Genomic DNA, 230686 nt, shown 5'->3' on the forward strand with positions numbered 1-230686 from the left:
TCATGGATGCGGGCGTCTGAACGGCGTAGACGGGGTTAACTGCGTGCCAGTGAGCGTCGCGCCCGCGCGATCAGCGCGGCAGTCGATGCATCGTGGGCTTCCGTGGCATTGCCACTTAGTTCGGCCTCGATCGGGCGCGCCAGGATCTTGCCGAGCTCCACGCCCCACTGATCGAACGAATTGATGTTCCAGACGATGCCTTGCACGAAGGTGCGGTGCTCATAGAGCGCGATCAGCGCGCCCAGCACGTGCGGCGTCAGGTTTTCCATCAGCAGCATGTTGCTCGGCCGATTGCCCTCGAACACCATATGCGGAATGCGCGCTACGTCGACGCCGGCCGCTTGCAGCTCTTCCGCACTGCGTCCGCGCATCAATGCCTCGGCCTGCGCAAAGCAGTTGGCTAGCAGCTTGACGTGATGGCCTGGCAGTTCGCGCGGCGGCACCAGCGGCGCGACGAAATCGACCGGTACGATCTGCGAGCCCTGATGGATCATCTGGAAGTAGGCATGCTGGCCGTTGGTGCCAGCCGTGCCCCAGACCACTGGCGCGGTATCGGTGTCCACCGGACGACCATCGAGCTGGACCGACTTGCCGTTGCTCTCCATTTCGAGTTGCTGGAGGAACGCCGGAAACAGTTCGAGCGAGGTCGAATAGGGCGCCATGCAGCTCGTCGGCATGTTGTGGAAATTGCGATACCAGATTCCCAGCATCGCCATCACCACGGGCATGTTTTGGGCGAGCGGCGCAGTGCGGAAATGATCGTCCATCGCCCGGGCGCCGAGCAGCAGGTCCTCGAAGGCGTCGAAGCCGACGGCCAGCGCAATCGACAGGCCGACCGACGACCACAGCGAGAACCGGCCACCGATCCAGTCCCAGAATTCGAACATGTTGTTCGGGTCGATGCCGAACTCGACCACGGCATCGCGATTGGTCGATACGGCGACGAAGTGCCGCGCGAGCTGGTTCTCGGGCACGCCGTGGCGGAGGAACCAGTCCCGCATGCTGCAGGCGTTGGCCATGGTTTCGAGCGTTGTGAACGTCTTCGAACAGACGATCACCAGCGTGCGTGCCGGATCCAGGCGCTGGAGCGTTTCGGCAAGCTCGGTGCCATCCACATTCGAAACGAAGTGCACACGCGGTCCGCGCGGGTCGGCCAGGTGCGCCAGGGCGCGGCATACCATGCGTGGGCCCAGGTCAGAGCCGCCGATGCCGACGTTGACGATGTCGGTGATCCCCTGGCCCGTGGAGCCGGTCCAAACGCCACTGCGCACTCGGCCGGCAAACTCGCGCATCCGGCGGAGTACATCGTGGATGGCGGGCATGACAGACGCCCCGTCGACCTTGAACGGCGCGTCGGGCAGGGCGCGTAGCGCGACGTGCAACGCGGCACGATCTTCGGTGGCGTTGATATGTTCGCCAGCGAACATAGCGTCGCGGCGTGCCGGCACGCCGGCTTCCTCGGCAAGCTTCATCAGCAGCGCAAGGGTCTCGCCGGTGATGCGGTTCTTCGAGTAATCCAGATACAGGCCGGAGGCTTCCAGCGAGAAAGCATCGACCCGTTGAGCAGCCCCGGCTTCGGCGAACCACTGCTGCATCGGCGTCTCGCGGACGACGTCATGGTGTTGGCGAAGGGTGTTCCAGGCTTGGAGGTCAGTCGGCATTCGTTCTTGGGGGAAATCGGGCACGAACGCCTGCACGAGGCAGGCGCCAGCAAGTATATCGCCAGAATGTGATCGCAAATTCCGGAAGTGGCAGCAAAAAGTAACGAGGCTTGCCGGATTGACGGTTTCCGACGTCGGGATGTCGTTACCTTAGCAGAGGGGGACAACGCCCCCTATCGGCAATTGTCCGACGCGTGCCGCGCCGCGCGCATCACCTGAGATCACCTGGACGGCGTCTGGCGTGATCCGCGCGGCATTGTTGGTGGCAGTGCCGGGACGTTACGCACCGCCGCCGCGTAGCAACGCGTTGAAGATATCCCGGGCGGGCAGATAGAGCTCGCTGGCAGTCATGCCAGCCGGGCCCGTGCCCGACGCTACCAGCCTGTCGGCGGCACGGCCGTGAATCCAGACCGCCGCGCGCGCGGCCGCGACGATCGGCATTCCCTGGGCGATCAGGGCGCCGATCATTCCGGCCAGGACATCACCAGTGCCGGCGGTGGAGAGCGCGGCATTGCCGGTCGGATTGATCGCAGGCGGCGCGCCGTCCGGGGACGCTATCACGGTTCCGGAGCCCTTGAGCACGATTGTGGCCTGCCACCGCGTGGCCAGTGCGGCTGCGGCTGCCAGCCGGTTGCGCTGGATATCGGCCACGGTGCTGCCCAGCAGTCGCGCGGCCTCTAGCGGGTGGGGGGTCATCACGTGTGCCACACCGCTTTCGATAAGCTGCTGGGCCAGCGTGCCATCGGTTGCCAGCAGGTTGAGCGCATCCGCATCGAGCACCAGCGGCGCGGCTGTCGCCGCGTTGGCGCAGATATCGATCAATTGCGCCAGTTGCTTGCGCGCGGAGGCGCCCGTACCCATCCCAGGGCCGACCACGTAGGCCGACATCGCGCCGGGCGAAAGCTCCGTCACGGTGTGTAGCATCAACTCCGGATGAACCGGATCGATGGCGGGCGCCGGTTGCGCGAGGAATCCCACATGGACACGCCCGGCGCCCAGATACAGGGCGGCGCGCGCGCCAAGCAAAGGGGCCCCGGTCATCCCATGGCTGCCACCGATCACAGCCAGGCTGCCGAAGCTGCCTTTGTTATCCGCGTGCTCGCGTCGCGGCAGCGAATGGGAAAAACCCGGCGGCTGATTGACCACCGCCACGGGATGTTCGGCTGGCGGATAGTCGAGCCCGAGTGGTGCGATATCGACCTCGCCGGCGCAATCGCGGCCATCCAGTGTCAGCAGGCCCGGCTTGGCAGCCAGGAACGTCAGCGTGCGTTGTGCCCGGACCGCCGGGTTGCCGGCGCCGGTGTCGGCGAACAATCCGCTCGGGATATCGAGCGAGAATACCGGCAAGCGCGAGGTATTGAGATGGTCGATCCAACGCGCCATATTGCCGTCGGCCGCACGGTTGAGTCCGATCCCCAGCAATCCATCGACGATTGCCGCGCATCCATTCGGCCACGGAGGAATCCCGGTATCGGCATCGTTGGGCAGCGCCAGTAGCGGCACGCCGGCGGCGCGGGCCTCGAGCCAGGCGCGGGCCGCATCGGCGGGCAGCAGGTCGGCTTCGCCGATCAGCCATGCTTCCACGAGCCGTCCGCGCTGATGCAGGCGCATGGCGGCAACCAGCGCGTCGCCGCCGTTGTTGCCAGGGCCAGCCAGGCAGAGGATGCGGCCATTCGGCACCCATGCGTGCAGCCAGTCCGCTGCCGCAGCGCCCGCGCGGGACATCAACGTGAAAGGCGGGGTCGCGGCCAGCCCGGCGTGCTCCACGCGGCGGATCGTCGTCAGGTCGTAAAGCGGCGTAACGTCCGTGCCGGCGGGATCCAGCGCGATGCGGTCCGGCGTCGCGTCGGGGTCCGGGGATGTCGAAGGCGAGACAGTCGTGCTCATATTGGTATCAGGCGGGGCCCAGCCGGTAACGTTCGGGTGTCAGCCCATCCATGTCGATGGCTGGCCCGTCGCCTTGGCCGGCGCTGGCGGCAATCTGGTCCGCGGCAATTTTGCCCGATCCGCAGCTCATCGCCCAGCCCGTCGAGCCATGGCCGAGGTTCAGAAACAGGCCCGGCACGCGGGTGGCGCCGATCAGGGGCGGGCCGTCAGGCAGCATCGGTCGCGCCCCAGCCCAAAGCGTGGCGGCGTTGTAGTGGCCGGCTACCGGAAACCAGTCGCGCGCGACCTTGATCAGGGTTTGCAGCGCGGCAGGCCGCAGATCGAGCTTGCGCGATCCAAGCTCCGCGGTGCCCGCCACGCGCAGTCGATTGCCCATGCGCGTGATGGCCACCTTGTACGATTCATCCATCAGGGCGCCTAGCGGTGCCTGTAGTTCGTCCGTCACCATGACCGTGGCCGAGTAGCCCTTGACCGGGTAGAGCGGCAGGCGCAGCCCCAGCGGGCGCAGCAGCGTCTCGCTGCCGACGCCGGCTGCAAGCAGCACGCGGTCCGCATCGAGCACTTCCCGGGCACGGCCACCGAGCGCGGCGAGTTCGACTGTCAGGCGGCCGTCCGTCCTGCGCAACCGGGCGACTTCGGTCTGGAAACGAAACTGCACCCCCGCGGCTTCCGCGTGCTGGTGCAGTCTGCGCACAAAGATCGGGCAATTGCCGGATTCATCCTCTGGAAGATGCAGGCCGCCCGCCAGTGGCGTGTCGTCGGTCAGGCCGGGTTCGATGCGCCGGCAACCGGCGGCGTCGATGAGCTGATGCGGGACGTTGTTCTCGCGCAGCAAGGCCAATGCGGGCGATGCGAGATCAAGGTCGCGCTGTGTGCGAAACAGTTGCAGGTAGCCACGTGATTGCTCGTACTCGATCTCGAGTGCCGAGCGAAGCTCGTGCAGACAGGTGCGGCTGTAGAAGGCCACACGCTGCATCCGCAGCTTGTTGGTGCGATAGCTTTCGGGGTTGCATTCGCGCAGCCAGCGCACGATCCAGCGCCACATCGCGGGATCGGCGCTTGGGCGGAACACGACCGGCGAGGCGTGCTGGAACAGTGAGCGCACGATCTTGCCGGGCATCCCGGGCGCCGCCCAGGGCGCGACGTAGCCGGGGGCGATCACGCCCGCGTTGCCAAAGCTGGCTTCCTGCGCGGGGGCGCCGCGTCGCTCCAGTACAGTGACTTCGAAGCCGGCCTGGCGCAGGTACCAGGCCGAGCAGACGCCGATTGCGCCGGCGCCGATGATGATCACGTGCATCCGCTAGCTTTGCCCCCTTCAGGATGAAGTGCCGCTATTTGAGCTCCTTCGCCATGACCACGTCTGGCAGCCATGTCACCACGCTAGGCCACACGGTGATGATGCCGATCGCCAGCACCATCATCATGAAGAACGGCAACGACACCCTGGCGATGTAGTTGCTGTCCTTGCCAGTCATGCTCTGGAGCACGAACAGGTTGAATCCGACGGGTGGTGTGACCTCGGCGATTTCCACCAGCAACACGATGAAGATGCCAAACCATACCAGATCAAAGCCGGCGGCCTGCACCATCGGCAGGACGGTGGCCGTGGTCAGCGCGATCATCGAGATGCCGTCGAGCGCCGTGCCAAGCAGGATATAGATGATGGTCAGGACCGCGATCAGCGCCCACGGCGACAGTTGCAGCGCCGCCACCCATTCGGCCAGCGCGCGCGGAATGCCGGTGAAACTCATCGTGACCGACAGGAATGACGTCGCCCCCAGCACGAACATGATCATCGCGGTCAGCCGTGTGGCCGACATCAGGCTTTCCCAGAATGCCTTGCGCGTCAGCGAGCCGCCCGCCCACGCCAGCGCGAGCGACGCCACCACGCCATACGCGGCAGCCTCGGTAGCCGTGGAGTACCCGGCCATCATGATCCACGTGATGAACGCGATCAGGATGATGCAGGGCATGAGCTGCCGGATCGACGCTAGCCGGGCCGACCAGCCAAACGTCTCGGCCGCAGGGGTCTTCTCGGGATTCATCAGCGCCCAGACCACGATGTATCCCGAAAACAGGATCATCAGCAACAGGCCCGGCAGGAACCCGGCGAGGAATACGCGGATGATGGAGACGTCGGCGGACACCGCATACACGACCATCGTGATCGACGGCGGGATCAGAATGCCCAGCGTGCCCGCCGTCGACAGCGAGCCGAGTGTGATGCGCTCGTCGTAGCCGCGTCGGGTCAGTTCGGGCAGTGCCGACTTGGCGATCGTGGCGCAGGTAGCGGCCGACGACCCCGACACCGAACCGAAGATGCCGCAGCCGAGAATGTTGACGTGCATGAGACGGCCCGGCAGCCAGTTGAGCCACGGGGAGAGGCCATTGAACATCTGCTCGGAGAGCTTGGTGCGGAACAGGATTTCTCCCATCCACACGAACAGGGGCAGCGATGCCAGCGTGTAGGAGGCACTGGACGACCACCAGGAGTTGGCAAGGTTCACCAGCGCGTCGTGGTCGGAGAAGATCACCAGGCCAACCCACGAGGTCACGGCGATCGCCACGGGAATCCACGCGCCGATCGCCAGGAAGACGATCATCACCAGCAGCAGGATCAGGGCAACGAGAACGGTGCTCATCAGACGGTCTCCCCGAAGTCGCCAGCGGCCAGCTTGGCTTCCTGCGCGAGCTGGTAGCGCGGCTTCTGCCGGCGTACCACGCGCAGCCATTCGTCACCGACGGCCAGCAGAAAGCCGAGCGCGCCGATGACTGCAAAACTCTGCGGAATCCAGAGTGGAATCACGATCTGCCCCTGGGACACATCGCCGATATCCCAGCTTTGCCAGGCAAACGAGCCGAGCGCCCACGCCGCATAGCCGGCGAAGATCAGGCAGATGGTGAGCGAGATGACTTCCAGTAGCCAGCGGCGTTTGGTGCCGACGGCTTCCAGCAGCATCTCCACGCGCACGATGCCGCCGTGCTGAAATGTCTGACCGAGGATGAGGAAGGCGGAAGCGGCGCACAGCCACGCGACGATGTCGTCGCCGCCCTTGAGCGTGATCGAGGTCTCGCGCGAGATCGACATCGCGATCATCACGATGCAGACAGCGAGGATGCACAGCGCGCCGAGCGCGGCGCAGACGTCAAGCAGATGGTCGAGCCAACGCTTGCGGAGGATGGGGGCTTCCATGGTGATGACGGGCTACCTGTGACGCGGGAACGGCGATGGGAGGGCGCGCGCGATCAGCGGCGCGGGCCTGCTGCAATGCATGCACGAAAGCAGGCGGGCGCCACGATGGATTGTCGCGGGCCTGCTTTCGCGGATGGCGCGGATCTACTTCTTGTAGGCGTCGAGAATGGCCTTGCCATCGTCGCCGGCGCTCTTCGCCCAGTCGGCAACCATGGCTTCGCCTACCTTCTGCATGTCGGATTTGAGCTGCGGCGAAGGCGGCGCCACAGTCATGCCGTTCTTGGAGAGCGTGGCCAGATACTCGCGCGTCTTCTGTTCGGAGACCTGCCAGCCGCGCTTCTCGGCATCGGCCACGGCCTTGAGCAGAGCGTCCTGGGTGGGCTTGTCGAGCCCGTTGAAGGCCTTTTTGCTGACGACGAGCATGTTCTTGGGCAGCCACGCATCGACGGTATAGAAGTACTTCACCGACTCCCATACCTTGGTATCGACGCCCGTTGCGCCAGACGACATGAACGAGTTGACCGTGCCCGTGGCAAGCGCCTGCGCCAGGTCAGCGGCCTGGATCGTCACCGGCTGGGCGCTGACCAGCTCGGCGATCTTCGACGTTGCCGGGTTGTAGGCGCGCCATTTCAGGCCCTTCATGTCCGCCGCACTGTTCAGGGGCTTGTTCGCGTAGATGCCCTGCGGCGGCCAGGCCACCGCGTAGAGCAGTTTCATGCCCTGGCGGTCGAGTATCTTGTCAGTTACGGTTCGCGAGGCTTGCCAGAGCTTGTAGGAATCGCCATAGCTCGTGGCCAGGAAAGGCACCGCGTCGACGCCGAAGACCGGGTTTTCGTTGGCCAGCGTCGACATCAGGATTTCACCCATCTGCACCTGGCCGGTCTGCACGCCACGCTTGATCTCATTGGCCTTGAGCAGCGAGCCATTGGGATGCAGCACGATCTTGAGCTTGCCGCCGGTGGCCTTGTCGACGTCGTTGGCCATCTGCTGCAGGTTTTCCGTGTGCAGGTTGGTGGCCGGATAGCCCGTGGGCAGGTCCCACTTCGTATCCGCCCGTGCCGCCGTGGCGGTCAGCAGAATGCCTGTCACCGCCGTCGTCACCGCAACTGCCAATACCTTGACTCGCATTTCCATCTCTCCCTGATGTTGCGCGCGGGCGCCTGCCCGACTACGCGGGTTTGACTATCCTCCTGGAACTACCTGCGCCGATTCCCAGGTTGTTGGTGATCTCGGCGGTAATGCGGTAATGCGTGTCGCGGTGCGGCGGCGGCTCAGCCTCCGCGCCGTGAAGGGTGCACGAGCGATTCCAATGCAAGCGCCGTGCCCAGCAGCTGCGCATCGCGCATCGGTCCATGGGACAGCATCAGGCCGACGGGCAGTTCATCGGGCGCATGGCAGGGCAGCGACACCGAACAGCCGTCGAGAAAATTGAACGCGGACGTATTGCGCAAGAGCAGCCCATTGGTGCGGAAGAACAGGGTGTCATCTTCCACAAGCGGGGCGATCGGCGGCGCCACCATTGGCACCGTGGGGCAGACCACCGCATCGAACGGCGACATGCGAGCTTCCATGCGGGCAATCCAGTCGAGGCGGGCGCGGTGCAGCGCGATGTAGTCCGCCGCGCTCATCGCCGCGCCCCGCTCGATACGGGTTACCACGCGCCGGTCGTACAGATCGCGGTGGGTGGCGAGCAGCGCGCGATGGTGCGCGTAGGACTCGGGCGCTGAAAACCCGCCAGCGGCATTCAGGCTGGCCAGTTCGGTCAGCTCGGGCATGTCCACGTGTTCGATGCGCACGCCTGCGGCGGAAAGCCGGCCGATGGCACGGTCGAAGGCTTTCGAGACCGGTTCGTCCAGATCGTCGAGAACCAGCTGGCGCGGAATCGCCAGGCGGATCGCGGTGGCGGCCTTCATTTGCGGAATGACCGGGGCGTCGGCGATGACACTATCCACGGCGATGCAATCGGTCAGCGTGCGCGCCATCGCACATGCGGTATCGAGCGTGTAGGACAGCGGGAACGCGCCCGTCAGCGGCACGCGGCGCGACGTGGGTTTGAAGCCGACGATGCCGCATAGCGCGGCGGGAATGCGGATCGAGCCGCCCGTGTCGCTGCCGAGGCCCGCCACCGCCGTGCCAATCGCGACCGAGACCGCCGCCCCGGATGACGATCCGCCCGGAATCCGTGCAACCGAGCTGTCGCATGGGTTGACCGGCGTGCCGAAATGGGGATTGATGCCGACGCCAGAGAAGGCGAACTCGGTCATGTTGGTGCGGCCGACCAGCGCGGCGCCGGCCGCGCGGAGCCGGGCCACCACGGTGGCATCGGCCGTCGCGGGTACGGCGTCCTGGCGGGCGGCAGACGCGGCGCGCGTGACCTCGCCCGCGATGTCGTAGAGATCCTTGACGGATACCGGCAGGCCAGCCAGTGGGTGGAGCGGCTTGCCAGCGCGGTCAGCGGCATCGGCCGCGCGGGCCACCTCGCTGGCGGCATCGAACGTGGTGTGGAGATAGACGGCGTGGCCGGCGGCGCTGGCGGCCCTGGTGGCGGCTTCGGCAAGCAGGTCGGCGCGGCTGGTGGTGCCGGCGCGGACGGCGGCGTTCAGGGAGGCGATGTCAGGCAGCATGACGGTTTGCGTGGGCGAGACGAAGGTGACAGGCGCCGCGGAGCAAAATCACATTCACGCATTGCCTGTGTGAATCAAGAGGCTCAAGAATCCGACAAGGGTAGCAAGAAGCGCATCGGCGGGACATAGGGAAGGACGCTATATCCCGAGGCGCGGCAAGAAATACCGTTCGATGCCAGGATCGCATCGCCCGGGCGATCAGGCAGACGAGATCAGGCCCCCTTGACGGGCTTCTCGTTCTCCATCTCCTCCGGCTGCGGATCATCCCAGACGACCTTGTTTCGGCCGCTGGCCTTCGCGGCATAGAGGCGTTGGTCCGCCGCCATCAGCAGCGAGTCGAGGTTGCCCGGTTCGCCTGGCGCGATCTGCGCCACGCCGAAGGACGCGGTGAAACGGATGGATGCCGTGTCAGCGCTGTCGACCGGTTCGCAGACCAATGCTTGCAGGGCCAGGCGAAGCTTTTCGGCCAGGTTGGCTGCATCCGCGATACCCGTGCGTGGCAACAGGACGGCAAACTCCTCGCCGCCCAGTCGCGCCGGCAGATCGACATTCCGGACATTCGCGCGCAGCGCGTCCGCCAGGGTGCGCAGCACCACGTCTCCGCTGGCATGTCCCCAGCGGTCGTTGATCTTCTTGAATCGATCGATGTCGAGCATGATCAGCGAGACCGGAACGGCGTCCCGCTTGCACCATGCGTAGGCGTCTGCGAATCGGGATGCGAACACGCGACGGTTCGCCAACCCGGTCAGGGCATCGGTCTCGGCGAGGGTCCGGAGGGCTTCGCCCCGGTCAATGTAGTGCCCGAACAATGTATGGACAACTGCCAGCGTGAAGCAAAGCAGAAGGCCCAGGGCGACAGCGCCGGCGCCAATGGTGCCGCTCAGGCGGGCGACGCTCGCCTGTAGCAGTTCCCGCGTGGAGACCTCGTCGACCATTATCAGGCCGCTGTTTCCGAGCTTGCGATAGATGAGGCGGCTGCCATGCTCGTTGTTCAGAATGCCGGCATCGCCCCTGAACGCCACCGCGAGCTTGTCCGCCGGCCATTTGTCGATGAGCACGGACGCGAGCGTTTCGCCCCGATGCACGTTTCGCATACCGGCGCCCACGAGTATGCCGTTGTGGTCCACCAGGTAGTTGTTGACGTCGTGATGGGGGGCAAGGTTGAGGGACTCGTCAAGACTGGGCCGCGGAATCTCCAGAATCAGAACGGCCTTGAATGCGTTGCCGGCGTAGACAGGAGCACTCAGGAATAGCGACGATTCGCCAGCGTCGTCCATGGACCGCGCGATGCTCCATTGCTGCTTTCGCGTCGGATTGGCCAAGGGGAGGCTATTACGAAAGTACCCGGCGGAGGCGAAGGTCCGCAGGGTCGGATCAACGTCCTGCTCGCTAATGGCCGGGTAAGCCACGATGATGCCGCTGGCGGACACATAGGCAATGCGTTCCCGGAGCCCGGGTTCGTTGTGTCCCGCACTGAACATATGGCTGAGCGCGATTGCAACCGCCATGCCCGGGATCAGCTTGGCATCGTCGCGCGAGAAGCCATCCAGCCCAGTGAGCCGCGCCGCGCTGACGCCATAGACGGGCGCCGCCTCACGTGTCCGCAGCGCCCAGACATCGTCATTGCGGTGCTCAAAGGCAGTCTGGATGTCGTGGGCGAAGAGGGCTGGCAGTTCATCCTGGATCTGCATCAGGTGCTCGGCGTAGTTCCGGATGTTCGCCAGGCGCTCCGCCTCCAGTTGAAGCAGCGCGTTGATGCTCACGGCACGAACCGCCTGCATCTGTCTGACCGACTCGATCTCCGTGTCGCGCGACAGCATCATGCCCCGGAGGATGAGCAGCAATATCAGGAGAATGGCGGCGCTGAACGCAATCAGAATGAAGCGGCGAGGGCGCTTGATGAGCGCGAGCCATAACCGGCTCAGGAACCTGTCGGACGGGAGCAGTCGTCCGGTATCGGAGGCGGAGTGCATGTGATTGTTCTTCAATACGTGACCATGGCCAGTACCCGATCTGGAACGTGATGGCTCTTGCGCGACGGGAAGTCGTATCGTGCCGGATTCAGATCCGTCAGAGACTGTCCGTCGAAAAATTTTAGATCGCTTCTGCAAATCTTCGCGTCGAGGGGGTGACAGCCCGGCAGCACACGATGGCGGCGGATTTCTCATCGATTTGCCGATAAACTGTCGCGTAAATCGCCTAAATCCGGGCGCCCAATGATTCAAAATCGCATCCCAGGAGACTGCTTTTCATGGCACGCAAGCCCGTTTCGGACAGCCCCGCCACCGCTGCGCCAGTGGCGAGCCCCTCACCGGCCGCGCCACTGGCGCGCGCTGCCGGCGTCAACATTGTGTCGTCGTCGCATCTGGTTTCGGTGCGTAGCCCGGAATTGTCGGAGTTCGAGTTCGGGCTGAATACCGCTTACAACGCCTATAGCCGATGGGTGGTGCGCTGCATGGGTGCCGCTGGCGTGCGCGACCTGACGTTCCTGGACGTGCTGGTACTGCACCACGTCAATCATCGCGGACGCGCCAAGCGGCTGGCGGACATCTGCTTTGTGCTGAACGTCGAAGATACCCATCTGGTCACATACGCGCTCAAGAAGCTCGTGGGGCTGGGACTGGTGGCCGGGGAGCGGGTTGGCAAGGAGGCCACTTACGCCACCACGCAGGCTGGTACCGACGCCTGCGCCCGGTACCGCGAGATCCGCGAGCAGTGCCTGACGAGCAATTTCACGGAGGGTAGCGAGGAAAACCTGGAGATCGGCGAACTGGCACGCCTGCTGCGTGTGTTGACCGGTCTCTACGAGCAGGCGGCGCGCTCCGCCACTTCCCTTTGATAATGTGACGTATTATGCTCTATAGCACAGCTTGGCCTGCCGATAATGACGTCGGTCAGGCTGTCCTTGCCAGCTTTCTCGCGGAATGTCTGTCGGCCCCCGATTGCGCAATGCAAAAAGCGGTCGCCGACAAGGTACAATAGCGGTTTCCCGCCAGCCGGCATTCCATTCAGCAGTGTCGGCGGCCGCCTGCCCCGACCCTCCTACGCCTCCCGACCGCAACGATCATGGCGCATTTCTCGTGCTTCCCCGGCGCTTTGGCGCTTTCCGCCTTCCGTCAGCAACGCCTGCTTGCCGCTCTCCAACAGATCGACGCCGATATTGAATCGGTGCACGGCCAGTTCGTGCACTTCGTCGATTCGGACACGCCGCTGTCCGCCGAGGATCAGACCCGCATCGGCGCGATGCTGACCTACGGCGCGCCGTTCACCGCTCAGACCGAGGGCGACCGCTTCGTGGTGATCCCGCGCTTCGGCACGATCTCGCCGTGGGCCAGCAAGGCCACCGATATCGCCCACAACTGCGGCCTGACCCACGTTCACCGTATCGAGCGCGGCATCGAAATCACGGTCATCTGCAAGAAGGGGCTGCTGCGCGGCCGCAAGACGCTGGATGCCGGCACGCGCGCCGCTGTCGCCGCACATCTGTTCGACCGCATGACCGAAACGGTGATCGGCAGCCGTGAAGAGGCCGCCGCGCTGTTCCAGGAACTGCCGGCCAAGCCGCTGCAGTTCATCGACATCTCGGCGGGTCGCAGCGCGCTGGTGGACGCCAACACGGCAATGGGCCTGGCGCTGTCCGAGGACGAGATCGATTACCTGCTGGACGCCTACGGCAAGCTCGAACGCAACCCGACCGACGTCGAGTTGATGATGTTCGCGCAGGCCAACAGCGAGCACTGCCGCCACAAGATCTTCAACGCCACGTGGACCATCGACGGCGTGTCCCAGGACAAGTCGCTGTTCGCGATGATCCGCAATACGCACCAGTTGAACCCGCAGGGGTCGATCGTGGCGTACTCGGACAACTCGGCGGTCATGGAAGGCGACGTGGCCGAGCGCTGGTTCCCGCGTGGCGCGAACCAGAAGTACGGGCGCCACGAGGCGCTGACCCACACGCTGATGAAGGTGGAAACGCACAACCACCCGACCGCGATCTCGCCGTTCCCTGGCGCGTCGACCGGTGCGGGCGGTGAAATCCGCGACGAAGGTGCAACTGGCCGTGGCGCCAAGCCCAAGGCAGGCCTGACCGGCTTTACGGTGTCGAACCTGATGCTGCCCGATGCCGTCGAGTCATGGGAAAACGCGCGTGACGCGGCCCAGCCGATGTCGCACCGTAATCCGGACGACAAGCCGGTTGTGACCGGCAAGCCGGACCGCATCGCATCCCCGCTGCAGATCATGATCGACGGGCCGCTCGGCGGCGCGGCGTTCAACAACGAATTTGGCCGCGCCAACCTGGGTGGCTACTTCCGCGTCTACGAGCAGAACGTTGGCGGCACCGTGCGCGGCTATCACAAGCCGATCATGATCGCCGGCGGCATTGGCAACATCGACGGCTCGCACACGCACAAGGACCCGCTGCCGGCCGGCACGTTGCTGATCCAGCTGGGCGGCCCGGGTATGCGTATCGGCATGGGTGGCGGCGCGGCCAGTTCGATGGCGACCGGCACGAACACCGCCGATCTCGATTTCGATTCGGTGCAGCGTGGCAACCCGGAAATGGAACGCCGCGCGCAGGAAGTCATCAACGCCTGCTGGCAGCTTGGCGATGAGAACCCGATCCTGTCGATCCACGACGTTGGCGCGGGTGGCATTTCGAACGCGTTCCCCGAGCTCGTCGACGGCGCTGACCGTGGCGCGCGTTTCGACCTGCGTCAGGTGCATCTGGAAGAGTCGGGTCTGTCGCCTGCCGAGATCTGGTGCAATGAGTCCCAAGAGCGCTATGTGCTGGCGATCGCGCCGAACAGCCTGCCGCTGTTCCAGGCGATGTGCGAGCGTGAGCGTTCGCCGTTTGCCGTGGTGGGGGTCGCGACTGAGGAGAAACAGCTCCAGCTTGTCGACTCGCATGTGGACGCCGCGCTGAAGGAACACTTCCCGGTCAATATGCCGATGGACGTGCTGCTGGGCAAGCCGCCGCGCATGCATCGCGACGTCACGCGCGTGGAGCGAGAGTTCCCGCCCGTCGACGTGACCGGCATCTCGCTGGAACAAGCCGTGCGTGACGTGCTGCGCCACCCGACCGTGGCGAACAAGTCGTTCCTGATCTCGATCGGAGACCGTACCGTGGGCGGGATGAACGCCCGCGACCAGATGGTGGGTCCGTGGCAGGTGCCGGTGGCCGACGTGGCCGTGACCACGCTCGACTACAAGGGCACGGCTGGCGAGGCGATGACGATGGGCGAGCGCACGCCGCTGGCCGTGATCGACGCGCCGGCCTCGGGCCGCATGGCGATCGGCGAAGCGCTGACCAACCTGGCAGCGGCACCGGTCAAGGACCTGGGCAAGGTAAAGCTCTCGGCCAACTGGATGGCTGCCTGTGGCGTGGCTGGCGAAGACGCCAAGCTTTACGACACGGTGCACGCCGTCGGCATGGAACTGTGCCCGGCACTGGGCATCAGCATCCCGGTCGGCAAGGATTCGCTGTCGATGCGCACCAAATGGTCCGATGCCGATGGCGACAAGGAAGTCGTAGCGCCGGTATCGCTGATCATCTCCGCATTCGCGGCGGTGGACGACGTGAACCGCACGCTGACGCCGCAGCTTCGCACGGACCTGGGCGAGAGCGTGCTGATCGCGATCGATCTCGGGCGCGCCAGGAACCGCATGGGCGGCAGCATTCTGGCCCAGGTGACGCAGCAGGTGGGCGATAGCGCCCCTGATGTCGACAACGCGGAAGACCTCAAGAACTTCTTCAACGTGATCCAGCGCCTGAACCGTGAAGGCAAGCTGCTGGCCTATCACGATCGTTCGGACGGCGGTTTCATGGCTGCCGTGGCGGAGATGGCGTTCGCGGGCCACTGCGGTGTGTCGCTGAACGTCGACATGCTGACGCTCGATCCGAATGGCGAGCAGGATTACGGCGACGCCAAGAACTGGGCGCAGCAGGTCGCGGAACGTCGCAATGACCAGACGCTGCGCGCACTGTTCTCCGAGGAACTCGGTGCCGTGGTCCAGGTGCGCCTGGAAGAGCGCGACGCCGTGTTCGCGGTGCTGCGCGAGGCAGGCCTGTCGGCATGCAGCCATGTGATCGGCAAGCCGAACACGAACGACCAGGTCGAGATCTATCGCGATGCCAAGAAGGTGTTCGGCGCCGCGCGTGCCGATCTGCAGCGTACGTGGACCGAGGTGAGCTGGCGTATCGCGCGTCTGCGCGACAACCCCGCCTGTGCCGATAGCGAGTACGAGCGCGTGCTCGATGCCGGCGACCCCGGCATCAGCCCCGTGCTGACGTTCGACCCGGCCGAGAATATCGCCGCGCCGTTCATCGCTTCGGGCGCGCGTCCGCGCGTGGCCATCCTGCGCGAGCAGGGTGTGAATTCGCAGATCGAGATGGCGTACAGCATGGATCTGGCGGGCTTCGACACGCACGATGTCCATATGAGCGACCTGATTGCCGGCCGCGCCAGCCTGGCTGATTTCAAGGGCTTCGTGGCCTGCGGTGGCTTCAGCTACGGTGACGTGCTGGGTGCGGGCGAAGGCTGGGCCAAGACTATCCTGTTCAACGGTCAGATGGCCGAACAGTTCGCGGCGTTCTTCAATCGCCAGGACACGTTCGCGCTGGGCGTGTGCAACGGCTGCCAGATGATGAGCAACCTGGCCCCGATCATTCCGGGTGCGGGCGCCTGGCCGAAGTTCACGCGTAACCAGTCGGAACAGTACGAAGCACGCTTTGTGACCGTCGAAGTGCAGCAGTCGCCGTCGATCTTCTTCGCTGGCATGGAAGGCAGCCGCATTCCGATCGTCGTGGCGCACGGTGAAGGTTTTGCCGACTTCTCGCAGCAAGGCGACATCGCCAAGGCAAACGTGGCCCTGCGTTTCGTCGATAACCGTGGCGCAGCGACGCAGACGTATCCGCTGAACCCGAATGGTTCGCCGGAGGGCATCACGTCGGTTACGACGGTCGATGGCCGCTTTACCGTGCTGATGCCGCACCCGGAGCGGGTGTTCCGTACCGCGACGATGAGCTGGGCGCCGGACGCTTGGAAGCAGATCGCCGATGGTGGCAGCCCGTGGATGCGCATGTTCCGTAACGCACGGAAGTGGGTGGGCTAAGGCTTTATCCCACTCATGCCAAAGGCGCCCGATTGTCGGGCGCCTTTTTCTTTTGGTGCCGCCGTCTGCATTACGGGCAGACGCTCAGACGCTCAGGTGGTGAAATTCGAGTTCAAGCTACAGCCGTATTGGGCTGGTCCGCAGGCGATGGCGGTGAGGCGGATGGCGTAGGCGCGGACTCCCGCGTCTGCAGGCGGGCGCTCCAGGGCAGATACCGGGAATAGAGGAGGCGCAAGCGATCGGACCCGGGGGGGATTTTGACTTCTCCACGGATTTCCATGAAGGCGACCGTGGCCTGAAGCAGTTTCGCTTGCGCATAGCGATCACGCACGGGGAGGTGAGCAAGCAGGCTGCGCCATCGACCGCCGGTGCATTCGATATTGGGCATTCCCAGCGCGCAATAGACCATGCCACTGGAGAAGATGTGCCACATTTGCCAATAGCCGCTGGTCACGCCCATTGCTTGATATCCATGGAAGTCATGAAGCCTGCGCCGAAACGCGTGGCTCTGATCTTACCGGGGCCGGTGCCAAGTGGAAACCCGCCACCTGTATCAAGATCAAACACGTGCCGTGCAAGGCTGCCCAGAATGCTCCAAATGAAAAAACCGGCGCATTAGCGCCGGTTTTTTCGCGGATTGGCAACAGATTACTGAATCTTCGCCTTGTCCTTGAGGGACTTCATCATCGCCTGGAACTGCTCGCGCTGCCAGCCCTGATCGCCCATCATCATCTGCTGAAGCTGCGGCTTCACTTCTTCGAACGACGGGATCTTGGCGTCGCGCGTGTCCACCAGTTCGATGATGTGCCAGCCAAACTGGGTCTTGACCGGCGTATCGGTCATCTGGCCCTTCTTAAGGTTGGTCATCGCGGCCGAGAACTCGGGCACGTAGCTGCTGCTGTTGGCCCAATCCAGGTCGCCACCGTTCGCGGCGGAACCGGTGTCCTTCGACTGGGCCTTGGCTACATCTTCGAACTTGGCGCCGGCCTTGATCTTGGCGATCAGTGCTTTGGCGTCGGCTTCCTTCTCCACGAGGATGTGACGGACGTGGTATTCCTTGCCGTTGCCGAACTGGGCCTTGATCTTCTCGTATTGCTTGCGCAGCTCTTCATCGCTGGCGCCGTGGGTGCGCACGTAGTCCTCGAACACCGCGCCGGCCAGCACGTTCAGGCGGGCTTGTTCCAGTTGCTCCTGCACGTCGTCACGCTGGGTGATGCCGCGCTTGTTGGCTTCCTGGAGCAGCAGTTCGCGGTCGATCAGCATGTTGCGCGCACGGTCGCGCAGCTCGGGAGTTTCCGGCTGGCCAGTGCTGGCGATCAGCTTGTCCACCTTGGCCGACGAAATCGGCTTGCCATTCACAACGGCAGCGTTCTGGGCGAATGCGGGCAGGCTGCCAGCAGCAAGCACAGCCGCCAGGCTGAACGAGAGGACGGAGGTCTTCATGGGGTCAGGTCTGAGAGTTGCGAGTAGCGTCGCGGGTTGCTTCGCGTGATTGATATTCTTGGTCGGTGTACGCGTTGACAGCCAACGCGTGGATTTGCGAGGGGAACAGTTCGCGCAGCGCATCATACACCATACGGTGCCGGGCTACGCGAGAGTGACCCCCGAACCGCTCGCTGACGATGAGCACGTCATAGTGCCCGCCGCCAGAGGCAGCGCCTGCATGGCCGGCATGGGCGGCGCTGTCGTCGCGCACGGTCAGGCGGGTGGGATCAAGCGCTGCCTGGAGCAGTGCTTCGATGGTGGCGGGATCAGCTGCCATCCGGATTTCCTTCTGTTCTGTTCTGTATCGATGAGTCCGCGGCGCGGTGGCTTATTCGGACGGGGTTTCCTGGATATGGCGCGACAGCCAGATGCTCTGCGCCACGATGAACACCAGCATCAGGCCCATGCTGCCGAACAGCTTGAAGTTGACCCAGGTGTCGGTCGAAAACTGGTACGCCACATACAGGTTGAGCACGCCCATTACCGCGAAAAAGCCCGCCCAGGCGACGTTGAGGCGGCCCCACATCGGTTCGGGCAGCGTCACCTGCTTTTCCATCATGGCGCGGATCAGGTTCTTGCGCCATCCGATGACCGAGCCGATCAGGGTGACCGCGAACAGCCAATAGAGCACCGTCGGCTTCCACTTGATGAAGGTTTCGTTGTGCAGCAGGATCGTGGCGCCACCGAATACGGCGATGATCGCCAGGCTGACCCATTGCATGGGCTCGGCCTTGCCGTGACGGAAGTGAACCCAGGCAATCTGGACCACCGTCGCGCCGATCGCCACGGCCGTCGCGGGATAGATGCCGAACAGCTTGAAGGCGACGAAGAAAAGGATGACCGGGAACAGGTCGAAAAGAAATTTCATGCGGATGCGATAAGGTTGGCGGGTCGGCGATCAGGCTGGCCCGCGGGCGATCCGCCGCCGGGCAGATCGGTCATGCGACCGGAGTGCGGGTGTCGTCACCCACGATCTTCCGGATCGCGATCATCGAATTTTAGCGCAGCCGAGTTGATGCAATACCGAAGTCCGGTGGGAGCGGGGCCGTCTTCGAAGACGTGGCCCAGATGGCTGCCGCATTCCTTGCAGCGGACTTCCACCCGCGTCATGCCGTGGCTGTGGTCGGTGTGCTCGGCGATCACTTCGCCGTTGATCGGACGAAAATAGCTCGGCCAGCCGCAGCCGGCGTCGAATTTGGTGGCCGACTCGAACAGCGGCGTGCCGCAGCCCACACAATGGTAGATGCCCTGGTTCCAGTGGTCCCAGTACTGGCCGGTGAACGGGCGCTCGGTGGCGGCCTCGCGCGTGACGCGGTACTCGATGTCCGACAGCTGGGAGCGCCATTCGGCGTCGGTCTTGGTCGTGGTCATGATCGTGCTTCCTGGTAGTGCGGCATTCTTGGGGGCGTTTGGTCTGGGTTACGACGAGCAACTGACTTCAAGGCCGGAGGCCCAGTCGGGCGGCAGCTTTGCATAGGGCTCGGCTTCGGGCTGTTCGTCAAATGGCTTCGACAAGACGGCCAGCAGGCGATCCACTTCGGAGAAATCCTTGTCGCGCGCGGCGCGGATTGCCGTCTCGGCCATATGGTTGCGCAGGACGTACTTCGGATTCGTGGCCAGCATGCCGGTCGTGCGTGCCGCATCGTCCGACTGCTCGCTCTGGAGCCTCGCGCGGTACTCAGCTGCCCACGCATCCCAGGCCGCGCGATCGAGGAACAGGTCGCGTACCGGTGCGTCGTGCGAGTTATCCAGCGAAGAAACGCGCGAAAGATTGCGCCAGAACAATGTGTAGTCCACGCGATTTTCGTGAAGTACACGGAACAGATTGGTCATCAGCGTCTCGTCTTGCTCCTGTTCGCTGCGCAGGCCAAGCTTGGCGCGATAGTGACGGAAGAATGCCTCCGCGTAGCGGTCACGGAACGGGTCGAGCGCCTCACGCGCGGCTTCCACCGCGGCTGCCTTCTCGACCTCGGGGTCTGCCGCGTTGGTGTCGCGCCAGAGCGGCAGCAGCGCCTGTGCCAGGCAGTGCAGGTTCCAGAAGGCGATCTGTGGTTGCTGGCTGTAGGCGTAGCGGCCCTGCTGGTCTGAGTGGTTGCAGATGTGATTGGCGTCGAATGCGTCGAGGAATCCAAATGGGCCGTAGTCGATCGTCAGGCCCAGGATCGACATGTTGTCGGTGTTCATCACCCCGTGGCAGAAGCCCACTGCTTGCCAGTGGGCGACCATGTCGGCCGTTAGCAGGGACACTTCGCGCAGCAGGGCCTGGTACGGATTCGCGGCGTCCCGGCAGGCTGGGTAGAAGTTGTCGATGACGAAATCGGCCAGTTGACGGAGCGACGCATGGTCTTCACGCGCGGCAAAGTGCTCGAAATGCCCGAAACGGATAAAGCTTGGCGCCAGCCGCGTCACCACAGCAGAGGTCTCGATGGTTTCGCGACGTACCGGCGCGTCGGAGCCGATGATCGACAACGCCCGAGTGGTCGGCACGCCCAGCGCATACATGGCCTCGGAGCACAGGTATTCGCGAATCGAGGAACGCAGGACCGCGCGGCCGTCTGCCATACGAGAGTAGGGGGTGAGTCCACCCCCCTTCAGTTGGATCTCCCACGGGCCGCCCGGCGTTTGCGCTTCGGCCAGCCGGATCGCGCGGCCATCGCCGAGCTGCCCGGCCCAGACGCCGAACTGGTGGCCGGAGTAAACGGTGGCCAGCGGGTCCGCCCAGTCTGGTACCGCGTTGCCGACAAAGCTGTCGATGAAGGCCGGGTCCTTGACCGCATCCTGCAGGTCCGTCTCGTTCCAGCCCAGCAGCGCCGCAGCGGCTGGCGCGACACTGACAAGGTAGGGCGAAGGCAGTGGCGTCGGGGTGAGTCGCGTGAAGAAGCGCTCGCCGAGCGCGGCAATGCCGGGGCGCGTGCCAAAGGGTACGTTGAAGGAGGTCGGGGGCAAGACGTCAGTGGGTTCGTTGGGCATCAGGGGCAGCCAAAAATGGCATGGCTCCGCATCGGTCAGACCGCTCAATGATGGCGCTGCCGAATGCCCAGTATGAGTGCACATGCATCGAATGCATGGTGCTAGGGGAAAACGACATATTGAGACACATCTGGCCTCGCAGTATTGTACTTGCACCGGTTTCCCCCTGTAGCCCAAGGGTCTCCGCTGTATCGCAGACCACGCAAATAGCGATGCAAATAGCGGACATCAATCCTATGCATGACAGGGGCCGGAGCGCTGCCATCGAGCGCGGCGCTCGCGCGATCCTTCACACATAAGTGTCACCGGTTTCTGTTTTCGCGGAGTATGGGAGCAATCGGCCAAAAATTAGCACGATTGTTCGTTTTTCAGACGGATCATTCAAGACTGGAGACAGTTTCATGGCTTTGATGGGACAAATGATGAGCGCACCGTTGCTCATTTCCTCCATCATCCGGCACGCTGCGCGCTACTACGGCAGCACCGAAATCGTCTCGCGACGAACCGAAGGCGACCTGCATCGCTACACCTACCGCGATTGCGAACTGCGCGCGCGCAAGCTGGCACAGGCGCTCGGCGCGCTGGGCGTGCAGCAGGGCGAACGCGTTGGCACGCTGGCCTGGAACGGCTATCGCCACCTCGAGATTTACTACGGCGTGTCCGGCATGGGCGCTGTCTGTCATACGATCAACCCGCGCCTGTTCCCGGAACAGATCGCCTACATCGTCAATCATGCCGACGACCAGTACGTGTTCTTCGACAGCACGTTCCTGCCGCTGGTAGAGGGCGTGGCGCCGCATTGCCCGAACGTGAAGGGCTGGGTGATGATGTCCGACCGCGCCCACATGCCGGCCGAGTCGAAGGTCGACCTGATCTGCTACGAAGACCTGATCGACGCCCAGGACGGCAACTACGAGTGGCCGCAGTTCGACGAGAACCAGGCGTCCAGCCTTTGCTACACGTCCGGTACCACGGGCAACCCGAAGGGCGCGCTGTACTCGCATCGCTCGACGGTGTTGCACTCGTACGCCTCGGCACTGCCCGATGCGCTCGGATGCTCGGCGCGCGACGTGATTTTGCCGGTCGTGCCGATGTTCCACGTCAACGCCTGGGGCCTGCCGTACTCGGTGCCGCTGGTCGGCGCGAAGCTGGTGTTGCCCGGGCCGAAGCTTGACGGTGCTTCGCTGTTCGAACTGTTCGAGCAGGAGGGCGTGACCTTCTCCGCCGGCGTGCCGACGGTCTGGCTGGGCCTGCTGCAATACGTCCAGGCGAACAAGCTGCAGTTCTCGACGTTCCGCCGCACCGTGATTGGCGGATCGGCTGCGCCGCCCGCAATGATCCGCGCGCTCGAGGCGCTGGACGTGGAAGTCATCCACGCATGGGGCATGACCGAGATGTCGCCGCTGGGCACGTCTTGCAAGCTGCTGGCGCGCCATTTGGACCTGCCTGAGGAGGCGCGTCACAAGATCGTGGAGAAGCAGGGCCGCGTGATCTATGGCGTCGACATGAAGATCGTCGACGGTGACGGCAAGGAACTGCCGTGGGACGGCAAGGCCTTCGGCGACCTCTACGTGCGCGGCCCGTGGGTCATCGACCATTACTTCCGCAACGACAACAGCCCGCTCGTGGATGGCTGGTTCCCCACCGGGGACGTGGCCACGATCGACGAAGAGGGCTACATGCAGATCACGGACCGCAGCAAGGACGTGATCAAGTCTGGCGGCGAATGGATCTCGTCGATCGATGTCGAGAACGTCGCTGCCGCGCACCCGGCCGTGCACATGGCCGCCTGCATCTCCGCGTATCACCCGAAATGGGACGAGCGACCGCTGCTGGTGGTGGTCAAGCGCCCGAACATGGAGATCACGCGCGAGGAACTGCTCGGGTTCTTCGAGGGCAAGGTCGCCAAATGGTGGATTCCCGACGATGTGCTGTTCGTCAGCGAGATTCCGCTCACGGCTACCGGCAAGATGCAGAAGCTCAAGCTGCGGGAGCAACTCAAAGACTACAGGCTGCCCACCGCCTGAGGCCGATCGAGGTCGACCGCAGCGGGATATTCATCTGATCAGGTAGCAGCAGGCATTTGCGCGGGCTCAGGGAAAGGGGTCCGCGCGCCGGTGACCGGCCACGCGAGGAGGGTGTGGCCGGCCACTCATCGCCAATGACAACAAGTGAAGGAGACAGGTATGACCAAGTTGCGTCCGCTGGTAACCGGGGTGGCGGCAGTTGTGGCACTGGGTTCCGCGCTGGTATCGGGAGTGGCTGCAGCCGATACGGTGAAGATCGCGTTTATCGATCCGCTTTCGGGTTTGATGGCCCCCGTGGGCCAGAACCAGCTCAAGAGCTGGCAGTACGTGGCCGACGTGGCCAACCAGAAGAACTGGGCGGGCGCGCACAAGTTCGAGGTGGTGGGGTTTGACAACAAGCTGTCGCCGCAGGAAAGCCTGACCATCCTCAAGCAGGCCGTGGACCAGAACATCCGCTATATCGTCCAGGGCAACGGCTCGGCCGTGGGTCTGGCGCTGGAAGATGCGGTGGCCAAGCACAACGAGCGCAATCCGGGCAAGGAAATCGTCTACCTGAACTACGCCGCGGTGGACCCGGACATGACCAACAGCAAGTGCAATTACTGGCATTTCCGGCTCGACGCGAACTCCGACATGAAGATGGAGGCGCTGACGACGTACCTGGCCAAGGACCCGAACGTCAAGAAGGTCTACCTGATCAACCAGAACTACTCGTTCGGCCACCAGGTGGCGCGCGCGGCAAAGGAATACCTGAAGCGCAAGCGTCCTGACATCCAGATCGTCGGCGAGGATCTGCACCCGCTGGCGCAGGTCAAGGACTTCGCGCCGTATGCGGCCAAGATCAAGGCGTCTGGTGCCGATACAGTGATCACCGGCAACTGGGGTAGCGACCTCGCGCTGCTGATCAAGGCGGGCAAGGATGCCGGCCTGCCGGTCAATTACTACACGTACTACGCGGCCACCACCGGGGTGCCGACGGCGATGGGTGCCTCCGGCGCCGAGCACGTCAAGTACGTCGGCTACTACAACCCGAACAATCCCACCTTCAAGGGTGGCGACATCGTCGAAGGCTTCAAGAAGAAGTACAACGACGACTTCTATGTGATGGCGGCTTACTCGGGCATTGCCTTCCTTGCCAAGGCCATGAAGGACACTGGTTCCACGGACCCGGTCAAGGTGGCCAAGGCGATGGAGGGCGCGAAGGTCGAGAGCATGAACGGGACGGTGGAAATGCGTAACACCGACCATCAGGCCCAGCAGCCGCTGGTGGTGGCCACCTGGACCAAGGTCAACGGCAAGGACATCAAGTTTGACCAGGAAAACACCGGCTATGGCTGGAAGACCAACGCGCAGCTTGACCAGTTCGTGGCCGCGCAGCCGACTTCCTGCCAGATGAAGCGGCCGAACTAAGTCGGGAAGACAAAGAGAAGGAAGGGCAGATCAGGGTTCCCGTTCGCGCGGGAACCCTGGACAATGCGGATTTTGTCGGGCCATGCTCCGGTGCCGAGGAGTTGCCGTGGAATTTTTTGTCATCTCGCTGTTGAACGGTGTCAGCTATGGGCTGTTGCTGTTCATGCTGTCATCGGGGCTGACGCTGATCTTCAGCATGATGGGTGTGCTGAACTTCGCGCATGCAAGTTTCTACATGCTGGGCGCGTACTTTGCCTACACCATTGCCACCAAGGTTGGCTTCTGGCCCGCGCTGATCTTTGCGCCGTTGCTGGTGGCTGGTGCCGGGGCACTGGTGGAGCGCTTCGGCCTGCGTACCGTTCATAAGTTCGGCCATGTCGCCGAACTGCTGTTCACCTTCGGGCTGGCCTATCTGATCGAAGAAGGGGTCAAGCTTGTCTGGGGCCTGGCCGCCGTGCCGTACCGGATTCCCGAGGTACTGGATGGCCCGCTCTTCACCGTCTTCACTTCGTCGTTCCCGAAGTACCGTGCGTTCATGATGCTCGTGTCACTGGGGATGCTGGTAGCGATCTACCTGGTGCTCACACGTACCCGCATCGGTCTGGTGATCCAGGCGGCGCTGACCCATCCCGAGATGGTCGAGGCCCTTGGTCACAACGTGCCGCGTGTCTTCATGATGGTCTTCGGCGGCGGTGCCGCGCTGGCCGGCCTGGCTGGGGTCATCGGCGGCAATGCGTTCGTGACCGAGCCGTCGATGGCGGCGGCGGTCGGGTCGATCGTATTTGTCGTGGCTGTGGTCGGTGGCATGGGGTCGCTCGTGGGGGCGTTCATCGCTTCGATCCTGATCGGGGTGCTGCAGACCTTCGCCGTGACGATCGACGCCTCGATGGCGGGGCTGCTCGGCAGCCTTGGCATGACGGTCACCGATGCCACACCGCTCAGCTCGCTCTGGAAACTCACGGTTGCCCAGGTGGCGCCGGTGCTGCCTTACGTGCTGATGGTGGTAATGCTGATCTTCCGCCCACGCGGGCTAATGGGTACCCGGGAGAGCTGAGCGATGGAGTCGACGACGATGCAACAATCTTCCGATCCGGTGGTCACGGGCCGGACCATGCGCTACCGCCCGATGAACCTGTTGCGCTGGCTGATCTGGGGCGTGACCGTGGTGCTGATGCTGGTGATGCCATTGATCTTCAGCGGCGGCTTCGCGGTGACGCTGCTGTCGCAGATGGGCATCATGATCATCTTCGCGCTCTCGTACAACATGCTGCTTGGGCAGACGGGCATGTTGTCGTTCGGGCACGCCGTATATTCCGGGCTTGGCGCGTTTATCGCGGTGCACGTGCTGAACATGATCGGCGCGGGCAAGGTCTGGCTGCCGGTGTCGATGCTGCCACTGGTGGGTGGGCTGGCCGGGGCGTTCTTCGGCGTGATCTTCGGCTACGTGACGACGAAGAAGTCGGGTACCACGTTCGCCATGATCACGATGGGGATTGGCGAGATGGTCTTTGCCAGTTCGCTGATGTTCCCGGACTTCTTCGGTGGCGAGGGCGGTATCTCGACCAACCGGGTGGTCGGCGAGCCGTTCCTCGGTATCACATATGGCCATGGCCGTCAGGTCTATTACCTGATCGCCGCATGGTGCCTGCTGTCGATGGTGGCGATGTATGCGTGGACCCATACGCCGCTGGGACGTATCGCCAACGCCGTGCGCGATAACCCCGAGCGTGTGGAGTTCATCGGCTACAACACGCAACGGGTGCGCTATCTGGTGCTGATCCTGTCCGCGTTCTTCGCCGGCATCGCAGGCGCGCTGTCAGCGATCAACTTCGAGATTGTCTCGGCGGAGAACGTCAGCGCCGTGCGCTCGGGCGGCGTGCTGCTTGCGGCGTTCATCGGCGGGGCGGGGGTGTTCTTCGGCCCGGTGATTGGTGCCATCGTGTTCACGCTGTTCGCCGTGGCGCTGTCCGATCTGACCAAGGCATGGTTGCTCTACCTGGGCCTGTTCTTCGTGATGATGGTGATGTTCGTGCCGGGCGGCATCGCCAGCCTGCTAATGATGCAGATGCCGCTGGTCGCAAAGAAGCAGTTCGGCCGGATGCTTCCGTACTACGGGCGGGCTGCAGTGGCCGGTGCGGTGCTGCTGGCCGCGCTTATCCTGACGGTGGAGATGGTGTACAAGGTGCAGGTCGATAGCGCCAATGGCACGGAAATGTCGCTGGTGGGCATCAACTTCGATGCCGGCACGTTCGCGCCGTGGATTGTTGCTGCGGCGCTGTGGGCGCTGGGGTATGCGGCGTGGCGCTGGGCGGCGGGGCAGGTTCGCGCGCAGCTCGATGCGATCCAGACGCAAACCGGAGGACACGCATGATGACGCCCGCACTTGAACTTTCCGACGTCCGCAAGCGATTCGGTCAGACCGAGATTATCCGGGGCGTCACCCTTTCCATTGGCAAAGGTGAGCGCCACGCGCTGATCGGGCCGAACGGGGCGGGCAAGTCCACCACGTTCAACCTGATCTCCGGTCGATTCGCGCCGACGTCGGGCAGCGTGAAGCTGAACGGGCAAAGCATCGCCGGACTGCGGCCGTTCGAGATCAACCGGATGGGGCTCTCGCGCAGCTTCCAGATCACGAACATCTTTCATCGGCTGTCCGTGTTCGAGAACCTGCGTTGCGCGGTGCTCTGGTCGCTCGGCTATAAGTATTCGTTCTGGCACCGGCTGTCCGAATTGCGCGACGCGCGCGAGCGGGCCGAGGAAGTGCTCGAACTGATCGGCATGGAGCATCGGCGCAATACGCAGGCCGGCTTGTTGACCTATGCGGAGCAGCGCGCGCTGGAAATCGGCATCACGATCGCCGGCGGGGCCGAGGTCATCCTGCTCGATGAGCCGACGGCTGGCATGAGCCGCTCCGAGTCTGACCATGCCGTGGAACTGATCCGGAAGGTTACCGTCGGCAAGACGCTGGTGATGGTGGAGCACGACATGAGCGTCGTGTTTGGCCTGGCGGACAGGATTTCCGTGCTGGTCTACGGCGAGGTCATCGCCACCGATACACCCGAGGCGATTCGGAACAATCGCAAGGTCAAGGAGGCTTATCTGGGTACCACGCTGGATGAACCGGCCACCGAGGGAGCGCACGGATGAGCACGCGGATGCTGGAAGTCACCGGGTTGCACGCCTACTACGGCAAGAGCCATATCCTCCACGGCGTGGATGCGCATGTGGACCAGGGCGAAATCGTCGCACTGCTCGGCCGCAACGGTGTGGGGCGATCGACCATGGCCAAGGCGATACTCGGCATGGTGAAGGCGGAGGGCTCGGTCAAGTTCCGGGGTGAGGAAATGCTCGGGCGCCGCACGTTCGAGATCGCGCATGCGGGGATCGGCTACGTGCCGGAGAATCGCGACATCTTCCCGACGCTGACCGTGCGGCAGAACCTGACCCTCGGCGAGAAGCGTAATCCCCGCCAGGCCAAGCCACGCTGGTCCGTCGCGGACATGTATCAGATGTTCCCAAGGCTCAAGGAGCGGGAGAATACGCCGGCCGGCGTGCTGTCGGGCGGCGAACAGCAGATGCTGACGCTATGCCGCACGCTGATGGGCGACCCGGACCTGGTCCTGATCGACGAGCCCACCGAGGGTCTGGCGCCAATGATCGTCACGCTGGTGGGAGATTTCCTGAAGACGCTCAAGGAGCGCGGTATCTCGGTGCTGCTGATCGAGCAGAAGCTGGCGATCGCGCTCGACATTTCACAGCGCGTCTATGTGATGGGCCACGGCCATATCGTCTTCGAGGGGACCCCCGTTGAACTGAAGGCGAATGCGCAGATACGGAAGGAGTGGCTGGAGGTGTAGGTGCTGGGCCGGGATTCAGATCCCAGGCCAGAGACATATCGGCGCCGCATCTCGATGGCCGGCCCCCGGCTGTTGTTCAATCCACTGCTGTAGATTCAAAGCGCCTTTCTCACACGGGTGAGCAAGGCGCTTTGCCATGCGCGTCAGACTGCGCTGGCGTTCTCGTCCCCCCGAGCTGATCTGACGCCGCGCGATTGACCCTGCGCAACCGCAATCCACCCCGCCATCATTTTGAGACTCTGGCACTTGGCCCTCGTTGCCACGATGCCTAGGATTGCCCGTGTCGTCGACGCGCGTCGGCGTACGGGTTGCGTGCCTGGCACGCCAATCTCACACTTCAAGGTTCATATGGACGGCGTCATCGAGCTATTCGGCTGGTTTGTGTTCAACGTAGCGCTGCCGTTGGGCGCACCGTTAGCACTGCTGCCTTTGGCTCGCGTCCCGAGTTTCTTTCGCGCGCACCGCCGGGGCATCGTCTGGCACGCCATCAAAGGGGGTCAATTGCTTTGGGCCGTGATTCCGATGAGCGCCAGCGCCTGTCACCTGCTGGCCACCGCGCTCGAGGTACCCGGTGTATCGGATGCTCTTCGGCCGTACATCTGGTTCGTTATGGTGATCCACGTGGTGGTGATCGTCGCGGCATCCGTGCTTGTGCTGTTTGCCACCATGGATGCGCATCAGCGTGACGTTCTCGCGCATTCGCAAGCACAAAGGATCCCACGTTCCTGGATCTGGCTCACATGCATGAGCGGGGGTGTCCATTTTGTGGGCTACGTGGCCCTAGTCAGGCCGCACTTGCCCTTGTAGTTTCCAACTCGACAGGAGTAACTATGATTAGATTTCTCAGCAGGATGCATGAAGACAAGGTGTTCTTCACGAAGGTCATGGATCGCTTTCTCACCGTCCTGACACTGGTATCCGTAGGAACCATGGGTGGAGCGATGTATGAGCTGCTGAAGCGAAGCCAGTGAGTGATCTCGTTCCCCAGGCAAAAGCGCCCGCAATGCGGGCGCTAGCGCTTTCGGTGCCGTGACGCCAGCAAGCGTCGGCGATCAGTCCTTCTTTACCAGTTCAAACGGCATGTCTTCGTAGTCGATCATGCGCGTGCCGCGTACGATTCGGTAGCCGAGCCAGAGCGCCAGGAAGACTGGCACACCAATGTAGGTCGAGACGATCTCTTGCCAACGGCCGGGGATGTCAGTGAATGCCTGATAGTTCTGGCCGCCCACGATGACGAGACACAGGACGCCAGCGAAGATCGGGCCGAACGGATAGAGCGGAGAGCGGTAGGCGAGATCGCTGACCTTGTAGCCCTGATACAGCAGACCCTTGCGGAAACGATAGTGGCTGACGGCGATACCGAGCCACGCGAAGAAGCCGGTCATTGCCGAGGTGTTGAGCAGCCACAGGTACACGGCCTTGTCGCCGAACAGCGAACTGAAGAAGCACAGCGCGCCGATGCCCGTGGTCACCAGTAGCGCGTTGAATGGCACGCCGTTCCGGGTGAGCTTGGCCAGTGCCCTCGGGGCGCGCTGGCTGACCGCCAGGCCATAGAGAATCCGAGTCGAAACATACATGCTCGATGTCCCCGCCGAGAGCAGTGCGGTCAGCACCACGGCGTTCATCAGCGCCGCGGCGAAAGCCAGGCCGGCGTGCTGGAAGACAAGTGCAAACGGGCTGACGCCAACGTCGGTCACGTCATTGCGGAGCAAGTTCGGGTCGGTGTACGGAATCAGCACGCCAATGATCAGGATGGCGACGACGTAGAACAGCAGGATGCGCCAGAACGTCTGTCGGATCGCGCGCGGAATCGTGCGTCCGGGGTCAGCGGCTTCGCCGGCCGCCACGCCGACCGTCTCGGTTCCCTGAAATGAGAAGCCGGCGATCATCGCCACCGCGAAGAGCCCGGGGAGGCCACCGACGAATGGCGCTTCGCCGGTCGTGAAGTTGTGCCAGCCCGATTGTGGTCCACCCTTGAGGATGCCGAGGATCATCAGCACGCCCACGCATAGGAAAACCACGACGGTTACAACCTTGATCATGGCGAACCAGTACTCGGCCTCACCGAAGCCCTTCACCGAGAACGCATTGAGGGCGAACATCAGCGCCAGAAAGCCCGCGCTCCAGTAGATGCCCGGTACCTCCGGGAACCAATACTGCATGACCAACTGGGCGGCGGTCAGTTCGACGGCAATTGTCACGGCCAGGCTGAACCAGTAGTTCCAGCCAAGAGCGAAGCCAAAGCCCTCGTCGACGTAGAGGGCGCTGTAGGTCACGAATGATCCTGCCACGGGCATGTGCACCGCGAGCTCGCCAAGGCTGGTCATCAGGCAGTACACCATCAGGCCGATCAGGCAGTACGCCAGCAGTGCGCCGCCGGGGCCGGACTGTGCGATGGACGCGCCCGAGGCGACAAACAATCCGGTGCCGATGGCGCCACCCAGGGCGATCATCGTCAGGTGGCGCGCCTTGAGCTTGCGGTGCAGGTCGTCGTGCTCGACGACCGGGTGTTGATGAGGGTGTGGATGGGACATCAGGGTCGCTGGATCGTCGGAGGGGCCTGGTTGGACTAGGTCTTGTGGACCGGCCGCATCACCCCGGAAAAACGAAAGGCGCGAGTCTACCGTGCCTTTTTCGATGGATTCGAGGCGTGTATCAAATAAAGTAGTGCAGGGTGTCGAAATCGTCTCGGAAGTGGCGTGGCAGGCATAGGAATGGGGCGTCTCTACGGGTTCCCCCTGAGGGATTTGGGCCGCGCGCAGGATCACCATGAACGCCGGATAAAGCCGGCATGAAGGCCGCGCATAACGCGGTTTGCGCGGTCGAAAAATGAAATTGAACGACCGTGCTATTTTGTGTATGCTTGATCCGCTTTCGAGCCAGATGGCTTGTGTGGCAAGGGATTGCGGGGCATAACACGATCAACCCGCGGTCCTGGCAGTACCCCTTCATTCGAGAATTCGAATCCCGAGACAATATCCAGACACCAAAGGAACGCGTATGACAGCGCAGTATCAGGTTCAGGACGGCGTAGCCGTCATCACACTCGACAATCCCCCCGTCAACGGCCTCGGTCATAGCACCCGCCTTGGCATCGTCGAAGGCTTGACCCGTGCGCTGGATGACGCGGCCGTCAAGGCAGTGGTCATTACCGGCGCCGGCAAGGCTTTCTCGGGCGGCGCCGACATCCGCGAGTTCAACACGCCCAAGGCCACGCAGGAGCCGACGCTGCACTCGGTGATCCGCGCGCTGGAAGCCTCGACCAAGCCGATCGTGGCGGCAATTCACTCGGTCGCCATGGGTGGCGGCCTGGAACTGGCGCTGGGCTGCAACTATCGCGTGGCCGCCAAGGGCGCCCAGATCGCGCTGCCGGAAGTCAAGCTCGGCCTGCTGCCGGGCGCTGGTGGCACGCAACGCCTGCCGCGCCTGATCGGCCTGGAGCACGCGCTGAACATGATCGTGTCCGGCACCGCGATTCCGTCGGAGAAGTTCGCCGGTTCGAAGCTGTTCGACGAGATCGTCGATGGCGACGTGCTGCCTGCCGCGGTCAAGTTCGCCCAGAGCGTGGCTGCCGCGCCGGGACCGTACCCGAAGGTGCGCGACCTGAAGGTGCGCCACGAGAACGCCGAAGGCTTCCTGGCCTTCGCCCGCAATACCGTGGCTGCCGTGGCCAAGAATTTCCCGGCCCCGCTGAAGTGCGTGGATGCCGTGGCGGCTTCGCTGAAGCCGTTCGAGGCTGGCCTGAAGGACGAGCGTGATGGCTTCATGTACCTCGTCGGCACGCCGGAATCGCGCGCGCTGCGTCACGCGTTCTTTGGCGAGCGCGCCGCCAGCAAGATCCCCGATGTGCCCGAAGGTACCCCGGTACGCAAGATCGAGCGCGTTGCCGTGATCGGCGCCGGCACGATGGGTGGCGGCATCACGATGAACTTCCTGAACGCCGGCATCCCCGTGACGATGCTGGAAATGAAGCAGGAAGCGCTGGAGCGCGGCGTGGCCACGATCCGCCGCAACTACGAGAACAGCGCCAAGAAGGGCAAGCTGACGCAGGAGAAGGTTGAGCAGCGCATGGGCCTGCTGACCACCACGATGTCCTATGACGACATCAAGAACGCCGACCTCGTGATCGAGGCCGTGTTCGAAGAAATGGGCGTCAAGGAAACCGTCTTCAAGAAGCTGGACGAAGTGATGAAGGACGGCGCGATCCTGGCCTCCAATACCTCCACGCTGGACGTCAACAAGATTGCCTCGTTCACGCGTCGTCCGCAAGACGTGGTCGGCATGCACTTCTTCAGCCCGGCCAACGTGATGAAGCTGCTGGAAGTGGTGCGCGGCGAGAAGACCGGCAAGGACGTGCTGGCCACCGTCATGCAGATCGGCAAGAAGATCAAGAAGACGGCCGTGGTGTCGGGCGTCTGCGACGGCTTCATCGGCAATCGCATGATCGAGCAGTACAGCCGCCAGGCCGGCTACCTGCTGGACGAAGGCGCGCTGCCCGAGCAAGTGGACAAGGCCATCGAGAAGTTCGGTTTCGCGATGGGTCCGTTCCGCATGGGCGATCTGGCTGGCAACGACATCGGCTGGGCGATCCGCAAGCGCCGCGCCGTGGACAAGCCGGACATCCAGTACTCGAAGACCGCCGACAAGCTCTGCGAGATGGGCCGCTTCGGTCAGAAGACCGGCGCAGGCTGGTACGACTACAAGGCTGGTGATCGCAAGCCGTACCCGAACAAGCAGGTCAACGACATGATCGTCGAGCACTCGAAGGAGCTCGGCATCACGCGCCGCAAGATCTCGGACGAGGAAATCGTTGAACGTCTGGTGTTTGCACTGGTGAACGAAGGCGCCAAGATCCTGGAGGAAGGCATTGCCTCGAAGGCGTCGGACATCGACATGGTCTACCTGACCGGCTACGGCTTCCCGCTGTTCCGTGGTGGCCCGATGCTGTACGCGGACCAGGTCGGCCTGTACAACGTGGCCCAGTCCATGAAGCGCTATGCCAAGGGTTACCACGGCGAAGCGTGGGTGGTGGCACCGCTGCTGCAGAAGCTGGCAGACGAGGGCAAGGGCTTCAACGGCTGATCGCGACCGCGTGAACGCAAAGGGATAACGCGAATCATGGCCTACGGCGCGCAGGATTGCCTGCTGGTGATCGATGTGCAGAACGACTTCATGCCGGGGGGCGCGCTGGCCGTGCCGCGCGGCGATGAAGTCGTGCCGGTCATCACCGGGTTGGCGCCGGCATTCGAGCACGTGGTGCTGACGCAGGACTGGCATCCCGCCGGTCATGTGTCCTTCGCCACGAGCCATGTCGGTACCGCGCCGTTCCAGACCATGATGTTGCCGTATGGCGAGCAAGTGCTGTGGCCCGATCACTGCGTGCAGGGCACGCCTGGCGCCGCGCTACATGCGGACCTGCGCATCCCGCACGCGCGGATGGTGATCCGCAAGGGTCACCACGCCAACGTGGACAGCTACAGCGCGCTCATGGAGGCGGACCGCACGACGAAGACCGGACTGGCTGGCTATCTGCGCGAGCAGGGCGTTCGCCGGGTGGTCTGCGTCGGGTTGGCAACGGATTACTGCGTGGCCTGGACCGCGCTCGACGCGCGTGCAGCGGGCTTCGAGGCGGTGGTCGTGGAAGATGCCTGCCGCGCGATCGATCTGAACGGATCGCTCGACCAGGCATGGCGAGAACTGGCTGCGGCCGGTGTTCGTCGCACGACTACCGACGCACTGCGGTCTGGTGCCGGTATGCACAATCCCTGGCTCCCTGAGTCCTGAAGCGTCACGCAACGAAAGCCGAATACACCGAATATTTCTCGCAAGTTTGCAAGAGACACCAAGATACCGAGGAGCAACACATGAACGAGGCAGTCATCGTATCCACCGCCCGCACCGGGCTGGCCAAGAGCTGGAAGGGCGCTTTCAACATGACCCACGGCGCGACCCTGGGCGGTCATGCCGTTCAGCACGCCATCGCCCGCGCGAAGATCGAAGCCGGTGAAGTGGAAGACGTGCTGATGGGTTGTGCCAACCCCGAAGGCGCCACCGGCGCCAACATCGCGCGCCAGATCGCCCTGCGCGCTGGTTGCCCGGTGACCGTGCCGGGTGCCACCGTGAACCGTTTCTGCTCGTCCGGCCTGCAGACCATCGCCATGGCCGCGCAGCGTGTGATCGCCGATGAGGGCGACATCTTCGTCGCTGGCGGCGTGGAGTCGATCTCGTGCGTTCAGCAGGACATGAACCGCCACATGATTCAGGAAAGCTGGCTGAACAAGAACAAGCCGGAAATCTACTGGAGCATGCTGCAGACCGCCGAGAACGTGGCCAAGCGCTACAACATCGGCAAGGATCGCCAGGACGAGTACGGCGTGCAGAGCCAACTGCGTGCCGCCGCTGCCCTGGAAGCCGGCAAGTTCAAGGACGAAATCGTGCCGATGACGGTGCTGGCAGGCGTGGCCGACAAGGCCACCGGCCAGCTGATGACGAAGGAAGTCACGATCGACGCCGACGAAGGTATCCGTGCCGACACCACGCTGGAAGCCGTGTCGAAGATCCGCACGGCCATGCCGGGTGGCGTGATCACCGCCGGCAATGCCTCGCAGTTCTCGGATGGCGCCTCGGCAGCCGTCGTGATGAACGCACGCGTGGCCGCCGCCAAGGGTCTGCAGCCGCTGGGCGTCTTCCGCGGTTTTGCCGTGGCGGGTTGCGAGCCTGACGAGATGGGTATCGGCCCGGTGTTCGCGGTGCCGAAGCTGCTGAAGAAGGCTGGCCTGAAGGTTGACGACATCGGTCTGTGGGAACTGAACGAAGCGTTCGCCGTGCAGGTGCTGTACTGCGCCGACAAGCTGGGCATCCCGATGGATCGCCTGAACGTCAACGGCGGCGCGATCGCCGTGGGTCACCCGTACGGTGTGTCGGGCGCGCGTCTGGTCGGCCATGCGCTGATCGAAGGCAAGCGCCGTGGCGTCAAGTACGTCGTGGTGACGATGTGCATCGGCGGCGGTCAGGGTGCCGCCGGCCTGTTCGAAGTGCTGTAAGGCATCTCGGGCACACACTGTGTTCCCCCTCTCTCATGCAATGGGAGAGGGGCGGGGGGGCGAGCTTTCCGGTTCCGGCGGCAATCTGTCGCAAGCCGCGCCGCAGCGCCTGCTCCCCCAACCCCTCTGCCGCTTGGCGGGAGAGGGGAGCTTTTCCCTCACCGCATACTGAAGGCCAAGCCGCCTTTCGTTTCAGCCCGGAGCTTCCTATTCCATGTCGCTGATTCTTTCCCGTCGTGACCTCAACTTCGTTCTGTACGAATGGCTCAAGGCCGAGGAACTGACACAGATTCCCCGATTTTCCGATCACTCGCGCGAGACGTTCGACGCCGCGCTGGATACGTGCGAGAAAATCGCCACCGATCTGTTCGCCCCGCACAACAAGAAAAGCGATGCCCAGGAGCCGCATTTCGATGGCGAGACGGTCACGATCATCCCCGAAGTCAAGACCGCGCTGAAGGCCTTCTGCGAAGCGGGCTTGATGGCCGCCGGCCAGGACTTTGAGTACGGCGGTATGCAGTTGCCCGTCACGCTGGAGAAGGCCGCGTTCGCCTACTTCAAGGCCGCCAACGTTGGCACGAGTTCGTACCCGTTCCTGACGATCGGTAACTCGAACCTGCTGCTCACGCACGGCACCCCGGCACAGATCGATACGTTCGTACGCCCCGAACTGGAAGGTCGCTTCTTTGGCACGATGTGCCTGTCGGAACCGCAGGCGGGTTCGTCGCTCTCGGACATCACCACCCGCGCCGACTACGAAGGCGAGTCGCCGTTGGGCCAGCAGTATCGGCTGCGCGGCAACAAGATGTGGATCTCGGCGGGCGAGCATGAGCTCTCGGACAATATCGTCCACCTCGTGCTGGCCAAGATCCCCGGCCCGGATGGCAAGCTGATCCCGGGTGTGAAGGGCATCTCGCTGTTCATCGTGCCGAAGTACCTCGTCAACGAGGATGGCTCGCTGGGCGAGCACAACGACGTCGTGCTGGCGGGCCTGAACCACAAGATGGGCTACCGTGGCACCACCAACTGCCTGCTGAACTTCGGCGAAGGCATGAAGTACCGCCCGAATGGCAAGGCCGGCGCGATCGGCTATCTGGTCGGCGAACCGCACAAGGGCCTGGCCTGCATGTTCCACATGATGAACGAGGCGCGCATTGGCGTCGGCCTCGGCGCCGTGGCACTTGGCTATACCGGTTACCTCCACGCGCTGGACTACGCGCGCAATCGTCCGCAGGGCCGCCCGGTGGGCCCGCAGGGCAAGGATCCGGCGAGCCCGCAGGTCAAGCTGATCGAACATGCCGACGTCCGTCGGATGTTGCTGGCGCAAAAGAGCTACGTCGAAGGCGGTCTGGCGCTGAACCTGTACTGCGCGCGGCTGGTCGACGACGAGCACGCAGCCAAGGCGGCCGGCGAGGCCGAGCGGCAACGCGAACTGTCGCTGCTGCTGGATATCCTCACGCCGATCGCCAAGAGCTGGCCGTCGCAGTGGTGCCTGGAAGCCAACAGCCTGGCCATTCAGGTGCATGGCGGCTACGGCTACACGCGTGAGTACAACGTCGAGCAGTTCTATCGCGACAATCGCCTCAATCCGATCCACGAAGGCACGCACGGTATCCAGGGTCTGGACCTGCTGGGCCGCAAGGTGGTGATGCAGGACGGCGCCGCATTCCAGTTGCTCGGCAAGCGCGTGCAGGACACTTGCCAGCGCGCGCAGGCCACGGGTGACAAGACGCTGGGCGAGCAGGCCCGCGCGCTTGGCGCTGCCACCGCGCGCCTGGCCGAGGTCACGCGCACGCTGTGGGCAGCCGGAGATTCGAATGTCACGCTGGCCAACGCGTCGGTATATCTGGAGGCATTCGGCCATGTCGTCATGGCGTGGATCTGGCTTGAGCAGGTGCTGGTAGCGCAGGCCGCGCTGTCGAACGTCAAGGGCGAGGATGCCGATTTCTATCGTGGCAAGCTGGCAGCGGCGGCGTTCTTCTTCAACTTCGAGTTGCCGAAGGTGTACCCGCAACTCGACCTGCTTGCATCGCTCGATCGTACGACGCTCGACATGCAGGACGCCTGGTTCTGAACGCAAGCCACTAAAAGACGATTCTGGCGTCTAGCCAGTGCCGCTTCGCTTCATTTGTGTAGCGGCGAAGAAGGATAAACGGGAGACAACATGAGGACCATCCAGCAATTGTTCGACCTCAAGGGCCGTACAGCGCTGATTACTGGCGGATCGCGCGGCCTGGGGCTGCAGATTGCCGAAGCACTTGGTGAACAGGGCGCCCGCGTGGTGCTGTCGGCCCGCAAGGCCGATGAACTGCAGGCCGCGCAGGAACACCTGAAGTCGCGTGGTATTGCGGCGGAATGGATCGCCGCAGATGGCTCGCGCGATGCCGAAATTGCCCGGCTGGCCGACGAGGCGCTGGCGAAGCTCGGACACGTCGATATCCTCGTCAACAACGCGGGGGCCACCTGGGGCGCGCCGGCTGAGGATCATCCGGTCGAGGCCTGGGACAAGGTGATGAACCTGAACATCCGTGGCCTGTTCCTGCTGACGCAGCGGATTGGCAAGCTGTCAATGATTCCGCGTCGCAGTGGCCGGATCATCAACGTCGCGTCGATCGCGGGCCTGGCCGGGAACCCGCCGGGTTCGATGGAGACCATTGCCTACAACACGTCGAAGGGCGCCGTGGTCAACTTCACGCGCACGCTGGCGGGCGAGTGGGGCGAGCACAACATCACCGTCAACGCGCTGGCTCCGGGCTTCTTCCCGTCGAAGATGACGCAGGGGTCGCTGGACCGCATGGGCGTGGACAAAATGTGCGAAGGCGTTCCGCTGCATCGTCTGGGCGATGACGACGATCTGAAGGGCGCGGCACTGCTGTTTGCCTCGGATGCCGGCAAGCACATCACCGGCCAGATCCTGGCGGTAGATGGGGGCGTCAGCGCAGTCTGATCACGCGCGGCAGCTTCCCTTTCTAGCACGCGGGAAAGGGAAGCAGACAAAGAGCATAATTGCGCAATCTGTTTTTCACTGCCCCCAAGGATATGACGCAACGCCAACTCACCATCCCATTCCTCGCTGATCTCGGCGTGCTCTGCAATTTCATGGAGAACGGCCGCAGCGAGATCGAACTCGACCTGCAGAAGCGCCACCAGAACAGCTGGGACATGGCCCACGGTGGTGTGACCATGACCCTGCTCGACGTGGCCATGGCCATCGCCGGACGTTCGTTGGATGCCGAAGGCCGTGGCGTGGTCACGATCGAAATGAAGACGAGCTTCATGGCCCCCGGGCGCGGCAAGGTGTTCGCGCGCGGCCTGGCCGTGCATCGCACCTCGACCATGGTGTTCTGCGAGGGCGAGATTGTCGACGCGGAAGGCAAGATCGTCGCCAAGGCATCCGGGACGTTCAAGTACATCAAGCGCGTGCCACCCAAGCGGGAATCCGGCGCGGCCGATTCGGGCGCGGACGGCTGATCCCGTCGCGCCAGCGCAATACCTCTCTAACCTCAAACGAGCGAAGGAACCGATCATGTCGAAGCAAACGTACAAGCGCATCGTCCTGGCTTCGCGCCCGGAAGCAGCGGTCACCCCCGACAATTTCCGCATCGAGGAATTGCCGGTCCCCGAACTGGCCGACGGCCAGGTGCTGGTGCGCAATCATTTCCTGTCGCTCGATCCGTACATGCGCGGGCGCATGAGCGATAGCAAGTCGTATGCCGATCCGCAGCCGCTCAATGAAGTGATGATTGGCGGTACCGTCGGCGAAGTCATCGCCAGCAAGAATCCCAAGTGGAACGTCGGTGACAAGGTCATCGGCATGTTCGGCTGGCAGGAGCTTGGCGTGAGCGACGGCAGCATGATGCAGAAGGTCGACACCACGCACATTCCGCTGTCCGCCTATCTGGGTTCGGTGGGGATGCCGGGCGTGACGGCCTGGTATGGCCTGAACAAGATCATCGCGCCGAAGGCCGGCGAGACGGTTGTCGTCAGCGCGGCGTCCGGCGCGGTGGGTAGCGTGGTGGGGCAGCTTGCCAAGCTGGCCGGCTGCTACGTGGTAGGCGTGGCCGGCGGCAAGGAAAAGTGCGACTACGTGGTCAATGAGCTTGGCTTCGATGCCTGCGTGGACTACAAGGCTGCCAAGGACGCGAAGGAACTGTACGCGATGGTCAAGGCGGTCACGCCGAAGGGTATCGACGGCTACTTCGAGAACGTCGGTGGAGACATCCTCGACGTCGTGCTGGCCCGCCTGAACCCGTTCGCGCGCATCGCGGTTTGCGGTCTGATCGCTGGCTACGACGGCCAGGACATGCCGATTCGCAATCCGCGCGCGATTCTGGTGGCGCGCGCGAAGATCGAGGGCTTTATCGTGTCCGAGCATATGGAACTCTGGCCGCAGGCACTGCGGGAACTGGGTACCCACGTCGCGCAGGGCAAGATCAAGTTCCGCGAGAGCATTGCGGAAGGTCTGGCCAGCGCTCCCGAGGCATTCATCGGGCTGCTCAAGGGCAAGAATTTCGGCAAGCAGCTCGTGAAGCTGGCATAAGGCCGCCTTCGACGCAGCACACCCCGCAAATAGACAAATAGACAAAGAAAGTACAGGAGACAACCATGAATGCCCCGCAAGCCAAGGATGAGATCGGCGCCGGTCTCTCGGAAGAGGTCAAGGCCCGCTATCGCAACCTGCCGCGCCCGCCCCAGTTCGCCACGCCGGCCGAGGAGCGGCTGCATCGCAAGCAGCGGCTGGCGGCGGCATTCCGGTTGTTCTCCAAGTTCGGCTTCGACGAAGGTGTGGCCGGACATATCACCGCGCGCGACCCCGAGTTCGGCGATACCTTCTGGGTCAATCCGTTCGGCGTGCATTTCAGCCAGGTCAAGGTGTCGAACCTGATCCGCTGCGACCACCACGGTAACGTGGTGGAGGGCGACTATCCGGTCAACGCCGCCGCATTCGCGATCCACTCGCGCGTGCACCAGACCCGCTCGGATGCCGTGGCCGCCGCGCACTCGCACAGTACCTTTGGCCGTGCGTGGTCGACGCTCGGGCGCAAGCTCGATCCGCTGACTCAGGACGTCTGCGCCTTCTACAACGACCATGCGCTGTATGACGATTTCGGTGGTGTGGTGGTGGAACTCGACGAAGGTCAGCGTATTGCCAACGCGCTGGGCGACAACAAGGCAGCGATCCTCCAGAACCACGGCCTTTTGACCGTTGGCAAGACCGTCGACGAAGCCGCGTGGTGGTTCATCACGATGGAGCGGTCGTGCCAGGTGCAGTTGCTGGCGGAGGCCGCGGCTGCGCGTACCGGTGACGTGCCGAAGGCGATCAGCGACGCCGCCGCCCGTCAGGCGTACTCGATCGTGGGTACGTCGCAGGCTGGGTGGTTCCAGTTCCAGCCGCTCTACGCGCGCATCGTGAAGGAGCAGCCGGACCTGCTCGACTGATTCCAACGGGAGGCGCGGATGCCCGACATCATTCTTCATCAGTACGCCACGTCGCCTTTCTCGGAAAAGATCCGCCTGCTGCTCGGCGCGAAGGATCTGTCCTGGTGCGCAGTGGAGATTCCGCCGATCCTGCCAAAGCCAGATCTGGTCGCGCTGACCGGCGGGTACCGGCGCACGCCGGTCATGCAGATCGGCGCCGACATCTATTGCGATACGGCGCTGATCTGTGAGGTACTGGACCGGATGGCGCCGATGCCGCCGCTGTATCCGTCCGACCAGGCGGCGGCGTCCCGCGTCATGGCTGCCTGGTTCGACAGCGCGTTGTTCACGGCATCGGTCACCTACACCATGCAGCCTGCTGGCGTGCAGGCCATGCTCGCGCATCTGACGCAGGACCAGATCCAGGCGTTCGTTGCTGATCGCAAGGCCATGCGTGGCGATACCAATGCGCTACGGATGCCCCTGCCTGAAGCCGGCGCGATGCTGCACGAGACCTTCGGACGCCTGCAGGAACAGTTCGCGGCCGGCGTGCTCCATGTGGCTGGCCCGACGCTGTCAGTGGCAGATTTCTCGCTGTACCACAACATCTGGTTCATCCGCCGCGCCACGGCGCTGGCCGCGATCCTCGATGCCTATCCGCTGGTCAAGGAGTGGTATGCGCGCATGCAGGCCCACGGACACGGCAAGGTGCGCGTGATACCGGCCGAGGATGCGCTGGCCGATGCACTTCACCATGATCCGTTGGCGCATGACACGACGATCCAGCCAGACAGCGGATTCGCCGCCGGTGATGCGGTGACCGTCACGCCAACCGACTACGCGAAGGACCCGGTGGCCGGGGTGCTCATGACGCTTACCGCCGATGTGGTCACGCTCCGTAGGCAAGACCCGCGCGCGGGCGCTGTCAACGTGCACTTCCCGCGGCAGCATTACCAGGTACAAGCGGCATAGCCCATCCAGACTAGAACTACGAACACTACGAACGACAAGTAGAGGGAGACGTTTCATGAAGCAGTTCGAGAGCAAGGTGGCAGTGATTACCGGCGGTGCTTCAGGATTCGGCAAGGAATTCGCGCGAATCGGTGCGTCGCTGGGCATGAAGCTGGTACTGGCGGACGTCCAGGAGGACTCGCTGGACAGCACAGTGGCCGAATTCAAGTCACAGGGCGCCCAGGTGATCGGGTTGCGCACGGACGTGTCGAAGGCCGAGGAAGTCCAGGCGCTGGCCGATGCCGCGATGACGGCGTTCGGCGAGGTCAACCTGCTGTTCAACAACGCCGGTGTGGGCGCGGGCGGCCTGATCTGGGAAAACACGCAGAAAGACTGGGACTGGGTGCTCGGCGTGAACCTCTACGGTGTGGTCAATGGCGTGCGGATCTTCACGCCGCTGATGCTGGAGGCGGCCCGCAAGGACCCGGGGTATCAGGGGCATATCGTCAATACCGCGTCGATGGCGGGTCTGCTGAATCCGCCGGCCATGGGCGTGTACAACGTCTCCAAGCATGCGGTGGTCGCGTTGTCCGAAACGCTCTACCAGGATCTGAGCCTGGTCACTGACCAGGTGCATTGCTCGGTGCTGTGCCCGTTCTACGTGCCCACCGGCATCAGCCAGTCGCAGCGTAACCGGCCAGCCAATATGGCCAACGATCAGCCACCCACGCGCTCGCAGCTGGTGTCGCAGGCGCTGTCCGACAAGGCGGTCAGCTCGGGCAAGGTCAGCGCGGCCGACGTGGCGCAGATGACGTTCGATGCGATCCGCGAGGACGGCTTCTATATCTACTCCCACCCGCAATCGCTGGATTCCGTCCAGCGGCGCATGGAGGAGATCGTCAACCAGCGCAATCCGGGCGATCCGTTCGGTGACAAGAGCGAAGTGCGGGCGGGCCTGATCGCCGCGCTGCGCGGCTGAGCTGGCCAGGAACTTGCGAACGCGAACACGAACAGGACGAACCGGACAAACGATATGGCCGAGACCGCCAGGGAGACCATGATGACTGCACCCGCCGTGATCCACCACCGGCAGTTTGCGAACCTGCCCAACGGCACGCGCTTGCATTACGCGAGTGCGGGCGAGCAGGGCAGGCCGCTGATCCTGTTCGTGCACGGTTTTCCGGAGTTCTGGTACGAGTGGGAAAACCAGCTCGCAGAGTTCGGCCAGACGCATTTTGCGGTGGCGCCGGACCTGCGCGGGTTCAATCTGTCCAGCAAGCCGGCCGATGTGGCAGCGTACAAGCCCAAGCATCTGGTCGAGGATCTGGTGCAGTTCATCCGCGTGCTGGGCTATGAGCGATGCGTCATCGTCGCGCATGACTGGGGCGGCGCGCTCTGCTGGAACCTGGCGGCGCAGTTCCCGGAAGTGGTCGAGCGGCTCGTGATCATCAACTCGCCGCATCCCTACGTGTTCGCGCGGGCGTTGGCGAGTGACCCGGCACAGCAGCAGGCCTCGGCCTATATGAACTGGCTGCGCAAGCCAGGATCGGAACAGGCCATGGCCGCCAATGACTTCGCATTGCTGGAAAAGATGCTGACTGGCGATGCTTCCACTGTGCCGGCCTGGTTCGTGGGCGAGACTCGCGCGAAATATCACGCGGCATGGTCGCAACCGGGCGATGGCGGCTCGCATTCGCTGACGGGCGGTGTCAATTACTACCGGGCATCGCCGATGCACCCGCCCTTGCCGGGAGAACCGGCGCCCGACATCTCGCGCCTCGATCCATCCGCGTACATCGTGCGGGTGCCCACGCTGGTTATCTGGGGCGAGAGCGACCGGGCGCTGCCGAAATCGCTGGTCGACGGGCTGGAGGAATTCGTGCCGGATATGCGGCTCGAGCGCATTCCGGAGGGCACGCACTGGATCATCCACGAACAGCCGGAGCGCGTGAATCTGCTGATTCGCAGTGCGTTGCCCTAGTCCCGTAGCCTCCCGGTCTTGTCGCCGGGCTTAGCTCAAGCGCTCCCGATAGAGCCGATAGTTCTCGTCATCGAAGCAGACGAAGGTGACCTGCTCGATGGACGGGGACTTCGGCAGTGCCTCGCGCACTGCGGCAATGGCGATGTCCACGGCCCGCTCACGCGGGAAGCCATAAATGCCGGTGCTGATGTTCGGAAATGCCACCGTGCGCAGATTGTGCTCGCCCGCCAGACGGATGCTGTTGCGGTAGGCGCTCGCCAGCTGCGTCTCCTCTTCCTTGCTGCCACCATGCCAGACCGGCCCCACGGCGTGGATGACATAGGGTGCAGGCAGCAGGCCTCCGGTAGTGATCACGGCTTCCCCGGTCGGGCAGCCGCCTTGCGCATCCCGGATCGCGCGGCACGCGTCCATGATGGCCGGGCCGCCCGCGCCATGAATCGCGCCATCGACGCCACCACCGCCCAGCAGGCCGCTATTGGCCGCGTTGACGATGGCATCCACTTCCATCCGGGTAATATCGCCGTGCACGACCTGCAAGTGTTCCCCTGTCATGGTGTCTCCTGGTCTCCGGGTTGGGGCGGCCATGACATGGCGCCCATTCTCAAGCATACGCCGCGAAATGGCGTTTCGCTGTGTGGCCGATCATCGCGCAAAAGGTGTGTCTGTGCGAGGATAAACGCATGGAATCGTAATGCTGCTCTACGGAATCACTGGCATGATATGGAAATCGAACGACCGTTCAGAAATAGAACACCAGTACATGCCCGCGCAGCCGTTGGATCCTCAGGTCGCCCAGTTGCTCGACCTGATCGCGCGAGCAAAGCGGCCGGCCATCCATACGATGGACCCGGTTGACGCCAAGATCGCGTACGAGAAGAGCGCGCCGATTCTGGACCTGTCGCCCGCGCCAGTGCACGGCGTGGAGGATCTTCAGGTGACCGCGCGCGACGGCCATGCCATTCCGGTGCGGCTTTACGCACCGCGCGAGGCAAGCTGGGCCGATCCGCTGCCGCTTCTGGTGTATTTCCATGGCGGTGGCTTCACGGTGGGCAGCGTCAACTCCCATGATTCGCTGTGCCGGATGTTCTGCAATGGTGCGGAGTGCCTGGTGCTGTCGGTCGATTACCGGCTGGGCCCGGAGTGGAAATTTCCGGTGGCGGCCAACGATGCCTTCGATGTTCTGCACTGGGTGTTCGAGGAAGCCGCGCGCATTGGCGCTGACGCCACGCGCATCGCGCTGGGTGGCGACAGTGCTGGCGGAACGCTGGCGGCGGCTTGCGCAGTGGAAGCCAGGGACCACGGATTGGCGCCGGTGCTGCAGATGCTGATCTACCCGGGCACCTGCGCGCGGCAGGATACGCCATCGCACCGAGCGCTGGCCGAAGGTTATCTGCTGACCGCAGAGATGATCCAGTGGTTCTTTTCGCAGTATCTGGACGTCGACGCCAGCCGTGACGACTGGCGGTTTGCTCCGCTGGACGGGGGCGGCGAAGGTGCCGACGTGAGGGACTGCTGCCCGGCCTGGATTGCGGTGGCGGGCTACGATCCGCTCCATGACGAGGGCGTGGCCTATGCAGCGAAGCTGGAAGCAGCGGGGGTGGTGGCCAGCCTGACCGACTACCCCACCATGATTCACGATTTTTTCAAGCTCGGACGTTTTATCGGCGCGGTGGCAGGCGCCCATGCGGATGCCACGGCCGCCCTGCGAAGGACGTTCGGGATATAGGGCCCCGGCCTCGCGCCATCGGGCTCTTTCGAGTATCTGACCCGTTCATAGAAAAACGGGCGGGAAGCCCCGATTCACGATTCAAACCAAGTCGCAATCGCGCATTCTTGTAGCAGAAGGAGACTCAACACATGCAACGCCGCCAATTTATCGCTCGCGCCAGCCTGCTCGCCGCCACGGTCGCGGCCAGTTTTGCCGCCATGCCGGCACACGCCCAGGCGGACAAGTTCCCGCAACGTCCGATCCGCCTGGTCGTTGGCTATACCGCTGGCGGCTCGACGGACATCCCGTTCCGTGTGCTGGCCGAGAATGCATCGAAGATCCTGGGCCAGCCCGTGATCGTCGAGAACAAGCCCGGTGCCGGTGGCGTGCTGCCCGCGCAGATGATGCAGTCGACCCAGCCTGATGGCTACACGCTGGCCCAGGTGTCCATGCCGGTGTTCCGTCTGCCGTACACCACCAAGATCAACTGGGATCCGGTCAAGGACCTGACCTATGTGATCAACCTGGCGGGCTACTCGTTCGGCCTGGTCGTGCCAGCCGATTCGCCGATCAAGACGATGCAGGACTACATCGCCTATGCCAAGGCCAATCCGGGCAAGCTGACCTATGGCTCGCCGGGCACGATGACCACGCTCCACCTGACCATGGAAGACCTGGCGATGCGCCAGGGCGTGCAGTTCTCGCATATTCCGTACAAGGGCAACTCGGAATCGATGCAGGCGCTGCTGGGTGGCCACGTGATGTCGGTGGCGGATACCCCGGCCTGGGCCCAGTACGTGGAATCCGGCAAGCTGCGCCTGCTGTCCACCTGGGGCGAGAAGCGCTCGCCGCGCTTCCCGAACGTTCCGACGCTGAAGGAACTGGGCATGGGCATCGTCCAGGCTTCGCCGTTCGGTCTGGTCGTCCCCAAGGGCACGGACCCGGCGATCGTGAAGAAGCTGCATGACGCGTTCAAGAAGGCCATGGAGATGCCGAACTACCGCGAATCGCTGGCCAAGTTCGACATGGAGCCGAACTACATGAGCAGCAGCCAGTATCAGGCGTTTGCCGCCGATACGGTCAAGCGCGAACGCGCGATCATCGAGAAACTGGGCCTGGGCAAGGGTCAGTAAGGTACGTAGAACACGGGCGTCCCACGGGGCGCCCGTTTTTTCATCTGGAGCTTCGCCCCCCATGGCCAAAGAGGATTTTCATCTCAGCATGCCACTGCGCGTGCGCTGGGCCGAGGTCGATCCGCAATCGATCGTCTTCAATGCCCACTATCTGACTTACTGCGATATCTGTTCGACCGAGTACTGGCGCGCGATTGGCGTGCGCTATCCGGAGGACTTGCTGCGCGCCCACGGCGTGGACATCTTTGTGGTCAAGTCCACGCTGGAGTACCACGCATCGGCACGGTTTGACGAGATGCTCGATATTCGCGGCCGCATGGCGCGGCTGGGCCGGTCGAGCATGGTGTTCCGCGTGGAAATGTATCGCGGCGACGAGCACCTGATCACCGGGGAGGTGGTCTACGTCTGCGCCGATCCGCAGACGCAGAAATCGGCGCCGATCCCGGCATCGGTGCGGGAGCGGATCGAAGCGTGGGAGATTGTGAAGCCTGCTGCGTGAGGTGGGATGATGTTTGATGTGCTTGCGCTCTCCCGCGCGCGGCAGAGCGCAAGCCTGTCAATCCTGTCGACCGCGACCTCACCGGATCAGAGCTTGACCGCCGCATCCTCCGCATAAGCCCGAATCACGTCGTCAAAGCTCGCGTCGCTCTCGAATCCCAGTTCGCGCGCGCGCGACACATCCCACGCCGCCGGCCACGTGCCGACGATCTTCTCGATGCGCTCTTCGCGTTCCCACGTCACGCGATCGGCCACCGCGTCACCGGCCACGCGCCGCAGCGCTTCCACCATCTGCGCCGCCGTGACCGACAGCCCCGGCAGATTCACCACCCGGCGATTGCCGAAGCGCGCGCCATCGAGTTCGATGCCGTTGACCAGCGCCTGGATCGCGCCGCGTGGCGAGAGCAGCCACAGCGGCGTTTCCGGTGCCACAGGGCAATTTGCCGTCACGCCCGACAACGGTTCGCGGATGATGCCGCTGGCGAACGACGACGCCGCGGCATTCGGCTTGCCGGGCCGCACGCTGATCGTCGGCAGCCGCAGCACGCGGCCATCGACAAAACCGCGCCGGCTGTAGTCGGACAGCAGCAATTCGCCGATGGCCTTCTGCACGCCGTATGACGATTGCGGATTCAGCGCGGTATCGTCCTGCACCACCGGGGGCAACTTGCCGCCATAGACGGCGACCGAGCTGGTGAACACCACGCGCGGCGCATGCGCCAACTGGCGGCACGTCTCCAGCAGCGCGCGCGAGGCGTCAAGGTTCACGCGCATTCCCAGGTCGAAATCGGCCTCGGCCTGACCGCTGACTACCGCGGCCAGATGGAAGATTGCGTCGGTATCGCGGTCGATGGCCTGCGCCAGCACGGCGGGATCGGACAGGTCGCCCGTCACCACGCGCACGCGGGCATCGTCGATCTGCGGCGCCACCACGTCGAGCAGCGTGAGCCGGTCGATCGTGACGGCCTTGCCATCCAGGTTCAGCGTGCCGCGTTTGAGCAGCAGACGGGCCAGTTGCAGGCCCAGGAAGCCGGCGCCGCCGGTAATCAGTACGTTCATGGTTGCGGAGTGTTCGTCATTGGCGTGGTCGGTACGGAGCGGAAACGGCCGTGACAGGCCCGAATCAGCGCTTCAGCCAGGGCTTGATCCAGCCCAGACCTTCCGAAGTGCCGCCACGCGGGCGGTATTCGCAGCCGATCCAGCCCGTGTATCCGAGCCGGTCGATGACGTCGAAGAGGTACGGGTAGTTCAGTTCGCCGATATCGGGTTCGTGGCGTTCGGGCACGCCGGCGATCTGGATATGGCCAATCCCCGCGAAGTCGCGTTCGAGCTTCTTCGCGATATCACCCTCGACGATCTGGCAGTGATAGCAGTCGAACTGGACCTTGAGATTGGCCGCGCCCACCTGGCGGCAAATGGTCTGGCCTTCGTCCTGGCGGTTCAGGAAATAGCCCGGCATGTCGCGGGTGTTGATCGGCTCGATCAGCACCGTGATGCCGTGCGACGCGGCCGAGGCAGAGGCATAGGCCAGGTTCTCGATATAGACGGCGCGGCAGCGGGCGTGGTCGGCGTCGGCCGGCACGATGCCTGCCATCACGTGCACGCGGTCGTTGCCGAGCACGGCAGCGTATTCGAGGGCCTTCGCGAATGCCGTGCGGAACTCGGTCTCGCGGCCGGGCAGCGCGGCGATGCCACGCTCGCCGGCGCCCCAGTCACCGGGCGGCGCGTTGAACAGGGCCTGGGTCAGGCCGTGGTCGTCGAGCCGCTTGCGGATCTCGGCGGCCGGATGGTCGTACGGGAACAGGTATTCCACGGCCTGGAACCCGTCCTTTGCCGCAGCGGCAAAGCGGTCCAGAAAGTCGTGCTCCGTGTACATCATCGAAAGGTTCGCGGCGAAGCGCGGCATGTCAGGTCTCCTTGAACTTCAGATTCGATATCAGCGGTTGACGAGCTTCGCCGGGGTCAGCCAGACCAGCAGGGCGCCCACGACCAGGATCGCCGACAGCACGTACATCGGCAATTGCGTGCTTTGCGTCATGTCCTTGAGCGCGCCGACCATATACGGCGATACGAAGCCTGCCAGATTGCCCACAGAGTTCACCACGGCGATACCCGAGGCGGCGGCGATGCCGCTCAGGAACGCGGTCGGCAGCGACCAGAACAGCGGGGCGCATGTCAGCACGCCGGCGGCGGCCAGCGACAGCGCTGCAATGGCCACGGTCGTATTGTGGGTGAACGACGCCGCAATCGCAAAGCCCGTGGCGCCCATCAGTGCCGGCACGATCAGGTGCCAGCGGCGCTCACGGCGCGCGTCGGCGCTGTGGCCCAGGATGTTCATGACGACGATGGCGCAGAGGAACGGGATGGCCGACAGCAGGCCGATGTTGAAGTTGCCTGTCACGCCGCTGGCCTTGACCAGCGTCGGCATCCAGAACGTCAGCGCGTACTGGCCGGTCACGAAGCAGAAGTAGATCAGGCACATCCACCACACACGGCTGTCGCTGAACACGGCGCCCAGCGAATGCAAGTTGCGCTGGCCGCCTGTGGCGGCCGCGGCCGACGCGGCGCGCTCGTCGTCCTCGATATTGCGCTTGAGCACGTGCTTTTCATCGGGGCTGAGCCACGGGGCGCGGTCGATGCCATCGCGCAGCACGAAAATCGTCGCGATGCCGATCGCGAAGGCCGGCAGGGCCTCGATGAAGAACATCCATTGCCAGCCGGTCCAGCCATGGGTGTTGTGGAACGCGTCCATGATCCAGCCTGACAGCGGGTTGCCGAACATGCCGGCCACTGGAATGCCCGACATGAACAGCGCGATCATCTTGGCGCGGCGGTGCGACGGATACCAGTACGTCAGGTACAGAATCACGCCCGGATAGAAGCCCGCTTCGGCCAGGCCCAGCAGGAAGCGCATGACGTAGAACTGCGTTGGCGTCTGCACGAACACGAACGCGGCAGAGATGATGCCCCAGGTGATCATGATCCGCGCGATCCAGATGCGCGCGCCGATGCGGTGCATCAGCAGGTTGCTGGGCACCTCGAACAGGAAGTACCCGATGAAGAACAGGCCGGCGCCAAGGCCGAACACGGTTTCCGAGAACTGCAGGTCCTGCGCCATCTGCAACTTGGCAAAGCCGACGTTGACGCGGTCGAGATACGCGATCACGTAGCAGAGCATCAGGAACGGCATGATGCGCCAGAACACCTTGTTGTAGGCGCGTTTTTCGATGGTGCCGTCGGCGTCCAGCCGGGCGTCGGCAACAGGGGTCCCCACCGCGGGGTTGGAAGCGGTCATTGGAAGTCTCCACGTGTATGGAAAGTGCAGCCGGTTTGCTCCCACTCCCGTATGGCGGGAGAGGGGTTGGGAGAGGGCAGGGGCTTTGTTTTGCGGAGTTGCCCTGGGGATGCGCTGTCCCTCTCCCCGGCCCCTCTCCCACTGTGCGGGAGAGGGGGGAACAGGTTAGTAGTCGTGTGTCACCACCTCACCTTGAACGCATCGCGCAGTTCCGTCAGCGCGGCCTCGTCCAGCGGGGCAGGTTTTTCGCCGCGCATCATCCAGAGCTTCGCCGTTTCTTCGAGTTCTTCGAGCGCATAGGCCGCGCGTGACACACTGTCTTCCCACACCACTGGCCCCAGCCGTGCCAGCAGGACACCGCGCACCTCATTGGCCAGTCGGGCCACGCGCGCGGCGACGGCAGGGTCGCCAGGGCGGTGATACGGAATCAGGGGGATATGGCCAACCTTCATCACGTAGTACGGCGTGATCGGGGGCAGCACGTCGTCCGGATGCCAGACACCGGCCAGCGTCAGCGCCACCAGATGCGTGGAATGCGTATGCACCACGCCGTGCGCGTTCGGGTTGTTGTCGTAGACGCAACGATGCAGCGTCAACGTCTTCGACGGCTTGTCGCCCGACACCCAGCCGCCATCGGGCGACACCTTGGCGACCCTGGCCGGATCGAGCGTGCCCAGGCAGGCGTCAGTGGGCGTGATCAGCCAGCCATCGTCGAGCCGGGCGCTGATATTGCCTGCCGTGCCCACCGTGTAGCCACGCTGATACAGGCTGGCGCCGACGCGGCAGATCTCTTCGCGCAGTGCGCTTTCGTTGCTCATTGCGGTGCCCCCAGTGCTTGCAACGCTTCGTCGAAGAAGTTCTCGCCGCCGAAGTTGCCGGATTTCAGTGCCAGTCCCAGCGGCGCATCGTCCAGCGTGACCGTAGCCGGCACGCCTGGCGCGATCTGCGAACCGATGCGCAGCGACTGCACGCCCAGCGCCTGCACCACCGCACCGGAGGTTTCGCCGCCGGCCACCACGAAGCGCCGCGTGCCGCGTGCCTTGAGGCTGGCGGCGATGCTCGCCAGCGCGTGCTCGACCAACTCGCCCGCGCGTGCGACGCCGAGTTCGGCCTGCACGGCCTTGACTTCATCGGGTTGGGCGGTGGCATAGATCAGCACCGGTTCGCCGTGATTGCCCGCGAAGGCCAGTGCGTCATCCACGACCGTGTCTCCACGCGCCAGACGCAGCGGATCGATCCGCAGGGCGGGGCGCTTCTGCGCGATCCAGTGCGCCACCTGACCGTTCGTGGCACGCGACGCGCTGCCCGCCAGCACCACACCATGACCATGCACGGGCGGGACTTCCGCGGCGTCGGTGCGCGCAGGCAGCAGTCCGGCGCGACGGAAGTTCTCGGGCAGGCCCAGCGCGATGCCGGAGCCGCCCGTGATCAGCGGCAGCGCGGCGCAGCCTTCGCCCAGCGCGAACAGGTCGGCATCGGAAATGGCATCGGCGATCACCAGCTTCACGCCCTCGCCACGCAGCGCGTCAATGCGCGCGCGCACGGCGTTCGCGCCCTGGGCGACGGTGTCGTAGCGCAACAGACCGACCTTGGCCTGGCTCTGACCCTGCAACACCCGCACGAGGTTGGCGTCGGTCATCGGCGTAAGCGGATGGTGCTCCATGCCCGATTCGTTGAGCAGGGCGTCCGCCACGAACAGATGGCCGCGGAAAATCGTGCGGCCGTTTTCCGGAAAGGCCGGGCAGGCAATCGTGAAGTCGCTGCCCAGCGCGTCGAGCAGGGCTTCGGCCACGGGGCCGATATTGCCGGCGTCGGTGGAGTCGAACGTCGAGCAGTACTTGAACACGAACTGCCGGCAGCCTTGTTCGCGCAGCCAGCGCAGTGCGTCGAGCGATTGCGCCACCGCGTTGCTGGCCGGGATCGTGCGCGATTTCAGTGCCACGACGATGGCATCGGCTTCCACGGCGGATGCCGGCACGCCGATCGTCTGCACGGTCCGCATGCCATTGCGGACGAGCGTGTTGGCCAGATCCGTGGCGCCGGTGAAATCGTCGGCAATACAGCCGAGCAGAGGACGATTCATCGTCTGACTCCTTTGCCTTGGGTTACCTGGCCTTCGGGCCGGGCAGGTCGATGCCCGGGAAGATCTTGATCACGGCCGAATCGTCTTCACCGCCATGCCCGGCGGTGGACGCCATCATGAACATCTGGTGCGCGGCGGCCGAGAGCGGCAGCGGGAATTTGCTGGTGCGCGCGGTATCGAGCACCATGCCCAGGTCCTTGACGAAGATGTCGACAGCGGACAGCGGGGTGTAGTCGCCCGTCAGGATGTGTGGCACGCGGTTCTCAAACATCCACGAGTTGCCGGCGCTATGCGTGATCACGTCGTAGAGCGCGTCGGGGTTCACGCCTTCGCGCAGGCCCAGGGCCATGGCTTCGGCTGCTGCGGCGATATGCACGCCCGCCAGCAACTGGTTGATGATCTTGACCTTCGATCCCGCGCCATGCGCGTCGCCCAGGCGATAGACCTTGCCGGCCATCGCGACCAGCACGTCCTCGGCCATGGCGTAGGCCGCGGCGGGACCGGAGGTCATCATCGTCATCTCGCCGCTGGCCGCGCGCGCCGCGCCACCCGACACGGGGGCATCGAGCATCAGCAGGCCACGCTCGCCCAGGCGCTTGCCGAGCGCTTCGGCAAATCCGGGCGGCACGGTGGCACTGGCAATGACGAGCTTGCCTGCGGTCATTTTCGACACGGCGCCTTGTTCGCCGAACAGCACGGTTTCCGTCTGCGCGGCGTTGACGACGAGCGTGATCACCACGTCGCAACGCTCGCCGAGTTCGGCAGGGCTGCCGCAGGGCGTGCCACCGGCTTCCGCGAAGCGGCGCAGCACCTCGTCACGCAAATCAAATGCATGAACGTTGAAGCCGGCGCGCAGCAGCGACTGCGCCACGCCGTAGCCCATCGCGCCCAAGCCGATGACGCCAATATTCCTGGACATGGATAACTCCTGAATGCGTGTTTGGTGCGTTTTGGTGCGTATTGCTGCGTTAGTGCGACGGGCCAGCCGGCTGGTCGCCAGCGGCGGAGTCATCCTCGCCCAACTGGGAGAGCCGGCGCGCCGCGTTGTACATGTGGTTCTGGGCCGCGTTGCGCGCGGCATCGGGGTCGCCGGCGCGGATGGCGGCGACGATGGCCTGGTGCTCCTCCCGTACCTGGCGCGAAAAATCCTCGCGCCGCGCTTCGTTGGTTCGCGTGACGCGGGTGGCGGTTTCCAGGTACTGGCTCAGGAATGCCAGTGTCTTGAGGAAATACGGATTGCCGGTGGCTTCGGCGATGGCGCGATGAAAGCCGACGTCGGCATCGACGCCATCGCCGCCAGCGGCCACTTCGGCGTCGATACGTGCCAGCGCGGCGTCGATATTGGCCATGGTCGCGTCGGTACGGCGCCGGGCGGCCTGCGCGGCCACTTCGGCTTCGATCGAGCGTCGCAGTTCGACGATCTGCAGCACCGATTCGAGCGTGCCCACGTCGGTGTAGTCGATGCGCAGCGGGTGGATGCCGGCCTGCTCGGTCACGAACACGCCGCTGCCCTGGCGCGATTCCACGAGGCCTTCGTACTTGAGTCGCGCGATGGCCTCGCGGATCACGGTACGGCTCACGCCGAACTCCTCGGACAGCACGGCCTCGGTGGGCAGCTTGGCGCCGCGCGGAAACATGCCGTCCTCGATCTTCTCGAGCAGTTGTTCGGCAACGCTGTCGGTCAGCGCGCGGGCAGGAATCTTTCGGAACATCGTCATCATGTCATCGGGTAGTCATGTCATCATACAAATTTCATGGAAGGATGGCAGGAGGGTATTCCCTATGGTGGTGCGCCGCATGGCCGGTAATCGCACGGCGTAGCTCGGCGCCTTGATGCCACCGGGCGTATCATTGCGCCTCATTTCAGGCTCTTCGAACCGCTCCTCACCATGTCCGCATCCACGCCAACCGCCGCCCCCGTACTGGTCTGCCTCTGGGAAGAAGCCCGCGAGCGCGCCCGGGCAATCCGCTACGCCGTTTTCGTCGAGGAGCAGGGGGTGCCGGTAGAACTGGAGTGGGATGAGATGGATGCGCCAAGCTGGCATGCGCTGGCATTCGCCGTGGATGGCGTGCCGGTAGCCACTGGCCGCCTGCTGCCGGATGGCCATATTGGCCGCATGGCGGTACTCAAGTCCGCGCGTGGCACCGGCGTGGGCGCGAAGGTGCTCGACGCGCTGATGGCCAAGGCCACCGAACTGGGCTATCCCGAACTGATCCTCAACGCCCAGACCCATGCAGCGCCGTTCTACGCGAGGGTAGGTTTCGAGCAGGTGGGTGACGAGTTCGAGGAAGCCGGCATCCCGCACATCGAGATGCGCAAGCGGATCCGCTGATCCGCCTGAAGACAGTCAGCGCGGCGCGGGTACTGTGCCCGTGTCGCGTGCCAGATTGAGTCGTCCGCGATAGGAGACCTCACCGGTCTGGCCATCGGCATCGAAGCTGCGCTCGACGAAGTCGAAGCGGCCGTCATGCATCACGCGCAGCACGGTGCTGGCACGCGTGCCGTAGTTCGGCGAACGGATGAATGCCGACGACAGCAGCTTTTCCCATTCGGGTGTGACGCCCGTGCTCGGCAGTTCCCAGTCGGGCGCCTGCCGATCCTCCGCAAGCAACTGCAGGTACGACTCCACGTTTGATCCGATCTGGCCGCGATCGGCTGCCAGGACTTCGCACATCGCGCCCACGCGGCTGCGCACCTTGGGCCAGGGCGTGTCGAGCAATGCATTTGACAAGCCATACAGGCCCGGCTTGAGCCGCTGCGGCACGCGGGACTTCGAACGGTTGCTGTACCACCAGAGGTCATGCAGATCGCTGGCCAGCAGGTTGAAGCCGTTGTAGGCGCCGTGGGCTCCGGCCAGGTCGTGCAGATAGTCGGCCGGCGGTTGATCGCCGCGCAGGAAATGCGCCACCAGCTCGCCGCGTGAGCGGGCATCGGTACGTTTTTCCGAGGGCGCGCGATAGTTTGTCAGGGCGGCGAACCTTGCGCCGACCGGGGTGTCCTGCCCGTGCTGGGCACCGGCAATACCCATCCATGTGCCGGCGTCACCGATGACCTCAGCGAGGTCACGGCCGCCCAGCACTCCGGGGGCATCCCGCCACCAGTCCGCGGGCGCGGCGGGGCGGGCATAGAATTCGTCGCGGTTGGCGGCAACCACCAGGGGGTAGTCCGGGTGAGATTGCCAGGCAACCAGAATGAGACACATATTCCTTCCTTTACAGCTCGTTCGGCATCGCGCGAATCTCGTAAGGCGTGTGATTCGTGCGGTGGCGCGGGCGCGAAATCAGAGCACGTCGAGATCGACGAACCGCTCGCTCATCCGCTCGCCGCTGATCCACTGCGTCAGCCCGCTTTGCCGCCAGAGCCCATCGAGCGCGGCGTCGAATGCGGGAGGGACGTCGGCGTAACTCTCCATCCATGTCTGCAGACCGGCGCGAGTTTCCGGCCTGCGCATCAGCGTACCACCAACCCCGGTCGCCTCGGCGACCGTTTCCATCCAGCGATGCCAGTGCGGCAGAGCCTCTGCGGCCCGGTCGTCCGGCACCTTGAAGTAGACGTAGAGATGATCGCTCATGACGATGCTCCCGTGGCGGTCATCCGGCCGCTTCCGCCTCGTTTGGCAGTGGCACTTCGTACGGCAGCGCACCCGTGGACACGGCCGGTCCGCTTGCGGCGCCCAGATGCAGCGCGCCACTGGCGGCGTCGATCTTCAACTCGGCCAGTCCTTCCCAACCACCTTGGGGCGCCGGCGCGGCGTTGACCAGCATACCGCATGGCTGCTCCGGATCCTCGGGGCGGAAAATCTCCGCCGCCGCAGCCGGGACATCGCCCGTGCCACGCACGCGCCACATGCGGCGCTTGAGCGTGCCGCGATACTGGCTACGCGCGACGACCTCCTGGCCCGGATAGCAGCCCTTGCGGAAATTCACGCCGCCAATCAGTTCGAAGTTGATCATCTGCGGCACGAACTGCTCCTGCGTGGCCGCGGCGATGCGGGGGATGCCCGAGGCGACATCGAGCCAGTCCCAGAACGCGGGCGAGGCGACGGCCAGCGTAGCGCCGAGCGATTGCTGAAGGGCTTCGATGCGCGCGGCCGGAGCGACGATCTGCCAGCGCGGCTCGCCGTCAGCATCGGCCAGGCGAATGACGGTCACGTCGCCGTCGGATACCGTGGCCAGCGGTGCTTGGGGAGCAGGCAGGCCAGCCTGTTGTAGCGCGGCTTCCGCGCCAGCCCCGGCGATGCCAAGGATGCCGTGCGTGGCGGACAGGTCCGACAGCTTCGCCTTGGCCCGCAGCACGAACATGGTCAGGCGCTTCTGGATTGGCGGCTGGATGTCGGCGGAGAGTTGCAGCACGATGCCATCGGCATCGCGCCACATCAGGAAGCTGGCTATCAGCCGGCCCTTGGGCGAGCAGTAGCCGGCCAGGCGGGCCGTGCTCGCGGTCAGGTCTTCAACGGCGTTGGTGAGCTGGCTGTGCAGGAAAGTGGCGGCATCATCGCCAGCCACGCGGATCAGGCCAAGTCCGCCCGGCGCGGTGACGATACCAGCGGCGCGCAGGGATTTCAGGCTTTGGTCGAGGGACGGAAAATCGGTGGAGGACATGCAGACGGTCCTGAATGGCGTATGAATTAGGGGCGGCGCCGTGCACGGCGCGTTCTCGTAACTTGCGGTGACACATCGGCCACAAGGCTCCCGGTATTATATGGGCCTGTCGCCATTCCGGCCGGCTGCCACCATGATCCCGACCCGCCGGCGGGGACATCGCGGCCGGTCTTTGCTTGCTACTACATGAAACGTCTGTTCCTGCGCCTGGTCGGGGTTCTGGTGGTCTTCGCCATGGCCGCCGCCGGTGGCTTTGCCTGGTGGGCTCACCAGCCGCTAGGCCTGACCACATCTCCGATCGAAGTCGTCATCAAGCCGAATTCCGGCGTCCTCAGCGTGGGTCGGCAGATCCAGCGCGGTGGCGTGGGCATGGACCCGCGCCTGTTCCAGATACTGGTCCGCATCACCGGCCACGGCCCGGACCTCAAGGCCGGGGGCTACCAGTTCGAGACCGGCGCCACGCCGCTGGACGTGATCGGCAAACTGGCCCGGGGCGAGGTCACGCACTACGTTGTGACCGTTATCGAGGGTTGGGAATTCCGCAAGATGCGCGCGGTCGTGGATGCCAACCCCGCGCTGAAGCACGACACGCTGGGCATGTCCGACACCGATTTGATGCACGCGATCGGCGCGACCGAATCCGCGCCGGAAGGGCTGTTCTTTCCCGATACCTATCTGTTCGCGCGCGGCAGCAGCGATATCGAACTCTACAAGCACGCCTATCGCGCCATGCAGCGGCGCCTGAACGAGGCCTGGAACGCACGCGCGCCCGACCTGCCGTACAAGACGCCGTACGAGGCGCTGGTGATGGCATCCATCATCGAAAAGGAGACGGGGCAGGCGGCGGAGCGCCCGATGATCGCGGCTGTGTTCGTCAACCGTCTGCGCAAGAACATGATGCTGCAGACCGATCCGACTGTGATCTACGGCCTGGGTGAGCAATTCGACGGCAACCTGCGCAAGAGGGATCTGCTGACGGACACCCCGTACAATACGTACACCCGTACCGGTCTGCCGCCGACGCCGATTGCCTTGCCGAGTCTGGCGTCGCTGGCCGCGGCCACGACGCCGGCGCCATCGGACGCCTTGTATTTCGTGGCACGCGGCGACGGCAGCAGCCATTTCTCCAATTCACTACCCGAACACAATCGCGCGGTCGACAAGTACCAGCGCGGCAAACCATAAGGTCATGCGCGGAAAATTCATCACCTTCGAGGGCATCGATGGCGCGGGCAAGAGCACCCATATCGAGTGGGTGGCCGAGCGCCTGCGCGTGCGCGCAAATGTCGTCACTACCCGGGAGCCGGGCGGCACGCCGCTGGGCGAAGACCTGCGCCAGTTGCTGCTGCACCGGAAGATGCATCTCGAAACCGAGGCGCTGCTGATGTTCGCGGCGCGCCGCGAGCACATCGCCGAAGTCATCGAGCCCGCGCTGGCGCGCGGCGACTGGGTCATCTCGGATCGTTTTACCGATGCCACGTTTGCCTATCAGGGCGGTGGGCGTGGGCTGGCGCTCGATCGACTTGCCGCGCTCGAGCAATGGGTGCAGGGCGGTCTTCAGCCCGACCTGACGCTGCTGTTCGACGTTCCGCTGGAAACCGCGAGCGCGCGTCTGGCCGGGGCCCGTGAGCCCGACAAGTTCGAGGCCGAGTCCCGCGCCTTCTTCGAACGGACCCGCACTGAATATCTGCGCCGCGCGGCGGAAGCGCCACAACGCTTTCGGGTCATCGACGCAACGCGCTCGATCGACGAGATTCGTGTGACGCTCGAGGAAATCCTCGCAACGCTTTGATTTCTAGTAGCTATATTCGTATTGTGATGTCGATACCGATGACTCCGACAATACATGAGATGGCTGCGCTAACCGATTGAACCTGAATGCTTTATCCCTGGCAACGAGATGACTGGCATCGGCTGACCGCGCTACGCGACCGGCTGCCGCACGCGCTGCTGCTTCACGGCCAGCAAGGCATCGGCAAGCGCGATCTGGCGTTGCACTTCGCGCAGGGCCTGCTTTGCGAAAGCGCGCTGCCCGATGGCCAGCCCTGCAATACCTGCAGCGCCTGCCACTGGTTTGGTCAGGGCAACCATCCCGATTTCACGGTGGTTCGGCCCGAGGCACTGGAAGCTGGCGCCGGAGAGGCCGAAGGCGATGGCGAGAGCAGCAGCAAGAAGAAGGCGCCGAGCAAGATCATCCGCATGGAGCAGGTGCGGGCGCTGATCGAGGCGGTGGGCGTTGGCACGCACCGCGCGGGTTTGCGCGTGGTGGTGGTCTATCCGCTCGACGCGTTGCAGACCGAAGGCGCCAACGCGCTGCTCAAGACGCTCGAGGAGCCGCCGCCATCCACGGTGTTCCTGCTGGTCACGGACCGTATCGACCGTGTGTTGCCAACGATCCTGTCCCGTTGCCGCCAGTTCTCGATGACGCGGCCGACCAGTGCGGATGCGCTCGACTGGCTGCGCGGGCAGGGGGTGGCCGATGTGGAGGCGCAGCTGGCACTGGCCGGAGGTGCGCCGCTGACCGCGCTGCACGCGGCCGAGGCCGAGGAACAGCCCTTGCAGCGCTGGCTGGTCGGCCAACTCGGTAGCGCGGCTGCGCTCGATGCCCTGGCCGCTGCGGAGCAGTTGCAGAAGTTGCCGATTCCCGCCGTGCTCGGCATCCTGCAACGCTGGACGTACGATCTGCTGGCGCTCTGCCTGGGCACGGGTGCCGTGCGTTACTTTCCGAAGGAGCAGACGGCACTGACCCGCTGCGCCAGCGCAACCGACGCGCATCGGCTGCAGGCGTTCGCCGCTCGGCTGGTCGGACATCGCCGCAACGAGAACCATCCGTTGGCCGCGCGCCTCGTGATGGAGTCGGTGTTGCTCGATTACCGACAATTGTTCCGTTAGCGTGCGTCTCGCGGTAGGAATCGTGCCGCACACGTGGTACAAGTCGAACAAAGCAAATTTCAAATAGCCCGCACAAAGCGGGCAATGCTGCAATAAGGGGTCAAGATGAACACACCAGCCATAGCGGCGCCGACACGACCAGCGGTCGGTCCCGCCACGATTCCCAATCCTGCGACGACCGGCCGCCCGAACGTGTTGTCACTGTCGATCAAGGACCAGGCAGGGCTGTATGCGGCCTATATGCCGTTCCTGGCGCGAGGCGGGATCTTCGTGCCGTCGAACCGGCCGTTCAGGCTTGGGGAGCAGGTATTTCTGGTGCTGTCGCTGCTGGATCGCCCGCAGAAGTACCAGGTGCAAGGTACTGTCGCGTGGATCACGCCGGTCGGCACGCCGATGAAGACGCCAGGCGTGGGGGTACATCTCCCGGACGACGATATTGGCCGTTCGCTGAAGCGCGCGGTGGAAGAGATTCTTGGCAAGACGATTGAATCCGGGCGACCGACCCAGACCCTGTAGTGCATCTGAAGTTGCTGTGTTGCGCGAAATATTAGTTGCAACTTGTTGTTATTTATGAATGTTTTTGGTTTTGCCGCGGGTATCGTCATTCGATGCCGGGCCGGTGACCATGGCGTCGAGCGAGACCTGATGTTCGCCCGACGTCGGCTCGATTGAGATATCCCATGTTTGTAGATTCCCACTGCCATATCGATTTTCCCGAGCTGGCCGAAAGGCTGCCGCAGTTGCTCGAGAACATGCGGACCAATCAGGTGTCGCACGCCCTCTGCATCTCCGTGACGCTCGAGGACTTTCCGCGCGTGCTGGCGCTGGCCGAACAGCATCCGAACCTGTATGCCTCGGTCGGTGTGCATCCCGACTACGAAGAAGGTGCCGAAGAGCCGACACTCGAGCGGCTGGTCACGCTGTCGGCGCATCCGCGCGTGGTTGGTACTGGTGAGACCGGGCTGGACTACTACCGTCTCAACGGCCGCAGCATCGCGGACATGGAGTGGCAGCGCGAGCGGTTCCGCACCCATATCCGCGCGGCCCGCCAGACTGGCAAGCCGCTGATCATCCATACGCGATCCTCGGCGGACGACACGCTGCGGCTGATGCGCGAGGAAAACGCGGGTGAGGTTGGTGGCGTCATGCACTGCTTCACGGAGACGTGGGACATCGCCCGGCAGGCGCTGGACGAAGGCTTCCATATCTCGTTCTCGGGTATCGTCACGTTCAAGAGCGCGGCCGACCTGCAAGAAACCGCGAAGAAGGTCCCGCTCGACCGCATGCTGATCGAAACCGATTCGCCTTATCTTGCCCCCGTGCCATACCGCGGCAAGACGAACGAGCCGGCCTGGGTGCGTCACGTGGGCGAGTTCATCGCCAAGCTGCGCGATGTTCCCGTGGAGACGATCGCAGAACAAACTACGGATAATTTTTTCCGCTTATTCAAGCACATAGACAGGAATGCTCATGCTTGACTTTAAGATCAGACGTGGGGTCGCCGCAATGGCCCTGATCTGCGCGGCTTGCGCCAGCGTGGCCGCTCCGGCCGACGATATGCGCAAGGCCGTCGAGTTCGATGACGCCAACACCGTGCAGAAGCTGCTGGCGCGTGGCGTGGATCCAAATCTGGTCGACAACCGGGGTGACCCGATGCTGGTGGTGGCGCTGCGCGAGAAATCGACCAAGGCGGCAACGGCGCTGATCAAGGCCAAGAACATCGACTTCGACAAGACCAATCCGGCGGGTGAGACTCCGCTGATGATGGCCAGCCTGCAGGGCGAACTGGACATGGTCAAGCTGATGGTCGACGGCATGGAGGCCGAGGTCAACAAGAAGGGCTGGGCGCCGCTGCACTACGCGGCCACGAATGGGCACAACGATGTCGTCAAGTATCTGGTCGACCATGCGGCCTACATCGATGCGGAAAGCCCGAATGGCACCACGCCGCTGATGATGGCCGCGCGCGGCGGGCATATCGATACCGTCAAGCTGCTGCTCGACGAAGGCGCGGACATGCGCCTGAAGAACCAGCAGAACATGACCGTGATCGACTTTGCCGAGCAGTACAACCAGAAAGAGATTGCCGACGGCCTCAAGTCGCGCTGGCAGAAGCTGTATGGCGCGGTGCCGCCGCCGGCACCGAAGCCGAAGCCCTGGACGCCGCCTGCCAGTCAGGCGAAGTAGTCAGGCTGTCAGGTACGCAGTCGTTTCCAAACGCCGCCCATCCGGGCGGCGTTTGTATTATGGGAATTCGCGCTCGGTGATCGTGACCGACCGCGATTTCCCGGCTGCCGCATACAGCGTCAACACGTTGCGCCCGGCGCTGGTGCTGCCCGCCTCCCGCGTTTCCTCGAACACGAAGCGCTCCGACCGGTAGATCTCCCCGGTGTCCAGGCTCTGGTAGCGCACGTCATAGCTGCCCTGCGTGATCGCGTCCATCGTGAACGAAGACCCGACAGGAATGAATGTCGTCCGTACCGGCACCGGGGAGCCGCCGTTGACGGCCACGAGCTTGAGCAGCACGTCGGACGGACCGCGTGAGTTGTCGACGGTCAGCGTCGACAGGCCGCTTGTATTCAGCACCGGATATCCGGGCAGGTAGCCCGAATTGGTTGGCCAGGGCAGGCCACGCGGAGTCAGGCTCGGACGCAAATATTGGGCCTCGCGCGGCAGATCGGCCGGGACGGGGGTGACGATCGACGCCGCCGCGGCCGGCTGGACGAGCGCCGCGCCTGGCTTGTCGACGGCCGGCTGAGTTGGCGTGGCCCAGTCTCCCAGCAGCACGACAATCGCGGCCCCGATGCCCGCATAGAGCAGGAGCGACCATTTCCTGGCCAGCGGCTCGCCCGGGCGCTGGCCATCCTGTCGGGGTTTGCGTCTTTTTCTCTTGAAGGCGGAGTCGGCGGCGGACTGTCCGGGTGCGGCAGCTCCGGTGGCCCGTGCCGATGCCTGCGCAGACTGCGCCGGACGCGCGGAGCGCCCCTGTGGCCGTGGGGCCTGCGCGGCGGCGCGGGCTGCTGCCGCCTGTTGGGCCTGGCGCTGCCTGCGTTCGGCCTCCAGCTTTTCCTGCGATGCGATCCACTGGTCGTGCTCGGCGCGCTTGGCCGGGTCGCTCAGCACGTCGTACGCGGCGTTCAGCAGCCGCATGATGCGATTGGCCTGTTCGCTATCGGCGTGCCTGTCCGGGTGGTACTTTTGGCTAAGCGATTTATATGCGGCCCGAATGACTTCGGCGGGCGCATCGCGGGAGACCTTGAGGTTGTCGTAATGGGTATGCATCAGGCGAAGAAGGACGCAATATCGGTGTTCGACGACAAATAACGGCAGGGCGCCGCGATTCTCAAGTATTCACGCAAATTAGCGGGCGGGTATGCGGGCTAGCCAACAAATACAGACATGTCCGCGATGATCTGCTCAGCATTGTCGCTGTTCTTTGACGTGCCCACCAGATGGAGGCCTCCGATCGTCGGGCTAAAGTTCCGCCGCAATCCGCCGATATAGGCGGCAAATGACGAGGGCCTGACAAGAGCCCAAAGTTCCGGGATGGCGGGGCATCTGCTCCGCCGCAGTTCATGGGGGGCAAGGACATGCTGAGAAGAATCAAGGCGGAACAGCTTCAAGTGGGCATGTTTGTGTCCAGGCTGGGCGGGCCATGGATCAACCATCCATTCTGGCGCTCGCGCTTTCTGGTCAGTAGCGACGAACAGATCGAGCAGATACTGGCGGCCAATGTGCAGGACGTCTGGATCGACATCCTGAAGGGGCGAAACCTGCCGATGCAGGGCGCGCCGGAAGTTGCCGATTCGGAGGCGGATGCACAGCCTGAATCGGATTTCGAGGACGAGCTCGAACACGCCCGCGAGCTGATCAAGTCGGGTCGGGCGGTGATCGGGTCGATTTTCAACGACGTGCGGATGGGGCACGCGCTCGAGACCAACGGCGCGCTGCTGCTGGTGGATTCGGCCTCGACATCGCTTTCGCGCCATTCGCAGGCGCTGCTGGCCATGGCGCGACTCAAGGCCAAGGACGACTACACGTACCTGCATTCGTACTCGGTCTGTGCGCTGATGATCGCCGTGGGCCGCACGCTGAAACTGCCAGACGGCGAGGTGCGCGAGCTTGGCCTGGCCGGGCTGGTCCACGATATTGGCAAATTGACGCTGCCCGAGTCACTGCTGATGAAGGCGGGGGATCTGTCGCCGGCCGAGTACGAGCAGATGCGGCGGCACCCGTCGGCCGGGTACCGCATCCTGAACGAAGCGCGGCTGTATACGAACATCCCGCTCGACGTGTGCGTGCATCACCATGAGCGGGTGGATGGCAAGGGCTATCCCTTCGGTCTGTTCGAGAATGAGATCAGCGTGCACGCCAAGATCGCCGCAATCTGCGATACCTACGACTCGCTGACGTCGCCGAGACCCAACCACCTGGCCTGGTCGCCGGCGCGCGCGATGGAATACATCGCGGTGCGCGTCGACACGCTGTTCGATCGCCGCGTGTTCAAGGCGTTTACACGGACGGTCGGCATCTACCCGCTGGGCACCGTGCTGCGGCTGCGCTCGGGACGGCTGGCGGTGGTCTGCGGGCAGAACGCGAACGAACCGCTTCGGCCGCGCGTGATGACGTTCTACTCGGTGTCACAGTCGGCGCCGTTGCCGCAGGAGGTTCTCGACCTGACGCATTGCGAGGATTCCGTCATTGCCTTCGAGGATGCCCGGCAGTGGGGCTTCACGGACGAGCAACTGATGGCGATGTACGCGCCACACGTGAAATAGACAGAAAACGCGTGCGCTGAACGCGGCGGACGCGGCGGACGTCGAACGCCAAATGTCGGCGGGGTGGGCAGAAATAGTAGACTTGGCGCTTGTCCGCCCGTATTTATCAGCCCGTACCGCTTCACCACACATGACTTTCGACGCCCTGCTTGAACTGTTCGAGCAACGCATCCCGGCCCACCCGTGGGCTCAGATCACCTTGTACGTCCTGGCGCTGGTCCTGCTGGCCGGCATCGCGCAATGGCTCGTGGCGCGCGTGGTCGGCCGGGTGGTCTATCGCGTATTGAGTCTTTCCGGCCACGGCAACTGGGCCGGGGCGCTGCTGCGCCACCGGACCTATCGCCGGCTGGGCTACGCGGTGTTCCTGGCCGTGGTCACGGTTGGCATCAGTCAGGTGCCGAACCTGGGCAAGTTCTCGGCGGCCATCGAGCGGCTGGCTCATGCGGGCACCTGGATCAGCGTGTTCCTGATGCTGTCTGGCGTGCTCGATGCGTGGCAGACCGTGTTTTCCGGCAGCCGCAGCGCGCAGACGCATTCGATCAAGGGCTACATCCAGGTGGCCCAGCTCGCGCTGTGGCTGGTCTGCGGTGTGCTGGTGCTGTCGATCCTGATCGACCGCTCGCCGCTCTGGATGCTGTCCGGCATCGGCGCGCTGTCTGCGGTGCTGCTGCTCGTGTTCAAGGACACGCTGCTGTCGCTGGTGGCCAGCACGCAGCTCACCTCGAACGATATGCTGCGCATCGGCGACTGGATCGAAATGCCCCAGTCCAATGCCGATGGCTTTGTCATGGACGTGGCGCTGCATACGGTCAAGGTCAAGAATTGGGACAACACCGTGACCACGGTGCCGACCTACAAGCTGTTCTCAGAGAGCTACCGCAACTACCGGCACATGTTCGAGTCTGGCGCGCGCCGCATCAAGCGGACGCTCCGGATCGATGCCACCAGCGTGCGGTTCCTGGACGAGGAGGAGGTCAGGGCGCTGATGCGGTTCAAGCTGCTGCATGACTATCTGGAGGTCAAGCAGGAGGAGGTCGATCGGGCCAACCGCGAAATCCTGCGCGCCGACACAGACCCGGTCAATCGCCGTCGGCTGACCAACCTGGGCACGTTCCGCGCCTATGGCATCGCCTTCCTGCGCGCGCATCCGGAAATTCATCACGATCTGCTGCTGAACCTGCGGATGATGGAAGCCGACTCGCAGGGCATTCCGATCGAGGTTTACTGCTTCACCACGCTTACGAACTGGACGGACTACGAACGTATCCAGGGCGATATCTTCGACCACCTGTTCGCGATTCTGCCGGAGCTGGGTTTGCGGGTGTATCAGGCGCCGTCAGGCGCGGACCTGAGCGGGCTGCGCAGCGGTGTGACGATGGCCGACCAGCACGCCGCACTGGCCGTGGCCGCCGCGGACTCGGGGATGCGCCAGCCGCCATCGGCCCCGACGGATCGGGCCGACAGGGTGGCGTAGGGGGGATTTCCCCCTGTCCCTTCTCCCTTTTCCCTTCCCCCGCCGCCGGGAGAGAGGAGTCAACCAGGCGCAGTGCTTACGCCTTCCGCGGCTTGACCTTGCCCGCCGCTTCCTTGGCGCGCTCGCGTGCCGTATCCACGTCTTCGGCGTAGGCCAGCGCCACGCCCATGCGGCGCTTCGTGAACGACTCCGGCTTGCCGAACAGGCGCAGTTCCGTCTGCGGCACGCGCAGCGCCTCGTCCACGCCATCGAAAACAATGCCTTCGGCTTCAACGCCGCCGTAGATCACGGCGCTCGCGCCGGGCGCGCGCAGCGCGGTGCTGACGGGCAGGCCGAGGATGGCGCGGGCGTGGAGTTCGAACTCGTTCTGCCACTGTGTGATCATCGTCACCATGCCGGTGTCGTGTGGACGCGGGCTGACTTCGCTGAACCAGACCTGCTCGCCCTTGACGAACAGTTCCACGCCGAACAGGCCCTGGCCGCCCAGGTCGGCGGTCACGGCACGCGCGATATGCTGCGAAGTTTCCAGTGCCTTCGGGTGCATCGGGTGCGGTTGCCAGCTTTCCACGTAGTCACCGGCGACCTGCACGTGGCCGATCGGCTCGCAGAAATGCGTTTCCACTTCGCCGCTGGCACCCACGGCGCGCACGGTCAGCAGCGTGATCTCGTAGTCGAAGTCGATAAAGCCTTCCACGATCACGCGGCCATGGCTGACACGGCCGCCGGCCATGGCGTAGTCCCACGCGGCCTTGACGTCCGCGGGACCGTCGATCTTGCTCTGGCCCTTGCCGGAGCTGCTCATCACGGGCTTGACCACGCACGGGTAGCCGATGCCGCCGTCAATCGCGGCTTGCAGTTCCTCGAGCGAATCGCAGAACTTGTACGGGCTGGTGGGCAGGCCCAGGGTCTCGGCGGCCAGGCGGCGGATGCCTTCACGGTCCATCGTCAGGCGGGCGGCGCGAGCCGTAGGGATCACGCGAACCACGCCGGCCGCTTCCAGGGCTTCGAGCATTGGCGTGGCGATGGCTTCGATCTCAGGCACCACCAGATCCGGCCGCTCGGCTTCGATCAGTGCCTTAAGCTGTTCGCCGTCGCTCATCGTGATCGTGCGCGCATGGTGGGCCACCTGCTGGCCCGGCGCGTTCTCGTAGCGGTCGACGGCGATCGTCTCCACGCCCAGGCGCTGCAGCGCGATCAGCACTTCCTTGCCCAGCTCGCCTGAGCCTAGCAGCATGACTTTGGTGGCGGACGGGGAGAGGGGCGTTCCAAGGGTGGTCATGGGGCGGCTCGATCAGGTCAGAAAAACCGGGATTGTATACGCGGGCGATGCCCGGCGCGACATCCCGGTTCCCTGACGTCGCGTATGCCCCTCAGTACGAGATCTTCGCGCTGAGGCTGATCGCGCGCGGATCACCCGGCTGGATGTACTCCGCGTACTGGAAGCCCCAGTAGCGCTTGTTGGTCAGGTTGGTCAGCGCTGCCCGCAGCGTCAGTTCCTTGCCCGCCACGCGCGTGCTGTAGGTCGCGCCAAGGTTGAAGATCGTGTAACCACCCAGCGTGAGGTCGCCTGCTGGGCGCAGCTTGGTCGTGCCCGTGTACTTGCCGTCGATGCCAACTTTCAGGCCCGGCACGTACGGAATGCGATACGCCAGCCGGCCGGTCAGGATGAAGCTGGGCGCGCCCGCCACGCGGTTGCCGTTGTAGGTCTGGCCCTTGTCGTAGTAGCTGTCCAGATACATGGCGCTGCCGCCCACTTCCCATTGGGAGCCGATGCGCGCGGCGCCAGCCAGCTCCGCGCCCTGGTAGATCGACAGGCCATCCTGCACCAGCACGTTCTGCGAGTTGGTGTACTCGGCACCGCGCTCGATGCGGAACAGCGCCGCCGTGCCGGTCCAGATGCCCTGATCCGTCTTCGCGCCGATTTCGTATTGCTTGCTCTTGACCGGATTCAGTTGCGCGCCCGCGTTCGCGAACGTCGTGCCGACCGTGGTGCCGCCGTCGAACGCTTCCACGTAGCTGGCGTACAGCGTGGTGCTCGGCATCGGCTTGAACATCAGCGCGACGGTCGGCGTCAGCAGGCCGGACTTGTCATAGTGGGTGGTGCGCGTGCCGTCGGTCCCGTAGCTGTTCTGCTCGTAGTTGGTGAAGCGCAGCCCGCCCAGCACCGACCAGCGCTCGGTCAACTGGATCGTATCGCTCATGAACAGCGCCTTTTGCGTGATGTCGCTGGCACGGTACTTGTTGAACGCAACCTGGCTGTAGTAAACGCCGGTGTACGGCTGCGACAGGTTGCCTGGGTCCAGACTCAGTGACACCGGGTTGCTGCTGTAGCGGTTGATCTGGTTTTGCCACGTCACGCCGCCGACGAACTGGTGCGAGAACGGGCCGGTACGAAACCGGCCTTCGACCATGGTCGTCCACTGGTTGAACTGGTGTCCCTCGGCGCCGTCGTAGCGCAGGTCGGTGTAGTTGCCGCTGCCGTCGATCAGGCTCAGGCTCGACTCGTTGCGGCTGCGCGACTGCTTGCTGAAGCTGTAGATCGTGCTGACTGTCCAGTCGGCGTTGAGGTTGTAACGCAGGCCCGTGGAGTAGAACTGCAGGTTGGAGTAGAAGTGCTGGTCCGGGCCTGCGAACAGGCCACCCCGGCCGCTGACCACGCCTGGCAACTGGCTTCCGGGGGCAAGGCTGTACGTGGTGAAGGTGGGCGTCTGGCCGAAGGTGCTGCGGTCCTGGTAGATGCCGTCGAAGGTCCAGGTCAGGTCGCGCGTGATGCGGGCGTCCAGGCCCAGCGATACGGCGTTGCGGTTCAGCCCGACGGCGTTCGACGGCTTGCCTTCCTCGTGCGTCAGGTTCAGTCGGTAGCCGAACATGTTGTCCGGGCCGGCCCGGCCACCGACATCGACATGCTCGCTCCACAGGTGGGACGAGCGATAGCCCAGTTCCGCGCTGGCCGTGAAGACGTCAGTCGGCTTTTTCGTGATGTAGTTGACCGTGCCGCCCGGGTTGCCGAAGCCGTACATGAAGCCCGACGCGCCCTTGAGCAGTTCCACCTGTTCGAGTTGTTCGTAGGGCAGCGTGATGCCGTAGCTCACGAACGGCATGCCGTTGATCTTGAAGCCGTTCTGCCAGTCGAGCTGCAGCCCGCGCACGGTCAGGTAGGACGACCATGCATTGTTCGCGTTACTGTTGTCGGAGACCGATGCATCGGTGAAGAACACGTCGCCGAGCTTGGTGACCTGGCGTTCGGCCAGGTCGTCGCCGGTGATGACCGTGGTAGAAAACGGTGTGTCGAGTTGTTTCCGGGAACCGAGCGCACCACTGGTCATGGGCTTGTCCAGGTGCGGTCCGACGTCGATTTCCTGCGCTGCGCTCACCGTCACGGTTGGCAGCGCCTGTTCCGGGGCGGTGAGTGTGGTCTGGGCGGTCTGGCCGGTCTGGGCAAACGCGCCCAGCGGCAGGCCCGCGAGGACGGCCACGCGGGCGGTGAAGACTGTGGCGCGCAGGCGCGACGGGACAGGCTGCCGGTGGGCGGGGCGGGCGGCCGGGAACTGGCGGGATGACATTGGAGCTGGCTCGTTCGGTTCTTGTTGATAGTGTAAATACGAACAATTCGTATTTACACTATGGGAGGCCGAATCATGCCCAGTGATCCATTGCGTCGTCAAGCAAGCCCTTGTTACCGAAGCGGCAATTGTCGCTTTGGCCGCTCTAGCTGCCTTGTCTGCCTTGTCTGTCGCGTTTTCGCATTCCGGCAAGGTACCGGAATGGGGTTCAGCGTAGCCCCAACTGCACTTCGAGGTTGTGAGCCAGCGTCACCAGCCGGGGGCCGACGAACTGCTCGACCGCATGGAATCTGCCCGGCTGCGCCCGGATGCCGCTGTTGATCACGAACCACTGCGAGTCAACGGGCTTGCACAGAGGAACGGCGAAGCCGAACACGTCATGGCGCCACTCGGCGCGGTTCGTGCAGTAGCCCAGCCGCTCCAGGTCCTTGCGTGCCTGGGACAGTCCCGGCGCTCCCCGTGCGAAGGCCTCGGGGTCCTGTAGACGCAGGCGGTTCAGCACCGGGTCGCGCAGTTCTGCCGGCGCGCGGCAAAGCCAGGCCTTGCCGATGGCCGTCGTCAGCATCGGCAGCGCGGCACCGATATCGGGCGGCACTACGAGGTTGTCCGTCGAGCGCGCGGTCTCGACGTAGATCATCTGCGTCCGGTCGCGGATGCCGAGCGAGACCGCGCCGCCCACCTCGTCGGCCAGCGCCTTCATCAACGGCCGTGCAATCTGGCGAATCGGCATGCTGGCCAGCAGTGGGTAGCCCGGCGCCAGCACGGGTGCGCCCAGCCGGTATTTGCCGAGCGCGGTGTCATGGCGCAGATAGCCGAGCGCGCTGAGCGTGTGCGTGAGCCGGGCCACGGTCGATTTCGACAGCCCGGTGCGCTGCACGAAGTCCTTGTTGCCCAGCAGCGATTCGCCTGCCCGATAGGCCAGCAGGATGTCCAGCCCGTTGGCCAGCGTGGTGGCGAACTGGCGGTCGCGGGCGTCGTCCGGAGGGGTGTCGGTGGCGCCCATCGTCACTCCCAGGCCACCAGTGTTTCCACCTGCGCCACCAGCTTCAGCAGGCGCGGCCCCATCTCGCGTTCGAGCTTCCGGGGCGTCATGCGCACCGCGGGCACGCCGCAGTTGAAGACCAGAATCTCGCCGTCGATGGGAGTACGCATCGGCACGGCCACGGCGTGAACGTCGCGCTGCCAGTCGCCACGCGACCGGGTAAAGCCGAGCGTCGCCAGTTCCTCGATGGCCGTATCCACGGCACCCACCAGCCGCTGGTAGTCGTCCGGCTCGGCCTCTCGCAGCGCGTTGAGCAGGCGGTGGCGCACGTCTTCCGGCGCTCGTGCCAGCCATGCCCGGCCCATCGCCGTGGCCAGCATCGGCAGGGATGCGCCGATGTCCGGACGAAACGCGATCGCGTCGTGACCCCGGCTGGTTTCGACGTAGACCATGCGCAGCCGGTCGCGCAGCCCCAGCGATACGGAGCCGCCAACCTGATCGGCCAGCGCTTTCATGAGTGGCCGGGCCAACTGCCGCACGCGCAGGCTGGCCAGCAGCGGGTAGCCAAGCGAGAGCGCGGTCGAGCCCAGCCGGTAGCGGCGCAGATGGGTGTCGTAGAGCAGCAGTCCGCGCGCCGCCAGCGTGTAGGTCAGCCGGCTGATGGTCGCTTTCGACAGACCGGTGCGATCGGCCAGTTCCTTATTGCCGAGCACGGTCTCGCCCACGCGAAAACACTGCAGCAACGCCAGGCCGTGGGCCAGCGTGGTGGCAAAGGCGGGATCGGGGTGATGGGGGCGCGTTGGCATCTGGCGTTTGGTTTGGCGTTCATCTTACCGAAGCGATGTGCCGATTGCGCAATGGTTGTTCAAGATAGCGAAACAACGGTGCCGGCGTTCGGGAGGCGCGCGTACGCTCCACGACATCAAAATCATGGTGGAGCGAGACGATGATCCGGGACCCCGAAGCTTTCGATGCCTTTCTGCAGACCCTGCGGCGCTTTGTGCGCGAGAAGCTGGTGCCACGCGAGGCCGAGGTGGCCGAACGTGACGAGGTGGCGCAGGATCTGGTCGACGCCATGGCTGCGCAGGGCATGTTCGGCTACTCGATTCCCGAGCAGTACGGCGGCGCCGGCATGACCACCGAGGAACTGGTGCTGGCGGCGATGGAGTTGTCGCAGTGCTCGGTGGCGTTTCGGGCGCGGGTCGGCACCAATACCGGCATTGGCTCCGAAGCGCTGGTGGCTGATGGCACGCCCGCGCAGAAGCAGCACTATCTGCCGCTGCTGGCCAGCGGGCAGCTCACCGGATCGTTTGCGCTGACCGAGCCCGAGGCCGGCTCCGACGCCACCGCGCTGCAGACCACGGCCGTGCGCGATGGCGACGCCTACATCCTCAACGGCACCAAGTGCTTCATTACCAACGCGCCGATCGCTGGCCTGTTCACGGTCATGGCGCGTACCGACCCCGCCAACCTGGGCGCAGGCGGTATCTCGGCGTTTATCGTGCCGCGCGAGACACCGGGGCTGAGCACGGGCCGGCCGTACCAGAAGATGGGCCAGGCCGGATCGCCGGTGTCCGAGGTGCATTTCGACAGCTGCCGCGTGCCGGCGGCCAACCTGATCGGCGGCGAGGAAGGCAAGGGCTTCCGCACCGCGATGAAGGTGCTCAACAAGCAGCGTATCCATCTGGCCGCGCTGTGCACCGGGCCCGCGATCCGGATGCTCGACGACGCGGTGCGCTTCGTTACCGAACGCAAGCAGTTCGGGCAGGTGCTGGCCGATTTCCAGCTGGTGCAGGCCATGATCGCCGACTGCCAGACCGATATCCACGCGGCGCGTGCGCTGATTCTGGAAACGGCACGCAAGCGCGATCTGGGCGAGGACGTGACGATGCAGGCGTCAATCTGCAAGTACTTCGCGTCCGAGATGTGCGGCCGCGTGGCCGACCGCTGTGTGCAGTTGTTTGGTGGCTACGGCTACATCGCCGATTACGGCATCGAGCGCTTCTATCGCGATGTGCGCCTGTTCCGCCTGTACGAAGGCACCAGCCAGATTCACCAGCTCAACATCGCCAAGCGGACCTTTGCCCAGGCCGGCGGCCAGCGCTGAGCGGGCTATCCAGAACCCAGACCCCAGACCCAGATCCACGGAGAGAATCATGATCAAGCCCCTGATCGCGGCGGCCGGCATGTCGTTCGGCATGTCTTTCGGCCTGCTTGTCGGCATGGCCCCTGCGCACGCCGAGGCCCCTTATCCGAACAAGGTCATCAGGCTGGTGGTGCCGTTCGCGCCGGGCGGGTCCACTGATATCGTCGCCCGGCTGATTTCCGAACCGCTGCGCGACGAACTGGGCCAGACGGTAATCGTCGACAACCGGCCGGGCGCGGGTGGCAATATCGGCGGCGACATCGTTGCCAAGGCGGCGCCGGACGGCTACACGCTGCTGCTGGCCGCCGCCGGGCCGACCGTCATCAATCCGAGCCTCTACCCGAAGATGTCCTACGATCCGGTGCGCGATCTGGCCCCGGTAACGATGATCGAGCGCGAGCACAACGTGATGGCGGTCAATGCGTCGCTGCCAGTCAAGAATGTGCAGGAGTTCATTGCCTACGCCAAATCGCACCCGAACCAGCTTTCGTTCGGATCGCCGGGCAACGGCAGCCCCGCGCAACTGGCCGGGGAACTGTTGAACCAGACCGCGGGCATCAAGCTCCAGCACGTGCCATACAAGGGTAGCGGCCCGGCCGTGGCAGACCTGATCGCCGGCCATATCACACTGCTGATCGACAACATGCCGGCGCTCTGGCCGCACGTTCAGTCGGGCAAGCTGCGCGCGCTGGCCGTGACCAGCGAGAAGCGCGCTACGGCGGCGCCGGGCTTGCCGACGGCACAGGAAGCCGGGCTCAAGGGCTATGTGGTGACGGCGTGGAAGGGCCTGATGGTGCCTGCGCATACCCCGCGTCCGGTCGTCGACAAGCTCAACCAGGCGATGGTGAAGATCCTGGCGCGGCCCGAACTGCGCAAGAAGCTGGTGGAACTGGGCGCGGAGCCGGTGGGCGATACGCCCGAGCAGTTCGGTCAACAGATTCGTGCCGATGCGGCGTGGTGGGCCGCGCTGGTCAAGTCCACTGGTACCACCCTGGAATGATGGCCATGGGAACCAATATTGCAGAACTGCGCGGCAAGGTGCGGCAATTCGTCGAACGGCACGCGATCCCGAGCGAAGACCCTGCACTGGCGCACGACGTGCAGCGCCTTGACGTCGTGGTCCGGCGGCTGCAGGGTCTGGCACGGGAGGCAGGCATCTACGCCCCTCATCTGCCGCCCGGGCACGGCGGGCTCGGGCTCGACTGGCAGGCGCGTGCCGAGATCCTGGAGGAAGCCGGCCGCAGCTTCCTTGGCGCTCCGGCGCTGAACTGCGCGCCGCCCGACCAGCCGAACATGATCAACCTGATGCGCCACGGCAACGCCGCGCAGCAGGCGCGCTATCTGCAGCCGCTGGTGCAGGGGCAGATCCGCTCGTGTTTCGCCATGACCGAACCGGCGCCCGGCGCGGGCTCCGATCCGTCGATGCTACGCACCACCGCCACGCGTCAGGATGGCAAATGGGTCATCAACGGCCACAAGTGGTTCATCAGCGGGGCCGTGGATGCGGCATTCGCAATCGTGCTGGCGCGCACCGATGAGGCGGCCGGTACTGGCGCCACGATGTTCATCGTCGATACCGACAACCCCGGCTACCGCCTCGTGCGGAACATCGCGGGGATGGACGGCTATCAGGTAGGTGGCCACGGCGAGATCGTATTCGAGCAGTGCGTGGTCGATGACGACGCGGTGCTTGGCCAGGTCGGGCAGGGCTTTGCCTATGCCCAGGCGCGGCTGGAGCCCGCCCGGCTGTCGCACTGCATGCGTTTCATCGGCCGCGCGTCGCGTGCGATGGAGATCGCCCAGCAGTACGCCGCGCAGCGCGAGTCGTTCGGGCAACGGCTGGCCGATCTGCAGCAGGTACAGGCGATGGTGGCCGATTCGCATATCGACCTGCACGCCAGCCGGCTGATGGTGCGCGATTGCGCGCGCAAGATGGACGCCGGGGAATCGGTCAAGCACGACTCCGCGATGACCAAGATCTTCGTGTCCGAAGCGGTCTGGCGCGTGGCTGACCGCGCGGTGCAGATCATGGGCGCGCTCGGTATTTCCGATGACACCCCGGTCTCGATGATCCAGCGCGAACTACGCCCGTTCCGGATCTACGACGGCGCGTCCGAACTGCATCGTGCCACGCTGGCACGTCGCATCTTCCAGCACGGGCTGCGCCCGTGAATCCGCAGTCAACCGCAAGCAATCGCATGAATCCCGAAGCAGATCAACCCGGTGGCCCGCTGGCCGGGGTACGCATCCTCGACATGGCCACGGTCATCGCCGCGCCGTTCTCCAGCACGCTGTGCGCGGATATGGGCGCCGACGTCGTCAAGCTCGAACTGCCCGACGGCAGCGACCCGCTGCGCGGGCTGGCTCCGGTCAAGGGTGATCTGGCGCTGTACTGGAAGGTGACCAATCGCGGCAAGCGCGGCATCACGCTGGACGTACGCAAGCCGGCCGGGCGCGCATTGTTCCTGCGGATGCTGCCGGACTTCGACGTGCTTGTGGAGAACTTCCGGACCGGTACGCTTGATCGCTGGGGGCTCGATATCGACACGCTGCGGCGGGCCAATCCGCGTTTAGTGGTGCTGCGCCTGACCGGCTTCGGACAGACCGGCCCGTACGCGCAGCGCGCCGGGTTTGCGCGCATTTTCGAGGCGATGAGCGGTTTCACGAACCTGACCGGCGAGACGGGCGGGGCGCCGTTGCATATGAACTACCCGATGGGCGACATGGTGGCGGGCCTGTTCGGCGCGTTCGCGATTGCCAGCGCCATCGCCGAACGTCGCCGGCCTGGCAACGAGGCCATGCCGGGCCAGGAAATCGACCTGGCCGCCACCGAGGCGCTGTTCCGGTTGCTGGAGCCGCTGGCGGTCGAGTACGAGCAGCTTGGGCAGGTCCGCCAGCGCGCGGGTAATCGCGCCACGTATACCGCGCCGTCGAACATGTATGCCACAGCCGATGGCCAGTGGGTATCGCTGGTGGCATCGTCGGGCCCGATCTTCCGGCGCTTGTGTCAGGCGATCGGGCAGCCGGGTATGGCCGACGACCCGCGCTTTGCCACCAACCCGTCGCGGGTGCGCCATCTGGACGCGCTCGATGAAGTCGTCGCCGGGTGGTTCGGCAGCCATGCCTATGCGGATGTGGCAAGCACCCTCGAGGCGCACGAAATTCCGTTCAGCAAGATTTTCTCGATCGCCGATATCGTCGACGATCCGCACTTTCAAGAACGGCAGGCCATCGTCAGGCTGCCGGATCCGGACCTGGGGTCGATCCCGGCACCCTGCGTGGTGCCGAGGTTCGCCGGACATACCCCACCGCCGGCCAGGAGCGGGCCGGGGGTCGGCGAGCACAATGCGGAAGTCTACGGCGCGCTGGGACTGACGGCCGCCGACCTGACCGGGCTGCGCGAGGGCGGGGTGATCTAGGCGGGCGGCGGCATGGTTGTTGCGTTGCGGCACCTGGGCGGCTGGTCAGAGAAATGCCGACAGACTGGTGGTGTCGCAATCAGGTAGACTCGGCGAGTCCGATACCCGAATCCCGGTGGCTCGGGTTCCAGGACGCAAGGAGATGCCACGCATGTACGCAGCAGAGTCCGCGCTTGACCACCGTACCGCTGATCCCGCGCCTTCAGGCGCGCCGGCCGCCGCGCCAGCGGAAACCCGGACGGAGGCCGCCACACGGGACCTTCGCCGCGTGCCGATTCACCCCGATCACTGGTATCCACTGGCCTGGTCCCGCGAGGTCAAGGCCGGCCAGGCGCATGGCGTCCAGTTCGCTGGCGACCCGATCGTGCTCGTGCGCACCGCAACCGGAAAGATTTTCGCGCTGGAGGATCGCTGCGCCCATCGACAGGTGCCGCTCCACGCGGGCGTGGTGGATGGCGAGTCGATTCGTTGCTGCTATCACGGCTGGACATACGATTGTTCGGGACGCTGCATCGACGTGCCTTACCTGGGCAAGGAGCGCCTGCCGAACGGCGTGCGTGCCTATCCGTGCGAAGAGCGCGCGGGCCTGATTTTTGTCTTCCCGGGCAATCCGGCGCTGGCCGGACAGCAGCCGCTGCCCGAATTCGCCTCGGTGGCGGACAAGCACTACAAGACACGACGCTTCGGCCGGGAGGTCAAGTGTCACTATTCCTTCATGCACGAGAACCTGATGGACATGAACCATCAGTTCCTGCATCGGCGGCAGATGGGCATGATGCGCGCGCGGTCGCTAGGCCGCCGCCGTGGCGCCGACTTCGTGGAGGTGGACTACACCTTCTCGCGCGAAGGCGGCAAGCAGCCAATGGGCGAGGCGCTCGTCTTCAGCAAGGAAGGCGGCGAAGGCAACAAGGACGTGATGACCGTCCGCACCGGCTACCCGTACCAGACGCTGAAAATCCGCTCAGGCAGCGGGACGCTCGTGATGGATCTCTGGATCGCCTATGTGCCGCTGGACGCGGCGCAACGCACCAACCGCACGTTCGGGATGCTGTCGATCCGCCGCCCCGGCATTCCTTTCGCGCTGGACCTGGCCTGGCCGCTACTGGTCTGGTTCACCGAGCGGATCTTCAAGGAAGACCGCTGGATCGTCGAGCGCGAGCAGGAAGCCCATGACCGCCAGGGTGAGGACTGGAATCACGAGGTATTCCCGGTCATCCGCGATCTGCGCGACCTGCTGCGCGAGTGCGGCGGCCGCACGGTCATTCCGATCCAGCGGCTGGAGACCCAGGCTTGAGGCGGTCGACAGGCAAGGTACGCGTAACGCGGCGCGACATATTCACAACTTTTACGGGTGAGAGGGGCGAATGGGAGACACGCGTCGATTGGCGGGTCTGTTTGGTCGTTTCCTGGTCGTCATGATCGCGGCGTTCCTGACCGCCTGCGCGGGCTTGCCGCAGCGGCCGGAGCTGCAGCCCGAAGTGGCGCTGCGCGATACCAGCGATACGGTGATAGCCAGAGAACTGGCGCCACAACTGGCCGCCCATCCGGGCGAGTCCGTGTTCTATCCGCTGGCCGCAGGCACGGATGCGTTCGCCATGCGTATCGCACTGGCTCGCGTGGCGCAGCGCTCGCTCGATATCCAGTACTACATCTACGAAACGGACGATACCGGCCTGACGCTGCTGGCCGCCATCATGGCCGCGGCAGACCGTGGCGTGCGGGTGCGGCTGCTGCTCGATGACATCCATCTGGCCGGGCAGGACAAGATGCTGCAGGTGATCGACGCGCATCCGAACATCGAGGTGCGGGTGTTCAATCCGTTCGCCAGCCGGAATGTGCGCCTGCTCGAGTACGTCACCGCTTTCAGCCGGATCAACCGGCGGATGCACAACAAGTCGATGACTGCCGATAACCAGCTCACCATCGTCGGCGGGCGCAACGTCGGCGACGAGTACTACGGCGCGGCCCAGACCGATTTCAGCGACCTGGATCTTCTGGCGGCCGGGCCGGTGGTGCCAGAGGTGTCGGCCGTGTTCGACGATTACTGGAACAACGAAGCCGCTTACCCGATCTCGACCCTGGAAAAACCGCTCACGGGCAAGGAAGCCGCCGAGCAGCAGGAGAAGCTGCGCAACGCCGTCGACGATCGCGCCATCGCCGTGAGTGCGACGCCATATGGCAAATCCGTGCTGGAATCCGGGGTCGTGCACGCGATTCACCAGGGCACGCTACCGTCGTTCTGGGGCCGAGCGACGGTTATCGCCGACAAGGCGGCCAAGATCCAGTTGCCGCCCGACGACGATTCCACGCACGCCATCCCGCAGCTAGGCAAGATTCTCGACAGCGCCAAGCATGACCTGACGCTGATATCCCCATACTTCGTGCCGCCCGACGATGCCATGGACTGGCTGACCGGGATGCAGAAGCGGGGTGTCCAGGTGCGTATCCTGACCAATTCGTATGGTGCGACGGACGTGACGGCGGTGCACGCGGGCTATGCGCCGAAGCGCGAGGCCTTGCTGAGGGCAGGGGTGATTCTGTACGAACTGAAGCCATCGGCCTACGCCGAACTGGCCAAGGAAAGAAAGTCCCACCGCAGCGGCCCGGGCGGTAGCAGCCGCGCCAGCCTGCACGCCAAGACCTACATGGTGGATCGACACCAGCTGTTTATCGGATCCCTGAACCTGGATCCGCGTTCGGCACGGCTCAATACCGAGATGGGTATCGTGGTCGACAGCGCACCGCTATGCGAGATGTTTGGCAAAGTGATCGACGCCGCGTTGCTCGACGTCGCCTACCAGGTCGTGCTCGAGACCGATCCCGCGACCGGCAAGGAGCAGATGGTGTGGGTGACCCAGGAGGACGGCGTCCTGCGCACGTATCGCAGCGAGCCCGACATGAACGCCTGGGACCATTTCAAGCAGGGCGTGTTGCGGATGCTGCCGGTGGAATCGCAGCTGTAGCGAATGACTCTGCGTGTTGTTCTCCCCCCTCCCGCATGGCGTGAGAAGGGGGAGAAGAACCGCCTCGGGCTCAGCGCTGCACCAGCGCCTTGAAACCCTCGATCAGCCTGTCGATATCGGCTGCCGTGATCGCGCCCATCGTCGAGATGCGGAACAGTTGCGAAGACAGGCCGCCCTGGCCGGCGTAGATCACGAATCCACGGGCCTTCAGGCCGTCGTGAAGCTGCTCGTACGTGACGCCGTTGGGCAAGCGGTAGGCGCGCAGCACCACCGACGACTGCTCGGCGGGCCAGAGTGCCTCGATGCCCAGCGCGGCCAGACCGGCGCGCGCCTGTTCGGCCAGCGCCGCATAGCGCTGGTGACGACCTTTCCAGCCGCCTTCTTCCTGATGCTCGCGCAGCGCTTCCACCAGCGCGTAGTACGCATGGACGGACGGCGTGAACGGCGTGTTGCGCTGGTCCTGCAGCTTTGCCAGGCGAACGAGATCCAGGTAGTACGTACGGGTTGCCGCATGGGTCAGCGCGGCGCGGCGCGCAATCACAAAGGCCGCGCCCGGCACGCCGTGCAGGCACTTGTTCGCCGTGGAGCATACCGCGTCGATATTGCCGCTGAAGTCGATCGCTTCCGCGCCGAAGCTGCTCACCGTGTCCACCAGCAGACGCACGCCACGTGCCTGGCACAGGCGGTCGATCGCCGACAGGTCATTCAGGCGACCCGTAGTGGTTTCGTGATGGATCACGGCCACGTGGGTGATGGCGGGGTCTTCGGCCAGCGCCGCGTCGATGCGGCCCAGGTCGGGCGCATCCATCCATTCGTGCTTCACCAGCGCATGCGCGATCTGGTACTGCGCGGCGATCTGCGCGATGCGCTCGCCGTACACGCCGTTCTGCACGATCAGCAGCTTACCGTTGGCAGGCACCATCGCCGCGATCATGCTTTCCAGCGCAGCCGTGCCGGAGCCGGTCATCAGTACCGCCGTCCATGCCGCTGGGTCGAGCCCGTAGATGTCGAGCAGCCGATCGCGCGCTTCGTCCTGCAGGTCGAAAAACTCGCTTTCGCGATGGCACAGGTCGGTTTGCAGCAGGCTCCGGCGCACGCGTTCCGAAAGCGTGACGGGGCCCGGGTTAAGCAGCAGCATGCTTCTCTCCGGCATGGCCCTGGTCGGCGCCGATCTGGCGGCCAAGGCGCGTCTTGACTTCCACCGGCGTCACCGACGGACGCGGCAGCCCGTCAGGCGTGCCGGCGCGGGTCTGCAGGCAGACGAAATTCGGGCCCGATGTCGCCGTGGCGGCGCTGGCCAGCACGCGGTCGAGCAAGTCGAGATTGTCGCCCTCGATCGCCGAGGCATAGCCGCACGCTGCGGCAACGCCTGCGAACGAGACGTTGTGCGACACCGTGGCCTGGCCGCCGGTCGAATCGTGTGCGTTGTTATCCAGCAGCACGTGCGTCAGATTGGCCGGGCCATACGCGCCAAGCGTGGCGAATACGCCCATGCGCATCAGCGCCGCGCCGTCGCCGTCGACGGCCACGACCTTCAGGTCCGGACGCGCCATGGCCAGCCCCAGCGCGAACGGCGTCAGGCAGCCCATCGAGCCAACCATGTAAAGCTGGTTGGGACGATCGTCTAGCGCGTACAGTTCACGACCGCAGAAGCCGGTGGAGGCGAGCACAACGGTGGAATCCACCGGCGTGTGGGCGATCACGCGTTGCAGCGCCTCCTGGCGGCTTGGCAGCGGCGTCGCGCCGGAACGCGACACTTGCGGCGTTGCCTTCGCGCGCGCCACGGGTGGCGTCTGCGCCTTGAGCGGGTAGGGCGCCACGCTGCCCTTCTGCATGATCAGCGCGTACGGACGGCCGGTGGCATCCATATGGGCGATGGCGCGGTCCAGCGCCGGGCCGACGGCATCGGGCTCGGTCGGGAACAGCTCCCACGGGATCTCCATCGTGTCGAGCATGGCAGGCGTGACCGGGCCCATCAGCGCGTGCTGGGGCTCGTCCGACGCGCCGCCGGGTTGCCCGCGCCACGTGACGATCAGCAACTGCGGCAGGCGGAACGTCCACGTCAGCGATGTGAGCGGGCTCACGGCGTTGCCGAGGCCCGAGTTCTGCATCATCGTGATGCCGCGCACGCCATTGCGCGCGCCCTGCGTCACGCCAGCGATAAAGGCCACGGCATCGCCTTCATTGGCGGCCGACACGTAATGCAGGGAAGGGTCCTGCACCACATAATTGATGAACGGCGTCAGGTACGAGCACGGTACGCCCGCGTACCACTCGAAACCGCGCTCGCGCGCGGCTTCCACGAACTGGACGGCCTCGATCATCGGGCAGTCTCTCCGTCGTTGTTGCCCAGCGCGTACGGCGTCTGCGTGTGCGCGAAGTCTCCGGCCCGGCGGAAGTCCTCCAGGTCGTTCACGCCGCGCCAGTGGCCGTGTACGTAACGCACCTCGACCTTCTCGCCGGCTTCGACCAGCGCGTTGATCAGATCGGGCATGTCGAGCGAGTCGAAGTCGGGCCGTTGGCGCAGCTCGGCCAGCAGCTTCTGCAGGCGCGCGCGGCCTTCGCCCCGCACGTTGAGCAGACCGATCCAGCGGCCATGCGGCTGTCCGTCGGTAGCGGCCGGCGTGTCGGAGATCTTGCGCAGCAGTACCTTCTGGCCGAACAGGTCGCGGTCGTCGGCGGTTGAGCACCATGCGAAATCGCGCACGCTCTGGTTCGACGGGGCGGACTCCGACGAGTCGACCACCACGCTGAATGGCGCATCGGTTTCCAGCAGGTCGCGCAGGATGTAGCTGCGGAACATCAGGTCGCCATAGGCGACAACGGTGTCGGTCTCGAGCGAATCGGCGGCGCACGCCAGCGAAGCGAGCTCGCCGGTGGCGGCATGGCGCTCGTTGCGCACCAGCTTGATGCCGGCCGCGTCGATCGCCTCGGCCTTGTAGCCGCCCACCACGGTGATGTCGTTGATGCCCTGGTTCTTGAAGCCGTCGACCAGCCAGCGCAGCAGCGGCTTGCCGGCTACCGGCAGCATGATCTTGGGCTTGTCTTCGGTCAGGGCCTCCAGGCCCTTGCCGCGTCCGGCCGCAAGCACCACGGCGGAGCTGGGCGCCTGGCCACCGGTCAGGTAGATCTTCTCGGCGGCCGAGTATTCGTCGGCATCCTGCAGGCGGAAGATCTCGTTGACGGTGGCGATGCGGTCTTCCACATTGACCAGCGTCTGGTTGTCGTGGATTTCGCGGGCCACGGCCTGCATCGACGATGCTGCCACGCGGATCAGGTGGTTGGCCCAGATCACGAGGCTGATGCCGGCCTTGCGGAATACGTCGGTCGGCGTGCTGTAGTACTTGGTGGGAACGATCACCAGCGGCGCGCGCCCGGCCCACTCGCGCGCGAAGGTCACGATCTCGTCGGCCTTCGACAGTTTGCTGTGGATCAGGATGGCGTCGGCGCCGGCCTGACGGTACGCCTCGGCGCGGCGCAGGGCTTCTTCCATGCCCCAGCCGGCGATCAGCGCTTCGACACGCGCGACGATCGAGAAGTCGTCGTCGGCCTGCGAATCCTTGCCGGCCTTGATCTTGCCGCAGAACTCGTCGATATCGGCCAGCGGCTGCTGCTCGCCGCCGATGAAGCTGTTGGTCTTCGGGAAGATCTTGTCTTCGATGCAGACCCCGGCGATGCCGCGCTGCTCGAGCTTGCGCACCAGTCGGCGCACGTTGTTGAAGTTGCCGTAGCCGGTGTCGCCATCCAGCAGGATCGGCAGGTCGCTGGCATCGGCCATGAATTCGAGGTTGTCGACCACCTGGGTCCAGCTTGCCTCGTTGTTGTCGCGCACGCCGAACTGGGCGGAGATGGCCAGGCCCGAGGCCCAGATGCCCTTGAAGCCGGCCTCGCGCACGATGCGCGCGGACAGGCCGTTATGGGCTTCCATGATGAATTCGAGTTCGTTCGAGCGCAGCATCTGGCGCAGGCGGGCGCTGCGCGAAGTGGCGAGGAGGTTCGGGTCGTGGGCGTTCATTGGGCGATTCCTACGGGCTGCAGTTGGGGCAGGACTTCTTCGGCGGCACGGGCCACATCGCCCGGGAAATCGATCTCGATCCAGGGCGCGCCGGTGACGTCGGCGGTATCGAATGTGTGGGAGCGTTCCAGCAGCAGGTCGCGCACCGCTTCTTCGTGCGGCATGTTGGCGCGGCCGCCATCGACGTAGCCCTTGACGATCTCGGCCAGACGTTGGGCGCAGTCCTGCTTGAAACGGAAAAAGCCGACCGATTCGCCGATCGTGTCATACGAGAGATCGGCCATGAGCTGCTTGCGCAGTTCCACGGGCACGCCATCCTTCAGACACAGCTTGACGGGCTCGTCGCCGGCCTCGAAATCGCGGTCGATCAGCAGACGGTTGACGGTCTCGCCGGCCACGAGCTTGCTCATGATGCGCTCGTCATAGAGCACGTCGGCGTCCATCAGCAGCACGTCGCCACCGCGCGTCATGGCATCCGCCACGGTGTGCACGGTCAGCACGCTGCCCAGGTCGTAGCGGGGATTGATCACGACTTCGGCCGAGCGGTTCAGGCGGGCCAGTTCGGCCTGCACCTGTTCCGGCTCGAAGCCGAGCGCGAGCACGACTTCGGTCACGCCGGCGGCGTCGAGCATACGCAGATGACGCTCGAGCAGCGTGACGCCGTCAAAACGCAACAGGCACTTCGGGAATTGCTTGCCCGGCTGTTGCTGAAGTCGCAGGCCAAGGCCCGCGGCAAGAATGATTGCTCGCATTGACTTGTTCTCACATGCAAAGAAACTGCTGGGGGCTTAAAAGCCGTTTCAAAAAAATTCTGGCGTCGTTGCGGGGCCCTGCCGTACGACTTGTACTGTCTGCTGCCCCCCGCCTAGCCAGAACCGCTTCGCTTCATTTTGAAACAGCTTCTTAGTCGGTGCCTTGGAGCGCCGCCCTGGCGCGGCGGCGCTGGAACTTGCGTTCGCTGAAATGCAGATAAACCAACCCCGGGATGCCAAGCACCAGCTCGCGCACGCGCTTGGCCAGGGACAGCGCCAGCGCGGCATCGGGCGGCAGGCCCACCAGCGGCGCCAGCAGCAGATAGCCACCTTCCTGTGCGCCGAGCGAGCCGGGGATGGCAAATGCCGCGCCCCGGATTGCCTGGCCCACGCTTTCCAGCAGCAGGGCTTCATGCCAGCCCACTGGGTGTCCCAGGAAGTACAGGATCAGCCAGACCTCGCCGGTACCGACGATCCAGCCCGCCAGGTTCAGCAGGAAACTGACTGCTACCTTGCGGCGGTCGCGATACATCTCGCGGATCGCATGGTCCACGGCATCGGCGCGAAGGGCCAGGCCATCCCAGTTCTGCTTGCCGAAGACCTTGGCCGCCATGCGCAGCACGCGGCCGAACATGCCGCGCCGCTGCAGCACGCAGAACACCAGCACGCAGGCGGCCAGGATGACGGTGACGACGATGATCGGGGTGCGCTGGTCCGACAGGTTGCCCTGCGCGCCGAACAGCAGAATGCCGAGCAACGCGAAGACCATCTGGGAAAGCGCCTGGGTGGTGGTGCTGACGGTGATGGCGGCGGCCGCGTCGCGCATCCGCGCACCGCGCTGGGACAGGTAGCGCACCATCAGTACCGGCCCGCCAATCTGGCCCGCCGGCAGCAGGCTGTTGACCGACTCGCCGGTCCAGCGGGCGCGCAGCGCGCTGCAGAACGTGCCGTGACGGGTCTTGCGGTCCAGCAGCACGGCGATGGCGCCGGCATCGAGCAACAGCGGGAGCAGATGGAACGCGGCGACCACGGCCAGGCCCCACCCGGCGGACATCAACGTGGTCGTGACCGCGTCAAAGCCTTGCCAGGCAAGCAGACCGACGAACAGTGCCGCGCCGATCGAGAACAGGAGGAATGCTGCACGACTCACGCGAATTACTTTCCACTGGTGTTCGCGCCGCCAAGCAGACGCCGGAAGACCTGCCGGAAGCCGAAGTACGCCACGGCGTCCTTCATGTTCGAGATGAAGCGCAGCCACGGGCGCATGCCGGGATCGGTCACGTATTCAAACGTCAGCGAGACGCGGGTTTCATTCGGGCCGGCCGGCGTGACGCGGTGGCGCAGCTTGTCGCCGTCGAACAGCACGATGCCGCCCGGCGGAATCTGCACCGCGCCGGGCTCGTCGGGAATCTCCGGCGTGCGCGTGTGCAGTTCGTACTCGAGCAGGCACGACGAATCGTCCAGCACGCCGATCAGCAGCGTGTAGCGGCGACCGTCGTAATAGGAGGTGTCGTAGTGCCAGCCGATATGGTCGCCCTGGCGCGTGTAGTAATAGAGCGCGTAGGCGTGCGGATCGGTGTCGGGGCAGACCTGGAGCTTGTCGCCGGTAACCTTTTCGAGCCAGCCGATCAGGGCCTTCGAACGATACAGGTCGGCGATGAACGGCGCCTGCTCGTCGATGGTGTGGCGGCTGACGCTGCCGCCCTGCTTGTGGCCGGGCAGGTAGTTGCGATTCAGGCCGGGCTGCATGGCGCGGGTCAGCGCCACGAGCTGGGCGCATTCGTCCGGCGCGAGAAACTTGTCCAGGTACAGGAACGCGCCCTGGCGTTCGAAGTCGGCGCGCAGGGCAGGGGTGTCGAGTTGCTCGATCGCACGCGCGACGGCGGCGTCGGGCTGGCTGGTGGCCGGTCTGGCTGGCGGCGGGGCGAGGGCGATGTCGCTTGAGGCGTGCTCACTCATGGGCGTGCTCGTTATTCCGTGGTTGTCGCGACTGGCTGGGGGCGCCGCATGACTCGCCAGTAATCGATGATGACAAGGACGGCAAACAGTGGAGCGCCAATCGAGGCCGCGGTCAGGAACGGTTCAATGCCGTCCGCGAGTGTGACCAGAGGCAGCAGGTACAGCACATCCTCGGTCTCGAAACCGCCGGCCGATGCCTGCTTCGTTCCACTTTTGCCAACCCGCGATTCTATACGCATCCGCAGGAAGAAGATCAGCGCCACCGCAAGGCCTGCCACGGTACCGCGCCAGACCGAACCGAGCCCATCGCCCGCGCCCTGCGCGGCCACTGCCATGCCGAAGCTGACGAACAGCAGCACGGTGATCAGTGCATCGCTCGCCAGATCGTAAAAGTGTCCGATCTTGCTCGATTTGCCACTAATTCTGGCTAATTCGCCATCGGTATGGTCAACAAAATTCGAGATCACGACCAGCAGCGCGCCGAAGTTGGTCCAGCCGTAGCTGCCCTGGGCGATGCAGGCGATACCAGCCAGGCCGATGATCAGCCGCAGCGTGGTCAGGTGATTCGGGGTAACGCGGGTGTCTTTAAGCGGCCGCACCAGATGGCGGGCAAGGCGCGCGTCCCAGGTGGACGGCAGCGGTGGTTCATCCGGGAATTTATGGGTCTTCTGGTTCATCCGTCAACAATCAGATGGGGCGGGGGCGCCACAATTTGGCGCGCGAGGATGCGCAACACTACGCCTGCCACGCGCGAATGACAAGTTTGCCAGAATACGCCGATTTACAAGCCGATGCACGGCGCGGGGTCATTTCCTGACCTGCGCCGTGTGGCCGATTCACCATACGCCGAAGAACACGCCAGCCTGTTTGTAGACGCTGGTCTTGGCCGCCACTTCCTCGTTGGTGACGGTCACGCGGGGCTTCAGCGTGCAAAACCAGTCGAGCAGGTTGCCGCGCATCTGCGCCCGGACCGATTCGTGCCCGGGGTCCTCGCCGAGGTCGTGAATTTCGTTCGGATCGTTCAGCAGATCGAACAATTGGGGGCGGAATCCCTGCCAGTGGACGTACTTCCAGCGCGTATCGCGCACCATCCAGCCGCGGCACTCGCCGGGATGCCGGCCCAGCGCCACGCGCGCGCCGCGATAGCCGTAGTCGAGTTCGGAAACCACGAAGCCACGCCAGACATCGGTGCGGGCGCGCGTGAGGTCCAGCAGCGATCGGCCTTCCACGCGGTGATCGAAGGCCGGCATGCCAAGGCTGTCGAGCACGGTCGGCACCACGTCCACGGCGGACACCATGCGGGCGCCGGCCGTGCCCCGGGTGGCATCGGCCTGGGCTGACGGGTCGTAGACGATCAGCGGGACGTTCTGCACGGTGTCGTAGAACTGCTCCTTCTCTCCCAACCAGTGATCGCCGAGGAAATCCCCGTGATCGGCGGTGAAGACGATCAGCGTGTCCTGCCAGCGGCCGGTGCGTTCGAGCAGTTCCCAGAGCTGCCCAAGGCGGTCGTCAATCTGCTGGATCAGACCCTGGTAGGCCGGCCGAACCGTATCCGACACCTCCTTGCGCATGAAGTTGGCGCATTCCTCCTGGGTCCGGTATGCGTCGAGCACCGGATGAGGATGCTCGAGTTCGACATCGTCCCGGTTGAGCGGGAGGCAGTCGTCGAGCGAGTAGGCGGCGTGGTAAGGGGCCGGGGCGATGTATGGCCAATGCGGCTTGACCAGCGACAGGTGCAGCACCCACGGGTCATCGCCCCGCGCGCCGATGTAGTCCATCGCGCGATCGACGGTATAGGCCGTTTCTGAATGGGGCTCGGCCACGCGGGCGGGCAACCCGGCGTTGCGCATGTGCCAGCCCGATACCACCTCGCCATCCGGCTTCTGGGCGCTGATGACGTAGTCGGTCCACGGATCGGCGCTGTCGTAGCCTTGCGCGCGCAGCCAGTCCGCGTAGGGGCTGCGTGGTTCCGCGTGGTGGCCGTCGTGCCGGTCCACTTCGACGAAGTGCCCGCTGCGCAGCAGCGTCGCCAGCTCCGCGCCGCCGTCCAGATGCAGGCGCTTCAGGTTGGCGCTGTCTGGCATCACGTGGGTCTTTCCCGCCAGGGCCAGCGCCAGACCGCCATCCTTCAGGTACTCGCCCAGTGTGATTTCGCCGATCGAAAGCGGCACGCGGTTCCAGGTGGCCCCGTGGCTGCTGACGTAGCGCCCGGTATAGAAGCTCATGCGGCTGGGGCCGCAGACACCGGACGTGACAAAGGCGTTGTCGAAACGCACGCCGCGCGCGGCCAGTGCGTCGATATTGCGTGTGCGCAGCGTGGGATGACCGTAGCAGCCGAGGTGGTCGCGGCGTAGCTGGTCGCACATGATGAACAGGACGTTACGGACTGACATGTTTGTGGCTCTGATACGGATTGGGTTCGCCGTCGCCGGTCGTCTTCAGTCGCCGACGTAGCCCGATGCCTTGACCACCGGACCCCAGCGACTGGCGTCGCCGGCCAGCACGGCAGCGAAGGCGTCGACGCTGCCGCTCTGCGGTTCGAGCCCGAGCTTGAGGAATTTCTGCTGCAGGTCGGGCGACGCAATGGCGTGCGCGACGGCGGCGTTGAGCCGGTCGATCGTGGCGCGCGAGGTGCCCGCCGGAGCGATGAAGCCGTAGCGGCCCACGCCTTCGATGTCCTTGTAGCCGAGCTCGGTAAACGTCGGCACGTCGGGCAGGGCGGCCGAACGCCGCGTGCCCGAGGTGGCCAGTACGTGGATCTTGCCGGCGCGATGCATTTCGGTCAGATCGGCCAGCGTATCCACCGATGCTGGCACCTGACCGCCGATCAGCGCGGTCATCAGCGGTGCGGAACCGTTGAACGGCACGTGCAGCATCGACACGCCGACCTGCTTGCCGATCATCAGCCCGAAGAAGTGCGGAATGCTGCCAAGCGCGGGCGAAGCGTAGGCCGCATGGGTCGAATCGGCCGAACTGGTCTTGAGCCAGGCCACATAGTCCTTGAGGGACTTGGCCGGCGTGCCCGGTCCGGTTGCCAGCGCAAGCTGGAAATTGGCCACCTGCGCCACCGGCGTGAAATCGCGCGCGATGTCGTAGTTGAGCTTGCGGTAGACGAGCGGCGCGATGGTCATCACCGCCGAGTTGGCCAGTACGATGGTGTTGCCGTCGCCGGCCTGCGATTTCGCATAGTCCATGACCAGCCGGCCACCCGCGCCGGGCTTGTTCTCGATGACCACGGTCTGCTTTAGCTCCTCGCGCAGCTTGTCGCCGACCAGCCGTGCCGCCAGATCGGCCGTGCCGCCCGCCGGGTATCCCACCAGGATGCGGATCGGTTTGTCGCTTTGGGCATGGGCGGCGGGCAGGGTCAAGGCGCAAACGGCAGTCACGGCGCCGATCGTCGCGCACAGGCGGCGCAGCAGGGCTGGCAGATGCAGGGGCTGGGACAGGCTCACTTGTGTCTCCTCAGGGGAAGTGGTGATTGTTCTCGGTATGCCCCGAAAGCTAGCATCGAGGGTATTAGTTAACAAAATCAACTATCTCGGAACTCTCGACAATTCATGGCGCAGGAAACTTCGGGCACCTTGCAGGCGCCGGGCCGGCTGGTCGACTTCATCAATTACCGTCTCTATCACCTGAGCCGCGTGGCGATGGCCGCGAGCGGCTTGCATCTGCGGGCCGGGGCGGGCGTCAGTCGGCGCGAGTGGCGGATGCTGGCATTCCTCGGTGAACAGCCTGGCACCCGGCTGACCGAACTGGCAGCCAGCGCGGGGCTCGACAAGGTGCTGGCCAGCCGCGCGGTGCATGGTCTGATTGACAAGGGATTGGTGCGCCGGGATTCGCGCGAGGGCGACCGGCGCGCGGCAGCCTTCACGCTGACTGAAGCGGGCGAGTCGGTGTACGCGGCGGCCTTCGCGCGGGCACGCGATTTCAATCGGGAGTTAGCGGGCTGCCTGAACGAGGATGAGGCAGAGATGTTCTCGCGCTGCCTGGACAAACTCCATGCGAAGGCCATGACGATGCTGCTGGCGGCGAAACCCCTGGCGGACAGGTCCGATGCCGCCGATGCGCCGGCGTTCGAAGATCCGCTGAGCGTGTGGCGGGAGCGCTAAGGCCAAAGCAAGAAGGTAATCAAATGGCCCGGATAAACGGGCCGGACGTAGTTGGTCAGTCATCAAGGCGGGATACGGCGTCCCGCCTTTTTTGCCGCGCAATCACTAAAGTCCTTGCTTAACTATCGCGGCTCACTATACTAAAGCCCATGCTTAACTATCCCGATTCCCAAGTCGCCCTGGACGCCACATTCCAGGCCCTGGCCGATACCACGCGGCGGACCATGCTCGCGCAGCTTGCGCGTGGACCGCTTTCGGTGACGGAACTGGCACGGCCCCTGGCGATGTCGCTGCCGGCGGTGATGCAGCACCTGTCCGTGCTGGAGCAGGCCGGTCTGGTCCGGACCGAGAAGGTCGGGCGAGTACGCACCTGCACCATGGCGCCGAAAGCGCTCAGTGAGGCAGAGCAGTGGATCAACGCGCGTCGCGCTGAATGGGAAGGGCATTTCGACCGGTTGGGCGAGTACCTCGAAACCATGAAAAAGGAGGCAGCATCCGATGGCAACGGCAACTGAAACATCCAAGGCGACTGCGAAGACCCAGGCATCTGCCGTGGCGGATCGCGAATCGCTGACCGTCTCGCGGGCGTTCAACGCGCCGCGCGACCTCGTCTTCCAGGCGTGGAGCGCCGCCGAACACCTGAAGCACTGGTTCTGTCCGCAGGGCTTCACAATTCCCGAGTGTGAAGTCGAATTCCGGCCGGGCGGCAAGTTCGATCTCTGGATGCGCTCGCTCGATGGCAATTATTCGCACTGGATTCGCGGCCACTACGTCGAGATCATTCCCCATTCGCGTCTGGTGCTGGACATGACCGTGGTAACCGAAGCGGGCGTGCCGCTGTTCAACGCCAATACCTCGGTCACGTTCGAGACCGTGTGCGGAGGCACGGAGATGTCGGTGACCCAGCGCTACACGGCGCTGGACCCCTCAGCCGGCAATTTCACGCGCGGCGCGGAGGAAGGCTGGGCGCAGACGCTGGACCGGCTGGAAAAGGAGGTGGCGCGGATCGCGGCCGCCACGCCGGCACGGTCGGTGGCGCATGGCGTTTTCACGATCGAGCGCACCTACGACGCAAGTCCCGAGCTGGTATTCCGCGCGCTGAGCGATCCCGTCGCCAAGGCCCAGTGGTTCAACGGTGGCCCGGGCTATACCGAGGTCAAGCGCACGATGGACGTGCGGCCCGGTGGCCGCGAGCATCTGCAGGGGCGCTGGGAGAACGGCCTGGTGTCCACGTTCGACGCGGTGTACTTCGACGTGATCCCCAACGAGCGGCTGGTCTACAGCTACGAGATGCATATGGGTGAACGCAAGATCTCGGTCTCGCTGGCCACCTTCGAACTGAAGCGGGCGGGGCAGGGTACTCGGCTCGTCATGACCGAGCAGGGTGCGTTTCTCGATGGCTATGACGATGCAGGATCGCGCGAGCATGGCTCCGGACTGCTGCTCGATGCGATCGGGGAATGGCTGAAGGCGATGACGAAGCGCTGAGGCTTCGAGAGGAGAGGTTCCGGCGTCGAACGAGGAGGCGCGACGCCGGAAAAGACTGACCACAAGAACTACGTACTGCTACTGCTACTGCTACTGCTACTGCTACTGCTACTGCTACTGCTACTGCTACTGCTACTGCTACTGCTACTGCTACTGCTACTGCGTGCTTCTGCTTCTTCTACTGCTCTGCTTCTACTTCTTGCTGCTTCAACTTCAGGCGCTGTGCGCCGGCGGGGCGGATACGCCGGTGCGGTCCAGTCCGGCCAGATTCATGCCGGCCGAGCCATGGGCGCCATCGGTATAGGGGTCGCGTTCACGGATGCCGTGCGCGCCGTCGGTGTACGGGTCGCGCTGACGGATGCCGTGGGCGCCATCGGTGTACGGGTCACGCTTGCCGATGTGCATTTCATAGCCATAACGGTCGGCGGGTACGCCTCGGTCTTGCAGGCCTTGCGGGGGTTGTGCCACGGCCAGCGCGCTGGCGCCGAGAAGAGTCGTTGTGATGGTCGTGGCAATCAGGGCTTTCAACATTTTCTTGTGCTGGTGAACTTCAACTGAAGGTGGACGACGCGTCGGGCAGGATGGATGGGGGTGTTGTCGAGACGCGCCGTCCGGTACGCCTTGTGAGCGGTGCCGTACTTGGGGGGAGGTGCGGCACGGGATGAAGTGTAGTGAGTCAGAAGTATTCCGGTGATGATTTAAAAATCTCTGAATCAGTCGTTTTTTTCATACGTATGCATCGTGAGGCGAAGCACCACGAGCGCGCTCAGTACAGCCGCCATCTGCTGGTTATCGCCACGCGCCGCCATGACCTGTCCGATCGACGTATCGAGCCACTGCCGCAGTGGCATCGGCACGGGTACCACATGCCCGGCGCGAGCGCGCGCCCGGAAGTGGCGTGCCACGATGCTCAACACCCGTCTGATGGGTTTGCGCGCCGCTGGCGGCAATGACGGCAGCGCGCGCTGCAGCGCCAGCGTGCAGTAGCCGATCTGCAACTCCGTAAACCCATCTGATGCCAGCCGCCCCCGGCTGGCGCCCAGGCGTGGCATCAACTGGCCCAGCCGGTCGAGCATCCGGGCGCCAAGCTGCGTATGGATGTCCGCAGCGCGCCACGTGGCGGCGTGCGCCAGGTCCTGCCAGCTCGCGCGCAGCAGCCGGTGCGCGGCCACATGGGCGCCAAAGGGCCGCGCCAGCATCGCCCAGACCGGCGCAAACAGCATGGCCGCCGCATTGGCCAGGCTTGTATTGAAGATGCCGAGGAAATTGGTGTCGTAGACGCTCTGCACGTTGGCGAACGACGCCGTATTCACCGATAGCAGCATCGCGATCAGATTGAACCCTGGCCGCTGGATCAACATGCCAATGCCAAGGTAGGGCACGGACAACATCCCCACCAGGGTCTCGAACGTCTGCGCGTGCGGAATCACCATGAACAGATAGAACGATGCAATCAGCAGGCACGCGGCGCTCCAGCGCAGGAACATGCGCGCCACCGGACGGGGCTCGTCGATGGTCGCGAAAAAGCAGCTTGCGATCGATGCCACGGCCACGGGGCCGCCGCCATCCTCCCAGCCCGAGAAGATCCAGAGCAGCCCGACGCAGAACACCGCCAGTCCGGCCGACACCGCGCCGAACAGCAACATGGCATGGTCGTGATACGCGGCCGCCTCGTCCGCGGCCTGCTCGGCGCCTGCCGGTTCCTCGGGAGGCAGGTCGGGCGGGTGGTCGCTGATGCCGTGCTGCAGCCTCTCACAGGTCCGCATCAGTCGGTTGAACTGCGCCTGCAGATGGGTGGCGGTACGGGTCAGCGCTTCGCGCTCGCTGCCTTCGGGCGCCGTGCGCAGCGCATGCAGCACGCTCTCCAGCGCCGACAGGATCGGCATCAACCCCGACATGCGCGCACGCAGTGCGCGGGCATGGTGCAGCGTCTGCTGGCTGTCGGTATCGAACGAAAGCTGCGCGATCAGTTGGTCGAGCGCCAGCATATCGGCGGCCAGGCGGTGACGGCTGGCATCGGCACGGGGGCTGGCATTGACGATATCGTTGGCCCATGCGGCCGCGTCGTGCAGCCAGATGCGGATGCGGTCTCGCAGCGCTGGCGCCACTTTCGCGGGAAAGACGATCGACCCGACCAGCCCCGCGCAGACGATCCCGATCACGATCTCCTCGATCCGGGCCACCGCGATGTCGAAGATGTCGCCCGGGTGCATCACCGCCGGCAGCGCGACGATCGGCAGCGTGTAGGCGGCGAGCAGGAACACGTAGCTGCGCGGTGACCGTTGCAGCAGCGACAGGTAGACCAGCACCATGATCCAGAGGGAGATCGCGCCCATCAGCACGATCGGCATATTGACCAGTTGCGGCACCGTCGCCACTGCCGCAGTGGCGCCCAGCACGGTACCGGCCACGCGATAGGCGGCCTTCGAGCGCGTGGCGCCCGTCAGCGGATGGGAGACAAAATAGACCGTGGCCATGGCCCAGTAGGGGCGCGGCAGGCCGAAATACAGTGCGATGTAGAGCGCCAGCATCGCGGCAGCGAATGCCTTCAGCGAAAACAGCCACTGTCGGGCATTCGGCCAGCTAGCCATGATTTGTGTGGGGCCGGTGCGACCGGACCTCGGTGGGGGCGTAGGAGCGGAAGTGTAACGGCCCTGCGAACATTCCAAACATGATTTAAAATTCCGGTCTATAGTCGGAATTTTCATGGGAACGGATCATGCCGATCGACATTCGTGCGCTGCGTTACTTCGTGGAGACCGCGCGCCTGAAAAGCTTTACGCAGGCCGCATCTTCGCTCTTCGTCACGCAATCGACCATCAGCAAGATGGTCAAGCAGCTCGAGGACGAGGTGGGGCAGCCACTTCTGATCCGCGAGGGCAAGACCGTGCGTCTGACCGACGTCGGCAAGGTGGTCTACGACCGTGGCCAGGAAGCGCTCGGCGTGGTGCATCGGCTGACGCTCGAGGTGGCGGACCTTTCGTCACTTGGGCGCGGCCAGTTGACGGTTGGCGTACCGCCAATGGTCAATCTGTTCTTTTCCCCGGCCGTCAGCGCGTTTCGACGACGATATCCCAATCTGCAACTGAATCTCTCCGAGCATGGCGGGCAGATCGTGGAGCAGCAGGTGGCGCATGGCGAACTCGAAGTCGGGGCCACGGTGCTGCCCGGAGACAGCGGGCTCAATCTGGAGACGCGCCAGTTCGCCAAGTACCCGATCTGGGCGGTGGGCCCGCATCGCGCGGCCTGGGCAAGTGGCCGCACGGTCACGTTGACGGCGCTGCGCGACGAACCGCTGGTCATGCTGACCGACGAGTTCTCGCTGACCCGGATGCTGCGGCAGGCATTCGCCGATGCACGCTTCGAGCCCCATGTGGTGGCGCAGAGTGGGCACTGGGACTTCCTGGCATCCATGGCTGCGGCGGGGCTCGGCACGACCTTTCTGCCTGAACCGTTGCTCTCGCGCCTGGAGTCCCGTGACAAGCTTGCCGTCGCCCGGCTGACCGAGCCGACCGTGGACTGGGCACTGGCCCATATCTGGTCCCCGGGGCGCTACCTGTCGCACGCCGCGCGGGCGTGGCTGGAGGTTTGCGAGGAGGTGATGGGGTAAGGGAGAGAAGGCAGCGGGTCCGCTCAACGCGCCCGCAGCGCATCCACGATATTCAGCCGCGACGCCCTGAGCGCCGGCAGGAAGCCGCCGATCAGGCCCATCGTCATCGAGAACAGCAGTGTCTTGATCACGATCCCGGGTGTCAGCACGAAGCGGAACGACAGATCGGCGAAGGTCTGGAAGTTCGTGGTCGAGAACGACGCGAATTGCATCAGCGAGGCGCAGAGCAGACCGGCGACCCCACCAACCAGACCGAGCAGCACGGCCTCGATCAGAAAGGCCGCGAGCACGTTGATGCGCTGGAAGCCCAACGCGCGCAGGGTGCCGATCTCGCCGACGCGGTTGGCCACCGACGCATACATCGTGATCATCGCGCCGATCATCGCGGCGACCGAGAAGATCGTGGTCAGCGTCATCCCCAGGATGTTGATGAACGCCGACAGCGCCTTCGACTGATCGCTGTAGAACTGCTGCTCGCGCTTGGCTTCATTGGCCAGACGCGGGTCGACGTCGATATCGGCGCGAAAACGGTCGAACGCGTCCGAGTCGGCTAACCGGACCGCCATAGATGAATAGCTCGTGCGCCGGAACGACTGCATCAGCTGGTCCACGTCGCCCCATATCTCGGAATCGAACCCGCTGCCGCCAGCGTCGAAGTGGCCAACCACGGTCCAGTCCCGCTGGGCAAATCGCAGATGGTCGCCGATGCTGACGTTGTCATACCCCTTGGCGATGCTGCTCCCGACAATGATTTCCGACGAGCCCGGCTTGAACATGCGTCCCCGGGTCAGCCTGACCTGTGGCCGCATCTCCACCCCCAGCGGGGTAATGCCGCGAATCACCACATTGGAAGGCGTCGTGTAGCCGGTCTTGGTCAGCGAGATCAGCACCACGGCCTCGCGTGACGACATCGGCCTGCCTTCCGGGGTCAACGCCACGGCCGAGTGCATTTCCATGGCCGCCGCCTGATCGCGCGATATCGCACTCTGGATCTCGGTTTCGGCGCCCTTGCGGATCAGCACGACGTTGTCACGTTCGCCAGTCGTCACCAGCGTCCGCTTGAGGCCGGCGTCGAGCATCAGCATGGTCGCGAATACGAACACGACCAGCGCCAGCCCGCCTGCGGTCAGCGTGGTGGTCAGGCGCCGTGCCCAGACGTTGCGTGCGATGTAGTGGAGCGGGATGACCATCCGAATTACCCGATGGCCCGCAGGCCCTCGACGATGCGCACGCGCGCCGCCTGCACCGCCGGGACGATGGCGGCCGCGAGGCCGACCACCAGTGCGCACGCGGCCTGCATGGCCATGGTGTCGTGTGACACGGTGAAGACCGGAAATACGCCGCCCACGGCCTGCTTGAAGAATCGCGCCGCTGGTGGCGTCAGCAGCATCCCCAGCCCGCCGCCAAAAGCGCTGATGATCAGCGACTCGCCAAATACCAGCATCGACAGAAAGCCCGGCCCGAAGCCGAGCGCCTTCAGTGTGGCGTATTCGGTGATCCGTTCGCGCGCGCTCATCGCCATGGCATTGGCCATCACCGCCATCACGATCACGATCACCACGTAGGACACCACCCGGATCGCGGCGATGATCTGGTTCGACATCGCCACAAAGCCAAGCTGGAAGGCCTGTTCGGTTTCGGTCAGCGTCTCCGCCAGGGAGTTCTTGAATACGTTGTCCACGGCGCGCGAGATGGCCGCCGCGTTGTCCGGATTGTCGACGCCAATCACGTAAACACCGACCTGGTCAGCCTGGCGGGCGGTCTTCTTGCGTACGGTCTCGTTCAGGTAGTCCCAGTGGAACACCATCTGGCGCGTGATTGTGCTTTCGTCGCGGCCTTCCATGATGCCGCGCACGACGAAGTCCCAGGTGCCGGGGTAGATCGTGCCCTTGATCGGAATGACGTCGCCGATATTGAAGCCGTACTGGTCGGCCAGCTGCCGGCCGATCAGCGCGCCCCGGCGGTCGCGCTCGTAATCGGCGCGTTGGGTAGGCGGCACGATGAATTCCGGGTAAAGATCGAGGTAGTTGTCGGAAACGGCGAACTGCGCGAAGAAGTTCTTCGGGTCGCGATAGACCCCGCCAAACCAGTTGGACCGCGCCACCATGGTCACGCCGTCCACGCCCTTGATGCGGTTCTCGTAGCTCAGCGGCAGGGTGAAGGTCAGCGAGATCGCGTTGCGCGTCACCAGCCGGGCATTCGATGCGGCCGAAGCGCCCGCGTACCACGCATCGACCACGGTTTGCAGCAGTCCGTACGCCAGTACGGCGATCACCAGGCCGAGCACGGTCAGCGCCGTGCGCAGCTTGTGGCGCATGGCATTGCGGGTGATCAGCTTGGCCAGGTACATGATCAGCGCGATGCCGTGGTGGCGACGCTGTTGGTCAGCTCGCCTTTTTCCAGATGGACGAGCGATTTGGCTGCCTCGGCGGCATGGGCATCGTGCGTGACCATGATGATGGTCTTGCCGACGTCGGCATTGAGCCGCTGGAGCATCGTCAGGATCTCGGTGGCCGAGGTGCGGTCGAGGTCGCCAGTGGGTTCGTCCGCGACGATTAGCGTCGGGTCGGTGATCAGCGCCCGCGCGATGGCCACGCGTTGCTGCTGGCCGCCTGAGAGCTCGGAGGGGTAGTGATCCATCCGGTCGGCCAGATTGACCATGCGGAGCACTAGTTCCACACGCTCGCGCCGTTCGGCGCGCGACAGCCGGGTCAGCATCAGCGGCAGTTCCACGTTCTCGAACGCTGTCAGCACCGGCATCAGGTTATAGAACTGGAAGATGAAGCCGACATGGGCCGCTCGCCAGTCGGCCAGCGCGGACTCGGGCAGGTCGGAGATATCGACGCCGCCCACGATCAGCTCGCCGCTGTCGGGCCGGTCGATGCCGGCGATCAGGTTCAGCAGTGTGCTCTTGCCGGATCCGGAGGGTCCCATCAGCGCGATAAAGTCGCCTTCGGCAATATCGAGCGAGATATCGGACAGCACCGGCACGGTCTGGGCGCCGCGCTGATAAGACTTGGCCAGATGGCGGATCGAAACGAGGGGAGCGGCGGACATGATGGCGGTCACTTCCTTCCGGTCACTTCTTCGCCACGGAGACCTTGCTGCCGTCGCCCAGTTTCTCGGACGGCGCCAGCACCACCACATCGCCCGGCTTCACGCCCTGAACGGCCAGCAGTTCGCCGATCTTGCCGCCGCGCGTCACGGGCACCTGTTTTGCCCTGCCGTCCTGCACCAGGAACACCACGGGCTTGCCGTCGCGCTCGACCACGGCCGATGGCTGGATGGCCGTCAGAGGCTTGTTTTCGGCGGGGGCCACCGGCTTGGAGAGGAAGGCGATCTTGGCGCTCATGTCCGGCAGCACGCGCGGGTCGCGATCGACGAAGCGGATCTTGACCAGTACGGTCGCCTTTGACCGATCAACGGTCGGGACAATGCGTGACACGCGGCCCTCCTGGCGCAGGTTCGGCAGGGCGTCGAGCAGAACCTCGCAGGGCTGCTCGACCGTGATCTTCGCGATATTGGATTCCGCTACGTCCGCTTCCACTTCGAGCGTGGACATGTCGGCGATGGTCACGATCGCCCCCTTGGTGTCGGCGGCCGCCGAGAACGGGGTAATGTTGTCGCCGACGTTGGCGTGCTTGATCAGCACCACGCCGTCGAACGGCGCGCGGACCACGGTCTGCTCCACCGCCACTTCGGCGGCGCGGGCATTGGCCTTGGCCGAGGCGATCGACGCCTCCGAATTGCTGATCGACGCGCGCGCCTTGTTGTAGCGCGCCAGATCGGAATCGTATTGCTGTTGGGAAATCGCAGCCGGGGCAAGCAGTTCCTTCGAGCGGCGCAGATTGATATCGGCGTCACGCAGTTCGGCCTGCTGCAATGCCAGATTGGCTTCGGCTACCTGGACCTGGGCGCGCGCCTGCGCGGCCGACGCCTCGACGTCGCGGCTTTCGATTCGCGCGATGATCTCGTCCTTCTTGACGCGGGAGCCTTCCAGCACGCCAAGCCACTCCAGCCGGCCCTGCGCCTTCGACGCCACCGCCGCCTTGCGCTGCGGCACCACGTAGCCGGTAGCGTTGAGCAGCGTGAAGTTTTGCGACGGATATGCCGAAGTGACCGTCGCCGTTTCCACGGTCTGTGGCCCAGCCAGCTTCAGGCCGATACCGGCCAGCACGAGGATCACCACTGCAATGATCGCGTAGCGCAGCCAGGGACGGCGGCGGCGCTGGGCGGGCGCCATGGCGCTACGATCGATTTTCAGCTTGCTCAGGTCTGGATCAGCCAATTTAAGATGCGTCGCGAAAACGGACGAATGCCGAGAAAGGCCCCCAGTATAGCGAGTGGCAGTGGCCGGCAGGCGGCCCGTTACAAGGGTTGCAAAATGGCCGGTAGCCGGCCCGAATTTAGAGCAGCTTGCCCGGATTCATGATCCCGCTCGGATCGAACACCTGCTTGATGGCACGCATCAGGCGCAGTTCGAGCGGGTCCTTGAGCGCCAGGAACGACTCGCGCTTGAGCTGGCCGATGCCATGCTCGGCGCTGATGCTGCCATCGTAGCGGGCCACTTCTTCCAGCACGTCCTCGCTGACGGCCTTGCCCTCATTGAGCGCCCATTTCGGATCGGCACCAAGCGGACGTGACAGGTTGTAGTGCAGGTTGCCATCGCCGAAGTGGCCGAAGATAAAGGGCCGGACGCCCGGGTGACGCGCGGCCAGACGGGTTTCCATCGATGCCATGAAGTCCGGAATGGCTTCGATCGGCAGGGACACGTCGTGCTTCAGGTGCAGCCCGTCGGCACGCTGGGCCTCGGAGATTTCCTCGCGCAGACGCCACAGGCTCTGCAACTGCGCCAGTGAGGCCGAGACGGCGGCATCCAGGCACAGGCCCTGTTCGAGCGCATCGCCGATGACCGATTCGAGCAGGGCGTTGAGGACGTCCTCGGACGCTGTGTCCGCGATCTCGACCAGCACGTAGGCCGGATATCGTTCTGCAAACGGGGCATGAATGCCCTCGACATGGGTCAGCACCAGATCCAGGCAGGCACCGGTAAAGAACTCATAGGCCTGCAACCGTGCGCCGCAGCGCGCGAACAGCAGCGAGAACAGTTCCAGGGCTTGCTTGGGCGATTCCACGGCAGCCAGCACCACGGCGCGGGAATCGGCGCGCGGCAGCAGGCGCAGCGCGGCGGCGGTGATGATGCCGAGCGTGCCTTCCGAGCCGATCAGCAACTGCTTGAGGTCGTATCCGGTGTTGTCCTTGCGCAGCGTGCGCAGGCCGTGAAAGATCTCGCCGTTTGGCAGCACAGCCTCCACGCCGAGCACCAGTTCGCGCGTCATGCCATAGCGCACCACGTTGACGCCGCCAGCGTTGGTGGCCAGGTTGCCACCGATCTGGCAGGAGTCTTCGGCGGCCAGCGACAGCGGGAACAGGCGGTCGGCTTCCTCGGCGGCACGGCGCAGGTTGCCGAGAATGCAGCCGGCCTCGACCACCATTGTGTTGGCGATCGTGTCGATCGAGCGGATCTTGTCCATGCGATCGAGGCTGAGCACGACGTTGGTCTGGTTGCCGTCCGGAGCGGCGCCGCCACACAGGCCGGTATTGCCACCGCGCGGCACCACGGGCACACCAGCCTGTTGGCACAGTGCCAGCGCCTGCGCCACCTGTTCGGTTGTGCGCGGACGGATTACCGCCTGCGCCTGGCCCTTGTACAGGCCACGCCAGTCGGAGAGCCAGGGTGCCACATCGTCGGGCGCGGTGGTCACCACGTCGGGGCCCAGGGTTTCGGTCAGGCGTTGCGCGAAGTTCGTATCGGACATGATCTGCGGTCGGGAAAAGGCGGAGATAAGTAGAGGTTGAGCGGTAGAAGTTAAGCGGGCATCGGGCGAAATCGTCAGCGGGGCTGGCGCATGGGCAGGCCAAGCCGGGCGGCGGCGTTGCGTAGATGCGCGGCGGCGTGCAGGCGGGCCTGCGCGGCATCGCGGGCGCGAATCGCATCGAAGATCGCCACGTGCTCGGCATGGACCTGCGCGGGCAGGCCCGGCTGCCGGCTGGAATTCAGGCGCGCGGTGCGCACCGCCTGATGCAGTTGCAGCGTCATGTACTGCAGTAGCTGCAGGTAGTACTTGTTGTGCGTGGCCGTGGCGATGGCGATATGGAACTGGATATCGGGCTCCACGCCGTGATCGGCATCATCAAGCTGGGCCGCCAGCGCGTCGAGCAGGGCGCCCATGCGGGCAATGTCCTGCTCCGTCCGGTGCAACGCGGCCATGGCGGCAGCGGCGCTTTCCAGATCAAGGCGCAGCTCGAAGATATCGGCCAGATCGGTGCTATCGGCACCGCCGCTCAGACGGAAACCGCTGTCGCTGACGCGGGAACGCACAGTGCTGCCCAGACCCTGGCGGCTTTCGACCATCCCAAGCGACCGCAGATGCTCGGTCACCTCGCGAATCACGGCGGCGCTAACACCATAGCGCTCGGCCAGTTGCTTGCCGGTCGGCAGCCGGGCGCCAACGGGAAACGTGCCGTCGGCAATCTCGCCACGCAATTGCTGGATGACGCGCTCGGTCAGGGTGATGGGTCGGGTCTGCATGGGACGACACCTTACCCTTTTCTGGTTATATGAAAACCTAGGGTAAATACTTAATAACTCAGGTGTCGAGCGGGCTGGACCAACTGTTCCAACCCTACTTCTTCAATCGATACGCCAACTGCGGTCGCGTGATCCCCAGCATCCGCGCCGCCGACGAGAGGTTGCCGCGCGTCGTCGTCATCGCCAGTTGCATCAGCTTGGCTTCGATTTGCGGCAGGGACACCTGCTGGTTGAGCAGCTTTTCGATCAGCGCGTCGGCATCCTGGCTGGGCTCCTCGCTGCCGACCGCCTGCTGGCTGGCAAACAGATGGGCGACGTCGATCATCCCGGTGGCAGGTGCCAGCAAGACGCCACGCTCGATCATGTTTTCGAGTTCGCGGATATTGCCGGGCCACGGGTATTGCACCAGCGCATCGCGCGCCCGCGTAGTCAGGCCGCGCACCTGCTTCTGATACAGCGCGTTGAAGCGCTGGATGAATGACTGGGCGAGTTCGGGGATGTCTTCCCTGCGCTCGCGCAGGGCGGGGATCGAGATCGGATAGGTGCTGATCCGGTAGAACAGGTCAGCACGAAACTGGCCGTGCTTGATCGCCTGCGCCAGATTGACGTTGGTGGCGGCGATCAGGCGGACGTTGACCTTGCGCGCCTCCACGCCACCGAGCCGTTCCACTTCGTTGTTCTGCAGCACGCGCAGCAGCTTGACCTGCGCGGCAGGCGGCAGGTCGCCGATTTCGTCGAGGAACAGGGTGCCGCCATGCGCGCGTTCAAAGCGACCGGGGCGTGACTGCTGGGCGCCCGTGTAGGCGCCTTTTTCCACGCCGAACAGCTCGGATTCGATCAACTCGTGCGGGATCGCCGCGCAGTTGACCGCGACGAACGGCTGCTCGCCGCGCGGGCCGTGATCGTGCAGCCAGCGCGCGAACATTTCCTTGCCCGCACCGGTCTCGCCCGTCAGCAGCACGGTGATATGGCTGTCTGCCGCGGCGGAAAGCAGGTTGAAGGCTTCACGGAACGCCGGAGACTGGCCGATCAGGTTGCCCTGGTTCGCGCCACACAGCGTTTCGCGCAGTGTGCTGACTTCCTGCTGCAGGGTGAGCAGGTCGCTGATGACGGAGTCGGGTTCGAAGTACTTCAGGTACTCGGGGTCGTTCCACGTCTCGGCCGGCTTGCCGACGATGCGGCAGAGACTGTCGCCGCGCCGCTCGCATTCGGTTTCCTTGTAGATGACCAGCCGGTCCATGAACGTGCTGCTGTAGCCCGATGCGTAGCCAAGCTGCACCCAGCAGCCAGATTCCTCGCGGGGCAGGGACTCCATCACGGGCGCCTCGCCCTCCCATGAGTCCTGCCAGAGAAACTCGCCATAGAAGTGGCCGGTGTCGCGGTCGATTTCCAGGCGAACCGGGTCCACGCGCGTGACGCCTTCGAGCATGTGAAGCTGCGGCCCCCACAGGAAGGCATCGTTGGGCGAACTGGCCAGTTCTTCACTGCGCTCGCGCTTGACCATCTCGGCATCGCGCATGCCTTGCGCGTAGCCCATGCGGATCAGCAGCCCCTTGCCGCGCTCCACGCCGAGCGTATCGAGGATTTCCTTGCGCAGGTAGCTCAGCGCCTCGGTGTGCATCAGCACCATGCGCGACTGGCCAAGGCGGATCTGCGCAGCCTTGGCGTCGATGGTCAGTAGCGAAGCCAGTTCGAACGGCGGCTGCGCGGGGGGTGTTGTCATCCTCGTCACTCCAGATTCCGGCGGGCTTTCGAGCCTCGTTTTTGCGTAGCCTAGCACGGCATCCGGCGTTGCCGGAGCCCGGAAATCCCGCATCGAGAGCGTGTGCTGCAGCGCAGCGCGAGACGATTTGATCATTTGATCAAATCCGCCTGAATCACCTCATCAAATCATCAAGCAGGTTGGCAGGCCCGAATGCGGCCGATTGGCCGCGAGCCCTTGCGCCACAACGGTCTGCATCGCCTGGCACGCCATTCGCTATAGATCTCCCACCTGAAATCACGAGACAACGCACACGCACCGCGATGTGCGGCGCACCAGGAGCGAGACATGCCACATCCCCATCAGGCACTTCAAGGTCACTGGCATCACCATGCCCCGCGCTACGTGCGCGTGACTGGGCGCAGCGAGCGCTGGGTGGAGTTCGAGTTCTCGATCGGCGATCCACAGATCTACGTGGAACTGGTCATGCCGCCCGAGCAGTTCCAGTCGTTCTGCGCCGAGCAGCGGGCCGAACTGCTGCAGTGATACCCAAAAATGCCCCCACTCGACATCCGAGGAGACAACCACCATGCAAATCGATATCCGGACTGACGCCAGCGTCACGCCGATCCGGCAGACCTTCGCGCATATCGCGCGCCGGCTCGGCGCCGACAAGCCAGCCACGCGCTATCAGGAGGCGATGTACGACCTGCAGCCGGTCACGAGCTTCCACTACCGGCCGCTATGGCAGCCGCAGTACGAGCTGTACGACGCCCGGCGCACCCGCGTGGTGATGCAGGACTGGTATGCGCTGAAGGACCCGCGCCAGTACTTCTACGGCGGCTACGTCAATGCGCGCGCCCGTCAGCAGGAGACGATGGAGAAGAACCTTGAGTTCGTGGACAAGCGCGGGCTGCTGAGCCGGTTGCCCGACGATGCGCGCGAGCTGCTCACGCTGGGCGTGGTACCGCTGCGCCACGTCGAATGGGCGGCCAACATGAACAACGCATCGATTACCGCCTACGGTTTCGGATCGGCCATCACGCAGGCCGCGATGTATCACACGATGGACCGCCTGGGTATCGCGCAGTACCTGACCCGCATCGGGCTGCTGATCGGCGACAAGGCCGCCGTGGACCAGGCCCGCGCCGCCTGGATGGAAGACATGGCCTGGCAGCCGCTGCGGCACGCGGCGGAGGACCTGCTGGTGCGTGATGACTGGTTCGAGCAGCACGTGGCGCAGAACCTGGTGCTCGATGGCCTGATCTATCCGCTGGTCTACCAGCAGTTCGACGCCCGCCTGGCCGCAACCGGGCCCGCGTTCTCGCTCGTGACCGATTTCATGTCCGCCTGGTACGCCGAGACCACGCGCTGGGTCGATGCCACCGTGAAAACGGCCGCACAGGAAAGCCCGGAGAACGCGGCGGTCATCGCTGGGTTTGCCTTTGGCTGGCTCGATCGCTTCACGCACGCGCTGCGCCCGCTGGCGCACCGGCTGTTCGGCGAGGATGCCGAGTCCGAACTGGCCAATGCCGTCGAAGCGCTGGGCAAGCGCCTGAGCGGCCTGGGCCTGGCACGTCAATGACGGAGACAACCATGAGCGACGCCATCGTATTCATCGCCCTCCAGACCAACGACGACATGCGCCCGGTGATCGAGGCGATCGAAGCCGACAACCCGCACGCCACCGTCAACCACTACCCGGCGATGGTCAAGATCGACGCACCGGGGCGGCTGGAGATCCGCCGCGCCAGCGTGGAGGAGCGCATCGGCCGCCCCTGGGACGTGCAGGAGCTACAGCTTGGCCTGATCTCCCTTGCCGGAAACATCGACGAAACCGAAGACCAGTTCGTACTGGCGTGGCGCTGAGCCAGAACCCCAAGACAGGAGACAAACCATGACAACCGCCACTGCCATCGCCTCCGCCGCCCGCGCGGCGACCCGTCCGAAGCTCTCGCTCAAGGAGAAGTACGCGGTACTGACCCGCGACCTCGGTTGGGAGACCACGTACCAGCCGATGGACAAGGTGTTTCCGCACGACAAGTTCGAAGGCATCGTGATCCATGACTGGGACGGCTGGGAAGACCCGTTCCGCCTGACGATGGATGCGTACTGGAAGTTCCAGTCCGAGAAGGAGCGCAAGCTCTACGCGATCATCGACGCGTTCCAGCAGAACAATGGCCAGCTCAACGTGACCGACGCCCGCTACGTCAACGCGTTGAAGCTGTTCCTGACCGGGGTGTCGCCGCTGGAGTACGCGGCGCACCGTGGCTTCGCCATGGCGGGCCGTAATCTGCGCGGCGTGGGCGCGCGCGTGGCATGCCAGATGCAATCGATCGACGAACTGCGGCACTGCCAGACCCAGATCCACACGATCAGCCACTACAACAAGTTCTTCAACGGGTTTGCCGACTGGCGCCATCTGCACGACCGGCTCTGGTACCTGTCCGTGCCGAAGTCGTATTTCGAGGATGCGATGACCGCCGGGCCGTTCGAGTTCATCACGGCGATCTCGTTCTCGTTCGAATACGTGCTGACCAACCTGCTGTTCATGCCGTTTATGTCCGGTGCCGCCTACAACGGGGACATGGCCACGGTGACGTTCGGCTTCTCGGCGCAGTCCGACGAGTCGCGCCACATGACGCTGGGCCTGGAAGTGGTCAAGTTCATGCTCGAGCAGGACCCCGCCAACCGACCGATCATCCAGAAGTGGATCGACAAGTGGTTCTGGCGCGGCTACCGGCTGCTGACGCTGGTGGCGATGATGATGGACTACATGTGCCCCAAGCGCGTGATGAGCTGGAAAGAGGCGTGGGAGATCTACTTCGAGCAGAACGGCGGGGCGCTGTTTGCCGATCTGGCGCGCTATGGCATCCGGATGCCGAAGTATCACGAGCAGGCCGCCAAGGAAAAGGATCACCTGTCGCACATCGCATGGTCGATCTTCTACAACTTCAACCACGCCGCGGCCATCCACACGTGGGTGCCCGAGCCGCACGAAATGGACTGGCTGGCGCAGAAGTATCCCGACAGCTTCGACGCGCATTACCGGCCGCGCTTCGACTACTGGAAGCAGCAGCAGGAGGCCGGCCAGCGTTGGACCAACCCGGGCCTGCCGATGCTGTGCCAGGTGTGCCAGATCCCGATGGCCTTTACCGAACCCGACGACCCGACGCAGATTTGCTATCGCCATGCGGAGCACAACGGCGAGCACTACCACTTCTGCTCGGATGGCTGCCGCGACATATTCCAGGGCGAGCCCGAGAAGTACGTGCAGGCATGGCTGCCGGTGCATCAGATCTTCCAGGGCAACTGCGGCGGCCCGACGCTGCCTGAAGTGCTCGACTGGTACCACCTGAAGCCCGAGGATCGCGGCGACTACGCCGATTCGCCCGACCGCGCGAACTGGGAGCGCTGGACCGGGCAAGGCAACAACCGTTCGTGAACAAGGAGACCAGATCATGCCAGTCATCGCATTGGAACCGGGCTACACCGGCGAGGTCCGCGACCGGATCGAAAACTTCCACGGCAACCAGCTCGTGTACTTCGGCTGGGACCAGCACCGGCTGTTCTGCAGCCCATTCACGTTGCCGCTGCCGCCTGACATGCCGTTCGGCGCGTTGGTCTCCGACGTCATCGTGCCGCTGCTGGGTGCCCACCCGGAAGGCGCCCGGATCGACTGGGCGCAAGTGCAGTGGTTGCGCGGCGATACGCCATTCACGCCGGATGCGGCCGCAAGCCTGGTCGACAACGGGCTTGGCCACAAGTCGCTGCTGCGCCTGCGTACCCCCGGCCTGCCGGGCATCGCCGGCTCGGCCAACTGAACTTGCTGCAGGAGGTTGCCATGACCTATCAGCTCACCATCGAACCGCTCGGCCAGACCATCGACATTGCCGAAGGACAGACCGTGCTTGACGCCTGCCTGCGCGCCGGCGTGTGGCTGCCCCATGCCTGCGGGCATGGTCTGTGCGGGACCTGCAAGGTGCAGACGGTGGACGGCGAGATCGAGCACGGCGAAGCATCGCCGTTCGCGCTGATGGACTTCGAGCGCGAGGAGGCCAAGTGTCTGGCCTGCTGCGCCACGCCGATGTCCGACCTGACGATCGAGGCCGACATCGATCCCGAGCCCGACGCGCAGTTCCTGCCGTTGATGGACTTCACCGCCGAAGTCACGCGCATCGAAGCGTTGACGCCCACCATCAAGGGCGTGTTCCTGCGTGTGGAGGGTGTGGAAGGGGGCGCTGCGCTGCGTTTCCAGCCGGGCCAGTACGTCAACGTATGGATCGGCAAGGAAGCCACCCCGCGCGCCTTCTCGATCGCGTCGGCGCCGTCGGCGGGCGAGATCGAACTGAATATCCGGCTGGTGCCGGGCGGCAGCGCCACAACCTACGTGCACGAGCAACTTGCCGTGGGCGAGCGCCTGCAGCTATCGGGGCCGCTCGGGCGCTTCTTCGTACGCAAGAGCGATCCGCGCCCGCTGGTGTTCATGGCTGGCGGGTCGGGATTGTCGAGCCCGCGTTCGATGATCCTCGACCTGCTGGAGTCCGGCGACCAGCGCCAGATCGTGCTCGTGCATGGCGCACGGACCGCTGACGAACTGTATTACCGCGAGGCCTTCGAAGCGCTGGCCACCCGGCACGACAACTTCACCTATGTGCCCGTGCTGTCGGCCGAGGCGCAAGGCAGTGCATGGGCCGGCGAGCGCGGCTATGTGCACGAGGCCGCCGGGAGTCATTTCGGCTACGACTTCCGTGGCTGGCGGGCCTATCTGTGCGGGCCACCGCCGATGATCGAGTCGTGCATCGCCGCCCTGATGCAGGGGCGCTTGTTCGAGAAAGACATCTTCACCGAGAAGTTCCTGTCGGCGGCAGACGCCAGCCAGGCCACCCGCAGTCCGCTGTTCCGCTCACTCTGAAGCATTCCCACCACAAAGGAGACAACCATGGACAAGATCCAGATCGACACCGTACTGAACCGCATCGAGGAAGCCACCGGCCAGCACGCCAATCCGCGCATCGCGGCCATCGTGCATCGGATGGTGCGCGACCTGTTCCACATGATCGAGGACCTGGATATCCAGCCCGAGGAATTCTGGTCCGGCCTCAATTTTCTGGCAGAAGCCGGTCGCTCGGGCGAGCTGGGCCTGATCGCGCCGGGGCTCGGGTTCGATCACTTTCTGGACCTGCGCATGGACGAGGCCGAAAGCCAGGCAGGCATTGCCGGTGGCACGCCCCGCACGATCGAAGGCCCGCTCTACGTGGCAGGCGCGCCGGTGGCGCAGGGCGAGGCGCGCCTGGACGACGGTACGGGCGAGGGCGAAGTGCTGGTGATGGAAGGGCAGGTCAAGGACGGCGCGGGGCAGCCGCTGGCCAATGCCGTGGTCGAGGTCTGGCACGCCAATGCACTCGGCAACTACTCGTACTTCGACCCGACGCAGAGCGCGTTCAATCTGCGTCGCAGTATCGTGACCGATGGCGAGGGCCGCTACCGCTTCCGCAGCATCATGCCGGTGGGCTACAGCGTGCCGCCGAATGGGGCAACGGACCGTCTGCTCAAGCAGCTCGACCGCCACGGCACCCGCCCGGCGCATATCCATTTCTTCGTCTCGGCACCGGGCCATCGCAAGCTGACCACGCAGATCAACATCGATGGCGATCCGTACCTGTGGGATGACTTCGCTTTTGCCACGCGCGAAGGGTTGGTACCGCCGATCACGCGCGTGAGCGATGCGGCGGCAATGGCCGCGCTTGGCGTGGACAAGCCGTTTGCGTCGATCCGCTTCGACTTCACGCTTCACGCGGACCAGGCAGATGCTCCGCAGGCCGAGGTCGCGCGACAGCGGGCATCGGTGGAGGCCTGAGCGTCGTTGTCTGGAGAGGGTCGCCCTGGATACCCGGGTTTCGGGGCGGCCCTCGCCGCGCTCTGGCTTTAGCGTTGCAGGACCAGATTGGTCCAATGCACGTCGGTGCGATCCATCAGGCCGCTGCGCTGGCTGCAATGCGCGCTGCGCAGGCCATATGGCTCCGCCAGTGCGATGGTCTCGGCGGCCGATACGTCGAACATGCGCCGGCCGGCCGGCACCGGGCCGTGTCGCAGGGACAGGAACACCAGGCCGTGGCCGGCCAGCAGCGCGTCGACGGCACCCATTGCCTGGGCGCGTTCGTCGGCATCGAGGTGCATCCACACGGCGGTCAGCATGATCACGTCAAAGCGCGTCGGCCGTTCGCGCAGCCTGGCCAGCGCGGGCAGGGCGTCGTCGAGCCAGTCGATATCCACATCCGCGTGCAGCTTGCGGCCAGCCTCGCGTAGTTCTGCGGTCGGTTCCACCGCCACGACGTGATGGCCGCGCCGTGCCAGGGCGGCGGCATCGCGCCCGGTGCCCGCGCCGACATCGACAATCCGGGCCGGCGGCGCCGGCAACAGGTGGAGCACGTCGCGATGGACATCCTCGAACGTGATGCTTTCGTACTGGACGACGAGGGTGCTGGCCTGCTCGCCATAGCCGGCCGTGCTTGTCTTGGGCATGGTCAGAGTTTTCCTTCAAGCGACTTCCGTTCGCGCCACATCTCCTGCACGAACGGGTCGGTGATGCCGTACAGGCCGTGCCCTTTGCGCATGATCAGGTTGCTTGCCATCAGTTCGTTGACCACCGGCTGTGCTTCCTCGACCTTCACTTCCCGGCCTATGGCCAAGGAGTACGCCGCGGCCGCGTCGGCCGAGAACAAACCCCGTGCGTCGCCTTGCGTGGTGGCAATGCGGTCGAAGATCGCGGTTGCCAGGCCGCCAAGTTGTTCGAGCTTCATCAGTTCCACGTCGGCAGCCGCCGAACGCAGCGTGTTGGCGATGGTCGGCAGGTGCTCGTCGGGGTTGCTGTCCGCTGGCAGGTGGAAATGCAATTGCCGCAACGCCCGGATCATCTCCTCGGGCCGATGGCCAAGCGCCTGGAACGCCTTGATGGCGACATCGCGCGAGGGCAGGGCCGTAAAGCCCTCGGAGGACAGGCGCGCCAGCAGATAGTCGATATATTCCTGGTCGAGCACCGGGTAGGCGACGGACGTGGCGCCGGCGAAAGCCTGGTTGCGCCGCGCGGTCAGTTCGCCCACCAGCGCGCGATGCGAGCCGGTTCCCACGAACAGGAAATGCCCTGTGGTGTCGGGGCGGGGATTGATGGCATCCCGTGCGGCCTTGAGCGCCAGCAGCATTTGATTGCCTTCGTCCGAGGTGATGGCGTGCTGCACTTCGTCGACGATCAGCACGACATCGGCGCCGGCCTGATCGACGACTTCTTTCAGCGCCTGGGCCAGCGTCGCGCCGCCAGCCTCGCCGAGGGTGTCGAGCTTGAAGCTGAACTTGAAGCCGAAGGCGGCGATGTCGGCACTGGCCAGACGCTTGAGCTTGCGAAGGATCGTGGAAGACGGGGACTCCAGCTCGGTCAGTGTTTTCTTGACGGCTTCCAGGATCAGCCGGGCGGGGCTGCGCTGCGTGTCGCTCCACAGGTCCACATAGATCACGATCGCGCCAAGGTCTTCGAGCGCGGGAATCAGGTCGTTGATTAAAAACGTGGTCTTGCCCGTGCGGCGCAGGCCGGAAAGGAACAGGCCCGAGCGCAGGCCCTCGTCCAGTACCCCGGGTTGCAGGAGTTGCCTGGCCATCTGTTTGGCGAGTTCCGGCCGTTGGTAGATGTTGCTCATCGGGCGCGTGATGTGAATTAGCGTGAATTATTCAAATGAAATAATTATACGTATTTCATAAACTACAGTAAAAGTCGGCAGGCCGGCGTGCAAAAGCGATGGAAAGTGGCATGATTGCCACTTTCTCTGTCACGCCAATGTATCGGCATGGAGCGCCTCCCATGGTACTTTCGCCAGCCATTCCCATTCTCCGGATCTTCTCGGTCGAGAAAGCCAGGGAGTTCTACCTCGACTTCCTTGGCTTCCAGGTCGACTGGGAGCACCGCTTCGAGCCGGACCTTCCGCTTTACATGCAGGTCAGGCGCTCCGGGCTGACACTGCACCTCAGCGAGCATCATGGTGATGCCACGCCCGGGTCCGCTGTATTCATTCCGGTGGAGGACATCGACGCGCTGCAGCGCGAACTGATCGCCAAACAGTACGGATACGCGCGGCCCGGCGTAGAGGCAGTGGGCTGGGGCCGCGAAATGCAGGTGGCCGACCCGTTCGGGAACCGCCTGCGGTTCTGCGAGTTCACCAAGGATTAAGACCGGGATCAGGACAGGGACTAGGCCAGGGACTAGGCCAGGGACTAGGCCACAGCCGCGCCGACGGCTGCCGGCTCGGGAGGTGTGTCGGACATCTTCACTTCGTTTAGTGACCCGCTCGCCTTGGCGATGGCCCGGGACAGCCGTGCCACTTCATTGAGCTGTTCGATCATGTCGTTGGCAAGCCGGAAGTTGATCGCGTCCACGGCGCTCCGCAACGGCAGGGCGCTCATGATGGCCTGCCGCGCGACGCCGGCCTGCGCTTCGATTTCCGGCTTGGCATTGACGATGCGCGTGGCGACTTCGGTGTCCGGATGCGCGATCGTCTCCACCGCCAGCGCCAGGTATTCGGACACCATCGCCGCAAAGCCCGCCGACTCCGGGTTACGTAGCGATGCCGCATCCGCGCCATGCGAAAGCCGTCGTTGGCTCAGCGCCAGCATGCTGGTGGTGGCAACCTCGCGAATGGCGTCGAGGCACGTGGCGATCCGCGCCAGATCCACAAGCTGATGGCCTTCATCATCGTTGTGAACCGCGTCCGACAGGTGTCCGATATAGGTCAGGATGGCCGTGCTCAGCGAATCGGCAGCTTTGTCCTGGTCGGTCAGCGTGACGAGTTCCTGCGAATCGCCTTCCACGACCAGCGCGGCGCTGTGTTCGACCAGTTCCTGGACCTGCTTGCCCAGCGATACCAGTTCAAGCTGCACACGGGGGATGGCCAGCGCCGGCATCCCGGCCAGCGTGTCGTCCAGGAATCGCGGCAGGCCAGGGTCTTGCCAGCCTTCACGCGCCGGTGGCGCCAGCCGTTGGGCGAGCTTGCCGATGGGTCCGGTGAACCAGATCAGCACGGCGGTGCTTAACACGCTAAATACGGTATGGGCGTTGGCGGCCTGTCGCGGGGTTTCGGCGGCCAGGCGGGCGGCGCCGGTCAACTCCGGCGAGGACGGAGAGATTTCGCGGATGAAGTCCGCGAACTGCGGAATGATAAAGACGAGGAACAGCACGCCGAGCACATTGAACAGCAGATGGACGATGCCCACCTGGGCCGCCTCGGCCGATTTGCCGATCGACGCGAGCAGCGCCGTGCCGCAAGTGCCCACGTTGGCGCCCAGTATCAGCGCAATGCCCGATTCGAGCGGAATCAGTCCCTGGCTACCCAGCGCAATGACGATGGCCAGCGTGGCCGCCGAGCTTTGCACGACGGCCGTGAAGACCGCGCCGATCAGAATGCCGATCCACGGATTGCGCATTTCCTGCATCGCCGTGATGAACGGCTGGAAATTACGCAGCGGGCGCGTGGCATCGCCCATGAATTCGATACCGAGGAACAGCAGGCCGAGCCCGAGTACCACGCCGCCAAGCTGCTGCAGCAGCTCGCGCTTGGCAAAACCTTGCAGCAGGAAGCCGCCAGCCAGCATGAACGGCGTGATCGCCGAAATGTTGAAAGCGATGATCTGCGCGGTCAGCGTCGAGCCAATATTGGCACCCATGATCACCGGGATCGATTGCTGAAGCGTCATCAGCCCGGCGGAGACAAAGCCCACCAGCAGTACCGTGGTGATCGTAGAGGAGTTCAGCAGGGCTGTGATGCCCGCGCCGGCCAGCACGCCGCGAAAGCGGTTGGCGGTCAGGGTACCCAGCAGCGATTGCAGCCGCGCGCCGGCAATCGCCTTGAGACCACGGGTCATCAGATCCAGACCGAACAGGAACAGGGCCAGGCCGCCGACGAGCAGGCCAGTGATCTCGATCAGATTCAGATTCAAACCATTGAGCATGGGCAGCTTTGGGCAATGGGTCTACGCAAGCCAGCGACCGTGCCATTGTACGAGTTTCCGATACCATTTCACGCCATTGTTTTTTTTGCCTTCACCATGAAAATTTTCGCGTTCTCCCGCCTTCGAACCGTTACCGCCGCCTTGGCGCTTTGCACGGCCAGCGCCCATGCCGCGGGTGACGGCGTGCCCGTCGCGGAGGATCGTCTGGCACGGCTGGTGGCAGATACCGTCCGACCCGTCATGGCGCAGTACGAGGTACCCGGCATGGCCGTGGCTGTAACAGTCCGCGGCAAGTCCCAGGTCTTCAACTTCGGCCTGGCATCGAAGGCGGACGCCACCCCGGTCACCGAACACACGTTGTTCGAGATCGGGTCGGTCAGCAAGACGTTTACGGCGACGCTGGCTTCGTACGCGGCGCAGCGTGGCGCCATATCGCTCTCGGACAAGGCTAGCCAGTACCTGCCCGGACTGGCGGGTAGCAGCCTCGATGCGATCAGCCTGCTGGAACTCGGGACGTACACGGCAGGCGGGCTGCCGTTGCAGTTCCCCGATGCAGTGACCACCTCCGCCCAGATGCTGGCCTACTTCAAGGACTGGAAGCCGACGTACGCGGCTGGCACGCATCGGCAGTACTCGAACCCGAGCATCGGCCTGTTCGGTTATCTGGCCGCGCGGAGCCTGGGAGAGCCGTTCGATAACCTGATGGAGCACCGCATCTTTCCGGGCCTGGGCCTGAAGCACTCATTCATCCGGGTGCCGCAGTCCCGCATGGGCGACTATGCCTATGGCTACAAGGACGGCAAGCCGATCCGCGTGAACCCCGGCGTGTTTGACTCGGAAGCCTATGGCGTGAAGACCACGGCGGCCGACATGATTCGGTTCGTCGAAGCCAATATGGATGGCGCGCGGCTGGAGCCGACGTTGCAGCGGGCGGTTACCGGTACACACACCGGCTACTTCCGCGTTGGCCCCATGACCCAGGGCCTGGGCTGGGAAATGTACGCCTGGCCAACCTCGCTCGAGGATCTGCTGACGGGCAACGCTGCCGGGATGCTGGAGCCGAAGGAAGTCGCACGGCTGGCGCCGCCGCAGCCGCCCAGGGCCGACATGTTGATCAATAAGACCGGCTCCACCAACGGCTTCGGCGCCTATGTGGTGTTCGTCCCGGTTCGTCAGATCGGCGTGGTAATGCTGGCGAACAGCAATCTGCCGATCCCGGAGCGCGTGCGGGCGGCGTACCAGATCCTGAAGGCGCTGGACGCGCAGTAGGCCCCGGCACCGGCATCGGGTCGGCATCGGGTCGGGATCAGGCCGGGTCGATGTTCTGATTCAGCCTGAAGACGTTGTCAGGATCGTATTGGCGCTTCACGGCAACCAGCCGCGGATGGTTGACGCCATACGCGGCGCGGGTGCGTTGGGCGCCTTCCGCGCCGAGGTTGTTGGCGTACACCCCGCCCGTCGAGTACGGTTGGACCGCTTCCCACAGGTCGCGCGCCCATTCCCGGTGTTTGTCGTCGTCGGCCGGGTCATCCCAGATGGCCAGCGGGAAGCAGTCGAAGTCCGCCGACCGGTTTCCGTATGCGGTGGCCTCGTCAGGTAAGCGGGCGATGGCGCCGCCGACCTGCTGGAACACCACCAGGCAGCCCGGCGAGGGCGCGCGGGCATAGGCAGCGAGGAGGGCATCGACCGCCCCCGCGCGAATCTGGCGGAGGAACTGTGCCTTCCAGTAATACCGCCGGCCGCGCGGGAACAGCGCATCGCTGGCCGACTGCATTTGTAGATACGGAATGAAGTCGAGTTGGGCGTCGACCGGGTTGCCGAACTCGACCAGCGGGCGCAGCGCTGCCTGCCTTGCCTCTTCGGTGCCATCCGGCCCGACATGGCACGCGGAGATGCTGAGACATCGCTCGCCCGATGGCTGGGTGACGAGCGCGGCGTCGGCCGCAACGTCATCGGGGGCGGCGCGGGCGAAAGCATCGTAGTGCAGCATCGCCTCCCGAGCCTGATCCCACGGGTAGACCACGGCGCATACCGGCAGTCTGGCGGGAATCGGATGCAGACGGAAATGGAACGCCGTGACGATGCCGAAATTGCCACCGCCGCCGCGTATCGCCCAGAACAGGTCCGGGTGCTCGGTCGTGCTGGCGTGCAGCCGTTCCCCGTCGGCGGTGACGATTTCCACGGCCTCCAGGTTGTCGCAACTCAGCCCGTACTTGCGGCCCAGCTTGCCGAACCCGCCCCCCAGCGTCAGCCCGGCGATACCCGTATCGCTATTGACCCCCATCGTCGTGGCCAGGCCATGCCGCAGCGTTGCCTGGTCGAACTCACCGAGATTGAGCCCTGCCTCCGCGCGGGCGCGGCGCCGCGTGACATCCACGTCGATGCGCTTCATACGCGACAGATCAATGACGATGCCGTTGTCACACGTGGAAAGTCCGGCGAGATTGTGCCCCCCGCTGCGGACCGCGATGGTCAGGCCGGTGGCCCGGGCGAACCGTATGGCCCCCGCCACGTCGGTGGCGTCGGTGCAGTAGACGACCAACGCCGGGTGTTTGTCGATCGCGCCATTCCAGACTTTGCGCGCCACGTCGTAGTCAGGATCCCCGCGCTGGACGAGTTGGCCACGCAACGTCTGCCGGAACGCCTCGAACCCTGGATTGCCGCCGTCCCCGGATGCCTCTTGCCGATCTGATCGCATCACGCCCCCCCCCAAGTTGGTCACGCCCCCCGAGACCATGGTGGTGCGCGCGGCTGCCGGGTGCAAAGGCAAAGATCTCAGCTTGTAGATGAGAAAAGCTCACCTAGACTGGACCCATGCAAAAACTGCCGCCCCTGCGCGCATTGCAGGCATTCGAGGCGGTTGCGCGTCACCGCAGCTTCAAGGCCGCAGCGGCGGAGCTGAACGTGACGCCGACCGCCATCAGCCATCAGATCCGGATGCTCGAGCAGATCTGCGGCAAGGCGTTGCTCCAGCGACGCCCGCGTCCGCTCCGGCTGACCGTGGCGGGGGAGGGGCTCTATCCGGCGCTGCGCAGCGGTTTCGCGCTGTTTGCCGAGGCCGTGGCGACCGTTGGGCAGCCCGGTGCGGCACGCCCGCTGCGCGTGACCAGTCCGAACGCTTTCGCGAGCCGCTGGCTGGTTCCGCGCCTTCCGGCCTGGCAGGGGCTGCATCCCGAGTGGCCGCTGGAGATCATCGGCACGGACCGCGTCCTGGACCTGGCTGCGGGCGAGGCTGACGTCGCCATTCGCTACGCGCGTTGCGCGCCCAAGGGGCTGGTCAGCACGGAGTTCGCGCGCGATACCTTCTTCGCCGTGGCCAGCCCGGTGCTGCTGGCGAGGGCGGGGCGGGAAGGGCAGGCGACATTCGATATCGGCGATCTCACGCATATCCCCCTGATCCACTACGAGTGGAGCAGCGGCGACCCGCACGCCCCGACCTGGACGCAGTGGTTCGCGGCTGCGGGTCTCGCCGCAGGCGACTCGTCGGCTCGGCGTGCCCGCCATGACCTGAATTTTCGCGAGGAACTACACGCCATCGACGCGGTAGTGGCCGGCCAGGGCGTGGCGCTATGCAGCAACGTGGTGGTGGACGGCCTGCTGCGCAGTGGGGCGTTGCGCAAGGCGCACGCGCTGGGGTTGCCCGGCTTCGGCTTCTACGTGGCCCATGCCGCCGGCCATCCGGATCTGGCAGCGGTGGAGGGCTTTTCAGGCTGGCTGCTGTCGACGGCCGGGACGCCGGTGGGTGAACATCCGGCCTAGTTGGGTGGCATCCCGGGCGGCATCTCGGGCGGCATCAGGTCCGGGTTCCAGGCGACCTCCCACATATAGCCGTCGGGGTCCTGAAAGTAGCCGGCATAGCCACCCCAGAAGGTATCCACCGGGGGTTTGAGGATGATGGCTCCGGCACGGCGTGCCTGATCGATGACAGCGTCGACTTCGGCACGGGAGCGGACGTTGTGACCCAGCGAAATCGACGGGATGCCCAAGGGCGTATCGGTTGCGGCATCCTTGGCCAGGAATTCGCGCGGATAGAGCGCCAGCCGCAGTCCTGACTCCAGATCGAAGAAGACCACGGCGCCATGCTCGAACTCGGTGCCGACGACGCCCCGGGTCGGCCAGCCCAGACCGTCGCGATAGAACGCCAGCGACCGTTCGAGACTGCCGACACCCAGCGTGAGAAGCGTGAGGCGAGGATGCATGGTCGGATGGTTGGCTGGTCGGATGGTTGGATGGTTGGTGGTTCAGGGCGCGGGGGATGCGGTGAGATCCAGGGAGACCACGCGCAAGGTGGCGTCGTCGGGGCACATCGTGTCCGTGAAACCCAGCCGATGCGCCAGGCCGCGCATCGCGGTATTGGATGCCAGCACGTAGCCAATCATCGTGTGGTAGCCGGCAGCCCGCGCCGTCGCGATCAGGATCTCCATGAGATGGCGCGCCAGGCCAAGACCATGCCAGCCGTCGACGATTGTCACCGCGAATTCGCAGAATCCGGAGTGCGGGTCGATCGTGAAGCGGGCGCCGCCAATCAGATCACCCTTGTCCTCCGTCCCCGCCATGGCGACCAGCGCGCATTCGCGGACCGGCGTCGGGTGAACGGCCGTTTCCAGCAACGCGTCCGGCAGATCGTGCATGGACGCCATGAACCGCGTATACCGCGAATCATCGGAAAGACGATGGAAGGCCGTCAGGATGCCGCCTTTGTCCTGCGGGCGGATCGTTCGTATCAGCACCTGATTGCCGTTTCGCAGGGTCACACAGGTTGGCAGCGTCGGGGCCGTGGCTTGCATAGGGTGATGGCTCGGTTCCATTTGGGCTGATTCATGGTAGGCAAGCGGCGTCGGGAATCCAAATCCGGCGGGCCGGCTACAAACATCGACTGGCGTGGAATAAAGTGGTTCTGGGGGTGGTTTACATCATGCGGGGAGCCGTGCTGTCGATGACGTCCCGCCGAGGTCTCGCAGGCAAACCGATGTGCCGCGGGATGCGCAACCGCGTGTCGTGACGTCGGGACACTGAAGTCGGGGTGAGGATCATGGGCAAGAGATTGGCGGCCGTGGCAGCGGCAATCGCCGGACTCGGCCTGGGCGGTGGCGTTGGTGGCGCATGGGCGCAGGACATGTCGACGATGTGCCAGCAGGTGGTTGGGCAGGCCGAGATCGGCGGCGTGATGCAGACCATTGCGGGGGTGGCTTGCCTGCAGCCCGATGGCACGTGGCAGATGGTGGATAGCGGCGATGTGGGCTATGGCGGCGGGGACTATTACTACGACCCGTGGTACTGGACGCCGTATGTGGGGTTTGCCGGCGTGATTTTCATCGACCACCATCATCGTCCGCACGTCATGCACCATGTGTTCTTTCCCAGTCGCGGCGTGATCGTGCGGGGCGGTCACTTCGTGCACGGTGGAGCGCCTGGCGGGTTCCATGGTGGCGCGCCGGGCGGCGGCTTCCATGGCGGGGGTGCCATGCATCACTGAGCCGCGCCAGCGGGGTTACCCGGCTTCTCCAGCCGCATCGCTCATGGCAGACTGTGGAAGTTGCTGCAGTTCTTGACGTTGCCTTACACGAAACAATGAGCGAGTCCCTCTGCTTTCTGTCGGCCACCGAGTTGGCCGACGCCATCCGGCACAAACGTGTCTCCCCGGTAGACATCACCTCGGCAGTCCTGGCGCGCGCGGAGCGCCTTCAACCTGAACTGAACTGCTTTATCACGCTCGACGCCGAGCGGGCGATGGAATCGGCCCGCCAGGCAGAACGAATGGTCATGGCTGGCGAGCCACTCGGCTTGCTCCACGGCGTGCCGTTCACGGTCAAGGACATCGTCAACACGCAAGGCGTGCGCACGACCTTCGGCGCGGCGCCGTTGCGGGACAACGTGCCGCAGCAGGACGCCGTCGCGGTGGCCCGCCTGCGCGAACAGGGCGCCATCCTGATCGGCAAGACCACCACGCCGGAGTTTGGCTCCAAGTGCCTGACCGATTCGCCGCTGTTCGGGCGCACACGTAACGCGTGGAGCGCGCAACGGACCAGTGGCGGCTCCAGCGGCGGTGCGGCCGTGGCGGTGGCCAGCGGCATCGCGCCACTGGCTGTCGCCACCGACGGCGGTGGGTCCACGCGGATTCCGGCTGCCTGTAACGGTGTGGTCGGCATCAAGCAAAGCAACGGTGTGATTCCACATAGCCAGGCGCAGGACCTGTACGGCAACCAGACCTATGTCACCCCTACCACGCGCACCGTGGCCGATACCGGCCTGATGATGGCGGCGATGGCGGGCGAGCACGCCTGCGATCCGTGGTCGATCGGCATGCCGAAGGCCGACTATGTCGATGCCGCGCGCGCCCAGGGCGATCTGCGTGGCAAGCGCATCCTCTATTGCCTGGCGCCGCCGGGCCGCCCAGTGGCCGCGGATGTGGCACGCGCGTTCGAGCAGGGGCTGGCAGCGCTAGCCGGGCTCGGCGCGGAGCTAGAGCCGTTCGATGGCGACGGCTTCAACGATATCGAGCCGCTTTGGCGCGCGATCAACCACACCGTCTGGCGCACGCGCTTTGTCGAAATCGTCGAGCGTCATCGCGACGAACTAAGCGCAACGTTCGTACGTCAGGTGGAGTCGGCCGCGCAAGTCAGTGGCGTGGCGTACCAGCAGGCGATGTTCGACCGTTCGCGGCTGTTCCAGCGCGTGCAGGCGTTGCTCGAGCGCGCCGACCTGCTGGCGATGCCGACCATCATGCGCACCGCGCTGCCGATCGACCAGGATCTGTTTGGCACGATCGAGATCGACGGACACGTACACGACAACGTGCGCGCGAACTGGTTTCCGTGGACGATGCCGTTCAACATGACCGGCCATCCCGCGATCAGCCTGCCGTGCGGCTTTGGCAGCGACGATCTGCCGATCGGGCTGCAACTGGTTGGACGGTTCCGCCGCGACGCGGAACTTCTGCGTTCCGCCGCGTTGTTCGAATCGGCCCACGGCTTCCTGGACCGGTGGCCGTCGCTGTGACACCACGTGATGCCGCGTGATGCCGATACCGATCTCAATATCGAGATCGACGCCGACATCACCACCCTTTGCTTGCGCCTTCCCAGGCTTCCCGCTTTCACCACAGGACATTCCTCATGACCGTCAAGTTTCATCCCGGCCGCCTGACTTGGCTGCTTGGCACCGCGTTCAGCGGGCTCATGATCGTTGCCGCGCCGGCATCCGCTGCGGACGATGTGCCGATGCACATCATCGTTGGCTACGCGCCGGGCGGTGCCGCCGACAGTCTGGCCCGGATCTACGCCGAGCAACTGCGTCAGGACGGGCAAGGCACAGTGATCGTGGAGAACCGTCCGGGCGCATCTGCCCGGCTGGCGCTCGACTACGTCAAGCGGTCGAAGCCCGATGGCAAGACGATCTTCATCGGCCCGTCGCCACTGTTCACGATCTTCCCGCTCACGTACAAGAAGCTCAGCTACGACGCCGACAAGGACCTCGTGCCCGTGGCAGTGCTAACCGACGTGCCGACTGCCGTGGCCGCCGGCGTGCAGCAGCCGTACAAGAACATGAAGGAATTCCTGGACTGGGCGAAGCAGCATCCGTCCAAGGCCAGTCTCGGCCTGGCTACGATCGGCAGCGCGGGCCACCTTGGCACGGTGGCGCTGGGCAAGGCATCGGGCGTGGCCATCACGCCCACGCCATACCGTGGCGCATCGCCAATGCTGGTGGACGTGATCAGCGGCAACGTGTCGATCGGCTGGGATGCGGTAGCCAGCATGATGTCGCTGTACAAGGGCGGCAAGATCCAGCTTCTTGGCGTGAGCGGCACGCGACGTGCCAAGGCGTTGCCGGAAGTGCCGACGATGAAGGAGCAGGGCATCAACCAGTACGAATTCGCGACCAGCTGGTACGGCGCCTTCGTGCCCGCCGGCACGCCCGCCGCAGAGCAGGCGAAGCTCGAAAAGGCGTTCCTCCACGCATCGACCAATGCGTCGAGCGCGGCCAAACTGGAGACGCTGGGACTTGAGGTGAACGCCCAATCCGGCGAAGCGGCGCGCAAGCGCATCCAGACAGAACGCGCGGCATGGAAGCCGATCGTCGAGTCGACCGGGTTCGTGGCCGAGGATTGATGCCGGCCACTGCCAGGGGGCGATGAACGCTGGGGCGATTCATCGCCCGCTCGTGTCCCGCGCATGACGGCCACGAACAGATCCGCGCAACCATGCGCTGGCATCTGGACGTGGCCGTCTGTCATTTCAGCCCAATGGCAACTATCGCGACGCGAGCATCAGGTTCAGGTTCTGAATCGCAGCGCCGGATGCGCCCTTGCCGAGGTTGTCGAAAACGGCGGACAGGAGAACGTGCCCGTGCTCCGTGCCAGGAAATACGCTCAGGCGCATGTCGTTCGTGCCATTCAGCAATTGCGGGTCCAGGTGCTTCAAGGCGGACGATTCTGACAGTGGCAAGACCTGCACGTGGTCTGCCCCGGCATAGTGCCGCGCGAGGCAGGCGTGTAGCGTGGCGCCATCCACGCCGGGTGCCAGCAGCCGCAACGCCAGCGGCACAGTCAGCACGATGCCCTGGCGGAACGCGCCGTATGCGGGGACGAAAATAGGAGGCAGCGCGAGCCCGGCGTGCTGCTGGATCTCCGGCGTGTGCTTGTGCGCGAGTTCCAGGCCATATACCTGGTAGGAAGGCGCGCTGGCGGCTCCCGGTCCCTCGTATTCCTCCACGCCGGCGCGTCCCCGTCCGGAGTAGCCGGATACCGCATGAATGCTGATGGGGTAATCGCCCGGGATGAGCCCAGCCTGCACCAACGGACGCAGCAGGCCAATCGCACCGGTCGGATAGCAGCCGGGATTGGTGACCCGGCGCGCGTTCGCAATGTTCTCAGCCTGACCCGGCGCCATCTCAGGAAACCCGTAAGTCCAGTCCGGCTGTGTACGGTGCGCGGAGCTTGCGTCGATGACGCGAACGGCAGGATTGACAATCGTGGCCACAGCCTCGCGCGCGGCGGCATCCGGCAAGCAGAGGATGGCAATGTCGCAGGCGTTGATGGCTTCCGCGCGACGCTGCAGATCCTTGCGCTCCGTGGCAGCAAGCGTGATCAGTCTGATATCGGTCCGGTTACGCAGCCGTTCGTGGATGAGCAACCCGGTGGTGCCTTGGTCGCCGTCGATGAAAACAATGGGAGAGCTCATGGGTGAAATACTCCGCTGACTTTGGGTTGGAGGCAGTAGAACGAAGAGCGAGCCCCTATATTCCGTGTATAGCTACAATAGAGAAAGTTGAATTTCATAACACAGACATTCAGTTTTTCTGAATCAGGACGCCGACATGCGAGAGATCAGCCTGGACCGCTTGCGCACTCTGGTTGCCATTGCAGAGCGCGGCTCGTTTGCCGATGCGGCGCGAGCGTTGCATCTGGCGCCGCCAACGGTCAGCCTCCATATCGCCGAACTCGAAGCCCGCATTGGCGCTCCACTCCTGTCGCGCAAGCGCGGACAAGTCAGGCCGTCGGCAATAGGGGAGGTGCTGGTGGAGCGCGCGCGTCGGCTGTTGGCCGATGCGGAGCGGGCGCTGGACGATATTCAACGCCAGGTGCAGGGGCTGGAAGGGCGGGTGCGGCTCGGTGCGTCGACGGGGGCGATCGCGCACCTGTTGCCGCAAGCGCTCGAAGGGCTGCGCCAGCACCATCCCGCGATCGACATACAGGTGGCGGTGCTGACTTCACATGAAACGTTGTCCCGACTGGCGGATGGGACGCTGGACGTTGGGCTGGTTGCACTGCCGCAGCCGCCGGTAGCCGGGCTCGTGATCAAGCCTTGGCGCCGCGACCCCGTGATGGCTTTCTTGCCGGCGCATTGGGAGTGCCCAGCACGCGTCACGCCTGAATGGCTCGCCGCCCAACCTCTCATTCTCAATGACGCGACCACGCGACTTTCACGTCTGACTACGGAGTGGTTCGCGACTGCGGGGTATCATCCCGCGCCCCGCATTCAGCTCAACTACAACGACGCGATCAAGAGTCTGGTGGCGGCCGGCTACGGCGCCTCGCTACTACCCCTTGAGGAGACGGCGCCATCGCCCGACAAGCGCATCGTCATGCGTCCGCTGCGCCCGGCGTTGTGGCGTCGGCTCGGTATTGCGCATCGTGCGGGGTACGTGGAGCGTTCCACGCAGCATGTGCTTGATATGTTGCGGGATCTGCGGCTGGCGTAGGCGTTGCCCAAAAAGAAAAAGCCGGCCGGGGGCATTGCGTGCCCTCGGCCGGCCAGTCATCCACCCATCAGCACTTCAACGATGTCGATTGCGCTTCGGCATGTTTGTGCAATGCAGGAGGCTTGGCATTGCCACCGTTGGCCTCGAGGAACTTGCAGGCGTTGATGATATCGGTGGCAAGCAGTTGCGCCACATTGTGGTTCACATGCGGACGTACCACCACGCGCAGGCTCGTGACCGATTCGGCGTTGGGCGGCATCGTGTACGCGGACAGCACCCAGCCTTTCTCGCGGACCTTGTTGGAGACATCGAACTCGTTGAAGTTCTTGTACTTCTTGTTCAGCGTCACTGCCACCACCGGAATGCGCTGCGTGGTGTTCATGATCTCGAAGTACCCGCTATCGACGAGCTGCTGGCGCAGGAAGATCGCGTTGTCCAGTGTGTGCTGCATCACGCGTTTGTAGCCGTCGAACCCAAGCCGCAGGAACTGGTAGTACTGCACGGCCACCTGGAATGCGTTGCGGCTGAAGTTGAGGGTGGCCGTGGGCATTTCGCCGCCCAGGTAGTTCACGTAGAACACCAGTTCCTCGTTGAAGATCTTGCGTTCGCGGAACACCACCCAGCCGAGGCCCGGAGGCGTCAGCCCGTACTTGTGGCCCGAGGCGTTGATCGACTGCACGCGCGGCAGGCGGAAGTCCCACTTGTAGTCGGGGTAGAGGAACGGGTTGACGAAGCCGCCGGAGGCGCCGTCGATATGCATGGGGACCGAGATGCCCGTGCGCTTCTCGTAGTCATCGAGCCAGTCATGAATGCCCTGGATGTCGTCATCCTCGCCCGTGAAGGTCTGCCCGGCGATGGCTACGACGCAGATCGTGTTCTCGTCGACGTACTTGTCCAGGTCTTCGGCGGTCAGGCAGTAGTTGCCCGGCTTCAGCGGCACGATGCGCGGCTCGACATCGAAGTAGCGCAGGAACTTCTTCCACACGATCTGCACGTTGCCGCCCGTCACCATGTTCGGGCGGGTGGCATCCTTGCCTTCGGCCTGGCGGCGCTGGCGCCAGTTCCACTTGTGTGCCAGGCCCCCGAGCATGCAGGCTTCGGATGAGCCTACCGTACACGTGCCGTACGGCTCCACGCCCTTCGGACCGTTCCACAACTCATGCAGCCAGCGCACCATGCGGCCTTCCATGGCGAAGAGCCGCGGATACATGTCGTGGTCGATATAGTTCTTGAAGATATTGCGCGCGGCAACTTCCCGGGCTTCCGGTTCCGCGAACGTGGTGACGAACGACGACATGTTGAGCATGGGGTTGGTGTCGGTCCATTCGTCACTGATCACGATCGCGGCCGCTGCATTCGCCGAGATGCCTTCACGCGGGAAGACGTTTTCAGGCACCTCGTAGTTGAACTGGTCGTACGGTGTGACCTTGTGCTCTTGCATGTCGCTCATGGATACCCCTCGTAACGTTGACATGGCGAGAACCGGCGACCCGATACCCGGTCACGGCGCGAAGGCACCGAACAGGAAGACGAACGGGTGCGGAAAGCGCGGGAGGGAAGGGCAGGCGCCGGCTGCGGCGCCGCGTTCCGTGGACGTACCCCGGGCACGCGGCTCGACACGAGTATAGAAGCGAAGCCCCTCAGAAATCATTGTGCTTTAGGCCAATACGGACGCACAAAATCACTCTCGCGTGATGAGGCCCGCGGTGATGGGAAAGCTATACTCGACTCCGCTGTCAGTCAGGTACCCGGTGTGCGTAATTCGACTGCCTGACATGCCCGAATCTGCCGTAGTACCGAGGTGTGTTTTCGAGGAGAAACTGGGATGACAAAGAGCGAACCGCGAGAGAGCGATTCGGCTTCCCGATTGATCGACGGGAGGATCCAGGAGCTGGGTGACTGGCGCGGCGCGATGTTGGCGCGGCTACGCGCGGTGGTGAAGGCCGCCGATCCCGAAGTGATCGAGGAATGGAAATGGCGGGGCGTGCCGGTGTGGTCGCACGCCGGCATTCTCTGCACGGGCGAGACCTACAAGAGCGTCGTGAAAATGACCTTTGCCAAGGGGGCGTCGCTGGAAGACCCGGCGGGGCTTTTCAATGCCAGTCTCGAAGGCAACACGCGGCGTGCGATCGACTTTCATGAAGGCGAGGAGATCGACGAGCCTTCGCTGAAAGCGCTTATCCAGGCTGCCGTTGCGCTCAACCAGTCGAAATCCCGCAAGTAGTCACTGCGTTATGGCAGCAGGTGTCGCCCGAAGAACGCGACGATCTTGCGATGGACTTCAGCAACCTCGGCGCGATCGAAGCCGGGGGGATCGTTGAGCAGTTCGCCCAGGAGTCCGGTCAGACCCGGCGGGTGCGGCGACAGCAATGCGCCGTGTCCGCCCGTGGGCATGTCGGCGACATGCTCGCAGGTCTGGCAGACCGCCAGTACCCGGTCCGCGTGGAAGCGCGGAATCAGCCAGCGGTCCTGTTCGGCCGTGACCAGGCCAAGGGGTACGGCTGGCCGGACCAGTGAATCCATGTCGAAGTCCGCGGCGGCGGGCACGCCGGCCACCACTGCCGCGATGCGTGGATCGAAGGTGGCGCGTGGGGTGTCGTCGTCAAAACGGTGGTGAATCACGCGCAGGGCCACCCATTCCTTCACGCCGTCCAGTGGGCCGCCCGTCAGTCTTGTGGTCAACCCGACGCAGGTCTGGAAATCCTCTGCGATATGGGCATCGCAATGCTGCATGAACCGTGCCGGTGACCAGCGTCCTCCCGCCAGGCTTAGCGCGGTATGGCCGCCTGCGGATATCCCGAACATGCCGACCTTGTCCAGCCGAAGCATCGACGCGAATCGCGCGTCTCGGCCCATCGCGTCGATGGCGCGCGATACTTCTGCGGGCCGGATGGTCCAGCTGTCGGGGCCGGGGTCGCTGCTATCCAGATAGTTGTCCGCCTTGTGCAGCGGCATGGCAACGATGTATCCCGCGTCGACCAGGTTTCGCGCGAGGTCGGCATGGACCCACGGCGCGCCACCCGAACCGTGCGAGATCACAATCAGCCTGCCGTTGCCCGCCACCGGGTGGCCTTCCACCGCGACATCGAGCAGGAATCGCCCACGCTTTACCGGGTGGCTCGCATCGTTCGATGGGTAATAGACGGTCACCGGGCCGTCATCCCCGCTGGCCGGCAATTCGGTCAGCCCCATCGAGGCACGGGCAATCCCGCACAGCAATGCCAGCAGCAGGCCGGCCCAGCGAAACCTATGCATGCGAATCCTCGTCGTTGGCGGGAGGCGCGATCCCGGTGCCGGAAGCATAGCCGCTGGCGTGGCTGGCGTCTTGCCGAAACTGAGGCCACAGGGCCCCTCGCCTCGGCAATCGCCAGCGGCCTGTCAGTCTTGTCCGGCCAGTACGTGCTTCTGGCTAGCCAGCTTGGCGCCCATGGCTGCGCCGAGCGCCTGCAGTCCCGACATCGGGCGCACCATCACTTCGAATTCCTCGATCTTGCCCGCCTGGTCGAAGCGCAGCATGTCAATGCCCTTGAGCGCCTTGCCGTCGACCTCGGCGCTGAATTCGAGCACCACACCCAGCCCGTCCGCCGTGGCGAACGTGCGGTGATAGGTGAAGTTCTTGAATACCGTGTTGACGGTTTTCAGGACCAGCTTGATCGCAGCACGGCCCGGGTAAGGTGTATGCGCGACCGGCGAGCGAAACACAATGCTGTCGGACAGCAGGGGATCGAGTTCCTCCATGGCGTTGCGTGCCAGAAGGTCATGCCAGGTTGCCAGCGTCTTTGCGGCTGCCGGGGAAAGTCCTGCTGCGGTCATGTCGTGTCTCCTCATGGTGGCGCCGTCTCCGGTTGGATACGGTCGTGTACTATGCAACTGGTTGCATAGTACACGACGGCGCAGTGTGGTGCCATGTCCGGTTTAGATGCTTCCATCGGTTATCGAGGGACGGTCAAGTCGCCCGAAAGTCGATGCAGGCTCACGGCTGCCTTGCTGTGGCGGCCCGTCGATTCCGGCTACAGTGCACGTTTCCCCACGTGAAATCCCGCCATGGAATGGTTGACTGACCCCTCGATCTGGATCGGACTGGTCACGCTGGTCGTGCTCGAGATCGTCCTCGGCATCGACAACCTCATCTTCGTGGCGATTCTCGCGGACAAGTTGCCGCCGAGCCAGCGCGACAAGGCGCGGGTGGTTGGCCTGTCGCTGGCGATGTTCATGCGGCTCGGCTTGCTGTCGGTGATGTCGTGGCTCATCACGCTCACCCGGCCGCTGTTCTCCATTGGGCCGCTTTCGATGTCGGCCCGGGACCTGATCCTGGCGGTGGGCGGCTTCTTCCTGTTGCTCAAGGCCACGCTCGAACTTCATGAGCGGCTGGAGGGCATGCCACATATGGAGGGGGGCAAGACCGAGTACGCCGGCTTCTGGGTGGTAGTGACCCAGATCGTGATTCTCGACGCGGTGTTCTCGCTGGACGCGGTGATCACTGCGGTGGGGGTGGCCGACCATCTCGGCGTGATGATGGCCGCCGTCGTGATCGCGGTCGGCGTCATGCTGATTGCCTCCAAGCCGCTGACCCGATTCGTGAACGCGCACCCGACGGTGGTGGTGCTGTGTCTCAGCTTCCTGCTGATGATCGGCATGAGCCTGGTGGCGGAAGGGCTCGGCTTCCATATTCCGAAGGGCTACCTCTATTCGGCGATCGGATTCTCGGTGCTGATCGAGGCATTCAACCAGGTCGCGCAGCGCAACTTTCTACGTCATATGGCGCGGGTGCCGATGCGGCAGAGAACAGCCGATGCCGTATTGCGCCTGCTGGGCGACCGGCGCGCCAATGCGTCGGAGGCGCCAGAAGGCGGGGCCGTGAAGCGGGATGAACCGCTACCGTTCGCGCCGGAAGAGCGCAGCATGGTGAGTGGCGTGATGACACTGGCCGAACGATCCGTCCACTCCCTGATGACGCCGCGCGCCGATATCTCATATTTGAACGTGAACGCCGACGCCGGTACGCTGCGCAAGCAGATTCTTGATGACCCGCACAGCTTCTTGCCGGTATGCCGTGGCGAACTGGACAACGTGATTGGCGTCGTGCGCGGCAAGGATGCGCTCGGAGACCTGTTCGACAAGGGCGCCATCGACGAGGCTAAGAGCCTGCGTGAGCCAATCGTGGTCCACGAGTCGATCAATATCCTGCGTTTGATCGATACCCTGAAGGACTCGCATTCGCGCGGCCGCCTGGTGCTGGTGGCGGACGAGTATGGTGCGATCGTTGGTCTGGTGACACCGATCGACATCCTCGAAGCCATTGCGGGCGAGTTTCCCGACGAGGACGAGACCACCACGATCACAAAGATCGACGAAGGGCACTGGCTCATGGATGGCGCAGCGGATCTGCATGGTGTGGCGCAGGCGCTCGGCCTCGACCCCGCCTGGGTGAGTTCGGCGAAAGGCGCCGCTTCGCTTGGGGGCTTGCTGCTCGAGCACTTCGGCATGGTGCCGAAACCACGGATGACGCTCGATCTGGAGGGCTATCGCTTCACGGTCACGGCGGTGAGCGATCGCCGGATCGAGCGCGTCGACGTTCAGGCCCCGGGAAGGGCTACCGCCGATGCCGAGGGCACCCCGATTGACTCGGGTGCCTGAGCGCACCTGTCGGATACCGCCGCAGGCACGGTTGGCGCCCTGAGTTCAGCGTTGCCCCGCTGCTTTCGGTGGCGCGCAGCAGCGCGCGGCATCAATGACGCGATGCCTGCAGGCAGGCAGCCCCGGCGGGTTCTTGCAAAGCAGCGCGTTAGCCGGAAGCGCATAGATGAACTGTTTGTCGATCATGCAAAGCTCGGCCGCCGCGATATCGTTCAGCAGCATTGTGTCGATGGGCTCGATAACCGTGGAGTAGCCGCACGCCGCCATGGCACGCTTGACGCCTTCAGTATCGGTGCCGGGGCGGCTCCAGTACGTATATGCGGGTGGGCGGGGCGGGCGGCGCTTGAGCAGCGCGGGGTCGAAGTCGGGGTCGGTACCGAAGGTCTTGCCACGCGGCACATTGGCGCAGGCCGGCAGATCTGGATTGTCCGTGCAGACGATGCGCCTGTCTTGATAGACGAACCCATTGTCGATCATGCAGAGCTGCGCGCGCGCATGGTCGTCGCTAGTCATCGTGGTGCCGTCGACATAGCCTGCGTGAACGAATCCGCAGCCGAGCATGGCGCTGCGCACGCCTGCCTCGTTCACCCCCGGCTTGGACCAAAGGGTATACAGGGGTGGCGACGGTTGGAACGGCCGGGTTGTGCAGGCCATCAGGGATAGCAGGGCGGTTGCCAGTGCGGCAGATCGAAGTAGATGCATCTGACAGGAATTGGCGTTGTTCTTTTGGCGTCGTTGACGTGTCGGCGTATTCGGATCGTCATGGTATCAGCAGTGCTCGGCGGATCTCCAGGGAGCAGGGCGTCAGCAGGCGGGCGTGAAGCCGATCGGTTCAGGCATCGACAGCCAATATGCGGCGCGGCAGCGCCTTGCGTTGTGCGCGACTTGCACTACGCTTCAGGGGGCTCGCGCGAAGCGCAGCCATTCAGGCGATCCAATAACGTGACTTTCCAACACCGGCCACTCCCGCCCCGGAGAACAATATGCGAAGACTCCTTGCCGCCGTCGTGTTCATGCTTGCCATGGTCCAGCCGTTGCAAGCACAGGTGAAGCCATTTCCGCCAGGTTTCCGGCACCAGAATATCCAGACCGAGGGCGCGACGCTGTATGTGCGGGTGGGTGGCAGCGGGCCTGCGGTGGTCCTGCTGCACGGTTTTGGCGATACCGGGGACATGTGGGCGCCACTGGCCGCCGAACTGGCACGCACCCATACGGTGGTGGTGCCGGATCTGCGCGGAATGGGGCTGTCGTCGCATCCTGACGGCGGCTACGACAAGCGCACGCAGGCTGGGGACATCCGGTCGGTGCTGGCGCAACTGAACATCGACCAGGCAGACGTGGTCGGCCACGACATCGGCACGATGGTCGCCTTTGCCTATGCGGCGCGCTATCCGGACAAGACGAAAAGGCTGATCGTCATGGACGCGCCGGTGCCGGGAATCCCGCCGTGGGAACAGATTGTCCGGATGCCAGCGCTGTGGCATTTTTCCTTCGGCGGCCCGGATGCGGAGCGGCTGGTAAAGGGCCGGGAACGCATCTACCTGGACATGTTCTGGAACGAGTTCGCCGGAGATCCTTCGAAGATCGACGAAGCCACACGGGTTCACTATGCCCGGCTCTACGCCAAGCCGGGCGCGATGCATTCAGCGTTCGCGCAATTCCTCTCGATTCCGCAAGACGCCGAGGATAACCAGAAATCGCTGGCGACCAAGCTGACCATGCCGGTGCTGGCGATTGGCGGCGCGAAGTCTTTTGGCCAGAACGAAGCGATCGTCATGCGCAATGCCGCGACCAACGTGAAAGAACTGGTTATTCCGAATGCCGGGCATTGGCTGATGGAAGAACAACCACAGGCTACAGTCGGCGCGATCGTCGATTTCCTCGCGCAATAGCTTGGAGGGCCCCGGCTTCCTGACGGTCTGACGCCTGCATGCTATGTCTACCCTGCATTCAAAAAAAGTAGCGCGGGCTAGATTGAAATGGCGGTACGGGCGTGTCTTTTTCTGGGCTTCCCGTCGGGTGGTGGTGCCGGCCTGATGCAGCCGAATTGCAATAGAGGTGGGGCAGGTGAACGGCGGCGCGCTCCGCGTTCGAGTCAGGCGGCGGCAACGGCAGCTACCGACCGCGGATTCAACCGAGTAAATCGAACGACCCATCCCGGCCGTTCTCAGTCGACTGCTCCGCCGCCAGGCCCGGTGGTCTGCAACCTCGATACCTTCGAGTTCTGGTTCAACATCGTCACGCATTAACCGTCCGAACATCCAGGTCGTCGTCAGAAGCCCGCGACGACCTGGAAGTGCACGCGCTGGTGTCGTTGCAGGTCGGCGCGGTCATTGAAGCCGTAGCCGTAGGCCAGCCGTGCCGTCAGATACTTGCCGTAGTTCAGATCGAAGCCAAGGCCGGCGCTTGTCAAGCTGGTGAGGCCGCCGTCGGTGCCCGGCGGCGCGTATGCCTTCACCGCGCCATGATCGACGAACACGAACGCGCTGAGGCCCAGCGAGCGGCTGTCCGGCGCGGTGCTGCCATACAGCCGGCGGTGCAGTTCGGCCGTCAGCGTGTAACCGTTGTAGCCGCCCAGCGCGGCGCTGTCATAGCCGCGCACCGATCCGTCGCCGCCGATGAAGAACTGCTCGCTGCTGGGCAGCAACTGGTCGCGCGTCCATTGGAAACTGCCGCCCACCTGCAGCGAGAGTGCCGCCCCGAGGTCGTGCCAGTGGCGGGCATAGCCACGCACCAGCCGGAAATTCTGCCAGTCGGTGCTGGCATTGCGGCCTTCGCCGGTGGCAAAGCTCAGTTGCGCAAAGGTGAAGTTGCCGTCGGCGCCGGCGCGCATGTCGACGCCCACGGCGGTGGTGTTGGTCTGGTTGTGCGATAGCTCGATCGGATCAATGCGGCTGTCCGAATCCTGCCGCTTGTGCGAGACGGTCAGGTCGAGCTGCACCGCCTGCACGAACAGCAGCGGCTGGCGCAGGCCGAACAGGTTGGTGCGCGAGGTGCCCTCGATGCCCAGCGATGCGAACGGGCCATTCCTGATCTTGGTCTCGTCGTGGAAGTAGCCGTACGAAAGGCGCGTGCCCCAGGGCGATACCGGTACGCTGTAGTTCACGGAGCCGCCGCGATAGCCTTCGGCGGCTGCGCCACTCAGCGTGAGTTCGTCGCGCCATCCGAGCAGGCTGCGGTTGGTGTAGATGGCGCCGAAGCGCGTTTCACCGGTGTAGCGGCTGCCGCCGTTATCCGTGTAGGCGCGCACGCTCTGCCGCTCGGGCTCGGCGGCGACCAGCACGATGTCCGTGGCACCGGTGTCCTGACCTGGCTCCAGTTGGGCGCGCAACTGCATTTCATTGGTGCGATTGAAGCGCTGCAGGTCGGCCTCCAGCGTGGGCAGGTCCACCAACGCGCCGGGCGCCTGACCCGCGCGCCAGCGGATATAGCGGTCGGCGGTCGACGCATTGCCTTCAATGCGCACCGTGCCCACGCGGCCTTCTACCAGGCGGATGTGCACCACGCCCGTGGTGACCTCCTGCGGGGGGATCACCGCCATCGCCGTGGCGATGTTGCGCGCCTGATATTGCGCGTTGACGGCGGCCACCAGTTCGCGGAGTTCGGCCAGCGATACCTCACGACCCTCGTACGGGGCGGCCAGTTCGCGCAGCAGCGATTCGGGCAGGATGGCCGACGGCGTGAACACGATCTGCCTGACCTGGAAGCGGATACTGGCGTCCTGGGCCGACACATCTGGCACCGGCTTCTGGTCGATCAGCTTGTCTGGCGCCGGTACATCGGGCTCGGAGCGTCGGCGAATGCGCTGCTCGTTCTCGATGGCCTGCCGCTGGATCACGGCCGGGTCGGCAGCCGGTGGTATGGCCACGGGTGGCACCTGTGCATTGGCCTGTTGCGAGGGCAGCCCACCGAGCGCGGCGGCCAGCGTCACCGACGCCAGCCTGAAGGTCGGCGCGATGGGGCGCGACAGGGTCCTGTTGAACATGCTTGAAAGGTAAGGGATGCGGGACGTGGGCATGCGCGTCATTCGGCCAGGCATTTGGTGTCATCGGGGGGGCAGGGCGCCAGCAGCATGCGGTCGATCGTCCAGCTTCCGGGTGCCGACACCGGGGCGCCGGGCGATGCCGCGCGGGAGGTCCACGATGCCGAGGACAGGTCGCCCAGGCCAACCGGGATGCCGGTCATGGCGATCAGTTGCCCCGGCTGGGCCGCCGCCGGGCGCGGGCTGCCGTCCGGGTCGGGTCGCGGCACTGCATTGGCGCGCGCGGACATGTCCGCGCCCACGTCGCGCAGGCTGACGTTCTCGCCGGCCGGGGTGCGGGTGCGGAAGGCTGGCTCCCGCAGCACCACGAAGGCATCGGTCGTCACGAGGTTGCCGTTCATATTGAGTGCGAAGCGGGTAGACGGCGCGTACAGTTGTACGTCGTATGGCCGTGGCTGCATGCTGCGGTTGTCCATCAGCACGCGCATGGCCTCGTTGCTGAAGACGAACTGGTCCAGCACACGCCCCCTCGCAACATCGAGTGCGCCGCCACGCATGGTCAACTGGCCGCCAGCCGTCCACAGTCTGCCGAAATTGGCACCTGCAGCGCTGTCGATCGTCAGGTCGACCCGATCGGCGAGGGCGCCGCTGCCGGTGTCCACCGCAGTGGCGGCAAGGCCGTTCGTGCCGGTGGCTACCAATGTCAGCGGCGCGGCGGGGTCCGTGGCACGCACGTTGGCGACGATGGTGCGGCCGCCGAACGCGGCACGCTGTTGGGCCCGGGCCTCGTCGACGCGCAGCTGGTTGCCTGCCGACAGCGTCATGGTGTTGGCCTGGATGGCATTGGCGCGCAGGTCGTGCCCGGCGGCGGCCAGTACATCGGACGTGGCGGACAGCCTGCCGACGTTCAGATCGCCACCTGCGGCGAGCTGCGCGCTACCCGCCGTGATCTGCGTGGCCGCCAGCGTACCGGCCGCCTGCAGGACGAGGGCGTCGGCCGATGCGTCACCGATCTGCAGGCTTGCGCCGCTTGTGACGCGAGCAGGGCCGCTGCTCGCCAACTGGCCGATCACCACATCGCCGCCGATGTCGGCGGACAACGCGCTGGCCTGCAGGTTGGCGGCGGTCAGCGCGCCGCCAATACGCATCCCGGCGTTGCCCGCGACCGTCAACTGGTGTAGCGCGGCGTTGCCGGCCACTCTCAGATCAGCGGAGCCGCTGGCGAGACGCCCGCCCGCAAGCGATCCGGCGATGTCGAGCGCGGCATGACCGGCGGCCGTGACCGACATCGCGTCCAGATTGCCCAGTGAGGCGAGGGCGAGGTTGCCGCCGCTGCGCGCATCGAGTGACGACGTGACGATCTCCAGCGCGTCGCCCGCGCCGATGCTGCCGTCCGCCGCCAGCACGATGCCGGCGCCCGGTGCGCGCGCCGCCAGGTTGATGCCGTCGCCATTGGCGTCGGTGATGCTGCCGCCAGCGGTAAGGCGGATCGCATCCGCCGTGTCGGCGCCGGCTGTCAGCTGGCCGAGGGCCATGTCGCGATTGGTGACCGCCTCGATACGCCCGGCCGCTTCAGCCGTGGCGCCGTCCGCCATCGTCAGGGATTCGCCTTGCAGGAACAGGCCGCCGGCCGCGCGGACGTTGCCGCTCGCCGCAAAGACCAGCCCGCGCGCGCTGCCCAGCGCCACGTCTGTGCCGACGACCGTGCCATACAGCGTCAGGCTGCCGCCCGCCGCCGCGATGCCGACATCGCCGCCTGCGACGATGTCGCCCAGCGCCAGCGCGCGCTGGTCGCTACCGAGGAAGATGCCTTGCAACGCGGTTGCCGTCACCTGGCCGTCGGCGAGCACGGTGAGCGCGAGCGGGTTGACGCTGCTGCCAATCGCACCGGCCGCCTGCAACGCCACTGATCCTGCCTGGATGGCCTGCAACCGGTCCGGTCCTCGCGCGTCGACGATGTTGCCCGCACGGGCCGACAGCGACACCGCGCCGGGCGAGTAGATTTCCGCCACGTTCAGATCGCCGGCAAGCTGTGCAACGTGTACGCCGAGCGCGCCACGCGCGGTCAGCGTGCCGCCGTTGGCAATCTGCGTGGTCAGCGGATTGGCGGCGGTGCCCACGCCGCCGTCGCCGGCTTCCAGAACCATGCTGCCGCCTTCGAGGTTCGGACGCGCCGGATCGGTCGCCACGCTATAGATACCGCCCGCGCCCTTGACGCGGATCGTGTCGCCGGCTTTCACCGCGTCGATATTGAGGTCGGTCTCGGACCCAAGGTAGACGTGCGTGGCCGCCGTGATCGAGATGGCACCGGTGCTGGCCACGTCGACGTCGTCGCGCTGGATGATGCGCAACTGCCCGTTGGGCAGCACGGCCACGTCATCGGCCTCGGCCGTGGCCAGCGCCTCGCGCTGCGCCTGGGTCAGCGTGGAGCCAGCCGTGGAGGCATCGATCAGGACTTCGCCTTTCAGCGCGCCGACGCCGCCATTGCGTGCCACCAGCGAGACATTGCGGGCCTCGATATTGGGCTGCTCGATCTGCGTTTCGGTATCGGTGGTGGTCTTGTTGTAGACCGCGCGGCTGATGCCGTACTTGAGTTCGTTGGCCGTCCACGTGCCGCCGGTGGTCACCGACGCCTTGTCCTCGGCGGTGACGTAGCCGGCGTAGGTAAAGCCCGCCCGGTACTGCTGCGTCAGGTCGCTGACCGTGCCGTCGGTAGTGGTCAGATGGCTGAAGCGGGCGTGCAGCGCCTGTAGTTCGGGCGAGGCAGTGGCCGGATCGTAGGCGTCGGCCACCAGCATCGGGTTGCCGTCCGGTCCCACCACCTGACGCAGGTTGCGCAAGTTCCAGTAGGTCTGGTACTCGCGGTCGCGCAGGCCCACCAGGCTGCGCAGCGCCTGGTCGGTGCTGGCCTGGGCGCCGGCGCCGAGCAACTGCATGTCGGTCCACAGCGATTCGAGCTGCGCCAGCGTGCGGGTATCGCGCGTGCTGTTGTCGTTGGCGTCGATGAAGCTGCCGTTGTCGAGCACAATGCTGACGTCGCGCCCGTGCGACACCACGCGGTTCAGGCGCAGGTCGCCGTCGCGCTGGCTCAGGAAGATGTCGTTATTGGCCTCCGCATCGAGCTTGCCGTTGACGCCGTCGGTCTGGATCTCCAGCGCCCGTGCCGCTGTGCCCAGCGTGCCGCCGTGTGCAATCAGGTTCAGCGAGGTACCGCGAATGTCGGGCAGACCGCCAGCAGCGGCCCGGCCTGCCAGGATCGACGCGTCGGCTTCGAGCGTGACGGTGCCAGCCCCCGTGCCGATACGGCCGATCACCATGTCGCCGCTGCGCTCGCGCACCGACACGTCACCCACGACGGTGCTCGCGTTCAGCAAGCCGCCGTCCCGCACGTCCACCGAGATGGCATTGCCGTTGTTGCCAATGCCGGTGGCGGCCGACAGGTTCACGTCCTGGCCCACCACGACGGTACGGTCCGCGGCGTTGATGCTGCCGGCGGTGGACGTGATCGAGGCCGTGCCGTTGCCGGCGTTGACCGTGCTGCCGATGACGACGTTGCCCTTGCCGGTCACGTTGACGCTGCCGGTGTCATGACCGACGAACGAGATGCCGATGGCGTAGTCGGCCTTGACCGAGTGCTTGTGGAAGTCCTGTTTCTCGTACTGGTAGACGAAGATCTCGCTGTCGCACCAGTAGATGCCGCAGCCATATTTGCCGGTGTCGTAGGTCGACACATGCGTGGTGTCCTTGACCGTGCGGGTCTGGAACTCGTAGAGATAAGCGTCGCTCTCGTGCGCAAGATCGCGGGTGACGAAGCCGGTACGGTCATAGATCTGCTTGCCGCTCTCCAGTGCATACCAGCCCGTGCGCCAGGAATCGCTGGGGTCGTCGCTGGCGCAGCCGTCGCCGCCGGCGCCGTAGCAGCCCTTGGTGGTGTAGTTGACCAGCTCGCGCTGGAACGTCTGCTTCTGACCCGAAGTCCAGCCGTACCGCAGGCCGGACAGAGGCGTGTAGGTGGTGGTGCGACCTTCGCCCAGGTTCGTCGTGGCGAACACAGCGCCGTCGCGCACGGTCTCCTGGGTGATCTGGTTGCCGATGCGTCGGTAGATCGTTGAGGAGAGCGGCTGGCCATCGAACAGCATTGCCGACGTGTCGGTGATCTTGATCGTGCCCTCGATGTTGCTGCCGACGTCGAGCGTGTTCAGGCGCACCGTGTAGTTGGTGTCGTTCTGCACGTTGATGCGGCCGTAGCCATCCATCACACGCAGTTCGCCGCCGCCGGTGTTCAGGATCTGGCCGGTCAGTTCCATGTAGCCGCCCTGCACGCGGACGTTGTCCAGCACGATCTCCTGCGAGACCACGTCGTAGACCGCGTGGATCAGGCTGTCCGTGCCGGTCATCCGCACGCCCGAAAGCTCATAGCGGGTCTTGATGTCGCCCGGCTTGACCCCGGCCTTCAGTTGCTGCGCATAGTCGGCGGCCGCCTTGGCGATCTGCGCCGCGATGCTGGTGCCGCCAGCGCGCTCCGCGTCGAGCACAATCGACCAGTCCGGCAGGCCCGCCTGCACCAGCCCGTTGATATTGAGCACGCGCGCGTTCAGGAACACGTTGTTGCCGGCAATGATGCCGACGCCGCTGGCCAGCGGAATGGAACCCGGGGTGGCGGTCTCGATCGCGCCATTCGGGTTGGACCAGTTGGCGGGGTCGGTGCCATAGCGCAGCGAGTAGGCGCGGTACTTCGCTTCGAGCGCCTGCGCCACGGCGTCCCATGTGGCCGACGGATCGCCCGCCACATGGAAATAGCCGTCCGTCGGGGACATCACGAAGTCGCGGCCCGCCGTGATGCTGACGGTCTGGCCCAGGATACGGCTGCCCGCCATCGTGCCGTTGCCCTGCTGGCCGTTCTTGACCAGCACACTGCCTTCCTTGCTCTCGATGGTGATGTTGCCGCCGAGGTTCAGCACGTCGCCGGTGATCAGCAGGTCTGGCGACTGGGCATTCGGATCTCCGGTGTTCAGCGCCTGGTAGCGCTGCGTCACGCTGATGGCCGGCTTGCCGCTGGCCGTGCCGGTAACCAGCGTGCCGCTGCCCGCGCTTTCCTGGCCCCGGTTCCGCTGGGTGATGTCGGCGAGCGTGGTGACCGATGCGTTGTTGAAGGTCACATGACCGCCCTGGTCCTCGGGGATCTCCAGCTTGGAGACCTGGAGGTAGCGGTTGCTCGACGAGTCGATGTTGATCAGCGCATCGCCGGGCGCATTGACTTTGCCGGTTGCCGCCACGGTCAGCACGTCGGCCTTGACATTGACGTCGCCGCCGCTGGCGTAGACCGGATCCACAGCAATCACCTTGACGGTCTTGGACGAGACGCCGCCAAACGCCGCCAGCTCCTGCTGCAGGCGTGAAATCTCGGCGTCGATCTGCGCCACGAAGGCGTCGCCGGCTGCCGCGTACTGCTGGCGCGCCCGCGTGTAGGCATTGATCTCCGACTGCAAGTTCGCCACGAGGTCCATGGTGGTCTCGCGGAAGGTGATGCCTTCCGACTGCTCGAGCACCTTCAGCGAGCCATCGGAGTTGTCTTCCACGCGCAGGATCTGCTTGTTCTGGATGCCGGCCTGCACGTTGCCGGCAATGTTCACCCGGTTCGCGACATCGGTTTTGCTGGAGCCGCCTTCGATGTCCAGCGAGATGTCGCCTCCGCCGAACAGGTTCGAGAAGAAGCTGCCCACTGCGGCAGCCGCCTCGCGCCACAGGTCCTTGCCCACGCCCTTGCCGTCGGCCAGCAGGTTGCCGCGCTCGGCATAGAGGTTGACGTCCTTGACGCTGCGCACGACGGCGCCGTTGGCCACGTCTACGCGGCCCTGGATGTCGATCGCTGCGTCGGCGTTCGGGTCGGTCTGCACCGGCACGATCGACTTGTTGAACAGGTCGGTACGGGCCACGGCGCGTACGGCGTTGGTATTGCCGTCCGCATCGGAACCCACCAGCAGGTTGACGTTGCCGTCGGCGCGAATCGTCGCACCGCCGGCAATATTGACGGCCAGCGTGCCGGTGACGGTGGCGGCCGAATTGCCCTGCGCCGCGCTGGATAGGCCGTAGGTCTTGGCATTGGCGCTGGTCTCGATGTCGCTGGCCACGCGCGCCGCGAAGCTGGCGTCGCCCACGGTGTCGAGGTTGGCGCCCTGAGCGACGACGACAGCCGTGTCGAAGTGGTCATGGACCAGCGATTCGGCGCGTGCAATATCGAGCACGCCGCCCGAGTCCAGGCGGGTCTTGTCGCGCGCCTGGACGTCGCTGTACGCGGTGAAGCGCGTGCGTCCCGGGTCGTCGCGGTCGCCCGTGATGCGCACCGAGGCGTTCTGGCCAATGAGCGTCCGGGTGACGGTATTGATGTCGCTTTCGCTGATCACGGCCGAGCCGTTCAGGAAGCCGCCCGAGCCCGCCTCGGCATTGTATTCGCCGCCGTCGAGCCACGGCTTGCGCACGAGGTTCGCCGCCGTGGCTTCGATGCCGTGGCTGACCAGGTTGGCGCCGTCGCTGATGGCTGCGGTCACGCTGGCGTCGACGTCATGGCGCGTCAGGGCGCCGCTGGCGCCCACCAGCGCGGCGTTGACTGAATCCACCTCGCCATTGAAGCGTGCGGTGTGGAGGGCATCGACGACGATCTTGCCGTCACCGCCCGAGCCGGTCGCCAGCAGCGCCTGGCTGCTGGTGCCACCGCCCAGTGCTGCGGTCGTGCGCGACTGGTTGCGCGTATCGGCCACGGCCGCCGCACCTGAGATCAGCCCACCGCTGCCCGACATGGCCTGCGCGGTGGTCTCGTCAGTGCCGATGGCCTGCACGGTCAGCGTCGCGCCGGCCTGGCCGGTCACCCCGTTTTCGATGGTCGCCGTGGTGTCTGTATTGGCATCGGCCTGCGCGATGTTGGCGCCAACGGCCAGCACCCCACCCACGGTAACGCCGTTGGCATTGGCGTGCGTGCCGGTGTCGGAACTGGCGCTGACAAGGGTGGCGTTGTTCACCAGCAGGACCGTGTTGCCGCCGATCGTCGCGTGGCTGGCGGTCTTGGTCAGGGCATCGGCGTCGGTGGCATTGGCACCCACGAGTCCTGCGCCACCCGTGGCGCGCGCGAAGGCGTCGGCATTCTGACTGCCTGCAGTGCGCATCGTGGCGGCGCGTACGTCTACGCCATCGGCGACGATACTGCTGCCCATGATCGCGGCGTTCGCGGTGGTGGCGGCGGTCGCCTTGGCCACCGAGGCGCCGATGGCCGCGTATACCGCGCCGTTGTAGCCTTCCGCACGGGCCTGCGTCTGGGGTGCGGCCGTCGCGACCACGCTTGCCGTGCCGCCGGCCTGCACCGTGGCATTGGCGATGCTGGCGGTGACGATGCCGTCGTCGGTGGCCGTGGCACCGGAGCCCGTGGCGGCGCCGGCGCCGCCAGACCCCGCGCGCGCCAGGCTGCCCACACGGCCGCTGCGTTGTGCGCCGAGCATGATGTCGCCTTGCGCGGCCACGTTGGCGCGCAGGCCGCTGTCATCGCCGATGGCGGCGATGGTCTGGCCGGACTTCTCGGCCGTTGCCACGGCGGCGCCTGCCGCCACCAGGCCAACCTGATAGCCCTGGGCTTCGGCGTTGGCATCGGTCGCGTCGTCAGCCGTCACGGCGACGTCGTTGCCAGCTTGTGCGGTGGCGCCACCGGAAACCCGCGCCGATACCTGGTTAGCAATGTCGACCGTGGCAACCGCCGCGCCGAGCGCAACCACGCCGCCTGAACCTTGGTACGCCAGCACCTGCGCGGCCGGCGCGTTTGCGTCGAGCGCACGGGTGCCTGCGTGCAGGCGGATGGCACCGCCGGCCGTCAGCGTGGAAGCGCCGTCGACCAGCGCATCGACGTTGTGGCGAATCTGCATGACGCCCACCGCCGCGCCGACACCGGCGAAGCCGCCAGCGGCAGCACCAACCAGGATGTCGTTGCGGTCGCTTTCACTGGCGTCCAGGCGCACGTCGCCACCGGCTACAACGGTCGAGCCCGAGATCACGGCCGCAGTGCGCGCGTCGAGGTTTGCAGCGTTGATGCCAGATTTCACGGAGACCCCGGCGCGCTGGTTGAGCGCCGTCCGGGTGCTGTTGTCGAGGGCATTGCCGAATCCGCTGGCGCCGACCTTGTCCTGCTGGCCGAGCGCCTCGACCTTGCTCAGCGTGCCGTTGCCGTCGTGATCGAGCTCCTGCGCGGCGTCGCCGCTCGGGCCCTGGCCGACCAGCGTGACGGCCACCGAACCGGCCAAGCCCGCTCCGGTAAAGCCCACGCCGGCCGATACCGCCTGCGCCGACAGGTCTCGTTCGGCCCGCGCCTGGAGCGTCACGTCGCCCTGGGTCTTCACATCGCTATGGTCGATCCAGGCAGTGACCGTGTTGTCCACGCGTGTGACCACCGCTGCCGCGCCTACGCCCGCACCGCCGCTCAGCCCGGCGCCACCGGCGAGATTGTCGACGGTCGTGCGGTCGGTGGCGCTGACCGTGAGTGAGCCGGCGCCTGCGATGGCCTGCTGCGGAGCCGCGCCAACCAGCGTGGCGATCGCCGTACCGTTGGGGTCGTACAGCACGCCATCGCGCAGTTCGCCTTCAAACGGGGCGAGGGCGCCACTGGCATCGCGCAACGTACCGGTGACCAGGGTGGCCTTGCGGCCTTTCGCGTCGGTTTCGGTCCAGACCTGCGCATCGGACAGCGTCGCGCCGTTCGTGCCTTGCAGCGTGCCGCCCATGGCCTGGCCGCCGGCATCCGTGCCCACCAGCCGGTTGTTGTCGATGGTGGCGGACTGGATGGTGCCGGTCAGCGTCACGTCGTTGCCGATCGTCGAGCCGGCGATGCGGCTGTTGGCCACCCAGGCCTGCGTCGCGCCCTCCGTCAGCACGACGGCGGCCGAGCCCGCCCCGGCACCGAAGCCGCCGCCCGCGCCGGAGACACTCCAGTTGTCGATCTCGGTGCGGCTGTCCGCCGTGACCGATACACCCCGCGTGGCGCGGATCGCGGCGCCATCGATCGTCGCGACGGTCTGGCTCTGGTCCAGCCCCACGCCGAAGCTGCCAGACATTGCTACGCCGCCGCCCGACAGCGCACCGGCACCCAGCGCCATGCGGCTGAGGTGGTCGGCATCGACCGCGAGGGCACCTGCCTCGGTCGTGCCGCCGCTGAGCGCGGCCTGGGTTGTGCTGGTGAATTTGGCCAGCGAACCGGTGCCAGCCACGCCCGCGAGGCCGGCCGCGCCGCCGGCCGCGACCGACGCCGCGCTCTGGCTCGACTGCGCGACGATGCTGGCCGTGCCGCGCGCCCGCACGTTGCTGTCCACGATCTGCGCGCGCGTGGTGCCGTCGAACACATGGGTGTCCGCCGCAGCGGCCACGCCAACCGCGCCGCCGCCCAGCGCGCCGACAAAGCTGTTCGCATAGGCGTGGTCGGCCGCGCGCACGTCCAGCCCCTGCGCCAGACCCGCGCCGTTTAGCAGGTTGACGCTGGCGTCGCGCACCTCGGCCACGGTCTCGCCGCCCATCACATCGACCTGCGTCGTCACGCCCACGCCGGCATAGGTGCCACCGCCCACCGTCGCGGCCAGGCTTTCTACTGAATGCGTGGCTGTGGCGTTGACCGCCACACCGGACACCGACAGCGTTTCGCGCATGCCGGCCAGGTCGCTGCGTGCGTAGTGGCCGAGGTCGGTGCCATCGGCCAGGTCGGCCAGACCGTCGAGTCCGCCGCTCTGTACGTTCAGTTTTGCGGCCGGGTCGAGCGCCAGCGCATCGACCTGCGTGCCGTTCCCGACGATGCCCGCGTACGTGGCGGCGTCCATCACATTGACGACGGCGGCTGCGCCGACGCCGGTCACACCGAAGCCGATGCCCACGCCGCCGGCGGCAACCGTCACGCGGTCGTCGCGGCGGGCCAGCACGCCAACGTTCTGCCAGGCGCGCACTGTGGCGCCGTTGTCGATCACCGCCGACGTGCTGCCGCCAAGCAGGCTGGTGGCGAACGAACCGGCCACGGCCACCGAGCCGCTGCCGGCGCCGCTGGCTGCGAGCGTGTCGATGGTCGCATCGGCGGTGCCCGCCACCGTGACGTTGCCGGCCTCGACGTTGCCGCCGTGAATGCCGGCCGACGTCACGCTGTCGATCTGGTTGACCGTGGCGGCGGCGCCGAATGCGGCACTGCCGCTGCCGGCGGCCGAGCCGGACAGCGAACGGATCAGCGCGCTGTCGGTGGCGAGCACGGACAACTGCTGGGTATCGCCCACGGCCGTGGCATTGACCAGTTGCGCCGTCGTGGTGTTGGCGATGGTTGCCGTGGCGGCGGAACCATTGATAGCGAAACTGGGCGCGCCGCCCGCCGAGGCAGCAAGCGTGTCGATCCAGGACGTGTTGTCGGCCCGGATCGTGTTCGCGCCGCCGATGTACAGGGCGGCGTCGGTCACGCTGGCCTCGACCGTATTGCCGATCTCGTTGACGCTGACGGCCGCGCCCACCGCGCCCGTCCCCAGGCTGGCGTTGATCTGTCCGGCCGCCGCGCTGATGTGCGAGGCATCGCTGGCCGCCACCTGCAGGGCGCCGGCGGAGATCGTGGTCTGGTCTCCACCGATGCGTGCGGTGATGGTATTGCCGATGTCGTTGATCACCACGGAGCCGCCGCCGGAGAACTGTCCGGTGCCCACGCCAACGCCGGCCGCATAGCCAAAGATGGTGGCGCCGCTGTGCGCCACAACGTCCACGCTGGCGTCGGCCGTGACGGTCGACTGGTCGATCTCGGCCATGAAGCGGTTGCCGATCGTGTTGAACAGCATCGACGCCCCGACGTTGTTGCCGCCTGCCTGGACGTTGCCGGCCACGGCGACGATGCTGGCGCCATCGGTGTCGGTATTGCCCGCGCCGGCGCCGGAGTAGTCGTAACCCGATGCGCCGCCAGCGCCGTCGTGCTGGTCGATGACGGCGTCCAGCCCATTGATGCGGGCCGTATCGGCGGCCCGTACCGCTACATTGCTCGCGTCGATTCGCGAGCCGTTGCGGATGCTGGCCTGCACAACGTTTCCGATGTCGTTGAAGACGAACGCGCCGCCCAGCGTGACGTTGTTGCCCGAGCCGGTGGCCGCGACCATGGCGCCGCCGGCGCCGATCAGGCTCGCGGTCAGCGCCTGCACCTGCACGTCGCCGGCCCCGGTGATCGCCGTGTTGTCCACGATGGCCGTCGCCGTATTGCCGATATCGCTGTACGTGACGGCGGCGCCCACGCCGCCCCGGCCACCGCCGAGCAGGGCACCCCCCCCGGTGCCAAGCGTTGTGCGGTCGTAGGCCAGCACGTCGACGTCGGTGCGGTGGGCCTGGCCCGTGATCGTGCTGTCATCCACTGTGGCCCGCACGGCATTGCGCGCGGTGCTGACCGAGACCGATCCGGCCGCCGAGGCCGCTTTGCTCTGGTCGGCCGAGGCATTGACGGCCAGCCCCAGTGCCACGGAGAGCTGCTCGCCGCCCGACAGCGCCATCACGTCAACTCGTGTGGCATCGGTCACGCGCGCGTTGTGCAGCGTGGCTTCGGTGGTATTGGCCAGGTCGTTCAGCGCCAGCGCACCGGCAATGGCCGCGCTGCCCCGGCTGCTCTGCGCGTTGGCGCGGGTCAGGGCGGCCGCGCCGCTAAAGGCGCCGATGTCCGTGTTGTTGACCGCCGTGACCGCCAGGCTGCCATCTTCCAGCGTAATGTTCGCGTTGCTGACGGCGGCGCTGGTATTCATCGCCACAAGGTTGATGGCCGAGGAGCCCGATACTCCGAGCCCGAACTTCGGCGCGGTCTGCGGCGCCTGGGCGTCGCCGAGCAAGGTGTATTTCAGCGCGGTGCCCAGCGTGGAGAGCTTGCCGCCGAGCTTGTCGAAGAAGCCCTGGTCGGCAGGGTCCTTCTTGGGCTTCGGTTCCTTGGGCTTTTCGGGGGCCGCCTGCGTGGTGATGGCGCCCGCCACGGCAATGCTCTCCACGCGACCGTCGGTGCGTGCGCCGACATCGACGTTCGATGCCAGGAGGTTGACCGCGTCGGCGCCGGCCTGGTTGCTGCCGATGCGGGCCTGGGTGTCGGTCGCGACCTCGATCAGTGCATTGCCGAGCCCCACGCTGGCGCTTTCGGACTTGTTGATGCCGCCGGACACGGCCCAGATCACGGTGTCGTCCTGAGCGGCCACGCGCAACTGGTTGGCCGTCACCTGCGCGCCGGCATCGATGACCGCCATCGTCTCATGGGCGGTGTTGGCGTACGCGAACGTGCCGTTCAGGCCGAAGCCGCCGCCGCGGCCGGCGCTGGGTGCCAGCACGAACAAGCGCTCCGTGGCGTCCGCCGTGACGGCCACGTCGACGCGCGAGCCGGCCGTGCCATCGGCGTTGACAACGTTCCCGCCGATTACCGCGCCGCGCCCGACGCGGGCCTCCACGCTGTTGTCGAAGTTGATCTGGTTGTAGGCGCCACCGACCGACGCGGCATCGCCGCTGCCGCCGCTGCCGTTGCCGGTCAGACCGAGGTTGCCCGCCGAGAAAGCGCCTTCGGTCTCCATCGTCGCCTTGACGTGGACGGCCGCATCGAAGTCGGCGCGGGTGCCGTTGGCGAGGTCCACGCCCCAGGTGCCGTTGGTGGACGGCCTGACGGTGACCGACGCGCCATCGCCCACCGTGGCGCGGCTGCGGTTGGTGAAGTCGAGGTAGCTGACCGCACCGCCCACGCCGAGGTCGCCATCGTGTGCGCTCGTGGAGGCGTTGGCGTAACCCGTGAGCTGGTCGGAGAACCCCAGCGTTGCCGTGGCCTTGGCGATCAGCGCGTCGAGGTTGTCGAACTTGCCCCAGGTGAACGCGTAGGGTAGCGAGACGTCCGACAGGAGCCCGAACTGGCCGGCCGTGATCGTTGCACCGTCGCCCACGCGGGCGTTGGCGTCGTGACGGTAGAAGCCCAGCGTCACCGCACCGCTGACCGAGGCTTCAGTGGTGCTGTTCTGGTTGCCGCTGGAGGTGTCCTGATCTGCCGAGCTGGCGCTCATGGCGTGGATCTGCGCATCGCGCACGGTGGCGGCCACCACCACATTGCCGGTGGCGTCGATGTGCACGCCATTTGCCACCTCGGCTGTGGCGCCGCTGGAGAAGTCGATGTACGAGAGCGCACCGGACAGCTTGAACGGCGACCCATCGGAGTCGGCACGGTCATCGGCCTTGGGCGTGCCATTCTTGCTGTTCAGCAAGTACTTCTGGACCATCTCGGCGCCGCGGGTGCCGATGCCGTAGACGCGTTGCAGCAGGTGGATGCCGCCCACCGTGGACGAGGCATTGGTGCGGTTCTTCAGCGTGTCGTCGTGCGCGGCGAGCGTGACGTCGCGCGCGCCGACCAGGCCGGTGCCGAGTCGTACCGTGGCCGCCGTCTGCCCGTCGAAGATTGCGGCCGCGCCGCCGGCCACACCGTCGTCGTTCGCGGTCTGGCTCATCGAGGTGTTGAAGCTGTTGGTATTGCTGGCGGCCAGACGCACATCGCCGGTGACGTTGACACTCGCGCCGGCGGCAACGTCCACGCTGGCGTTGGCGCGCGCACTGGTCAGCGCCACGCCCACGGCGACGTTGTCCTCGGTGGAGATCGAGGTGACCGAGACATCGAGCGTGGCCTTGTTGACGGCCTCGGCCACCAGCGTCTTCGCGCGCAAGGCGGCGCCAGCCTGCACCGATACCGAGGCCGCCGAATCGACATCGGCCTTCAGGAAATCGACGCTGAACGGCACCAGCATGTTCCACAGCGACATCTGGCTGAAAGTGGTCTCGGCGGTGGAATCTGCCTTCATCGCCAGCGTGCCGCTCGCCTGGATATTGGCGCCGGCACCGATACTGACGCTGGCGCGGCTGCGGGTCTGCATGGCGCCCAGCGTGACGTCACCAACAAGGTCCGCCAGCCCGAGCGAGCCACTGGTGGCGATGGGCACATCGGCCAGCGAGACGATGCTCTTGTTGTAGATGGCCTGGCTACGGGCGTCGATCGAGATATCGCCGCCGGTCAGCGTGGCGTCCGCGATGTTGACGGAAGCCTCGGACGTCACGGTCGAGACGAGATCGGTGCCGGCCGTGTTCGCGGAGTCCGCCAGCAGCTTGATGCTGCCGTCCTTGACGGCGTCGCCGGTGCCGCCCCCGCTGCGGGTGTTCAGCACGGCGCCGCCATGCACGTCGAGCCGGCCGCCCGAGGTGACGTCGATCTGCCCACCGTTGTCCGGCGTGGCCGCCGCGTCGAGCCGGCCGCTGATGTCGACGTCACCGGTGGCCGCAAGGAAGATGCGCCCCTGTACCGCTACCACCTGGCCTGCCTGTGTGATGCCAGTGGTGTTCACCATCTGGTCGAACTCCGCCTGCGGCACGCCGGCACGTAACTGGGCGGTGTTGCCGACGACGATCTTGCCACTGCGCAGGTCGATACTATCGGCAGCGTTCAGGCGGCCCCGCACCTCGATCAGGCTGTGCGGCTCGATCGGCTGCCGGCCCTGCATCAGCAGGTCGACGGCAATGCCATTCGGCTGATCCTTGCCGAGGAAGAAGCTGTCCATGAAGCCGCGCGACGGCGCCGACAGGTGAAGCGAGCCGGCGTTCATCACGCCCGAACTGGAGATCAGGAAGCCGTCGGGGTTGGCGAAGAACACGTTGCCGCCTATCCGCCCGTCCTTGAGCGCGTTGACGGTGCCGTCGATCTGGCTGCGTCCGCCGCCGATCAGGTTGATCAGCGCGCTGGTGCCAGTTGGCAGGTTCAGGTTGACCGTGTGACCGTTGCCCACGTTGAACGCGGAAAAGTCGTTGAAGGCGGCGGACCCGACCACGCTGGTGGTGTCCACGCGCGTCACGGAGGCACCCGGGGTGACCGTCGTACTGGTCCTGCCCGAGGCGACGACCTGTGCCGCCGCCTCGCCGAGCACGCCAGCCGTCCCAATCAGGGTAGCGATGGCAATGGACAGTTTGCGCGCGACAATGCGTTCGCGGCGCAGCCGCGTGGCGTGGTCCTTCATGGCGATTTCCCCCGGCGCCCGCGCGGCATGGCACGGTGCGACAACCCGTTGATGTGTTGAACTGAAAATCAGGGCCAGCCGGCGATGGCCGGCCAGCTACCGCGCGCCCGCGAGGCTGGCCCCGGGGCGCGTCAAGATGTCATGTCAGCGACGAAGTCAGGCTTCGATGGCGTCGGTGTCTGCGTTTGCGTTTGCGTTGGTGGCGGCAACGGCTTCCGGAGCCGGGTCGCCACTGGCGGACGTCGCCGGCATGCGTTCCCGCAGCCGTAGGGCGAGCTGTGGCAGAAGGTCGAGTGAGAGCCGATGGGCCATCACCGCTTTCATCGTGCCGTCCATGAGCCAGCGCTGCAGCACGTCGGCGGGCAGGGCGGCGAGCCGCGCTTCGTCGACCGCCAGCAGGCCGGACAGCGAGAAGCGGCCGGCCTCGCCCACGTCAGCCACGGCGTGTACCTCGGTCAGCAGGTCGTGCGCGGCCAGTTCGGCGGCGAAGGCCACGGCATGTTCGAACGTACGCTGGAACGCTTCGAGGAAGTCGATGCTGCCACGCAACGCCGGCAGTGGCTCGTTGTCGTCGCCGAACAGCGGCGTGCCCAGATCACTGTCCGCGTCGTCGACGAAGCCGGGGTAGGCGCGGTCGATGCACACATTCCATTGCCCGCCGTCTTCGGCCAGCACGAACGGATACCGGCGCACGAAGGCCGGCACATACGCGGCATCCCAGCGTCCGTCCGCATCGACGAACAGGTTCTCGTCGCTGCGCACGCCCAGCAGCACCACCGGCACAGGCTTGCCGGTGGCGTCGCCCGCAAAGAGGATCGGGTAGACGCGGCTGGCGATGCCGAACTCGGCCAGCGTCAGCACGGTGGAATTGGTCTGCCGTGCGAAACCGTACGCGTTCTCCACCGGCTGCATCCGCAGATGGCGGTGGCGGTAGCGGTTCAGCATCTCGGGCTGCCGATAGAAGAGCAGTTGTGCCATGGATGTCCCTTCAACCCTTGGAGGCACGACTGGCGCCGCGCGTCCGAATATTTATTGTGTTTGTGTGGTGCTTCGCCGCGCAACTTGGGAGGCAAGCGGGCGAAATATACCGGGCAGGGCAGGCGGGGAAAATACGGCACCCGTCGTATTTCGGGGGGGTGGCGCGGTGAAAACTGGCGTGGCGGAACGGGCGGAGGGCTGTTGGCGGGGGGATCGGAGCTATACGGTCCGCAAACCCACCCGGACCGCATGGGCCACCAGTTCCGCCGTGTTGTGCAGCGACAGCTTGCGCATCAGGTTCTCGCGATGCTTGCGGACGGTGAGCGGGCTGATGCCCAGTTCGGCCGCGATCTCGCTGGCCGTGGCGCCACGCGCGATCAGCGCCAGGATCTGGCATTCGCGGCGGGTCAGCACGTCGTCGGCATCTGGCACCGTCGCGGCGGCGTGCCCGCGCGGGCGCTGGTCAACATGCGCGCCGTGGCCGATTCCCGCGCCGATATAGGGCTGGCCCAGGCGTAGCGCCTCGATGGCGGGCAGCAGTTCGCTGACATCGCTGCGCTTGACGAGGAAGCCGTGCGCGCCCGCCGCCATGGCGACGGACATCGCCTCCGCATCGCCATCGCCGGTCAGCACCAACACGCGCATCGCAGGGAAGCGGGTCCGCGCCTCGCCCAGGAACTGCCGCACGTCCAGCGCCGGCATATGCAGGTCCAGCACCAGCAGGTCCACCGGCTGCGTGGCCAGCAGCGTGCGCAGCGCGGCGCCATCCACGGCGGTGCCCACCACCGTCACGCCGTCCACCACCGACAGCAGCAGCTTCAATCCTTCGAGCACGATGGCGTGATCGTCGGCGAGCGCAATGCGGGTGGGCGAGGGCAAAGCGGTCATGGGGTTGGGGCGTGGAGGATTGCGGATGTCGCGGACATTGGCGCGGCCTGAAAAAAGGGCGCTTTGTCTGTTCGCTGGCAAACGGATAATATCAGGCGCCGACTTCACTTACTCCCGCTTTTTTCCCGCCAACTGCCACCCCGATGACGCAAGAAGAACTGCCTGGCGCAACGGGCGCCGATCCGACTGACGTCGAAATGGTGCGTCTGCTATACCGGCAGTCGAACGCGGTGCTGGCGGCAAACTTCGTCATCCCGCTGCCCGTGATCGCGATCCTGCGAGACAGCGTGCCGATGGCCGTCCTGCTGATCTGGACCGGTGCGATCTACGTGCTGACCGCGCTAAGGATCGTGCATTCGATCCATTTCTTCCGCCAGCGGGGCGCGATCGTGCCGGCCCGTTGGGCGCGCAGCTTCATGGTGATGTCGTGGCTGTCTGCACTGTTGTGGGGCCTGGTGGGATCCTCGTGGCTGCTGCCAGAACAGCCGGAGCTGGTGGCGTTTGCCTGTGTCGTGCTGGCCGGCATGTCCGGCGGGGCCGTGCCATCGCTATCGGCACATCGGCCCACGGCCATCGGCACCATCGTGGCCATGCTGGCACCGTTCGCGCTGTACTGCCTCGCTCACGACGGCACGGTCTACAGGATCTACCTGCTGTTCACGCTGTGCCTGCTGGCGGTGAACCTGTACTACAGCCGCAACACGCACCGCACGCTGCGCGAGAGCGTGCGGCTGCGCTTCGAGAACCTGGCCCTGATCGGCGAACTCAAGCATGAGCGCGACCGCGCCACCGAAGCCGATCTGGCGAAGACGCGCTTCCTGGCCGCCGCAAGCCACGACCTGCGGCAACCGGTTTACGCGCTGGGCCTGCTGACCGCCACGCTCGCCGGCCTGGCGCGCCGCAAGGATGTGCCCGCCGCGCAGGCTGCCCACATCGCCGGGCGGCTCGACGGTACGCTCGACAAGATCGGCACCATGCTTGACGGTCTGCTCGACGCGTCGCGGCTCGATGCCGGGCTGATGCCGGTGCGTCGCCAGCCGCTGTGGCTCGGCACCTGGCTGGTCGATATGGGCGATGAGTACGCGCAGTTGGCCCGGGAGCAGGGCGGCCAGCTGCGGGTGCATGGCGCCGATGTCTGGATCGACACTGACCCCGCGCTGCTGCATCGCATCATCGACAACCTACTGTCGAATGCGTTGCGCTATGCGCCGGGCGCACGTGTGCTGGTGGGTTGCCGGCGTCGGACGGGCGCGGTGGAAATCCAGGTCATCGACCAGGGGCCGGGCATTCCCGAGGCGGAGCAGGCGCGCATTTTCGACGAGTTCACGCAGTTGCCCGATGCGCGCCGTCCCGACGGGCAAGGCCTGGGGCTGGGACTGGCGATCGTGCGCCGGCTGGCCGCGCTGCTGGGTCATCGGGTGACGCTTCGGTCCATTCCGGGCCGGGGCACCGTGTTCGCCGTCACCGTGCCGCTGGCGGCCATGCCGACGCAGCGGCCGGGCGTGGTGGCGGGCGACGACGTCTTCGCCATGTCTGCCGACGCCCAGGCCCAGGCAATCGGCATCGTGCTGATTGATGACGACGCAGGCATTCGCTCGGCACTGGGTGGACTGCTGGCGCTGTGGGGCCATCCGGTCTACGCCGGGGCCACCGTCGACGACGTGCTGGCCGCCCACGCGGCGGCGGCCGCCGATACGCAGGCGCCGATCGGGCTGATCCTCGCCGACTATCGACTGGGTAACGGCGTGACCGGCATCGACGCGGTGGCCGCGTTGCGCCAGACGCTGGGTACCGACACGCCAGCGGTACTGGTGACCGGCGATACGGCACCCGATCGCCTGCGCGCCCTGCACGCCAGCGGCTTGCGCGTGCTGCACAAGCCCATCGCGGCCGAGCGCCTGCGCGAACTGATCGCGGAAGTGGGCGGCACGGGCGACAGGCAACCGTCGACCGAATGCGCGCTCGTCTGAGCGTGTCGCCAGCCGGTTCGACCGGCGGAGCGCCTGTGCCTTGCTTCTGTCCCTTCTGTGCATGGCCGGTCTCGGCTCTCGGCACGGTCGCGCGGAGGACATTTTGGCGGCAGTGGCAACTTCCACGCCCACTGCCGTCGCCCAATCACTGCGCCCCGCAGAAGTTCCCTATTGGATTCGAACAGCGAACCCCCGGGATTGATTTCGACGCCGGAGTTCGAATCAGTCACGTTGCGCTCAACGGTGCCCTTCACGCTGAAACCTGTGAAGGGCACGTGTTCGCATTGACCCGCTTCAGGCGATGTGCCTCTACGCTGCGGCAGCCTGCTCGCGCAAGCGACGGGCTTCGTCGCGCAAAAACTGCTGGTAATCATCCAGATCGCCGTCGAAGGGCTCGACGCCGCCCTTGGTGACCAGCCAGAACTCGTCACAAACGGCGCGCAGCAGAGCGCGGTCGTGACTGACCAGCATCACGGTGCCTTCGAATTCGTTGAGCGCCATGCCTAGCGCTTCGCGTGTGGACAAGTCGAGGTGGTTGGTCGGTTCGTCGAGCAGCAGCAGGTTCGGGCGCTGCCATACGATCATGCACAGCACGAGCCGCGCCTTTTCGCCGCCGCTCATCGTGCTGACCGCCTGATGGACCATGTCGCCACTGAAGTTGAAGGTGCCAAGGAAGGTGCGAAGCGATTGTTCGGTTCCACTCTGGCCGGGCGCGCGCATGTGAGCCGGTGTGTCCTTTGCAAGGCGGATCATGTGTTCCATCGGCGTGTCGAGCGGGCGCAGCACGTCGAGTTCCTGCTGGGCGAAGTAGCCGATATTCAGGCCTTTGCCTTCGCTGATTTCGCCGCCGATCGGCGCCAGCGCATGTGCCACCGTCTTCACCAGCGTGGACTTGCCCTGGCCGTTGGCACCGAGAATGCCGATGCGCTGCCCAGCCAGCACGGAACGGTTGATGCCTCGTACGATGACCGTGGGCAGCGTGCCCGGCAGTGCGCCGGCTGGCGCCGGGTAGCCGAAGCTCGTGTCCAGCATCGACAGCAGCGGGTTCGGGACGTTGAGCGGCTCCTTGAACTCGAAGTTGAACTCTGCGTCGGCAAGCACTGGCGCGATCTTCTCCATGCGTTCGAGCGCCTTGACACGGCTCTGCGCCTGCTTCGCCTTCGAGGCCTTGGCCTTGAAGCGGTCGATGAACTTCTGCAGGTGGGCGATCTTGTCCGCCTGCTTGGCCATCGCGGCCTGCTGCAATACGAGCTGTTCTGCTCGCATGTCTTCAAATTTGCTGTAGTTGCCGCCATAGCGCACGAGTTGGGCGTTGTCGACGTGCACCGTCACCTGCGTCACCGCATCGAGAAACTCGCGGTCGTGGCTGATCACTACGAGGGTTCCTTGATAGCGCTTGAGCCAGGCTTCCAGCCAGACCAGCGCGTCGAGGTCAAGGTGATTCGTTGGCTCGTCGAGCAGCAGCAGGTCGGACGGGCACATGAGCGCGCGCGCCAGTTGCAGTCGCATGCGCCAGCCGCCGGAGAAACTGTTGACCGGCTGACTAAGCTGCGCAGCACTGAAGCCAAGGCCCAGGATCAGCGCTTGGGCGCGGGCAGGCGCATCGTGCGCACCGGCGTCGTGCAGGGCCATGTAGGCGTGCGCCATGCGCATGCCGTCGTCGCTGGCCTCGGCGGCGGCGACTTCGGTCTGCGCAGCCAACAGCGCGGTGTCGCCCTCGACTACGAAGTCGGTCGCGCTTTGCTCGGTCTCCGGCATCTCCTGCGCGACCTGGCCCATCTTCCATGCGGCGGGAATCGAAAATTCGCCGCTGTCTTCGTGCAGCGTGCCGTTGAGAAGGCCGAAGAAGGATGACTTGCCGGCGCCATTGCGGCCGACAAGACCGATCTTTTCGCCAGGGTTGAAAGTGACGGATGCGCGGTCAAGTACGACATTGACGCCACGACGCAGCGTGACATTACGGACGGAAATCATAGGGAGCTACTTCGGAGAGGATAGGCATGATAGCCGACCGGGCGTGCAGGGCTGTCGCTTTTCTGGCCGCGCTGGGCGTTCCGGCGGCGGGGCAAGCGCACATTGCGGTAAATTCTCGCAAGCAGAATTTCCATGTTCGAGAAGGGCAAACGCTACCGCACATCAGACGCTCAACGACCTAAAGGCAATGGCTGAGTCTGGCCGGTCTCGGTCGGATGCTCACCGCGAAGCTGTCGCCGTCTCTGACAGACCTGCTTCTCGGCCGTTTGATGCTTCAGTGGTTGATCCACTGGTATTGGAGCGTCAGCGTGATTGCCGTGTAGTCACCGGCCGCCCGGGTGATGAGGCCCTTCGATGCCGCCAGCTTGGCCGACCAGCCAGGCACGATCGGGACTGACAGCGTCACGCCATAGCGTGAGTTCTGCTGACGATCTGCATTGGGGATGCCATTTACCGACGTGCGGCCGCCGCTATAGAAGCCGGCGTCTGCCGCGACCCACAGGGCGGGCCGGAACTGATAGCCGGCATGCCATTGCAACACGCCGAGCGGCGACTGTTCGCGCCGCTTGTCGCCCAGATAAGCGTTGTTGTCGCCGAACAGCCAGACCCCGGCAGACAACTCGGTAAACCAGTTGCCGAACGGTTGAGACAGGCCGATTTCCGGCTTGAAGGCCCAGCGGTGGGTCCCAACGTTGACCAGCCGGGAGGCATCGTACTGGCCGGTAGGTGCGACAACTGTGAGGCTCGCCCCGAGCATGGTGTCCGGCGCCCGTTTCATGAACTCGGCCGGCGTCAGAGCAGGGCCGCCAAGGAGATGGATGGCCAAGCGCACGCGGGCATCGCCGATCCCCGCCCGGTGGACCGCGTTCGGTGCGTCGAGCACGTTGCCACTGACGTCGCCACTCGCGAAGGGTGCAAGCAGGCCGATGGAGGCAGTCCGCCCGGCCACGTCAAACACGTGCACATAGCCGGCCCCGAAGATGTTGATTCTGGAGCGTACATCGGTGATGGGCAGCGACGGGTCAGTCAGCACATCCCCCGAGAGCCGGGTATAGGTAGCGGCGAGGAAGTTTGTCCCGACAGGTGCGGCAGAATAGCTGCGTGGCTCGAGCTCTTGCGCATGGGCCGGCATTGTGCAGCACCACAGGGCGAGCCACATCCACAAGGTGACCAGGGTGCGTCCAGGGCAGACCATGCCGACGGCCTCACGGATCAAAGTGCAATGAGACTAGCATGGGGCGCGTTGGATCGGCGAAGCACATGCTTCGTGCGATCCTCATGCGCACAAGGGCCATCGAATGCCCAGCCTGCATGGATACGTTCAATTGGCCCGTCTGATGCTACCGGCCGTATTCGCCCCTTCGCAGCCTTGCAATCGTGGGGAGCGAACGGCCGCATGTTGGGGAATTGCGGTCATCGCACCGCCGGCATGCTGGCGGTGGGTCCGACTTCCTGCTATGGCACTGCCAATTCCGAGGTCTCGTCGATGCTCGGCCAGGGGGGGCGGTGTCATCGTGGTCAGAGAGGAGCAGGCACTGTGGCCCGGCCTGGCGAGTGAGTCAGCAACGATATCTGCCGCCCAATCAACCCACTCGGGCCTTCGACTGCTTGATCACCGCGGACCACTTGCGCGTTTCCGTCTCCGCGAGGGCAGGCAGTTGTGCCGTGCTCAACGTAGTGGGTTCCGCACCTCGCACTCATGTGCGCAATTCGGCTCGTCGGCTTGCAGTCTTGTCGCGCAGGAAGGCGACCAGCGTCGTGAACGCACGCGTCTGGTAGCGGGCCGGCATGTACAGCAGGTACATGGTGGTGCGCAGGAATGCCAGGTCCTGCGGAGGCAGGGGCAACTGCAGCAAGGTGCCGGCCGCCAGGTCGCGGTCCACCATGTAGCGGGGCACCAGGCCAACGCCCAGGCCCTGAAGGATGGCGTCGCGCAGGAAGAAGAAATTGGCCGACATCAGGCGGGGGCGGATATGCGGTGTCCCACCGGCCGCGCCCGCCCGGCCCGCCGAGTGAAGTTTCTGGCCGGTCAGTTCGGACGTGATCAGCGGCAGGTCTCGAAACTCATCGAGCGTGCGCGGCATGCCGTACTGGCTCACCAACTCCGGCGTGACGCAGGCCACGTACTCGACATCGCCCAGGCTATGGGCCACGACATTTGCGGGCGTTTCCGCCATGACACGGATGGAGAAGTCCACCGCGCCCTTGATCAGGTCCTCGATGTCGTTATCGAAAATCACATTGAGCGTGATGGCCGGGTACATCGTCATGAATTCGATAAACCAGGCCGACATGGTGTGCTGGCCGAATCCGCTTGGCACGCTGAGCCGCACCGTGCCGCTCAGGCGCTTGCCCAGGCTCTGCACCGACTCCTGGGCCGCCATCAGCTCGTGGCGGATGGCGCGGCCATGTTCGTAGAGCTGCCACCCCAGTTCCGTGGGTTCGAGTTGCCGGGTGCTGCGCCTCAGCAGTTCGGCACCCAGCTGCCGCTCGAAATGGTTGAGCCGCTTGCTCACGTTGGCGCGGCTCATGCCGAGCTGGCTTGCCGCTCGGCTCAGGTTTCCGGCGTCGATGATTTCGACCAGCAATGTCAGCGCGTTCAGGTCCATTGTCAACCTTGAGTATTCATATATGTTGAAAATCGGTTGCAATTGTCAAGCATTCGGAACATATGGACAATCACCGCTGGTAAAGAAAACCGGACCTCCCTGCAGGCAAAGATCCGGACGCGGGGAGACGCAATCAATGAAGCAAGAAAACATGGCATCGCTGCCGCTGGCCGGCGTGCGGGTGCTGGACCTGTCGCGTGTGCTGGCAGGGCCGATGTGCGCGATGGCGCTGGCCGACCTGGGCGCGGACGTCATCAAGGTGGAACATCCCGCCCGTGGCGACGACACCCGAGACTGGGGCGTGCGCATCGGCACGCGCAATACCTCCTATTTCAATAGCGCGAACCGCAACAAGCGGTCCGTGACGCTCGATCTGCAAAGCGAAGCCGGTCTGGCGCTGGCACGCCAACTGGCCGCGCAGTGCGACGTGGTCATCCAGAATTTCAAGGTGGGCGGCGCGGAGAAGCTCGGCCTGGGCTACGAACAGCTCAGCGAGATCAATCCGCGCCTGGTCTACTGCTCGATTTCCGGTTATGCGCGCTTTACGCCGGAAGCCGAACGTCCGGGCTACGACCTCGTCGTGCAGGGCGAGTCCGGCGTGATGGCAACCAACGGCGAGGCCGGGCAGGGGCCGCTGAAGTTCGGCGTGGCGGCGGTCGACATGTTTACGGGCATGTATTCGGCACAGGCGATCCTGGCTGCGCTGTTTGCGCGCCAGTCCACCGGCCGTGGCCGCCACGTGCAAATGGCGCTCTACGACTGCGGCGTGATGATCACGTCCTACTACGGCATGGAAGCCTTGCTCAAGGCCGGCGATCCGCCCAAGTTCGGCAATGCACATCCGTCCATCGTGCCGTACGGCGTGTTCGAGGCCGCCGATGGCCCGCTGGTGATCACGGTCGGCAACAACGGACAGTTCCAGCGCTTCTGCCGCGAGGTCATCGACTGCCCCGAATGGGCTGATGACGAACGCTTTGCCACCAACACGGCGCGCTCGGCGCATCGCGACGTATTGCTCGCGGAGGTACGGGAGCGGCTGCAGCGCTTTACGCGTGCCGAACTGCTGCAACGCCTGACGGCCGCGCAGATTCCGTGCGGCGAGGTGCTGGGCATGCTGGATGCCCTGCAATCGGAACGCACCGCGCAGGCTGGCCTGCTGCATCGCTTCGAGGATAGCGAGGCCGGTGCCCAGGCGGTGCTCGCCCCGCCATATGCGCTCGATGGGCAGCGCCTGCCCGTGCGCATGCCGCCGCCGCACATGGGACAGCACACACACGAAGTGTTCAAGGAATTGCTGAAGCTCGACGACAGCGCCATCGCGGATCTGCAATCCAGAGGCGTGATCTGACACCCCGAATTTTCGATCGACAGGAGACAAGACAATGACCAAGCTGCTACTGACCCGCCGCCAGGCACTGAAGGCCGGCGCCGCCGCGTCGATGGCCGCCGTGATGCCTTCGGTGCTGGCCAAGACCGGCTGGCCCGACAAGTTCATCAAGATGGTGGTCGCATTCCCTGCCGGCGGCCCCACCGATACCGCCGCGCGCATCGTGGCGCAGAAGCTGTCGGTACGGCTCGGCCAACAGGTCATTATCGAAAACAAGCCCGGCGCATCGGGCTCGATCGGCACCGCCAGCTTTATCCGCAGCCCCGCCGACGGCTACAACCTGTCCATGTTCGGCATGCCGGCCTTGCTGGCGCCGCTGATGTACAAGACCAATGCCTATGACGTGAAGAAGGACTTTCTGTCCGTGGCCACGGTCTACGTACTGCCGATGGCCATCGTCATCAACCCGGCCGTGGTGCCCCATGTCGAAACGCTGCCCGACCTGATCCGCTTCGCCAAGGCCAGCAAGACGCCGTTGAGCTACACCAGTTCCGGCACCGGCAGCTTCGGCCATCTGGCCATGGAGCAGTTGAAGGACCTCGGCGGCTTCGATGTGCTGCACGTGCCTTACCGGGGTAGCGCGCCCGCCGTGGCAGACCTGCTCGGCGGCCAGGTGGGCATCATGTTCGCCGACGTCGTGGCAGCCTTGCCTCATATCCGCGCCGGCAAGCTCAAGGCCATTGCGCTGAGTTCGCCCAACGCCCGCGTGCTGTTGCCTGGCGTGAAGACCGTGTCGGAGCAAGGCTTCCCGGGCTTTGACTTCGACTCCTGGGGCGGCCTGATCGCGCCACTGGACACGCCGCAAGCCATCGTCGACCGGATTGCCAGCGAAACGCGCGACATCGTCGGCAAGGACAAGGAGTTGCAGCAGAAGCTGGTCAGCGCAGGGGCGATTGCATCGTTCCAGGACGGCAAGGAGATGCAGGCGCGCCTCAACAAGGACTACGACCGCTGGAGCGCCATCGTCAAGGCCAAGGGCATCAGTGCAAGCTGACGCGCGCAGGCGGTGGTGGTTCGCCTCTTTGAACGGTTCCACCAAACCGTTGCATTGACCGGTTGAATCCGCAGCATGAACGGCCATCCGCCGACGCAGCCGAGCCGCCCAACCCTCCTGGCAGTCCGTCGGCTACACTGAGTTTCGTCCGAGTTCGGCGTTATTCATGACCTCGGGGGAAGCATCTCGATTGTCTGATGGCGGACTCCTTATCCAGGGTGATGCGCATGACGATTCCCGACACACCGGCTGACGCCCACGCTCCGGGCACTTGGCGCTTCCGCGCCGGCATTGGTGTCTTCGTGCTCGCGTACGCGGTTTGGGGCCTCGTCCCAATCGCAGCCTTTGCGGGCGTATCCGCCACCGGTATCGCGACGCTGACGGGCGGGATCGTGGTCGTCAATAAGATCATGCTGCTGGCTAGCATCGCAGTGATGGGCAAGCCGGGATTCGAGCGGCTGAAGGCTCTGCTGTTGCGCCGCCTCAGCGGCCCCGGCGACACCGTGGGGCCGACACGTCACGCCATCGGCCTCGTGATGTTCTGCCTGCCACTGGCCTCGGCCATGTTCGAACCCTACGTGGATGCGATCTGGCCCGGGCTGCGGCCAAAGATGTGGGAGGCACAGTTGGTCGGCGACCTGATGCTGGTCGCAAGCTTCTTCGTGCTCGGTGGCGATTTCTGGAACAAGTTTCGGGCGCTGTTCACCCGTACTGCGAGAGCGATGGATGATGGCGGGTCGGGGTCTCGCGCGTGACCAGAAATGGTCCATTTCCTAACTCGCCAGTCGAGAAACTGAAAGCAACCAGGCGCAAGACACTAAGCTTCGATACACCGACTGAACGATTCCATCAAGCTGTTGCATCGACCGGTTGAATCTGCAGCCGGTCTCGGCCCTTCGGCCACCAAAGAAGAACGCTTGGATATCCTCGGCCATTGTTCTCGCCTCATCAAGCGCGTCTTTCTGCTCTGACCTCAACGAATCACTGCCTTGAGCGACTTGCTATCGATTGTTCTTTGAAATGGGAGCGTGGAGTCATCGATTCAGTCGCCAGATACAGCGGTCTGCCCAGGCAAGCAGGTAGTCGGCCGCCTCCAGTGCGATAGCTGATTTGGGAGTTAGCGAAGAGTTGCCCGTCAGCTATGCGGGATTGTCCTATTGTCAGGAAACTCCAGTTCAAAGGACGTAGTGGCATTCACCACGGAGCGAACAGAAACCGCTCCGTGGTGAAGATCCATGATGGTCTTGACAATTGCAAGCCCAATTCCCGATGACTCACCAGAGTTGGCGCGCGCGGGGTCTGCGCGAAAAAAGCGGTCGAAGAGCAGGGAAAGGTGCTCCGGGGCAATGCCCGGTCCGACGTTCTCCACCTTAACTTGAGCGACACCTCCAGTGTGTCGACCGTGAACGGTTACTCTGGTGCCCTCATTGGCATAGCGGATTGCATTTGACAGCAAGTTACTTAACGCGCGTCGGAATAGCGTTGGGTCTGCGAAAACCTTCCCTTGCGCATTGACTTGGATAGTTATTTGCCGTGCTTCCGCCAACGATTCGAAGTAGTCTGCCTGCCGATGCAGTTCTTCGCGAAGGTCGAGCTCCGTAGCGCGAATGGCAACCCGTGCATTGTCGGCTCTTGCCAGGAAGAGCATGTTCTCAATCATCCGAGAAAGGCGCTCATACTCCTCAACATTCGAGACCAGCAGCGATTGATACTCTTCAATCGATCTGTCGCTGCTCAGTGCAACCTGGGTCTGGCCGAGCAGGTTGGTAATTGGCGTACGGAAGTCGTGGGCAAGGTCCGCTGAAAACTGCGAAAGCCGATCGTACCGTTCACGGAGACGGTCAATCATTCTCTGCAGGGCGCGCGCCAAATCATCAAGTTCTGCAGGCAGCCTGGATGGATCAACGGGTAGCGCTCCGCTTGTGAAGGTCACTGAGGCCGTGCCGGCTGCGATACTTCGCAATGGCGCCATGCCAGCCTGAAGCGCTGCGTATCCCAGTCCGCCTGCGCCAAGTGTACCCAGAAGGACTGCGATAAATAGTTTCCAGCGATAGTCCCGTAGGAGGGAAACACGACTGCTAGCGACCTGAAACAGTTCTACCACTACTGGCGACATCTCACCGCTGACGTTGGCCTTGATAGTGGTCATGCGTACCGGCATGTCACTCGGTGTGCTCCAGGCCTGAATCGGCCCGGCCGCATCCCGCTCTTTGGCGTAAGCGCCGCTAGCAAGCGGCTTTATCCCATAGTTTGCACCGGCCGTCGCCAACTGCACGCCGCGCGCATCTAATATGCGGATGCCGAACTCCTCGTTTCCTTTCACCACGCCAAGTACCTCCTCCCATCGGTTTTCAATGGGGGAGCTTCGAAGCTCAGCCAGTTCCTGTTGGGCTCGCGCGGCTTTGCGGAGAAGTTCAGCGTCGTCGCGATCGATGATCTGGCTTGCGAGGGACCCGTACAGATAGATTCCCACGCCGGAAAACGTTAGTCCGGCAATCAGGGCAAATGCAAGTGCGAGCCGAGCGGTAAGCGACCTTTTACGCATCAAGACTGTCGGTTCTCAAGGACGTAGCCGATGCCGCGAACGCTATGGATAAGTTTGGGAGCGTAGGTGTCATCCATCTTCGCTCGAAGGCGTCGAATCGCCACGTCCACGACGTTCGTGTCGCTGTCGAAGTTCATATCCCAAACGTGTGAGGCGATTTGCGTGCGACTAAGAACTTCGCCGTGTCGTCGCGCGAGGAAGTGGAGCAATGCGAACTCCCTGGGCGACAAGTCGATGCGTATTCCTCCTCGGGAGACTCGGTGACGCAAAAGGTCGATTTCCAGGTCCTCGATTTCGATGCGCTCAGCTTCGCGCGCGGGCCCGCGCCGCAGCAGCGTCCGGGCACGCGCCAGCAATTCGACGAAAGCAAAGGGTTTTGCGAGGTAGTCGTCGCCGCCAAGCTCGAGCCCTTTCACTCTGTCCTCGACTTCATCGCGTGCGGTCAGGAAGAGCACGGGCGTATCTTTGTGTTCCCGGAGTTCCTTGAGCACTTCCCATCCGTTCATGCCGGGCAGCATGACATCAAGAATGACCAGATCGTAGTCCCCGTCGATGGCGTGGTGCAGGCCATCCCGTCCAGTCGACGCAAGATCGACAACGAAAGATGACTCGGTGAGGCCCTTCCGGAGGTACTCGCCAGTCTTAGGTTCATCTTCGATTACCAAGATCTTCATGTTCTCATCCTCAGCTGCACGGGGCCGCAGCTCAAACGATGCAGCCGATGATAACGGCGCAGGTTCGCCTATTGGATGACAAGACTGTAATCGTTTCGTCCCCGTTTGAAAGGGTGTTGCGTACATAGAATCGCCGCTAATTCTGGATGATCGGCGCCGACAGCGCCCGGAGTGAACCATGTGGATTGTGCGGCTTGCGCTACGTCGGCCATATACGTTTGTCGTCTTGGCAATACTTTTGCTTTTGGGCGGGCCGTTGGCCATTCTGCGCACGCCGACAGACATTTTTCCTTCTATTGACATCCCAGTTGTTAGCATCGTGTGGAGCTACAACGGCCTTTCTGCGCAAGATATGTCGCAGCGGATCGTGACAGGATATGAGCGCTCCCTTACCAACAGCGTGGATGACATCGAGCATATCGAGTCCCAAACGCTGCCGGGCGTAAGCGTTATCAAGGTGTTCTTTCATCCAGGGGCAGACATAAATCGCGCTATAGCCCAGACGACGTCCGGTGCGCAATCGCTTCTGAAGACGATGCCACCAGGGACGACTGCTCCACTGGTGCTGAGTTACAACGCCTCGACCGTCCCAATCCTCCGGCTAGCGCTAGGCAGCGACACGCTTCCCGAGCAAGAACTCTACGATCTGGGTAACAGCTTTATCCGCACTCAGCTTGCAACCGTGCAAGGGGCATCGATTCCACTGCCATACGGTGGCAAGGTCCGCCAGGTGGCTGTCGACCTCAATACGGAAGCACTGCAGGCGCGAGGTCTGTCGCCTCTCGATGTGGTCAATGCGATCAACGCCCAGAATCTCACCTTGCCGGGCGGAACGGCAAAGATTGGCGCGCTTGAGTATCGGGTGGACCTAAATGGCAGCACCCAAACCATCGCGGCACTCAATGACTTGCCAATTCGCAGTGGGCCGGACGGCACGGTCTACGTGCGTGACGTCGCTCAGGTACGCGACGGCTACGCTCCTCAATTGAATGTCGTTCGGCGTGATGGAAAGCGTTCTGCGCTCCTGGAGATCGAGAAGAGCGGGAACGCTTCGACGCTCTCCATCATCTCGCAGATCAAGGCACTGCTTCCAGACGTGACCGCCGGATTGCCAAAATCTCTGGTGGTGCAACCCATCTCCGATCAGTCAATCTTCGTGACATCTGCTATTGACGGCGTGTTGCATGAAGCATTGATAGCCGCGTGCCTGACTGCGGCGATGATTCTGCTATTCCTTGGAAGCTGGCGGGCCACTCTCATTATTGCTGTCACCATTCCGCTGTCGGTCTTGGCTGCCTTGATGGCTTTGTCGGCATTGGGCCAAACATTGAACATCATGACATTGGGCGGCTTGGCTCTTGCAGTCGGTGTGCTAGTCGACGATGCAACGGTAGCGATCGAGAATATTACGCACCACCGGGAAATGGGCAAGCCGCTGGAAGACGCGATCCTGGACGGGTCCGCGCAAATTGCATTGCCGACGCTCGTATCTACCCTCTGCATTTGCATCGTGTTCTTGCCGATGTTCATGCTGAGCGGAGTCGCTCGTTACCTGTTCGTTCCGCTCGCAGAGGCGGTGGTGTTTGCGATGATGGCGTCATACTTCCTCTCGCGCACCTTGATCCCCACGTTGGCCCACTATCTCTTCAGCCGGGAGCGTAGCGGGCATCATGCGGAAGGCCGCTTTGCCAGCTGGTTCTCTAGCGTGCATTCGAAATTCGAGCAAGGTTTTGAGCGTGTCCGCCAGTCCTACGCAAATGTTCTGGCGCTTGCATTGGGATCCCCGCGGCGCGCTATGGCACTTTTCGCAATGCTCTGCGTGTGCTCAATGACTTTGGTGCCATTTCTGGGCCAGGACTTCTTCCCGGCAGTCGATAGTGGGGAGATTCGTCTTCATATGCGAGCGCGCACAGGTACGCGGATTGAAGAGACTGCGCGCCTGGTTGATCAAGTTGAGGCGAAGATCCGCACAACGGTGGGTCCCACTCACGTTGCGAGTATCGTGGACAACATCGGCCTTCCCGTCAGCGGCATCAACTTGACTTATGACTCCGCGCTGCCAATCGGAACGGGCGATGCCGAGATTCTGATCTCGTTGAATCCCTCTGCTGGAAAGTCATCGGCGCTCATCGAGACGCTCGATGCCGAACTACCGGTGGCATTCCCAGGCGTGAGCTTTTCATTCTTGCCCGGCGATATGGTCAGCCAAATCCTGAACTTTGGCCTCCCTGCGCCGATTGACGTGCAGGTCGTGGGTAATGATGCTGCGGGAAATCGCACTGTCGCAAATGACTTGTTGCGGAAGCTGTCGGCCGTGCGCGGCCTTAGCGACCTACATCTGCAGCAACCGGATGATCAGCCTGCATTGACGGTAAACGTAGACCGCACTCGTGCGTTGCAGGCAGGGATGCAGCAACGAGACATAGCACAGAACCTTCTTATCGCGTTGTCGGGGAGCAGCCAGACGTCTCCGAACTTCTGGCTGAACCCCAAGAATGGGGTGAGCTACCCGTTGCTGATTTCGGTTCCGCAGTACGCAATGGACTCCCTCCAGACACTGTCGAATATCCCGCTCGGGATTGGTGCAGAGATGCTGAGACAGGGCGGTGCGGCGCAGCTCGGCCAGTTTGGCGCAGTCAGTCGAAGCAGCCAGCCGGGTGTGATTTCCCACTACAACGTACAACCGGTACTCGATTTGTTTGGCTCTGTGCGCGGCCGTGACCTGGGAGCAGTGTCTGCAGACGTGCAGCGTGTTGTCGACAGCGTCCGTCCAAGCCTGCCGGCTGGCTCTCGCATTGTGGTACGCGGTCAGGTCCAAACAATGCACGCTTCGTTTGCTGGACTGCTTACGGGACTGGCTGCGGCCATTGCGCTGGTCTACCTGCTGATGGTCGTGAACTTCCAGTCGTGGCTGGACCCGCTTGCCATTGTCGGCGCGTTGCCGGTCGCGCTGTCCGGGATGGCATGGATGCTATTTGCCACCTACACAACGATTAGCGTGCCTGCGCTGACGGGGGCAATCATGTGCGTTGGCATTGCGACGGCTAACAGCATTCTCGTTGTTAGCCGTGCCCGGGAGCTATTGAATGAAGGGAAGGGAGCCGTGGAGGCAGCGTATGAGGCAGGGTTCGGACGATTCCGGCCTGTCGTGATGACGGCCCTTGCGATGCTGTTCGGCATGGTTCCCATGGCATTGGGAGCGGGAAGCGCGGGCGCGCAAAACGCACCGCTGGGCCGCGTCGTTATTGGCGGTCTGGCTTTTGGAACCGTCGCGACCCTCGTGCTCGTCCCCACATTCTTCGCAGTCTTGCATGGCTGGCTCGAAAAGCGAGCCAACTCGCACCAAAACACAATGAAAGTACAGAGTCCGGTATGACCCAAGTCGAACGAAAGAACAATAGTCGCGTGCCGTTGCCCCGCAGGCAGATCAAGATAGTAGTCGCGATGGGGATAGTGGCAGCGGCGGCGCTGATTGTGGGAATCGTCCCTCGCGTGCATGGTGAGGCTGCTCTGCACAAGCGCAGTGTCGACGCACAAACTCCGGTTGTCAGCATTGTTTCCCCGAAGCCGGCGGCATCCTCGCAGGAGATCACGCTGCCTGCCGACGTGCGCGCCTATCAGGACGCGGCCATCCACGCGCGGGTGAATGGCTACCTTCGAAAGTGGTATGTGGATATCGGCACCGAGGTAAAGGCCGGTCAACTGCTGGCCGAGATCGACGCTCCGGAAGTTGCGGACCAACTTCGGCAGGCACGCGCAGACGAAGAGACCGCCTCTGCCAACTACGCACTCGCTAAGACTACAGCCGACAGGTGGAAGGATCTTCAGTCCACTAACTCGGTAGCGCAGCAGGAAACCGACCAGAAGGTCGCTGACATGCAGGCCAAAGCGGCATTGCTAGCTTCGGCACGTTCGAATACCGCGCGCGTCGCGCAACTGGCTTCGTACACGCAGATTCGGGCTCCGTTTGATGGTGTGATCACAGCGCGGAACGTAGACGCCGGCGCGCTTATTGATGCGGGGAGTGCGCCTAACCAGGGGCGCGAACTGTTTCACATCTCGGCTGGCAGCCGTCTTCGGGTCTATGTTCAGGTCCCGCAGTCGGTGAGCGCGGCAGTTGCACCTGGCACCAAGGCTTGGTTGACGCTACCGCAATCGCCAGACCACCATTTCCCGGCCGCGATTACGCGGACGGCGGGCGCAATGGACCCGGTGACCCGTAGTCTCCGAGTCGAGCTCGACGTGGACAGTCAAGGTGGAAAGATCCTGCCAGGTGCCTACGCCGAGGCCCATATCGTGCCGGAAGCGGATCGGGCGGGATTGGATCTACCCGCGAGTACGCTTATGTTTCCCGCCAGCGGAGCATCGGTGGCAATCGTCGACCAAAACGGGAAGGTCGCGATTCAGAAGATCCAGTTGGGACGTGACTTTGGTTCGCACGTAGAGGTCTTGGGCGGGCTGGCTGCGAATGCCCGGGTTATCGTGAACCCGGGGGATGGGCTCGTCGGCGGCGCGCGTGTGAGAGTGTCTTCGCCGCAGATGGTCGCGTCGCAAGGAGTGAAATCGTGAAGAGGCTGGCCGTAAGTGCGGTTTGTGTATGGCTAGCGGGATGCTCTTTCGCACCGATTTACCACGTTCCGGAGATCGATCTTCCCGCGAAGTATGCAGAAGCGAGCGATCCAGTCCTGAGTCGGATTCCCGCTGAGTGGTGGACGTCTTACCATGACGGCGACCTTGATGCGTTAATTCGACGCATCGACGTGACAAACCAAACGCTCAAGAAATCGATGGCTGTGCTGCAGGATTCCCGGGCCCAGGCCGATGCTGCACGCGCAGCGTATTTTCCGACAGCCGGCGCGAATGCTAGCGCTACCAGTAGTCATGTGTCGGCAAACGTAGTTGGCCGGTCGCTGGCCGGTAAGACAACGCCGGACCGGCTTATTGGATTCAGTGCGACCTGGGAACCTGACCTATTTGGGCGAATCGGCAATACTGTCGATGCGGCAGCGTCTCGGGTGCAAGCAAGCGCGGACGATGTCGCCGCAGTTCGGCTGACCTTGCAGGCGGAAGTCGCCACGGATTACTTCGCAATCCGCTCGCTTGACCGCGAGGCATCGCTGTTACGGCAGACTGTGGACGCCTATTCTTCGGTGCTCGCGATGGTCACCAACAGGTATCAGGGCGGAATTGCGGCTGAGAGCGACGTTGCGCAGGCTCAGGCACAGCGCGACAGTACTAAAGCTCAATTGGCTGACCTAACCCTTGCGCGAACCCAACTGCAACATGCGCTCGCAACACTGGTGGGCGAGCCTGCCAGCACGTTTTCGATCGCACCACATGACGCCTATGGAACGCAACTTCCTGAAATACCTGCAGCAGTTCCCAGCGAGTTATTAAAGCGACGTCCGGACATAGCCGCGGTAGAGCGTCGTGTTTCGGCGGCCAATTCCCAAATCGGCGTTGCCAAGGCCGCGTTCTTTCCGAGTCTCATGCTCAATCTAAGCGGGGGTGTCGAGAGCTCAGGCTTGGCCGGACTCCTTACGGCCCCCGGTCGGTTCTGGGCGGTGGGGCCTGCCCTGGCTGCGACAATCTTCGACGGAGGGAAGCGCCAAGCCGGCGTGGACAGTGCCCAGGCGCAATTCGATGCTGCTGCAGCCGACTACCGGCAGACCGTGCTAAGTGCGGTGCAAGATGTGGAGGACAGCTACGCGGCCACGAGACTCCTGAAGGACGCTGCATCGAGTCAGGAGGCCGCCGTCCAGGCGTCACAACGCGCGCTCGCGCAGGCGACGGATCGCTACAAGAAAGGAGCGGCGGCATACCTCGACGTTAATGTGGTGGAGGCAACGACGCTCACTAACGAACGCACTCTCGAGAGTATTCATCGACGTCAGCTGGTCTCTAGCGTCGCGCTCTTTCGCTCGCTTGGGGGAGGCTGGCAGGCTAAGGATGGGGCCGATGCTCAGAGGCCCGTTGGCGAACCTTAGCGGTCCGTCGATTCCATCAAGCCGTTGCATCGACCGGTTGAATCCGCGGTCGGTAGCCGCTACTTCATCGCTCGTTCCAGGCCGAGCCGGTTGATGTGCTGTGCTTGCACCTCGGCCGCGATCGCCAGCGCGTGCCCCAGGCGCTTGTTGTCCGCGATCGCGCGCTGGTCTGACTCCGGGAATCGGTCATAGGTCGTGTAGGGCAGGGGAGCACCGCCCACCCACAATTCGACATGGACTTCGGGATGCTCGGCCACCTTGACCTCCTGCAGGACCACCACTTTGGCGTACTGCGTGCGGCGTCAGGTTCTGCGAGACCTTGCGCCATTCGCGCCAGCTGAAGATCCGCGCCAGATCCTCGTCGCCGCGCGACGAGATAACCAGAATCGTGCGCCTAGACCCCAACTGACCTGTATGTCAATCACAATGTCTGACGACAATGGATGGATCTGCCGTTAAGCCGGCAGCGTGGTCTCAGGCGCGCGGTGGAAGTGTGTCTTTGAAGAGGGTGAACGCATCCTGCATGAGCTTATTGAAGCGACTGGCGTCACGTCGCAGCCCTGCCTGCTGACCACCGATTAAGCACAGGTGAGCCGCCTGGCCGATTAGTTCTGCATGGCTAGGCGAGCGAACCCATCGACGGCACATTCTGACCGCGAAAGCCAGTCGCGTTGCGTCAACGCGTTGCTGAAACTCGGCCACCAACGGATCGTGCAGCGCCCACGCTCGGATGGCAACTTCCCGGCCCGGCTGTTTCTCAGCGGCAATGCTCAAATAGCGCATCAAGGTTTCGCGGGCGGTGCGTCCCTGCGCTGCATAGGCAAGCATCCGCTCCGTGTAGTCCTCTTCCCACTTGGCCAGCAACGTACGCACGAAGTCTTCGCGATTGCGAAAGTGGTGATAGAACGAACCACGGGTTACGTTCAACCGACGAGCCAGGATTTCGGCCGAGACGCCGGCGTGTCCTTCTTGGTCCAGGGACTCAAGGCCAGCCGAGACCCAGTGGTCGCGAGTCAGTTTGCTCATATGTCTGCGCCATACAGGCTGTGTATGGTGCGATCTGGGTTGATACGCTGCGAACATTAGCATAGACCGCCGCTGCATTTTGCACAGCAGCGCTTCGCCGGGAGTTCACCTTGAAAGAAATCGCACTGGTCACGTTCGACCAATTCACCGATATCGACCTCTTCCTAATGTGGGACATCTTGGGCCGCAACACCAAGGACTGGAACGTGCGCATCCTGGCGCCTAGTTCTATCGTGCGATCGGCGAACGGACTGTCGGTTTCGGCACATGGCTCTCTCTCTGAGGCAAATCACGCCGATGCAGTGTTGTTTGCCAGCGGCAAGCAGGGCATACCTGCGGCGCTTGCTCATCCGGATTTTCTACCATCCTTCCAACTCGATCCTACACGACAGTTCATTGGCTCCATCTGTGCAGGCGCCTTCATCCTTGAACGACTTGGACTGCTTCCTGATGGTCGTGCGACAACGCACCCGGATGCGCGCGGAGGCTTTCAAGCTCTAGGGCTGGAGTTAGTGGACCAGCCCCTGGTATGCCAGGGAAGCGTCGCGACGGCTGGAGGCTGCCTTGCTGCGCTCTATCTGGTGGGGTGGCTGGTGGAATCCCTGTTCGATATCGAGAAGCGACGCGCCACACTGCTGCCGGTGCTGCCGGCTGGACAGCAGGAACTTTACGAAGCACTGATTGGGCTCAGTATCCGGCAAGGCGTTGGCCAGATGGCCCAGAGGTGAATTGCGCCTGATGGCGTGAAGCCAATCGCCCGTGTCTGACTTTTAGGTTGGCGAAACCAAGGAGAGATGAGATGGCCATGTCTGACATCGAAGCCCGCCCGTTATTCGGGTGGTGGAAGATTCTATCTTTTCAGGTCGAGCTGGAGGATACAGGTGAGCGCGCGGACACATACGGTGTCGACCCACTCGGCCATATCGTCATCGAGCGCGACAGGATGATGTCGATACTCACATCCAGAGAGCGCCTGAGTAACGATCCGGCGGCCCTTTTCGAGACAATGATTGCTTATTCTGGTTTGTGTCGTGTCGAGGATGAGGACAGACTCATCATCAAGGTCGACACGGCTTGGCATCCAGCCTGGATTGGCACCGAGCAGGTTCGGTTCTTCAAAGTAGATCGCGGCGTCCTGGCAATGACAACTGCGTGGCAGATCCATCCATCGTTCCCGGGGCGATTGGCTCGCGGTGTGCTGATGGCACAGAGAAACAATGTTTAGCGCAGGCTCGCGCTAAACCCAAACCATGAAGAGATTGGTTGATGATCGATGCCCATAAAGCCTATGCGATACCCATGCCACCCGACAGCGTCCTGGCGCCGCTTTATAGGGGCGCGGACCTGCTGGATGCGTATGCGGTCCAGTTGCCGGCGGGGGCCAGCGACGATCTCGAAGTGTTGGCGCGCGCTGGATTCGAGCGGCAGGCGTGGTGGATTCGTGCGCTGACGCGGGTACGGGACACGATAATGGCGACAGTAGGCGTCAAATCGTCTCGTGCGGTCGGTATTGCTGCGGCGGCGCAAGGGCCGGTGATCGGTTTCTTTCCACTGCGGTCGAAGAGTGCGGGGGAACTGGTGATGGGCGAGGACGATCGTCATCTCGACTTCCGGCTCGCGATCCAGCTGCGCGTGGGTGCGGCAGGCGGCAGGGAGCTCGTCCTGGTGACCGTAGTGCATTGCCATAACTTGCTGGGACGGACATATCTCGCGGCAATCACACCGTTCCACCGTGTCATCGCGCGGGCTAGTCTGGAACAGGCCGCAAGCCGTGCTGTCTGAACTGGTCGGCGCTTGCCGACGATCCGGCACCAACAAGGTTAATGGACTACGCTGCATGTCAGTGGGAAAGACTCAATGTGTGGCGATGGGTTGAACTGAACCGTCCCCCCTTGAGTGTGCGAAGCCAAACTGGAATTGGAACCGCTGCCGCTTCACGTGCAGCGGCGGGTTGTGCGGCCGCGGCGGTTCGCCCAGCAGCTTCCGTGAACGGCCGGCCTGGTGACGGTCGTCGCGCAGCGCCCGCACCTGGGTCGCGATGTCCAGCACGTTGCCCAGCCGCCTGTTCTACACGATTGCGCCTTGATCGATCGCCGAGAGCCGGTGGTAGGGGGTGTAGGGCAGGGGGCGCCATCGGCCCACAACTCGACGTGTCCGTCCGGGTAGTCGGCCACCTCAATTTGGCGGTGAATCAGGCGCCGGTGTTCGGGCCGGTCCTCTAGCAGGTACTTCACCTTGTCGTACTGCAGCGTGAGACTCGCCGAAACCTTGCGCCACACGCGCCAGTTGAAGATCTGCTCCAGGTCCTCGTCGCTGTGCAGCGGCCGGTGGCATCGAAGTCACTGCGCTGCTCCTTGGCAAAGCGCGTTGAGGTCCGCAGTGAATAGCGGGCCGCGAATGCGCGACGCCAGGCCGGGAGGCAACTGCCGGTGACCGAGTTGCCCCCATTTGCGAGAAACAAGACCCTACGGGCGGTCCTGCCGGTAGCGCTGCGCCAGTCGCTCAACCTTGCGCCGGTAAGGTTGAGCGAGCCTGAGGGGCGCCAACGGGCGGCCAACCGCTTGCCGGTACTTTGGGGAGGACATGGCGGTGGGCTGAAGCGCATTGGATCGCGCGGCCCGTGCGCGAACCCGCTTCCCAAGGGGTGGGGCGCGCGCAATGTGGAGCAAGAGGGGGGGATTCATTCCTATGGCGGGAGGGCCGTCCGCGAAGGCGCCTTGCAATGGCAAGGCAGGCAGTCGCGAGACGATCTTCCCGCATGCCCCTGGTTGTTGCCGGGGCGTGCGTATGCGGACGATGGATTACGGCGCCGGGACCGTGAACATGCGGATCAGGGCGTTATTGGTGTCCGCCACGAAGATGTTCCCGCGGGCATCAACCGCCACGCCGAAGGGCTGAGCCAGCAAGGCCGGAACCTTATAGGCCCAATCGTAGAAGGAGGGCTGAACAAGTGTTGTGACGACGCCGGCAGGCGTCACCTTGCGAACCGCGTTGCTGCCGGCATCTACCGCATAGACGTTCCCTGCAGCATCCGTTGCGATGCGAAGCAGGCTGGTGAACGAGGCAGCCGCACCCGTGCCGTCGGCGGAGCCGCGTGTTGTGGAGCCAGCCAGCGTTGTGACAACGTTCGCGGGCGAGATCTTGCGAATCCTGGCGTTGCCCAGATCGGACACGTAGATGTTGCCGGCAGCGTCCACCGCAATACCCGCGGGGCGATTGAATGCGGCAGCCTGGGCCGGACCGTCGGCAAAGCCTGCGGTGCCGGTGCCCGCCAGCGTGGTGACGACGCCGGTGGGTGTAACCATGCGGACCAGGTGATTGTAGGTATCGGCAACAAAGACGTTGCCGGCAAGGTCCACGACGATGTCGGACGGATAGTAGAAGGATGCGGCGCTTCCCGTCCCGTCGGCGGAGCCGCTCGATCCCGAGCCTGCCAGCGTCGAGACGACGCCTGCGGAGGTGATCTTGCGAATCAGGTGATTGTAGGTATCGGCCACGTAGACATTGCCGGCGCCGTCGACGGAAACGCCTGAAGGCAGATTGAACGACGCTGCTGTGCCGGTGCCATCTGTCGAACCGGCAACTCCCGATCCGGCCAGCGTCGTGACCGCACCATAGGGCGATATCTTGCGGATGCGATGGTTGCCGTAGTCGGCCACATACACGTTGCCGGTACCATCGACCGCGACGTCAATCGGATGAAAGAACGCGGCGGCTGCGCCGCCAGCCGTGGAGCCCGCGAACGTCCAGCCTTCCAAGCAGAGCACGCTCGCCGTCACGGTGCTGGTGGTGACGGTGCCGCCGCCGTTGTCGACCGAGCAGGAGTTCCAGTGAGGCTGTGCTTTCACCGTCACGGCATAGTTCGCGCCGCTTGCCACCGGTGTCTTGAAGTTGAACGTGCCATCGGCGGCCACCGGCATGTCGTCGGCGCCGTTGTTTTGCAGGACCAGACCGCTGCCGCTCAGGCCGTTCAGGTCCAGCCCTTTCACCGTAGCCCCCACCGGATAGCTGCTGATCGAGCAGAGCACGGTGACGCTGCTGACTGCAGCACTCCCCATGGTGGCACTGCCGTTGTTAACCGTACAGGTCTGAGGCGGTGCGCTCGGCTGGGTTTTCACGGTCACCGCGTAAGCCGCTCCGCTGGCCACCGGCGTTGCGAATGCGAACGCGCCATTGGCCGCCACGGCGATATCGTCGCCCCCGTTGTTCTGCAGGACCAGGCCGGTGCCAGTCAGGCCGTTGGCCGTGCCACCCACCGCATACGTTGCAGGGGATGGCGTGGTGGCTGTGGTTGCAGGCTGGGAAGCATTGCCAGAGTCGCCGCCGTTGCAACCGGCAAGGCCGGCGCTCGCGAGGAAGACGACCACGGCACAAAGGACACTGGCGGGCCGGTGAGAAATAATCGGGAACATGAGATTCCGGGGTTAGGGCGGCCCGGAGAACTCCGGGCGCTGTCTCTGGTCGGAGCGGCCTGAGCGTGGCCGTTCCTGCTCCGCCGGTCGCGCACAGGCGTTCCTGCGACCGGTTACGTCCAGCGGATTCTACGAATCGGAAAGATTCAGGTACATACGACGAATGCCGTATTCTTGGGGCGGCGGAGACGTAGACCGTACTAAATGTGTCACCGTTGCGACAGTAAATCTGTCAACTCGCCGGGGGATTTCGGTCAGTTCTGCGCCAGCCCTTGCTGGACAAGCGTTCTCAGGTTGGGACTTAGATTTGTCACAAGCAGCTCCTGCCGGTGGGCCAGGTTCCTGCCGGGCTCCGGCCAGCATCAGAGACCGGTCATGAGGCGTCGTCCAATCGCTACTTTGCTAGGCCGTTCAGATGTCCGTTGTAATACCGCAGAGCGGCCGTTCGGCGGCCACGCTCTTCAGAGCGCGTCAGATACACTACTTGAAGTAGCGTCAACACCTATCTGGCATCGATAGCCTGAATTCGCACGCGCTCTTGCTCCATGCAAGCCCGAAAGCCACGATCAAATCAGGCTGTGAGGTACGACATTTCAATCTAGCCCAGGTACGACATTACAACTTGGCCCTTACACTGAAGTGTCCAGGGCGTTCTGAAATGTCCCCCCGTCCGCTAATTAGAAATGTCAGTCCGGGCGTGCTTTTTGTGCGGGGTGGGATGTTTGTTGTGGGGGGCTGTCGGGCGGTGGCGCTGGCCTGAGGCGACCGAGTTTTGCTCAGGGTGGGGCGGTGACGTCGCGGTGGGCAAAGTTAAAATGTCCGCATTCTGATGTGCAGCCATCGCGCGCTCCAGATCGAGCCGGTTGATCAGCCGCTGCCGCTTGACGTTCAAGGGCACCGTGGCCGGGCGCGGCGGCTCGCCCGAGAGCGTGCGCGACGGCCCCGTGCGATGCCGGTCGTCGCGCAGCGCCTGCACGCGCGCGGCAATCGCCAGCACGTGCCCCAGCCGCTTGTTCTCGACGATCGCGCCCTGGTCGATCTCCGAGAGCCGGTGATACGTCGTGTAGGGCAGGGAAGCGCCGTCGGCCCACAGCTCGACCCGCCCGTCCGGATACTCGGCCACCTCGATGTAGCGGTGAATCAGCCCGCGGTGCTCCGGCCGATCCTCGATCAGGTACAGCACCTTGTCGTACTGCAGCGTCAGGCTCTGCGAGACCTTGCGCCATTCGCGCCAGGTAAAGATCCGTGCCAGGTCCTCGTCGCCGCGCAGCGCCCGGTGCGCATCGAAGTCGCTGCGCGGCACCTTGCCAAAGCGCGCATTGAAGTCCGCGATGAAGGCCGGCGCATAAGCGTTGGCCGCCGCCATGCTGGAGATGCCACGCAGGCGCAGCTCCTTGACCAGACGGTCCTGCAACGTGCCATTCATCCGCTCCACGCGACCCTTGGCCTGGCTCGTGTTGGCGCACAGGATGTCGATGTTCAGCTCGAACAGCGCCCGGCCAAACTGCGTGTAGCCGCGTTCCTCGGGCGACTGGCGCTGGTTGGACCGAAAGATGCCAGCCTTGTCCGAATAGAACGCCATCGGCTTGCCGTGGCGCTCGAGGTAGGCCCGCGTCGCGGTGAAGTACGCCAGCGTCGATTCGGTCGGCACGAACCGCAGCTGCATCAGCCGGCCCGTCGCATCGTCCACGTAGACCAGCAGCGTGCAGGCCGGCGCCCGGTCCTCGAACCACGCGTGGTCGCTGCCGTCGATCTGCACCAGCTCGCCCAGGCAAGCCCGGCGGTTGCGTGGCTGGTGCACCTTCGGCGGGCGCAGCTTCCTGGGCACCCAGAAACCGGCGTCGATCATGATCCGGCGCACGCAGGCCGGCGAGATCTCGATGCCATGGCGCTCGCGCAGCTTCTCGGCCGCCAGGGTCGGCCCGAAATCGGCGTAGCTATCCCGGATCAGACCGCGCACACGCGATTCCAGACCAGGGGGCAATTGACGGTTGCTGGCGCGCCCGCGCTTGCGCGAGACCAGTCCGCTTGGCCCGTCCTCCTGGAGTCGCAAGACCAGCCGCCTGACATGCCGGGCACTGATGCCCAGACGCTCGGCCGCCCGCCAGCGCGCCAGATGCCCATCGGCCACGGCCTGGATCACCTTCATGCGGTCAACTTCGCGCATGCTCATGGTCACCAATCCTTGTTCGTGCACGGCTGCCTCCCAAAGCGCCCGACGAACCTCGGAGCCTACGGGGAGACAGCCTCAGGTGACATCTCTAATCATCGCAAAGGTGACATTACTAATAATGGCCAACATGAAGCATGTCAATAATCTATCTCGGGGTAAGTCAATTGAGAGCGTCGATTTCCAGCCCTCCCTCCCCAACTACCTCCTTCCCCAGTTTCACCTGGAACGACACCTTCGAACCTGGCTTCAAGCTCTCGCCGAGCTCAAGGAGCAGCGCCTGGGCAAGTTGTTTCGTCGCCGCGCTACCCACGTAGCGCCCGTCCAAGTAGACGTGATACCGATCCATTCTCACCGCCCCTTACGCTCACGCCGCTCACGCTCTCGGCGCTGCTGACGCGTCTCCACTTCACCATCCTCATCAATCCGCGGCGTCGGCTTGACCTGGTGTTTCACGACCGGCGCCACAGCAGCCACAGTCGCCTGAGGCTGACCAGGAGGGGGCGCGGCAACCACCTCCGCTTCCTGGCCCTCTGGGATCGACCTGGCCGGCAGGAGGCCCGCTTTCTGCGCCGCATCGACCCGCCACTCCATGTACTCGCGCAACTCCTGGCTGACCGTCTTTCGCTGCTTGGTCTCGCACCAGTACCTGTAGTCCTCGAGCAACTCCCTCGGGACCCTGAACTGCACCATCGTGTCTTTGCGCACTAGGGCCACTCGTCACCTCATGTCAGTACAAACGTACTGACAGTATATGTACAAACGCTCCGAGATCAAGTCTTTTGTCAGTACAGAACGTGCTGCTATCCGTTTCCTGGCTTATGTATGTTGGTATGTGTTAGTGGTACAAGTCTAGGGGGCGCGCTGCGCGCGCCCCGGGCTTCGCCGCAGGCAGCCCGGTGCTGCGCGCCGAGCAGCCCGTGGCTACGCCCCGGATGGTTTCGAACCAGGCCCCAGAAGCGATTGAACCGCCCGGAGGCGGCTTTCAGAGGCTAAGGTCAGGGGAGGGTAGCGGCACCCTCCGTCGCGAGAGGAGAGGACCCGCTGCTCGGTCGCGCGAGCCTCGCTGAGTCGCTCGCCAACCGCCCAGAGGATGCCGCCGCCCAACCTTACGCCGCCAGCACCAGCGCGCCGACACTCCCGACGCTAGCCGCCGGTGGCTCCATGTACAGAAGCCCCCGCAGCGGGACAGCCTCCTGGCCAGTCATTTGCGCCAGGACCAGGGTGGCCTCCATCCGATGCAGGCGCAGCATCCTAGGCACCCAATGTGGCACCGGCCGGTGGCCCATGTCCCATCGGTAGATAGTCTGCCAATGCACCTTGAGGACGCGCTTCAAGACGTCCATCGGCAGCCCCTGGCGCTCATAGCACCACTCGGAGTGGGCAGCCCACTTGCGGTGCGGATTCGGATTCCTAGCCATGAGCCACCTCCGCATCCGAATTCCCGTTACGCATAACGGAAATTGCGGGAGACATCGGACCGGAAGACGATTGTCCGTTGGCGGGCGTAACGGTAATAGCGGAATCAGCCGAAACACCAGCCTCCTTCGGCTCGCTCAAGGACACTTTCTCCACAAGCGCAGCCTCTAAGGCGTCGCGATCATCCGAAAGCTTGTCAGCGATGTAGCACAAAACACACGAAATCTCCGCCTCAATATCCGGAAGGTTGGAAGATGTCTGTGAAATAATTTGAGCAAAAGCGTGAACCGCGGAGACCGATAAATTCAGCCTATCGCGAGCCGCAAGAATAGAATCCGTGTGAGCCATATGGAAACTCCTTCTAGTTTCTTTGTGGTCAGGGGCTGATTACCGTTGGCGCGGTGTCAGCCCCGCTTTTATACCCTAGGTTTGGGCATAATCTATCTTATGTTAAATACTATAAGCACCTGAAATCACGCTCACGATCGGTCGTCCATAGCTGAAATCTTCAAGACGCCGCCGCTCTGGTCTGTCAGCATCCTGTTGCATAAAGTACAGCAACGATAGCGACCTACAGCATGGAGACGCCAATGGAATTCAGCATACCTCCCGTATCGAGCCTTACGGAAATTGAAGCGCTGGAGCGCTCCAGCGTCGCGGTTCAGGCATGGAACGCGGCGATCGGTGGCACGGTTTACGGCGCGATTCGCGCTAGCGCCCAGCGGCATGGCGATGCGCCGGCGCTGACCTACATCGATTCGGCGGATGGGCCGGCCCGGACAGTGAGCTATCGGGAGCTTTTGGACAACATTACGGCGGCAGCGCGGTTCTTTTCGGAACTGGCTGGCCCGGGCTGTGGCGTGGCCTATATCCTGCCGTCCTTCGTCGAAACGCACTATGTGCTCTGGGGCGCCGAAGCTTGCGGTTTCGCGGTGCCGCTCAACCCCTTCCTTCAGCCTGACGAGATCGTCGATCTTGTCCGTAATTCGGCTGCCGATGTTCTCGTGTTTCCGAAGGGCGAGATCCCTGGCATTGCGGAGCGCGTCGCGGCGATCCGGGCGAATCTTCCGGATGTTCATCTTGTGGCAGTCGGGCCGGGCTCTGCTCCAGACTTTGCCATCGATTTCAATGCGGTCCTGGCGGACAGTGTCGCGCATGGCGGCGCAACGTGGGAGCCCTCGGGCGACAGCGACGCGGTTGTCGCGTATTTCCACACCGGAGGGACGACCGGGCTGCCCAAGCTTGTCGCGCATACCAGCAAGAATCAACTTGCCGCCGCGCTGGGGGCTGCAAGCCTGCTTGGCATACGCAAGGATGACCGGGTGACCAACGGCATGCCACTGTTCCATGTTGGCGGGACGATCGTGAGTACCTTGTCGGTCCTGCTGTCGGGTGGTCATATCATCATGCTCTCGGCCCAAGGATTCCGGAATCCCGCCATGGTAATGGGGATCTGGAAGATCATTGAGCGGTTCGGCATCACGATTTTCGGCGCTGTGCCGACGGCTCTCGGCGCCCTGCTCAACGTCCCGGTCGATGCCAATATTTCATCGATTCGATACGGCCTGACTGGGGCGGCATCGTGTCCATTCAGCGTGACAAAGCGCTTTGCCGAGGTAGTTGGCGTCGAACTTCACGAGCTGCTTGGCATGACGGAAACTGGTGGTGCGACGGCGGCGGATGCGGCAGGCCAGCGCCCGACAGTGGGTTCCGTGGGCTATCGGCTCCCGTTCACGAGGCTGCGTGTGCGACGCCAGGACGCCGAGCAAGGTCTGGGGGACGATTGCGACCCGCATGAGGTTGGTGTCCTGTTTGTCGAGGGGCCGCATGTTTCGCGCGGCTATCGCGATCCGAGCCAGAATGCCGGAGTCTTTATCGAGGGTGGGCTGAACACCGGAGACCTCGCCTACTTCGACGATGCGGGCAAGCTTTTCATCGCCGGACGCGCAAAGGACCTCATCATCCGCAGCGGCCACAACATCGATCCGGGAATGATCGAACAGGCGATGATGACGCACCCTACCGTCGCCCTCGCAGCGGCCGTTTCTCTGCCGGACAAGTACGCAGGCGAATTGCCGGTCGTATTTGTCGTGGCAAAGCCTGGTGTCGACATCAATCTCGAAGAACTCGATGCCTTTGTCAAAGAGCGGATTGCGGAGCGGCCGGCCTGGCCGAAAGCGATCCACGTGCTGGACCAGTTGCCAACTACGGCCGTCGGCAAGCTGTTCAAGCCTGCTTTGCGGGTCAAGGCCGCCGAGCTACTGCTGCGACCGGCGCTGGAGACAATTGCGTCCAGCGCGCTGAGAGCGGTCGAAGTGAGCGCGGGCGGAAAGCGCGGTCTGCATGTCGATGTGCGACTAGTGGCGCCAGATGCCGAGATCGAACAAGCCGTGAAGGTCCATCTGGAGGGCTATACATTCACCTGGGCGCTGCATCGCGAGTGATTCCTGGTATTCCCCCGCCCTGCTGCCCCACCTCAGGCACGGTGTGCTTCGGCCGGTCGATGGATATGGCTCAGGCTTTTTACCGTGATCGGTGAGAAACCCAGGTAGCTGACGAAGGTTCGTGTCATGTGCGCGGCATCCGAGAAGCCGCAATCCTGCGCCAGCGTGCTCAGGCTGCCAGGAGATTGCAGCCTTGCGCATGCGTGTCGGTACTTCCGCCAGAGGGTATAGGTCCGAAGCGGTACGCCGACCTCCTCCACGAATAGATGGGACAGGCGGCTCACCGAAAGGTCCATCGCTGTGGCCAGCTTGCTCGCGAGATGCGGCTCAGTCCATAGCGATTCGAATTCCGCGAGCAGGTCCTCGCGGCGCGAAGCCGATTTCTCCCGCAAATGGGGGGAGAAATCCGGTGCCGAAGACAACAGTGCTTCGATGAGCCGGTCGTCCGGCTGGCGAGGCACGGTGCCAAGCAGTTCTTCGCGCAGTGGATCGCGGCAGGCCCGCAGCGGTCCGTCTGGAAGCGCAAGGAACTCCTTGTCTCCCAATGCCTTGCGTGTCGACAGGAAAAGCGGATGCCCGGGATCGAGACTGAGGCTCAGAAGCTGGCAGTTCAAGGCCTGGATGGCGCGCGGCGCAAGCTCTCGCACGATAAAAGCCCGCGCTTTGGGCGCCGGCACATCGTTGATTGAAATGGAGAATGGCGTGTCATCCAGCGAGAGCAGCACGCTGATTGCCGGGCGCCTCACAGCCCCGGACACAAGATCCTGCGTCGTGATCGCGATACTGCGCTCGAACATTGTGATCCGAGCGCTTGGACAGTACGGCGCGGCGGCCGTGTTTCCTGTTCGATCCAAGCCTGAGAATCCATGCTTCATGCCATGGCGATCCATCAAGGCTCCGAATACGTCGGGATGAACGGGTAGTAATCGACCGTCCCCTGTCTGGCTTGCATGAACGTGGCTTCCGGGATTTCCGCCCAGGCGCCAGGCAGATCCACCAGAGGCTCGGACAGGATCAGCACGGCGTCGTCGCCCACTGCGGCAATACGTGGATTCTCCGGATATAGCTCACGTAGGTGTCGAAACGAATTGCTATGGAACAGCGAGCGCGAGTCCCCTTCGCTGGAATACCGCACCGCCACGATCTGATCGCCGTCGGTCGCGCAAATGGTCATGTTCACGGGAAACTCGACGCCATGGCGCCGCCCCACATGTTCCACCAGTCCCACCGTCCTTTCCATTGCTTCGCGTGGGTCCTGCTCCAGCCCGAAAGTCAGCGCCAGATAGAACATGACCTCCGAGTCCGTGGAGCCTTCGATCCAGCGAAACAGTTCGGGCGCGATCGAAAGCATCAGTTCGCGCCGGACCTCCGGGTACTGGCGGATCAGCCCGTTGTGGGCAAATAGCCATTTACCGTAGCGGAACGGATGACAGTTGGTTTCCTGGGCCGGGGTGTCGGTTGCCGCGCGGATGTGCGCGACGAACTTCGCAGCCCGGATGGCGCGCGCCGCCTCGCGCAGGTTGATGTCGTTCCAGGCCGGGTGGATGCAACGGTACCGGAACGGTTCCTCGGAATGCTTGGCATACCACCCCATGCCGAAGCCGTCGCCGTTGGTCGTGGTGTGGCCCAGCCGCGAATGCAGGCTTTGATCGATCAACGAGTGCTGGGCCCGGAACAGCACCGTTTCCAGTTGGATGGGATTGCCTGAGTAAGCCAGCCAGCGGCACATGATGCGTCTCCTTGCAGTCTCATCAGGATAGGCGACGCGCGCCAATCTGTAACAGGCACTATCAAAATGCTTCTGGCGTCGTTGGGCGGCCTTGGTCCGTCCACTCGTACTTTCTGCGTCACCCTGGCCAGAAAGAGCCGCCTCGCCTCATTCCGATAGCGCCACCAGGCCCATGCAGGCCCATGCAGGCACATCTGGCAGGATGGGAGGAACCGCCCTAGCCTTCCTGGTCGGTCGGATTGACGATAAGCGCAGGCACCGTGGACTGCGCCGCGATCTTCGATACCACAGAGCCGATGATCGAGGACCGGAGCGCGCCAATGCCCTTGGCGCCCACAATGATCAGGTCCACGGCGTTCTCGGTGGAGAACCGAAGGATCTCCTCCGATGCGTTGCCGCGCAGCCAGTGCTCGTGCAATTCGCTCACTCGCCCTTCCAGCAGACCTCTGGCCGATTCGAACACCACACGTGCTTCTTCACGATTCTCGGTTTCAAAGTCAACGGCGCTGAATCCGGTGCGTCCGAGTATCGGCGACACGTGCACCACATGCACGATCAGGGGCTGGGCCAGGCATGTCGTCGATGCGAGCCATGTTGCCGCATGTCGGCTGTAGGTGGACCCATCCATCGCCAGTACGATCGCTGTCATTCAAAGCTCCTTATCGTTCTCGAGTGTCGCAGCGCAAGTGTAATGCCAAGCGCTGAACTTGCCGCGTTGTAAGCGACTTGAAATGCAGGCCTTACACATTCTTACAGCACGCAGGGCTCAACTTGTCTAACTTTGAAACGCTCCTGCGCTGCATCGCATCAATCAAGTGATGTTGTGTCCTGAGTTTCTCTGGCGCTTGCGCCTCACTCTATCTACACGTGCCCACAATCATATCGGCAATCGGGGCGCGTGAATTCATCGGGTCGGCGGTATCGATCCAGAAGCCTGTTCCGGCGGCGTTGTGACGGCCCGGGGCAACGGCGCATAACAAACAATCTGGGGGACGAAGCACTGCGCACTGCGCGGGTGGGGATTCGCTCGCGTGGCGGCAGCTTGTTGCCTATTGCTGACCGCGATGGCTTTGGCTATCTCGGGTGGCCCACCTTTTATCCGGAGGCGGCATGGATAAGAAAGTTGACCAGAAGGACTCGGTACCCGCACGGGTCAAACCGTCTCAACACCCACCGCACCACGACTCGCTGATGCAACGGCGCGCGGGCGTGCCAGGCCTGCCCTTATGGCGGGTGGTACCTCGGTTGGCCAGCTATGGGATGGTGGTGTTCATCATCTGGGTGGTCCTGTCGGTGATGTTCCCGTACATCTTCACGCGGTCGTCCGAGCGCGCGATCGTAAATAGTCCTGTCACCCTCGTAACCACGCCGGTGGAAGGCGTGGTCACCAAGCAAGTCGTGACGGTAGGCGGCAGCTTCAATGCGGGCGATCCACTGATGGCGTTGCAGAACCCGAATATGGACCGCGCGCTGCTGGTGGAACTGACCGGGAAGCAACTCGATAACCAGAAGCGCCTGGAGGCCGCGAAGGTGAAGCTCGAGGCGGACCAGACGCGCATGGCGTCGACGGGTGGCGATATCAAGCGCTACCAGGCGTCGGCGGATCGCGAGCACGCCTCGCGCGTGCGTGGCATCGAGGCCCGGCTGGCGGTAGCGAAGCAGCAGATCGACGCGCAGGAGGACGTGGTCAATCGCAATCAGGCTATGCAATGGGCGGGCGCGGTCAGCCAGGCCTATACCGATGCGTCCCGGAACCAGCTGACCGTGCTGGCCGGTTCGCGCGATGCCATCCAGGCGGAGCTCGACAGCGCGCGCAACAGCAGCGAAGCCGCGCGTAGCAAGGTGTTCAGTTCGAGCGCGGACGGCGCGTTGGGCGCGCTGTCGCAGAAGCAGGATGAGCTGAAGGCGGAGATCACGCAGACGCAGGCCGAGATCACGCAACTGGAGCAGTACGGCACCGAGGTCGACAAGCTCGTGACGGCGGAGCAGGAACGCCTCGACCGGGTATCCAATCTCGATATCAAGGCGTATGCGAGTGGCATCGTCGAGGATGTGCTGACGCCACCGGGCACGCGGGTTGCCGCCGGCGCCACACTGATGCGCACCACCAACTGCAGCCAGCCCAACGTCGTGGCCGTGTTCCCGCGCAGCCTCAGCAAAGATCTGCTGCCAGGCGCGAAGCTGACCGTGCTGGTCGATGGTGTTCCCACGCCGCAGCCGGGCACCGTTGCAGAGATCATGCCGCGTGCCCCGGAAGGCGATCAGGCGCGCTACTTCGTTCCCTTCCCGCCAATCGAGAAAAACGAGATTTACCTGATCGCGAAGCTCAACAAGCCGCTCCCTGATCTGCGCAACCGCGGCAGTGGCAGTACCGATCGGTGCGCGCTTGGCCATTGGGCCAAGGTCAGCCTCGATCGCCCGTGGTTCACCCGCCTGATCTGACCAGAGCCTATCCGGTTTGATCGAGCAGGCGCGAAGCCACTCACGCAACGCCCGCAGGAAGGAGACAACCGTGCAGCGTCATACGTCAAAGGGGTTGGCAGCCGGGGGCATCCGGCTGGCTACTTGCCTCGCCGCATCATGCATTCTGGCCGCGTCGCCCACCTTTGCGGCATCGTCAGCCGACGCCCGCGCGCAACTGCGCGATAGCGGTTGCCAGACGCTGGCGCAGCGCGTGGCGGCCGTTCCGGGCTCAGGCCCGATATGGCTGGCCAGCTACGAGCCCGCGCCCGGTGGCGAGCCGTTGCCGGCGCCGCTGCGTCAATCGGCTTTCGTCTATGACAACGCGCTGGCCGGTATCGCACTGATCGCCTGCGGCCAGCGCGATGCGGCGCGGCGTATTGCCGATGGCGTGCTGGCGGGGATGAGCCGCGACCGCCACTACCATGACGGCCGTCTGCGCAATGCCTACCGGGCGGGTGCGATACCTAACGGGCCTGTGCCATTGCCGGGCTGGTGGGACGACGCCAGCAAGCGCTGGTTCGAGGACCGCTACCAGGTGGGCACCGCCACCGGCAATGTCGTCTGGGCCGCCCTGCTTCTGCTGGCCACGTATGAAGCCACTCGCGCGCCCGCCTATCTCGACGGGGCCAAGGCGCTGATGGGATGGGTCGACAAGGACACTTTCAACGCGGACCGTCCCGGCGCGTACATCGGCGGGTACTTCGGACACGAGCCGAATCCCGAGCGCCAGGGGTGGAAGTCCACCGAGCACAACGTCGATGCCTATGCCGCGTTCCGCTGGCTGGCCAGATACAGCAATGATCCGCGCTGGAACACGGGCGCGGAGCGGGCGCGGCACTTCGTCGAGAGCATGTGGCAGTCGCGCGAGGGGCGTTTCGCGATCGGCACCCGCGATGACGGCCGGACGCTGAACGGTGGGCCCTCGGCGCTCGATGCATCGCTGTGGCCGTTGATTGCCATCCCGGATGCCGCCGGCACCTGGCAGCGCTCGCTGGACTGGGCACGCACCCGGCATGCCGTCAATGGCGGATTCGGCTTCAAGGCCGATCCCGATGGCGTCTGGACGGAAGGCACCGGCCAGGCCGCGCTGGTGCTGCTGGCCACCAACCATGCCGATGTCGCGGGTCCGCTCTGGCCGCTGTTGTTGTCGCAGCGCGCGCCGGACGGAATGCTCTTCGCCACGCCCGAGAAACGGATTCAAACGGGGCTGTCGATCGGCCCCGATTCGAAGACCGAGGACTTTTACTACTTCCACCTGCCCCACCTTGGCGCCACGGCCTGGGCCGTACTGGCCGCCACGGGCTGGAATCCGTTCCAGCCGGGGGGATGCCGTGCGAACTGCGCAGCCACGACGGCGTCCGTCAGTGGCCCGGGCAATGGTCTCGCCAACGCACCCAACGAGTGACGATAGGAGTAACGATGTTTGCCGAGTATCTCGATGGCCGTATGCTCATGCAGATCAATGCCGGCGCATTCCTGATCGCCCTGCTCTGCCTGCGCGGCGACCGGCAACGCACCCTGGATCGCTGGCTTTTCGGCGCCGCGGCCGGCGTGCTGCTGCTGGTCTATTACGTATGGCGGTTCACCGACACCTTGCCGGAATGGCGCATGGACTTCCCGAGCGTGTGGGCGCATGCGTTCTTCGGCTTCGAGAGCCTGACCATCGCGTACACGCTGATCTCGATCGTCATCATGACCCGCACGTCCGATCACAGCGCCGAGGCTGACGCCGGCGAGGCCGCGTTGCGACGCGGGCGGGAAGCGCCGCCGGTGGACATTTTTATCGCCACGTACAACGAAGGCCTCGACGTGCTCGAGAAGACCATCGTTGCCGCGCTGGACATCGACTATCCGAACTTCCGCGTCTGGGTGCTCGATGACACCCGTCGCGACTGGCTGCGCGAGTTTTGCGATCAGGTCGGGGTACGCTACGTGACCCGGCCAGATAACGCCCACGCCAAGGCCGGTAACCTGAACAACGGCCTGCGGCACAGCGCGGAACTCGATGGCGGCGCGCCATTCATCATGGTGCTCGACGCCGATTTCGCACCCAACCGGAACATCCTCCTACGCATCGTCGGGCTGTTCGACGATCCACAGGTCGGCGTGGTGCAGACGCCCCAGTTCTACTACAACGCCGACCCGATCCAATACAATCTTCGCTCCACGGAGTGCTGGGTGGACGAGCAGCGCGCATTCTTCGATGTCATGCAGCCGTCGAAGGACGCCTGGGGTACCGCGTTCTGCATCGGCACATCGTTTGTCGTACGCCGCGAGGCGCTGGACCGGATCGGTGGCTTCCCGATCGGCACCGTGACGGAAGATATTCACCTGACCTACAAGCTGATGCCGCATGGCTATATCACGCGCTGGCTCAATGAGCGCCTGAGCGTGGGCCTGTCGGCGGAGGGCCTGCCTGAATACATCAGCCAGCGCAGTCGCTGGGGACTGGGCACGATCCAGGTGGCGCTCACCGCCGACGGGCCGCTGCGCGGACCCGGCTATACGTTGCGCGAACGCCTGCACTATGTGCACGGGCTGCTGCACTGGTTGAGCCGCCCGTTCACGCTGATGCTGCTGGCCGGGCCGCTGCTGTACTGGTATTTCAATGTGCCGACGCTGTACGGCGAGCCAATGCAGTTCCTCGCGTTCGGCGTGCCGGCGCTACTGCTCTACTGGGCCTACAGCATCTGGATCACAGGCGCGCGGGCGATGCCGATCTTTACCGAGGTCACGCAGATCGTGGCAGCCATGGCGGTTTCCGCAACACTGGTCAGTGCCATCTTCAAGCCGTTCGGCAGGCCGTTCAAGGTCACGAACAAGGGGCTGGACCGGTCAAAGCTGGTCGTCCACGGCAAGTTCGCCGCGTTCTATGGCGCGCTGTTCGTTCTGGCCGCCATGGGCCTTGGGCGCGCCGTGGCCGCCGACGGCACGGCCAGCGGTGTGGTCTTCAACATCGGTTGGACCGTGATCTCGATGATCCTGTACCTGGCCTCGTTGCTGGTCTGTTTCGAACTGCCCCGGCCGCGCAAGGAAGAGCGCTTTCCACACCGCGAGCGTGCCCGCCTTTGCATTTACGGCAGCGACGGCTTGCCACGTGAATTCGATGGCGTCACGCAGGACATGTCGTGCAACGGCATCGGCCTGATCAGCGATGCCGCTGGTCGGGTGGAAGCTGGCGCCACGGGAGCGGTCTGGCTCTCCGAACTGGGCTGGGTGACCTGCCGCGTGGCGCGCACGCAGGGCCATCTGTTAGGCATCGAACTGTTTCCGGACATGGCGGGACGCCATCGGCTGATCCGGATGCTGTTCGGCGAACCGGCTCACAACATCGCGCACCGCGGCCGCCCGCGTGTGGCCATCGTGCAATTGCTGCGTCGCGCATTTACCGGATGAACCATGAAAAGAAAGCCAACCTCCCTGATTCGCCCGCCGCGCTGGACCCCTGCCCTCCTCGTGCCGCTGGCGCTTGCTGCCTGCTCGCTGGAACCCACCTACCAGCGCCCGGAGTCGCCGGTACCGCAGGCCTACCCGACTGGCCCTGCCTATGAAAGCGCCAACACGGGGCCCACGGGCCAGGCGCAGCCGGAACAGGCCACGCCCGCCGCGAGCCTTGGCTGGGAGGACTTCTTTACCGACCCACGCTTGCGCACGCTGATCGGGCTGGCGTTGGCGAACAACCGTGACCTGCGTATCGCGACGCTTTCGATCGATCAGGCGCGCGCGCAGTACCGGATCCAGCGTGCCGCGCAGTTTCCAGCGATCAACGCCAATGCAGGCTTTGCCAGTACCCGGCTGAACAACGATCTGCGCGCGCCCGGACAAGACGCCGTGATCAATTCATGGACCGCGGGCGTAGGCTTCAGTGCATTCGAGCTCGATGTGTTCGGGCGGGTGCGCAGCCTCAAGCACGAGGCGCTGGAGCAATATCTGGCGATCGAAGAGGTGCGGCGCAGCGCGCAGATCAGTCTGGTGGCGGAAGTGGCCAGCGCTTACCTGACATGGCAGGCCGACCAGGAACTGCTCAGGCTGTCGAAAGAAACGCTCAAGGTCCAGCAGGATGCCGCACTGATGATCAGCCGCAGCAAGAGCGCCGGCGGCATGGCGGAGATCGACATGCATCGCGGGCAGACCCAGGTGCAGACCGCGCAGGTGGATGTGGAGCAGTTCACGCGACAGGTGGCGCAGGACGAGAATGCGCTGGCGCTGTTGATCGGCGGCCAGCTACCGGCGGATCTGCCGCCCCCGCAACCGTTTGCGAATAGTTCGTATGTGGCAGAGTTGCCCGCCGGGGTGCCATCGACACTGATGGAGCAACGGCCGGACATCATGGCGGCCGAGCACCAGCTCAAGGGGGCCAATGCCAACATTGGCGCGGCGCGGGCGGCCTTCTTCCCGCAGATTTCGCTGACGGCCACCGTGGGCGTGGCCAGCACGGCGCTCGCCTCGCTGTTCACGGGCGGCATGGCCTGGGCGTTCGCGCCGCAGATCACCCTGCCGATCTTTAACGCCGGGGCCAACCAGGCACGACTCGATATCGCCACGGTGCAGAAGGACATCAACGTGGCGGCTTACGAGAAAACGATTCAGGGTGCGTTCCGGGAAGTTGCCGACGGCCTGGCCGCGCGCGGCACCTACGACCGGCAGACCGTGGCGCAGGAAGCGCTGACAAAGGAAGTTTCCGAAACCAAGCGGCTGGCGGAAATCCGCTTCAAGAACGGGGTGGATGACTACTTCCCCGTGTTTGATGCGCAGCGGCAACTCTACGACGCGCAGAAGAAGATGGTGACGATCGAACTGGCCAGACTCACCAGCCGCGCAGGCCTTTACAAGGCGCTGGGCGGCGGGTGGTCGCAGCAGACGGTGGCCAGCCTAGATCATCCGGCGAAGTAGCCGGTCCTTCAGGACGAACTGATGCCACAAGGCGGCTGCGGCGTGCAGGCCGACGAAGATGTACACGAACGTGGCGCCAGTTTCGTGAATCTCCTTCGCGAGCTTTGAGTACGGCTCGTTGATCGCAAGCGGCAGCGCCAGCTGGAAGCCGTAGACCGGGATGGTCCTGCCCTTCCATGCCACCGCCAACATGCCGAGCACCGGCATGGCCAGCATCAGCACATACAGCACGAAATGCATGGCGCTTGCTGCGCGGTCCATCCATCGTGGGTCCCCGGCCGGTGGCGGAGGGAGCGGTTGGCTCACTCGCACCAGCAGACGCAACAGCATCAACACCAATATCGTGATGCCCGCGGACTCATGAATCGCCATCATCGCGGCCCGCTCGGTGCTGCCCTTCGGGAACACGTCGCGAAATTCCACCGCCGCAACCGCGACCACGGCGCCCAAGAACACCAGCCAGTGCAACGCGCGCATGGCCAATGAATATTTGGGCTGAAAGGTCAGTGAGAGGGTATGTGGGGATGTCAAATGCATTTTTGTCCTCTTTTGCTCCAACATAACAATTCTGCGCGTCATGTCTGTCCGGAATCAATCCTCAATACCGCCCCCAGCTTGTGACAGGTCAACGGCTGAGCGTTGACTTCTGCAATGAAGCAAGCGTCACAGCACATCTTCCGTGCATCCTCTCGTTTTCCCCGACTGTCCCAAGATGCAAAAACGTTGTCCCGAATGATCAAACCGTGGGCTGCCAATCCTAGATACTTCGCCGGTCACGACCCGATGCTGTCATCACGATGTCACGGGTCATATAGGAGGCAGACATGCACGGATACCGTTCCACCCTTGCGCCAATGGCAGGCGCGCCTGCCAAGGCCAGGCTGTCGCGATACTACCCGTGGCTGGTCTTCGCACTGAGCTTTGGGTTGCTCCTCTCGGACTACATGTCCCGGCAGGTCTTGAATGCCCTGTTCCCGATGCTCAAGCTCGAGTGGGGACTTAGCGACACCGAATTGGGCGCCCTGGGCGGCGTCGTTGCGTTGATGGTGGGGGTGCTGACCTTCCCGCTGTCGATCCTGGCGGACCGTTGGGGCCGCGTGCGCAGCCTGACGCTGATGGCGGCGCTTTGGAGCCTGGCCACGCTCGGTTGCGCGCTGGCCAACTCCTTCGGCGAGATGTTCATCGCACGGCTTTGCGTTGGTATTGGCGAGGCCGCCTACGGCAGCGTCGGCATCGCCGTGGTGGTCTCGGTATTCCCCCGGCACCTGCGTGCCAGCCTCAGCGCGGCCTTCATCGCCGGTGGCGCTTTCGGCTCGGTGCTGGGCATGGGGCTGGGCGGTGTGATTTCCGCCCACTTCGGATGGCGCGTTGCTTTCGCCGGCATGGCGATCTTCGGCCTGATCCTGGTGGCCCTGTACCGCCTGCTGATTACGGAAAAGGGCCTGCTGGCCCGCCGCCAGGAACTTGGCGAGGACGTCTCCGCCAGCCAGAAGCAGGCCAAGCTGGAGCTTCGCCCGCTGGTCTCCGCGCTGTTCTCCACCCGCTCGATTCTCTGCGCCTATGTGGGCAGCGCGCTGCAATTGTTCGTCATGGCTTCGATGCTGGCCTGGCTGCCGAGCTACTTCGGCCGCTACTACGGCATGAGCGGCGCACAAGCCGGCCTGACTGCCGCCGCTTTCGTGCTGATTGGTGGCGCCGGCATGATCATGTGCGGGGCCTTTACCGACTGGATTTCCCGCCATATCCCGACCCGCAAGTGGATCGTGGCCATCGCATACAGCGTGCTGTGCTGCGTGCTGCTGGGCGCAGCCTTCCAGTTGCCGCCGGGCACGGCCCAGCTCGTGCTGATCGGCGCCGGGATGCTGCTGGCAGGCGGCACGGCCGGCCCCGCCAGCGCCGCGGTGGCCAACCTGACCTCGCCGGCGATTCATGGCTCCGCGTTTGCCACGCTCACGCTGGTCAACAACCTGCTTGGGCTCGCGCCGGGTCCGTTCTTCACCGGCCTGATCGCCGATCACATCGGTCTGCGCGGCGCGCTGCAGTTCCTGCCGCTGGTTGGCTTGCTGGCCGCCGTCTGCTTCGTTATCGGGCGTCGCACCTACAGCGCGGACGTACACCGCCTGGAGCGTATGCGTGCCGCCGCCGGCAATAGCTGACCCCAACACCACTTACCGATTTTCGCAATGGACTTTCTGGCTGACACCACCGTACTGTTCGTTCCCGGCTTGCGCGACCACGTGCCCGAGCATTGGCAGACACTGCTTCAGGCGCAGATTCCCAACTCCCGATCGGTACAGCCGCTCGAGCATGACAAGCTGAGCCGCGCGGCACGTGTGGCCGCGCTGGACGAAGCCCTGGCCGAGATCGATGGCCCCGTGGTCCTCGTCGCGCATAGCGCCGGCGTGATGATCACCGTCCACTGGGCGGCCCAGCATCACCGCAAGATCCGCGCCGCGCTGCTCGCCGCGCCGGCCGACCTCGAGAACCCGATGCCCGCCGGCTACCCCACACACGCCACGCTCGACGAGCACGGCTGGCTGCCGATTCCGCGTCGCCCCCTGCCCTTCCCCAGCATCGTTGGCGCCAGCCGCAACGATCCGCTGGCGCGCTTCGATCGCGTGGAGCAGATGGCACGCGACTGGGGCAGCAAACTGGTTGATCTCGGCGAGGTCGGCCATCTGAATCCCGCCGCGGGCTACGGCGAATGGCCGTACGCGATGACGCTCGTGGAGCGCCTGATGCGTCGCGCCTGACCGTGCCCGAGGCGTACCGTTTTTTGTTTTGTCCAGTGAAGTAACCGCAGTAACCATTTCCGACGGGAACCCCCCAAATAGCAATCGAGAAAAAAGAGAGGAGATTGACCTATGAAGCTCAAGGGCATGGCCTTGGCCGCACTGCTCGCCTGTACCGGCAGCGCTTACGCGCAGTCTGCCGTTACGCTCTACGGCGTGCTCGACACCAGCCTGGAATTCGCTAACCATGTGGCGCCGTACTCGGCTGCGGGCTTTACCGCGAACCCGGGTGCCGGCAACAACGTGTTCCGCGTGAACTCCGGCGGCCTGTCTGGTTCGCGTTGGGGTCTTCGTGGCACCGAGGATCTCGGCGGCGGCCTGAAGAGCATCTTCGTGCTGGAAAGCGGCATTTCCGTCGATAACGGCACGATGCAGCAGAGCAACCGTCTGTTCGGTCGTCAGGCCTTCGTCGGTATTTCGCACAACACCTACGGTCAGATCACGCTGGGTCGCCAGTACACCTCGCTGTTCGTGGCGATGGCCAACTTCATGCCGACGGCGTATGCCACGCAGTATGAACCGGCGGCATTCATGGCCGGCAACAACTTCCGTGAAGACAACACCATTGCCTACACGGGCGTGTTCGGTCCGGTGACCGCGTTGGCCCACTTCTCGTTCGGTGCTGGTGTGCCGAACCTGGCGATCCAGGGTGGTGCAAGCGCCTTCGGTGGCAACGGTGAAGTCCCGGGCGCATTCCGCCGCGACAGCGCCTTCGGCGGCGCATTCACGTACTCGGCTGGCCCGTTCGGCGCAGCGATTGCCTATGACCAGTGGAACCCGTCGGTCAACAACGCCGCCGGCGTCTACCAGGGCACCACTGCCACGCTGAAGAAGGCTTCGGTGGCCGGCAGCTACGCCATCGGCCAGGTCGCCAAGATCATGGCTGGCTACCGTTGGGGCAAGGTCGATAACAACGGTACCGGCGCCCAGCTTCAGCGCGACGACTACTACTGGATCGGCGCGAACTACCAGGTGACGCCTGCTGTGGGCCTGACGCTGGAGTATGACTACGACAACCTCAAGCGCGACTACTTCAACAACACCCACGCGCCGAATCCGTGGCAGATCGCCTTCGTGGCGGACTACAGCTTCTCGAAGCGCACCGACGTGTACCTGAGCGCCGCATACGCCAAGAATGCCGGCTTGACGCTGGACGCCGCGAACACGAACCAGCTGGCCACGACCGGCGCCACCGGCAACAGCTACATTCTCGGCACCGGCCAGAGCAGCATGGTGGGTGTGAGCCTGGGCCTTCGCCACAAGTTCTGACGCGATACCGTTTGGTTGTACTGGCGTGAGTCGGCCAGGCGAGTTTTACCCGTTCCCCTCGCCTGGTCCGATTCGAAATTCGCCCTTGGCCGCACGGGCCTCCGTCCGTGTGGCCGCTTTTTGCTGGGCGATCAGTTTTCCTCGACCTGTTCGCCCATTCGCGTTGTGCGCCACTTCGAAACGCTGCAGCCGAACTGGTTGCCAAACCAGCGCGAGAACGCGCTCAGCGACGAAAAGCCGAGCAGCGTTGCAACTTCGGACAGCGGGCGTGAGCGGTTCTCGATGTAGCTCGTGGCCAGCCCTGCGCGTGCCTCGTTCAGGATCTGCGAATAAGTGGTGCCATCCTGCGCCAGTCGGCGGTGGATGGTGCGCCGGTCCACGCCAAGGTGCTGAGCCACCCGGTCGATCGAACACATGCCGCTTGGCAGCAATGCGTAGACGAGCTTGCGCACCTTGTCCGCCATGGTGGTATTCGATTGCGCCAGCAGCGTGCCCAGGTAGCGTTTGACCTGCTGCGCCATCACCGGGTCATAGGACGGCAGCGGCGCTTCCAGATCGGAGGCCACGCAGACGATTCCGTCGAAATCCTGATTGAACAGCGCGGGCATCCCGAACACGCGCAGGTATGTGGTCTGGCTTTCGGGCGGCGCGTGCGAAAAGCAGATGCTGCGCGGGCGCCACGCGGGCCCGAGAAACATGCTGAGCATCCGGAACATCACCCCGGCGGCCAGTTGAGTGGCCTGCCGCATCGAGCCTGCGGGTTGGTCGCTGAGGATCTGCAGGCGGATCACCACCAGGCCATCCATCTCCTCCACGCGCATTGCCAGGGACTCGTTCTGCAGGCCCATGTAGCGCACCATCGACTCCAGCGCGCGGCGCAGCGTGGGTTCTTCGCGGACCACGAAGGCAAGTGGCCCCAGGTTCGAGAACTGCCTCAGTTCCGCTAGTCGCAGCCCGAAATCCTCCGCGTGCCCGTCGCGCGCCGACGCTTCGAGCAAACGCGCCACCGATGCTGCGGGGATGCGGATATCCGGGTCCAGCAGCACATCCCGGTTGATCTTCGCGGCGCGCAGCATCTGGTGCGGATCGAGCCCTACGGCGCGCGCAACTTCCATGTAATTGGTCAGGCTGGCACTGCGAAGAAAGTAGGACATCGTGTTTTCCCTGAGTGTCCCGAAATGTAAATCGTGTGTCCCTGGTCGTCAAATATTTCAATGCCATTCGCCGATACTTCCGCCACCGAAACACGCATTCGAACAACAGGAGACACAGCATGCAGTTCCTCGATGACTCCCTGCACCCTGAGAACATGGACAAGGTTGTTATCACGGTGGCGCCGTATGGCCCCGAGTGGATGCCGGAAGACTTCCCGGAAGACATCCCGGTGACGATGGAGGAACAGATCCAGAAGGCCGTCGACTGCTACAACGCTGGCGCCACGGTGCTGAACTTGCACGTGCGCGGACTCGACGGCAAGGGCTCCAGGCGCCTGTCGAAGTTCAACGAACGGATCGCCGGCGTGCGCGCCGCCGTGCCGCTGCGCAAGGCTGCCTGAGACGTACCATGCCTGCCGCGAATCCCTGTATCAACATCTGTCGCATGGACCTGGCAGGCAAGTACTGCCAGGGTTGCCGTAGAACCACGGTCGAGATCGGTCTTTGGGAGAGCATGACCGAAGTCCAGCGCATCGAGGTGCTGGCCGACCTTCCCCTGCGCGCTCTGGGCAGGGGTGCATCACAGCAGCCGACATCGGGTCGATCCTGACCCGCGCCGCACTCGCTGCGGCGCACGTTTCACTGTTTCTCGCCGGACCTGCCATACGTTCGACATCTGTTCGACACTTTCCAGTCAGCCCAAAGCAGGCAGGTCCGGTCTTTTTCCCTTCCCTCTTTCCTCGTCTTTCCTCTTCTTTCCTCTTCTCGATTGTCGTTCGGTCCCCCGGTCGGATTACCCGTCCGTCATACCGCGTGCGTGACATGCGCGACATCCGCGTCGTCATACTCCCGAGAAATATCCTTGTTCGTATAGTCGCGCAGCTTCACGGCCGCGAACACGCTGAGCGCTGCGCACACCAGCACATACACCGCAATGGCATACCCGGTGTGATAGTGGGCGAACAGCGCCGTGGCAATCAGTGGGGCCGGGCCGCCCGCGATCACGGAGGCTAGCTGATAGCCCATCGAGGCGCCGCTATAGCGCAGGCGTCCTGTAAACGTCTCCGCGATCAATGCCGCCTGAGGGCCATACATCATCGCGTGCGGGACAAGCGACAGCACGATGGCGATGAACACCCACATCGGGTTGCGAGTGTCGACCATCGCGAAATACAGGAAGCCGAACACGCCGACTGCGATCGCGCCCGCGATGTACATGCGGCGCCGGCCCAGCACGTCGGACAGATGTCCAAAGTACGGAATGGTGAAGAACTCGAGCACCGATGCCGCGAGCACAGCCAGCAGGAGCAGATCCCGCGACATGCCCAGCGTCATCACGCCATAGGTGAACACGAAGGCCGTGAAGATGTAGAACGGCGCCTGTTCGGCCATGCGCACCAGGGCCGACAACAGGATGTCCTTCGGCTGGCGCCGGATCACTTCCAGCATCGGCGTTTTCTCGATCCGATGCTCGGCCAGCAACCGCGCGAAGACCGGTGTCTCCAGAATGTTCAGCCGGATGTAGAGCCCGATGCCGACCAGCACGATGCTCAGGAGGAACGGCACGCGCCAGCCCCAGGTCGCGAACTGATCGCCGGCCAGCCAGCTCATGCCCAATACCGCCAGGTTGGCCAGGAACAGTCCCGCTGGCACCCCGAACTGCGGCCATGACGCGACCAGGCCGCGGTGCGAGTTGGAGCGAGCCCATTCCATCGACATCAACACCGATCCGCCCCACTCCCCACCCACACCAATCCCCTGGATGAAGCGCAGGACCGTCAGCGCCACGGCGCCCCAGATCCCGATTTGCGCATAGGACGGCACGAAGGCCACTGCGAACGTTGCCAGCCCCATCAGCAGCAAGGTGGCCACCAGTGTGGCCTTGCGGCCGATGCGGTCACCGTAGTGCCCGAAGATGGCCGCGCCGATCGGGCGCGCGACAAAGCCGACCGCGTAGATCAAGAACGCCTGCAGCGTGCCAACGAGTGGATCGGATTCCGGAAAGTACAGCTTGGCGAACACCAGGCCGGTTACCGTGCTGTAGAGAAAAAAGTCGTACCACTCGATCGTGGTACCCACGGTGCTTGCGATAACGGCGCGACGCAACTGCCGCCGTGCCTCTGCTTCGGGTAGGGGCGCTGCCCCCGGCTGCATGGGATCCATGACGTGTCCCCTGTCTGCATATACCGGTATAGACAGTAACGAATCTGTTACGGTTCCGACGGGTGAGGCAGCCGCCTCGCAGGGGGTGATGGTGTCGCGCTTCAGTCTCGAATGCGATACGTGAGCGGCGTCAAGAACGTATTGGCGGAAGCCCTGCCTCTGGCAGTGATGTATTGCTAGTGAGTGTTGCGCGACACATCATGCTGGTTCGATCGACTCGCCCTCGGCGCTCGCTAAACGCGTGTGGCGCTACCAACTGTTGCTTCTGACGGCCGCAAAAAAAGCATCGAGTTCCAGATTGAAGCGCATGGGTTCTTCAAGATTCACCGTATGGCCGGTCCTGGGATAGATCGACACACCTGCGTTTCGCATCCTGCGAGCCAGGAAAAAGCTTGGCTCGACACAGGGCGTGTCAACGTCGCCCGCGATGACAAGCGCAGGTACGGCGATGCTGGCAATCTCCCGCTCCAGGCTGTACAGAGAAGGTCGGCGACCCTGTACGCCCATCAATGTGTACGCGGTGCCCTCTGGGGAATGCTCGGCCAACCGATCCCTGAACTCTTGCCAGCCTCTGGGGTCCTTGTGAAGGAATGGTTGGCGGTACGGTCCTGAGCTGTAGGATTCGACGAACGACTGGAATCCTCCATCCAGAATCGCTTGGCCCATGGCTTGATACCGCGCCTGGTTGCCAGAAAAGCTTGCGGGGTCCGAACCTGATCCGCAGCCGACAATCGTGAGGGACGCCGCACGCTCCGGATAGGTCAATCCAACTTGCAGCGTTGTGAAGCTTCCCATGGACAGGCCGACAAAGTGCGCTCGCTCGATTTCCAGTGCATCGAGCAATCCTACGGCGTCGGCTGCCGCTATCTCCTGCGAGTAGCAGGAGGGGCCGGCCGGGATCGCCGACGGCGGATAGCCTCTCGCGCTGTACACCACACATCGGTAGCTTCTGGAGAAGTGTCGCAATTGGGGTTCCCAACTGCGATGACTTCCTGCCATCTCGTGGATAAACAGGATCGGCTCACCGCGACCTGCTTCTTCATAATAGAGCTCGACGTCACCAACCAACCTATTGGGCATATCTCACCTTAAGAGCGTGCTCGATAGCGATATCTTCTCGTGACTGCCTTGTTAATCATCCAGTTTCTTCATATTGGTCTTGGTGACAATATCGCGCCACATGTCGAATTCTCGTTTCTGGATGTCGTTGAACTCGGCCGGCGACGTCGCGCTGGGCAGGACGCCTAACCGATCGAAAGCATCCTTGATTTCATTTGTTTTCAGGGCGGCGTTCAACGCCGCATTCAGCTTGAAAACGATGGGGTCTGGCGTATTGCGAGGGGTCAGGATCCCATACCAGGTGGGGGTGTTCAGGTCGGCAAGGCCGAGTTCGCCGTATGTCGGTACGTCCGGTAACGGGCTCAGCCGCTGCTTGGCTTGAACCGCGAGAGCGCACAGCTTTCCGCTTTGAATGTGCGGCATTGCCGTGCTGACATTGTCGAAAACGGCGGCGATTTGCCCTCCGTAGAGATCATTCATTGCCGGACCCAGTCCGCGATAAGGGACATGTAGCATGTGAAGCCCGGTGACGGCGAGGAAGCGCTCACCGGAGAGATGCGACAGAGAGCCTTGTCCTGCCGATCCGTAGGTGTATTTTCTCGGGGAGGTCCTGAGCAAGGACAGGAAGGTGGACATCTTGCAATCCGGGACCAAGCCCTTGCTGGCGACCAACACACCCGGCGCAATCACGATCTGCCCCACGGACTTGAAATCCTTCAAGGGGTCATATTCAAGCTTGGCATAGACGTTCGGCGCCACGCCTTGAGTGCTCGCCGTCGCCATGCCAATGGTATAGCCGTCCGGCCTTGCCCTTTTCAGCATGCCGATGCCCGTGCGTCCACCGGCTCCACTCTTGTTGTCGATCACCACCGATTGCCGCAATTGGTCCTGCATGCCCTTCGCGATGACCCGGGCGATGACGTCTGTCGGACCGCCCGCGGCGAAAGGGACGATCAGCGTGATCGGTGCGGATGGGTAGTTTTCCGCTCCTACGGCTCCCGCAGCAGCCAGCGCTATTACGATTAGCGCGTGCTTGATTTTGATCATTTCCAGCATGATGACTCCCGCCCTGAATCAACGGCTTGCGAAAGTTGAAGCTTTTTTCCTTGAAGGCGGCTTTCGTGATCCGAAATGTGCGCGGGCGCTTCTCTCGTGTTTCGGACTGATCCGCCAGCGCCTAGAGTTCAAGCGCCATCTGCTGCGCGCTTCGCTCTACCGCAAACACCTTGCCGCGCGCCTCTCGGCCTGGTGCGGATTCACTGGAACCACTCAGATCTCGTCTACCGCTTCCTGGGCAGACGGCTCATCAGAAGTTGGTTGGTCCCGATTTCGCTACGTGACAATGCCCGCAGGCAGCATGGTGACCAGGGACCGGGGCCCCCGGGCAACTCCAGGGGCCCAATGGAATCAGGGCTTTAGCGGCACCAGACGCACCACGTACAAGCCAGCGGCTGGCACATCCGCTGTGATGCTTGCATTGGTGCCGTTAACGGTGCTGACGTCGTTTCGCGCAACGGTATAGGTAACGCCATTCGCGGTGCTCTGCACGGTTTCGAGAATCGGATTCGCGTACATCGTCGAAGGCAGCGTGAATGCCACCTTGAGCTGCGGATTCAGGAGATGTGCGTAGTCCCCATTGGTTTTAACCTCATAGGCATAGTCGGCCTTGACGCCCGTTGGCAGCGGATTGGGAGTGCCGAGGCAGATCGTGACGTCCTTAAGGCCCGTCTGCGGCGTCTTGACTGTTAGCGTAGCGATATTGTCGTCGGTGACGAGCGACAGGTTCGCATTGGGCACCGAGTTGGCGCCGAGGCTGATCTTCCTGTAGTTATCCGGGCAGGAGAAGGCTGTCGGCTGAGGGTTGGTCACGGGCGTCGAAGCCTCAGGAGTTGTACTGCCATCCCCGTCACCACCACCGCATGCTGCCAAAAACGTCGCACTCGAAACCAGACCTGCAATCTGCACTAACTTTCTCATCCTCCCTTCTCCTTTTGATTATTTATTTCTAGCACTAGATTTCGAAATTTACCTGTGATATTCGCTGGAAAATTGATCTTGGACGAAGTTAATCCTTTGTGAGCCGGCGAGCCACATCCCTATGGATCGCCGGTTTTTCGATAGAAATAAGTTGTAGATTTTCATGGAAACTTACGAAGTGAAAATGGCGCAGATGCATCAAAATTGCCTTGCATCAAGCAAATGGCGTGTTTTGTCTCGGCCTGTCGTGCGGCGGTTGGTTGCCGACTCGCCGCGACCGCTCCCGGCAGCCTGTGTGGTTCAGTGGGGTCACCCTGCGCAGATGGTGCGGCGCTTGACGAGCAACAACCGACGGATCGGATGCCGTGGACTTTGTTGCCGAAGCGTCCGGGATCGGAAGATCCTGCGGCTTGGGCAGTTCCCCATCCCTTGATGCAAGTAGCAGCCCGGCCCAGATGCATCCCAGGGCGACAAGCGCCAGCATAGCCGGCCACCCGTTCGCTTCGCGCACCGGCACTTCATCCCGCTTGGCCGTGCGCCACTCCCACACCGCGTAGCAGCCGAGCAGGAACACACCGAATCCCGCCCACCAGGGTGCGAAATGCATGGCAAGATCCCACTCCGCACCAACCATATGATGGTTGGGCTTCATCGGGTGCGCACCAGTTCGCGTAGCGTCTGGCGATTCCGCAGGGCGGCTGTCATGGCACCGGCCGGTATTCTGAACTGTCTGGCAAGCTTGTTGGCCACGTATCCCTGGCCAAGCCCTCGGTGCATGTGTTGTAGCGGCCGCCCTGCCAAGGTGGCGGTAGAGGTTGTCATCCCACGATCTCCGCGCCAGCCGGCGGCGTCTGCTTGCCCTGACCTGCGCCCGTTGCGGTCGGACTGGCGTCGGATAGCTCGTCCATCAAGAATTTCAGCAGCACCGTGCGCACGATGCTCGCAAGTGCCGCGCTTGATAGCTGTCCCGTGTAGTGGCGCAGTGCCATGACCTCCTGCCGGCACGCCTGAATATCCTCCAACGTCAGCGCTTCACCGCGGTCGACCTTGTCGACAAACCGGTGAACCGCTTGCGTGGACGGACAGTCCGCCGCCCTCATGCGGGCAATGTCAAAGGCTTCGGCGAATCCCCGGATGCTGTCCACCAAGTGATATTGCATGTCGCGGCCTGCGGCGTGGTACATCAGTTCGCCTTCCTCGGACAACTCCAGCGCCACACCGGTCTCGATCTGGTCCAGCACACTCTCAAGCGGCCCAAAGGCCGCATCCAGCCTCCATGGCTGTAACCGAACAGCGCCCTGCGGGCCTGCTGCGCGCGACCGATATGCCTTGCGTGGTTTCTTCGTCTTGCCCATCGTTCATCAACCGCTTCAATTCCCCAACGTCATCCTGCCGGTCCTTCCATCCCTTATCCGCCGAAGACTTCTCCATACTCATAAATTGGAATATCTCAGGGGTAGGAAGAGGACAGACCTCCTGGCAATGAGCGGCAAGCGTGGCAGCAATTCAATCCTCGCGGGTCTTGCCAGAAATGTGTGGACACCATGTATTCGACGCGACCGCTACCGCAAAAATTAACTTGATGACCGGCTTTATGCACGACTGTTCTCAGTAGAGCGGACAGGTCCTTGCCGTAAAGCACCCAACTCGCTGGTATCGAGTGTCTGTCAGCCACACTGATACACCACGTATTACGTCACAACGGCATCGGAGGACGCCATAGAACGATTTCGAAAGTCCTCACAATCCTGCTGGATGTCCAGACCATGTCGCGCAAGCTCAAGGACCTTCAGAGCTATGGCTACCTGATCGACGATTCGGCTCTGTGTGCGCTATCGCCCATACCGGTCTTGCCGTATCAACCGATCCGGGGGCTCAACGCTCGATCCGGAGCGGCTGGCGTCGCGAACGTATTGGCGGAAACCCTGCCTTTGGCATTGACGAATTGCTAGTGAATGCTGCGCGCCACATCATGCTGATTCGATCGACTCGCCTTTCGTCATCGCATGAGCGCAATCCTGCAGGGCATCAAGGTACTGGACCTGACCCGTGTCGTGGCCGGGCCGTGGGCTACCCAGAATCTGGCGGACATGGGTGCCACCGTCTACAAGATCGAGAAACCCGGTGATGGCGATGACACGCGTCGAATGGGTCCATTCCTGACCGACGGCGATGGCAACGTGACAAACGATTCCGCGTTCTTCCTCTGCTGCAACCGCGGCAAGCAATCGGTCACCGTCGACATTTCGCAGCCGGAAGGCGCCGAACTGGTACGCCAACTGGCAGCGCAGTGCGATGTCGTCGTGGAGAACTACAAGGCGGGCAGCCTGAAGAAGTACGGACTCGACTACGAGAGCATCCGTGCGCTGCGTCCCGACATCATCTATTGCTCCGTGACCGGCTTTGGTCCGGACGGCCCTTACGCGCCCCGCCCGGCCTACGACTTCATCCTGCAAGGCATGGCGGGGCTGATGAGCACCTGCGGGCAGCCCGACGGCACCCCTGGCGCGGCGCCGATGCGAACCGCGATTCCACTGACGGATATCCTCACCGGGCTGTACGCATCGGTGGCGCTGATGGGGGCGCTCTATCACCGTCAGGCTACCGGTGAGGGGCAATTCATCGATGCCGCGATGATCGATGCCGCAGTGGCTGCAAACGGCCATCTCGCGCTGGGCTATCACATGACGGGGAAGGTGCCGCAGCGCGCCGGCAACTCCAATCCGGTGGCATCGCCGTCGGAGGTGTTTGCCTGCCTTGACGGCCACGTTATCGTCGCCGCCGGTAACAACGGCCAGTTCGCGGCGCTGTGTCGCGTGATCGGGTGTGCGTCGTTGATCGAAGATCCGCGATTCCTGCAGAACATGGACCGCGTGCGAAATCGCCCCGTTCTGCGCGAAGCATTAGGCGAACGTCTGCTGAACTGGCGTCTTGGCGATCTGATCCAGGCCCTGGAAGGCGCAGGCGTGCCATGTGGCCCGATCAACGGCATCGACGACGTTTTCGATGATCCGCAAGTCCGGCACCGCGAACTGCTGGTACGCCTGCCGCACGGCAGTGGTGTCGAGGCGCCGACCCTGCGCAGCCCACTGCGCTTCTCTGCCACGCCGGTCACGATGACCGCGCCACCGCAACTTGGCCAGCACACCGAAGCGGCGCTGCGGCGCGAATTGGGGATGTCGGCAGCGGACGTGGAGGCCTTCCGGGAAAGAGGCGTGATCTGACGCAACGGACCATGGAATGGACGCGGGCTGCGCAAGGCAGCCCGCTTTTCATTGTGGTCGGGATATGCCGGCGCTACCGGCATATCGCATCAGTCCGCATCAGTCGAGTTTTATCCCCGCCTTCTGCACCACGCTGGCCCAGCGCTCCGCTTCTTCCTTGATGAACGTCTGGAACTGATCCGCCTTGCCGCCGACCGGGTCGATGCCATAGTCGATCAGCTTGGCCTGGACGTCCGGCGCGTGCACCACGGCGTCGAGTTCCGCGGACAGTCTGTCAACGATGGCGGTTGGCGTCTTTGCTGGTGCCAGCACACCGATCCAGCTCGAGGGCATGATGTTCGGATAGCCGGCTTCAGCCATGGTGGGCACATCGGGTGCGGCCGGCCAGCGGCGCGGATTGGTGATGGCCAGCGCGCGAACCTTGCCTGCCTTCGCCAGCGGAATCATGGTCTGTACAGAGTCGAAGATCACGGCCACCTGCCCTGAGATAAGGTCTGGCAGCGCAGGCGAGATGCCCTTGTATGGCACGTGCGTCATCGTCATGCCCGTGCCCTGTGAAAACAGCTCGCCAGCCAGATGCGCGCCTGACCCACTGCCGCTCGAGGCAAAAGTCATCTGGTTCGGATGCGCCTTGCCCCACGACACCAGTTCCTTTACCGACTTCGGTGGCAACTGCGCACTCGAAACCATCAGTAGCGGAATACGCCCAATCTCGCTGACACCAGTCAGGTCCCGGATCGGGTCGTAGCTCATCTTCTGGTACAGGCTCGGGTTGATCGCGTGCGCGGCCACCACAACCAGCAGCGAATAGCCGTCCGGCGCGGATTTGGCGACGTTGTCTGAACCGATCATGCCATTGGCGCCCGGGCGGTTCTCCACCACAACCGGTTGTCCGATACGTTCGGCCAGTTTCTGCATGACGAGGCGGGTTACCGCGTCCGACACGCCACCCGGCGGGTATGGCACCACCACGCGTACCGGCCGCGACGGCCAATTCTGCGTGCCGGCACTCTGCGCCATGGCGGGCACCGCGAGCATCCATCCACTGGCGAGTATTACCGCCTGCACGAGCCGCCGCCTTGCGGCACGGCGGGAGTCCTTCTGCGCTGTCATCACCACTGTCTCCTCCTGGTCTTGTCGCTGTTGTCACATAGCGGCACCAGCCGCCTCGTTCATTCCGCGTCGTCCGACTTCCTCTGCCCAGGCAATGGGCACCAAGAGCGGAAAATCGAGCAGCATCTGCGCGAAGCTCTTGCCCAATGGGTCGGATCGCAGGCTCGCCACGCCGCCACCGGCAAGCGCGTCATGCATCAGGAAATTCAGCGCATTCAGCCCGGGTACCTCGAAACATTCCACCTCACCCGTCACAAGATGCGCGAAGTACTGACCGACGGCCTTCGGCGTCAGTTGCTGGCGCAGCAACGCCAGATACTCGGGCTTGCGTGCAATCACGCCGATGTTCTCGTCATCGCCCTTGTCACCACTGCGCGCGCACGCCAGCGCCACCAGCGGGCATGTCACGCGCGGGCCGTCCGGGATTGGGGCGTCGGTTAGCGCCACAGGCGCGGCGGCCTGTGGTGCGACCACTTCGGCCGCGCTGCTCAGGGCCACGCGGCGGTTATCGAGTTCGACCGTCATTGGCACCGCATCCTTCGGCACAAGAAACGAGAAGACCTTGACCACCGGCTGGATATCTACGCGTCCCGAGAACGACGAACGGGTGCCGGCCGCCATCGACGTGCCGGCGGAAGCGCATTCGCGCTGCAGGATGGCCAACGCCTTTGCCCGAGCGTGCCGGGCGCCGATGCGCAATACCACTTCGCGCGTGGGCATCTCCCGTGCATGGGGACCGTAGTGCGATTCGCAACCAAGCAGTTCGACGATGGTCGCGCTGTAGTCGCCGAACCCCTGCTCGGCCATCATGCGGCGCGTGCGTGCAAGCAGCGCTTCGGCGGTACGGTGGGCCTTGGCCGGCGCGTCGATGCCGCGAATCGCCATCATCGGACTGATCTGGTAGCCATCCTGCCAGGTGGCATTGGCCTTGTAGTGCGTGCCCGGCGGACGGCCGCGCGCGCCTTGCACGCGAACATGCCCTTCGTCGATGACCTCGACATGCACCTGACGGAAATCGCAGGTCACGTCTGGCATCAGGTAGTTGGCTGGATCACCGACTTCGTACAGGATCTGTTCGGATACGGCCAGCGGATCGATCAGGCCACCGGTGTCGTCGGGCTTCGACAGCACGAAGCTGCCATCCTCCGCGCAATCGATGACGGGGTAGCCAATGCGGTCCCAGTCGGACACGCGTTCCCAGTCGGTGAACAGCCCCCCCGTGGCCTGCGCTCCGCACTCGATAACGTGCCCCGCAAGCGTGCCAGCCGCCAGCCTGTTCCAGTCGTCCCAGCCCCAATCGAACTCATGCGCCAGGGCGCCCACCACCACCGCGCTATCCACGCAACGGCCGGCGATCACGATATCGGCGCCCATTTCGAGCGCTCTCGCGATGCCCTGCGCGCCGGTGTACACGTTTGCGGACCATGGCTCGGTGGTTGGCACGGCGCTACCGTCCAGTTGTGTCAATCCCGCGTCGCACCAGCCTGGGAATGCGGTACCCACATCGTCCCCAGTGACCACGGCAATCTTCGGCGACAGACCCTGTTGCGCGGCAACCTTCAGCAACGCGTCGCGACAGCCCTGCGGATTCAGCCCACCAGCATTGGCGATGACGCGCACGCCACGCTCGAGGATGGCGGCCAGATGGGGCGCGATCGCGGCGTGAACAAAGTCGGTGGCGTAACCCAGGGACGGATCCTTGGCGCGGGCACGGGCCAGAATCGACATCGTGGTTTCGGCCAGGTAGTCATACACCAGGTACTGAAGTCCGGGCACCGTTAGTAACTGGGGCGTGGCGGTGGCCGAGTCGCCCCAGAAACCGCTGGCGCCACCGATGCGGACCGTGCGGGGCAGGCTCCGGCTGGTTTCCGTACCCCGGCGGCCGGTGGCGGAGGCGCGTTTCATGCCTTGCCCTCCCCTGCGTCCTCAGCCTCCACGCGCACCAGCAGGGTGCCAGCGCTGGCCTGTCCGCCAGCACGTGCCGACAACTCAGAGACGACGCCGGCGAACGGGGCGACGAGCGTGTGTTCCATTTTCATCGCTTCCAGTACAACCAGCGACTGGCCCGCCTCCACACGATCACCTTCCGCGACGTTCACCGCCACGATCCGGGCGGTCAGCGGCGCGGTGAGCGCGCCCGATGACTCGCCTTCCGTACTTCGACGGCGTGGGTCGTGTCGGATGAAGCGCCAGGCCCGACCGTCGGCAAACAGATGTATCGCCTGATCGTCGTCAGCATGGAGAACAGGCCGAGCCATACCGTCGCACTCGATCCATGCGGCCCCATCGGCGGCATGGTCGCGGAGCATCCGCACATGGACTGGCTGCGCGCTCGGCTCTCCGCGCGCGCTGACGGTAACGCGCCAGCCTTCTTCTGTCGCCTGCACTGTCGAGTCCCACGGCCTCCCTTCTGCGTGCAGTCCCACCGACGTTGTCATGCGCGATAGCGCGGCGGGCTCGCTCCGCGACAACTGGCCAGATGCCGCCAGTGCGGCAATGGCTACCACATGACGAGATGGTTCGGCGGGTTGCAGCGACGCCTGCATATGAGCCTCGACGAAGCCTGTGTGCACGTCATTGCCCGCGAACGCCGCGCTGGCAAGGCACGACGCCAGGAACGGCTGGTTCGACGGCACGCCGAGCAGCACGCAGTCCTGCACCGCACGCAACAGCTTCTGGCGCGCTTCCTCGCGCGTGCGCCCATGGGCCACGAGCTTGGCGATCATCGAGTCATAGTGCGTGGGGATGGTGCCCCCGGTGTCCAGCGCATGGTCGACGCGCACGTCGTGGCCCGCATCCGGGGCGCGCCACCGCAACACCGGGCCGCCCTGCGGAAGAAATCCCGCAGGCACGTCCTCGGCCGTCAGGCGCACTTCGATCGCGTGACCGTCGAACGTCACCTGGTCTTGCGTCGCTGGTAGTGTCTCGCCCGCGGCAACGTGCAGTTGCCATGCCACGAGGTCGAACCCGGTAATGGCCTCAGTCACGGCGTGTTCCACCTGCAGCCGGGTGTTCATCTCCATGAAGTAGAAATTGGCGCCGGCATCGAGCAGAAACTCCATCGTGCCGGCGCCCACGTAGCCGATGGCCCGCGCGGCCCGCACGGCCGCCTCGCCCATCCTGGCGCGTAGCGCGGGCGATACCGCCGGCGATGGGGCTTCCTCGATCACCTTCTGGTGGCGGCGCTGCACCGAGCAATCGCGCTCTCCAAGGTGGATCACATTGCCATGCACGTCGGCAAAGACCTGAATCTCGACGTGGCGTGGTTGGATGACCGCGCGTTCCAGGATCAGTTCGTCATTGCCGAACGCCGTCGCGGCTTCCGACCGCGCACTGGCGAGCGCCGCGGGCAACGCAACGGCATCGGGCACCAATCGCATGCCACGCCCGCCGCCGCCTGCCGCAGCCTTGACCATCAGCGGGAAGCCGATGCGCCCGGCTTCTGCCAGCAAAGTCTTGTCGTCCTGCGCCTCGCCTTGATAGCCCGGCACGCACGGCATGTCCGCGGCCAGCATCAGGCGCTTGGCTTCGGCCTTGTTGCCCATGGCACGGATGGCGCTGGCCGGCGGACCGACGAAGACCAGGCCGGCTTCGGTCACGGCGTCGGCGAACTCGGCGTTCTCGGCCAGGAATCCATAGCCCGGATGGACGGCGTCGGCACCAGCGGTTCGCGCGGCAGCGATGATGGCCGCAATATTGAGGTAGGACTCACGCGGTGCGGCAGCACCGATACACACGGCCCGATCCGCGCTGGCCACGTGTGGGCTGTGGCGATCGGCCTCGGAGTAGACGGCAACGGTGCCAAGCCCAAGTCGGCGGGCCGTCCGCATGATGCGGATGGCGATCTCGCCCCGGTTGGCCACGAGCACGGTATGGAAGGGTCGGCAGGAAGCTGACATGAAATGCTCTCTGGAAAGTTTCTTTGCGTTCAGGCGTCTGTCGATTGCGCGGCGCAGACGATGCTGGCATCAAATCGCGTGACCCAGCGCGCATCGCGCTTTTCGCGGAAGGCCGCGATGCCTTCTGCGCCCTCGGTGCGCATGCACTGGGCAAACTGATGTGATGCGTCATCGAGCAGGCTGTCGACCGGCGTCGGGCCGCATCTGGCGACCAATGCCTTGAACTGGCGGTTGGCGTGTGGCCCGCAGCGGCCAATGCGGGTCAGCCACTCGGCGATCAGTTCGTCCAGTCCGGCGGCGTCTTCGGCCAACTGGTCTACGAGCCCGATCGCCTCTGCCGCCACGCCGTCCAGACGCTCGCCGGTCAGGCCTAGCCGGCGCGTCAGCGCGGCGCCGAGTCGATCAACGACGAATGGTGCGATCTGCGCGGGAATGATGCCCAGCGAGGTTTCCGACAAGGCGAACCGCGCCGCGCGCGTTGCGAGCACAACGTCTGCGGCACATGCCAGACCCATGCCGCCGCCCATTGCCGGCCCGTCCACGGCCGCGATCACGGGTATCGGAAGTGCCGCCAGCCGTGTCATGAAATGACCGAACTGGCGGTTGCGCGCGGCAACCGGGTCTTCGTGGCCAACATCGGCGTCAAGCCGCGCCTGGAAATTGCCGACGTTGCCCCCAGCGCTGAAGGTTCCACCCGCACCGCGCAGCACCAGCGCGCGGATGCCGACGTCGGCTTCAGCCTGCGCCACGATGTCCGTCAACACGGCGACCACTTCCGGAGCGAGCGCATTGCGCGTGGCCGGGATGTTGAGCGTGGCGAACAACACGCCCTCCACGCAACGTACGATGACTGGGTTGGTCATGGCTCGTCTCAGCGGTCGTGGCGGGACATCAGCCCCATCTGCTTGGCAATTACCTGCAGCATCACCTCGTCGGCGCCACCACCGATCGATCCAAGCCGGAAATCCCGATACGCGCGATTGGCGTGGTTGTCCCACGTGTAACCCATGCCCCCCTGGAACTGGATGCACCAGTCGGCAATCTCGCGCGACAGGCGCCCCGCTTTCAGCTTGGCCATCGACGCCAGCTCCACCACATCCTCGCCCTGGATATAGGCTCGCGTCGCGACGTGAACCAGCGCGCGCAGCGATTCGAGTTCGGTCTTCAGTTCGGCGAGCTTGAACTGGATGTACTGGTTGTCGAGCAGCGGCTTGCCGAACGCCACGCGCTGGCGGAGGTAGTCGGCGGTCTCCTCGATCAGCGCGCTGCACGCCAGCCGGCGGGCTGCACCGTTCAGGCGCTCCTCCTGAAACTGCTTCATCTGATAGATGAAGCCCATGCCCTCCTCGCCAATACGGTTGCGCACCGGCACGCGTACGTCATCGAAGAAGATCTGGGCGGTGTCCGAGCACCACATGCCCATCTTGCGGATCTTCTGCACTTCCACGCCACGCACGAGTCGGCCGTTTTCCCTCAACGGCACGATAATCAGCGACTTGTTCTTGTGGACCGGCCCGTCCGACGTGTTGCAAAGCAGGCAGATCCAGTCGGCCTGCGTGCCGTTGGTGATCCACATCTTGGAGCCGCTGATCACGTAATCGTCGCCGTCGCGACGTGCGCGTGTCTTCAGCGATGCGACGTCTGAGCCCGCTCCGACTTCCGACACGCCGATGGAGACCACCATCTCGCCGGCGATGGCAGGTGCCAGGAATTCACGCTTGAGCGCGTCAGAGCCGAATGCCGCCAGTGCAGGCGTGGCCATGTCGGTTTGCACGCCGATACCCATCCCAACACCTTGCGCGCGTGCATGGCCCAGGGCTTCGGCGGCGGCGACGGCGTACGAGAAATCCAGGCCCAGCCCGCCGTATTCCACAGGCTTGGTGATACCGAGGAATCCAAGCTCACCCATCTTCCGGAATAGCGCGTGGGCGGGAAACGTTTCCGCTGCTTCCCATTCGTCGACGAACGGGTCGATCTCGGCCGCGACGAAGCGGCGGATACTGTCCATGATGCTGCGGTGGTCCTGGGTATAAAGCATCTGTGTCTCCGGGGTACCTTGTTTGTTCAGATCTGGTGAGGCGCGAAAGCGTCGGAAGCGTCGGAAGCGTCGGAAGCGTCAGAAACGCGCAACGCCGAACTGCATCGCGCGGGGCGTACGGGCGGCGGCTTCTCGCGCGGTGGCCAGCACAAAGGCCAGCACCGCGCGTGTGTCGCGTGGGTCGATCACACCATCGTCCAGCAGCAACCCGCTGGTGACGAACGCGCTGCCCTGGCGTTCGAAGTTGGCGACGATCTCGGCGGTCTGCGTGGCCAGCGCCGCCTCGTCCACTGGCACGCCCTTGCGCGCGGCCTGCTGACGGGCCACGATTTCGAGTGTCATCGCAGCCTGCTCTCCCCCCATGACGGCCGTGCGCGCGTTGGGCCACGAGAAGCAGAAGCGCGGATGGAAGCCACGGCCGCACATGCCGAAGTTGCCGGCGCCGAAGCTCGCGCCGCAGTACAGCGTGACATGTGGGACGGTGGAGTTGGAGAGCGCCTGAATCATCTTCGAGCCGTGCTTGATCATGCCGGCCTCCTCCGATGCCTTGCCGACGATGAAGCCCGTGGTGTTCTGCAGAAACACGATCGGTGTGCCGGACTGGTTGCAGGCCTGAATGAACTGCGCGGCCTTGGTGGCGCCAGCGGGATCGATCGGGCCATTGTTGGCGATAAAGCCAACGGCGTGGCCTTCGATGCGGGCATGACCGCAGACCGTGCCTGGTCCGTAGTCGGGCTTGAACGGCAGCCAGGCGGAGTCATCCACCAGCCTGGCGATAACCTCGCGCATATCGACCGGACGCTTGTGATCCAGGGTCATGACACCTTCGAGCTCGACGGCGGGGAGCTTCGGCGCCCGTGCCGGCCGTGGCGGCGTCTGATCCACGCGGGGCCAGTCGAGGCTGGCGACGATGTCCCGTGCCGTGGCAATGGCGTGCTCGTCGTCCTCGGCCAGATACTCGGCCAGACCGCTGACGGTGGCGTGTAGATCCGCGCCCCCCAGTTCTTCGTCAGTGGCAATCTCGCCTGTTGCGGCTTTGAGCAGCGGCGGGCCGGCCAGGAAGGCGCGGGCGCGCTTGCGGACCATCACGACGTAATCGGACAGGCCCGGCATGTACGCCCCGCCGGCCGTGGACGAGCCGTGGACCACCGTAATGACCGGTAGCCCGGCTGCCGAGAGCCGCGCCAGGTTGTAGAAGATCGTGCCGCCTCGCACGAATTTGTCGACCCTGTACTTGCGCAGGTTCGCGCCGGCCGACTCCACGAGATGGATCAGCGGCAACCGGTTCTCCAGCGCGATGTCCTGGCAGCGCATCAGCTTCAGGTTGCCGGCCTCGGTCATGGCGCCCGCATCGATGCCTGAATCCGTGGCCAGCACCATGCAGCGCACGCCGCAGACAAAGCCGATTCCGGCAACCAGCGAGCCACCGGGAATCGACGTATCGGGATTCGGATCGTCCAGCCCATATCCCGCAAGCGTGGCCAGCGGCAGGAATGGCGCACCGGGATCGAGCAGACAGGCGACCCGCTCGCGCGGCAGCAGCGCCCCGCGTTTCTGAAAGCTCGAGCGAGCACGCGACGACGCGTCGACGGCTCGCTGTTCCAGCGCGCGCAGCCGGTCTGTCAGCGCCTGCATGCCAGCACGCTGCGTGGCAAAGGTATCCGAGGTGGAATCAATCCGGGTATCGATGGGGATCATGGTGGGAGACCGGCTGGCGTCCTGTGGCGTCCGATAGCGCGTGTTGGCTTGACGGGTTGTATGAAGTGAATCCATTGCAATCCACCCTTCGCCGCCGGACAACCACAACGGGCGTCGTTGTGCATAATGTGCACAACTTAGGTATTAACCCTGCAACCTACTCTCGTCCTGCCGGTTTCCTTATGCCCTCGAGCGCCAAAGCGGATGCCCCCCTCCCCCAACCCGGCGTGCAAAGCCTGACACGCGCCTTTGCGCTGCTGCACCTGTTGGGCACACATCACGACCCGGGATTGACCCTGCCCGAGCTTGCCACGCTGGCGAGTATCGATCGCACTACCGCGCATCGCATGATCCGTTTCCTTGAGGCGGCGGGATACGCCGAGCGCGAACCGGCCGGCAAGCGCTATCACCTGGGCAGCGCGGCCATGGCGTTGGGCCTGCGGGCAATGAACCGGCCGCCTCCCGATAGCCGCATCGTCACGCGGATGAAGGCGGTGGCGCGTCTGACTGGCGATGCGGTGTTCCTGATTGGGCGCCTGGGCGACCACGGACATTGCCTGCACACCGAGGAAGGCGCGCATCGCATCAAGACGTTTGACCTGTTGACTGGCACGTCGCGGCTGCTGGGTCAGGGCACGGCGAGCATGGCGCTGATGGCAAGGCTGGATAACGACGAAATCCGGAAGCACTACAACCGGCATCGGGCGGAGTACGAGCAAGGTGGATTGAGCCTGCTGGCACTGTTGCGTGGCGTGGACCGCAGTCGCAAACTCGGTTATGTGCTGGCCGGCGCCGGCGGGGTGGCCGGCGTGGGCTACCTGTTGCCACTGGCGTTGGAAGGCGACCTGGCAGTCAGCGTCGTGTCCGCCGCGTCACGGATGCCCGTGTCGCGGCGTCACGAAATTGGCGCGCTATTGCAGGCGACGTTCGGCGCGGATTGAGCCCCGAAGCCGCCAATGGTGCCGCTTACTGGTTCTTCATCGCCTCGGCCAGTCGCGCGATGATCTCGCCTTCGCTCTTGAATGCCTTCTGCGCGTAGGCCGTGTACTGCTCGGGATTCATGTAGTTGCTGACCATACCGTACTGGCGGGTCACGTTCAGGAACTTCGGGTCCTTGAGCGCATTGCGGAAGGCATCGTCAAGCCGCTTCACGACCGCGGGCTTCATGTTTGCCGGGCCGACGATGCCGAACGGCGAGTTCGACCACACCGGATAGCCGATCTCCTTCAGCGTTGGCGCATTGGGGAAGTCCGCGGCGCGTTTTTCCGACAGCGTCGCCAGCACGCGCATCTGCCCACCCTGCACGTAGGGCAGCAGCGTGTTCGACAGCACCGCCACATCGGACGAACCGCTCAGCAGCGCGGTGATCGCCTCGGCGTCGCCCTTGTACGGGACGTGGGTCCAGTTCGATTGCGACACCCGCGCCAGTTCGGAAATGGTCAGGTGCTGGCTGCCGTAGATGCCGGTGGTGCCATAGCTGATGCCCTTCTTGTTGGCCTTGGCATCGGCGATCAACTCCTGCATGGTCTGCCACTTCGCGTCCTTCTTCACGGCTACCGCGAAGTTGTAGTCCGCGATCATGGAGATGTACGTCAGGTCCTTGAGCGGGTCATAGCGCATCTTCTGCACATGCGGCAGGCGGAAGATCACCACGGGCGCCATGCTGAGCGTGTAGCCGTCCGGTTCGGTGGTGGCCATCTGCGTGGCACCGAGCGTGCCACTGACACCGGGCTTGTTTTCCACCACGATCGACTGACCCAGTTCACGGCCGGCCGCGTCGGCAAGCGCGCGTGCCACCTGATCGGTGACGCCGCCCGCGCCGTAAGGCACGATGAGCCGGATCGGACGGGTTGGGAACTCGTCGGCGGCCAGCGCCGGCGTGCCAAGGGAAGCCGTCAGCGCCAGGCCGGTGGTGGCCAGCGCGACACGGAAGAAGCGACGTCGTTGCATGAAGGTGTCTCCTGAGTTGTCTGCCGGATCTGTCATGTCCGGTCTGCGAGGTTGTCCGCACAGTATGACAATGCCGTCATGGAGCGGACCATCAGGAATTGGAGAATACCGGTCGCATATCCACCGATTTCATCGTCTACATGCACGGGTTGCATGTCGCCAAATAAAAAAACGCCCCGCAGTGCGGGGCGCTCCCTAACTCCATGCCCTACCCTCAGGCTGCTTTGTTTCCCCGTAGCAGCTTCTTGTCAATCTTGCCAACGCTGGTCTTCGGAATCTCGGCCACGAAGGCGATCCGATCGGCTTCAGGTACCGCGAACTTGCTCAGACGCTGGGCCGAGACATGGTTCATCAACTCCGCGCGGATGTCCTCGGCGCCCACGTCCGAATCCGGTTGCCGCACCACGAAGGCCATCGGCCGCTCGCCCCAACGCGCGTCAGGCACGCCAATCACGGCGCACTCCCGCACGCCCGGCACGCGCGTGACCAGATTCTCGATCTCGATCGAGGAGACCCACTCGCCACCGGTCTTGATCACGTCCTTGAGGCGGTCCACGATCTGCACGAAGCCGTTCTCGTGCACGACCGCGACGTCCTGCGTGTGCAGGTATCCATCGGCCCAGAGTTCTTCCGACGCACTCGGCTTGCGGAAGTAACTGCGGGTCAGGTATGGCGCGCGCAGCACGATCTCGCCCTGGCTTTGGCCATCGCGTGGCAGTTCCCGCATGTCCGTCCCCACGATGCGGAAGTCTGCCAGCGGCACCGGCCGGCCCGTCGAGCAGCGCAGGCGGACTTCCTCCTCGCGGCTGGCCGGCTGGTATCCCGGCGGCAACTGCGCCAGCGCGACGATCGGGCCGGTTTCGGACATGCCGTAGCCGGCGAAGATGTCGATACCCCGCTCCAGCGCGGCCTCGCACAAGGACGGTGGCAGCGCCGAACCGCCGATGATGATCTTCCAGCCGCTCAGGTCCTGCCCGCCTGCCTCTGCGGCGTGCAGCAGCATCTGCAGGATCGTCGGCACGCAGTGCGAGAACGACACCTTCTCCTCGGCACGCAGCTTCAGCAGCATTTCGGGCGCGTAGCGGCCCGGCAGCACCGTGCGCAGGCCCAGCGTGATCGCAACATACGGGATGCCCCACGCCATCACATGGAACATCGGCGTGATCGGCATGTACACATCCTCGCGATGCATGCGCTGGCCTTCGCGCGGCGAGCACAGGCTGGCCGTCGCGGTCAGCGTATGCAGCACGATGTCGCGATGGCTGTAGCACACACCCTTGGGGTCGCCGGTGGTGCCTGTCGTATAGAACGTGGCGGCCTTCGTGCGCTCGTCGAACTCCGGAAACTCGAAGTCCGGCGAGGCGGCGCCGACCAGTGCTTCGTACTCGCCGGCGAACGGGATAGCCGTGTCGGGCACGGTCTGTCCGTCCGCCATCAGCACGAAGCGTGGCTTGCACGTGAGCTTGTCCCGGATCTGGTCGATCACGGGCACGAAGTCCGGATGCACCAGCACGACGTCTGCGCCCGCGTCATTCAGCGTGTACAGGATCTGCTGCGGCGACAGGCGAACGTTGACCGTGAAGAGCGTGGCGCCCATCATCGGCACGCCGAAATAGCACTCCAGGTAGCGGTGGCTGTCCCAGTCCATCACGGCCACTGTGGAGCCGTGATGTACACCGAGGGCCGAAAGCGAATTGGCCAGCTTTCCCACGCGCTCGCGGAATTCGCGATAGGTGTAGCGCAGTTCTCCGCGGTAGCTGATCTCCTGGTCGCCATACAGACTCATGGCGTTGATCAGGAGCTGCTTGACCAGCAGAGGGTATGCGTAGGCCGAACGCGCGGAAACGATCAGGTTCTCCATATTGACTCCGGTACTGCTCAGAACGGCACGCTGCCGATAATGCCCGCGCGCTCCATCTTGCGATAGCAAGGCGGATAGTCCATCACGGCGTAATGCTGTGTGGCGGTGTTGTCCCAGATCGCCACGCTATTGGGCTGCCAGCGCCAGCGCACCTGGTACTCAGGGATATAGGCCTGCGAGATCAGGTAGCGCAGCAGGTCCGCCGCGCCCGGGTTGCCATCCTGACCGAAGCGCACGCGCGCTGGAGTGTGGTAGTTCGTGAAGTGCGTGGTGAAGCCGTTCACATAGAGGATCTTCTCGCCGGTGTCCGGATGGGTGCGGACCACGGGGTGCTCGGCATCGGGATAGCGCTCCTTGAGCGCCAGCCGCTTCTCGATCGGCATCACGGCACCGAAGCTGGCTTCGATGCTGTGGCGCGCGCGCAGGTCGGCGATCTGGGACTTGATATGGTCGGGCAGGTTCTCGTACGCGAGGGCCATGTTCGCCCACATCGTGTCGCCGCCCACGGGCGGGCATTCCACGCAACGCAGCACGGCGCCGAACTGCGGGGCCTCGCGCCAGGTGGTGTCGGAGTGCCACGCGTTCTCGTAGCGGTCGTTCGGCTGGTCCGGCGACTTGTAGATGCGGACCAGGCCCGGATGCTCCGGATCGCTGCCCGCCACTGGGTGATCCTCGAGTTCGCCGAAGCGGCGCGCGAACGCAACGTGCTCGGCGCGGCTGAAGGTCTGGTCGCGCAGGAACACCACGCGGTGTTTCAGAAGCAGCGCGCGAATTTCGGCGAACAGATCGTCGCTCTTGATCGCGTCAGCCAGGTTGACGCCAACCAGTTCGGCACCGATGGCACAGGTCAGTGGTTTGACTTGCATGGCAGGCTCCTCAGACGACGAAAATCGACGAACCGGTGGTCTTGCGCGATTCCAGGTCGCGGTGAGCCTGCACGGCGTCTTCCAGTGCGTAGCGCTGGTTGATCTCGATACGGATGCGGCCGGCACCCACGTGGTCGAACAGTTCCCCAGCCAGTTCCGCCTTCTCGCCCGGATCGGCGATATAGTCGGCCAAGGCCGGACGCGTCACATAGACCGAGCCCTTCATGGCCAGCAGTACGGGATCGAACGGCGGGATCGGGCCCGATGCGGTGCCCACGCAGACCAGCAGCCCACGGCGCTTCAGCGAATCGAGCGAGGCCATGAACGTGCTCTTGCCGACGCTGTCGAACACCACCGTGGCGCCCACGCCATCGGTCAGTTCACGCACGCGCTTGGCCACATCCTCGTGGCTGTAGTTGATGATGTGATCGCAACCATGCGCGCGTGCCACCTCGGCCTTGGCCTCGGAAGACACGGTGCCAATCACGTTCAGGCCCTGCAGCTTGGCCCACTGGGACACGATCAGGCCGACGCCGCCTGCCGCGGCGTGCAGCAGAATCGTATCGCCGCGCTTGAACGCGTAGATGCGGCGCATCAGGTAGGCGGAGGTCAGGCCGCGCATCGTCATTGCCGCGGCGGTTTCGAAGCCGATGTTCTCCGGCAGGCGGATCAGCGGCGCGGCCGGCACCAGACGCTCGGTGCTGTAGGCGCCCAGCGTGTTCAGGAAGCCGGTGTATGTCACGCGATCGCCGACGGCGACGTTGGTCACGTCCGGACCGATGGCCTGCACCACGCCGGAGGCTTCCACGCCCATGCCCGCGGGAAGCGGTACCGGATAGGTGCCGTTGCGGAAGTACGTATCGGCGTAGTTCAGGCCAACCGCCACGTGGCGAATGCGCACCTGCCCCGGGCCCGGATCACCCACTTCCATGTCTTCGCAACGAAGGACCTCGGGTCCGCCGGTCTCATACATGCGCACGACTTTTGCCATCGCATCGTCTCCTGTTGTGTGTTGCCGCACGACGTGTGCCGCCATGTCAGCCAATCTAGATGCGCCGACTGCTTGCCGCTTTGCAATCGCTGCATCCAGCTTTGCATTTCATGCCAACACGGCCTATCATCCACGCCGAGTACGACGCGGCATGGTCCAGGGCACTCCGGGCACGTGACGCGCGAAGAACAAGATGGGAGACAAGCTTGAGAACACTGGTGCGCGCTGCGGCACTGACCAATTTCTTCGAGGTGGCGGCGGCGGAAGGCCTGAACCCACAGCCCTTGCTCCGCCAGGCCGGACTGACACGCGCGCTGCTGACCGATCCCGAGCAGCGCGTTCCGGTGGACGCGTGCGCGGTATTGCTGGAGGCCGCGGCGGACGCATCGTCCTGCCTCACCTTCGGGCTGCGCATGGCGGAGTCCCGGCAGTTGTCGGATTTCGGCCTGATGAGCCTGCTGATCAGCCAGCAGCCCACGCTGCGTGACGCGCTCGACACCATCATTCGTTACCGTCATCTGGTCAACGAGTCCGTGGCAATCATGGTGGAGTCGGCCGGCAAGGTGGTCATGATCCGGCAGGAGGTAGTGCTCGGCGCGCCTTCCCGACAAGCCACCGAACTGGCCCTGGGCGTGGTGTTTCGCTTGTGCCGCGCCCTGCTCGGCGCGCATTGGCATCCACTCAGCGTCAACTTTACCCATGCCGCGCCGCCCGACCTGCAGGTGCACCGCCGGTTGTTCGGATGCCCACTGGAGTTCGGCAGCGAGTTCAGCGGCATTGTCTGCCTGGCGGCAGACCTCGACGCGCCGAATCCGACAGGCGACCCGGCCATGGCTCGCCACGCGCAGCGACTGGTGGATACCCTGCCCCGTGTGAACGAGGCGTCGATCGGGCGCGAAGTGCGCAATGCGGTGTACCTGATGCTGCCAATGGGCCGCGCCAGTTGCGAGGCCGTGGCCCAGGGGCTGGGCCTGAGCTTGCGGACCATGCAGCGGCAACTCGACGAAGCCGGCGAATCGTTCACCGACATCCTGAGCGAGGTACGCCGCGATCTGGCGCAGCGGTACGTCAGCAACCCGGACTACTCCCTGTTACGCGTTTCGGAATTGCTCGGCTATGGTTCAGCCAGTTCCTTCACACGCTGGTTTTCCACCCAGTTCGGTGAAGCCCCCTTGGCTTGGCGCCGGCGCCACAGTGTCAACCGGTGACTTGCACAGCACCATCGAATTCGCCTAGTCTGAGCGTGCGTCGCCACATCGGAGCTCCCATGGAAATGCCTACTGCAGTGCTGCTGACCGTTGCCCTCACCCTTGGCGTGCCTGCCGTTGCGCTGGCTCAGTCCACATCGCCCGCCCAGGGCAATGCCGCAGCGGCCATCTCCGATGCCGTACAGGAGGGGGCGAACCCCTATCGTCCGCCTTCGGCGAGCAGCGTCAGCCCCGAGGAAGCCCGCCGGGCGAAATGCGAGGAACTCAAGAACCAGTTCGCCGCTGGCGCGCATGGGCCCAACAGCTACACCTCTCCGGGCATGGCCACGCAGAATGCGCAGGGTCGCGCAGTGCCAAAGATCGAGCGGGACAAGTCGCGAGATGCGCTGGAAGAGACCTATCGCGCGAACTGCACGTAAGGGCTCAGGGCTTCGCCTGATCCATCAGCCTGGCCATGTTGCTCTTGATGACATCAAGCACGGCAGCCGTCATCAGTGACGTCGACATGCCGAACATCAGAATGCCGTTGGCTGCCTCGATTGGCCCCAGCATGCGCCAGCGCTCGGACATGACGATATCGCCATAGCCGAGCGTGGCGAAGTTGACGCTGGAGTGATACAGCGCTGGCACGAAGCTCTGAAACTCGCCCAGCATCAGGAACAGCACGGCCCAGATCGCGATCTGCACGATGTTGCAGGCCAGCGTCAGCAGCATCACCGCCATCAGCAGTGCGATCTCCATCCATAGCGCCTCGCGCCCTTCCCAGCGTTTGCGATAGCGCGCATAGCGACGCAGGCAGATCGCCACCACCACGCCTTGCAGGATCAGGCACAACAGCATCACGGGTGCGGCGACCAGCAGGTGTATGCGCATGGGGCCTCCTCAGGTACTCAGATCGTTGTCGATGCCGTGGACACGGTTCGTTGCCGCCGATGGTCGAGCCATCTCAGCATGAATACGCCATAGAGCGACACCCCGATGAACAGTCCCATGCGGACGGCGAACGCCTGGTAGACATCCTTGCCTGCCGCGCTGTCTTCGACCGACTGCCCAAGCAGGATGATCATCGTCACCAGGCTGTTGAGCCAGAATCCCGGGGTGGCGCGTGTCGGCCGGATCGCGAAGAGCCGGCGGGCAACCACCAGCGCGAACAGGATCGTCCAGAGAAAGAACATCCACAGATTGACGGACAGGCCAAGCGCGAACCAGAACAGGATCGCCAGCAGCCCGCCGAGCAGCGTGGACCCAAGTAGTTCGGTCGCGGCGCTACGCGCCGTCGTGCAGCTTTGCCGGCCCAGGCTGACAGCCTTCATGACGATAGGCAGGTATCCGGCCGGATCGGCCATGGCCAGCAGGAATGCCGGCATGACGACCAGCGTCGCGCGCCACGCCATCCAGTCCGCATCGCTGACAACCGGCGCGGGTGGCTTGGCCGCGGGCGTGGCCGTGCCGGGTTCTGGAATCAGCCAATGGCAGACCGCCAGCATCACCACACCGAGCAGCAGCCCGCGGGCCAGCGCGCCAATCACGCTGAGGGCGAGTCCCATGTCAGCGGTGCCGGCCACCGAGATCAGCGCAATGCCTGCCACAAGGAACGTCGACACGAGCCCGTTGCCGCCGCGCAGGCCGTAACGGAAGGCCAGGAACAGGCCGAGCGCGGTCATCAGCACCCCACTCAGCGGCGCGTGCCGCAGGAACGGGATCAGCAGCAGTCCGGTTCCGGTGGTCGCCATGACAAGCAGCGCCAGCGCCAGCCCCGCCTTGGCGGGCAGCGGGCGCCCTACCGTGGCGAACAGGAACACGGCCAGCACGGGTGCAACCATCGGAATCGCCCATTGAAAACCGAAGCTCGTCGCCAGGCAGAGCGCGGTGCCGACAGCCAGGCGCAACGCGCGGCGGGACCGCGCCGCGGTTGCGGCAGCGGCGGCGGCCGATGCGCCCGCGTCAGTAGACATAGGACAGCCAGCTCATCAGGCGGATGTACAAGCGGCCCAATGGATTGAGTGGGTTGCCTGACGTCGGGAACGCCATCACTTCGGCCTGGCCGCCCACGCGCACGCCGCGCATCGAAGAGAGTTGTCCCGGATCGATGTCGACGATCACCGGGAAGCGCTGCGCGGGCCGCAGCCAGTCGCGGCTGTTCTGCACCGTTGGCAGGCTGCCTGGCGGTGGGCTCTGGCCGGTGCTCACGCCGTAGCCAATGCTGCGCACCTTGCCTTCGAGCACCTTGCCTGGCAGCGCGTCGAGCACGATGGCCACGGGCGTGCCCGGCTCTACGTGGCCCAGGTTGTTTTCGGTGAGGTCGGCGGAAATCCATATGTCATGGATCGCGATCAGCGTCATGACCGGGCTGCCGGCGCCGGCAAAACGGCCGACTTCCGTTTGCAGGTCGGTGACCAGCCCGCCGGTACGCGCCCGGATCTTGGCGTTGGACAGATCGAGTTCCGCCTTTTCGACCGCCGCAGCGGCGCTGCGCAGCTTGGCGTTGTTCTCTTCGCTTCCGCCCTGCTGCTCCTTTGCCCGTTCAACCTCGGCGCGGGCCGCGCCGACCTGGCTGACGGCCTGCGTGTGCGTGGCGCGCGCCACCTCCAGCCGCCGCACGGAAACCGTGCCGGGGTCTTCCCGATACAGACGCTCAAGCCGCTCGCTGTCCTGTCGCGCCTTGAGCTCGTTGGCCTGTGCCGCTCGCAGCGATTCGCGCGCCGAATCGATACCCGCTGTGTTCGCGCCGATCTGCCGGCGCGTGGATTCGAAATCGGCGCGGGCGCGGTCCAGTGCAATCCGGTATTGCTGTGGATCGACCTCGAACAGCACCGTGCCGGCCTCCACGCTCTGATTGTTGTGAACCGGCACCTGGGTGACACGCCCAGAGACTTCTGAAGCAACTGGAATCACGAACGCCTGCACGCGCGCCTGCTGGGTATAGGGCGTGAAGCGGTCGGCCAGCAGATACCAGACCAGACTGAGCACGATCGCGATGACAACCCACCGCACCCCTTTTCCCGACGCGTCTCCAGATGCCGCCGGGCCTGGCGGGGCAGGCGGCGTGGCTGGCGCATTCGCATCACTGGCGTCACTCATTGGCGTTGGCTCCCGGTGGCTTTGGCCGAGGTGTTGATGGATGTCGGCGGCGTGCGCGGCGGCTCGTCAAGCAGGTCTCCCCAATCGGTACGCTGCCGCATCTGGTCGCGGGTGGCTGGGTCGACCAACGGCTGCTCGCTGTACCAGCCACCGCCAAGTGCCTTGTAAAGGTCGATCAGATAGCCAACGGCGTTGCTGCGATTGACCAGATAGGCGTCCTGCTGGGCGAACAATGCCCGTTGGGCATCGAGCACGCGCTGGAAGTCGGAGTACCCCTCCTTGAACAGGGTGTTGGCCAGCGTCAGCGAGCGTTCCGCCGAGTACGCGGCCTCACGCAGGATTTCTTCGCGTTCGAGTGCCTTGAGCAAGCCGCTGGCGGCATCGTCGGCCTCGCGCGCCGCCACGCGCACGTCGTTCTGGTAAGTGAGGATCAGTTGCTGGAGCCGGGCATCCTGCACCCGCACGTTGTTGTGGATCCGGCCATAGTCGAAGATGTTCCAGCGAAGGCTGGGGCCGCCCACCAGCAGCAGGCCGTTCTGCGTCCCGGGCAGTGAAGTCGCGGACCAGCCGATGCTGCCGACGAGCGTCACCGATGGATACAGGTCCGCCTTCGCCACGCCGATCTGGGCCGACTGCGCCGCGATCTGGAACTCGGCGGCGCGAATATCCGGGCGGCGCAGCAACAGGTTGGCGGGCACGTCTTGCAGAATCGCCCGATCGATCCGGGGCAACACGCCCTCCTTGCCCGATGCCTCGCCCAACTCGGGAATCGGGCCGGGTGGCCTCCCCAGCAGGATCGCCACGGCGTTGCGCGATAGCGCAATCTGCCGCTCCAGTTCGGGGATGCTACTCAATGTGCCGAAGTACTGCGTCTTGGCCTGTTGCAGGTCCAGTTCATCGCTTTCGCCGGCCTTGAACAGTCGCTCGGTGATTTCGTAGCTGCGCTTCTGCAGTCGGCCGTTCTCCCGCGCAATCCGCACGCGGGCCTCCGCGGTGCGCAATGCGTAATAGGTCTGCGCGAGTTGTGCGTGAAGCAGTACCAGTACGTTCTCGTGATTGGCCTGGGCCGCGAAGTACGCGGCATCGGCGGACTCGATCGCGCGGGCGAATTTCCCCCAGAAGTCGAGCTCCCAGCCGACATCGACACCTGCGCTGTACTCCCAGACGCGAGCGGTTTGGGCGGTTGGCCCGGATTGGCGGCTGTGAACATACATGGCGTCCGCGCCCGCCTGCTGCATCTGGGGATACCGGCCAGCCAGCGCCATGCCGAGTTGCGCGCGGGCTTCCATGACCCGCAGGCCGGCAATCCGAACCCCGGCGTCATTGGCATCGGCCTCGGTGATCAGGCGTTCGAGCACGGGGTCGTTGAAGACCTGCCACCATTGGCGCATATCCGGCTGGTCACCTGCCTCGCTGGCCTGCCCGATCGCCTCGCTGGTCCATTGGCCGCTCCACGTCTCGTGCTGCGGCTGGAAATCCGGGCCAACGCGCGCGCAGCCGGCGAGCATCGTCGCGGCCAGCATCCAGCAACGGAACACGCGGCCCCGGGGCAACATCGCTATCCGGCAGCCGGACCGCTTTCGGTACGTCCCGACGCCTGGCCACTCCCCACGGCCTCACCACTCGCCACGGCCTCGCCGCCCTCGATGGCTTGCTGCTGGGTGTCTTCCACCCACTGCCAGAACAACTGGTATCCGACCGCGAGCACCACGGGGCCGACAAAGAGCCCGATTACGCCTCCGCTGACCATGCCGCCAAGCGCGCCGATCAGCACCACCGGCATCGGCACATCCACGCCACGGCCCAGCAGCATCGGCTTGAGCACGTTATCCGCCAGGCCGGCGATGAACACGTAGACGGCAAAGACGATGTTCATGCCGCTGACGCCCTCGGTCGCGATCACGAAGATGATCACGGGGATGGTGATCAGCGTGGCCGGCAACTGCATGATGCCGAGCAGCAGCACCGCCAGCGCCAGCAGCCCTGCCCCCGGCACACCCTTCATAACGAAGGCGACACCGATCAGCAGCATCTGGATGAATGCAATACCCACCACGCCCTGCGCGACCGCGCGCACGGTGGCCGTGCACAGCACGGTAAGGCGGGGGCCGCGCTCCGGCCCGGAGATGCGGGAGGCAATCTGAATCGCGCTGCGCGTGCCGAGCTCGCCGTAGGCCATGAAGATGCCCGCGATCATGAGCGCCGCCACGAAGATCAGCAGCCCGACGCCCACGCCACGCGCTGTGCCGAGCAGCGCCAGGGCCACCACCTTGATCTGTGGCGCAAGCTTTTCAGCCAGCGAGGCGAAGTCGGTGGAGGCAAGGTGCCAGAAGCCGTAGAGTTGCTTGCCCACAAACGGCCAGGCGGCCACCGATTCGGACGGTGGCGGAATCCGGATGTTGCCGCTGCGCGCGATCTCCAATGCGTGTTCGACCGAGTCGATCAATGCAATCCCGAGCAGGCACGAGGGCACGAGAATGATGCAGATGACCAGGAAAACGATCAGGGTGGCCGTGCGGCCCTCTCCATCGAAGATCTTGCCGCGCAGGTAGGTCTGCAGCGGATAGAGCGTGATCGCCAGGATCACTGACCACGCCATCAGGCTGATGAACGGCTTGAAGATCTCGAAGCAGGATATCGCCAGCAACAAGATCAGGCCGAAGCGGATATAAACGTCGATCAGCGTACGAGAGATCGTAGGGATCGAAAGACGTGTTTGCAGCATCGGCGGCCTCCTTGTGAACCTCGGGCGCGCGCCTCGGCCGCGCCACCTCTCACACGAGCCGGCTCTGGCGCCTGCGCCTCCAGCCAAGGGCAAGCAGGACAGCGCCGACGAACATGATCACGAAGCAGCCGATCAACCAGTCCCTCGCGAGAACCGTGAAGAGATAGTGCTGCGGCGCTTCTGACAGCTTGAACAAGTGAATCTCGAGACCATGCAGGGCGAAACTGAACAAGTTGACATTCTCTGGCAGCCCGCCCACCGGATCGCACAGGAATACCCCGGCGAGAGCCAGCCAGAAACCGATGATGATCAGCCAGTATCCAGTCTTGTACATGGTCGAGTACGCTCCCAATGAAAGAGTCAGCCAAGCCCGTGCGCAAAGCAATTGGTCCTTGGGCCAAGCCATGCTTGAGCCAAGCATTGGACCAAAGTCCCTTGCCAAGGCCATGCCCGTATCCGAGATTGATACTTGAGGCAATGGGGCCTGCTGCAAGCGCCGGGAGAAACACTTATGGTAAAGGACTCGCGCCGTACTGACGAGGATTCCGCAGCGCAGCAGGACCTTGACTCGAAGACGTACGAGAAGTCGCTGCGCTCGCTGCACGTTGAACTGGTGCACCTGCAGGACTGGGTCAAGGCTACTGGTGCCAAGGTATGCGTCATCTTCGAAGGGCGTGACGGCGCTGGCAAAGGCGGCGTCATCAAGGCCATCACCGAGCGGGTCAGCCCCCGCGTCTTTCGCGTGATTGCCCTGCCCGCCCCCACCGATCGCGAAAAGAGCCAGATGTACGTGCAACGGTACATCCCGCATCTGCCCGCAGCCGGCGAGATCGTGATCTTCGACCGTAGCTGGTACAACCGCGCCGGCGTCGAACGCGTGATGAAGTTCTGCGACGAGGAACAGGTGGAGTTGTTCCTGCGCGCGGTGCCGCTGGTGGAGCGCGCTATCGTCGGCTCGAACATCCAGCTCATCAAGTACTGGCTCGAAGTCAGCCCCGAAGAACAGACGCGCCGCCTGGAGCAGCGCATTCTGGACGGCCGCAAGACGTGGAAGTTGACGGACATGGACCTGAAGTCATACAGCCGCTGGTATGACTACTCGCGCGCGCGGGACGCGATGTTCGAGGCCTCGGATACCGACTTCGCGCCGTGGAATGTCGTGCGATCGGACTGCAAGCGGCGCGCCCGGCTCAACATCATCAGCCATCTGCTTGCGTCGATTCCCTACGAGCCCATCCCGCGCAAGAAGGTCACGCTGCCGGACCGGCAGAAGCGCGGCTCCTACAAGCAGCCCGACTACCCCTATCGGTATATCCCGGAGAAGTTCTGAGTTCCGGACGCAAACTGCAACCGTCAGGGGCCGCGTCATCGCGGCCCCTGACGGTTGTGGCATCGGATCTTCAATCCCTCAGTCGTTCAATCCTTCAATAGCGCCTTTTTCCAGTTGCCATCGGCCTCCTGGCAGTACCACCCTTCCCAGCGTTCCGACCTGCCATTCTGGCGCAGTTCGCTGCGGATCTTGCGGCAGCGCTTGGCGTTCTCGGTGCGCGTGGTCACGGGCGTGAATGTGCCCTCCGTGGCCTTGGACCGCCCCTCGGCAGGCAGACTGAACGGCACGGTGGCGCCATCGTCGGACTCCGACAGCGTCTTGTTGAAGACGCCGCGCAAGGTCGCCATCTGCTGCTTGGCGAGCGTGCCAACGATCGTGCCGCTCAGGTAGTTGTCAAAGTACGCATGGGCGGGCAGCGCGCTGGCAATCAGCACGGCCGCCCCCAGACAACGCAATGCTGCAATGTGCTTCATGACGACAGTTCCGTTCGGGTGCCCGGCATTCGGTGGTTACTTGCCTGCACCGGGGGTTACCGAAACCGCGACAGCCTCGGTGTAGACAGCCTGCACGCGGTCCCCCTTCTTGATGTTCTTCAACTGGTCCGGGTCCTCGACAACCAGGTCGACGACATGGCCCTTCGGTCCCTTGACCGAGACAGTCTTTGTGTCCTTGTTGACCGCGACAACCTGGGCGACCACCGTCACCTCACGGCCAACCGTGCCGCCAGGCTTGGCGCCGGCCTCGGCGCGTTGCTCGATCGGCTTCTCGTTCATGGAGAGCGGTCCGCTGCCCTTCTTGAGGCTAACGGTCAGTGCCTCGTTGTACTGTACGGTGACCTTGTCGCCGACCCGTAGCTGATCAAAGTTGCGAGCCTCGTCGCCAACGGTCATGTCGGTGACCTTGCCGCCCGCGCCTTTCAGCGTGATTTTGCGATTTGCCGCGTCGATGGCTGTGATCGTCGCAACGGCAGTTGCGGAGCCGGAGGCCGTGACCGAGCCGTCGGCGCGTGTGACATCAGTCTTGACGTCGGTCTGCGCCCAGCCAATGGCCGGCACCGAAAGCAGGATCGCGACGGGAATCAGTACTTTCTTGAGCATATGCACTCCTTTTGGCAAAGCGCTCCGGGACCTACTTCACTCACTTGATCGAATAACCACGGCCTTCCATGCACGCGGAATAAGCACGGTAGTACGTGGACATGGCGCCCTGGGTGTTGGCCTGGGCGTTCGCTTGCGCGTTGCGCTGGTTCTGCCGGGCGCGCGAGCCACCGACCATCGTGCCGGCTGCGGCGCCAACGGCGGCACCCTTGCCGGCATCGCCGGTGATCGCGCCGATTACCGCACCGCCGGCGGCGCCACGCGCGGCACCGCCAACACGCTCACCACCGCCGACTGCCGGGCCACTGGGAGGCGGCGGCGCCGAGGACACGGCCGCCGGGTCTATGCCCGTATTCGATTTGGCCCAGGAATAGCAATAACCGTCGTCCTGTTGCTGCTGGGCGGCGCTCTGTCCCTTGGCGGGATACGCAATCGGCTTGGACTGAGCCATCGCGCCAAGGGCGATGCCCGCCGTGGCCAGCAACAAGACCGGCCTGATGATCGACCTCGACATGAAATCACTCCTTGTTACGGGTTTCCGGTTGACTCAGGCTTGCCTGAGGCGCCTGTGCTGCTTCCGACTCCACGGGCCAGCCACCACCCAACGCCTTGTAGAGCTGGACAAGCTGGCCAAACTCCGAACCAATGAGGGTGGACTGGTCAAGTTGCGCGGCGAACAGCGCGCGCTCGGAATCCAGCACTTCAAGATAGCTCGTATAGCCGCCTTCGTAGCGATCTCGTGCCAGCGAAGCGTAACGGCCCAGCGCATCGACCTGGTCGGTCTTGGCATTGAGCTGATCGCGCGTACGCTGCACGCTGACCAGCGCATCCGCCACTTCCCGGAACGCTGTCTGGATGGATTGCTGGTAGGCCTGCAGCGACTGCGTCTGAATCGCCTCCGCCTGCTTGACGTCGCCGGCGATCGCGCCACCGGTGAAGATCGGCATACTGATGAGCCCGGCGAACGACCAGGCCCGTGCCGGACCGGTCCACAGCCCCGACAGTGCCGTGCTGGCAGCTCCGAACGCGCCGGTCAGCGAAATCGTCGGGAAGTACTCGGCACGCGCGGCGCCGATACGGGCATTGGCCGCCACGAGATTCTGCTCGGCCAGGAGTACGTCCGGCCGCTGCTCCAGTAACGTCGACGGCAGGCCGACCGGCACGCCCGGCAAGGTCAACTCGGAGATCGACTTGCCGCGCGGAATTTCACGCGGGTTCTCGCCCAGCAGACCGGCCAGCAGGTCCTCCTGCAGCGCGACTTGCTGGCGGAACTGCTCGACCGAGGTCAGTGCCGATGCGTATTCTGACCGCGCTTGCGCGAACTCGACCTCGGAGACCACACCGCCCTGGAAGCGCTCCCGGAACAACTCAAGCGCGCCCCGACGGCTTTCCAGGGTGTCTTGCGAGATACGCAGGCGGTTATCGAGATCCCGCAGCGTGATATAGGCACTGGCAGTCGCGGCGACAACCGAGATTTCCGTGCTCCGACGCGCCAGTTCGCTGGCCTGCCAGTCAGCCTTGGCCGCCTCGGTCAGGCGGCGTATCCGGCCAAACAGGTCGATTTCCCAGGATGCGGTGGCGGCGACGTGCGTCTGGTTGAACGGGTTGTTGATCGGCAGCGCCGTGCCATTGGTGGTGCTGATGCGCTGGCGCCCACCGCCAGCCTCGATCCCCACCTGAGGGAACAGGCCAGACCGGGTGGTCATGACACGGCCGTAGTATTCCTCGACCCGTGCCGCGGCAATCAGCAAGTCCTTGTTGTTGGCCCGCGCTGTGGCAATCAGCCCGTCCAGCACCGGATCGTTCATCTGCGACCACCAATACGTGGCCGGTGTCTGCGGCACGTTGATACCTTCGTCCGCGAAGCGGTAGGCCTGCGGAACATCGACAGGCGGACGAACGTAGTCCGGCCCAACCGCGCACCCGGCGGCGGCCAGCGTGGCGAGAAGAATCAGTCGGGACACCGTGCGGCGCTTCATGACGTGCCTCCCGGAGTAGCCTCGGTGTCACTCGCCGGGCCCGCCCCTGGCCCGGTCCCAGTCCCTGAAGCCGGCTGCTTGCCCTTCCTCTTCTCGCTACGCTGCTCCAGGCCCCAGAAGAACATCGGGATGAAGAAGATGGCGATGACGGTTGCGCCGAGCATCCCGCCGATCACCCCGGTACCGAGTGACTGGCGGCTGGCGGCGGATGCTCCGCTGGCGATGGCCAGCGGCACGCAGCCCAGGATGAAGGCCAGCGAGGTCATGATGATCGGGCGCAGACGCATCTTGGCCGCCTTGACCGCGGCATCGAACGGGCCCAGCCCTTCCTTCTCTTGCATTTCCACGGCGAACTCGAAGATCAGGATGGCATTCTTGGCCGCCAGCGCGATCAGCACGGTCAAACCGATCTGGAAATACACGTCGTTTTCCATACCTCGCAGCAAGATGCCCATCAGCGCGCCAAACAACGCGAATGGCACCGCCAGCAGCACGCCCAGCGGCAACGACCATTTTTCGTACTGGGCGGCCAGGATCAGGAACACCATCAGCAATGCGAAGGCGAAGACCAGCGCGGCAGTGGACCCTGCCTTCTTCTCTTCGTACGCCTGTCCGCTCCACGCAAAGCTGTAGCCTTCACCAAGGACTTCGTGGGCTACCTCTTCCATTGCTGCCAGCGCCTGCCCGGAGCTGTACCCCGGTGCGGCGTCGCCAGTAATCTTCGCTGCGGGGAAGTTGTTGAACCGCGTGACCAGATCCGCGCCAGAGACCCAGCGCGAATTCGTCACGGCCTTGATCGGGACCATGTCTCCCTTGGCATTGCGTACGTAGACGTTGTCGAGGTCGTCGGGCCGCGAGCGGTACTTGGGCTCCGCCTGCAGGATCACCTGGAACAGACGACTGTTCTTCGGGAACTGGCTGACGTAGAGCGAGCCGAACATCGTCTGCAAGGCCGAGTAGACCGACTCCACCGCCACGCCCTGGGTTTCCGCGCGCTCACGGTCGAGGTCCACCAGCAACTGCCTGGAACGCGTGTTGATCGTGCTGTTCACGCCGCGCAATTCGGGCCGCTGATGGGCCTTGGCGATAAACGCCCTGACGCGTTCCTCAAGTTGCGGATAGGTGCCATCCCCGGTGCTTTGTAGCCAGAACTCGAAGCCGCCGGTCGTACCCAGGCCCGGGATCGATGGCGGATTGACCGGCACCACGACGCCCTCGCGGTAGGTGGAGAACTCCTTGTTGGCCTTCGCGATCAGGTCCGCCGCGCTTTCGCCCTTGCCGCGCTCGCTAAAGCCCTTCAGTGTGACAAACAGCGTGCCGGCATTGGACTTGTTCTGCGAGTCGATCAGGCTGTAGCCGTCCGGTACTGCCACCGCCTTGACGCCCGGCTGCTTGGAGAACCAGTCCGCGGCGCGCGAGGACAACGCGGACGTGCGGTCCAGGCTGGCTGCGTCGGGCATGATCACCGCGCCCAGCAGATAACCCTGGTCTTCCACCGGCAGGAACGACGACGGGATGCGCATGAACATCAGCACGCTGACTGCGATCAGCGCGGCCACGATTGCCAGCGATATCACCGAACGCCGGATGATGAGCTGGATCGACCTGCCGTACCCTTCCACGAGCCGATCGAAACTGCGGTTGAACCAGCGGAAGAAGCGATTCTTCTCGTGGGAGCCCGGTTTAAGCAGGATGGCCGCCAGTGCCGGCGACAAGGTCAGTGCGACAATACCGGACAGCAGCACCGACACCGCCAGCGTAATGGCGAACTGCTTGTACAACTGGCCCGTGATGCCGGACAGGAACGCCACCGGGATGAACACGGCCAGCAGCACCAGCACGATCGCGATCACCGGGCCGCCCACCTCGTCCATGGCGTGCTTGGCCGCCTCCTTGGGCGGCATCTTGAACTCGACCATGTTCCGTTCGACGTTCTCGATCACGACGATGGCGTCGTCCACCACAATGCCGATGGCCAGTACCATCCCGAATAACGTCAGCATGTTGACCGAGAAGCCGAACGCCGACATGGCCATGAACGTGCCGATGATCGACACCGGCACGGCCAGAATCGGCACCAGCGTGGCGCGGAAGCTCTGCAGGAACAGGAACACGACCAGGATCACCAGGATCACCGCATCGCGCAACGTATGCACCACCTCGTTGATCGACTCATGCACGAACTCGGTGGTATCCAGCGCGACTTCATACTCCATGCCCGGCGGGAAGCTCTTCTTCACTTCCTCCAGCGTCTTGCGGACCTGCTCGGCCACGGCCAGGGCGTTGGCGCCTGGCTGCTGATAGACCGCCAGCAGCGTGGCGGTCTTGCCCTTGTAGCGGCTGCGCAACGAATAATCTTTCGAGCCCAGTTCGGCACGGCCGACGTCCTTGAGACGCACCAGCGCCGCGTCACCCGA

The 230686-nt window shown here is 64.3% G+C and carries 194 protein-coding genes and 2 pseudogenes (2 of these 196 only partly in view); 88 read left to right on the top strand and 108 right to left on the bottom strand.

All coding sequences use genetic code 11. The annotated features are described in order from the left end of the window. On the top strand, positions 1 to 20 hold the 3' portion of the coding sequence (locus B2246_RS19455) for an ABC transporter ATP-binding protein (protein WP_008651672.1). The gene continues 679 nt to the left of window position 1, outside the view; the window shows 20 of its 699 coding nt (coding positions 680–699); the start codon falls outside the window, past its left edge; the stop codon is at positions 18 to 20. A 15-nt stretch (positions 21 to 35) separates the two neighbouring features. Here the strand turns inward: B2246_RS19455 and pgi are convergent, their stop codons facing one another. The 8 genes from pgi to B2246_RS19495 all read right to left on the bottom strand — a co-directional run bounded on the left by pgi (position 36) and on the right by B2246_RS19495 (position 11476). Then, positions 36 to 1661, bottom strand: coding sequence for a glucose-6-phosphate isomerase (gene pgi / locus B2246_RS19460; protein ID WP_286880547.1), 1626 nt, complete (start codon positions 1659 to 1661; stop codon positions 36 to 38). A 279-nt stretch (positions 1662 to 1940) separates the two neighbouring features. After that, positions 1941 to 3548, bottom strand: a complete 1608-nt coding sequence (locus B2246_RS19465; RefSeq protein WP_286880550.1) for an NAD(P)H-hydrate dehydratase — start codon at positions 3546 to 3548, stop codon at positions 1941 to 1943. 7 nt (positions 3549 to 3555) lie between these two features. Then, positions 3556 to 4845: a D-amino acid dehydrogenase gene (locus B2246_RS19470; RefSeq protein WP_008651677.1), complete on the bottom strand. Its 1290-nt coding sequence runs from the start codon at positions 4843 to 4845 to the stop codon at positions 3556 to 3558. A 34-nt stretch (positions 4846 to 4879) separates the two neighbouring features. Beyond that, positions 4880 to 6190, bottom strand: coding sequence for a TRAP transporter large permease (locus B2246_RS19475; protein WP_008651678.1), 1311 nt, complete (start codon positions 6188 to 6190; stop codon positions 4880 to 4882). Next, entirely contained in the window at positions 6190 to 6741 is a 552-nt protein-coding gene (locus tag B2246_RS19480) for a TRAP transporter small permease subunit (RefSeq protein WP_008651680.1), read from the bottom strand. Before B2246_RS19480 ends, B2246_RS19475 begins: the two co-directional genes overlap by 1 nt. A gap of 144 nt (positions 6742 to 6885) precedes the next feature. Continuing rightward, entirely contained in the window at positions 6886 to 7869 is a 984-nt protein-coding gene (gene dctP, locus B2246_RS19485) for a TRAP transporter substrate-binding protein DctP (protein ID WP_008651683.1), read from the bottom strand. Positions 7870 to 8012: 143 nt separating this feature from the next. Next, positions 8013 to 9365 carry an amidase gene (locus B2246_RS19490; RefSeq protein ID WP_186426502.1) on the bottom strand — a complete coding sequence of 451 codons (1353 nt, stop codon included), beginning with the start codon at positions 9363 to 9365 and terminating at the stop codon, positions 8013 to 8015. Positions 9366 to 9577: 212 nt separating this feature from the next. Beyond that, a complete protein-coding gene (locus B2246_RS19495; RefSeq protein WP_286962684.1) occupies positions 9578 to 11476 on the bottom strand; it encodes a cellulose biosynthesis regulator YedQ in 1899 nt (632 codons plus the stop codon). Positions 11477 to 11616: 140 nt separating this feature from the next. On the opposite strand from B2246_RS19495, the gene B2246_RS19500 reads away from it, so the two are divergent. Both B2246_RS19500 and purL read left to right on the top strand, forming a co-directional pair. Further along, the gene (locus tag B2246_RS19500) at positions 11617 to 12204 is read left to right on the top strand and encodes a winged helix DNA-binding protein (protein ID WP_008650259.1); all 588 of its coding nucleotides are present in this window, start codon (positions 11617 to 11619) and stop codon (positions 12202 to 12204) included. A 227-nt stretch (positions 12205 to 12431) separates the two neighbouring features. After that, positions 12432 to 16478, top strand: coding sequence for a phosphoribosylformylglycinamidine synthase (gene purL, locus B2246_RS19505; RefSeq protein WP_186426503.1), 4047 nt, complete (start codon positions 12432 to 12434; stop codon positions 16476 to 16478). A gap of 112 nt (positions 16479 to 16590) precedes the next feature. Here purL and B2246_RS19510 read toward each other — a convergent pair whose 3' ends face one another. The 6 genes from B2246_RS19510 to B2246_RS19535 all read right to left on the bottom strand — a co-directional run bounded on the left by B2246_RS19510 (position 16591) and on the right by B2246_RS19535 (position 20933). Beyond that, entirely contained in the window at positions 16591 to 16938 is a 348-nt protein-coding gene (locus B2246_RS19510; protein WP_008650255.1) for a hypothetical protein, read from the bottom strand. Positions 16939 to 17126: 188 nt separating this feature from the next. Further along, positions 17127 to 17921 carry a peptidylprolyl isomerase gene (locus B2246_RS19515; RefSeq protein WP_008650253.1) on the bottom strand — a complete coding sequence of 265 codons (795 nt, stop codon included), beginning with the start codon at positions 17919 to 17921 and terminating at the stop codon, positions 17127 to 17129. A 4-nt stretch (positions 17922 to 17925) separates the two neighbouring features. Continuing rightward, positions 17926 to 18240 (bottom strand): BolA family protein, encoded by a 315-nt coding sequence (locus tag B2246_RS19520; protein ID WP_008650250.1) that lies wholly within the window; start codon positions 18238 to 18240, stop codon positions 17926 to 17928. 51 nt (positions 18241 to 18291) lie between these two features. Beyond that, the gene (locus B2246_RS19525) at positions 18292 to 18831 is read right to left on the bottom strand and encodes a septation protein A (protein ID WP_008650249.1); all 540 of its coding nucleotides are present in this window, start codon (positions 18829 to 18831) and stop codon (positions 18292 to 18294) included. Positions 18832 to 18926: 95 nt separating this feature from the next. Then, positions 18927 to 19334, bottom strand: coding sequence for a peptide-methionine (R)-S-oxide reductase MsrB (gene msrB, locus B2246_RS19530; RefSeq protein ID WP_008650248.1), 408 nt, complete (start codon positions 19332 to 19334; stop codon positions 18927 to 18929). Positions 19335 to 19382: 48 nt separating this feature from the next. Further along, positions 19383 to 20933, bottom strand: coding sequence for a protein adenylyltransferase SelO (locus tag B2246_RS19535; protein ID WP_008650247.1), 1551 nt, complete (start codon positions 20931 to 20933; stop codon positions 19383 to 19385). Between the two features lie 401 nt (positions 20934 to 21334). Here B2246_RS19535 and B2246_RS19540 point away from each other — a divergent pair, with 401 nt between their 5' ends. The 8 genes from B2246_RS19540 (at position 21335) to B2246_RS19575 (ending at position 29198) form a co-directional block, all read left to right on the top strand. After that, positions 21335 to 22960, top strand: coding sequence for a 3-(methylthio)propionyl-CoA ligase (locus B2246_RS19540; RefSeq protein WP_286880556.1), 1626 nt, complete (start codon positions 21335 to 21337; stop codon positions 22958 to 22960). A 159-nt stretch (positions 22961 to 23119) separates the two neighbouring features. Further along, a complete protein-coding gene (locus B2246_RS19545) occupies positions 23120 to 24370 on the top strand; it encodes a branched-chain amino acid ABC transporter substrate-binding protein (RefSeq protein WP_008650245.1) in 1251 nt (416 codons plus the stop codon). A 106-nt stretch (positions 24371 to 24476) separates the two neighbouring features. Continuing rightward, on the top strand, positions 24477 to 25424 hold the full coding sequence (locus B2246_RS19550; protein ID WP_029307826.1) for a branched-chain amino acid ABC transporter permease: 948 nt from the start codon (positions 24477 to 24479) through the stop codon (positions 25422 to 25424). Positions 25425 to 25427: 3 nt separating this feature from the next. Next, positions 25428 to 26741, top strand: coding sequence for a branched-chain amino acid ABC transporter permease (locus B2246_RS19555; RefSeq protein WP_008650243.1), 1314 nt, complete (start codon positions 25428 to 25430; stop codon positions 26739 to 26741). Next, positions 26741 to 27517 (top strand): ABC transporter ATP-binding protein, encoded by a 777-nt coding sequence (locus tag B2246_RS19560; RefSeq protein WP_035882665.1) that lies wholly within the window; start codon positions 26741 to 26743, stop codon positions 27515 to 27517. Before B2246_RS19555 ends, B2246_RS19560 begins: the two co-directional genes overlap by 1 nt. Then, positions 27514 to 28227, top strand: a complete 714-nt coding sequence (locus B2246_RS19565; protein WP_011516585.1) for an ABC transporter ATP-binding protein — start codon at positions 27514 to 27516, stop codon at positions 28225 to 28227. Before B2246_RS19560 ends, B2246_RS19565 begins: the two co-directional genes overlap by 4 nt. Before the next feature lie 348 nt (positions 28228 to 28575). Further along, positions 28576 to 29034 carry a hypothetical protein gene (locus B2246_RS19570; RefSeq protein ID WP_040011217.1) on the top strand — a complete coding sequence of 153 codons (459 nt, stop codon included), beginning with the start codon at positions 28576 to 28578 and terminating at the stop codon, positions 29032 to 29034. Positions 29035 to 29057: 23 nt separating this feature from the next. After that, positions 29058 to 29198 (top strand): hypothetical protein, encoded by a 141-nt coding sequence (locus B2246_RS19575; protein WP_008650237.1) that lies wholly within the window; start codon positions 29058 to 29060, stop codon positions 29196 to 29198. A gap of 81 nt (positions 29199 to 29279) precedes the next feature. Here the strand turns inward: B2246_RS19575 and B2246_RS19580 are convergent, their stop codons facing one another. After that, positions 29280 to 30761: an amino acid permease gene (locus B2246_RS19580; RefSeq protein WP_008650236.1), complete on the bottom strand. Its 1482-nt coding sequence runs from the start codon at positions 30759 to 30761 to the stop codon at positions 29280 to 29282. Positions 30762 to 31227: 466 nt separating this feature from the next. On the opposite strand from B2246_RS19580, the gene B2246_RS19585 reads away from it, so the two are divergent. The 11 genes from B2246_RS19585 (at position 31228) to B2246_RS19635 (ending at position 43620) form a co-directional block, all read left to right on the top strand. After that, complete coding sequence (locus B2246_RS19585; protein WP_008650235.1) at positions 31228 to 33309, top strand: 3-hydroxyacyl-CoA dehydrogenase NAD-binding domain-containing protein; 2082 nt, start codon at positions 31228 to 31230, stop codon at positions 33307 to 33309. A 36-nt stretch (positions 33310 to 33345) separates the two neighbouring features. Then, on the top strand, positions 33346 to 34011 hold the full coding sequence (pncA, locus tag B2246_RS19590; protein WP_008650234.1) for a bifunctional nicotinamidase/pyrazinamidase: 666 nt from the start codon (positions 33346 to 33348) through the stop codon (positions 34009 to 34011). A gap of 80 nt (positions 34012 to 34091) precedes the next feature. Further along, complete coding sequence (locus B2246_RS19595; RefSeq protein ID WP_008650233.1) at positions 34092 to 35270, top strand: acetyl-CoA C-acyltransferase; 1179 nt, start codon at positions 34092 to 34094, stop codon at positions 35268 to 35270. Positions 35271 to 35484: 214 nt separating this feature from the next. Next, positions 35485 to 37344 (top strand): acyl-CoA dehydrogenase, encoded by a 1860-nt coding sequence (locus B2246_RS19600; RefSeq protein ID WP_286880566.1) that lies wholly within the window; start codon positions 35485 to 35487, stop codon positions 37342 to 37344. Between the two features lie 90 nt (positions 37345 to 37434). After that, a complete protein-coding gene (locus tag B2246_RS19605) occupies positions 37435 to 38217 on the top strand; it encodes an SDR family oxidoreductase (RefSeq protein ID WP_008650231.1) in 783 nt (260 codons plus the stop codon). Between the two features lie 92 nt (positions 38218 to 38309). Continuing rightward, positions 38310 to 38741: a PaaI family thioesterase gene (locus B2246_RS19610; RefSeq protein WP_024569840.1), complete on the top strand. Its 432-nt coding sequence runs from the start codon at positions 38310 to 38312 to the stop codon at positions 38739 to 38741. Between the two features lie 55 nt (positions 38742 to 38796). After that, the gene (locus B2246_RS19615; protein WP_008650229.1) at positions 38797 to 39810 is read left to right on the top strand and encodes an NADP-dependent oxidoreductase; all 1014 of its coding nucleotides are present in this window, start codon (positions 38797 to 38799) and stop codon (positions 39808 to 39810) included. A 65-nt stretch (positions 39811 to 39875) separates the two neighbouring features. Next, positions 39876 to 40709, top strand: coding sequence for a class II aldolase/adducin family protein (locus B2246_RS19620; protein ID WP_008650227.1), 834 nt, complete (start codon positions 39876 to 39878; stop codon positions 40707 to 40709). A gap of 18 nt (positions 40710 to 40727) precedes the next feature. Next, complete coding sequence (locus B2246_RS19625; RefSeq protein ID WP_286880572.1) at positions 40728 to 41660, top strand: glutathione S-transferase family protein; 933 nt, start codon at positions 40728 to 40730, stop codon at positions 41658 to 41660. A 55-nt stretch (positions 41661 to 41715) separates the two neighbouring features. Next, positions 41716 to 42618 carry an SDR family oxidoreductase gene (locus tag B2246_RS19630; RefSeq protein ID WP_008650224.1) on the top strand — a complete coding sequence of 301 codons (903 nt, stop codon included), beginning with the start codon at positions 41716 to 41718 and terminating at the stop codon, positions 42616 to 42618. 81 nt (positions 42619 to 42699) lie between these two features. Further along, positions 42700 to 43620 (top strand): alpha/beta fold hydrolase, encoded by a 921-nt coding sequence (locus B2246_RS19635; RefSeq protein ID WP_017512495.1) that lies wholly within the window; start codon positions 42700 to 42702, stop codon positions 43618 to 43620. A gap of 30 nt (positions 43621 to 43650) precedes the next feature. Here B2246_RS19635 and B2246_RS19640 read toward each other — a convergent pair whose 3' ends face one another. After that, positions 43651 to 44172: an O-acetyl-ADP-ribose deacetylase gene (locus tag B2246_RS19640; protein WP_008650222.1), complete on the bottom strand. Its 522-nt coding sequence runs from the start codon at positions 44170 to 44172 to the stop codon at positions 43651 to 43653. Positions 44173 to 44380: 208 nt separating this feature from the next. Here B2246_RS19640 and B2246_RS19645 point away from each other — a divergent pair, with 208 nt between their 5' ends. From B2246_RS19645 to B2246_RS19655, 3 genes are all read left to right on the top strand, one after another. Continuing rightward, complete coding sequence (locus tag B2246_RS19645) at positions 44381 to 45346, top strand: alpha/beta hydrolase (protein WP_414646345.1); 966 nt, start codon at positions 44381 to 44383, stop codon at positions 45344 to 45346. Positions 45347 to 45477: 131 nt separating this feature from the next. Beyond that, complete coding sequence (locus tag B2246_RS19650; RefSeq protein WP_008650211.1) at positions 45478 to 46461, top strand: tripartite tricarboxylate transporter substrate binding protein; 984 nt, start codon at positions 45478 to 45480, stop codon at positions 46459 to 46461. Positions 46462 to 46522: 61 nt separating this feature from the next. Beyond that, complete coding sequence (locus B2246_RS19655; RefSeq protein ID WP_008650210.1) at positions 46523 to 46960, top strand: YbgC/FadM family acyl-CoA thioesterase; 438 nt, start codon at positions 46523 to 46525, stop codon at positions 46958 to 46960. 86 nt (positions 46961 to 47046) lie between these two features. Here B2246_RS19655 and denD read toward each other — a convergent pair whose 3' ends face one another. The 7 genes from denD to B2246_RS19690 form a co-directional block, all read right to left on the bottom strand. Next, positions 47047 to 48018, bottom strand: coding sequence for a D-erythronate dehydrogenase (gene denD / locus B2246_RS19660; protein ID WP_286880573.1), 972 nt, complete (start codon positions 48016 to 48018; stop codon positions 47047 to 47049). Positions 48019 to 48082: 64 nt separating this feature from the next. Continuing rightward, complete coding sequence (gene otnI, locus B2246_RS19665; RefSeq protein ID WP_286880574.1) at positions 48083 to 48865, bottom strand: 2-oxo-tetronate isomerase; 783 nt, start codon at positions 48863 to 48865, stop codon at positions 48083 to 48085. 30 nt (positions 48866 to 48895) lie between these two features. Next, on the bottom strand, positions 48896 to 50254 hold the full coding sequence (locus B2246_RS19670) for an MFS transporter (RefSeq protein ID WP_024569878.1): 1359 nt from the start codon (positions 50252 to 50254) through the stop codon (positions 48896 to 48898). Positions 50255 to 50433: 179 nt separating this feature from the next. After that, positions 50434 to 51072: an aldolase gene (locus B2246_RS19675; RefSeq protein WP_035882678.1), complete on the bottom strand. Its 639-nt coding sequence runs from the start codon at positions 51070 to 51072 to the stop codon at positions 50434 to 50436. Next, a complete protein-coding gene (gene otnK, locus B2246_RS19680) occupies positions 51069 to 52337 on the bottom strand; it encodes a 3-oxo-tetronate kinase (RefSeq protein ID WP_286880576.1) in 1269 nt (422 codons plus the stop codon). The genes B2246_RS19675 and otnK overlap by 4 nt, the downstream gene beginning before the upstream one ends. A gap of 22 nt (positions 52338 to 52359) precedes the next feature. Then, complete coding sequence (ltnD, locus tag B2246_RS19685) at positions 52360 to 53418, bottom strand: L-threonate dehydrogenase (RefSeq protein ID WP_337360705.1); 1059 nt, start codon at positions 53416 to 53418, stop codon at positions 52360 to 52362. Then, positions 53306 to 54049, bottom strand: a complete 744-nt coding sequence (locus B2246_RS19690; protein WP_286880577.1) for a FadR/GntR family transcriptional regulator — start codon at positions 54047 to 54049, stop codon at positions 53306 to 53308. The genes ltnD and B2246_RS19690 overlap by 113 nt, the downstream gene beginning before the upstream one ends. A 177-nt stretch (positions 54050 to 54226) precedes the next feature. On the opposite strand from B2246_RS19690, the gene B2246_RS19695 reads away from it, so the two are divergent. Then, entirely contained in the window at positions 54227 to 54670 is a 444-nt protein-coding gene (locus B2246_RS19695; RefSeq protein ID WP_008650199.1) for a GNAT family N-acetyltransferase, read from the top strand. Between the two features lie 15 nt (positions 54671 to 54685). Here the strand turns inward: B2246_RS19695 and B2246_RS19700 are convergent, their stop codons facing one another. From B2246_RS19700 to B2246_RS19710, 3 genes are all read right to left on the bottom strand, one after another. Next, positions 54686 to 55540 carry an NRDE family protein gene (locus tag B2246_RS19700; RefSeq protein WP_286880578.1) on the bottom strand — a complete coding sequence of 285 codons (855 nt, stop codon included), beginning with the start codon at positions 55538 to 55540 and terminating at the stop codon, positions 54686 to 54688. Positions 55541 to 55618: 78 nt separating this feature from the next. Continuing rightward, entirely contained in the window at positions 55619 to 55909 is a 291-nt protein-coding gene (locus tag B2246_RS19705; protein ID WP_008650194.1) for a DUF4936 family protein, read from the bottom strand. 19 nt (positions 55910 to 55928) lie between these two features. Beyond that, positions 55929 to 56939, bottom strand: a complete 1011-nt coding sequence (locus B2246_RS19710) for a YgfZ/GcvT domain-containing protein (protein WP_035882689.1) — start codon at positions 56937 to 56939, stop codon at positions 55929 to 55931. 186 nt (positions 56940 to 57125) lie between these two features. On the opposite strand from B2246_RS19710, the gene mltG reads away from it, so the two are divergent. The 6 genes from mltG (at position 57126) to B2246_RS19740 (ending at position 62018) form a co-directional block, all read left to right on the top strand. After that, the gene (gene mltG / locus B2246_RS19715) at positions 57126 to 58124 is read left to right on the top strand and encodes an endolytic transglycosylase MltG (RefSeq protein WP_035882690.1); all 999 of its coding nucleotides are present in this window, start codon (positions 57126 to 57128) and stop codon (positions 58122 to 58124) included. Between the two features lie 4 nt (positions 58125 to 58128). Next, positions 58129 to 58731, top strand: a complete 603-nt coding sequence (tmk, locus tag B2246_RS19720; RefSeq protein WP_035882691.1) for a dTMP kinase — start codon at positions 58129 to 58131, stop codon at positions 58729 to 58731. Between the two features lie 86 nt (positions 58732 to 58817). Beyond that, positions 58818 to 59831 (top strand): DNA polymerase III subunit delta', encoded by a 1014-nt coding sequence (locus B2246_RS19725; RefSeq protein ID WP_035882693.1) that lies wholly within the window; start codon positions 58818 to 58820, stop codon positions 59829 to 59831. 105 nt (positions 59832 to 59936) lie between these two features. Next, positions 59937 to 60347, top strand: a complete 411-nt coding sequence (locus B2246_RS19730; protein WP_011516555.1) for a PilZ domain-containing protein — start codon at positions 59937 to 59939, stop codon at positions 60345 to 60347. Between the two features lie 164 nt (positions 60348 to 60511). Continuing rightward, entirely contained in the window at positions 60512 to 61309 is a 798-nt protein-coding gene (locus B2246_RS19735; protein WP_008648978.1) for a TatD family hydrolase, read from the top strand. Beyond that, positions 61302 to 62018, top strand: coding sequence for an ankyrin repeat domain-containing protein (locus B2246_RS19740; protein WP_035882698.1), 717 nt, complete (start codon positions 61302 to 61304; stop codon positions 62016 to 62018). Before B2246_RS19735 ends, B2246_RS19740 begins: the two co-directional genes overlap by 8 nt. Before the next feature lie 57 nt (positions 62019 to 62075). Here B2246_RS19740 and B2246_RS19745 read toward each other — a convergent pair whose 3' ends face one another. Further along, positions 62076 to 63113, bottom strand: coding sequence for a J domain-containing protein (locus tag B2246_RS19745; RefSeq protein WP_286880580.1), 1038 nt, complete (start codon positions 63111 to 63113; stop codon positions 62076 to 62078). Between the two features lie 308 nt (positions 63114 to 63421). Between B2246_RS19745 and B2246_RS19750 the strand changes: the two genes are divergently transcribed. Both B2246_RS19750 and B2246_RS19755 read left to right on the top strand, forming a co-directional pair. Next, positions 63422 to 64609 carry an HD-GYP domain-containing protein gene (locus tag B2246_RS19750; protein ID WP_286880581.1) on the top strand — a complete coding sequence of 396 codons (1188 nt, stop codon included), beginning with the start codon at positions 63422 to 63424 and terminating at the stop codon, positions 64607 to 64609. A gap of 130 nt (positions 64610 to 64739) precedes the next feature. Further along, the gene (locus B2246_RS19755; RefSeq protein ID WP_035882701.1) at positions 64740 to 66083 is read left to right on the top strand and encodes a mechanosensitive ion channel family protein; all 1344 of its coding nucleotides are present in this window, start codon (positions 64740 to 64742) and stop codon (positions 66081 to 66083) included. 76 nt (positions 66084 to 66159) lie between these two features. On the opposite strand, the gene purT is transcribed toward B2246_RS19755, so the two are convergent. From purT to B2246_RS19775, 4 genes are all read right to left on the bottom strand, one after another. After that, the gene (purT, locus tag B2246_RS19760; RefSeq protein ID WP_024570247.1) at positions 66160 to 67362 is read right to left on the bottom strand and encodes a formate-dependent phosphoribosylglycinamide formyltransferase; all 1203 of its coding nucleotides are present in this window, start codon (positions 67360 to 67362) and stop codon (positions 66160 to 66162) included. 91 nt (positions 67363 to 67453) lie between these two features. After that, positions 67454 to 69646 carry a TonB-dependent siderophore receptor gene (locus B2246_RS19765; RefSeq protein WP_286880582.1) on the bottom strand — a complete coding sequence of 731 codons (2193 nt, stop codon included), beginning with the start codon at positions 69644 to 69646 and terminating at the stop codon, positions 67454 to 67456. Positions 69647 to 69854: 208 nt separating this feature from the next. Continuing rightward, on the bottom strand, positions 69855 to 70649 hold the full coding sequence (locus tag B2246_RS19770) for an IclR family transcriptional regulator (protein WP_186426520.1): 795 nt from the start codon (positions 70647 to 70649) through the stop codon (positions 69855 to 69857). Between the two features lie 2 nt (positions 70650 to 70651). Beyond that, positions 70652 to 71434: an IclR family transcriptional regulator gene (locus B2246_RS19775; RefSeq protein ID WP_286880584.1), complete on the bottom strand. Its 783-nt coding sequence runs from the start codon at positions 71432 to 71434 to the stop codon at positions 70652 to 70654. A 140-nt stretch (positions 71435 to 71574) separates the two neighbouring features. Here B2246_RS19775 and B2246_RS19780 point away from each other — a divergent pair, with 140 nt between their 5' ends. From B2246_RS19780 to B2246_RS19805, 6 genes are all read left to right on the top strand, one after another. Then, a complete protein-coding gene (locus B2246_RS19780; RefSeq protein ID WP_286880585.1) occupies positions 71575 to 72735 on the top strand; it encodes an acyl-CoA dehydrogenase family protein in 1161 nt (386 codons plus the stop codon). 49 nt (positions 72736 to 72784) lie between these two features. Further along, positions 72785 to 73774, top strand: coding sequence for a Bug family tripartite tricarboxylate transporter substrate binding protein (locus B2246_RS19785; RefSeq protein ID WP_035882709.1), 990 nt, complete (start codon positions 72785 to 72787; stop codon positions 73772 to 73774). Beyond that, on the top strand, positions 73771 to 74946 hold the full coding sequence (locus tag B2246_RS19790) for an acyl-CoA dehydrogenase family protein (protein WP_286880586.1): 1176 nt from the start codon (positions 73771 to 73773) through the stop codon (positions 74944 to 74946). The genes B2246_RS19785 and B2246_RS19790 overlap by 4 nt, the downstream gene beginning before the upstream one ends. A gap of 26 nt (positions 74947 to 74972) precedes the next feature. Beyond that, positions 74973 to 76193: a CaiB/BaiF CoA transferase family protein gene (locus B2246_RS19795; RefSeq protein WP_286880588.1), complete on the top strand. Its 1221-nt coding sequence runs from the start codon at positions 74973 to 74975 to the stop codon at positions 76191 to 76193. A gap of 151 nt (positions 76194 to 76344) precedes the next feature. Then, entirely contained in the window at positions 76345 to 77487 is a 1143-nt protein-coding gene (locus tag B2246_RS19800; protein WP_008651707.1) for an aromatic ring-hydroxylating oxygenase subunit alpha, read from the top strand. 70 nt (positions 77488 to 77557) lie between these two features. Next, positions 77558 to 79156 carry a phospholipase D family protein gene (locus B2246_RS19805; protein ID WP_024570253.1) on the top strand — a complete coding sequence of 533 codons (1599 nt, stop codon included), beginning with the start codon at positions 77558 to 77560 and terminating at the stop codon, positions 79154 to 79156. A gap of 70 nt (positions 79157 to 79226) precedes the next feature. Here the strand turns inward: B2246_RS19805 and B2246_RS19810 are convergent, their stop codons facing one another. From B2246_RS19810 to B2246_RS19850, 9 genes are all read right to left on the bottom strand, one after another. Further along, complete coding sequence (locus B2246_RS19810) at positions 79227 to 80294, bottom strand: 2-aminoethylphosphonate aminotransferase (RefSeq protein WP_186426522.1); 1068 nt, start codon at positions 80292 to 80294, stop codon at positions 79227 to 79229. After that, positions 80281 to 81480, bottom strand: a complete 1200-nt coding sequence (gene aepY, locus B2246_RS19815) for a phosphonopyruvate decarboxylase (protein ID WP_008651713.1) — start codon at positions 81478 to 81480, stop codon at positions 80281 to 80283. The genes B2246_RS19810 and aepY overlap by 14 nt, the downstream gene beginning before the upstream one ends. Continuing rightward, on the bottom strand, positions 81477 to 83171 hold the full coding sequence (gene aepX / locus B2246_RS19820) for a phosphoenolpyruvate mutase (protein WP_008651714.1): 1695 nt from the start codon (positions 83169 to 83171) through the stop codon (positions 81477 to 81479). The genes aepY and aepX overlap by 4 nt, the downstream gene beginning before the upstream one ends. Beyond that, positions 83168 to 83923 carry an NTP transferase domain-containing protein gene (locus tag B2246_RS19825; protein ID WP_008651716.1) on the bottom strand — a complete coding sequence of 252 codons (756 nt, stop codon included), beginning with the start codon at positions 83921 to 83923 and terminating at the stop codon, positions 83168 to 83170. The genes aepX and B2246_RS19825 overlap by 4 nt, the downstream gene beginning before the upstream one ends. A gap of 151 nt (positions 83924 to 84074) precedes the next feature. Further along, positions 84075 to 85073, bottom strand: coding sequence for a flippase-like domain-containing protein (locus B2246_RS19830; RefSeq protein ID WP_008651718.1), 999 nt, complete (start codon positions 85071 to 85073; stop codon positions 84075 to 84077). Between the two features lie 5 nt (positions 85074 to 85078). Beyond that, the gene (locus B2246_RS19835; RefSeq protein WP_008651719.1) at positions 85079 to 85882 is read right to left on the bottom strand and encodes a HalD/BesD family halogenase; all 804 of its coding nucleotides are present in this window, start codon (positions 85880 to 85882) and stop codon (positions 85079 to 85081) included. Between the two features lie 11 nt (positions 85883 to 85893). Beyond that, complete coding sequence (locus B2246_RS19840; protein WP_008651720.1) at positions 85894 to 86559, bottom strand: CDP-alcohol phosphatidyltransferase family protein; 666 nt, start codon at positions 86557 to 86559, stop codon at positions 85894 to 85896. 159 nt (positions 86560 to 86718) lie between these two features. Then, the gene (locus tag B2246_RS19845) at positions 86719 to 88275 is read right to left on the bottom strand and encodes a sulfatase-like hydrolase/transferase (protein ID WP_286880591.1); all 1557 of its coding nucleotides are present in this window, start codon (positions 88273 to 88275) and stop codon (positions 86719 to 86721) included. A 45-nt stretch (positions 88276 to 88320) separates the two neighbouring features. After that, complete coding sequence (locus tag B2246_RS19850; RefSeq protein WP_286880592.1) at positions 88321 to 89334, bottom strand: Bug family tripartite tricarboxylate transporter substrate binding protein; 1014 nt, start codon at positions 89332 to 89334, stop codon at positions 88321 to 88323. A gap of 105 nt (positions 89335 to 89439) precedes the next feature. Here B2246_RS19850 and B2246_RS19855 point away from each other — a divergent pair, with 105 nt between their 5' ends. The 3 genes from B2246_RS19855 to B2246_RS19865 all read left to right on the top strand — a co-directional run bounded on the left by B2246_RS19855 (position 89440) and on the right by B2246_RS19865 (position 91479). Then, positions 89440 to 89991 carry a MarR family winged helix-turn-helix transcriptional regulator gene (locus B2246_RS19855; RefSeq protein WP_286880593.1) on the top strand — a complete coding sequence of 184 codons (552 nt, stop codon included), beginning with the start codon at positions 89440 to 89442 and terminating at the stop codon, positions 89989 to 89991. Positions 89992 to 90140: 149 nt separating this feature from the next. After that, the gene (locus B2246_RS19860) at positions 90141 to 90506 is read left to right on the top strand and encodes an ArsR/SmtB family transcription factor (RefSeq protein ID WP_286880594.1); all 366 of its coding nucleotides are present in this window, start codon (positions 90141 to 90143) and stop codon (positions 90504 to 90506) included. Beyond that, entirely contained in the window at positions 90490 to 91479 is a 990-nt protein-coding gene (locus B2246_RS19865; RefSeq protein WP_286880595.1) for an SRPBCC family protein, read from the top strand. The genes B2246_RS19860 and B2246_RS19865 overlap by 17 nt, the downstream gene beginning before the upstream one ends. Before the next feature lie 213 nt (positions 91480 to 91692). Here B2246_RS19865 and B2246_RS19870 read toward each other — a convergent pair whose 3' ends face one another. Together B2246_RS19870 and B2246_RS19875 are read right to left on the bottom strand one after the other, a co-directional pair. Then, positions 91693 to 92010, bottom strand: coding sequence for a hypothetical protein (locus tag B2246_RS19870; RefSeq protein ID WP_008651726.1), 318 nt, complete (start codon positions 92008 to 92010; stop codon positions 91693 to 91695). A 182-nt stretch (positions 92011 to 92192) separates the two neighbouring features. Next, positions 92193 to 94070, bottom strand: coding sequence for an FUSC family protein (locus B2246_RS19875; RefSeq protein ID WP_186426528.1), 1878 nt, complete (start codon positions 94068 to 94070; stop codon positions 92193 to 92195). A 128-nt stretch (positions 94071 to 94198) separates the two neighbouring features. Here B2246_RS19875 and B2246_RS19880 point away from each other — a divergent pair, with 128 nt between their 5' ends. Beyond that, a complete protein-coding gene (locus tag B2246_RS19880; protein ID WP_186426529.1) occupies positions 94199 to 95089 on the top strand; it encodes a LysR family transcriptional regulator in 891 nt (296 codons plus the stop codon). 23 nt (positions 95090 to 95112) lie between these two features. On the opposite strand, the gene B2246_RS19885 is transcribed toward B2246_RS19880, so the two are convergent. From B2246_RS19885 to B2246_RS19915, 7 genes are all read right to left on the bottom strand, one after another. Next, positions 95113 to 96279: an ABC transporter permease gene (locus B2246_RS19885; protein ID WP_008651730.1), complete on the bottom strand. Its 1167-nt coding sequence runs from the start codon at positions 96277 to 96279 to the stop codon at positions 95113 to 95115. Between the two features lie 5 nt (positions 96280 to 96284). Next, complete coding sequence (locus B2246_RS19890) at positions 96285 to 97439, bottom strand: ABC transporter permease (protein WP_286880599.1); 1155 nt, start codon at positions 97437 to 97439, stop codon at positions 96285 to 96287. A 2-nt stretch (positions 97440 to 97441) separates the two neighbouring features. Continuing rightward, a complete protein-coding gene (locus tag B2246_RS19895) occupies positions 97442 to 98146 on the bottom strand; it encodes an ABC transporter ATP-binding protein (RefSeq protein ID WP_011516521.1) in 705 nt (234 codons plus the stop codon). A gap of 22 nt (positions 98147 to 98168) precedes the next feature. Next, on the bottom strand, positions 98169 to 99377 hold the full coding sequence (locus tag B2246_RS19900) for an efflux RND transporter periplasmic adaptor subunit (protein ID WP_008651741.1): 1209 nt from the start codon (positions 99375 to 99377) through the stop codon (positions 98169 to 98171). Between the two features lie 118 nt (positions 99378 to 99495). Next, on the bottom strand, positions 99496 to 100908 hold the full coding sequence (locus tag B2246_RS19905) for an FAD-binding oxidoreductase (protein ID WP_008651742.1): 1413 nt from the start codon (positions 100906 to 100908) through the stop codon (positions 99496 to 99498). Positions 100909 to 100982: 74 nt separating this feature from the next. After that, positions 100983 to 101681: a FadR/GntR family transcriptional regulator gene (locus B2246_RS19910; RefSeq protein ID WP_286880600.1), complete on the bottom strand. Its 699-nt coding sequence runs from the start codon at positions 101679 to 101681 to the stop codon at positions 100983 to 100985. A 94-nt stretch (positions 101682 to 101775) separates the two neighbouring features. Beyond that, positions 101776 to 103404, bottom strand: a complete 1629-nt coding sequence (locus B2246_RS19915; protein ID WP_008643956.1) for a sigma-54-dependent Fis family transcriptional regulator — start codon at positions 103402 to 103404, stop codon at positions 101776 to 101778. A 327-nt stretch (positions 103405 to 103731) separates the two neighbouring features. Here B2246_RS19915 and B2246_RS19920 point away from each other — a divergent pair, with 327 nt between their 5' ends. Genes B2246_RS19920 through catA form a run of 7 tightly spaced genes read left to right on the top strand, consistent with a single transcriptional unit; the run spans position 103732 to position 109243 of the window. Then, a complete protein-coding gene (locus B2246_RS19920) occupies positions 103732 to 103929 on the top strand; it encodes a phenol hydroxylase subunit (RefSeq protein ID WP_051705356.1) in 198 nt (65 codons plus the stop codon). Positions 103930 to 103972: 43 nt separating this feature from the next. Further along, a complete protein-coding gene (locus B2246_RS19925) occupies positions 103973 to 104968 on the top strand; it encodes an aromatic/alkene monooxygenase hydroxylase subunit beta (protein WP_286880601.1) in 996 nt (331 codons plus the stop codon). 11 nt (positions 104969 to 104979) lie between these two features. Then, positions 104980 to 105252 carry an MmoB/DmpM family protein gene (locus B2246_RS19930; RefSeq protein ID WP_008643953.1) on the top strand — a complete coding sequence of 91 codons (273 nt, stop codon included), beginning with the start codon at positions 104980 to 104982 and terminating at the stop codon, positions 105250 to 105252. Between the two features lie 28 nt (positions 105253 to 105280). Beyond that, positions 105281 to 106828 carry an aromatic/alkene/methane monooxygenase hydroxylase/oxygenase subunit alpha gene (locus B2246_RS19935; RefSeq protein ID WP_035882378.1) on the top strand — a complete coding sequence of 516 codons (1548 nt, stop codon included), beginning with the start codon at positions 105281 to 105283 and terminating at the stop codon, positions 106826 to 106828. Positions 106829 to 106844: 16 nt separating this feature from the next. Next, positions 106845 to 107207 carry a phenol hydroxylase subunit P4 gene (locus tag B2246_RS19940; RefSeq protein ID WP_008643948.1) on the top strand — a complete coding sequence of 121 codons (363 nt, stop codon included), beginning with the start codon at positions 106845 to 106847 and terminating at the stop codon, positions 107205 to 107207. 20 nt (positions 107208 to 107227) lie between these two features. Beyond that, positions 107228 to 108298 (top strand): NADH:ubiquinone reductase (Na(+)-transporting) subunit F, encoded by a 1071-nt coding sequence (locus B2246_RS19945; protein WP_186426534.1) that lies wholly within the window; start codon positions 107228 to 107230, stop codon positions 108296 to 108298. 27 nt (positions 108299 to 108325) lie between these two features. Continuing rightward, positions 108326 to 109243 (top strand): catechol 1,2-dioxygenase, encoded by a 918-nt coding sequence (gene catA / locus B2246_RS19950; protein ID WP_286880603.1) that lies wholly within the window; start codon positions 108326 to 108328, stop codon positions 109241 to 109243. A gap of 68 nt (positions 109244 to 109311) precedes the next feature. On the opposite strand, the gene B2246_RS19955 is transcribed toward catA, so the two are convergent. Both B2246_RS19955 and B2246_RS19960 read right to left on the bottom strand, forming a co-directional pair. Further along, on the bottom strand, positions 109312 to 109908 hold the full coding sequence (locus B2246_RS19955) for a class I SAM-dependent methyltransferase (protein ID WP_286880604.1): 597 nt from the start codon (positions 109906 to 109908) through the stop codon (positions 109312 to 109314). Between the two features lie 2 nt (positions 109909 to 109910). Beyond that, on the bottom strand, positions 109911 to 111074 hold the full coding sequence (locus B2246_RS19960; RefSeq protein WP_008643942.1) for an AAA family ATPase: 1164 nt from the start codon (positions 111072 to 111074) through the stop codon (positions 109911 to 109913). Positions 111075 to 111235: 161 nt separating this feature from the next. On the opposite strand from B2246_RS19960, the gene B2246_RS19965 reads away from it, so the two are divergent. Next, positions 111236 to 111601 (top strand): glyoxalase superfamily protein, encoded by a 366-nt coding sequence (locus tag B2246_RS19965; RefSeq protein ID WP_029307866.1) that lies wholly within the window; start codon positions 111236 to 111238, stop codon positions 111599 to 111601. A 44-nt stretch (positions 111602 to 111645) separates the two neighbouring features. Here B2246_RS19965 and B2246_RS19970 read toward each other — a convergent pair whose 3' ends face one another. Next, complete coding sequence (locus B2246_RS19970) at positions 111646 to 113376, bottom strand: Na/Pi cotransporter family protein (RefSeq protein WP_008643937.1); 1731 nt, start codon at positions 113374 to 113376, stop codon at positions 111646 to 111648. Between the two features lie 96 nt (positions 113377 to 113472). Here B2246_RS19970 and ampC point away from each other — a divergent pair, with 96 nt between their 5' ends. Beyond that, entirely contained in the window at positions 113473 to 114645 is a 1173-nt protein-coding gene (ampC, locus tag B2246_RS19975; protein ID WP_286880605.1) for a class C beta-lactamase, read from the top strand. A 37-nt stretch (positions 114646 to 114682) separates the two neighbouring features. On the opposite strand, the gene B2246_RS19980 is transcribed toward ampC, so the two are convergent. Then, positions 114683 to 116074 (bottom strand): FAD-binding oxidoreductase, encoded by a 1392-nt coding sequence (locus tag B2246_RS19980; protein ID WP_286880681.1) that lies wholly within the window; start codon positions 116072 to 116074, stop codon positions 114683 to 114685. A 116-nt stretch (positions 116075 to 116190) separates the two neighbouring features. Between B2246_RS19980 and B2246_RS19985 the strand changes: the two genes are divergently transcribed. Beyond that, the gene (locus B2246_RS19985; RefSeq protein WP_286880606.1) at positions 116191 to 117135 is read left to right on the top strand and encodes a LysR substrate-binding domain-containing protein; all 945 of its coding nucleotides are present in this window, start codon (positions 116191 to 116193) and stop codon (positions 117133 to 117135) included. Here the strand turns inward: B2246_RS19985 and B2246_RS19990 are convergent. After that, positions 117132 to 117575, bottom strand: a complete 444-nt coding sequence (locus tag B2246_RS19990) for a VOC family protein (RefSeq protein ID WP_286880607.1) — start codon at positions 117573 to 117575, stop codon at positions 117132 to 117134. The genes B2246_RS19985 and B2246_RS19990 overlap by 4 nt on opposite strands. 42 nt (positions 117576 to 117617) lie before the next feature. Continuing rightward, the gene (locus B2246_RS19995) at positions 117618 to 118163 is read right to left on the bottom strand and encodes a GNAT family N-acetyltransferase (protein WP_286880608.1); all 546 of its coding nucleotides are present in this window, start codon (positions 118161 to 118163) and stop codon (positions 117618 to 117620) included. A gap of 245 nt (positions 118164 to 118408) precedes the next feature. Between B2246_RS19995 and B2246_RS20000 the strand changes: the two genes are divergently transcribed. The 3 genes from B2246_RS20000 to B2246_RS20010 all read left to right on the top strand — a co-directional run bounded on the left by B2246_RS20000 (position 118409) and on the right by B2246_RS20010 (position 121484). Continuing rightward, positions 118409 to 118852 carry a hypothetical protein gene (locus B2246_RS20000; RefSeq protein ID WP_035882391.1) on the top strand — a complete coding sequence of 148 codons (444 nt, stop codon included), beginning with the start codon at positions 118409 to 118411 and terminating at the stop codon, positions 118850 to 118852. A gap of 95 nt (positions 118853 to 118947) precedes the next feature. Continuing rightward, positions 118948 to 120375, top strand: coding sequence for an amidase (locus B2246_RS20005; protein ID WP_286880609.1), 1428 nt, complete (start codon positions 118948 to 118950; stop codon positions 120373 to 120375). Between the two features lie 116 nt (positions 120376 to 120491). Then, positions 120492 to 121484, top strand: coding sequence for a Bug family tripartite tricarboxylate transporter substrate binding protein (locus tag B2246_RS20010; protein WP_035882393.1), 993 nt, complete (start codon positions 120492 to 120494; stop codon positions 121482 to 121484). A 141-nt stretch (positions 121485 to 121625) separates the two neighbouring features. Here the strand turns inward: B2246_RS20010 and argC are convergent, their stop codons facing one another. Next, positions 121626 to 122555 (bottom strand): N-acetyl-gamma-glutamyl-phosphate reductase, encoded by a 930-nt coding sequence (argC, locus tag B2246_RS20015; RefSeq protein WP_035882394.1) that lies wholly within the window; start codon positions 122553 to 122555, stop codon positions 121626 to 121628. A gap of 136 nt (positions 122556 to 122691) precedes the next feature. Here argC and B2246_RS20020 point away from each other — a divergent pair, with 136 nt between their 5' ends. Beyond that, positions 122692 to 123576 (top strand): LysR family transcriptional regulator, encoded by an 885-nt coding sequence (locus tag B2246_RS20020; protein ID WP_008643922.1) that lies wholly within the window; start codon positions 122692 to 122694, stop codon positions 123574 to 123576. A gap of 67 nt (positions 123577 to 123643) precedes the next feature. Here the strand turns inward: B2246_RS20020 and B2246_RS20025 are convergent, their stop codons facing one another. After that, positions 123644 to 125026: a glutamate decarboxylase gene (locus tag B2246_RS20025; RefSeq protein WP_008643921.1), complete on the bottom strand. Its 1383-nt coding sequence runs from the start codon at positions 125024 to 125026 to the stop codon at positions 123644 to 123646. Between the two features lie 375 nt (positions 125027 to 125401). Here B2246_RS20025 and B2246_RS20030 point away from each other — a divergent pair, with 375 nt between their 5' ends. Continuing rightward, entirely contained in the window at positions 125402 to 125800 is a 399-nt protein-coding gene (locus tag B2246_RS20030) for a DUF1801 domain-containing protein (protein ID WP_008643919.1), read from the top strand. Between the two features lie 8 nt (positions 125801 to 125808). Here the strand turns inward: B2246_RS20030 and B2246_RS20035 are convergent, their stop codons facing one another. Both B2246_RS20035 and B2246_RS20040 read right to left on the bottom strand, forming a co-directional pair. After that, a complete protein-coding gene (locus B2246_RS20035) occupies positions 125809 to 126831 on the bottom strand; it encodes an alpha/beta hydrolase family protein (protein ID WP_008643918.1) in 1023 nt (340 codons plus the stop codon). A 123-nt stretch (positions 126832 to 126954) separates the two neighbouring features. Beyond that, on the bottom strand, positions 126955 to 127389 hold the full coding sequence (locus tag B2246_RS20040) for a nuclear transport factor 2 family protein (RefSeq protein WP_008643917.1): 435 nt from the start codon (positions 127387 to 127389) through the stop codon (positions 126955 to 126957). A 231-nt stretch (positions 127390 to 127620) separates the two neighbouring features. On the opposite strand from B2246_RS20040, the gene B2246_RS20045 reads away from it, so the two are divergent. Beyond that, positions 127621 to 129213 (top strand): TerC family protein, encoded by a 1593-nt coding sequence (locus B2246_RS20045; protein ID WP_008643916.1) that lies wholly within the window; start codon positions 127621 to 127623, stop codon positions 129211 to 129213. Positions 129214 to 129258: 45 nt separating this feature from the next. On the opposite strand, the gene B2246_RS20050 is transcribed toward B2246_RS20045, so the two are convergent. Continuing rightward, positions 129259 to 129801: a hypothetical protein gene (locus tag B2246_RS20050; protein ID WP_241227842.1), complete on the bottom strand. Its 543-nt coding sequence runs from the start codon at positions 129799 to 129801 to the stop codon at positions 129259 to 129261. A 395-nt stretch (positions 129802 to 130196) separates the two neighbouring features. Here B2246_RS20050 and B2246_RS20055 point away from each other — a divergent pair, with 395 nt between their 5' ends. Further along, positions 130197 to 131105 carry an alpha/beta fold hydrolase gene (locus tag B2246_RS20055; protein ID WP_286880610.1) on the top strand — a complete coding sequence of 303 codons (909 nt, stop codon included), beginning with the start codon at positions 130197 to 130199 and terminating at the stop codon, positions 131103 to 131105. A 380-nt stretch (positions 131106 to 131485) separates the two neighbouring features. On the opposite strand, the gene B2246_RS20060 is transcribed toward B2246_RS20055, so the two are convergent. The 4 genes from B2246_RS20060 to B2246_RS20075 all read right to left on the bottom strand — a co-directional run bounded on the left by B2246_RS20060 (position 131486) and on the right by B2246_RS20075 (position 150099). Continuing rightward, on the bottom strand, positions 131486 to 133198 hold the full coding sequence (locus B2246_RS20060) for a ShlB/FhaC/HecB family hemolysin secretion/activation protein (RefSeq protein ID WP_286880611.1): 1713 nt from the start codon (positions 133196 to 133198) through the stop codon (positions 131486 to 131488). Positions 133199 to 133236: 38 nt separating this feature from the next. Beyond that, complete coding sequence (locus B2246_RS20065; RefSeq protein ID WP_286880612.1) at positions 133237 to 148233, bottom strand: leukotoxin LktA family filamentous adhesin; 14997 nt, start codon at positions 148231 to 148233, stop codon at positions 133237 to 133239. 156 nt (positions 148234 to 148389) lie between these two features. Beyond that, the gene (locus B2246_RS20070) at positions 148390 to 149211 is read right to left on the bottom strand and encodes a SapC family protein (RefSeq protein ID WP_008651331.1); all 822 of its coding nucleotides are present in this window, start codon (positions 149209 to 149211) and stop codon (positions 148390 to 148392) included. Positions 149212 to 149430: 219 nt separating this feature from the next. Next, positions 149431 to 150099, bottom strand: coding sequence for a response regulator (locus B2246_RS20075; protein ID WP_035882399.1), 669 nt, complete (start codon positions 150097 to 150099; stop codon positions 149431 to 149433). Between the two features lie 143 nt (positions 150100 to 150242). On the opposite strand from B2246_RS20075, the gene B2246_RS20080 reads away from it, so the two are divergent. Beyond that, positions 150243 to 152069, top strand: coding sequence for a hybrid sensor histidine kinase/response regulator (locus B2246_RS20080; protein ID WP_286880614.1), 1827 nt, complete (start codon positions 150243 to 150245; stop codon positions 152067 to 152069). A gap of 309 nt (positions 152070 to 152378) precedes the next feature. Here B2246_RS20080 and B2246_RS20085 read toward each other — a convergent pair whose 3' ends face one another. From B2246_RS20085 to B2246_RS20095, 3 genes are all read right to left on the bottom strand, one after another. After that, positions 152379 to 154043 carry an ABC-F family ATP-binding cassette domain-containing protein gene (locus B2246_RS20085; RefSeq protein ID WP_286880615.1) on the bottom strand — a complete coding sequence of 555 codons (1665 nt, stop codon included), beginning with the start codon at positions 154041 to 154043 and terminating at the stop codon, positions 152379 to 152381. 274 nt (positions 154044 to 154317) lie between these two features. Next, positions 154318 to 155202 (bottom strand): transporter, encoded by an 885-nt coding sequence (locus B2246_RS20090; protein WP_286880616.1) that lies wholly within the window; start codon positions 155200 to 155202, stop codon positions 154318 to 154320. Between the two features lie 538 nt (positions 155203 to 155740). After that, the gene (locus tag B2246_RS20095; RefSeq protein ID WP_286880682.1) at positions 155741 to 156652 is read right to left on the bottom strand and encodes a LysR family transcriptional regulator; all 912 of its coding nucleotides are present in this window, start codon (positions 156650 to 156652) and stop codon (positions 155741 to 155743) included. Positions 156653 to 156788: 136 nt separating this feature from the next. Between B2246_RS20095 and B2246_RS20100 the strand changes: the two genes are divergently transcribed. The 3 genes from B2246_RS20100 (at position 156789) to B2246_RS20110 (ending at position 159788) form a co-directional block, all read left to right on the top strand. Then, positions 156789 to 158000 (top strand): CaiB/BaiF CoA transferase family protein, encoded by a 1212-nt coding sequence (locus B2246_RS20100; protein WP_286880617.1) that lies wholly within the window; start codon positions 156789 to 156791, stop codon positions 157998 to 158000. 34 nt (positions 158001 to 158034) lie between these two features. Then, entirely contained in the window at positions 158035 to 159033 is a 999-nt protein-coding gene (locus B2246_RS20105; RefSeq protein WP_008651344.1) for a tripartite tricarboxylate transporter substrate binding protein, read from the top strand. A gap of 227 nt (positions 159034 to 159260) precedes the next feature. Continuing rightward, a complete protein-coding gene (locus B2246_RS20110; protein ID WP_035882419.1) occupies positions 159261 to 159788 on the top strand; it encodes a transporter suffix domain-containing protein in 528 nt (175 codons plus the stop codon). Positions 159789 to 160168: 380 nt separating this feature from the next. Here the strand turns inward: B2246_RS20110 and B2246_RS20115 are convergent, their stop codons facing one another. Both B2246_RS20115 and B2246_RS20120 read right to left on the bottom strand, forming a co-directional pair. Next, entirely contained in the window at positions 160169 to 161578 is a 1410-nt protein-coding gene (locus B2246_RS20115; protein ID WP_008651347.1) for a heavy metal sensor histidine kinase, read from the bottom strand. After that, positions 161578 to 162252, bottom strand: a complete 675-nt coding sequence (locus B2246_RS20120) for a heavy metal response regulator transcription factor (RefSeq protein WP_008651349.1) — start codon at positions 162250 to 162252, stop codon at positions 161578 to 161580. The genes B2246_RS20115 and B2246_RS20120 overlap by 1 nt, the downstream gene beginning before the upstream one ends. 178 nt (positions 162253 to 162430) lie before the next feature. Between B2246_RS20120 and B2246_RS20125 the strand changes: the two genes are divergently transcribed. The 3 genes from B2246_RS20125 to B2246_RS20135 are packed head-to-tail and all read left to right on the top strand — an operon-like array spanning position 162431 to position 168239. After that, a complete protein-coding gene (locus B2246_RS20125; protein WP_186426546.1) occupies positions 162431 to 165628 on the top strand; it encodes an efflux RND transporter permease subunit in 3198 nt (1065 codons plus the stop codon). Continuing rightward, positions 165625 to 166821: an efflux RND transporter periplasmic adaptor subunit gene (locus B2246_RS20130; RefSeq protein WP_286880618.1), complete on the top strand. Its 1197-nt coding sequence runs from the start codon at positions 165625 to 165627 to the stop codon at positions 166819 to 166821. The genes B2246_RS20125 and B2246_RS20130 overlap by 4 nt, the downstream gene beginning before the upstream one ends. After that, complete coding sequence (locus B2246_RS20135; RefSeq protein ID WP_035882406.1) at positions 166818 to 168239, top strand: efflux transporter outer membrane subunit; 1422 nt, start codon at positions 166818 to 166820, stop codon at positions 168237 to 168239. The genes B2246_RS20130 and B2246_RS20135 overlap by 4 nt, the downstream gene beginning before the upstream one ends. Before the next feature lie 59 nt (positions 168240 to 168298). On the opposite strand, the gene B2246_RS20140 is transcribed toward B2246_RS20135, so the two are convergent. Next, positions 168299 to 168520: a hypothetical protein gene (locus B2246_RS20140; protein WP_008651357.1), complete on the bottom strand. Its 222-nt coding sequence runs from the start codon at positions 168518 to 168520 to the stop codon at positions 168299 to 168301. 193 nt (positions 168521 to 168713) lie between these two features. Continuing rightward, positions 168714 to 169265, bottom strand: coding sequence for a TetR/AcrR family transcriptional regulator (locus B2246_RS20145; RefSeq protein WP_008651358.1), 552 nt, complete (start codon positions 169263 to 169265; stop codon positions 168714 to 168716). Positions 169266 to 169375: 110 nt separating this feature from the next. On the opposite strand from B2246_RS20145, the gene B2246_RS20150 reads away from it, so the two are divergent. The 3 genes from B2246_RS20150 to B2246_RS20160 all read left to right on the top strand — a co-directional run bounded on the left by B2246_RS20150 (position 169376) and on the right by B2246_RS20160 (position 171047). Beyond that, a complete protein-coding gene (locus tag B2246_RS20150; protein WP_286880619.1) occupies positions 169376 to 169993 on the top strand; it encodes a DJ-1/PfpI family protein in 618 nt (205 codons plus the stop codon). A gap of 77 nt (positions 169994 to 170070) precedes the next feature. Continuing rightward, a complete protein-coding gene (locus tag B2246_RS20155; RefSeq protein WP_187192362.1) occupies positions 170071 to 170490 on the top strand; it encodes a lipocalin-like domain-containing protein in 420 nt (139 codons plus the stop codon). Positions 170491 to 170531: 41 nt separating this feature from the next. Continuing rightward, the gene (locus B2246_RS20160; protein ID WP_286880620.1) at positions 170532 to 171047 is read left to right on the top strand and encodes a DUF2867 domain-containing protein; all 516 of its coding nucleotides are present in this window, start codon (positions 170532 to 170534) and stop codon (positions 171045 to 171047) included. Positions 171048 to 172066: 1019 nt separating this feature from the next. Here B2246_RS20160 and B2246_RS20165 read toward each other — a convergent pair. The 5 genes from B2246_RS20165 to B2246_RS20185 all read right to left on the bottom strand — a co-directional run bounded on the left by B2246_RS20165 (position 172067) and on the right by B2246_RS20185 (position 177614). Continuing rightward, on the bottom strand, positions 172067 to 173677 hold the full coding sequence (locus tag B2246_RS20165; protein ID WP_286962682.1) for an NHL repeat-containing protein: 1611 nt from the start codon (positions 173675 to 173677) through the stop codon (positions 172067 to 172069). 673 nt (positions 173678 to 174350) lie between these two features. Continuing rightward, on the bottom strand, positions 174351 to 175850 hold the full coding sequence (locus B2246_RS20170) for an ISNCY family transposase (protein WP_286880622.1): 1500 nt from the start codon (positions 175848 to 175850) through the stop codon (positions 174351 to 174353). Between the two features lie 348 nt (positions 175851 to 176198). Further along, positions 176199 to 176555, bottom strand: a complete 357-nt coding sequence (locus B2246_RS20175; protein ID WP_286880623.1) for a hypothetical protein — start codon at positions 176553 to 176555, stop codon at positions 176199 to 176201. Between the two features lie 401 nt (positions 176556 to 176956). Continuing rightward, positions 176957 to 177268 (bottom strand): hypothetical protein, encoded by a 312-nt coding sequence (locus B2246_RS20180; protein ID WP_286880624.1) that lies wholly within the window; start codon positions 177266 to 177268, stop codon positions 176957 to 176959. Then, complete coding sequence (locus B2246_RS20185) at positions 177261 to 177614, bottom strand: hypothetical protein (RefSeq protein WP_286880625.1); 354 nt, start codon at positions 177612 to 177614, stop codon at positions 177261 to 177263. Before B2246_RS20185 ends, B2246_RS20180 begins: the two co-directional genes overlap by 8 nt. A 242-nt stretch (positions 177615 to 177856) precedes the next feature. Between B2246_RS20185 and B2246_RS20190 the strand changes: the two genes are divergently transcribed. Then, positions 177857 to 179710 carry an AMP-binding protein gene (locus tag B2246_RS20190; RefSeq protein ID WP_286880626.1) on the top strand — a complete coding sequence of 618 codons (1854 nt, stop codon included), beginning with the start codon at positions 177857 to 177859 and terminating at the stop codon, positions 179708 to 179710. Between the two features lie 32 nt (positions 179711 to 179742). Here the strand turns inward: B2246_RS20190 and B2246_RS20195 are convergent, their stop codons facing one another. The 3 genes from B2246_RS20195 to B2246_RS20205 all read right to left on the bottom strand — a co-directional run bounded on the left by B2246_RS20195 (position 179743) and on the right by B2246_RS20205 (position 182088). Continuing rightward, a complete protein-coding gene (locus B2246_RS20195) occupies positions 179743 to 180600 on the bottom strand; it encodes a helix-turn-helix domain-containing protein (protein ID WP_008644764.1) in 858 nt (285 codons plus the stop codon). Continuing rightward, positions 180600 to 181439 (bottom strand): class II glutamine amidotransferase, encoded by an 840-nt coding sequence (locus B2246_RS20200; protein WP_008644763.1) that lies wholly within the window; start codon positions 181437 to 181439, stop codon positions 180600 to 180602. Before B2246_RS20200 ends, B2246_RS20195 begins: the two co-directional genes overlap by 1 nt. Before the next feature lie 217 nt (positions 181440 to 181656). After that, entirely contained in the window at positions 181657 to 182088 is a 432-nt protein-coding gene (locus tag B2246_RS20205) for a universal stress protein (protein ID WP_286880627.1), read from the bottom strand. A 542-nt stretch (positions 182089 to 182630) separates the two neighbouring features. On the opposite strand from B2246_RS20205, the gene B2246_RS20210 reads away from it, so the two are divergent. The 4 genes from B2246_RS20210 to B2246_RS20225 all read left to right on the top strand — a co-directional run bounded on the left by B2246_RS20210 (position 182631) and on the right by B2246_RS20225 (position 188795). After that, on the top strand, positions 182631 to 183881 hold the full coding sequence (locus B2246_RS20210; protein WP_234818997.1) for an HlyD family secretion protein: 1251 nt from the start codon (positions 182631 to 182633) through the stop codon (positions 183879 to 183881). Between the two features lie 142 nt (positions 183882 to 184023). Further along, positions 184024 to 185307 (top strand): hypothetical protein, encoded by a 1284-nt coding sequence (locus tag B2246_RS20215; protein WP_286880684.1) that lies wholly within the window; start codon positions 184024 to 184026, stop codon positions 185305 to 185307. A gap of 14 nt (positions 185308 to 185321) precedes the next feature. Next, the gene (locus B2246_RS20220; RefSeq protein ID WP_286880629.1) at positions 185322 to 187298 is read left to right on the top strand and encodes a glycosyltransferase; all 1977 of its coding nucleotides are present in this window, start codon (positions 185322 to 185324) and stop codon (positions 187296 to 187298) included. A 3-nt stretch (positions 187299 to 187301) separates the two neighbouring features. Continuing rightward, a complete protein-coding gene (locus tag B2246_RS20225; RefSeq protein ID WP_286880630.1) occupies positions 187302 to 188795 on the top strand; it encodes an efflux transporter outer membrane subunit in 1494 nt (497 codons plus the stop codon). On the opposite strand, the gene B2246_RS20230 is transcribed toward B2246_RS20225, so the two are convergent. Continuing rightward, positions 188775 to 189272 carry a cytochrome b gene (locus B2246_RS20230; RefSeq protein WP_029309768.1) on the bottom strand — a complete coding sequence of 166 codons (498 nt, stop codon included), beginning with the start codon at positions 189270 to 189272 and terminating at the stop codon, positions 188775 to 188777. The two genes, B2246_RS20225 and B2246_RS20230, sit on opposite strands and share 21 nt — an antisense overlap. Positions 189273 to 189619: 347 nt before the next feature. Between B2246_RS20230 and B2246_RS20235 the strand changes: the two genes are divergently transcribed. The 3 genes from B2246_RS20235 to B2246_RS20245 all read left to right on the top strand — a co-directional run bounded on the left by B2246_RS20235 (position 189620) and on the right by B2246_RS20245 (position 192856). Beyond that, positions 189620 to 190951 carry an MFS transporter gene (locus B2246_RS20235; RefSeq protein WP_040010979.1) on the top strand — a complete coding sequence of 444 codons (1332 nt, stop codon included), beginning with the start codon at positions 189620 to 189622 and terminating at the stop codon, positions 190949 to 190951. Positions 190952 to 190978: 27 nt separating this feature from the next. Beyond that, positions 190979 to 191548, top strand: coding sequence for an RBBP9/YdeN family alpha/beta hydrolase (locus B2246_RS20240; protein WP_286880631.1), 570 nt, complete (start codon positions 190979 to 190981; stop codon positions 191546 to 191548). Between the two features lie 111 nt (positions 191549 to 191659). Continuing rightward, entirely contained in the window at positions 191660 to 192856 is a 1197-nt protein-coding gene (locus tag B2246_RS20245; protein ID WP_008644745.1) for a porin, read from the top strand. A 131-nt stretch (positions 192857 to 192987) separates the two neighbouring features. Here the strand turns inward: B2246_RS20245 and B2246_RS20250 are convergent, their stop codons facing one another. Further along, the gene (locus tag B2246_RS20250) at positions 192988 to 194010 is read right to left on the bottom strand and encodes an AraC family transcriptional regulator (protein WP_008644744.1); all 1023 of its coding nucleotides are present in this window, start codon (positions 194008 to 194010) and stop codon (positions 192988 to 192990) included. Between the two features lie 119 nt (positions 194011 to 194129). Between B2246_RS20250 and B2246_RS20255 the strand changes: the two are divergent. Together B2246_RS20255 and B2246_RS20260 are read left to right on the top strand one after the other, a co-directional pair. Further along, positions 194130 to 194393, top strand: a pseudogene (locus B2246_RS20255) (3-keto-5-aminohexanoate cleavage protein); the annotation flags it as partial. Positions 194394 to 194419: 26 nt separating this feature from the next. Next, positions 194420 to 194620 carry a DUF1289 domain-containing protein gene (locus B2246_RS20260; RefSeq protein WP_008644741.1) on the top strand — a complete coding sequence of 67 codons (201 nt, stop codon included), beginning with the start codon at positions 194420 to 194422 and terminating at the stop codon, positions 194618 to 194620. A gap of 194 nt (positions 194621 to 194814) precedes the next feature. Here B2246_RS20260 and B2246_RS20265 read toward each other — a convergent pair whose 3' ends face one another. From B2246_RS20265 to B2246_RS20275, 3 genes are all read right to left on the bottom strand, one after another. Continuing rightward, entirely contained in the window at positions 194815 to 196173 is a 1359-nt protein-coding gene (locus B2246_RS20265; protein WP_008644739.1) for an MFS transporter, read from the bottom strand. Positions 196174 to 196422: 249 nt separating this feature from the next. Then, positions 196423 to 197253 (bottom strand): alpha/beta fold hydrolase, encoded by an 831-nt coding sequence (locus B2246_RS20270; protein ID WP_035882212.1) that lies wholly within the window; start codon positions 197251 to 197253, stop codon positions 196423 to 196425. A gap of 51 nt (positions 197254 to 197304) precedes the next feature. Then, positions 197305 to 198288, bottom strand: coding sequence for a Bug family tripartite tricarboxylate transporter substrate binding protein (locus B2246_RS20275; RefSeq protein ID WP_008644734.1), 984 nt, complete (start codon positions 198286 to 198288; stop codon positions 197305 to 197307). Between the two features lie 58 nt (positions 198289 to 198346). Here B2246_RS20275 and B2246_RS20280 point away from each other — a divergent pair. Beyond that, positions 198347 to 198520, top strand: a pseudogene (locus B2246_RS20280) (IS6 family transposase); the annotation flags it as partial. Between the two features lie 119 nt (positions 198521 to 198639). Here B2246_RS20280 and B2246_RS20285 read toward each other — a convergent pair. From B2246_RS20285 to B2246_RS20295, 3 genes are all read right to left on the bottom strand, one after another. Next, positions 198640 to 199101, bottom strand: a complete 462-nt coding sequence (locus tag B2246_RS20285) for a hypothetical protein (protein WP_008644732.1) — start codon at positions 199099 to 199101, stop codon at positions 198640 to 198642. 322 nt (positions 199102 to 199423) lie between these two features. Continuing rightward, positions 199424 to 199861, bottom strand: coding sequence for a hypothetical protein (locus tag B2246_RS20290; RefSeq protein ID WP_035882209.1), 438 nt, complete (start codon positions 199859 to 199861; stop codon positions 199424 to 199426). A 166-nt stretch (positions 199862 to 200027) separates the two neighbouring features. Next, the gene (locus B2246_RS20295; RefSeq protein WP_008644723.1) at positions 200028 to 200564 is read right to left on the bottom strand and encodes a hypothetical protein; all 537 of its coding nucleotides are present in this window, start codon (positions 200562 to 200564) and stop codon (positions 200028 to 200030) included. A gap of 411 nt (positions 200565 to 200975) precedes the next feature. On the opposite strand from B2246_RS20295, the gene B2246_RS20300 reads away from it, so the two are divergent. Both B2246_RS20300 and B2246_RS20305 read left to right on the top strand, forming a co-directional pair. Then, entirely contained in the window at positions 200976 to 201161 is a 186-nt protein-coding gene (locus B2246_RS20300; RefSeq protein WP_152414962.1) for a hypothetical protein, read from the top strand. A gap of 54 nt (positions 201162 to 201215) precedes the next feature. Further along, positions 201216 to 202433 carry a CaiB/BaiF CoA transferase family protein gene (locus B2246_RS20305; protein WP_008644717.1) on the top strand — a complete coding sequence of 406 codons (1218 nt, stop codon included), beginning with the start codon at positions 201216 to 201218 and terminating at the stop codon, positions 202431 to 202433. 99 nt (positions 202434 to 202532) lie between these two features. On the opposite strand, the gene B2246_RS20310 is transcribed toward B2246_RS20305, so the two are convergent. The 6 genes from B2246_RS20310 to B2246_RS20335 all read right to left on the bottom strand — a co-directional run bounded on the left by B2246_RS20310 (position 202533) and on the right by B2246_RS20335 (position 211181). Beyond that, positions 202533 to 203546, bottom strand: coding sequence for a tripartite tricarboxylate transporter substrate binding protein (locus B2246_RS20310; RefSeq protein WP_286880634.1), 1014 nt, complete (start codon positions 203544 to 203546; stop codon positions 202533 to 202535). A 33-nt stretch (positions 203547 to 203579) separates the two neighbouring features. Further along, positions 203580 to 205451, bottom strand: coding sequence for an acyclic terpene utilization AtuA family protein (locus B2246_RS20315; protein ID WP_286880636.1), 1872 nt, complete (start codon positions 205449 to 205451; stop codon positions 203580 to 203582). Beyond that, a complete protein-coding gene (locus tag B2246_RS20320) occupies positions 205448 to 207445 on the bottom strand; it encodes an acetyl/propionyl/methylcrotonyl-CoA carboxylase subunit alpha (RefSeq protein ID WP_286962679.1) in 1998 nt (665 codons plus the stop codon). The genes B2246_RS20315 and B2246_RS20320 overlap by 4 nt, the downstream gene beginning before the upstream one ends. A gap of 29 nt (positions 207446 to 207474) precedes the next feature. Continuing rightward, positions 207475 to 208308, bottom strand: a complete 834-nt coding sequence (locus tag B2246_RS20325; RefSeq protein WP_008644712.1) for an enoyl-CoA hydratase/isomerase family protein — start codon at positions 208306 to 208308, stop codon at positions 207475 to 207477. Between the two features lie 8 nt (positions 208309 to 208316). Further along, on the bottom strand, positions 208317 to 209483 hold the full coding sequence (locus B2246_RS20330) for an acyl-CoA dehydrogenase family protein (protein WP_008644711.1): 1167 nt from the start codon (positions 209481 to 209483) through the stop codon (positions 208317 to 208319). A gap of 78 nt (positions 209484 to 209561) precedes the next feature. Next, a complete protein-coding gene (locus B2246_RS20335; RefSeq protein ID WP_008644710.1) occupies positions 209562 to 211181 on the bottom strand; it encodes an acyl-CoA carboxylase subunit beta in 1620 nt (539 codons plus the stop codon). Between the two features lie 227 nt (positions 211182 to 211408). Here B2246_RS20335 and B2246_RS20340 point away from each other — a divergent pair, with 227 nt between their 5' ends. Further along, the gene (locus tag B2246_RS20340; protein WP_008644709.1) at positions 211409 to 212122 is read left to right on the top strand and encodes an IclR family transcriptional regulator; all 714 of its coding nucleotides are present in this window, start codon (positions 211409 to 211411) and stop codon (positions 212120 to 212122) included. 25 nt (positions 212123 to 212147) lie between these two features. Here the strand turns inward: B2246_RS20340 and B2246_RS20345 are convergent, their stop codons facing one another. From B2246_RS20345 to B2246_RS20360, 4 genes are all read right to left on the bottom strand, one after another. Continuing rightward, entirely contained in the window at positions 212148 to 213131 is a 984-nt protein-coding gene (locus tag B2246_RS20345) for a tripartite tricarboxylate transporter substrate binding protein (RefSeq protein ID WP_035882200.1), read from the bottom strand. A gap of 214 nt (positions 213132 to 213345) precedes the next feature. After that, on the bottom strand, positions 213346 to 214992 hold the full coding sequence (locus B2246_RS20350; protein WP_286880647.1) for a fatty acid--CoA ligase: 1647 nt from the start codon (positions 214990 to 214992) through the stop codon (positions 213346 to 213348). A gap of 17 nt (positions 214993 to 215009) precedes the next feature. Then, complete coding sequence (locus tag B2246_RS20355) at positions 215010 to 215858, bottom strand: TauD/TfdA dioxygenase family protein (RefSeq protein ID WP_008644704.1); 849 nt, start codon at positions 215856 to 215858, stop codon at positions 215010 to 215012. 10 nt (positions 215859 to 215868) lie between these two features. Beyond that, a complete protein-coding gene (locus tag B2246_RS20360; RefSeq protein WP_008644702.1) occupies positions 215869 to 216849 on the bottom strand; it encodes a quinone oxidoreductase family protein in 981 nt (326 codons plus the stop codon). Positions 216850 to 217055: 206 nt separating this feature from the next. On the opposite strand from B2246_RS20360, the gene B2246_RS20365 reads away from it, so the two are divergent. Together B2246_RS20365 and B2246_RS20370 are read left to right on the top strand one after the other, a co-directional pair. Then, positions 217056 to 218057, top strand: coding sequence for an AraC family transcriptional regulator (locus B2246_RS20365; protein WP_035882197.1), 1002 nt, complete (start codon positions 217056 to 217058; stop codon positions 218055 to 218057). 59 nt (positions 218058 to 218116) lie between these two features. Further along, positions 218117 to 218476: a hypothetical protein gene (locus tag B2246_RS20370; protein WP_008644697.1), complete on the top strand. Its 360-nt coding sequence runs from the start codon at positions 218117 to 218119 to the stop codon at positions 218474 to 218476. 4 nt (positions 218477 to 218480) lie between these two features. On the opposite strand, the gene B2246_RS20375 is transcribed toward B2246_RS20370, so the two are convergent. Genes B2246_RS20375 through B2246_RS20400 form a run of 6 tightly spaced genes read right to left on the bottom strand, consistent with a single transcriptional unit; the run spans position 218481 to position 224197 of the window. Next, the gene (locus tag B2246_RS20375; RefSeq protein ID WP_008644696.1) at positions 218481 to 218930 is read right to left on the bottom strand and encodes a potassium channel family protein; all 450 of its coding nucleotides are present in this window, start codon (positions 218928 to 218930) and stop codon (positions 218481 to 218483) included. 17 nt (positions 218931 to 218947) lie between these two features. Next, positions 218948 to 220012, bottom strand: coding sequence for a DUF2955 domain-containing protein (locus B2246_RS20380; protein ID WP_008644693.1), 1065 nt, complete (start codon positions 220010 to 220012; stop codon positions 218948 to 218950). Continuing rightward, positions 220002 to 221138 carry an HlyD family secretion protein gene (locus tag B2246_RS20385; RefSeq protein WP_035882195.1) on the bottom strand — a complete coding sequence of 379 codons (1137 nt, stop codon included), beginning with the start codon at positions 221136 to 221138 and terminating at the stop codon, positions 220002 to 220004. The genes B2246_RS20380 and B2246_RS20385 overlap by 11 nt, the downstream gene beginning before the upstream one ends. Continuing rightward, positions 221135 to 222694, bottom strand: coding sequence for an efflux transporter outer membrane subunit (locus B2246_RS20390; RefSeq protein ID WP_286880654.1), 1560 nt, complete (start codon positions 222692 to 222694; stop codon positions 221135 to 221137). Before B2246_RS20390 ends, B2246_RS20385 begins: the two co-directional genes overlap by 4 nt. Positions 222695 to 222696: 2 nt before the next feature. Next, positions 222697 to 223863 (bottom strand): AI-2E family transporter, encoded by a 1167-nt coding sequence (locus B2246_RS20395; protein WP_008644686.1) that lies wholly within the window; start codon positions 223861 to 223863, stop codon positions 222697 to 222699. A 49-nt stretch (positions 223864 to 223912) separates the two neighbouring features. Further along, positions 223913 to 224197 (bottom strand): hypothetical protein, encoded by a 285-nt coding sequence (locus tag B2246_RS20400; protein ID WP_234706975.1) that lies wholly within the window; start codon positions 224195 to 224197, stop codon positions 223913 to 223915. A gap of 177 nt (positions 224198 to 224374) precedes the next feature. Here B2246_RS20400 and ppk2 point away from each other — a divergent pair, with 177 nt between their 5' ends. Further along, entirely contained in the window at positions 224375 to 225193 is an 819-nt protein-coding gene (ppk2, locus tag B2246_RS20405; protein ID WP_008644684.1) for a polyphosphate kinase 2, read from the top strand. Between the two features lie 86 nt (positions 225194 to 225279). On the opposite strand, the gene B2246_RS20410 is transcribed toward ppk2, so the two are convergent. The 5 genes in view from B2246_RS20410 to B2246_RS20430 are tightly spaced (at most 40 nt apart) and all read right to left on the bottom strand, a layout consistent with a single transcriptional unit that may run on beyond the window. Continuing rightward, entirely contained in the window at positions 225280 to 225666 is a 387-nt protein-coding gene (locus B2246_RS20410) for a hypothetical protein (protein ID WP_008644682.1), read from the bottom strand. A gap of 36 nt (positions 225667 to 225702) precedes the next feature. Then, entirely contained in the window at positions 225703 to 226290 is a 588-nt protein-coding gene (locus B2246_RS20415; protein ID WP_008644680.1) for a hypothetical protein, read from the bottom strand. Between the two features lie 40 nt (positions 226291 to 226330). Continuing rightward, positions 226331 to 226804: a glycine zipper family protein gene (locus B2246_RS20420; protein ID WP_011516437.1), complete on the bottom strand. Its 474-nt coding sequence runs from the start codon at positions 226802 to 226804 to the stop codon at positions 226331 to 226333. A gap of 4 nt (positions 226805 to 226808) precedes the next feature. Continuing rightward, positions 226809 to 228269 (bottom strand): efflux transporter outer membrane subunit, encoded by a 1461-nt coding sequence (locus B2246_RS20425; RefSeq protein WP_286880656.1) that lies wholly within the window; start codon positions 228267 to 228269, stop codon positions 226809 to 226811. After that, positions 228266 to 230686, bottom strand: the 3' portion of a protein-coding gene (locus B2246_RS20430; RefSeq protein WP_286880657.1) for an efflux RND transporter permease subunit. It continues 771 nt past the right edge of the window; the window shows 2421 of its 3192 coding nt (coding positions 772–3192); its start codon lies beyond the right edge, outside the window; its stop codon occupies positions 228266 to 228268. The genes B2246_RS20425 and B2246_RS20430 overlap by 4 nt, the downstream gene beginning before the upstream one ends.

Origin of the sequence: Cupriavidus sp. UBA2010 (assembly GCF_002335265.1) — a bacterium.
Classification (GTDB): domain Bacteria; phylum Pseudomonadota; class Gammaproteobacteria; order Burkholderiales; family Burkholderiaceae; genus Cupriavidus; species Cupriavidus metallidurans.

Excerpts from the sequence above, each read along its gene's own strand:
- B2246_RS19790 (WP_286880586.1), top strand. The coding sequence starts at position 73,771 with ATGATGGCCATGGGAACCAATATTGCAGAACTGCGCGGCAAGGTGCGG.
- B2246_RS19840 (WP_008651720.1), bottom strand. The coding sequence starts at position 86,559 with ATGAACCAGAAGACCCATAAATTCCCGGATGAACCACCGCTGCCGTCC.
- B2246_RS19915 (WP_008643956.1), bottom strand. The coding sequence starts at position 103,404 with ATGACAACACCCCCCGCGCAGCCGCCGTTCGAACTGGCTTCGCTACTG.
- B2246_RS19580 (WP_008650236.1), bottom strand. The coding sequence starts at position 30,761 with ATGTCCCATCCACACCCTCATCAACACCCGGTCGTCGAGCACGACGAC.
- B2246_RS20180 (WP_286880624.1), bottom strand. The coding sequence starts at position 177,268 with ATGGCTAGGAATCCGAATCCGCACCGCAAGTGGGCTGCCCACTCCGAG.
- B2246_RS20380 (WP_008644693.1), bottom strand. The coding sequence starts at position 220,012 with ATGTCTACTGACGCGGGCGCATCGGCCGCCGCCGCTGCCGCAACCGCG.
- B2246_RS19775 (WP_286880584.1), bottom strand. The coding sequence starts at position 71,434 with ATGCCAACGCGCCCCCATCACCCCGATCCCGCCTTTGCCACCACGCTG.
- B2246_RS20310 (WP_286880634.1), bottom strand. The coding sequence starts at position 203,546 with ATGACAGCGCAGAAGGACTCCCGCCGTGCCGCAAGGCGGCGGCTCGTG.
- B2246_RS20025 (WP_008643921.1), bottom strand. The coding sequence starts at position 125,026 with ATGAGCGACATGCAAGAGCACAAGGTCACACCGTACGACCAGTTCAAC.
- B2246_RS19970 (WP_008643937.1), bottom strand. The coding sequence starts at position 113,376 with ATGCTCAATGGTTTGAATCTGAATCTGATCGAGATCACTGGCCTGCTC.
- B2246_RS19845 (WP_286880591.1), bottom strand. The coding sequence starts at position 88,275 with ATGTCAGTCCGTAACGTCCTGTTCATCATGTGCGACCAGCTACGCCGC.
- aepX (WP_008651714.1), bottom strand. The coding sequence starts at position 83,171 with ATGAACGCCCACGACCCGAACCTCCTCGCCACTTCGCGCAGCGCCCGC.
- B2246_RS19480 (WP_008651680.1), bottom strand. The coding sequence starts at position 6,741 with ATGGAAGCCCCCATCCTCCGCAAGCGTTGGCTCGACCATCTGCTTGAC.
- B2246_RS20375 (WP_008644696.1), bottom strand. The coding sequence starts at position 218,930 with ATGCGCATACACCTGCTGGTCGCCGCACCCGTGATGCTGTTGTGCCTG.
- msrB (WP_008650248.1), bottom strand. The coding sequence starts at position 19,334 with ATGACCACGACCAAGACCGACGCCGAATGGCGCTCCCAGCTGTCGGAC.
- B2246_RS19945 (WP_186426534.1), top strand. The coding sequence starts at position 107,228 with ATGACCTATCAGCTCACCATCGAACCGCTCGGCCAGACCATCGACATT.
- B2246_RS19930 (WP_008643953.1), top strand. The coding sequence starts at position 104,980 with ATGAGCGACGCCATCGTATTCATCGCCCTCCAGACCAACGACGACATG.
- B2246_RS19810 (WP_186426522.1), bottom strand. The coding sequence starts at position 80,294 with ATGCTGCTGCTTAACCCGGGCCCCGTCACGCTTTCGGAACGCGTGCGC.
- B2246_RS20360 (WP_008644702.1), bottom strand. The coding sequence starts at position 216,849 with ATGGCAAAAGTCGTGCGCATGTATGAGACCGGCGGACCCGAGGTCCTT.
- B2246_RS20245 (WP_008644745.1), top strand. The coding sequence starts at position 191,660 with ATGAAGCTCAAGGGCATGGCCTTGGCCGCACTGCTCGCCTGTACCGGC.
- B2246_RS19625 (WP_286880572.1), top strand. The coding sequence starts at position 40,728 with ATGCCCGACATCATTCTTCATCAGTACGCCACGTCGCCTTTCTCGGAA.
- purL (WP_186426503.1), top strand. The coding sequence starts at position 12,432 with ATGGCGCATTTCTCGTGCTTCCCCGGCGCTTTGGCGCTTTCCGCCTTC.
- B2246_RS19650 (WP_008650211.1), top strand. The coding sequence starts at position 45,478 with ATGCAACGCCGCCAATTTATCGCTCGCGCCAGCCTGCTCGCCGCCACG.
- B2246_RS20115 (WP_008651347.1), bottom strand. The coding sequence starts at position 161,578 with ATGCGTAAAAGGTCGCTTACCGCTCGGCTCGCACTTGCATTTGCCCTG.
- B2246_RS20355 (WP_008644704.1), bottom strand. The coding sequence starts at position 215,858 with ATGCAAGTCAAACCACTGACCTGTGCCATCGGTGCCGAACTGGTTGGC.
- B2246_RS19860 (WP_286880594.1), top strand. The coding sequence starts at position 90,141 with ATGCTTAACTATCCCGATTCCCAAGTCGCCCTGGACGCCACATTCCAG.
- B2246_RS20020 (WP_008643922.1), top strand. The coding sequence starts at position 122,692 with ATGCGAGAGATCAGCCTGGACCGCTTGCGCACTCTGGTTGCCATTGCA.
- tmk (WP_035882691.1), top strand. The coding sequence starts at position 58,129 with ATGCGCGGAAAATTCATCACCTTCGAGGGCATCGATGGCGCGGGCAAG.
- B2246_RS19725 (WP_035882693.1), top strand. The coding sequence starts at position 58,818 with ATGCTTTATCCCTGGCAACGAGATGACTGGCATCGGCTGACCGCGCTA.
- B2246_RS20400 (WP_234706975.1), bottom strand. The coding sequence starts at position 224,197 with ATGTACAAGACTGGATACTGGCTGATCATCATCGGTTTCTGGCTGGCT.
- B2246_RS20005 (WP_286880609.1), top strand. The coding sequence starts at position 118,948 with ATGAGCGAGTCCCTCTGCTTTCTGTCGGCCACCGAGTTGGCCGACGCC.
- B2246_RS19675 (WP_035882678.1), bottom strand. The coding sequence starts at position 51,072 with ATGAGCAACGAAAGCGCACTGCGCGAAGAGATCTGCCGCGTCGGCGCC.
- B2246_RS19500 (WP_008650259.1), top strand. The coding sequence starts at position 11,617 with ATGGCACGCAAGCCCGTTTCGGACAGCCCCGCCACCGCTGCGCCAGTG.
- B2246_RS20210 (WP_234818997.1), top strand. The coding sequence starts at position 182,631 with ATGCAACGGCGCGCGGGCGTGCCAGGCCTGCCCTTATGGCGGGTGGTA.
- B2246_RS19825 (WP_008651716.1), bottom strand. The coding sequence starts at position 83,923 with ATGCGAGCAATCATTCTTGCCGCGGGCCTTGGCCTGCGACTTCAGCAA.
- B2246_RS19525 (WP_008650249.1), bottom strand. The coding sequence starts at position 18,831 with ATGAAATTTCTTTTCGACCTGTTCCCGGTCATCCTTTTCTTCGTCGCC.
- B2246_RS20045 (WP_008643916.1), top strand. The coding sequence starts at position 127,621 with ATGGAATGGTTGACTGACCCCTCGATCTGGATCGGACTGGTCACGCTG.
- B2246_RS19565 (WP_011516585.1), top strand. The coding sequence starts at position 27,514 with ATGAGCACGCGGATGCTGGAAGTCACCGGGTTGCACGCCTACTACGGC.
- B2246_RS20275 (WP_008644734.1), bottom strand. The coding sequence starts at position 198,288 with ATGCTGGAAATGATCAAAATCAAGCACGCGCTAATCGTAATAGCGCTG.
- B2246_RS20040 (WP_008643917.1), bottom strand. The coding sequence starts at position 127,389 with ATGACCGCAGCAGGACTTTCCCCGGCAGCCGCAAAGACGCTGGCAACC.
- B2246_RS19705 (WP_008650194.1), bottom strand. The coding sequence starts at position 55,909 with ATGAGCGATCATCTCTACGTCTACTTCAAGGTGCCGGACGACCGGGCC.
- B2246_RS19750 (WP_286880581.1), top strand. The coding sequence starts at position 63,422 with ATGCTGAGAAGAATCAAGGCGGAACAGCTTCAAGTGGGCATGTTTGTG.
- dctP (WP_008651683.1), bottom strand. The coding sequence starts at position 7,869 with ATGCGAGTCAAGGTATTGGCAGTTGCGGTGACGACGGCGGTGACAGGC.
- B2246_RS19865 (WP_286880595.1), top strand. The coding sequence starts at position 90,490 with ATGGCAACGGCAACTGAAACATCCAAGGCGACTGCGAAGACCCAGGCA.
- B2246_RS20270 (WP_035882212.1), bottom strand. The coding sequence starts at position 197,253 with ATGCCCAATAGGTTGGTTGGTGACGTCGAGCTCTATTATGAAGAAGCA.
- purT (WP_024570247.1), bottom strand. The coding sequence starts at position 67,362 with ATGACCACCCTTGGAACGCCCCTCTCCCCGTCCGCCACCAAAGTCATG.
- B2246_RS19600 (WP_286880566.1), top strand. The coding sequence starts at position 35,485 with ATGTCGCTGATTCTTTCCCGTCGTGACCTCAACTTCGTTCTGTACGAA.
- B2246_RS20225 (WP_286880630.1), top strand. The coding sequence starts at position 187,302 with ATGAAAAGAAAGCCAACCTCCCTGATTCGCCCGCCGCGCTGGACCCCT.
- B2246_RS19870 (WP_008651726.1), bottom strand. The coding sequence starts at position 92,010 with ATGTTGAAAGCCCTGATTGCCACGACCATCACAACGACTCTTCTCGGC.
- B2246_RS20330 (WP_008644711.1), bottom strand. The coding sequence starts at position 209,483 with ATGCTTTATACCCAGGACCACCGCAGCATCATGGACAGTATCCGCCGC.
- B2246_RS20425 (WP_286880656.1), bottom strand. The coding sequence starts at position 228,269 with ATGAAGCGCCGCACGGTGTCCCGACTGATTCTTCTCGCCACGCTGGCC.
- B2246_RS20030 (WP_008643919.1), top strand. The coding sequence starts at position 125,402 with ATGACAAAGAGCGAACCGCGAGAGAGCGATTCGGCTTCCCGATTGATC.
- B2246_RS20335 (WP_008644710.1), bottom strand. The coding sequence starts at position 211,181 with ATGATCCCCATCGATACCCGGATTGATTCCACCTCGGATACCTTTGCC.
- B2246_RS20065 (WP_286880612.1), bottom strand. The coding sequence starts at position 148,233 with ATGAAGGACCACGCCACGCGGCTGCGCCGCGAACGCATTGTCGCGCGC.
- B2246_RS20305 (WP_008644717.1), top strand. The coding sequence starts at position 201,216 with ATGAGCGCAATCCTGCAGGGCATCAAGGTACTGGACCTGACCCGTGTC.
- B2246_RS20205 (WP_286880627.1), bottom strand. The coding sequence starts at position 182,088 with ATGACAGCGATCGTACTGGCGATGGATGGGTCCACCTACAGCCGACAT.
- B2246_RS19465 (WP_286880550.1), bottom strand. The coding sequence starts at position 3,548 with ATGAGCACGACTGTCTCGCCTTCGACATCCCCGGACCCCGACGCGACG.
- otnI (WP_286880574.1), bottom strand. The coding sequence starts at position 48,865 with ATGCCGCGCTTCGCCGCGAACCTTTCGATGATGTACACGGAGCACGAC.
- B2246_RS20350 (WP_286880647.1), bottom strand. The coding sequence starts at position 214,992 with ATGGAGAACCTGATCGTTTCCGCGCGTTCGGCCTACGCATACCCTCTG.
- B2246_RS20185 (WP_286880625.1), bottom strand. The coding sequence starts at position 177,614 with ATGGCTCACACGGATTCTATTCTTGCGGCTCGCGATAGGCTGAATTTA.
- B2246_RS20250 (WP_008644744.1), bottom strand. The coding sequence starts at position 194,010 with ATGTCCTACTTTCTTCGCAGTGCCAGCCTGACCAATTACATGGAAGTT.
- B2246_RS19710 (WP_035882689.1), bottom strand. The coding sequence starts at position 56,939 with ATGTCCTCCACCGATTTTCCGTCCCTCGACCAAAGCCTGAAATCCCTG.
- B2246_RS20120 (WP_008651349.1), bottom strand. The coding sequence starts at position 162,252 with ATGAAGATCTTGGTAATCGAAGATGAACCTAAGACTGGCGAGTACCTC.
- B2246_RS19560 (WP_035882665.1), top strand. The coding sequence starts at position 26,741 with ATGACGCCCGCACTTGAACTTTCCGACGTCCGCAAGCGATTCGGTCAG.
- B2246_RS19735 (WP_008648978.1), top strand. The coding sequence starts at position 60,512 with ATGTTTGTAGATTCCCACTGCCATATCGATTTTCCCGAGCTGGCCGAA.
- B2246_RS20055 (WP_286880610.1), top strand. The coding sequence starts at position 130,197 with ATGCGAAGACTCCTTGCCGCCGTCGTGTTCATGCTTGCCATGGTCCAG.
- B2246_RS19785 (WP_035882709.1), top strand. The coding sequence starts at position 72,785 with ATGATCAAGCCCCTGATCGCGGCGGCCGGCATGTCGTTCGGCATGTCT.
- B2246_RS19770 (WP_186426520.1), bottom strand. The coding sequence starts at position 70,649 with ATGGGCGCCACCGACACCCCTCCGGACGACGCCCGCGACCGCCAGTTC.
- B2246_RS19895 (WP_011516521.1), bottom strand. The coding sequence starts at position 98,146 with ATGTCCGCCGCTCCCCTCGTTTCGATCCGCCATCTGGCCAAGTCTTAT.
- B2246_RS19630 (WP_008650224.1), top strand. The coding sequence starts at position 41,716 with ATGAAGCAGTTCGAGAGCAAGGTGGCAGTGATTACCGGCGGTGCTTCA.
- B2246_RS19910 (WP_286880600.1), bottom strand. The coding sequence starts at position 101,681 with ATGCAGACCCGACCCATCACCCTGACCGAGCGCGTCATCCAGCAATTG.
- B2246_RS19490 (WP_186426502.1), bottom strand. The coding sequence starts at position 9,365 with ATGCTGCCTGACATCGCCTCCCTGAACGCCGCCGTCCGCGCCGGCACC.
- B2246_RS19955 (WP_286880604.1), bottom strand. The coding sequence starts at position 109,908 with ATGCCCAAGACAAGCACGGCCGGCTATGGCGAGCAGGCCAGCACCCTC.
- B2246_RS19805 (WP_024570253.1), top strand. The coding sequence starts at position 77,558 with ATGGGAGACACGCGTCGATTGGCGGGTCTGTTTGGTCGTTTCCTGGTC.
- ampC (WP_286880605.1), top strand. The coding sequence starts at position 113,473 with ATGAAAATTTTCGCGTTCTCCCGCCTTCGAACCGTTACCGCCGCCTTG.
- B2246_RS20295 (WP_008644723.1), bottom strand. The coding sequence starts at position 200,564 with ATGGGCAAGACGAAGAAACCACGCAAGGCATATCGGTCGCGCGCAGCA.
- B2246_RS19655 (WP_008650210.1), top strand. The coding sequence starts at position 46,523 with ATGGCCAAAGAGGATTTTCATCTCAGCATGCCACTGCGCGTGCGCTGG.
- B2246_RS19635 (WP_017512495.1), top strand. The coding sequence starts at position 42,700 with ATGACTGCACCCGCCGTGATCCACCACCGGCAGTTTGCGAACCTGCCC.
- B2246_RS19475 (WP_008651678.1), bottom strand. The coding sequence starts at position 6,190 with ATGAGCACCGTTCTCGTTGCCCTGATCCTGCTGCTGGTGATGATCGTC.
- B2246_RS20170 (WP_286880622.1), bottom strand. The coding sequence starts at position 175,850 with ATGAGCATGCGCGAAGTTGACCGCATGAAGGTGATCCAGGCCGTGGCC.
- B2246_RS19995 (WP_286880608.1), bottom strand. The coding sequence starts at position 118,163 with ATGCAAGCCACGGCCCCGACGCTGCCAACCTGTGTGACCCTGCGAAAC.
- catA (WP_286880603.1), top strand. The coding sequence starts at position 108,326 with ATGGACAAGATCCAGATCGACACCGTACTGAACCGCATCGAGGAAGCC.
- B2246_RS19615 (WP_008650229.1), top strand. The coding sequence starts at position 38,797 with ATGTCGAAGCAAACGTACAAGCGCATCGTCCTGGCTTCGCGCCCGGAA.
- B2246_RS20085 (WP_286880615.1), bottom strand. The coding sequence starts at position 154,043 with ATGATTTCCGTCCGTAATGTCACGCTGCGTCGTGGCGTCAATGTCGTA.
- B2246_RS20010 (WP_035882393.1), top strand. The coding sequence starts at position 120,492 with ATGACCGTCAAGTTTCATCCCGGCCGCCTGACTTGGCTGCTTGGCACC.
- B2246_RS19620 (WP_008650227.1), top strand. The coding sequence starts at position 39,876 with ATGAATGCCCCGCAAGCCAAGGATGAGATCGGCGCCGGTCTCTCGGAA.
- B2246_RS20075 (WP_035882399.1), bottom strand. The coding sequence starts at position 150,099 with ATGACCGCTTTGCCCTCGCCCACCCGCATTGCGCTCGCCGACGATCAC.
- B2246_RS20090 (WP_286880616.1), bottom strand. The coding sequence starts at position 155,202 with ATGTGGCTCGCCCTGTGGTGCTGCACAATGCCGGCCCATGCGCAAGAG.
- B2246_RS20300 (WP_152414962.1), top strand. The coding sequence starts at position 200,976 with ATGTCGCGCAAGCTCAAGGACCTTCAGAGCTATGGCTACCTGATCGAC.
- B2246_RS20415 (WP_008644680.1), bottom strand. The coding sequence starts at position 226,290 with ATGCTCAAGAAAGTACTGATTCCCGTCGCGATCCTGCTTTCGGTGCCG.
- pncA (WP_008650234.1), top strand. The coding sequence starts at position 33,346 with ATGGCCTACGGCGCGCAGGATTGCCTGCTGGTGATCGATGTGCAGAAC.
- B2246_RS19905 (WP_008651742.1), bottom strand. The coding sequence starts at position 100,908 with ATGTCCGATACGAACTTCGCGCAACGCCTGACCGAAACCCTGGGCCCC.
- B2246_RS20080 (WP_286880614.1), top strand. The coding sequence starts at position 150,243 with ATGACGCAAGAAGAACTGCCTGGCGCAACGGGCGCCGATCCGACTGAC.
- B2246_RS19800 (WP_008651707.1), top strand. The coding sequence starts at position 76,345 with ATGTACGCAGCAGAGTCCGCGCTTGACCACCGTACCGCTGATCCCGCG.
- B2246_RS20395 (WP_008644686.1), bottom strand. The coding sequence starts at position 223,863 with ATGCTGCAAACACGTCTTTCGATCCCTACGATCTCTCGTACGCTGATC.
- B2246_RS20345 (WP_035882200.1), bottom strand. The coding sequence starts at position 213,131 with ATGCAACGACGTCGCTTCTTCCGTGTCGCGCTGGCCACCACCGGCCTG.
- B2246_RS20165 (WP_286962682.1), bottom strand. The coding sequence starts at position 173,677 with ATGTTCCCGATTATTTCTCACCGGCCCGCCAGTGTCCTTTGTGCCGTG.
- B2246_RS20385 (WP_035882195.1), bottom strand. The coding sequence starts at position 221,138 with ATGAGTGACGCCAGTGATGCGAATGCGCCAGCCACGCCGCCTGCCCCG.
- B2246_RS20315 (WP_286880636.1), bottom strand. The coding sequence starts at position 205,451 with ATGAAACGCGCCTCCGCCACCGGCCGCCGGGGTACGGAAACCAGCCGG.
- otnK (WP_286880576.1), bottom strand. The coding sequence starts at position 52,337 with ATGAATCGTCCTCTGCTCGGCTGTATTGCCGACGATTTCACCGGCGCC.
- B2246_RS20265 (WP_008644739.1), bottom strand. The coding sequence starts at position 196,173 with ATGGATCCCATGCAGCCGGGGGCAGCGCCCCTACCCGAAGCAGAGGCA.
- B2246_RS19670 (WP_024569878.1), bottom strand. The coding sequence starts at position 50,254 with ATGACCGCTTCCAACCCCGCGGTGGGGACCCCTGTTGCCGACGCCCGG.
- B2246_RS19595 (WP_008650233.1), top strand. The coding sequence starts at position 34,092 with ATGAACGAGGCAGTCATCGTATCCACCGCCCGCACCGGGCTGGCCAAG.
- B2246_RS20110 (WP_035882419.1), top strand. The coding sequence starts at position 159,261 with ATGACGATTCCCGACACACCGGCTGACGCCCACGCTCCGGGCACTTGG.
- B2246_RS19875 (WP_186426528.1), bottom strand. The coding sequence starts at position 94,070 with ATGGCTAGCTGGCCGAATGCCCGACAGTGGCTGTTTTCGCTGAAGGCA.
- B2246_RS19470 (WP_008651677.1), bottom strand. The coding sequence starts at position 4,845 with ATGCACGTGATCATCATCGGCGCCGGCGCAATCGGCGTCTGCTCGGCC.
- B2246_RS20000 (WP_035882391.1), top strand. The coding sequence starts at position 118,409 with ATGGGCAAGAGATTGGCGGCCGTGGCAGCGGCAATCGCCGGACTCGGC.
- B2246_RS20290 (WP_035882209.1), bottom strand. The coding sequence starts at position 199,861 with ATGAAGCCCAACCATCATATGGTTGGTGCGGAGTGGGATCTTGCCATG.
- B2246_RS19610 (WP_024569840.1), top strand. The coding sequence starts at position 38,310 with ATGACGCAACGCCAACTCACCATCCCATTCCTCGCTGATCTCGGCGTG.
- B2246_RS20145 (WP_008651358.1), bottom strand. The coding sequence starts at position 169,265 with ATGAGCAAACTGACTCGCGACCACTGGGTCTCGGCTGGCCTTGAGTCC.
- B2246_RS20220 (WP_286880629.1), top strand. The coding sequence starts at position 185,322 with ATGTTTGCCGAGTATCTCGATGGCCGTATGCTCATGCAGATCAATGCC.
- B2246_RS20190 (WP_286880626.1), top strand. The coding sequence starts at position 177,857 with ATGGAATTCAGCATACCTCCCGTATCGAGCCTTACGGAAATTGAAGCG.
- B2246_RS20200 (WP_008644763.1), bottom strand. The coding sequence starts at position 181,439 with ATGTGCCGCTGGCTGGCTTACTCAGGCAATCCCATCCAACTGGAAACG.
- B2246_RS20125 (WP_186426546.1), top strand. The coding sequence starts at position 162,431 with ATGTGGATTGTGCGGCTTGCGCTACGTCGGCCATATACGTTTGTCGTC.
- B2246_RS19730 (WP_011516555.1), top strand. The coding sequence starts at position 59,937 with ATGAACACACCAGCCATAGCGGCGCCGACACGACCAGCGGTCGGTCCC.
- B2246_RS19585 (WP_008650235.1), top strand. The coding sequence starts at position 31,228 with ATGACAGCGCAGTATCAGGTTCAGGACGGCGTAGCCGTCATCACACTC.
- B2246_RS19835 (WP_008651719.1), bottom strand. The coding sequence starts at position 85,882 with ATGAGTGAGCACGCCTCAAGCGACATCGCCCTCGCCCCGCCGCCAGCC.
- B2246_RS20320 (WP_286962679.1), bottom strand. The coding sequence starts at position 207,445 with ATGTCAGCTTCCTGCCGACCCTTCCATACCGTGCTCGTGGCCAACCGG.
- B2246_RS20370 (WP_008644697.1), top strand. The coding sequence starts at position 218,117 with ATGGAAATGCCTACTGCAGTGCTGCTGACCGTTGCCCTCACCCTTGGC.
- B2246_RS20060 (WP_286880611.1), bottom strand. The coding sequence starts at position 133,198 with ATGTTCAACAGGACCCTGTCGCGCCCCATCGCGCCGACCTTCAGGCTG.
- B2246_RS20230 (WP_029309768.1), bottom strand. The coding sequence starts at position 189,272 with ATGCGCGCGTTGCACTGGCTGGTGTTCTTGGGCGCCGTGGTCGCGGTT.
- B2246_RS19605 (WP_008650231.1), top strand. The coding sequence starts at position 37,435 with ATGAGGACCATCCAGCAATTGTTCGACCTCAAGGGCCGTACAGCGCTG.
- B2246_RS20160 (WP_286880620.1), top strand. The coding sequence starts at position 170,532 with ATGATCGATGCCCATAAAGCCTATGCGATACCCATGCCACCCGACAGC.
- B2246_RS20410 (WP_008644682.1), bottom strand. The coding sequence starts at position 225,666 with ATGAAGCACATTGCAGCATTGCGTTGTCTGGGGGCGGCCGTGCTGATT.
- B2246_RS19755 (WP_035882701.1), top strand. The coding sequence starts at position 64,740 with ATGACTTTCGACGCCCTGCTTGAACTGTTCGAGCAACGCATCCCGGCC.
- B2246_RS20105 (WP_008651344.1), top strand. The coding sequence starts at position 158,035 with ATGACCAAGCTGCTACTGACCCGCCGCCAGGCACTGAAGGCCGGCGCC.
- B2246_RS19890 (WP_286880599.1), bottom strand. The coding sequence starts at position 97,439 with ATGTACCTGGCCAAGCTGATCACCCGCAATGCCATGCGCCACAAGCTG.
- B2246_RS19520 (WP_008650250.1), bottom strand. The coding sequence starts at position 18,240 with ATGGCAGCTGATCCCGCCACCATCGAAGCACTGCTCCAGGCAGCGCTT.
- B2246_RS19575 (WP_008650237.1), top strand. The coding sequence starts at position 29,058 with ATGATTAGATTTCTCAGCAGGATGCATGAAGACAAGGTGTTCTTCACG.
- B2246_RS19540 (WP_286880556.1), top strand. The coding sequence starts at position 21,335 with ATGGCTTTGATGGGACAAATGATGAGCGCACCGTTGCTCATTTCCTCC.
- B2246_RS19960 (WP_008643942.1), bottom strand. The coding sequence starts at position 111,074 with ATGAGCAACATCTACCAACGGCCGGAACTCGCCAAACAGATGGCCAGG.
- B2246_RS19940 (WP_008643948.1), top strand. The coding sequence starts at position 106,845 with ATGCCAGTCATCGCATTGGAACCGGGCTACACCGGCGAGGTCCGCGAC.
- B2246_RS19545 (WP_008650245.1), top strand. The coding sequence starts at position 23,120 with ATGACCAAGTTGCGTCCGCTGGTAACCGGGGTGGCGGCAGTTGTGGCA.
- B2246_RS19880 (WP_186426529.1), top strand. The coding sequence starts at position 94,199 with ATGCCGATCGACATTCGTGCGCTGCGTTACTTCGTGGAGACCGCGCGC.
- B2246_RS20390 (WP_286880654.1), bottom strand. The coding sequence starts at position 222,694 with ATGTTGCCCCGGGGCCGCGTGTTCCGTTGCTGGATGCTGGCCGCGACG.
- B2246_RS19990 (WP_286880607.1), bottom strand. The coding sequence starts at position 117,575 with ATGCATCCTCGCCTCACGCTTCTCACGCTGGGTGTCGGCAGTCTCGAA.
- argC (WP_035882394.1), bottom strand. The coding sequence starts at position 122,555 with ATGAGCTCTCCCATTGTTTTCATCGACGGCGACCAAGGCACCACCGGG.
- B2246_RS19640 (WP_008650222.1), bottom strand. The coding sequence starts at position 44,172 with ATGACAGGGGAACACTTGCAGGTCGTGCACGGCGATATTACCCGGATG.
- B2246_RS20240 (WP_286880631.1), top strand. The coding sequence starts at position 190,979 with ATGGACTTTCTGGCTGACACCACCGTACTGTTCGTTCCCGGCTTGCGC.
- B2246_RS19855 (WP_286880593.1), top strand. The coding sequence starts at position 89,440 with ATGGCGCAGGAAACTTCGGGCACCTTGCAGGCGCCGGGCCGGCTGGTC.
- B2246_RS19645 (WP_414646345.1), top strand. The coding sequence starts at position 44,381 with ATGCCCGCGCAGCCGTTGGATCCTCAGGTCGCCCAGTTGCTCGACCTG.
- B2246_RS20260 (WP_008644741.1), top strand. The coding sequence starts at position 194,420 with ATGCCTGCCGCGAATCCCTGTATCAACATCTGTCGCATGGACCTGGCA.
- B2246_RS19795 (WP_286880588.1), top strand. The coding sequence starts at position 74,973 with ATGAATCCCGAAGCAGATCAACCCGGTGGCCCGCTGGCCGGGGTACGC.
- B2246_RS20155 (WP_187192362.1), top strand. The coding sequence starts at position 170,071 with ATGTCTGACATCGAAGCCCGCCCGTTATTCGGGTGGTGGAAGATTCTA.
- B2246_RS19515 (WP_008650253.1), bottom strand. The coding sequence starts at position 17,921 with ATGAAGACCTCCGTCCTCTCGTTCAGCCTGGCGGCTGTGCTTGCTGCT.
- B2246_RS19510 (WP_008650255.1), bottom strand. The coding sequence starts at position 16,938 with ATGGGCGTGACCAGCGGCTATTGGCAAATGTGGCACATCTTCTCCAGT.
- B2246_RS20035 (WP_008643918.1), bottom strand. The coding sequence starts at position 126,831 with ATGCATAGGTTTCGCTGGGCCGGCCTGCTGCTGGCATTGCTGTGCGGG.
- B2246_RS19535 (WP_008650247.1), bottom strand. The coding sequence starts at position 20,933 with ATGCCCAACGAACCCACTGACGTCTTGCCCCCGACCTCCTTCAACGTA.
- B2246_RS19700 (WP_286880578.1), bottom strand. The coding sequence starts at position 55,540 with ATGTGTCTCATTCTGGTTGCCTGGCAATCTCACCCGGACTACCCCCTG.
- ltnD (WP_337360705.1), bottom strand. The coding sequence starts at position 53,418 with ATGCCGCGCGCAACGCGGCCCAGAACCACATGTACAACGCGGCGCGCC.
- B2246_RS19765 (WP_286880582.1), bottom strand. The coding sequence starts at position 69,646 with ATGTCATCCCGCCAGTTCCCGGCCGCCCGCCCCGCCCACCGGCAGCCT.
- B2246_RS19935 (WP_035882378.1), top strand. The coding sequence starts at position 105,281 with ATGACAACCGCCACTGCCATCGCCTCCGCCGCCCGCGCGGCGACCCGT.
- B2246_RS20325 (WP_008644712.1), bottom strand. The coding sequence starts at position 208,308 with ATGACCAACCCAGTCATCGTACGTTGCGTGGAGGGCGTGTTGTTCGCC.
- B2246_RS19740 (WP_035882698.1), top strand. The coding sequence starts at position 61,302 with ATGCTTGACTTTAAGATCAGACGTGGGGTCGCCGCAATGGCCCTGATC.
- B2246_RS19920 (WP_051705356.1), top strand. The coding sequence starts at position 103,732 with ATGCCACATCCCCATCAGGCACTTCAAGGTCACTGGCATCACCATGCC.
- B2246_RS20235 (WP_040010979.1), top strand. The coding sequence starts at position 189,620 with ATGCACGGATACCGTTCCACCCTTGCGCCAATGGCAGGCGCGCCTGCC.
- B2246_RS19965 (WP_029307866.1), top strand. The coding sequence starts at position 111,236 with ATGGTACTTTCGCCAGCCATTCCCATTCTCCGGATCTTCTCGGTCGAG.
- B2246_RS19570 (WP_040011217.1), top strand. The coding sequence starts at position 28,576 with ATGGACGGCGTCATCGAGCTATTCGGCTGGTTTGTGTTCAACGTAGCG.
- B2246_RS19985 (WP_286880606.1), top strand. The coding sequence starts at position 116,191 with ATGCAAAAACTGCCGCCCCTGCGCGCATTGCAGGCATTCGAGGCGGTT.
- B2246_RS19690 (WP_286880577.1), bottom strand. The coding sequence starts at position 54,049 with ATGTTCCGAAAGATTCCTGCCCGCGCGCTGACCGACAGCGTTGCCGAA.
- B2246_RS19745 (WP_286880580.1), bottom strand. The coding sequence starts at position 63,113 with ATGCATACCCATTACGACAACCTCAAGGTCTCCCGCGATGCGCCCGCC.
- pgi (WP_286880547.1), bottom strand. The coding sequence starts at position 1,661 with ATGCCGACTGACCTCCAAGCCTGGAACACCCTTCGCCAACACCATGAC.
- B2246_RS20420 (WP_011516437.1), bottom strand. The coding sequence starts at position 226,804 with ATGTCGAGGTCGATCATCAGGCCGGTCTTGTTGCTGGCCACGGCGGGC.
- B2246_RS20100 (WP_286880617.1), top strand. The coding sequence starts at position 156,789 with ATGAAGCAAGAAAACATGGCATCGCTGCCGCTGGCCGGCGTGCGGGTG.
- mltG (WP_035882690.1), top strand. The coding sequence starts at position 57,126 with ATGAAACGTCTGTTCCTGCGCCTGGTCGGGGTTCTGGTGGTCTTCGCC.
- ppk2 (WP_008644684.1), top strand. The coding sequence starts at position 224,375 with ATGGTAAAGGACTCGCGCCGTACTGACGAGGATTCCGCAGCGCAGCAG.
- B2246_RS20130 (WP_286880618.1), top strand. The coding sequence starts at position 165,625 with ATGACCCAAGTCGAACGAAAGAACAATAGTCGCGTGCCGTTGCCCCGC.
- B2246_RS20095 (WP_286880682.1), bottom strand. The coding sequence starts at position 156,652 with ATGGACCTGAACGCGCTGACATTGCTGGTCGAAATCATCGACGCCGGA.
- B2246_RS19980 (WP_286880681.1), bottom strand. The coding sequence starts at position 116,074 with ATGCGATCAGATCGGCAAGAGGCATCCGGGGACGGCGGCAATCCAGGG.
- B2246_RS19695 (WP_008650199.1), top strand. The coding sequence starts at position 54,227 with ATGTCCGCATCCACGCCAACCGCCGCCCCCGTACTGGTCTGCCTCTGG.
- B2246_RS19885 (WP_008651730.1), bottom strand. The coding sequence starts at position 96,279 with ATGGTCATCCCGCTCCACTACATCGCACGCAACGTCTGGGCACGGCGC.
- B2246_RS19925 (WP_286880601.1), top strand. The coding sequence starts at position 103,973 with ATGCAAATCGATATCCGGACTGACGCCAGCGTCACGCCGATCCGGCAG.
- B2246_RS20195 (WP_008644764.1), bottom strand. The coding sequence starts at position 180,600 with ATGGATCGCCATGGCATGAAGCATGGATTCTCAGGCTTGGATCGAACA.
- B2246_RS20070 (WP_008651331.1), bottom strand. The coding sequence starts at position 149,211 with ATGGCACAACTGCTCTTCTATCGGCAGCCCGAGATGCTGAACCGCTAC.
- B2246_RS19780 (WP_286880585.1), top strand. The coding sequence starts at position 71,575 with ATGATCCGGGACCCCGAAGCTTTCGATGCCTTTCTGCAGACCCTGCGG.
- denD (WP_286880573.1), bottom strand. The coding sequence starts at position 48,018 with ATGAACGTACTGATTACCGGCGGCGCCGGCTTCCTGGGCCTGCAACTG.
- B2246_RS19555 (WP_008650243.1), top strand. The coding sequence starts at position 25,428 with ATGGAGTCGACGACGATGCAACAATCTTCCGATCCGGTGGTCACGGGC.
- aepY (WP_008651713.1), bottom strand. The coding sequence starts at position 81,480 with ATGATCGAGGCCGTCCAGTTCGTGGAAGCCGCGCGCGAGCGCGGTTTC.